210 protein-coding genes, 2 tRNA genes, 1 pseudogene and 1 riboswitch (1 of these 214 only partly in view) are annotated in these 218,861 nt (G+C 35.1%); of the genes and pseudogenes, 85 read left to right on the top strand and 128 right to left on the bottom strand.

All coding sequences use genetic code 11. The features are described from left to right. Positions 1 to 289: 289 nt before the first annotated feature. The 14 genes from JI747_RS09945 to JI747_RS09880 form a co-directional block, all read right to left on the bottom strand. On the bottom strand, positions 290 to 976 hold the full coding sequence (locus JI747_RS09945; RefSeq protein ID WP_225688209.1) for a hypothetical protein: 687 nt from the start codon (positions 974 to 976) through the stop codon (positions 290 to 292). A 7-nt stretch (positions 977 to 983) separates the two neighbouring features. After that, the gene (gene rfbD / locus JI747_RS09940) at positions 984 to 1,844 is read right to left on the bottom strand and encodes a dTDP-4-dehydrorhamnose reductase (RefSeq protein ID WP_225688207.1); all 861 of its coding nucleotides are present in this window, start codon (positions 1,842 to 1,844) and stop codon (positions 984 to 986) included. Positions 1,845 to 1,846: 2 nt separating this feature from the next. Continuing rightward, positions 1,847 to 2,332: an acyl-CoA thioesterase gene (locus JI747_RS09935; protein WP_225688205.1), complete on the bottom strand. Its 486-nt coding sequence runs from the start codon at positions 2,330 to 2,332 to the stop codon at positions 1,847 to 1,849. 70 nt (positions 2,333 to 2,402) lie between these two features. Next, positions 2,403 to 2,906 carry an OmpH family outer membrane protein gene (locus JI747_RS09930; RefSeq protein WP_225688203.1) on the bottom strand — a complete coding sequence of 168 codons (504 nt, stop codon included), beginning with the start codon at positions 2,904 to 2,906 and terminating at the stop codon, positions 2,403 to 2,405. Between the two features lie 91 nt (positions 2,907 to 2,997). Then, positions 2,998 to 3,531, bottom strand: a complete 534-nt coding sequence (locus tag JI747_RS09925) for an OmpH family outer membrane protein (RefSeq protein ID WP_225688201.1) — start codon at positions 3,529 to 3,531, stop codon at positions 2,998 to 3,000. Between the two features lie 4 nt (positions 3,532 to 3,535). Further along, positions 3,536 to 6,073, bottom strand: a complete 2,538-nt coding sequence (gene bamA / locus JI747_RS09920; RefSeq protein WP_225688199.1) for an outer membrane protein assembly factor BamA — start codon at positions 6,071 to 6,073, stop codon at positions 3,536 to 3,538. Between the two features lie 30 nt (positions 6,074 to 6,103). Next, positions 6,104 to 6,853 carry an isoprenyl transferase gene (locus tag JI747_RS09915; protein WP_225688197.1) on the bottom strand — a complete coding sequence of 250 codons (750 nt, stop codon included), beginning with the start codon at positions 6,851 to 6,853 and terminating at the stop codon, positions 6,104 to 6,106. A 7-nt stretch (positions 6,854 to 6,860) separates the two neighbouring features. After that, entirely contained in the window at positions 6,861 to 7,751 is an 891-nt protein-coding gene (porG, locus tag JI747_RS09910) for a type IX secretion system protein PorG (protein WP_225688195.1), read from the bottom strand. Positions 7,752 to 7,962: 211 nt separating this feature from the next. Next, a complete protein-coding gene (locus JI747_RS09905) occupies positions 7,963 to 10,452 on the bottom strand; it encodes an exopolysaccharide transport family protein (RefSeq protein WP_225688193.1) in 2,490 nt (829 codons plus the stop codon). Positions 10,453 to 10,454: 2 nt separating this feature from the next. Continuing rightward, on the bottom strand, positions 10,455 to 11,315 hold the full coding sequence (locus JI747_RS09900; RefSeq protein ID WP_225688191.1) for a polysaccharide biosynthesis/export family protein: 861 nt from the start codon (positions 11,313 to 11,315) through the stop codon (positions 10,455 to 10,457). A gap of 35 nt (positions 11,316 to 11,350) precedes the next feature. Then, positions 11,351 to 12,472, bottom strand: a complete 1,122-nt coding sequence (locus tag JI747_RS09895) for a glycosyltransferase family 4 protein (protein WP_225688189.1) — start codon at positions 12,470 to 12,472, stop codon at positions 11,351 to 11,353. Between the two features lie 94 nt (positions 12,473 to 12,566). Continuing rightward, positions 12,567 to 13,568: a glycosyltransferase family 2 protein gene (locus tag JI747_RS09890; protein ID WP_225688187.1), complete on the bottom strand. Its 1,002-nt coding sequence runs from the start codon at positions 13,566 to 13,568 to the stop codon at positions 12,567 to 12,569. Between the two features lie 3 nt (positions 13,569 to 13,571). After that, on the bottom strand, positions 13,572 to 14,642 hold the full coding sequence (locus JI747_RS09885) for a formimidoylglutamase (protein ID WP_225688185.1): 1,071 nt from the start codon (positions 14,640 to 14,642) through the stop codon (positions 13,572 to 13,574). A 110-nt stretch (positions 14,643 to 14,752) separates the two neighbouring features. Further along, positions 14,753 to 15,841, bottom strand: coding sequence for a glycoside hydrolase family protein (locus JI747_RS09880; protein ID WP_225688183.1), 1,089 nt, complete (start codon positions 15,839 to 15,841; stop codon positions 14,753 to 14,755). 185 nt (positions 15,842 to 16,026) lie between these two features. On the opposite strand from JI747_RS09880, the gene JI747_RS09875 reads away from it, so the two are divergent. Then, positions 16,027 to 16,959 carry an alpha/beta hydrolase family protein gene (locus JI747_RS09875; RefSeq protein ID WP_225688181.1) on the top strand — a complete coding sequence of 311 codons (933 nt, stop codon included), beginning with the start codon at positions 16,027 to 16,029 and terminating at the stop codon, positions 16,957 to 16,959. A 902-nt stretch (positions 16,960 to 17,861) separates the two neighbouring features. Here the strand turns inward: JI747_RS09875 and topA are convergent. From topA to JI747_RS09850, 5 genes are all read right to left on the bottom strand, one after another. Continuing rightward, entirely contained in the window at positions 17,862 to 20,423 is a 2,562-nt protein-coding gene (gene topA, locus JI747_RS09870) for a type I DNA topoisomerase (RefSeq protein ID WP_225688179.1), read from the bottom strand. A 48-nt stretch (positions 20,424 to 20,471) separates the two neighbouring features. Further along, complete coding sequence (locus JI747_RS09865) at positions 20,472 to 21,626, bottom strand: hypothetical protein (RefSeq protein WP_225688177.1); 1,155 nt, start codon at positions 21,624 to 21,626, stop codon at positions 20,472 to 20,474. Between the two features lie 140 nt (positions 21,627 to 21,766). Further along, complete coding sequence (locus JI747_RS09860) at positions 21,767 to 25,105, bottom strand: T9SS type A sorting domain-containing protein (RefSeq protein WP_225688175.1); 3,339 nt, start codon at positions 25,103 to 25,105, stop codon at positions 21,767 to 21,769. Between the two features lie 357 nt (positions 25,106 to 25,462). Further along, the gene (locus JI747_RS09855) at positions 25,463 to 26,602 is read right to left on the bottom strand and encodes an EpsG family protein (protein ID WP_225688173.1); all 1,140 of its coding nucleotides are present in this window, start codon (positions 26,600 to 26,602) and stop codon (positions 25,463 to 25,465) included. Further along, positions 26,599 to 27,591: a hypothetical protein gene (locus JI747_RS09850; RefSeq protein WP_225688171.1), complete on the bottom strand. Its 993-nt coding sequence runs from the start codon at positions 27,589 to 27,591 to the stop codon at positions 26,599 to 26,601. The genes JI747_RS09855 and JI747_RS09850 overlap by 4 nt, the downstream gene beginning before the upstream one ends. A 189-nt stretch (positions 27,592 to 27,780) precedes the next feature. Between JI747_RS09850 and JI747_RS09845 the strand changes: the two genes are divergently transcribed. The 22 genes from JI747_RS09845 (at position 27,781) to JI747_RS09740 (ending at position 47,711) form a co-directional block, all read left to right on the top strand. Next, positions 27,781 to 31,434 (top strand): MMPL family transporter, encoded by a 3,654-nt coding sequence (locus tag JI747_RS09845; RefSeq protein WP_225688169.1) that lies wholly within the window; start codon positions 27,781 to 27,783, stop codon positions 31,432 to 31,434. A gap of 42 nt (positions 31,435 to 31,476) precedes the next feature. Next, complete coding sequence (locus tag JI747_RS09840; protein WP_225688167.1) at positions 31,477 to 32,391, top strand: dialkylrecorsinol condensing enzyme DarA; 915 nt, start codon at positions 31,477 to 31,479, stop codon at positions 32,389 to 32,391. A gap of 1 nt (position 32,392) precedes the next feature. Next, positions 32,393 to 33,532 carry a beta-ketoacyl-ACP synthase III gene (locus JI747_RS09835; protein ID WP_225688165.1) on the top strand — a complete coding sequence of 380 codons (1,140 nt, stop codon included), beginning with the start codon at positions 32,393 to 32,395 and terminating at the stop codon, positions 33,530 to 33,532. After that, a complete protein-coding gene (locus JI747_RS09830) occupies positions 33,532 to 33,963 on the top strand; it encodes a hypothetical protein (RefSeq protein WP_225688163.1) in 432 nt (143 codons plus the stop codon). The genes JI747_RS09835 and JI747_RS09830 overlap by 1 nt, the downstream gene beginning before the upstream one ends. A gap of 68 nt (positions 33,964 to 34,031) precedes the next feature. Next, positions 34,032 to 34,475: an ABC transporter permease gene (locus tag JI747_RS09825; RefSeq protein ID WP_225688161.1), complete on the top strand. Its 444-nt coding sequence runs from the start codon at positions 34,032 to 34,034 to the stop codon at positions 34,473 to 34,475. A gap of 6 nt (positions 34,476 to 34,481) precedes the next feature. Further along, positions 34,482 to 34,886, top strand: coding sequence for a hypothetical protein (locus JI747_RS09820; RefSeq protein WP_225688159.1), 405 nt, complete (start codon positions 34,482 to 34,484; stop codon positions 34,884 to 34,886). A 95-nt stretch (positions 34,887 to 34,981) separates the two neighbouring features. Then, the gene (locus JI747_RS09815) at positions 34,982 to 35,977 is read left to right on the top strand and encodes a BtrH N-terminal domain-containing protein (RefSeq protein WP_225688157.1); all 996 of its coding nucleotides are present in this window, start codon (positions 34,982 to 34,984) and stop codon (positions 35,975 to 35,977) included. Beyond that, positions 35,978 to 36,733: an ABC transporter ATP-binding protein gene (locus tag JI747_RS09810; protein ID WP_225688155.1), complete on the top strand. Its 756-nt coding sequence runs from the start codon at positions 35,978 to 35,980 to the stop codon at positions 36,731 to 36,733. Continuing rightward, positions 36,720 to 37,991 carry an ABC transporter permease gene (locus JI747_RS09805; RefSeq protein ID WP_225688153.1) on the top strand — a complete coding sequence of 424 codons (1,272 nt, stop codon included), beginning with the start codon at positions 36,720 to 36,722 and terminating at the stop codon, positions 37,989 to 37,991. The genes JI747_RS09810 and JI747_RS09805 overlap by 14 nt, the downstream gene beginning before the upstream one ends. Beyond that, positions 37,981 to 38,403, top strand: coding sequence for an acyl-CoA thioesterase (locus tag JI747_RS09800; protein WP_225688151.1), 423 nt, complete (start codon positions 37,981 to 37,983; stop codon positions 38,401 to 38,403). Before JI747_RS09805 ends, JI747_RS09800 begins: the two co-directional genes overlap by 11 nt. After that, complete coding sequence (locus JI747_RS09795; RefSeq protein ID WP_225688149.1) at positions 38,403 to 39,575, top strand: beta-ketoacyl synthase N-terminal-like domain-containing protein; 1,173 nt, start codon at positions 38,403 to 38,405, stop codon at positions 39,573 to 39,575. The genes JI747_RS09800 and JI747_RS09795 overlap by 1 nt, the downstream gene beginning before the upstream one ends. A 10-nt stretch (positions 39,576 to 39,585) precedes the next feature. Beyond that, positions 39,586 to 40,125 carry a 3-oxoacyl-ACP synthase gene (locus JI747_RS09790; protein WP_225688147.1) on the top strand — a complete coding sequence of 180 codons (540 nt, stop codon included), beginning with the start codon at positions 39,586 to 39,588 and terminating at the stop codon, positions 40,123 to 40,125. A 68-nt stretch (positions 40,126 to 40,193) separates the two neighbouring features. Continuing rightward, positions 40,194 to 40,451: a phosphopantetheine-binding protein gene (locus JI747_RS09785; RefSeq protein WP_039369882.1), complete on the top strand. Its 258-nt coding sequence runs from the start codon at positions 40,194 to 40,196 to the stop codon at positions 40,449 to 40,451. 64 nt (positions 40,452 to 40,515) lie between these two features. Continuing rightward, the gene (locus JI747_RS09780; protein ID WP_225688145.1) at positions 40,516 to 41,715 is read left to right on the top strand and encodes a beta-ketoacyl-[acyl-carrier-protein] synthase family protein; all 1,200 of its coding nucleotides are present in this window, start codon (positions 40,516 to 40,518) and stop codon (positions 41,713 to 41,715) included. Next, entirely contained in the window at positions 41,712 to 42,773 is a 1,062-nt protein-coding gene (locus tag JI747_RS09775) for a beta-ketoacyl synthase N-terminal-like domain-containing protein (RefSeq protein ID WP_225688143.1), read from the top strand. The genes JI747_RS09780 and JI747_RS09775 overlap by 4 nt, the downstream gene beginning before the upstream one ends. A gap of 157 nt (positions 42,774 to 42,930) precedes the next feature. Beyond that, positions 42,931 to 43,695, top strand: coding sequence for a polysaccharide deacetylase family protein (locus tag JI747_RS09770; protein ID WP_225688141.1), 765 nt, complete (start codon positions 42,931 to 42,933; stop codon positions 43,693 to 43,695). Between the two features lie 141 nt (positions 43,696 to 43,836). Further along, the gene (locus tag JI747_RS09765; RefSeq protein ID WP_225688139.1) at positions 43,837 to 44,463 is read left to right on the top strand and encodes a LolA family protein; all 627 of its coding nucleotides are present in this window, start codon (positions 43,837 to 43,839) and stop codon (positions 44,461 to 44,463) included. After that, entirely contained in the window at positions 44,429 to 45,064 is a 636-nt protein-coding gene (locus JI747_RS09760) for a hypothetical protein (protein WP_225688137.1), read from the top strand. Before JI747_RS09765 ends, JI747_RS09760 begins: the two co-directional genes overlap by 35 nt. 4 nt (positions 45,065 to 45,068) lie before the next feature. Then, positions 45,069 to 45,677, top strand: coding sequence for an outer membrane beta-barrel protein (locus JI747_RS09755; RefSeq protein ID WP_225688135.1), 609 nt, complete (start codon positions 45,069 to 45,071; stop codon positions 45,675 to 45,677). Between the two features lie 3 nt (positions 45,678 to 45,680). After that, positions 45,681 to 46,058, top strand: coding sequence for a 3-hydroxyacyl-ACP dehydratase (locus JI747_RS09750; RefSeq protein WP_225688133.1), 378 nt, complete (start codon positions 45,681 to 45,683; stop codon positions 46,056 to 46,058). Further along, positions 46,058 to 46,534, top strand: coding sequence for a hypothetical protein (locus JI747_RS09745; RefSeq protein WP_225688131.1), 477 nt, complete (start codon positions 46,058 to 46,060; stop codon positions 46,532 to 46,534). The genes JI747_RS09750 and JI747_RS09745 overlap by 1 nt, the downstream gene beginning before the upstream one ends. 4 nt (positions 46,535 to 46,538) lie before the next feature. Further along, positions 46,539 to 47,711 (top strand): DUF2062 domain-containing protein, encoded by a 1,173-nt coding sequence (locus JI747_RS09740; RefSeq protein WP_225688129.1) that lies wholly within the window; start codon positions 46,539 to 46,541, stop codon positions 47,709 to 47,711. A 63-nt stretch (positions 47,712 to 47,774) separates the two neighbouring features. Here the strand turns inward: JI747_RS09740 and JI747_RS09735 are convergent, their stop codons facing one another. From JI747_RS09735 to JI747_RS09705, 7 genes are all read right to left on the bottom strand, one after another. Then, complete coding sequence (locus tag JI747_RS09735) at positions 47,775 to 49,523, bottom strand: C45 family autoproteolytic acyltransferase/hydolase (protein ID WP_225688127.1); 1,749 nt, start codon at positions 49,521 to 49,523, stop codon at positions 47,775 to 47,777. A gap of 7 nt (positions 49,524 to 49,530) precedes the next feature. After that, positions 49,531 to 51,069, bottom strand: coding sequence for a phytoene desaturase family protein (locus JI747_RS09730; RefSeq protein ID WP_225688126.1), 1,539 nt, complete (start codon positions 51,067 to 51,069; stop codon positions 49,531 to 49,533). A 220-nt stretch (positions 51,070 to 51,289) separates the two neighbouring features. After that, positions 51,290 to 52,174 (bottom strand): LpxL/LpxP family acyltransferase, encoded by an 885-nt coding sequence (locus tag JI747_RS09725; RefSeq protein WP_225688124.1) that lies wholly within the window; start codon positions 52,172 to 52,174, stop codon positions 51,290 to 51,292. A 109-nt stretch (positions 52,175 to 52,283) separates the two neighbouring features. Next, a complete protein-coding gene (locus JI747_RS09720) occupies positions 52,284 to 52,538 on the bottom strand; it encodes an acyl carrier protein (RefSeq protein ID WP_039370312.1) in 255 nt (84 codons plus the stop codon). A gap of 4 nt (positions 52,539 to 52,542) precedes the next feature. Beyond that, positions 52,543 to 53,763, bottom strand: coding sequence for a beta-ketoacyl-[acyl-carrier-protein] synthase family protein (locus JI747_RS09715; protein ID WP_225688122.1), 1,221 nt, complete (start codon positions 53,761 to 53,763; stop codon positions 52,543 to 52,545). An 88-nt stretch (positions 53,764 to 53,851) separates the two neighbouring features. Next, a complete protein-coding gene (gene fabG, locus JI747_RS09710) occupies positions 53,852 to 54,583 on the bottom strand; it encodes a 3-oxoacyl-ACP reductase FabG (RefSeq protein ID WP_225688120.1) in 732 nt (243 codons plus the stop codon). Positions 54,584 to 54,635: 52 nt separating this feature from the next. Then, positions 54,636 to 56,156: an HAL/PAL/TAL family ammonia-lyase gene (locus JI747_RS09705; protein WP_225688118.1), complete on the bottom strand. Its 1,521-nt coding sequence runs from the start codon at positions 56,154 to 56,156 to the stop codon at positions 54,636 to 54,638. 98 nt (positions 56,157 to 56,254) lie between these two features. Here JI747_RS09705 and JI747_RS09700 point away from each other — a divergent pair, with 98 nt between their 5' ends. Next, positions 56,255 to 57,511 carry an NAD(P)/FAD-dependent oxidoreductase gene (locus JI747_RS09700; protein ID WP_225688116.1) on the top strand — a complete coding sequence of 419 codons (1,257 nt, stop codon included), beginning with the start codon at positions 56,255 to 56,257 and terminating at the stop codon, positions 57,509 to 57,511. 50 nt (positions 57,512 to 57,561) lie between these two features. On the opposite strand, the gene JI747_RS09695 is transcribed toward JI747_RS09700, so the two are convergent. Both JI747_RS09695 and JI747_RS09690 read right to left on the bottom strand, forming a co-directional pair. Next, the gene (locus tag JI747_RS09695) at positions 57,562 to 58,164 is read right to left on the bottom strand and encodes a hypothetical protein (RefSeq protein ID WP_225688114.1); all 603 of its coding nucleotides are present in this window, start codon (positions 58,162 to 58,164) and stop codon (positions 57,562 to 57,564) included. 94 nt (positions 58,165 to 58,258) lie between these two features. Next, positions 58,259 to 59,503 (bottom strand): phenylacetate--CoA ligase family protein, encoded by a 1,245-nt coding sequence (locus JI747_RS09690; protein WP_225688247.1) that lies wholly within the window; start codon positions 59,501 to 59,503, stop codon positions 58,259 to 58,261. Between the two features lie 513 nt (positions 59,504 to 60,016). Between JI747_RS09690 and ileS the strand changes: the two genes are divergently transcribed. The 7 genes from ileS to trpS all read left to right on the top strand — a co-directional run bounded on the left by ileS (position 60,017) and on the right by trpS (position 67,015). Continuing rightward, positions 60,017 to 63,472: an isoleucine--tRNA ligase gene (gene ileS, locus JI747_RS09685; RefSeq protein WP_225688112.1), complete on the top strand. Its 3,456-nt coding sequence runs from the start codon at positions 60,017 to 60,019 to the stop codon at positions 63,470 to 63,472. A 59-nt stretch (positions 63,473 to 63,531) separates the two neighbouring features. Continuing rightward, entirely contained in the window at positions 63,532 to 63,912 is a 381-nt protein-coding gene (locus tag JI747_RS09680) for a TraR/DksA family transcriptional regulator (protein ID WP_225688110.1), read from the top strand. A gap of 79 nt (positions 63,913 to 63,991) precedes the next feature. Then, positions 63,992 to 64,237, top strand: a complete 246-nt coding sequence (locus JI747_RS09675; protein WP_225688108.1) for a DUF6576 domain-containing protein — start codon at positions 63,992 to 63,994, stop codon at positions 64,235 to 64,237. Positions 64,238 to 64,256: 19 nt separating this feature from the next. After that, positions 64,257 to 64,448, top strand: a complete 192-nt coding sequence (locus JI747_RS09670) for a DUF2683 family protein (RefSeq protein WP_039369931.1) — start codon at positions 64,257 to 64,259, stop codon at positions 64,446 to 64,448. Continuing rightward, positions 64,448 to 65,086 (top strand): lipoprotein signal peptidase, encoded by a 639-nt coding sequence (locus JI747_RS09665; RefSeq protein WP_225688106.1) that lies wholly within the window; start codon positions 64,448 to 64,450, stop codon positions 65,084 to 65,086. The genes JI747_RS09670 and JI747_RS09665 overlap by 1 nt, the downstream gene beginning before the upstream one ends. 14 nt (positions 65,087 to 65,100) lie before the next feature. Next, positions 65,101 to 65,745, top strand: a complete 645-nt coding sequence (locus JI747_RS09660) for a SanA/YdcF family protein (protein WP_225688104.1) — start codon at positions 65,101 to 65,103, stop codon at positions 65,743 to 65,745. Positions 65,746 to 66,046: 301 nt separating this feature from the next. Continuing rightward, complete coding sequence (gene trpS, locus JI747_RS09655; protein WP_225688102.1) at positions 66,047 to 67,015, top strand: tryptophan--tRNA ligase; 969 nt, start codon at positions 66,047 to 66,049, stop codon at positions 67,013 to 67,015. Between the two features lie 66 nt (positions 67,016 to 67,081). On the opposite strand, the gene JI747_RS09650 is transcribed toward trpS, so the two are convergent. The 12 genes from JI747_RS09650 to JI747_RS09600 all read right to left on the bottom strand — a co-directional run bounded on the left by JI747_RS09650 (position 67,082) and on the right by JI747_RS09600 (position 76,331). Then, positions 67,082 to 67,672 (bottom strand): hypothetical protein, encoded by a 591-nt coding sequence (locus JI747_RS09650; protein WP_225688100.1) that lies wholly within the window; start codon positions 67,670 to 67,672, stop codon positions 67,082 to 67,084. Continuing rightward, positions 67,647 to 68,498, bottom strand: a complete 852-nt coding sequence (locus JI747_RS09645) for a zinc-ribbon domain-containing protein (protein ID WP_225688098.1) — start codon at positions 68,496 to 68,498, stop codon at positions 67,647 to 67,649. Before JI747_RS09645 ends, JI747_RS09650 begins: the two co-directional genes overlap by 26 nt. Before the next feature lie 72 nt (positions 68,499 to 68,570). Then, complete coding sequence (locus tag JI747_RS09640) at positions 68,571 to 69,854, bottom strand: sensor histidine kinase (protein ID WP_225688096.1); 1,284 nt, start codon at positions 69,852 to 69,854, stop codon at positions 68,571 to 68,573. After that, on the bottom strand, positions 69,855 to 70,526 hold the full coding sequence (locus JI747_RS09635; RefSeq protein WP_225688094.1) for a response regulator transcription factor: 672 nt from the start codon (positions 70,524 to 70,526) through the stop codon (positions 69,855 to 69,857). It abuts the gene before it with no gap. Between the two features lie 140 nt (positions 70,527 to 70,666). After that, positions 70,667 to 70,891 (bottom strand): hypothetical protein, encoded by a 225-nt coding sequence (locus JI747_RS09630; RefSeq protein ID WP_225688092.1) that lies wholly within the window; start codon positions 70,889 to 70,891, stop codon positions 70,667 to 70,669. An 18-nt stretch (positions 70,892 to 70,909) separates the two neighbouring features. Beyond that, entirely contained in the window at positions 70,910 to 71,359 is a 450-nt protein-coding gene (locus JI747_RS09625) for a PepSY-like domain-containing protein (RefSeq protein ID WP_225688090.1), read from the bottom strand. Between the two features lie 249 nt (positions 71,360 to 71,608). Further along, on the bottom strand, positions 71,609 to 72,304 hold the full coding sequence (locus JI747_RS09620) for a YjjG family noncanonical pyrimidine nucleotidase (protein ID WP_225688087.1): 696 nt from the start codon (positions 72,302 to 72,304) through the stop codon (positions 71,609 to 71,611). A 20-nt stretch (positions 72,305 to 72,324) separates the two neighbouring features. After that, positions 72,325 to 72,459, bottom strand: coding sequence for a hypothetical protein (locus tag JI747_RS20370; protein ID WP_262904148.1), 135 nt, complete (start codon positions 72,457 to 72,459; stop codon positions 72,325 to 72,327). Positions 72,460 to 72,502: 43 nt separating this feature from the next. After that, positions 72,503 to 73,093, bottom strand: coding sequence for an RNA polymerase sigma factor (locus JI747_RS09615; protein ID WP_225688085.1), 591 nt, complete (start codon positions 73,091 to 73,093; stop codon positions 72,503 to 72,505). A 199-nt stretch (positions 73,094 to 73,292) separates the two neighbouring features. Further along, entirely contained in the window at positions 73,293 to 73,784 is a 492-nt protein-coding gene (locus tag JI747_RS09610) for a hypothetical protein (RefSeq protein WP_225688083.1), read from the bottom strand. A gap of 82 nt (positions 73,785 to 73,866) precedes the next feature. Continuing rightward, positions 73,867 to 75,147: a methionine adenosyltransferase gene (metK, locus tag JI747_RS09605; RefSeq protein WP_225688081.1), complete on the bottom strand. Its 1,281-nt coding sequence runs from the start codon at positions 75,145 to 75,147 to the stop codon at positions 73,867 to 73,869. Between the two features lie 233 nt (positions 75,148 to 75,380). Beyond that, positions 75,381 to 76,331 carry a LysR substrate-binding domain-containing protein gene (locus tag JI747_RS09600; RefSeq protein WP_225688079.1) on the bottom strand — a complete coding sequence of 317 codons (951 nt, stop codon included), beginning with the start codon at positions 76,329 to 76,331 and terminating at the stop codon, positions 75,381 to 75,383. A gap of 132 nt (positions 76,332 to 76,463) precedes the next feature. Here JI747_RS09600 and JI747_RS09595 point away from each other — a divergent pair, with 132 nt between their 5' ends. From JI747_RS09595 to JI747_RS09575, 5 genes are all read left to right on the top strand, one after another. Next, positions 76,464 to 77,951 carry a catalase gene (locus JI747_RS09595; RefSeq protein ID WP_225688077.1) on the top strand — a complete coding sequence of 496 codons (1,488 nt, stop codon included), beginning with the start codon at positions 76,464 to 76,466 and terminating at the stop codon, positions 77,949 to 77,951. Between the two features lie 120 nt (positions 77,952 to 78,071). Next, entirely contained in the window at positions 78,072 to 78,839 is a 768-nt protein-coding gene (locus JI747_RS09590; protein WP_225688075.1) for an enoyl-CoA hydratase/isomerase family protein, read from the top strand. Between the two features lie 39 nt (positions 78,840 to 78,878). Then, positions 78,879 to 79,301 carry a deoxycytidylate deaminase gene (locus JI747_RS09585; RefSeq protein WP_225688073.1) on the top strand — a complete coding sequence of 141 codons (423 nt, stop codon included), beginning with the start codon at positions 78,879 to 78,881 and terminating at the stop codon, positions 79,299 to 79,301. Positions 79,302 to 79,308: 7 nt separating this feature from the next. Next, positions 79,309 to 80,223 carry a site-specific tyrosine recombinase XerD gene (gene xerD / locus JI747_RS09580; RefSeq protein WP_225688071.1) on the top strand — a complete coding sequence of 305 codons (915 nt, stop codon included), beginning with the start codon at positions 79,309 to 79,311 and terminating at the stop codon, positions 80,221 to 80,223. Then, a complete protein-coding gene (locus JI747_RS09575; RefSeq protein ID WP_225688069.1) occupies positions 80,220 to 80,735 on the top strand; it encodes an NUDIX hydrolase in 516 nt (171 codons plus the stop codon). The genes xerD and JI747_RS09575 overlap by 4 nt, the downstream gene beginning before the upstream one ends. A gap of 40 nt (positions 80,736 to 80,775) precedes the next feature. Here JI747_RS09575 and JI747_RS09570 read toward each other — a convergent pair whose 3' ends face one another. From JI747_RS09570 to JI747_RS09555, 4 genes are all read right to left on the bottom strand, one after another. Beyond that, positions 80,776 to 81,234 carry a heme-binding domain-containing protein gene (locus JI747_RS09570; protein WP_225688067.1) on the bottom strand — a complete coding sequence of 153 codons (459 nt, stop codon included), beginning with the start codon at positions 81,232 to 81,234 and terminating at the stop codon, positions 80,776 to 80,778. Between the two features lie 5 nt (positions 81,235 to 81,239). Continuing rightward, on the bottom strand, positions 81,240 to 83,006 hold the full coding sequence (locus tag JI747_RS09565; protein WP_225688065.1) for an Ig-like domain-containing domain: 1,767 nt from the start codon (positions 83,004 to 83,006) through the stop codon (positions 81,240 to 81,242). Positions 83,007 to 83,031: 25 nt separating this feature from the next. After that, on the bottom strand, positions 83,032 to 84,291 hold the full coding sequence (locus tag JI747_RS09560; protein ID WP_225688063.1) for a serine hydrolase domain-containing protein: 1,260 nt from the start codon (positions 84,289 to 84,291) through the stop codon (positions 83,032 to 83,034). Between the two features lie 94 nt (positions 84,292 to 84,385). Next, positions 84,386 to 85,315, bottom strand: coding sequence for a 2-hydroxyacid dehydrogenase (locus JI747_RS09555; RefSeq protein WP_225688061.1), 930 nt, complete (start codon positions 85,313 to 85,315; stop codon positions 84,386 to 84,388). Between the two features lie 96 nt (positions 85,316 to 85,411). Between JI747_RS09555 and JI747_RS09550 the strand changes: the two genes are divergently transcribed. Continuing rightward, entirely contained in the window at positions 85,412 to 85,768 is a 357-nt protein-coding gene (locus JI747_RS09550) for a hypothetical protein (protein WP_225688059.1), read from the top strand. On the opposite strand, the gene JI747_RS09545 is transcribed toward JI747_RS09550, so the two are convergent. The 4 genes from JI747_RS09545 to JI747_RS09530 all read right to left on the bottom strand — a co-directional run bounded on the left by JI747_RS09545 (position 85,765) and on the right by JI747_RS09530 (position 90,392). Further along, positions 85,765 to 86,283, bottom strand: coding sequence for an acyl-CoA thioesterase (locus tag JI747_RS09545; protein WP_225688056.1), 519 nt, complete (start codon positions 86,281 to 86,283; stop codon positions 85,765 to 85,767). The genes JI747_RS09550 and JI747_RS09545 overlap by 4 nt on opposite strands. Further along, positions 86,271 to 87,029: an HU domain-containing protein gene (locus JI747_RS09540; RefSeq protein WP_225688054.1), complete on the bottom strand. Its 759-nt coding sequence runs from the start codon at positions 87,027 to 87,029 to the stop codon at positions 86,271 to 86,273. The genes JI747_RS09545 and JI747_RS09540 overlap by 13 nt, the downstream gene beginning before the upstream one ends. Before the next feature lie 307 nt (positions 87,030 to 87,336). Continuing rightward, positions 87,337 to 89,442: a TonB-dependent receptor gene (locus JI747_RS09535; protein ID WP_225688052.1), complete on the bottom strand. Its 2,106-nt coding sequence runs from the start codon at positions 89,440 to 89,442 to the stop codon at positions 87,337 to 87,339. Between the two features lie 188 nt (positions 89,443 to 89,630). Then, positions 89,631 to 90,392 carry a WG repeat-containing protein gene (locus JI747_RS09530; RefSeq protein WP_225688050.1) on the bottom strand — a complete coding sequence of 254 codons (762 nt, stop codon included), beginning with the start codon at positions 90,390 to 90,392 and terminating at the stop codon, positions 89,631 to 89,633. Between the two features lie 349 nt (positions 90,393 to 90,741). On the opposite strand from JI747_RS09530, the gene JI747_RS09525 reads away from it, so the two are divergent. Further along, positions 90,742 to 93,522: a bifunctional aconitate hydratase 2/2-methylisocitrate dehydratase gene (locus JI747_RS09525; protein ID WP_225688049.1), complete on the top strand. Its 2,781-nt coding sequence runs from the start codon at positions 90,742 to 90,744 to the stop codon at positions 93,520 to 93,522. A gap of 303 nt (positions 93,523 to 93,825) precedes the next feature. After that, positions 93,826 to 96,096 carry an aconitate hydratase gene (locus tag JI747_RS09520; protein WP_225688047.1) on the top strand — a complete coding sequence of 757 codons (2,271 nt, stop codon included), beginning with the start codon at positions 93,826 to 93,828 and terminating at the stop codon, positions 96,094 to 96,096. A 54-nt stretch (positions 96,097 to 96,150) separates the two neighbouring features. Here JI747_RS09520 and JI747_RS09515 read toward each other — a convergent pair whose 3' ends face one another. Together JI747_RS09515 and JI747_RS09510 are read right to left on the bottom strand one after the other, a co-directional pair. Continuing rightward, positions 96,151 to 96,837, bottom strand: coding sequence for a LytR/AlgR family response regulator transcription factor (locus JI747_RS09515; RefSeq protein ID WP_225688045.1), 687 nt, complete (start codon positions 96,835 to 96,837; stop codon positions 96,151 to 96,153). Then, positions 96,830 to 97,840: a sensor histidine kinase gene (locus tag JI747_RS09510; RefSeq protein WP_225688043.1), complete on the bottom strand. Its 1,011-nt coding sequence runs from the start codon at positions 97,838 to 97,840 to the stop codon at positions 96,830 to 96,832. The genes JI747_RS09515 and JI747_RS09510 overlap by 8 nt, the downstream gene beginning before the upstream one ends. A 159-nt stretch (positions 97,841 to 97,999) precedes the next feature. Between JI747_RS09510 and JI747_RS09505 the strand changes: the two genes are divergently transcribed. The 3 genes from JI747_RS09505 to JI747_RS09495 all read left to right on the top strand — a co-directional run bounded on the left by JI747_RS09505 (position 98,000) and on the right by JI747_RS09495 (position 101,869). After that, complete coding sequence (locus JI747_RS09505) at positions 98,000 to 98,839, top strand: DUF5694 domain-containing protein (protein ID WP_225688042.1); 840 nt, start codon at positions 98,000 to 98,002, stop codon at positions 98,837 to 98,839. Positions 98,840 to 98,850: 11 nt separating this feature from the next. Further along, the gene (locus JI747_RS09500) at positions 98,851 to 99,666 is read left to right on the top strand and encodes a DUF5694 domain-containing protein (protein WP_225688041.1); all 816 of its coding nucleotides are present in this window, start codon (positions 98,851 to 98,853) and stop codon (positions 99,664 to 99,666) included. A 67-nt stretch (positions 99,667 to 99,733) separates the two neighbouring features. Next, on the top strand, positions 99,734 to 101,869 hold the full coding sequence (locus JI747_RS09495) for an outer membrane beta-barrel family protein (protein ID WP_225688040.1): 2,136 nt from the start codon (positions 99,734 to 99,736) through the stop codon (positions 101,867 to 101,869). Positions 101,870 to 101,929: 60 nt separating this feature from the next. Here the strand turns inward: JI747_RS09495 and JI747_RS09490 are convergent, their stop codons facing one another. From JI747_RS09490 to JI747_RS09435, 12 genes are all read right to left on the bottom strand, one after another. Continuing rightward, positions 101,930 to 102,640 carry a HesA/MoeB/ThiF family protein gene (locus JI747_RS09490; RefSeq protein ID WP_225688039.1) on the bottom strand — a complete coding sequence of 237 codons (711 nt, stop codon included), beginning with the start codon at positions 102,638 to 102,640 and terminating at the stop codon, positions 101,930 to 101,932. A 165-nt stretch (positions 102,641 to 102,805) separates the two neighbouring features. Next, positions 102,806 to 103,924 carry a 2-iminoacetate synthase ThiH gene (gene thiH, locus JI747_RS09485; protein WP_225688038.1) on the bottom strand — a complete coding sequence of 373 codons (1,119 nt, stop codon included), beginning with the start codon at positions 103,922 to 103,924 and terminating at the stop codon, positions 102,806 to 102,808. A gap of 11 nt (positions 103,925 to 103,935) precedes the next feature. Further along, a complete protein-coding gene (locus tag JI747_RS09480; protein WP_225688037.1) occupies positions 103,936 to 104,712 on the bottom strand; it encodes a thiazole synthase in 777 nt (258 codons plus the stop codon). Then, positions 104,709 to 105,323 (bottom strand): thiamine phosphate synthase, encoded by a 615-nt coding sequence (gene thiE, locus JI747_RS09475; protein WP_225688035.1) that lies wholly within the window; start codon positions 105,321 to 105,323, stop codon positions 104,709 to 104,711. The genes JI747_RS09480 and thiE overlap by 4 nt, the downstream gene beginning before the upstream one ends. Positions 105,324 to 105,414: 91 nt before the next feature. Next, on the bottom strand, positions 105,415 to 106,149 hold the full coding sequence (locus JI747_RS09470) for a hydroxymethylpyrimidine/phosphomethylpyrimidine kinase (protein WP_225688033.1): 735 nt from the start codon (positions 106,147 to 106,149) through the stop codon (positions 105,415 to 105,417). Beyond that, positions 106,125 to 106,709: a thiamine phosphate synthase gene (locus JI747_RS09465; protein ID WP_225688031.1), complete on the bottom strand. Its 585-nt coding sequence runs from the start codon at positions 106,707 to 106,709 to the stop codon at positions 106,125 to 106,127. The genes JI747_RS09470 and JI747_RS09465 overlap by 25 nt, the downstream gene beginning before the upstream one ends. Beyond that, on the bottom strand, positions 106,706 to 108,517 hold the full coding sequence (gene thiC, locus JI747_RS09460; protein WP_225688029.1) for a phosphomethylpyrimidine synthase ThiC: 1,812 nt from the start codon (positions 108,515 to 108,517) through the stop codon (positions 106,706 to 106,708). Before thiC ends, JI747_RS09465 begins: the two co-directional genes overlap by 4 nt. A gap of 24 nt (positions 108,518 to 108,541) precedes the next feature. Then, positions 108,542 to 108,748, bottom strand: a complete 207-nt coding sequence (gene thiS, locus JI747_RS09455; RefSeq protein ID WP_039370032.1) for a sulfur carrier protein ThiS — start codon at positions 108,746 to 108,748, stop codon at positions 108,542 to 108,544. A 57-nt stretch (positions 108,749 to 108,805) separates the two neighbouring features. Beyond that, positions 108,806 to 108,905, bottom strand: a riboswitch (TPP riboswitch). A 157-nt stretch (positions 108,906 to 109,062) separates the two neighbouring features. Next, positions 109,063 to 109,743 (bottom strand): RluA family pseudouridine synthase, encoded by a 681-nt coding sequence (locus JI747_RS09450; RefSeq protein WP_225688246.1) that lies wholly within the window; start codon positions 109,741 to 109,743, stop codon positions 109,063 to 109,065. Then, on the bottom strand, positions 109,744 to 110,070 hold the full coding sequence (locus JI747_RS09445) for a hypothetical protein (protein ID WP_225688027.1): 327 nt from the start codon (positions 110,068 to 110,070) through the stop codon (positions 109,744 to 109,746). A gap of 3 nt (positions 110,071 to 110,073) precedes the next feature. Next, positions 110,074 to 110,889: a 3-methyl-2-oxobutanoate hydroxymethyltransferase gene (gene panB / locus JI747_RS09440; protein ID WP_039370043.1), complete on the bottom strand. Its 816-nt coding sequence runs from the start codon at positions 110,887 to 110,889 to the stop codon at positions 110,074 to 110,076. 64 nt (positions 110,890 to 110,953) lie between these two features. Continuing rightward, a complete protein-coding gene (locus JI747_RS09435; protein ID WP_225688025.1) occupies positions 110,954 to 111,667 on the bottom strand; it encodes a Crp/Fnr family transcriptional regulator in 714 nt (237 codons plus the stop codon). A gap of 90 nt (positions 111,668 to 111,757) precedes the next feature. On the opposite strand from JI747_RS09435, the gene JI747_RS09430 reads away from it, so the two are divergent. The 9 genes from JI747_RS09430 (at position 111,758) to JI747_RS09390 (ending at position 121,411) form a co-directional block, all read left to right on the top strand. Continuing rightward, positions 111,758 to 114,136 (top strand): heavy metal translocating P-type ATPase, encoded by a 2,379-nt coding sequence (locus JI747_RS09430; protein ID WP_225688245.1) that lies wholly within the window; start codon positions 111,758 to 111,760, stop codon positions 114,134 to 114,136. A gap of 109 nt (positions 114,137 to 114,245) precedes the next feature. Next, positions 114,246 to 114,440 (top strand): cbb3-type cytochrome oxidase assembly protein CcoS, encoded by a 195-nt coding sequence (gene ccoS, locus JI747_RS09425; RefSeq protein ID WP_225688023.1) that lies wholly within the window; start codon positions 114,246 to 114,248, stop codon positions 114,438 to 114,440. A gap of 30 nt (positions 114,441 to 114,470) precedes the next feature. After that, positions 114,471 to 116,732, top strand: coding sequence for a cytochrome-c oxidase, cbb3-type subunit I (ccoN, locus tag JI747_RS09420; RefSeq protein WP_225688021.1), 2,262 nt, complete (start codon positions 114,471 to 114,473; stop codon positions 116,730 to 116,732). Between the two features lie 18 nt (positions 116,733 to 116,750). Further along, positions 116,751 to 116,948, top strand: coding sequence for a cbb3-type cytochrome oxidase subunit 3 (locus JI747_RS09415; protein WP_039370054.1), 198 nt, complete (start codon positions 116,751 to 116,753; stop codon positions 116,946 to 116,948). A 10-nt stretch (positions 116,949 to 116,958) separates the two neighbouring features. Next, the gene (locus JI747_RS09410) at positions 116,959 to 117,840 is read left to right on the top strand and encodes a cbb3-type cytochrome c oxidase N-terminal domain-containing protein (protein WP_225688020.1); all 882 of its coding nucleotides are present in this window, start codon (positions 116,959 to 116,961) and stop codon (positions 117,838 to 117,840) included. Positions 117,841 to 117,934: 94 nt separating this feature from the next. After that, positions 117,935 to 119,389 (top strand): cytochrome c oxidase accessory protein CcoG, encoded by a 1,455-nt coding sequence (gene ccoG, locus JI747_RS09405; protein WP_225688018.1) that lies wholly within the window; start codon positions 117,935 to 117,937, stop codon positions 119,387 to 119,389. 8 nt (positions 119,390 to 119,397) lie between these two features. After that, positions 119,398 to 119,850 (top strand): FixH family protein, encoded by a 453-nt coding sequence (locus JI747_RS09400; RefSeq protein WP_225688016.1) that lies wholly within the window; start codon positions 119,398 to 119,400, stop codon positions 119,848 to 119,850. Further along, positions 119,841 to 120,608, top strand: coding sequence for a sulfite exporter TauE/SafE family protein (locus JI747_RS09395; RefSeq protein ID WP_225688014.1), 768 nt, complete (start codon positions 119,841 to 119,843; stop codon positions 120,606 to 120,608). Before JI747_RS09400 ends, JI747_RS09395 begins: the two co-directional genes overlap by 10 nt. Before the next feature lie 23 nt (positions 120,609 to 120,631). Beyond that, entirely contained in the window at positions 120,632 to 121,411 is a 780-nt protein-coding gene (locus JI747_RS09390) for a hypothetical protein (protein WP_225688012.1), read from the top strand. 57 nt (positions 121,412 to 121,468) lie between these two features. Here JI747_RS09390 and serS read toward each other — a convergent pair whose 3' ends face one another. The 10 genes from serS to JI747_RS09340 form a co-directional block, all read right to left on the bottom strand. Next, a complete protein-coding gene (serS, locus tag JI747_RS09385; protein WP_225688009.1) occupies positions 121,469 to 122,749 on the bottom strand; it encodes a serine--tRNA ligase in 1,281 nt (426 codons plus the stop codon). A gap of 90 nt (positions 122,750 to 122,839) precedes the next feature. After that, a complete protein-coding gene (locus tag JI747_RS09380; protein WP_225688007.1) occupies positions 122,840 to 123,349 on the bottom strand; it encodes a hypothetical protein in 510 nt (169 codons plus the stop codon). Between the two features lie 33 nt (positions 123,350 to 123,382). After that, positions 123,383 to 125,284: an asparagine synthase (glutamine-hydrolyzing) gene (gene asnB / locus JI747_RS09375; RefSeq protein ID WP_225688005.1), complete on the bottom strand. Its 1,902-nt coding sequence runs from the start codon at positions 125,282 to 125,284 to the stop codon at positions 123,383 to 123,385. Positions 125,285 to 125,347: 63 nt separating this feature from the next. Next, positions 125,348 to 126,601, bottom strand: coding sequence for an MATE family efflux transporter (locus JI747_RS09370; protein WP_225688003.1), 1,254 nt, complete (start codon positions 126,599 to 126,601; stop codon positions 125,348 to 125,350). A gap of 5 nt (positions 126,602 to 126,606) precedes the next feature. Further along, the gene (locus tag JI747_RS09365) at positions 126,607 to 127,737 is read right to left on the bottom strand and encodes a glycosyltransferase (protein WP_225688001.1); all 1,131 of its coding nucleotides are present in this window, start codon (positions 127,735 to 127,737) and stop codon (positions 126,607 to 126,609) included. Positions 127,738 to 127,824: 87 nt separating this feature from the next. Then, entirely contained in the window at positions 127,825 to 128,313 is a 489-nt protein-coding gene (locus JI747_RS09360; RefSeq protein WP_225688000.1) for a hypothetical protein, read from the bottom strand. Between the two features lie 105 nt (positions 128,314 to 128,418). Then, entirely contained in the window at positions 128,419 to 129,204 is a 786-nt protein-coding gene (locus tag JI747_RS09355) for a (Fe-S)-binding protein (RefSeq protein WP_039370087.1), read from the bottom strand. 84 nt (positions 129,205 to 129,288) lie between these two features. After that, the gene (locus JI747_RS09350) at positions 129,289 to 130,614 is read right to left on the bottom strand and encodes a 4Fe-4S dicluster domain-containing protein (RefSeq protein ID WP_225687999.1); all 1,326 of its coding nucleotides are present in this window, start codon (positions 130,612 to 130,614) and stop codon (positions 129,289 to 129,291) included. A 10-nt stretch (positions 130,615 to 130,624) separates the two neighbouring features. Then, a complete protein-coding gene (locus JI747_RS09345) occupies positions 130,625 to 131,575 on the bottom strand; it encodes an MlaD family protein (protein WP_225687998.1) in 951 nt (316 codons plus the stop codon). A gap of 126 nt (positions 131,576 to 131,701) precedes the next feature. Continuing rightward, on the bottom strand, positions 131,702 to 133,846 hold the full coding sequence (locus tag JI747_RS09340; protein ID WP_225687997.1) for a SurA N-terminal domain-containing protein: 2,145 nt from the start codon (positions 133,844 to 133,846) through the stop codon (positions 131,702 to 131,704). 259 nt (positions 133,847 to 134,105) lie between these two features. Between JI747_RS09340 and lon the strand changes: the two genes are divergently transcribed. Both lon and JI747_RS09330 read left to right on the top strand, forming a co-directional pair. Further along, positions 134,106 to 136,511, top strand: a complete 2,406-nt coding sequence (lon, locus tag JI747_RS09335; RefSeq protein ID WP_225687996.1) for an endopeptidase La — start codon at positions 134,106 to 134,108, stop codon at positions 136,509 to 136,511. Positions 136,512 to 136,642: 131 nt separating this feature from the next. Continuing rightward, positions 136,643 to 137,755, top strand: coding sequence for an AI-2E family transporter (locus JI747_RS09330; RefSeq protein ID WP_225687995.1), 1,113 nt, complete (start codon positions 136,643 to 136,645; stop codon positions 137,753 to 137,755). Positions 137,756 to 137,813: 58 nt separating this feature from the next. On the opposite strand, the gene JI747_RS09325 is transcribed toward JI747_RS09330, so the two are convergent. Further along, positions 137,814 to 138,062 carry a bacteriocin-like protein gene (locus JI747_RS09325; RefSeq protein WP_225687994.1) on the bottom strand — a complete coding sequence of 83 codons (249 nt, stop codon included), beginning with the start codon at positions 138,060 to 138,062 and terminating at the stop codon, positions 137,814 to 137,816. Between the two features lie 152 nt (positions 138,063 to 138,214). Here JI747_RS09325 and JI747_RS09320 point away from each other — a divergent pair, with 152 nt between their 5' ends. Beyond that, complete coding sequence (locus JI747_RS09320) at positions 138,215 to 138,592, top strand: DoxX family protein (protein ID WP_225687992.1); 378 nt, start codon at positions 138,215 to 138,217, stop codon at positions 138,590 to 138,592. A 75-nt stretch (positions 138,593 to 138,667) separates the two neighbouring features. Here JI747_RS09320 and JI747_RS09315 read toward each other — a convergent pair whose 3' ends face one another. Then, positions 138,668 to 140,026, bottom strand: a complete 1,359-nt coding sequence (locus JI747_RS09315; protein ID WP_225687990.1) for an acyl-CoA dehydrogenase family protein — start codon at positions 140,024 to 140,026, stop codon at positions 138,668 to 138,670. A gap of 206 nt (positions 140,027 to 140,232) precedes the next feature. Between JI747_RS09315 and JI747_RS09310 the strand changes: the two genes are divergently transcribed. From JI747_RS09310 to JI747_RS09260, 11 genes are all read left to right on the top strand, one after another. Beyond that, positions 140,233 to 141,147, top strand: coding sequence for a DUF4349 domain-containing protein (locus JI747_RS09310; protein WP_225687988.1), 915 nt, complete (start codon positions 140,233 to 140,235; stop codon positions 141,145 to 141,147). A gap of 155 nt (positions 141,148 to 141,302) precedes the next feature. Continuing rightward, positions 141,303 to 142,172 carry a TraB/GumN family protein gene (locus JI747_RS09305; RefSeq protein WP_225687986.1) on the top strand — a complete coding sequence of 290 codons (870 nt, stop codon included), beginning with the start codon at positions 141,303 to 141,305 and terminating at the stop codon, positions 142,170 to 142,172. Positions 142,173 to 142,268: 96 nt separating this feature from the next. Next, positions 142,269 to 142,703 carry an RNA polymerase sigma factor gene (locus JI747_RS09300; protein ID WP_394371139.1) on the top strand — a complete coding sequence of 145 codons (435 nt, stop codon included), beginning with the start codon at positions 142,269 to 142,271 and terminating at the stop codon, positions 142,701 to 142,703. Next, the gene (locus tag JI747_RS09295) at positions 142,693 to 143,301 is read left to right on the top strand and encodes a hypothetical protein (protein ID WP_225687982.1); all 609 of its coding nucleotides are present in this window, start codon (positions 142,693 to 142,695) and stop codon (positions 143,299 to 143,301) included. Before JI747_RS09300 ends, JI747_RS09295 begins: the two co-directional genes overlap by 11 nt. A 193-nt stretch (positions 143,302 to 143,494) precedes the next feature. Further along, positions 143,495 to 145,135, top strand: a complete 1,641-nt coding sequence (gene pgi, locus JI747_RS09290) for a glucose-6-phosphate isomerase (RefSeq protein WP_225687981.1) — start codon at positions 143,495 to 143,497, stop codon at positions 145,133 to 145,135. A 30-nt stretch (positions 145,136 to 145,165) separates the two neighbouring features. Beyond that, positions 145,166 to 146,050, top strand: coding sequence for a bifunctional 5,10-methylenetetrahydrofolate dehydrogenase/5,10-methenyltetrahydrofolate cyclohydrolase (locus JI747_RS09285; protein WP_225687980.1), 885 nt, complete (start codon positions 145,166 to 145,168; stop codon positions 146,048 to 146,050). 7 nt (positions 146,051 to 146,057) lie between these two features. Then, the gene (locus tag JI747_RS09280) at positions 146,058 to 146,687 is read left to right on the top strand and encodes a 7-carboxy-7-deazaguanine synthase QueE (protein ID WP_225687979.1); all 630 of its coding nucleotides are present in this window, start codon (positions 146,058 to 146,060) and stop codon (positions 146,685 to 146,687) included. Positions 146,688 to 146,722: 35 nt separating this feature from the next. Further along, complete coding sequence (locus JI747_RS09275; RefSeq protein ID WP_225687978.1) at positions 146,723 to 148,084, top strand: exopolysaccharide biosynthesis polyprenyl glycosylphosphotransferase; 1,362 nt, start codon at positions 146,723 to 146,725, stop codon at positions 148,082 to 148,084. A 93-nt stretch (positions 148,085 to 148,177) separates the two neighbouring features. Further along, a complete protein-coding gene (locus JI747_RS09270; RefSeq protein ID WP_225687977.1) occupies positions 148,178 to 148,930 on the top strand; it encodes an MlaE family ABC transporter permease in 753 nt (250 codons plus the stop codon). Beyond that, the gene (locus tag JI747_RS09265; RefSeq protein WP_225687976.1) at positions 148,930 to 149,745 is read left to right on the top strand and encodes an ABC transporter ATP-binding protein; all 816 of its coding nucleotides are present in this window, start codon (positions 148,930 to 148,932) and stop codon (positions 149,743 to 149,745) included. The genes JI747_RS09270 and JI747_RS09265 overlap by 1 nt, the downstream gene beginning before the upstream one ends. Then, on the top strand, positions 149,729 to 150,340 hold the full coding sequence (locus JI747_RS09260; RefSeq protein ID WP_225687975.1) for an outer membrane beta-barrel protein: 612 nt from the start codon (positions 149,729 to 149,731) through the stop codon (positions 150,338 to 150,340). The genes JI747_RS09265 and JI747_RS09260 overlap by 17 nt, the downstream gene beginning before the upstream one ends. 39 nt (positions 150,341 to 150,379) lie before the next feature. Here the strand turns inward: JI747_RS09260 and JI747_RS09255 are convergent, their stop codons facing one another. Together JI747_RS09255 and JI747_RS09250 are read right to left on the bottom strand one after the other, a co-directional pair. Further along, a complete protein-coding gene (locus JI747_RS09255; protein ID WP_225687973.1) occupies positions 150,380 to 150,694 on the bottom strand; it encodes a hypothetical protein in 315 nt (104 codons plus the stop codon). A gap of 95 nt (positions 150,695 to 150,789) precedes the next feature. Beyond that, a complete protein-coding gene (locus JI747_RS09250; RefSeq protein WP_225687971.1) occupies positions 150,790 to 151,596 on the bottom strand; it encodes a M48 family metallopeptidase in 807 nt (268 codons plus the stop codon). Positions 151,597 to 151,706: 110 nt separating this feature from the next. Here JI747_RS09250 and JI747_RS09245 point away from each other — a divergent pair, with 110 nt between their 5' ends. Continuing rightward, positions 151,707 to 152,261 carry a DUF4251 domain-containing protein gene (locus tag JI747_RS09245; protein ID WP_225687969.1) on the top strand — a complete coding sequence of 185 codons (555 nt, stop codon included), beginning with the start codon at positions 151,707 to 151,709 and terminating at the stop codon, positions 152,259 to 152,261. Between the two features lie 67 nt (positions 152,262 to 152,328). Here JI747_RS09245 and meaB read toward each other — a convergent pair whose 3' ends face one another. Continuing rightward, positions 152,329 to 153,324 (bottom strand): methylmalonyl Co-A mutase-associated GTPase MeaB, encoded by a 996-nt coding sequence (gene meaB / locus JI747_RS09240; protein ID WP_225687967.1) that lies wholly within the window; start codon positions 153,322 to 153,324, stop codon positions 152,329 to 152,331. Between the two features lie 215 nt (positions 153,325 to 153,539). On the opposite strand from meaB, the gene JI747_RS09235 reads away from it, so the two are divergent. Next, positions 153,540 to 153,833 (top strand): c-type cytochrome, encoded by a 294-nt coding sequence (locus JI747_RS09235; RefSeq protein ID WP_225687965.1) that lies wholly within the window; start codon positions 153,540 to 153,542, stop codon positions 153,831 to 153,833. A gap of 23 nt (positions 153,834 to 153,856) precedes the next feature. Continuing rightward, positions 153,857 to 154,147, top strand: coding sequence for a cytochrome C (locus JI747_RS09230; RefSeq protein ID WP_225687963.1), 291 nt, complete (start codon positions 153,857 to 153,859; stop codon positions 154,145 to 154,147). Between the two features lie 21 nt (positions 154,148 to 154,168). Here the strand turns inward: JI747_RS09230 and JI747_RS09225 are convergent, their stop codons facing one another. From JI747_RS09225 to JI747_RS09175, 11 genes are all read right to left on the bottom strand, one after another. Next, a complete protein-coding gene (locus JI747_RS09225) occupies positions 154,169 to 155,161 on the bottom strand; it encodes an enolase C-terminal domain-like protein (protein ID WP_225687961.1) in 993 nt (330 codons plus the stop codon). Positions 155,162 to 155,187: 26 nt separating this feature from the next. After that, a complete protein-coding gene (locus JI747_RS09220; RefSeq protein WP_225687959.1) occupies positions 155,188 to 155,703 on the bottom strand; it encodes a tetratricopeptide repeat protein in 516 nt (171 codons plus the stop codon). Further along, positions 155,690 to 156,388, bottom strand: a complete 699-nt coding sequence (gene prfH, locus JI747_RS09215) for a peptide chain release factor H (protein ID WP_225687957.1) — start codon at positions 156,386 to 156,388, stop codon at positions 155,690 to 155,692. The genes JI747_RS09220 and prfH overlap by 14 nt, the downstream gene beginning before the upstream one ends. Positions 156,389 to 156,392: 4 nt before the next feature. Next, positions 156,393 to 157,013 carry a hypothetical protein gene (locus JI747_RS09210; RefSeq protein ID WP_225687955.1) on the bottom strand — a complete coding sequence of 207 codons (621 nt, stop codon included), beginning with the start codon at positions 157,011 to 157,013 and terminating at the stop codon, positions 156,393 to 156,395. Position 157,014: 1 nt separating this feature from the next. Further along, the gene (locus JI747_RS09205; protein ID WP_225687953.1) at positions 157,015 to 157,566 is read right to left on the bottom strand and encodes a nucleotidyltransferase family protein; all 552 of its coding nucleotides are present in this window, start codon (positions 157,564 to 157,566) and stop codon (positions 157,015 to 157,017) included. 121 nt (positions 157,567 to 157,687) lie between these two features. Continuing rightward, entirely contained in the window at positions 157,688 to 159,079 is a 1,392-nt protein-coding gene (locus JI747_RS09200; protein WP_225687951.1) for an RtcB family protein, read from the bottom strand. A gap of 599 nt (positions 159,080 to 159,678) precedes the next feature. Further along, the gene (locus JI747_RS09195) at positions 159,679 to 160,173 is read right to left on the bottom strand and encodes a hypothetical protein (RefSeq protein ID WP_225687949.1); all 495 of its coding nucleotides are present in this window, start codon (positions 160,171 to 160,173) and stop codon (positions 159,679 to 159,681) included. Between the two features lie 68 nt (positions 160,174 to 160,241). After that, complete coding sequence (scpA, locus tag JI747_RS09190) at positions 160,242 to 162,359, bottom strand: methylmalonyl-CoA mutase (RefSeq protein WP_225687947.1); 2,118 nt, start codon at positions 162,357 to 162,359, stop codon at positions 160,242 to 160,244. Between the two features lie 220 nt (positions 162,360 to 162,579). Then, positions 162,580 to 164,691, bottom strand: coding sequence for a prolyl oligopeptidase family serine peptidase (locus tag JI747_RS09185; RefSeq protein WP_394371133.1), 2,112 nt, complete (start codon positions 164,689 to 164,691; stop codon positions 162,580 to 162,582). Between the two features lie 93 nt (positions 164,692 to 164,784). Then, positions 164,785 to 165,870, bottom strand: coding sequence for a peptide chain release factor 1 (prfA, locus tag JI747_RS09180; RefSeq protein WP_225687945.1), 1,086 nt, complete (start codon positions 165,868 to 165,870; stop codon positions 164,785 to 164,787). Positions 165,871 to 166,027: 157 nt separating this feature from the next. Continuing rightward, on the bottom strand, positions 166,028 to 166,270 hold the full coding sequence (locus JI747_RS09175; RefSeq protein ID WP_225687942.1) for a DUF2158 domain-containing protein: 243 nt from the start codon (positions 166,268 to 166,270) through the stop codon (positions 166,028 to 166,030). A gap of 85 nt (positions 166,271 to 166,355) precedes the next feature. Between JI747_RS09175 and JI747_RS09170 the strand changes: the two genes are divergently transcribed. After that, complete coding sequence (locus tag JI747_RS09170) at positions 166,356 to 166,595, top strand: hypothetical protein (protein ID WP_225687940.1); 240 nt, start codon at positions 166,356 to 166,358, stop codon at positions 166,593 to 166,595. Positions 166,596 to 166,787: 192 nt separating this feature from the next. Here JI747_RS09170 and JI747_RS09165 read toward each other — a convergent pair whose 3' ends face one another. The 4 genes from JI747_RS09165 to JI747_RS09150 are packed head-to-tail and all read right to left on the bottom strand — an operon-like array spanning position 166,788 to position 168,655. Next, the gene (locus tag JI747_RS09165; protein WP_225687938.1) at positions 166,788 to 167,039 is read right to left on the bottom strand and encodes a hypothetical protein; all 252 of its coding nucleotides are present in this window, start codon (positions 167,037 to 167,039) and stop codon (positions 166,788 to 166,790) included. After that, positions 167,030 to 167,956, bottom strand: a complete 927-nt coding sequence (locus JI747_RS09160) for an IS1595 family transposase (RefSeq protein WP_225687936.1) — start codon at positions 167,954 to 167,956, stop codon at positions 167,030 to 167,032. The genes JI747_RS09165 and JI747_RS09160 overlap by 10 nt, the downstream gene beginning before the upstream one ends. Positions 167,957 to 167,982: 26 nt before the next feature. Continuing rightward, entirely contained in the window at positions 167,983 to 168,372 is a 390-nt protein-coding gene (locus tag JI747_RS09155) for a hypothetical protein (protein WP_225687934.1), read from the bottom strand. 10 nt (positions 168,373 to 168,382) lie between these two features. Next, the gene (locus JI747_RS09150) at positions 168,383 to 168,655 is read right to left on the bottom strand and encodes a hypothetical protein (protein WP_225687932.1); all 273 of its coding nucleotides are present in this window, start codon (positions 168,653 to 168,655) and stop codon (positions 168,383 to 168,385) included. Between the two features lie 303 nt (positions 168,656 to 168,958). On the opposite strand from JI747_RS09150, the gene JI747_RS09145 reads away from it, so the two are divergent. Beyond that, a complete protein-coding gene (locus JI747_RS09145) occupies positions 168,959 to 169,147 on the top strand; it encodes a hypothetical protein (protein WP_225687930.1) in 189 nt (62 codons plus the stop codon). A 218-nt stretch (positions 169,148 to 169,365) separates the two neighbouring features. On the opposite strand, the gene JI747_RS09140 is transcribed toward JI747_RS09145, so the two are convergent. Together JI747_RS09140 and JI747_RS09135 are read right to left on the bottom strand one after the other, a co-directional pair. After that, complete coding sequence (locus JI747_RS09140; protein ID WP_225687928.1) at positions 169,366 to 169,545, bottom strand: hypothetical protein; 180 nt, start codon at positions 169,543 to 169,545, stop codon at positions 169,366 to 169,368. Positions 169,546 to 169,793: 248 nt separating this feature from the next. Beyond that, positions 169,794 to 171,869, bottom strand: a complete 2,076-nt coding sequence (locus JI747_RS09135; protein WP_225687926.1) for a T9SS type A sorting domain-containing protein — start codon at positions 171,867 to 171,869, stop codon at positions 169,794 to 169,796. Positions 171,870 to 172,031: 162 nt separating this feature from the next. Here JI747_RS09135 and JI747_RS09130 point away from each other — a divergent pair, with 162 nt between their 5' ends. Beyond that, positions 172,032 to 172,901, top strand: coding sequence for a helix-turn-helix domain-containing protein (locus JI747_RS09130; protein ID WP_225687924.1), 870 nt, complete (start codon positions 172,032 to 172,034; stop codon positions 172,899 to 172,901). 97 nt (positions 172,902 to 172,998) lie between these two features. Here JI747_RS09130 and JI747_RS09125 read toward each other — a convergent pair whose 3' ends face one another. Then, positions 172,999 to 173,283: a hypothetical protein gene (locus tag JI747_RS09125; RefSeq protein ID WP_225687922.1), complete on the bottom strand. Its 285-nt coding sequence runs from the start codon at positions 173,281 to 173,283 to the stop codon at positions 172,999 to 173,001. A 93-nt stretch (positions 173,284 to 173,376) separates the two neighbouring features. Further along, a complete protein-coding gene (locus JI747_RS09120; RefSeq protein WP_225687920.1) occupies positions 173,377 to 174,984 on the bottom strand; it encodes a fumarate hydratase in 1,608 nt (535 codons plus the stop codon). Between the two features lie 182 nt (positions 174,985 to 175,166). Here JI747_RS09120 and fumC point away from each other — a divergent pair, with 182 nt between their 5' ends. After that, a complete protein-coding gene (fumC, locus tag JI747_RS09115) occupies positions 175,167 to 176,561 on the top strand; it encodes a class II fumarate hydratase (protein ID WP_225687918.1) in 1,395 nt (464 codons plus the stop codon). A 92-nt stretch (positions 176,562 to 176,653) separates the two neighbouring features. Here fumC and JI747_RS09110 read toward each other — a convergent pair whose 3' ends face one another. From JI747_RS09110 to JI747_RS09050, 13 genes are all read right to left on the bottom strand, one after another. Then, entirely contained in the window at positions 176,654 to 177,697 is a 1,044-nt protein-coding gene (locus tag JI747_RS09110; protein ID WP_225687916.1) for a S41 family peptidase, read from the bottom strand. 38 nt (positions 177,698 to 177,735) lie between these two features. After that, a complete protein-coding gene (locus JI747_RS09105; RefSeq protein ID WP_225687914.1) occupies positions 177,736 to 178,773 on the bottom strand; it encodes an outer membrane beta-barrel protein in 1,038 nt (345 codons plus the stop codon). Between the two features lie 31 nt (positions 178,774 to 178,804). Beyond that, positions 178,805 to 179,440, bottom strand: coding sequence for a hypothetical protein (locus JI747_RS09100; protein WP_225687912.1), 636 nt, complete (start codon positions 179,438 to 179,440; stop codon positions 178,805 to 178,807). Beyond that, positions 179,421 to 179,987 carry an RNA polymerase sigma factor gene (locus JI747_RS09095; protein ID WP_225687910.1) on the bottom strand — a complete coding sequence of 189 codons (567 nt, stop codon included), beginning with the start codon at positions 179,985 to 179,987 and terminating at the stop codon, positions 179,421 to 179,423. Before JI747_RS09095 ends, JI747_RS09100 begins: the two co-directional genes overlap by 20 nt. Before the next feature lie 246 nt (positions 179,988 to 180,233). Then, positions 180,234 to 181,172: a Dyp-type peroxidase gene (locus JI747_RS09090; protein WP_225688243.1), complete on the bottom strand. Its 939-nt coding sequence runs from the start codon at positions 181,170 to 181,172 to the stop codon at positions 180,234 to 180,236. A gap of 21 nt (positions 181,173 to 181,193) precedes the next feature. Then, the gene (locus JI747_RS09085) at positions 181,194 to 181,916 is read right to left on the bottom strand and encodes an ABC transporter ATP-binding protein (RefSeq protein ID WP_225687908.1); all 723 of its coding nucleotides are present in this window, start codon (positions 181,914 to 181,916) and stop codon (positions 181,194 to 181,196) included. Between the two features lies 1 nt (position 181,917). Beyond that, on the bottom strand, positions 181,918 to 183,384 hold the full coding sequence (locus tag JI747_RS09080) for a DUF5687 family protein (protein WP_225687905.1): 1,467 nt from the start codon (positions 183,382 to 183,384) through the stop codon (positions 181,918 to 181,920). A 215-nt stretch (positions 183,385 to 183,599) separates the two neighbouring features. Further along, the gene (locus JI747_RS09075) at positions 183,600 to 185,249 is read right to left on the bottom strand and encodes a DNA repair protein RecN (protein ID WP_225687903.1); all 1,650 of its coding nucleotides are present in this window, start codon (positions 185,247 to 185,249) and stop codon (positions 183,600 to 183,602) included. A 70-nt stretch (positions 185,250 to 185,319) separates the two neighbouring features. After that, positions 185,320 to 186,228, bottom strand: a complete 909-nt coding sequence (gene porD, locus JI747_RS09070; RefSeq protein WP_225687901.1) for a type IX secretion system protein PorD — start codon at positions 186,226 to 186,228, stop codon at positions 185,320 to 185,322. A gap of 37 nt (positions 186,229 to 186,265) precedes the next feature. Further along, positions 186,266 to 187,468 (bottom strand): bifunctional phosphopantothenoylcysteine decarboxylase/phosphopantothenate--cysteine ligase CoaBC, encoded by a 1,203-nt coding sequence (gene coaBC / locus JI747_RS09065; RefSeq protein ID WP_225687899.1) that lies wholly within the window; start codon positions 187,466 to 187,468, stop codon positions 186,266 to 186,268. A gap of 123 nt (positions 187,469 to 187,591) precedes the next feature. Continuing rightward, positions 187,592 to 187,915, bottom strand: a complete 324-nt coding sequence (locus JI747_RS09060; RefSeq protein ID WP_225687897.1) for a DNA-directed RNA polymerase subunit omega — start codon at positions 187,913 to 187,915, stop codon at positions 187,592 to 187,594. Positions 187,916 to 187,956: 41 nt separating this feature from the next. After that, positions 187,957 to 188,952: an outer membrane protein assembly factor BamD gene (locus JI747_RS09055; protein WP_225687895.1), complete on the bottom strand. Its 996-nt coding sequence runs from the start codon at positions 188,950 to 188,952 to the stop codon at positions 187,957 to 187,959. A gap of 103 nt (positions 188,953 to 189,055) precedes the next feature. Continuing rightward, positions 189,056 to 189,685 (bottom strand): TetR/AcrR family transcriptional regulator, encoded by a 630-nt coding sequence (locus tag JI747_RS09050; RefSeq protein ID WP_100377689.1) that lies wholly within the window; start codon positions 189,683 to 189,685, stop codon positions 189,056 to 189,058. A 97-nt stretch (positions 189,686 to 189,782) separates the two neighbouring features. Between JI747_RS09050 and JI747_RS09045 the strand changes: the two genes are divergently transcribed. The 4 genes from JI747_RS09045 to JI747_RS09030 all read left to right on the top strand — a co-directional run bounded on the left by JI747_RS09045 (position 189,783) and on the right by JI747_RS09030 (position 192,277). Then, entirely contained in the window at positions 189,783 to 190,409 is a 627-nt protein-coding gene (locus tag JI747_RS09045; RefSeq protein ID WP_225687893.1) for a TatD family hydrolase, read from the top strand. Next, positions 190,402 to 191,127, top strand: coding sequence for a tRNA threonylcarbamoyladenosine dehydratase (locus JI747_RS09040; RefSeq protein WP_225687891.1), 726 nt, complete (start codon positions 190,402 to 190,404; stop codon positions 191,125 to 191,127). Before JI747_RS09045 ends, JI747_RS09040 begins: the two co-directional genes overlap by 8 nt. 116 nt (positions 191,128 to 191,243) lie before the next feature. Then, positions 191,244 to 191,618, top strand: coding sequence for a ribonuclease P protein component (gene rnpA / locus JI747_RS09035; RefSeq protein ID WP_225687889.1), 375 nt, complete (start codon positions 191,244 to 191,246; stop codon positions 191,616 to 191,618). Between the two features lie 53 nt (positions 191,619 to 191,671). Further along, positions 191,672 to 192,277, top strand: coding sequence for a DUF4126 domain-containing protein (locus tag JI747_RS09030; protein ID WP_225687888.1), 606 nt, complete (start codon positions 191,672 to 191,674; stop codon positions 192,275 to 192,277). A 58-nt stretch (positions 192,278 to 192,335) separates the two neighbouring features. Here JI747_RS09030 and JI747_RS09025 read toward each other — a convergent pair whose 3' ends face one another. From JI747_RS09025 to JI747_RS08955, 15 genes are all read right to left on the bottom strand, one after another. Then, positions 192,336 to 192,527, bottom strand: a complete 192-nt coding sequence (locus tag JI747_RS09025; RefSeq protein ID WP_225687887.1) for a hypothetical protein — start codon at positions 192,525 to 192,527, stop codon at positions 192,336 to 192,338. Positions 192,528 to 192,536: 9 nt separating this feature from the next. Continuing rightward, positions 192,537 to 194,522: a hypothetical protein gene (locus tag JI747_RS09020; protein WP_225687886.1), complete on the bottom strand. Its 1,986-nt coding sequence runs from the start codon at positions 194,520 to 194,522 to the stop codon at positions 192,537 to 192,539. Between the two features lies 1 nt (position 194,523). Continuing rightward, the gene (locus JI747_RS09015; RefSeq protein WP_225687885.1) at positions 194,524 to 195,030 is read right to left on the bottom strand and encodes an LptE family protein; all 507 of its coding nucleotides are present in this window, start codon (positions 195,028 to 195,030) and stop codon (positions 194,524 to 194,526) included. Positions 195,031 to 195,092: 62 nt separating this feature from the next. Continuing rightward, on the bottom strand, positions 195,093 to 196,394 hold the full coding sequence (locus JI747_RS09010; RefSeq protein WP_225687884.1) for a sigma-54 interaction domain-containing protein: 1,302 nt from the start codon (positions 196,392 to 196,394) through the stop codon (positions 195,093 to 195,095). 76 nt (positions 196,395 to 196,470) lie between these two features. Continuing rightward, positions 196,471 to 196,899 (bottom strand): hypothetical protein, encoded by a 429-nt coding sequence (locus tag JI747_RS09005; protein WP_225687883.1) that lies wholly within the window; start codon positions 196,897 to 196,899, stop codon positions 196,471 to 196,473. Between the two features lie 60 nt (positions 196,900 to 196,959). Then, entirely contained in the window at positions 196,960 to 198,396 is a 1,437-nt protein-coding gene (gene miaB / locus JI747_RS09000; RefSeq protein WP_225687882.1) for a tRNA (N6-isopentenyl adenosine(37)-C2)-methylthiotransferase MiaB, read from the bottom strand. Positions 198,397 to 198,544: 148 nt separating this feature from the next. Then, positions 198,545 to 199,288 (bottom strand): energy transducer TonB, encoded by a 744-nt coding sequence (locus tag JI747_RS08995; protein WP_225687880.1) that lies wholly within the window; start codon positions 199,286 to 199,288, stop codon positions 198,545 to 198,547. Beyond that, positions 199,278 to 199,694, bottom strand: a complete 417-nt coding sequence (locus tag JI747_RS08990; protein WP_225687878.1) for an energy transducer TonB — start codon at positions 199,692 to 199,694, stop codon at positions 199,278 to 199,280. The genes JI747_RS08995 and JI747_RS08990 overlap by 11 nt, the downstream gene beginning before the upstream one ends. 3 nt (positions 199,695 to 199,697) lie before the next feature. After that, entirely contained in the window at positions 199,698 to 200,183 is a 486-nt protein-coding gene (locus tag JI747_RS08985) for an energy transducer TonB (protein WP_225687876.1), read from the bottom strand. 94 nt (positions 200,184 to 200,277) lie between these two features. Then, complete coding sequence (locus JI747_RS08980) at positions 200,278 to 201,513, bottom strand: MFS transporter (protein ID WP_225687874.1); 1,236 nt, start codon at positions 201,511 to 201,513, stop codon at positions 200,278 to 200,280. Then, entirely contained in the window at positions 201,513 to 203,246 is a 1,734-nt protein-coding gene (locus JI747_RS08975; RefSeq protein ID WP_225687872.1) for a thiamine pyrophosphate-dependent enzyme, read from the bottom strand. Before JI747_RS08975 ends, JI747_RS08980 begins: the two co-directional genes overlap by 1 nt. 183 nt (positions 203,247 to 203,429) lie before the next feature. Then, positions 203,430 to 204,632 (bottom strand): diaminopimelate decarboxylase, encoded by a 1,203-nt coding sequence (lysA, locus tag JI747_RS08970; protein WP_185097634.1) that lies wholly within the window; start codon positions 204,630 to 204,632, stop codon positions 203,430 to 203,432. 234 nt (positions 204,633 to 204,866) lie between these two features. Then, positions 204,867 to 205,058 (bottom strand): DUF5808 domain-containing protein, encoded by a 192-nt coding sequence (locus JI747_RS08965; RefSeq protein ID WP_225687871.1) that lies wholly within the window; start codon positions 205,056 to 205,058, stop codon positions 204,867 to 204,869. A 17-nt stretch (positions 205,059 to 205,075) separates the two neighbouring features. After that, positions 205,076 to 206,299 (bottom strand): 3'-5' exonuclease, encoded by a 1,224-nt coding sequence (locus tag JI747_RS08960; protein ID WP_225687870.1) that lies wholly within the window; start codon positions 206,297 to 206,299, stop codon positions 205,076 to 205,078. A 150-nt stretch (positions 206,300 to 206,449) separates the two neighbouring features. Further along, positions 206,450 to 207,976, bottom strand: a complete 1,527-nt coding sequence (locus JI747_RS08955; protein WP_225687869.1) for a helicase HerA-like domain-containing protein — start codon at positions 207,974 to 207,976, stop codon at positions 206,450 to 206,452. A gap of 273 nt (positions 207,977 to 208,249) precedes the next feature. On the opposite strand from JI747_RS08955, the gene JI747_RS08950 reads away from it, so the two are divergent. Both JI747_RS08950 and JI747_RS08945 read left to right on the top strand, forming a co-directional pair. After that, positions 208,250 to 209,659 carry an MBL fold metallo-hydrolase gene (locus tag JI747_RS08950; RefSeq protein WP_225687868.1) on the top strand — a complete coding sequence of 470 codons (1,410 nt, stop codon included), beginning with the start codon at positions 208,250 to 208,252 and terminating at the stop codon, positions 209,657 to 209,659. 173 nt (positions 209,660 to 209,832) lie between these two features. After that, the gene (locus JI747_RS08945) at positions 209,833 to 210,132 is read left to right on the top strand and encodes a thioredoxin family protein (protein ID WP_225687867.1); all 300 of its coding nucleotides are present in this window, start codon (positions 209,833 to 209,835) and stop codon (positions 210,130 to 210,132) included. A 273-nt stretch (positions 210,133 to 210,405) separates the two neighbouring features. Here the strand turns inward: JI747_RS08945 and JI747_RS08940 are convergent, their stop codons facing one another. Further along, positions 210,406 to 211,158 (bottom strand): nitrilase family protein, encoded by a 753-nt coding sequence (locus JI747_RS08940; protein WP_225687866.1) that lies wholly within the window; start codon positions 211,156 to 211,158, stop codon positions 210,406 to 210,408. Between the two features lie 102 nt (positions 211,159 to 211,260). Between JI747_RS08940 and JI747_RS08935 the strand changes: the two genes are divergently transcribed. From JI747_RS08935 to JI747_RS08915, 5 genes are all read left to right on the top strand, one after another. Beyond that, complete coding sequence (locus JI747_RS08935) at positions 211,261 to 211,701, top strand: DUF6646 family protein (RefSeq protein WP_225687865.1); 441 nt, start codon at positions 211,261 to 211,263, stop codon at positions 211,699 to 211,701. 104 nt (positions 211,702 to 211,805) lie between these two features. Next, complete coding sequence (rseP, locus tag JI747_RS08930; RefSeq protein ID WP_225687863.1) at positions 211,806 to 213,152, top strand: RIP metalloprotease RseP; 1,347 nt, start codon at positions 211,806 to 211,808, stop codon at positions 213,150 to 213,152. 81 nt (positions 213,153 to 213,233) lie between these two features. Then, positions 213,234 to 213,310, top strand: a tRNA-Asn gene (locus tag JI747_RS08925). A 205-nt stretch (positions 213,311 to 213,515) separates the two neighbouring features. After that, a tRNA-Asn gene (locus JI747_RS08920) sits at positions 213,516 to 213,592 on the top strand. Positions 213,593 to 213,812: 220 nt separating this feature from the next. Further along, positions 213,813 to 216,341, top strand: a complete 2,529-nt coding sequence (locus JI747_RS08915; RefSeq protein WP_225687861.1) for a DUF5686 family protein — start codon at positions 213,813 to 213,815, stop codon at positions 216,339 to 216,341. Between the two features lie 38 nt (positions 216,342 to 216,379). Here JI747_RS08915 and JI747_RS08910 read toward each other — a convergent pair whose 3' ends face one another. The 3 genes and pseudogenes from JI747_RS08910 to rplU form a co-directional block, all read right to left on the bottom strand. Beyond that, positions 216,380 to 216,565, bottom strand: coding sequence for a hypothetical protein (locus JI747_RS08910; protein WP_225687859.1), 186 nt, complete (start codon positions 216,563 to 216,565; stop codon positions 216,380 to 216,382). 144 nt (positions 216,566 to 216,709) lie between these two features. Continuing rightward, the gene (gene rpmA / locus JI747_RS08905) at positions 216,710 to 216,967 is read right to left on the bottom strand and encodes a 50S ribosomal protein L27 (RefSeq protein WP_225687857.1); all 258 of its coding nucleotides are present in this window, start codon (positions 216,965 to 216,967) and stop codon (positions 216,710 to 216,712) included. Positions 216,968 to 217,000: 33 nt separating this feature from the next. Then, positions 217,001 to 217,372: pseudogene (rplU, locus tag JI747_RS08900) on the bottom strand (50S ribosomal protein L21); the annotation flags it as partial. Between the two features lie 181 nt (positions 217,373 to 217,553). Between rplU and JI747_RS08895 the strand changes: the two are divergent. Both JI747_RS08895 and JI747_RS08890 read left to right on the top strand, forming a co-directional pair. Next, positions 217,554 to 218,441 carry a neutral zinc metallopeptidase gene (locus JI747_RS08895; RefSeq protein WP_225687855.1) on the top strand — a complete coding sequence of 296 codons (888 nt, stop codon included), beginning with the start codon at positions 217,554 to 217,556 and terminating at the stop codon, positions 218,439 to 218,441. Between the two features lie 108 nt (positions 218,442 to 218,549). After that, positions 218,550 to 218,861, top strand: the 5' end (the start) of a protein-coding gene (locus tag JI747_RS08890; protein ID WP_225687853.1) for an acyltransferase family protein. It continues 786 nt past the right edge of the window; only the first 312 of its 1,098 coding nucleotides appear in the window; the start codon lies at positions 218,550 to 218,552; its stop codon lies off the right edge, out of view.

Below are 218,861 nucleotides of genomic sequence, written 5' to 3'. Positions count from 1 at the left end.
TATTTTTAAAAAGTTTTGTTTGTTTTCTTTCGTATCTCTAAAGTGATTTTCTTAATCTTTATGCCCACCTAAAGGCTCTTCTGCGCTTACTGATTTTCTCTCGTTTTCAGTGGGGCAAAGATAGTGGGTTTGGGTAATACAATCCAAGTTTATTTAACTTAAAGTTTACATTTAATTCATTTCTGTTTCTAAACTACTGATCCTTAAGAACATTATTTTTAAACGAATGTGGATAGGCTATCATATAAGAAGAAAATCATATTCTAAATAGAAATAAAAAAAGCAAAGTTTAATTACTTTGCTTGTGTTCTTGATATATTATGCTTAAAAATTCTGCGTAGGATTTTTCCAAACCAACAATATCCCCACTTTTTAGATTTAATCCACCCCTTCCTGAATCATCGGATTTTATTTTTGTGGAAGATAACTGGAAATATTGATTACCATCATTAGATGTAGGCTTCAGTTTTATAGTAGATCCTAAAAGCTTTCTGGTAGAAATTACATACACCTCTTCTTGTTTAGGTTTTAAAACATAAAAACTTCTTGGGGATAGAATGAGATCTTCTTTGTTGATACTTATTTTTTGTTCTTTATCTGAAGATGCAAACAAATAAATATTCCCTGTCTGATTTAAAAGTTTATCTCTGGGAATAAAATACAGGTTCAACCTATAATTAGAAGGATTGAATGGCTGAATTGATCCATCAATAGTTTCAAAAGGTTTTAATGAGAAAGCATTGGCTCCAATTTCTTTCGCCTTTTTATATATTGAAGAAAATACCGCTGCATCATTTTTTGAAAATCCCTGGACTTCTATTTCTCCTAAGTAGGACGCATCTTTTATTTCATCATTTATCTTAAATAAAATCTGGTCTGTATTATCATGCGTTTTTTCAACTTTGGTAAGAAAAACATTTTGAGCATTCAAAAACTGGACAAGGGTAATAAAACTTATTATAAACAAATTCTTCATTGCCATATTATATTGATAGAATTCCGATACAATCTTCTAAACTATTTTCCCAATGCTTAGGTTCTATTTTATATGTCGCTTCTATTTTATCTAAAGACATTGTACTTCTCTTCGGTCTTTTTGCCGGAGTTGGATATTGCTCTGTTGTGAGAGGATTTAATTTAACATTTGATTTTGAAAATTCTGCAATTTTTTTAGCAAATTCGAACCAAGTGGTTTCCGGATAGTTTGAAAAATGAAAAACACCAAATGTTTTGTTGCCATTTTCAATAATTGTCATTATTGCTTCTGCCAAATCATTTGCATTGGTTGGCTGACCAAACTGATCTGCTACGATTCCTAACTCGTCTTTTTGAGAAAATAAATTCAGCATTGTTTTCACAAAGTTTTTATTAAACTCTGAATATAGCCAAGATGTTCTTAAAATAATTGTTTTAGGATTAATGTCTAAAGCTAATTCTTCTCCCTTCATTTTGGATTGTCCGTATACTCCTATTGGGTTGGTGAAATCGTCTTCTGAATAATCCAAGTTTGTTTCTCCATCAAAAACATAGTCCGTAGAAACATGGATAAGAATGGTATTAAATTCCACACATGCTTCAGCGATATTTGCAACACCATCAGCATTCACAGCAAAAGCTTTTTCAGATTCTTTTTCTGCAAGGTCTACTGCTGTATATGCGGAAGCATTGATACAAAAATCAGGTTTATTATCGTAAAAGAAATTTTGTACTTGTTCTGAATTTGTAATATCTAGAGTCTGAGAATCTGTAAAGATAAATTCATATTTATTTTCAAAATTCTCGGCGATCTTTTTTATACAGTTTCCTAGCTGACCGTTGCTTCCTATTACTAGTATTTTTTTCATTATTATGAGTTTTTTGCGTTTTGAGATCTTAAGAATTTAACTCTAGGCTGGAAATCTTTTTGTTCCAGGTCTACATAAAATTTATGAAATGTTTCTCTTATATCTTCAGGATGCACTTCCGATCTTCTTGTTTTTACATTAAAATAAATTACAGTAACCCATAAGACTGCATGAATTGTTTTTTCATCCAGGCTTTTCATTAGAATTTCAACTTTGGCGGTTCTGTCCTGCACATCGATAGTTTTACTGCTAATAACCACGGAAGTATTGTATCTTACTTCTTTCAAATATGCTATCTCATTTTGAATAGCGATCCAAGTACATCCTGTCTGCTTGGTATATTCTTCATACGTAAATCCATAAAATGTTTCTACATGATCTTCTCTGGCATTGAACATATAATCTAAATATTTTACATTGTTCAAATGACCTATCGGATCGCAGTCGCTAAAGCGAACTTTTACCGTCGTCGAGACTTCTTTTTCCATTGTGCAAAAATAAAAAAACCACCTCGAATAGAAGTGGTTGATTTTATAAATCTTTGTTAATTTCTAAAAATTATTTAAGACCTAATTCTTTTTTAACATCAGCAGTGATATCTGGTCCGTTTTTGTAGATAAGAGCAGATGAATTAGCATCTAATACAAAATCAATTGTATTTGCTTTCGCCACTTTTTCAATAGCAGCATTCAATTTTGCTTCAATAGGAGCATACAAAGCATCTTGCTTAGCCTGGCTATCTTTCATTGCCTTGTCTTGCATTTGAGCAATTTCTTCTTGCAATTTTTGCAGTTCAGCTTCTCTTGCTTTATTTTCTTCAGCAGTTTTTTTAGGAGCTTCTTCTGTATATTGCTTTACTTTTAGTTGCCCTGCATCACCTTTCTTTTTGATCTCTGCTTGTTTACTATCAATAAATGCTTTTAGATCAGCATCTGCTTTAGTTTTTTCAGGCATCGCATTAAGAACAGTTGCAACGTTTAAAGTAGCCGACTTCTGAGCTTTTGCCATACCTACAGACACAACCATCATTATTGCTGCAAATAATACGCTTAATTTTTTCATAATTGGTAAATAAATAATTTAATTTTTAAGATTGCAAATTTCAATAAAAGTTAATTCCAAAACAAATTTAATTATACTTTTTAAGGAAATTCTAATTCTTTTTCTCTTTTCCTGTTCTTTTTAATAAAATATCTAAGACCTTATCGGTGTAGTCAAATCTTTTCTCAACAAAAAGCACATTGTTTTTTGCTTTATCAATAAGTATGCCTAATCCATTTTTGGTACGTACAGTTTCCATCGCAGTCCAAATCTGATCCTGAAAAGGCTGAACAAGACTAGCTCTCAGTTTAGTGATCTCTCCATTGGTACCAAAACGTAAACTCGTCGTTGTTTTGATATTTTTATCCAAATCCATCACTTCTTTTTCTCTAAGTTTTAACTGATCTCCTATTAACAAAACTTTTTCGTTTTCAAAAGCAGATCTCTTTTTTTCATACTCTGCCTGCAGGTTTTGAAGATCTGTCTGCCAAGTATCAATTTGTGAGTTCAACTTTGCTTCTGCTTCTTTATACTGAGGAAGTTTCTCTAATATAACATCTGTATCCACAACCCCTACTTTTTGGGCGTTGGAAACTCCGAAGCATATCAGAAATAAAATGGCGAAAACTGTCTTAAAATTCTTCATATTATTATAAAGATTGGTTCATCAAGAAATGCGTCTTCCATCCGGAAGGTTCTGTAGAATTGATTGTTTTATCAAATCCGTAAGCAAAATCAAATCCGATAAGACCAAATGCCCCCATATATACTCTCACCCCAACTCCGACTGATCTTTTTAACTGGAAAGGATTATATTTGTTCCAAGAGTTCCATACGTTACCTCCTTCAGCAAAAGTAAGTGCATAAATTTTGGCTGTTTGGCTCATTGAGATTGGATATCTCAATTCTAATGTAAATCTATTATAAATAGTTCCACCTCCTTTTTGGGTGATATCATCTGAAGTCCCCCCGTAAGTAGATGCATTTTCATACCCTCTTAATGGAATAAGTTCCCTACCATCATATCTACCTCCGAATAGACCTGTACCTCCTACATAATATCTTTCAAAAGGTGGAGCTCCAAGTTCTTTGTTATATCCATCCATGAATCCCATTTCAGCAGAAGATCTCAAGACAAGTTTCCCCGCAATTTCATTATAAATGTCTGCTTTGAATTTTACTTTATAAAATTCCATCCATTTATATTTATCAACAGGAGTCATTGTTGAGTAATCTTTATTATTGAACAATGAGTAAGGAGGTGTAAATTTTGCTGTAAGTTCAACATTAGATCCTACAGTTGGGAAAATAGGGTCAATTCCCGCAGAGTTTCTGCTTAACCCCAAGTTTATACTAAAGTTATTGGCATTTCCATAGTATTCAGTAGTATTTCCAAACTCAAAAGGATAATTACTAAATTTATATTTTTGGAATTGTAATCCTGTATATAATGAGAAATAATCATCCGGCCAATTTAATCTCCTATTAAGCCCTACCGAAGCCGAAAAGATATTTAGTTTCTGATCATTTCCGTAACCATCATTATATTTAACTCTGGAAGTATTCAAACTTACAGAAAGTGCGGTTGGTTTTGTTCCAAATAACCATGGTTCTGTGAATGAAATACCGTAGTTCTGGAAATATTGTCCTGCCTGTGCCTGAATAGACAATGTTTGTCCATCCCCTTGAGGTACAGGTCTAAAATCTTTAAGCTTAAGGAAGTTCTTTAATGAAAAGTTATTAAACGTTAGCCCTAATGTTCCAATAAAACTATTTCCTCCATATCCGGCTTGTAACTGAACCTGCGAAGATCCTTTTTCAACCAATTTCCATTTGATATCAACTGTATTATCTTGTGGATTTGGCTGAATATCTTGTCCTACTTGTTGAGGATCAAAGAATGACATTCCCGCCAGATCAAAATACGTTCTTTTAATATCAGACTTTTTGAATAATTCTCCAGGTTTTGTCATTAATGCTCTCAAGATAACATGGTCATGAGTCGTAACGTTTCCTTCCCAGCTTACTTTATTCCAACTGGCTTTTTCACCTTCGCTGATACGGATTTCAAGATTGATTTTATCTCCGTCTACAGATTTTTCAACAGGGGTTACATTTGAGAATAAGTATCCGTTATTCATGTAAATAGACTTGATATCAGAATCATCTTCTTTACCACCGTCTTCTCCTACTTTCTTGTTGAATCCTACCGCATCGTAAATATCTCCTTTCTTATATCCTAAAACTCTCTGTAAATATTCTGTTGCAAACACAGTATTTCCGGTGAAAGTAATATCTCCAATATAATATTGTTTACCTTCACTAAGTTTTACATTGATCTCGTAATTGTTTCTTTTATTTCTCCAAACGGAATCCGAAACAATTGCAGCATCTCTATATCCTAAAGAGTTATAATAACTAACAAGACTTTGCTTATCTTCCTGATATTTCTCTTCAACAAATTTTGAAGATTTTAAAATACCTCCAATCCCGAATCTTTTCTGTTTAGTTTCTTTGAAAGCTTTTTTTCTAAGCTTAGCATCGGTAACACTCTTGTTCCCTTCAAACTCGATATGATCGATTTTGACTCTTTTCCCTTTGTCTACTTCAATCGTCCAGTCTACCAAAGCAGGATCACTTGCATTTACTTTATCCTTAATCGTGATCTTAGCATCTGCAAATCCTTTTTTAACGTAATCTTTCGGAATATTTGTTTTTAAACTTGAAACTAAATTTTGTGTAATTTTTGTTCCAGGTTTTAAATTATTATCTTTAGCAAGTTTTTCATTTTTAGACTTACCAATTCCTTTTCCTGTAAATTTCACTTCACCTAACTCTTTCAAGTCTTCTAGGTAAAATTTCAAAACTACAGTTTCTCCTTCAATACTTTCAACATACACTTCTACCTCAGAAAATGATTGGGTATCCCAAAGCTTTTTAACTGCGGTACTGATTTTCTGCCCAGGAATATCTACGGATTCTCCTTTTGTTAAACCTGTAAATCTTAGAATTTGAGCTGGTGTATATTTTTTCACCCCATCAACGACGATATCCTTTAACGTATATGTCCCTGCTTGATTTTCTGCATGTACAGAAGAATTTACTCTTGTGCTGTCCTGCGGTGTTACTTGTCCATAAAAATGCGCAGAAGCAGCAAACATTATGATGGGTAATAATCTAAACTTCATTTTATCGTAGTCTTTCTTTTCTTAATTCTTTTACTGAACGTTTATTTGTTCTCCGGTTTTCCCGTATCTTCTTTCCTTATTTTGATAATTTAAAATACACTGGAAGAAAATCTCTTTTGTAAAGTCTGGCCAAAGTATATCTAAAAACTGCAATTCTGCATAGGCAATCTGCCAGAGTAGAAAATTACTGATTCTTACTTCCCCACTTGTTCTTATCATTAAATCAACCGGTGGAAAATCTTTTGTATACAAATAGCTTTCAAATATTTTTTCGTCTATTTTATCTACCTCAAGTTTTCCTTCTTTCACATCAGAGCTGATTTCTTTTACTGCATTCAAAATTTCATTTTGAGAACCGTAGCTAATTGCCAGTATCAAATTCCCTTTCGAATTATTTTTGGTGAGTTCTACAACCCGCAGCAACTGATCTTTTACCAGAGGAGGTAATTTTTCTAAATTCCCGATAACATGCATTCTTAATCCTTTGCTAAAAATTTCTTCAGCTTCAAGCAACAATGTTTCCATAAGTAAATTCATTAATGTATTTACTTCGTCATCTGGTCTGCTCCAGTTTTCCGAGGAAAAAGTATAAAGGGTTAAATAAGGAATGTTAATTTCGTTACAAGCATTAATAGCATTTCTTACCGCATCAATGGCATTCTTGTGACCAAATGTTCTCTCTTCTCCCCGAGATTTCGCCCATCTTCCGTTTCCATCCATAATGATGGCAACATGTTGTGGTAGATTTTCGGGATCTATTTTATCTTTTAACAACGACATATTTTGATTAATCACAATAACATGGAGGTCTTCCAAAAGAATAGGTAAGCCCTAAACTAAAAGTATTCAGCCAATCTCTTGAATCTCCATCTCCTATAGTTCTAGTTCCTTTGTAAGCTCCTTCTCTTTCCTGAGACACAATGTAATAATTTCCAGTTCCTAATAATGAACCTCCTCCAGGAGATAAAATATCAGAATTATATGTTGATTTTACATCTTTTGGCAACACTTTACTATAATCTAACTGGTCTGTTAAAGTAAGTCTGAAGGTTGCTTCTGCAAAAACAGCCCAGTTATGGTTGAATTTATATTTCAAACCAACCCCAAAAGGAATATGCATTGCAATTTTCTTCCCTGTTGAATATACTGCTGTAGTAGTAAAATCTTCTTCATTAATTGGCGCTTGCGCTACTCCATCTGCATCTCTTCTGAAATCGTGGACTAAAGTAGTTTTCGGAGCATCATACATAATAGCTCCAACCCCAGCAAAAATATATGGGCTCAACATCCCCATCTGTTCATTATTTACAGGTAAAAAGTTATATTCAAAGCTTAAACTTGCTTCATAAATATTGTTTTTACCAAAAGCATTTCTGTTGATTCTATATTGTTCTTTAGCAGCTTTATCACTAAACTGCACCTGATTGTATCCCAAATCTAACCTTACCGTTTGATAAGGATTAAAATTAAATCTATATAATAAACCACCATAAAACGGAACCCCCCAGTCAGAAACTCTATCCATACTCAACGGTTTTTGTAAAATATAATTGGTATTCCCTACATCCCCTACTAGGTTACTCATTCCTAGTCGGATTCCCAATTCATTTCTTTGTGCCTTCATGCTCACCATTGTTCCCATAACGGTAAGAAAGCTAAACAATAATTTTTTATTCATAAAAGAATATGGATTTATGGTTATTTTAAAAATTAATTTTTGCAAATATAAAACATTTTTATATTAATGATATTCTTAATGTTTAGTTAAAAATAAACAAAAAAACATAATTTGTTATAAAGTAAACGGTAAAGTCCTCAAAATATTTCTTTTTCTGCATAAAGAAGAAATTCATTTCGAAAAACCCAGCCAGTTACAGGCTGCTAAAATATTACTTCTTTCTCAATATTTGCTGTATTTTATTTCTTAATCTTATTAATAATGGTTCTTTGTAGTTTTTATCTTCATCAAAATAGCCATAACCATAACCGTAACCATAGCCATAACCATAGCCGTAACCTTGTCTGGTACTGTAATCATTGTAAACAAGCCCCAGATTTCCTACTTCCTGATTATGGTATTTTTCAGTAATCATCTTAAGCATATATTTTTCGGTATATTCATGACGAACAACATAAATATTAGCGTCAGAGTACTTCATCAGTTCATAAGAATCTGCCACTAATCCTACCGGTGGAGAATCGATAATAATAAAATCATACATTTCTTTAAGTTTATCAAGAAACTCTATGTTTTTTTCACTCATCAAAAGTTCCGAAGGATTCGGAGGAATAGGTCCTGAAGTAGCCACATCCAAATTAGGAATCTTCGTGCTATTAATAATCTGATCTATAGAAACTTCGCCAGTAAGATAATTAGAAATCCCATATTTATTATCAATATTAAAATCCCCAAAAATCTTAGGTTTTCTCAAGTCCATCCCAAGTAAGATGGTTTTTTTGTCACTTAATCCCAAAACAGAGGCTAAATTAATAGAAACATACGTTTTCCCTTCTCCCCCAATGGAAGAAGTGATCAAAATAGTTTTACTTTTCTGATTTTCATTCAACAAAAATCTAACATTTGCTCTTATTCCTCTAAATGCTTCTGAAACAGAAGACTTTGGAGATTGAAGAACGGTAAGCATATTTTCAGTACTATTATTTCCTATGACTCCCAGCAAAGGTATTTTTGTAACACTTAAAAGTTCTTTAATATTTCTCACTTTATTATCCAGAACTTCACCAATAAAAATAAATAATAGTGGTAAAAACAAAAATCCTCCAATAATTCCGAATTCGGTTCCTTTTTTATTTGGTCCTACAGGTAACTGCCCTAAGTTTTTAGCAGGGTCAATCACCGTTATGTCCGACTGATTGGTCGCCACTTTCATTTGTGCTTCATTCTGTCTACCCAGTAAGCTATTATAAGTAGCCTCAATCATGTTATATCCTCTTTCGGCATCAAGATATTTTCTTTCTTTTTCCGGGTATGCAACCAGATCTGAATTAGCGGCTGCTACTTCACTATCAATTTTTCCAATTTCATCATAGTAACGGGCATAGTAACTTCTTAAAGAATTTGATGAACCTTGTTTAGCCTCACTAATAAGCCTGTTAATTTCGATCATAGGTTCAGAATTGGGCTTATAAATAGAAGCCATTTCTCTTCTTTTAAGATACAACGCTTTCAATTCTGATACGGAAGCACTAAAGAAACCATCTTCAAATCCCGCTGCTCCAGTACTAATCATTCTGTCAAAATTCTGACTATCAATCGTATTTCGGATAGAGTTCAATGAATTTACTTTGCTTAAAAGATCAGCTTTTTTAGCCTCTAAGTCTTTTATTTTATTCAAAGATTTTTCATCTCTGTCTTTAATGTCATATAATTTTTCAGAAGTCTTTAAATAGTTCAGCACCAAAGCACTTGAATCAAGCTTTTTTCTGATTCCATCTAAGCTATTTTGTAAGTAAACATCCGTATTTTTATTAATGATATTTTTATCTGCTAATCTTTTCTTTTGAAGCTCATTAACAGATTTATTCAGGAAATTAACGGTTCCGTTCAGATTAAAACCTGTTTTTGTAATAATCATGATTGTATTGATTTCTTTATCGAAATCAACATTAATTGTTGAAACAATACCATTTACGGTCTGATTTACTGTTTCTAAATTCACAATAATGTTATCCAGCTTTATACTTGTAGGAACAGGGTTTGCTACTAATTTGAATCTTAAGTTTGGAGAAGTATACCATTCATTTAATTTTATGGTTTTATTAGCAGGTTTTGGAAATTCTGCAATATTTTGAAATCCTTCTATTTCATAGTTATACAGATTTCCCGAATGCCCTTCTTCCGGCAAAACAACTTCATAAGAGTCATTCCCTTTCGGAAGTAAGGTAATAGGATAACTAACCTGCTGTAAGTGTTTTCTATCAATCTCTAAAAAGACCGGAGAGTCACTTTTATCTAAATACGTAGATTTTAAGGTTCCTTTTGTAGAGAAATTAACAAAAAGCCCTAGTTCTTTTACCAAAAACTCATTATGAGATCTTGACAAAAGCATTTTTTTCAAATAAACTCCATCCTGATTTCCTCCTTGTCCCCAAATGAAGTTGATTGACTGATTGGGTGTAAAATAACTCGCTGTATTATTGGAAACACTTAAAGATAAATTGGAAGCATAAATATTTTGTGCATAGTACTTACTATACACCCAGGAAAGGGTATATCCAAGAAAAAACATCAGTACAAACCAATACCAGTTTCTTATGATTCTCCTTATAAAATTTTCTATATCAAATAAAGAAAAAGCTCCACTTTTATCTTTTGAAGAATCATTTTTCGCTAGACTAACATATTTTTCAGGAATCATGATTACAGTGTTTTTATAAGTAAGTAGATGGATAGAGCCGTAGTAAGAAGAGAAACTCCTGTTGTTAAAGTCTGTACAGGATCTTTTCCAAAGCCATTTAAACTTTTTGCTCTTGTATTCAGATAAATTTCATCACCATTCTGAACATAGAAGTACGGAGAATTCATCACATCTTCACGGGTAAGATCTATTTTAGCAATCTTGATCCCCTCAGGAAGTTTTCTGTGAATCATAATAGTTTTTCTGTCAACGGTTCTGTTAAGTCCTCCATTCATAGCAAGCGCTTCGGTAATGGTAAGCGTATTTTTATGGGCAACTTTCTCACCGGTCACTCCCGTAGTTTCTACATCTCCAAGAATGTAATAAGTAATACCATCTGTGTTCAGACGTACTTCAGATTTTCCATCCTGAAAATTTTCATTTACTTTTAGCTGAAGCTCTTGTGTGATCTCTTCAATAGTTCTTCCTTCGGCTTTTATGTAACCTACCCCGAATACATTAATATCTCCTTTTGAATCTACTTTAAGTCCATTAAAATAGAAGTTAAGATTTCCTCCATTTTTCCCAGCCTCGCTTGTTGCATTCATCATTGCACTATTTACGACCTGCCCGGAAGCCGTCCCTCCTGAAGTATTGTATGTAGAGTAAAATTGAGCCGCATCTCCTTTCGGAGTCGTGATAATATTTAAATTAAGGATGTCATTTTTTGTAATTCTATACACCGGTATATTATACGGAACAAGCCCTTCTTCATTAATTACCAAACTTTCATTGGGCTGCATGTATCGCACTTCTTTTGTTGTGATACAAGACGTCATCACAAAAGCTAGTAACAAAAGGAATAAATTTTTATAATTCTTCATCAGATTTAAGTTGTTTGCAAAAATAAAAATTAAAACTATTTCTTCGTATTATTTCTTAAATAGTATATAAAATTTGGTAAATAAGCACCAATAAATCCTAAACTCAAAACAATTACTAATAACAAGCTTACGTTTATGTGCCTTAGGAAATTCGCTATAGCTATTATGAAAAGATAGTAAGAAATAATATAAAAAGTCGATCTTCTATGGGTAAGTCCAAGCTTTAAAAGCTTGTGGTGAATATGGTTTTTATCTGCTTTGAATAAAGAATCTCCATTTACCAATCTTATAATCATAACATTTAAAGTATCTACAATAGGTAAAATGAGAATCGCTACAGCAATAGCGGGAGCCGAAGGTAAATGATAGAGAGGAACATCCGGATCCGACTTATCAATAAAGATATCAATAAAGCAGATACTTGTGAAAGCGAGCAAAAAACCTAATAACATAGATCCTGTATCTCCCATAAATATCTTAGTAGCTCTGTAATTTGACAAATTATAATATAAAAATGCCAAAATGGAACCCACAATTACCGCAGAAAATACAACTAAAGGATAGTTATATTCTCCCAAACGATAATAACTGATCCCGAAAAGAACACTGCATATCAAAGAATAGCCGCCCGCCAAACCATCAATTCCATCGATGAGATTGAAGGCATTAATCAGCACAATAAAAGTAAGTATGCTGAATACTATACTTATATAATAATTGATTTCATACACTCCGCATATTCCGAAAAGGCTTCTGATTCTTATATCCGAACCTATCACAATCAATGAGGAAACTATGATCTGTGCAATGAGTTTCTTATAAGCTCTCATTACCACAATATCATCCATTATTCCTACATACAGCAGGATAACCATCGAGGCAAACAAAAACTTATAAAGTGAAAAAAGCTCATAAGCAAAAATAGAAGCACAGACTCCAATGGAATAGAATATCGCAACACCTCCCAGATTTGGAATTTTTCTCAAATGAGAACTTCTAATGCCCGGCTCGTCCATTAAGTTTTTTCTCCTGGAAATCTTTATGATCGTGGGAATCGTAAAAAAAGTAATTAAAAAAGAGAACAAGAAACCTAATCCTATTTTTACGTAAAAAATAGAAATACTTTTCTCCAGTAAGAACAGCTCAAAACTCTGCATTCTTTATAGTTCAGGCACCTACAGTATTTTAACGATCCTGAAAATGTAATCTTAAATACATTCAGAATCTCTTTACTTTCGCCCGCATTTGTGTTTATATTAGTTTTTGTATCAACCTTTTCTGCCCCGCAAAAAAAAGCAGATAAAAAATTTTCTTTCTCATTGGCAAAGATAAAATATAATTCTTATCAAAACGACTGTAAATCAATATATCTTTAATTTTAACATTCTTCTTTTTCCTGAAAACATCAAGTTTAGCACTCATTTCGTAAAATAATTTTTCATCTTTTACAAAAGCCAGATAGGCCAGAAAAGTATAAACACCTTCCAAAATCTGAAAGTTTTTAAATTCTTTTTTCTTGTGAGCATACACCGATTTTACAAAAGCAACTTCCACATCTTCAACGGCTTGAATAATATCTAATCCTTTTTCGTTGTGGGTCTTTGAGATAGAATTCACACGTTCAAGATACTGATAATGAAAATGCTGAGTCTGAGCAATCGTTTTACACTCCAAAAGCAGTTGTGGAACCAACTGAATATCTTCAAAAGAAACTCCTTTTTTAAATCTTTTGGTTCTAAAAAGTTCTTTTTTAAATAGTTTATTACAGGCAAAATAACTGATATCTGAAAAGACCGAAAAATGAGTTTCAAGATCTATCTTTTCAGGCATATTGGGAATCTGCGTCAGTTTTTGAGTGACATTCCCTTTCTCATCTACTTTCTGAATATTACAAATTACGATTTCGGCGGAATGTTTTTCAGCAAGCATAACCATTTCTTCAAACATAGTTTCCGAAACATAGTCATCACTATCCACAAAACCAATATAATCTCCTGTCGCATGGTTTATCCCAACATTCCGGGCATCGCTCAGTCCTCCGTTTTTTTTCTGAAAAGCTTTTATCTTCTCCGGAAATCTTTCTGAAAAATCAGTAATAATTTTTTCAGAACCATCTGTACTTCCATCGTTCACTACCAAAATTTCAATATTCTGATAGGTTTGATTCACCAAAGAATCCAGACATTTCTCTAAATATCTTTCAACATTATAAACCGGAACAATAATAGAAATTTTCGGGAGAACATTTGTCATATCTTACATTTTCGTGAATCGGGTGCTTAACCAGCCTTTTTTAGCCTCGTCAAAATCTTTTCTGGAACAGGGAATACAGTTTTCTATATCTTCATCATCCCCAAAATACCAAAGATTACTGAAAGTATCACGTTTGAAAGCATATTGTCTGTCATCAATTAACACATAAAATATCTCATAATGTCTTTCTTTAGGATGAGATCTCTGAATATTGACCCCTTCAATCAGATACCAGATCATTTGTGCCAAAAGCTGATGGTTTAACTGATTATCAGAATAAATATTATAATTAAAAATTCCTACCGACTTTAAATTTTCGCTTAATCCGATTTCTTTCATGTAAGCACAAATTTCTCTTCGGTTCAGACCATTCACCTGCGGATTCATTGAAAAAGGCTCACTGAAGCTTTCAATGGCATCACAATTTACCGTTACCAGATCTGCTTTTCTGAAGAAAGGTTCCGTTTTTTCCGTGGAATTCATCATTTCTGCAAGACGGATAATATCAAATTCCACTTCTTTGATTAATCGTACAGAATCTATTTCATTTAAATGTTTCTGATAGCCTAAATGATGATAGTTCTTGATAGAAAAATTCTTGGCCCCGAAAATTTTGCTTAAAAAAGTATGTTCATTGATCATTTCGCCTTGTTTCAGGGAAATGATATTGCTGATCTGAGTATAATTAATGCTTTTCGTATGAAAGTTTAATCCTGAGAAAAGTGAAAATGCAAAATCATTAGAACCTCCCACGATCACAGGAATCGCTCTTTTGTAATGACAAGCCGACAACACTTCCTGCAAAATATAATGAGAATCCTGGACAGACTTTCCCGAAACCAAATCGCCAAGATCCACCATCGGAATTTCAAAATCCAACTGTGAAAGTTTATAAAATTCTTTTCTGATTCCCGTAAAATCCTGAACTTCCGCATCGCCATTCGCTCCCCTGTAATCCGAAACAAAAAGAAGCACAATACTGTCCTCCTTTATCTCTTTCGTGATCTGATTCCCGATTTGCCAGCTTTCCGTTTTGAAATTTCTTGGTGAAATGATAAAGTCTTCGAAGTTCATGTATAATCCGCATTAGTTTCACAAACTTACAAAAAACCTTATCAACTTAAAATCCTGCTCCATTTTTATTCTTAAAAACAGCAACAAATTTTATCCGCCATTACTCCTCTCTATTTTTTGGCACTTATTATTTCGAAAACAAAAGTCGTAGATGTTTCAAATGCACCGCCCTGTGTTGCTCCGAATAAGAACCTTGGAGTTTCTCCATCTTTATCCAGTAAAATCATAGGCCGTTCCAGTCTTCCGAATCGGTTTAGGTTTTTTGGTGGAGTTGGTTCTGTAATGTAGCTCTTCATATTAAGATACGCAATCTCCGGCTGTGTCCAATGAATTCCGTCTTTTGTAGTTAAATGCAGCCCATATTCATGATTAAAAAATCCCATGTCACGGGCAACCATATGAAATTTCCCTTTTTGTTTCCACACAAATGCATCTTCGAGCTGAACATTATTCGGCAAAGAAGAGAAATCAATTACAGGATTTTCTGATACCTTTTTGTAGGGTCCCAATGGAGAGTCTGATTTTGCCAAACCATATTTTCTGTTTCCTCTGATGGGGCCTTTCTGGGTTTCGTATTCATGGGTATTCCATGATTTGTAGAACAGCCAGTATTTTCCGTCATTTCCTTTTACAAAAGCAGGGTTTGTAGTGCAATGATCGTCCCAGGAACCTTCTTTTCCCGGAAGCAGCAAAGGTTCATCCGGTCTTTTCCACCCTCCTTCCAAACTCTTTGATGTTGCTAGGCCTATTCTTTTCGTATTTGTTTTTCCGTTGGAAGTTCCCATAAAAAACAGCAGATACTGGTCTCCTACTTTTTTAATCAAAGGATTGTGGCAGGTGGTAGCATCCCAGAAACCTTCACCTCTCGGTGCAAGAACTACCTGCTTATGTTCAAACTTCTCAAACGGAGAATTGGCTTCTGCGCGGCAGATCTCAGAGCCATTGAGCCAGCCTCCCATTCCTTTTTCTTTTTTCCATCGGGAATAGAAAAGATGAACTTTTCCGTCTTCGCCCCAAATCGGAGAACTGCACCAGATGTAATACCCTTCCAAAGCAAGCGACCTTCCGATTGGTTTTAAATTGAAATAAGGTTTATCTTCTGAAGATAATAAACCTGTAAATGATGATCCGAAAAATACGGCCGCGATTCCTAAAGCTGAAGCCTGCAGAAATTCTTTGCGGGTGAAGGGTTTTTCCATTGCATTGATTTGAAAGCTAATTTAGCAGAAACGGATTTATAGAGTGTCCTGCGGTTTCGGGTTGACTAGTGAACTCTCTTGAGTGACAGGAAAAACTTATCCCGCTGATTCATAACAGAAAACATATTATATACCATGTAACAAACATAAAACTTTCCTACACTAATAGAAAAATAATAAACTGAATGAAAACTATAAATCAACTGATTCATTTTAAAAGCATCATACACGCAAAACAATGGTACAGAAATTTTCTTCTGGTAGTATTTCTTTTGAGCACCTCCCATCACCTCTCAGCCATCCCTCCGGACTTTACAACTAAAAATATAAAATTTCTTAGCAAAGGAGATTCACTTTCCGGAACCATTTTCACCCCCAAGCATATTTCTGCAGCCGTGGTGATGGTACACGGATCCGGACAGGAAAAAAGAATGACAGAATTTGCAAAGCTGCTGGCTGAAAACGGCATTGCTGTTTTCACATATGACAAGCGTGGTGTAGGTGAATCTGCTGGCATATACGCAGGCCCCGAAGTAGGAACCAATAATGTTGATGCCTCAAACCTGAACCTTTTGGCTATGGATGCGAGTGCTGCAGTAAATGTTTTATTTAAAGAGTTACACAACAGTCAAATCCCCATAGGCTTAATCGGAGCCAGCCAGGCCGGATGGATCATTCCGCTTACGGCAATGAAAAATAAGAAGGTACAGTTCATGACCATATTCAGTGGGGCACTTATCACGGTAAAGGAGCAGCTCAGGTTTCAGTTTTACACCAACGGAAATACAAAATTCTGGGACACCCATACGGAAGAAGATGCCCGAAAACACACGATGACTGATCCGGACAAATATGAGTTTACCGATACCAACCCATTAGATGCTCTTTCCAAGATATCAATTCCGGGACTATGGATTTTTGGAGGCAAAGATATTCAGGTCCCTGTAAACTTATCAATTGAACACCTCCATACTTTAAAGACCAAAGGGAAGCCCTACGAGTATAAATTATTTCCTGCATTAGGACATAATACAGCATTCTCAAACTCCGAAGAGCCCATGAAGGAGGCATTGAAATGGATGAAAAATATAAAAAGTAAAAGCTCTGGCAGAAAATAAGGAGCCAGACAAACGAAACCCAAACGCCATCTTCAGAAACTCGGGTGCAGGAAGTTTTCCCGCTTTCCGGAAAGTCTGTTGCAGGGGTGCAGCCTACTTTCCCGGTGACCGGAAAGCCTGTAGCGAGGGAGAGACAGACCGTCCGGAAAGACGGACAGCCAGTGATGGGCCTGTGCTTTATTTACTCTATATTTGATTAATAAATAATTCTCAATTTTTACTTAATCTACATGAATAAAACATTTTATTTAATCTTATTATTTTTATTATGTTCTTGTTCTACCAACAAAATAAAAGTAAACAACCGCGATAATTTTTGTAAAACCAATCAAAAAACAATTTCCACGAGAACAAACCGAATTTATGATTGTGATTTCAATTATAGCCGTTTTAAACAAACAATTAAACAGTTCAAAATAAAAGAAAATGATTTAAAAAAATATATTTTTTTAATTGGCTGTTCTGACGCTGGGACAAATAGAATGACAAACAATTATGATGCTTTAATTTATAATATTGAAACAAAAAAAATCTATCAATATTCTACTAATAAATATGATAAAAAAAATAATCCAATAAGAAGTTCGTTCTTTATTTCAGAATTAAACACCGAAGAAAAAAAATATGATGAATTCAATTTTTTGATTTATAATTTCCTATACAACAAAAACAGATTTGACAAAATGCTCGAAACTTTAAAATATGGCAGTAATATTAGTGAGGTAAGCTGTCAAAGGTTTTTTTATTACATTGACAATGAAAACCTTGAAAACTCCTACCTAAGAACCTTTTGGAACGGATTTTTTAAAATAGACGAAAAACAATAAAAATTACATAAAGAGACATTTATAATAAATGCTCCTCACAAAAAAGCACAGACCAAAATCTGTGCTTTTTAAAATTTATTTCTTTTTGGCAACCGTTTTCTTAGCTGTTGTTGCCTTTTTAGCAGTTGTAGCTTTCTTCGCAGCAGGTTTCTTTTTCTCTGCAAATGCTTTCGGGTCCTGATCGGTAATCCATTTTTTAACCTCATCAAGAGAAATTTCTTTTAGCTCCTCTCCTTCATATTTTGTATCATCTGCTTTTTTCGGAATCTTGAACATGGCTTTTCCGAATTTGATGAAAGGCCCCCATCTTCCGTTTTCAATGGAGATCTTTTCTTTTTCCCACTGTTGGATATATCGGTTGGCTTCTTTTTCAAGCTTGGCATCAATCAGTTCGTTGATATCGCTTTGAGAAAGGTTTTCGAAATCATATTTCTTTGGAACGTTTACGAAAATGCTTCGATATTTGATGAAAGGTCCGAATCTTCCGGTTCCTTTTGTTACAGGCTCACCTTTGTACGTAGCAATCGGTGCATCTGCGATTTTCTTTTCATTGATGATTTCTTCCGCACGTTTCTGATCTACTGAAAGCGGATCTTCGCCTTTTGGAATACTGATATATGTTTCGCCCCATTTCACGTAAGGTCCGAATCTTCCGACTCCTACTGAAACAGGTTGCCCGTCAACTTCATTCAGATCAAATGGAAGTTTGAATAGTTCCAACGCTTCTTCAAAAGTGATGGTAGCAATATTCTGCCCTGCCATTAATGAGGCAAAAACAGGTTTTTCTTCATCGTCTGTTTCCCCAATCTGAATCATCGCTCCGAATCTTCCGATTCTCGCGTGAACGTTTTTACCGGTTTTAGGATCAACTCCCAAAAGTCTGTCTCCTGTTGCTCTTTCCGCATGTTCTTCTACATCCTGAATTCTCGGGTGAAATTTCGAGTAGAAGTCTGTCATCATTTCTTTCCATTTCTGGTCACCGTTTGCAATTTCGTCGAAGCTTTCTTCCACTCTTGCCGTGAAACCGTAATCTAAGATTTCTTTAAAATTATCTGTTAAGAAATCACTTACTACTTCACCTGTGTCCGTTGGAACGAATTTATTTTTATCCCCTCCGAATTTCTCTTCAAGGACTTCTTTTTTGATCGTGTCTTTTGTTAAAGACATTTTCACAATCTCACGCGTCTGAGGTTCAATCTCTCGCTTATCAACATATTCACGGTTTTGGATGGTCTGAATTGTTGGCGCATACGTAGATGGACGACCAATTCCTAATTCTTCCAGTTTTCTTACCAAACCTGCTTCGGTATATCTTGCGCTTGGTCTTGTGAATTTTTCTGTTGCTATGATTTTTTTATAGTCTAACGCTTCTCCAACACTTACTTTAGGAAGTAATTTTTCGTTGCTTTCTTCGTCTTCATCTTCAGTTTTTACGATTCCGTAAGCTTTTAAGAAACCATCAAAAATGATCACCTCTCCCTGTGCTTCAAAATGCTGAGGAAGTTTTGCATTCCCGATTTCTATAACCGTCTTCTCTATTTTGGCATTTGCCATCTGAGAAGCCAATGTTCTTCTGTATATTAGTTGATATAATCTGTTTAACTGAGCATCTCCAATACTTGTTACCGCAAAATCAGTTGGACGAATCGCTTCGTGAGCTTCCTGTGCTGACGCCGATTTTGTTGTGTAGTTTCTTGGTGAAGAGTATTCTGCCCCGTATTCTGATGTAATTTGTCTTTTCGCTCCTTCTATTGCTTCCTGAGAAAGGTTTACCGAGTCTGTTCTCATATAGGTAATGTATCCTTCTTCGTACAGTCTCTGTGCAAGACGCATCGTATTGGTCACATTATATCCTAATCTTGAAGAAGCTTCCTGCTGTAAAGTTGACGTTGTAAAAGGCGCAGAAGCAGAACGTGTTCCCGGTCTTGTCTCAACATTCAGAACTTTAAAGTCTGTCGTTTTTGATAGTTCTAAGAATTTTTCAGCCTCTTCTTCTTTCTCAAAGTCTTTTTTAAGTTTTGCAGAAATTTCCTGTCCTGTTTTATTTAAGAAAATCCCGTCCAGTTTAAAGCTTGCTTTTGGAGTAAATTCACGGATTTCTTTTTCTCTTTCAACAATTAATCTTACCGCTACTGATTGTACTCTTCCCGCGGATAATCCCGGTTTTACTTTTTTCCAAAGCACCGGAGACATTTCGAAACCTACGATCCTGTCCAGTACTCTTCTCGCCTGTTGGGCATTGACTAAGTTCTGGTCTATATCTCTGGGATTTTCGATTGATTTTAGAATAGCATTTTTAGTAATCTCGTGGAAAACGATTCTTTTTCTGTTGTCCGGTTTCAGTTTCAGTTCTTCCGCCAAGTGCCATGCAATAGCCTCTCCCTCGCGGTCCTCATCGGAAGCCAGCCAAACCATTTCGGCTTTTTTCACAGCGGCTTTCAGCTCTGTTACCAATTTCTTCTTGTCGGCAGAAACTTCGTAATCCGGACTGAAGGTAGCCAAGTCAATCCCCATTCCTTTTTTAGGTAAATCTCGGATATGCCCAAAGCTGGATTTCACTTCGAAATCCTTACCTAAATACTTCTGAATAGTTTTTGCTTTTGCCGGTGATTCGACGATTACTAAATTTTTCGACATTCTAAAAATTTTTTGCAAAAGTAAAGCTTTTTTATTATATAGGTCTGCTTAGAGCATTTTATTTAATAATTCCACGGGTGCTACGCAGATCCGGTAGAACAATCCTTCGAATGTAAAACCTCTTCCTGACATTTCTACACGATAGATTAATGAAAAAATGATGATCAGCAACGTGATGTAAAATTTTTTATTTACAATTATTATTTCCGAAGCATAGACTGAGTCACTTCTTTTCAGGAACAGAGCAAAAAGGATGATGATCAACATCATGTGAATATACATCCATCTTCCCCAATCGATCGCAAGGTAAAAAAGAGGAAAGGAGAACAGAAAAGCACCTATCAGAAGAATGGCTATTATTTTTCGTTCTACTACATATTTAAGATAAAATGCAAGATGGAAAATACTAATTCCCAAGCTCAGAAAATACAGTCTGTATTCTGCAAAGTGTTCTGCTATATATTGTCTTTCATCGATATTCCAAAAAAAGATTCCCCGCGTAAAAATGACTCCTCTTTCTTTTAAAATATGTAAAGATTGCCCTTCATTGATTTCTTTCCCAAACAACAGAAGCAAAACAGCCGGTATAAAAACCGCTAAAATATACTTCAAATATCTCGCAGGTTCTATTCTCCCTGTTTTCAGATATAAGGTTATCAAAAAATACGGGATAAAGAATAAAGTGACTTCATGAAATAATGTAGAGATGAAAAGAGCAACACAAAATCCCCATTCTTTTGTTTTGGTAAGCTTATCACGATCTATTAAATAGGTAAAAGCAGCAAACAAAAGAAAGATAATAAATTCTTTTTTTCCAACATAATCCACACAATTCAGCAAGCCGACAAAACCTACTGAAGAAAGCAATAGGGAAAGATAAAGAAAGGTTGTTTCTTTATATTGTATAAGTTTAAAGTAGTAATAAAAAAACAGTGAGATAATAATGAACTGAAAGCCATAGACTAAAATATTCAGCTTTATCCCTGTAAGATCCTGTAAAAGGAAAAAGAAACTTCCGGACAATCCTCTTCTTTTAAAGCCTCCGTCCTGATAATTTACCAGCCAATCTCCCAAAATATAGCCGTCAGAATGCATATTATGCAGAAAAGTAAAAACCAGCGTATAAATTGCCGTTATTGCAATGAGAAAATAAATAAAAATCTTACTATTGAAACGGGAGATTAATTTTTCTAACACTGTCATTACTTAAAGGAATTTCCACAAAAAAAAAGAAACATATAGAATTTTGTTTTTATCATACATTCCTTTGAATCAAAAGTATGAATTTAAAAACATTTTACAACTATATGTCTCTTTTTAAAATATATAAGATGTTAAAAAAATTATCGCTTGATGATTTTCGTTACAGTTTCATAATTATTGATTTTAACTAAATAAACTCCGATGGAAAGAGCCGAAAGATCTGCCTGATTATTTTTAAACTGACCCGTCAAAACAATTTGTCCGGCAGCATTGTATATTTGAAACTGATACGATTTTTCCGTACCCCCTTTTATGAATAAAGTATTACGAACAGGGTTAGGATATAAAACAAGTTCCTCATCTTTCTTTTCTACGCTGGTTGTTCCTAGATTTCCTTGAGAACCCCCTACTCCCGCAGTTACTTGGTTTTTAGGGATTGAACCCAGCTCTTCTCCATTCTGATCGTATTTCACTTTTACGCATCTGCAGTTCATTCCAAAATACGGATCATTGTTATCATGAAAAGCGATCATCCGGTTAGCGCTTGATGCCGCATCAAAAAGAATATTCACTGCTCTTCCGATATAGTTCGAATCGAGAGCATCTGTCCATATTCCCGGATACTGAAAATTATTCACATTAAATGTTCCTTGAGCTGTCTGATTTGCCGTTACACTTCTAAATCCTCGGGATCCCGAGTTCGGATAATTACCAGTTGAATAACCTGTATTGTTATACATATATCCTATGGTCGTAGAAGTACTATTTCGAACACGAGTCCCTAAATAGTCGTTGATCACACTATAAGCTGTTGCTACATTTTTATCTTTTTTATACCAAGGAGAGATCCCGAAATCTTTATTGGTTACTATAGTAATCCCAGTTAAATCAGGAATTCTCCATCCCTGCGGACAAGGATCAAAAGGAGATTTTTCTCCACCTCTTCCCCATCTGTCAGCAGCCAGATTAGGCTCTGTTGAAAGCCAGTCCGTTCCGTTGGTGTAATTGGGCACCGAAGAGTTATAAGGAGCAAAACTGCTCGGGATCATATATACTAAAGGATGACCTACTGCATAAGAAAGTACTTTCGCTATTTTCTGCGAAGGTCTGTCGGTAGATAAAACATTTGCATTCGATGCATTTGAATAGGTATTATACGGTACAATATAATTCCCGGAAAGATCATTATAAACCGCCGGGGTAAGTGTAGTATAAGCAACCGTTCCGGTGCTTGAAACATTTCCTAAAAATACATTATAGCTCGACCTGTTATCTGCATTTTGAAAAGAAGGAATAGGGTCTTTTCTTCCCCACTGATATTGTAATCCTGTCGATGCACGAATTTTTGCAAGTTCTGCCGCAGTCGGAGTAAAAGGATCAGCAACCTGGGGAAAAGCATCGGTAGCTCCCAGGTTTCTATCCATGAATTCCGTTTTTAAGATATCTCCTTTAGGAATATAATTTACATAATTAGTCGCTGTAGCATCCGGTAATTCAGTAGCATAAGTATAGCTACTCAATGCAGAATCGGTAACCCAGATATGCCACGACCAGTAAACAGGATTGGTAATACTTCCGTTGTGCAGTGTTATGACCGCATTACCACTCTGATTAGGATTGATATTGACCACAATTTTTGAATTACTCAGCCCGGAAACTGATCCAGGAGAAGGATTCGTTATTGTCACAGTATTGATCAATGAGGTATTCGTAGACCAAAGAACGTTTGCTTTTAAATTATTAAAATTAGAGGCATTCAGTATCGCTTCATTTCCTAATAACTGACTTTGTACAGAGAATGCCTTACTCACCGGGATCTCAATAGCAGATAAAGTACTGGATTTTACAATCTGATAGGTATTCGGATTATCTAAGCCTTCTTTATATTCTGCAGCAGCACTGAAATACTCAGTTGGAAAATCATAGTCATCGATGGTATATAAAGGATCTTTGATACATCTGCAGGCATTCGCGTCCGATGTTTTTACAGCGGATGTCGGCATATACCAATATCTTCCTTTAATATTGGGTTTAGAAGGATCCGGCACATCGGTCTGATACTGATCCGAAATCATAAACATCGATCTTGCCCCTACCGCCGGAGTCATATCAAAATGTCTTGCCATAGTCGCCGTCCACAGTCCTACATGATGCTGATCTGTATATTGCCCTGCCTGAGAATCTATCACCAACTGTCCTGTTCCGGGAAAAATACCCATATTAAAGCCTCCGACGTTAGAGAAATCAAAACCTAAATTGGGATATACTTTTACTCCCTGCAAAAACGAAGGGACATTGGTATTATTGGGCTTAATAATATGATATCCATTGGATTCGAAAACATCTTTCCCCAATGAAGTCTGCACCCCAAAAGGAGAAAAGTCTATACGGACATCATCTACGTAGGATGCAGAAGCTAAATTCGCCGTTAACATAGAAGGAATTCTCCAGCCGTTCGGGCAGGGATCAAATGATGATTTATCCTTATATACCGCCGCATTATCAGAATTATTGTAATCCGTTACTATTTTTCCTTCAGAATTATCTGACCATAAATTAAGCTCAGACAGTTTATTATCTGTTAATACAGAAGATTTCCCAAACCAGTTCACCATAAGGTTTGTATTATTATTGTAATACGCCGGTCCGGAATTATCGTCTTTATTTACATAAATTAAGCTTAACGGATTTTTTACAGAAAGCTGAATATTATTGTTTACCGTAGCATTGGAAAGCAGAACAAACTGTCGGAGGTTGTCAAAATTTGTTGCATTATCAAAATTTTTCGCGGCTCTGTGTCGAATTCTTCCTGCCATACCCGAAACTTCATAAAAATCTCCGCCCTTCATTACCAAAGGAGGAATAGGATCTTTTCTTCCCCACTGATAAAGCAGTCCTCCGTTTCTGTTCCATTCTGTTCCCGTAATGGAATTGCTTACAGCGCCTAAATTCCGGTCCATCCATTTCCATTCTGAATCGGGAATAGCTTCTACAACCCCGTCATTTCTTTTTCGCTTGACTCCCGGAAAACTTTTATAAGAAGATCCGTTACTTGGATCTTCCGTTACCCACACGTGCCAAGACCAGAAAATCTCTCCATTTACTCTGAATGCAATTACCGCATTTCCCTCTTTCGATTTATTCACCGGAATTTTGATTTTTGCATCTTCCCCAGATCCTGTTATTTCAAGACTATAATTGGCATTTGCTTTTATTAGCCCATGCACATCTTCCCACAAAACATCTGCTGTAACGGTACCGGAAGGAATTCCCGATGTACCTAAAAATGAATTATTCTGCCAAATTGCATATGCTTTTTTCACAGGAATATAAATGCCTTCATAAGAAGAATTGGGATCAAAAACATAGCTATTGGGGGCTTTTGTCCAATCTTTCAATAAGGTTTTGGAATATTGATTTTTTTGTTCTTTTAATCTTCCTGTTTCAAATCTAAACTCTTTTGAAAATCTCAATTTCAAAGAGTCATTTTTCACATTAGAAAAGCCAAGTATAGGCAGTAAACACACCACATACAGAGCTTTCAAGCTAAAAGAAAATTGATCTTTCAAGCTTATTATTCCCCACAAAGTGAGTTTCTCAAATTTCGAAATCATAAATGCTAAAAATTATTAATAATTAAAAACAAATACATTTATCTTAAATAAAAAATAAACATATTCAAATACTAATAAATCATTCATCATTCATGTTTCTCTGCAAAAGTATAATAATATTATACAGAAACAATTAATTTAAGATTAATTTTAACCGTAATACATAAAACAAAAAAAAGCGATACATTACGCATCGCCCTATTTAAAGCAAAAAACTTAGATTTATGGTAAAAGATGATTCTTATACAAATCGATTGTAAATCTACCGTTCACAATATTTTTAAAGCTGGAGAAAACAATAAAGTTAAACATCACCAAAGCAATGATGAATGTATAAATTGTTTTTTTGACATTATCGGAAGCGACATACATCGCATTTGGAATAATAATATAGGAGAATCCGATAAATGCACCCGCTAAACGGGAAGAGAAAATGGGATTATTTCTAAATATAAAATAAAAACAGACCCCTATCACCGCGTAATTCCTGTGATATTCGTAATAAGGAAATTTCTTTTTCATATCCGAATCGAAGAAGAAAAGGAAGAATGTAAGAATGATCATCATCACTTCAGGAATTCCGAAACCACCGTTCAAACGTTGTACACTTTCATCAATATACCCATTGAAACCTTCTACCAGTTCACTTTGAGAAGCAATATTTGTTAAAAAATCTCCAAAAACACGATATACTTCGAAAGGAGAAAGAATGACCGAAACTACAATAAGAATCAGCATCCAGGCTTTATTCAGAGGAACACGAACCAGCCAGTACATCGGTAAAAACACATAACATACGTTATGAATTCCGGCCCCTATATAAATAAACAAAAGGTAATAAAATAATTTCCTCTGCTTGATAAATCTAATAGCATAATAGACAATAAAGGAACCTAAACACTGCCTAATCTGACCACTTTCCCCAATAAAAAAACCAGGGATAAACATAAACAGCATGAAGGTAAAGGGATAAAAGGTATTATCCTCAATATAATCTATCTTAAAAATGATTGTAATGATAGCAATTACAAACGTAAGCATGTAAAAGGGAGCATTAAAAACATTCAGCAAAATCTTGTTGATGAGGACGAATAGCCATTCTAGATCCATTATCTGTGGACCTTCCATATTAAGGGCTTTCATAAAGATGCTCACATAATCTTTTGTCCCTGAATAGATATAAATACCACGGTAACTTCCATAATCCGGTCCTACCTGATCTCTAAGCCCCGCAACAATCATAAGATACACCCCTAAAAGCCAAAGCCATTTTTTATCAACCCTTCCGGAAAACACTTCCTGAAAGCTGAAAATCAGCATATAAATAATCGCAATAATGTAATATGGGTGTAATAAGCTCATGAAGTGATTTGATATTTTTTAAACTCATGAGAAGCTATAACAAAACTGGTCAGGAGTAAAGGTATAAAAAGTCTGGTCTCCCAAAAAATCCCGACAAAAGCAATCATCAGTATATAAGGAGATGAGAAAAGAAGGTATTTTTTTAAAATATTTTTTTGATCTGAAGTACAAAGTGTAAAAGCAAAATACAACCCTATAACACCAAAGAATAATCCAGATAAATTAAAAGGACTTGTAAAATTTTTAACGAGATAAACCCCTTCGGCAAAAGAAGCATTTTGAGGAATAAAATATTTCAACCCTAAATAAGGAATTAAAAAAGCAGCTACCAGAAAAATAATCTCGCGTGCATAGGTAAGATCAATCTTTTTTATATTCACAAAGAGCGCAGCAAAAAAAGCAATATTCAGGCAAGAGGTTTCTCTCACAAAAGTTGAAATTAAAATCAAGGCAAACAGCAATAAAAAATCGCTAAGCTTTTTATAATGAAAATACCTTAAGGTGAATAAAATTCCGAAAAGATAAAAGAAGACCGCAATAACATCGCAGTTTGTCGGCACATATTGGGTAATCACGATTAAGAAAACGGCCAATAAATGTACAATCCTTCTAATTTTAATATCCTTAAAGAAAGCAGAAGGATTCAGCTTAAAAATTAAAGATAGAAGAACAGAGGATAAAACAAAAAAGAAGCTGTTGACAATAAAAACACTATGATAAAATAAAGTTCCGTGTTTTAAAAGAAAAACCTTAAGCCCAGGAAAGCCGTTAACAATCTCAGTAAAAATTTCAGAAATATGAACACTCAGATAATTCGGAATAACACGATACGCATATACCGATGAGAACATAAAATCCGGCGCTTTCTCCCACATTTTCATATCCACATAAGAAGACTCAAAGCCGTAATATGCCATGAATAAAAGAAGGAACGGGAAGATTATGACAAATAAAATGTCATTTATTTTTTCATCAAATAGTTTATGCATACAAAACAGTTCCTCAAATTAGAATAATTTTGTTTCAAAAGTCTCTTTACAAAGACATTATTTGCAAAAATATAAGTTTTTTTCATTTGAACTACAAATATTTTATTGATTTTCAACTCAAACTTTATCCATAAAAATTTTGAACTCCCTCCTAAAAATTTAAATTTGCAAACTTGATTTTATAATGTAATGCATCATTTCTTCATATTTTTATATTATCTCATCTCAAAAAACAAGATTCTTTCTGTACTTTTTGCGGCAGGAATAGCCGTTTTGTGCGTTTTCTTCGCCTCAAAAATCAACTTTGAAGAAGATATTAACCAGATAATTCCTAAAAATGAAAAATCCGATCTCACAGCAAAAGTTCTGAAACAACTCAACTTTTCAGATAAGATCATCGTCATTATTGAAAACAAATCCAAAGAAGATAATTTTCAGCTTTCTGAAACTGCCGATACTTTTTTAAATAAAATTGAACCTTTAAAAAAATATATAGGTTCTGTACAGGGAAAAGTAAATGACAATGAAATTTCAGAAACTTTCGATTTCGTAAATCAGAATCTTCCTTTATTTTTAAATGAAAACGATTACATTGAAATCGGAAGAAAACTTCAAAAAGACAGCATCTCAAAGCAGGTTGAAAACAATTACGTTTCTTTGGTTTCGCCCACAAGTTTAGTAACCAAAGAATTCATTAAAAAAGATCCGCTTGGAATCACTTTTTTAGGGATCAAAAAACTGAATGCTCTAAATATCAGCAAAGATTTCAAGCTTGAAGACAGCTACATTGTCACCAAAGACGGGAAAAATCTTCTTCTTTTCATTGATCCGAAAAACAAAAGCAACGACACAAAAAATAACGAGGCTTTTATTGATCATCTCAATGGAATAAAAGACAACCTCAACAAACAATTCAAAGGAAAAACGGAAATCAGCTACTTCGGTTCTCCGGTAATTGCTGTTGCTAATGCCCAACAGATTAAAAAGGATATTCAAAACACGGTTATTATTTCAATGACTGTTCTTTTGCTTTTACTGATTTATTATTTCAGAAATGTTTTCACGCCGATCATTGTTTTTCTTCCGACAGTTTTCTCTGTTTTATTGGCTCTGTTAATTTTATACTTTATTAAAGACAAAATTTCTGCAATCTCATTGAGTGTAGGAGCTATTTTAATAGGAATCACCATCGATTATGCGCTTCATATTCTGACGCATTATAAGCACAACAATAACATTGAAGAACTTTACAAGGAAATTACCCAGCCTATTATTTTAAGCAGTGCCACAACAGCAGTTTCTTTTTTATGTCTGGTTTTTGTACGCTCAGAAGCTTTAAAAGATCTGGGACTTTTTGCAGCGATTACCGTGATTCTGTCATCCATCACCGCTTTGATCATTGTTCCGCAATTATACACACCAAAGACAAAGCAGAAAGCCGTCAATGCAAACTTCATAGACAAGATAGGTTCGTATCCTTACGAGAAAAATAAGCCTTTAATTATAGGATGTTCGGTTATTATTTTAATCTGTCTTTTCGGTTTCCGACATGTCGGTTTTAATGAAGACATCGGAGATTTAAATTATATCCCTAAAGATTTAAAAATAAGTGAAGCAAAACTTCAGAAGCTTTCAGACATCACTTCAAAATCCATTTATACCATTTCTTACGGAAATTCGGAAAATGAAGCTCTCACCAGAAACTCCCAACTGAGCCGGTTTTTAGAAAAAGAAAAGAAAGAGGGGAAAATTCTAAGCTACAATTCTCTCGGAAATGTGGTTCTCTCGGAAAAAGATCAGCAAAAAAAGATTGAGGAATGGAATAAATTCTGGGACTCGAATAAGAAGAATCAAACCATTTCCGAATTAATAAAGAACGGAAATCAGTTTGGATTCAACAGTTCTGCATTTGATCAGTTTAATGAAAATTTAAATAAAAGCTATTCTACTTTAACTTTAAAAGACTACGAAAAGGTAAAAGCTTTACAGATTTCGGAGTTTTTAAGCAACGAAAATGGTTTTTATACGGTTTCGAATGTTGTAAAAGTGGATGATAAAAAAAGGGATGCCTTCATCAAAGACGTTGAAAAAAATCACGACGCTTTGGCAATCGACCGTCAACAGATGAATGAAAACTTCCTAGGTTTATTGAAAAGAGATTTCAATACCCTGATTAATTATTCTTTGCTGGCTATTGTTTTAACGATCATTGTTTTCTTCCGGAATTTTGAGCTGACGGTTTTAACGATGTTTCCCATTGTTCTGACCGGAGTTGTTACTGCAGGAATTCTTTACTTTTTAGGATTAGAATTAAACATTTTCAGTACGGTTGTCTGCACTTTGGTTTTTGGGGTGGGAGACGATTTCAGTATTTTCCTTACTCAGGCTATGCAGAAAGAACACACAACAGGAAAAAATGAGTTGCCGACATACAGAACTTCTATCATTCTGGCAGTTTTCACCACCGTACTTTCGATAGGCTCTTTGATTTTTGCCAAACATCCGGCATTACATTCATTAGCTTTAGTCGCATTAATCGGAATGTTCTCTGTAATTATTATCACCTCAACACTGTACCCGTTTTGGTTTAGGCTATTAATTACCAACAGAGCCAAAAAAGGACTTTCACCGATCACCTTCAGACTCATCATCAATTCAACATTCTCTTTTCTGTATTATGGATTGGGAGGATTAATTTTTTCAGCAATCGGAAGTATTTTTGCCAAAAATTCAAAAGGAAAAACTTTGGAGATCATCAAATTGATCATGGCTAAATTTTTAGTTTCCGTTTTATACACCAATCCATTTGTAAAAAAGAGGCTAATCAAAAACCCGAATGAAGATTTCAGCCAACCAGCCGTAATCATTGCCAATCATACGTCTTTTCTTGACACATTGGCTTTAGCAATGAGCAATCATAAAATTATCTATTTAGTCAATGATTGGGTATATAATTCTCCTGTTTTTGGGAAGCTGGTAAGAGCTTTAGGATTTTATCCTGTATCTCAAGGTATTGAAAACGGCATGGATCAATTAAAAGAAAAAGTAGAACAGGGATATTCTTTAGTAGTTTTTCCTGAAGCAGAGCGCTCTTACACCAATGATGTAAAAAGATTTCATAAAGGAGCATTTTATATTGCAGAACAATTTGGATTAGATATTGTTCCGGTTTATATCCACGGAAATTCTGAAGTATTGCCCAAAGGAGATTTCATTATCTACGACGGAGCCATTACCGTAAAAGTAGGAGATCGGATTCATAAAGACAATCTGAAGTTCGGAACAACCTATTCTGAAAGGACAAAAAAGATCAATGCCTATTTCAGGGAAGAGTTTTCAAAGCTTAGAAGTGAGCTGGAAGATGAAAATTATTTTAAAAAGAAGTTATTCTTAAGCTTTTTATATAAAGATACCGAAGTCGTAAAAGAAGTAAAGGAAGATTTCAAGAAAAATAAAACCCTCTATTTTGAACTGAATAAACATCTTCCGAAAAGCGGGAACATTCTGCACATCGCCAATGATTATGGACAAAAAGATGTTTTATTTACGTTACAGGAAGCAAGCAGAAGAATATTCAGTTTTGTTCTTGATCCTGAAAAACGGGAAATCGCCAGATATAATTATATCGTGAAGCAGCGAAAGATCAAATACCTCGCAGATTTTTCTGAAATAAATAAGGAAATTGATGTTCTTTTGATCTCAACAGATTCGTTTGATTTCAACAATGTAAAAAAATTTCCTCCAAAAATTATTTTTATAAATGAAGGAAATACGGCTTTTGAACATGCAAATTATACCTTAGAATTCAGTTCGGCATCAATAAAAATATATAGACATACATAATATACCATTGAAAAACATATTTTTGTAAATAATAACAAACACATGAAGAAGAATATACTTGTACTATATTATACTCAGACAGGTCAACTTGAAGATATTGTAAAGAACATCGCCCGTCCTTTTGAAGACAAAAAAGACGAATATCAGGTTACTTACTATAATATTAAAATGAAAGAGGATTTTCCTTTTCCATGGCCGAATGATGTATTTTTCAATACCTTTCCTGAGTCTTATTTACAGATTCCAAGTGAAATTCTTCCTCCACCGGATGAGGTATTGAATACAAAATATGACCTTATTATTTTCGGATATCAGGTTTGGTATTTAACCCCTTCTATTCCTATTATCTCATTTTTAAAAAGCAGCTATGCAGCACAACTCCTGAAAGACACACCTGTTGTTACCGTTTCCGGCACCAGAAATATGTGGATGCTCTCTCAGGAAAAACTGAAAGTATATTTAAAAGATTTAAAAGCTAAATTGATAGGAAATATCGCTTTGGTAGACAGACACGACAACTATACGAGTGTATTGACCGTTATTCGCTGGATGATCGGCGGACAAAAAGAAAAATCAGGAATACTTCCAGCGGCCGGAGTTTCATATCAAGAAATAAATGGTGCCGTGAAATACGGACACATCATTAAATCTCATTTCAGAAATAATGATTTTGAAGGCTTACAACCTGATCTCGTAAAAAACGGAGCGATAGAAATAAGACCGTTCCTGGTGCGTGTAGAGAAGGTAGGAAACAAAATTTTCACCATTTGGTCAAACCTTATTATCAAGAAAAAAGAAAAACGACCGCTGCTTATCAAATTCTTTAAGGTATATTTGATGGCGGCTATATGGATTATATCCCCTATAGTGTTAGTTTTACACTTATTAACAACACCAATTTTTTGGTTCAAAAGACAGAAAGAAAAAAAATATTTACAAGGAATTAATTTAAAGTAGAATGTACGACGTATTTATAACAAAAGCATCCAAATACTTACCCAACGAGCCGGTTTCAAATGACGAAATGGAAACGTATCTTGGTTATATAAATGGCGCGAAGTCTAAAGCAAAAGGAATTATTTTAAGAAATAACAAGATCACCACAAGATATTATGCCTTAGATAAAGAAGGAAAACCTACGCATACAAATGCCCAGCTTACAGCAAAAGCAATTGAAGGACTTTTTGATGAACAATTCAAAAAAGAAGATATGAAGTTATTGTCTGTGGGAACCACTTCTCCGGATCAGATTCAGCCTTCACATGCTTCCATGGTTCACGGTGAACTGAACATCGGGAAATCTATTGAAATTAATACCGCTACAGGACTTTGTAACTCAGGAATGAATGCTTTGAACTATGGATTCCTTTCCATTAAAGCAGGAGTTCAGGAACAGGCTGTCTGTGCAGGTTCTGAAAGAATGTCAGCTTGGATGACCGCAGACAAGTTCAACCACGAAGCTGAAAATTTAATTTTACTGGAAGAAAGACCAATTATCGCTTTCAAAAGAGAATTTTTGAGATGGATGCTTTCTGACGGAGCCGGAGCTTTCCTATTGGAAAACAAACCAAGAGAAAACGAAACCAATTTAAAAGTAGAATGGATCGATTTCTATTCTTACGCTCATGAGATCGAAGCTTGTATGTATGCAGGTTGCGAAAAGCAGGAAGACGGAAGCTTACAATCCTGGGCAGATTATCCATCAGACGAATGGCTCAAGCAATCTATTTTTGCTTTAAAACAAGATACTAAAATTTTAGATAAATATATTCTAGTAAAAGGTGCCGAAAGTTTAAGATCATCTTTTGACAAACATACATTAGATCCGGAATCTATCGACCATGTATTGGCACACATTTCATCAGGATACTTTAAAGAAGGCTTAAAAGACGAATTTGCAAAAGTAGGATTGGACTTCCCTTGGGAAAAATGGTTCTATAACCTTTCAGACATCGGAAATATTGGTGCAGGTTCTATTTTTGTAGCCTTAGAAGAATTAATGAATTCAGGAAAACTGAAAAAAGGAGAAAAAGTACTTCTTTGCGTTCCTGAAAGTGGAAGATTTGCATATTCTTGTGCTTTATTAACGGTTTGCTAATGGAGAACAAATTACCAACAACTGACCAGAGTTTCGTGGAAAGCCTAATTCCACAAAGATTTCCTTTTGTAATGGTAAACAGCATTACAGCATATTCTGAAACACAATTGGTTTCAGGATTTGAAATAAGAGAGGAGAATATTTTTGTTCAGGACGGAATTTTTCAGGCTTCTGGGTTAGTAGAACATCAGGCGCAGAGTGTGGCTTTACACACCGGCTACAAATTCTATTTATTAGGAAAAGAAGCTCCGACAGGATATATTGGCGCTATCAAAACTTTTGAAGCAATACAGTTACCCAAATTGGGTGATAAGCTCACTTCAGAAGTTTCTATTATTAATGAAATGATGGGAGTAACTTTAGTAGATATTGTGACGAAGGTTAATGATGAGGTTATTGCTAAATCCCAGATGAAAACGGTTGTAATGTAATTTATACATTGGTAAACCTCATAGGTTTTAAAAATCGATGAGGTTTGCAAAATAAAATTGAAATTTTAATGGAAATCAAGGAAGAAAACATCATCAATATACACAATTTTCTCCCGCATCGTGAACCGATGCTGATGGCGGATTATATTCTGGAATTGACTAAAGAAAAAGTGATTACTTCCTTTGAAATAAAAGAAGACAATGTTTTTGTTCATAACAGTGAACTCGTTGAAGCAGGTTTAATCGAAAATTTAGCTCAAACCTGTTCATCCATTCTGGGACAAAGCTTCTTCGAAAATCCTGAAGCAGATACAAAAGTGATCGGTTTCATTACCAATATCAAGAAAATTGAAGTTTTTGCCTTACCAAAAGTGGGTGATAAAATCATTTCAAAAGCAGCATTGATATCTCAGTTTGAAAACATCTGTAATATCTTTTGTGAAACGTTCAATAATGATGAACTTCTGATAAGAGCTGAAATTAATTTGTTTATTCAAGAAGTAAAATACTAATAACCAATGAAAAAACAAGACCTTCCCCAAGACGAAAGCAATCTGAAATCAGCAAACATGACAGAAGTCTTGTATGTAACAGATGAGAATAACAACTATACTACCGCAAACAGTATTGGTTGGGATGTGAAAAAAGCCGCCTTAGAAGAATCTTTAGCGTTAATTAACGAAAGAATTGAAGAAGCAAAACAAAACGTTGCCAATAATATAATAAGTCCCATCATTTACTTCATGGAACTTAACAAAATGGATCTTCAGGTATTGGCTGCCTACGTCGGAATGTGGCAATGGCGGGTAAAAAGACACGGAAAACCAAAAATATTTAAAACACTAAGCGAATCCGTCCTGAAAAAATATGCCGATGCTTTCGGAATTTCAGTGGATGAATTAAAAAACTTCGACGGAAAATAATTAATTTAAAATAGAAAACATTCTGTTTGTCATTCTGACGAAGGAAGAATCTCTTTTAAAAAATTATCTCCCGAGATAAAAAGATAAAAGCTCAAATGGAACTTAATTTTGAACATCACCAAACAGCGCATTGCGAAAACGGTGTTGCCTCCAATTTATTATTGAACAAAGGATTAAAACTCAGCGAACCTATGATCTTCGGAATCGGTTCCGGATTGTTCTTTGTCTACTTACCCTTTTTAAAAGTAAATTTTGCTCCAGGGTTTAGCTATCGTCCGATGCCGGGCGCAATTTTCAGCAAAGCGGCAAAAAGACTGGGAATTAAAATAAAAAGAGAAAAATTTTCAAACCCGGCCGAAGCCCAGAAAGCTTTAGAAAGAAATTTAAATCAAAATATACCGACAGGATTACAGGTAGGAGTTTTTAACTTAACCTATTTCCCTGAAGAATATAAATTCCATTTCAACGCCCACAATTTGGTCGTATATGGAAAAGAAGACGGAAAATTCCTGATCAGCGATCCTGTGATGGATTACACCACAACCCTTACCGAAGCAGAACTTGAAAAGGTAAGATATGCCAAAGGAGCACTTCCTCCAAAAGGTCACATGTACTACCCTACTTACATTCCTGAAAATGTAAACCTGGAGGAAGCCATCAAAAAAGGGATCAAAGATACCTGTAAAAATATGTTGGCTCCCGTTCCTTTAATTGGGGTAAAAGCTATGCGATGGGTCGCAAAAAACATCCCGAAATGGGCTGAGAAAAAAGGTACAAAAGTGACCAATCATTATCTTGGCCAATTGATCAGAATGCAGGAAGAAATAGGAACCGGAGGCGGTGGTTTCAGATTTATCTATGGCGCATTTTTACAGGAAGCTGCCGTAATTCTAAAAAACGATCAGTTAAAAGAATTATCCAAGGAAATCACAACAATCGGTGACCTTTGGAGAGATTTTGCAGTGGATATTGCAAGAGTTTATAAAAACAGAAACTCGAAAAGCGACATCTACAACCAGCTTTCAAAAACCCTGCTTCATATTGCAGATCTGGAAGAAGCTTTTTATAAAAAACTGAAAAAAGCGATCTAAATGGAGAACTTTATTGAGATTAAAAATTTATACAAAAAATATAAAAATGCAGAAGAATTTTCTGTAAATGACATCTCGCTGAATATTGAGAAAGAAGAAATCTACGGAATTCTCGGACCAAACGGAGCAGGAAAAACAACATTAATTTCCATGCTTTCAGGATTGATAAAACCAACTTCGGGAAGTTTTAAAATCAACGGACTCTCTCCTCAAAAAGACGGTTTTAAATTAAGACAAATCATCGGGATCGTTCCGCAGGAATACGCTTTATACCCTACGTTGACTGCCAAAGAAAACTTAATGTATTTCGGAAGTCTTTACGGTTTAAGTCACAAAAAATTAAGAAATGCGATTGATGAATCCCTAGAAATTATGGGATTATCAAAATTTGCTGATAAAAAAGTAGAACAGTTCTCAGGAGGAATGAAGCGCCGTTGTAATCTGATTGCAGGAACCCTTCACAACCCTAAAGTTTTATTTCTGGATGAACCAACTGTCGGAGTTGATGTTCAGTCTAAAAAAGCCATTATCGACTATCTTTTGGATTTGAATAAAAAAGGAACGTGTATCATTTATACCTCACATCACCTTTCAGAAGCAGAAGAATTCTGTACAAAAATCGCCATTATTGATCACGGAAAAATCCATGCAGTCGGAACCCCTGAAGAATTGGTGAACAGAGTCGCGAGTGCCGAAAACCTAGAAGACGTTTTCATTTCATTAACCGGAAAAGAATTAAGAGATGTTGTTGTATAAATTATGGAGAAGCTTCGTTAAAGAAGTTCTTTTACTGAAAAGAGATATCGGAGGAATCGTCATCATTTTCGTGATGCCTTTATTGCTGATTATCACCATTACTTTAATTCAGGATTCTACCTTCAAAAACCTTGAAGGCTCAAAAATCCCGATTATTTTCATTGATAACGATAAATCTGAAGTTTCAAAAAATATAAAACACGAACTGGAAAACAGCAAAACTTTCCAACTATTGACCAATTACACTGAAAAATCCGCCCAAGATGCTGTTTTCAGTGGAGATTATCAGATGGCAATCGTTATTCCTCAGAATTTAACGAAAGATTTAAATTCAAATATCGATGCAAAAGTTCAGGCGATTGTAAGCTCCTTTGGATTGGAGGAAAATTCAAACCAAAAAGTTCCCGTTCCAGCTATAAAAGCCAAAGAAATTCATTTATACTTTGATCCTGCAACCAATGCCGGATTCAAAAATTCTGTAATGAATTCCGTGAACAAAATGGTATTTGAGATCGAGAATAAAAAGATTTACAAAGCGTTCCAGGATCAATTGGGCACCACTGAAAATCTTGAAGAAAATAAAAACCTAATCAGTTTCAAAGAAATCACCCCGAGAAAAGGAGCCATGGAAGTGATTCCAAATTCAGTTCAGCACAACGTTCCGGCTTGGGCATTGTTCGCAATATTCTTTATTGTAGTGCCTTTATCTATTAATCTGGTTAAAGAAAAAAGCCAGGGAACAAGTGTAAGAGCAAGAATCAGCCCGACTCCTTATTTCATCCATATTTTAGGAAAAACATTTACTTATCTTATCATCTGTATGATTCAGTTTTTACTGATGGTTGCCGTAGGAATTTACCTTTTCCCTTATATGGATTTACCGCAGTTTGATGTTACAGGAAAAATGTTCCAGCTTATTGTTGTGACTTTATTCTCTGGTTTGGCAGCGATTGGATTTGGCGTTTTATTGGGAACAATTGCTGATACACAGGAACAGTCTGCACCATTTGGAGCAACATCCGTTGTAGTTTTGGCTGCCATCGGAGGAATTTGGGTTCCTGTATTTTTAATGCCTGAATTCATGCAATCTGTAGCCAAATTCTCTCCTATGAATTGGGGATTAAATGCTTATTATGACATCATTTTAAGAAACAGCGGAATCGGCGGAATTGCAAAAGAGTTAACATTCTTATTTTTATTTTATCTTGCGATGGTCGGGATTTCATTAATTTACGAAAGAAAACAAAATGCAGTCTAAAGAAAATTTAACTTGTACAGAAGTTGTTCGAGTAAGGTTCAATGAAACAGATCCGCTGGGAATTGTTTGGCACGGTCATTACATTGTGTACTTCGAGGACGGTAGAGAAGCTTTCGGAAGACAGCACGGTTTGACCTATCTTGATATTCAGAAAGCAGGATTTGTAACACCGATTGTAAAAAGCACATGCGAACATTTTCTTCCTTTAAAATATGGAGAAACGTTCAAGATCGTGACCACTTTTGTGAACTCCAATTCGGCAAAATTAATTTACAGATACGAACTCTTCAACGAAGAAAATAAATTGGTCTGCTCAGGAGAAACCATTCAGGTATTCTTAGATTCAGACAATAATTTATGTTTATATAATCCTGAGTTTTTTCAGGCTTGGAAAGATAAAATGGGATTATAATGAAGAAGGAAATTTACATTACAGATTATAACTGCGTCACCCCTTTAGGATTTGATGTTCCTTCAAACTGGAATGCTCTTTTAGAAGGGAAATCCGGCGTAGCTTTACATAAAATTATAGAAAATCAAGAGCCTTTTTATGCTTCTATGATTGATTCTGAAAAACTGGATAAAGAGTTTAAGAGATTCTTCAACGGAACTCAGAATGACAGTACAAAATTCACAAGGCTCGAAAAAATGTTTTTGCTGAGTTTAAAACCTTTAGTTGAAAAACATCAGATTTCAGACAATACAGCTTTTATTTTATCTACAACAAAAGGAAATATCAGCTTATTAAAAAACCAATCCACTTTACCGGAAGGTGTTTTTCTTTCCAGCTTAGCTCAAAAGATCGCTGATTTTTTTGGATTTAAAACGAAACCAATTGTTGTTTCCAACGCCTGTGTTTCGGGAGTAATGGCGATTGCTGTTGCGAAAAATATGATTCAGGCAGGAAAATACAAAGATGCTTTTGTCATTGCCGGAGATGAGATTTCAGAATTTGTGATTTCAGGATTTAATTCATTTCAGGCAATCGGAACGGAAATCTGCAAACCTTACGACAAAAACCGTGACGGAATAAATATAGGCGAAGCAACCGCAGCAATTTATATTACTGGTCATTGCGAGGAACAGAGTGACGAAGCAATCCCACAAAACGAAAAATTTAGTTTTAAAGTTTTGGGAGATTCAGCAATTAACGATGCGAACCATATTTCCGGCCCATCAAGAACTGGTGACGGATTGTTCGCAAGCATCAAAAATGCAATAACAGAAGCCCAAGTTTCGGCAGAGCAGATTAATTTTATTTCTGCACACGGAACGGCGACAATATATAACGACGAAATGGAAGCCATCGCTTTCAATAGAATGGAATTACAAAATATTCCTCTAAACAGCATGAAAGGTTATTACGGTCATTGTTTAGGTGCTTCTGGATTGTTGGAAAGTATTATTTCGATGGAATCTGCTTTGAATAATACATTGATTCCATCAAAAAATTTCGAAGAAACGGGAACTTCCCAATCTTTGAATATTATTAAAGAAAACCAACCTGCAGAAATCAAATATATTTTGAAAACAGCCTCAGGTTTTGGCGGGTGTAATGCGGCAATTGTTTTGGAAAAATGTTAAAATGATACCCATGAAGAAAACAGACATTTGCACCATACAAAACTCAAAAATCGTTCTGAACAACGAAATTATTTTTGAAACCCAGACTGAAAACTTTTCAGACTTCGCAAAAGAAGCCTATAAAACTTTAGAACTAAATTATCCAAAATTCCACAAAATGGATAGTTTAAGTAAACTCGCCTTTCTTGCCTCTGAAATGATTTTAAAAGATGAAGATCACAGCAGAACAGCTTTGGTTTTTGCCAACAGGTCATCAAGTTTAGATACCGATTTTAAATATCAGGAAAGCATCAATTCACAGGAAAATTATTTTCCGAGTCCAGCTGTTTTCGTGTATACTTTACCGAACATTTGTGTGGGGGAAATCAGTATTAAACATAAAATGCAGACAGAGAATGCTTTTTTTGTTTTGGACGAATTTGATGAAAAATTTTTAAACGATTACTCAGAGCAGATCTTACAGTCAGGAAAGGCTGATAAAGTATTGTGCGGTTGGGTAGAGCTATATCAGGAAAGTTATAATGCTTTCGTATATTTGTTAACAATATAAAAAATATACAATTTGTTATTTAAAAGAGAAATTAAATCTCCTAAAATGACAATTTTAGAAATTAAATTATGGAAAACTTAAGAGAAGAATTAAAACACAAAATTATCGAAGTCCTTAACCTTGAAGACGTGGCAGTAGAAGAAATCAAAGATACAGATCCTTTATTCGGAGGAGGTCTTGGATTGGATTCCATCGACGCGCTTGAATTAATCGTTCTTCTTGATAAAGAATACGGAATCAAATTATCTGATCCTAAAAAAGGAAAAGAGATTTTCGCTTCTATCGAGACAATGGCGAAATTCATTGAAGAAAACAGAACAAAATAAATTAATATACCAATGTATCAATCGGCGTAAACCGTTGTATTGATACATTGTTACATTTTGCAAAATGGGTCAAAAAATTGCCATAACAGGAATGGGCATCATTTCCGCGATTGGAAACAATGTGGAAGAAAATTTGAGTTCGTTAAAAACCGGAAAACATGGGATTTCAGACATTCAGTTGTTTGAAACACGCCATACCGGAAATATAAAAACGGGCGAGATCAAATTATCTAATGAAGAGCTTGTGCAAAAACTTCAGTTACATGAAGACAATAATGCTACAAGAACCTCTTTATTAGGGATGGTTGCCGCAAAAGAAGCCGTAGAAAGTGCCGGAATTTCTGACATTAATGAATATAAAACAGGATTGATTTCCTCAACAAGTGTTGGCGGAATGGATATCACCGAAAAATACTTCTACACCTACGAAGACTTCCCTGAAAAGCAAAAATATATTGACGCTCATGATGCCGGAAATTCATCATTGCTGATTGCAGATTATTTGGGCTTACAAGGAATGGTTTCTACCATCAGTACAGCCTGTTCATCTGCTGCAAACGCAATTATGATGGGCGCAAAGCTTATTAAAAACGGTATTTTAGACCGCGTAATTGTCGGTGGAACAGATTCTCTTTCAAAATTTACGTTGAATGGTTTCAGCACATTGATGATCCTTACAGATTCTTACAACACTCCTTTTGACAATGACAGAAAAGGTCTGAATTTAGGGGAAGCAGCCGCTTTCATCGTTTTAGAATCTGATGAAGTCGTGAAAAAGGAAAATAAAAAAGTCCTAGGTTATCTTTCAGGATACGGAAATGCCAATGATGCTCATCACCAAACCGCTTCTTCAGAGAACGGACAAGGCGCTTATTTAGCCATGGAAAAAGCATTAAAAGTTTCCGGTTTAGAGAAAGAAAATATTGATTACATCAACGTTCACGGAACAGCAACGCCTAATAATGATTTATCGGAAGGAATTGCGATGATCAGAATTTTTGGAGAAAATAACGTTCCGGAATTCAGTTCTACAAAAGCCTTTACAGGTCATACTTTGGCTGCGGCTGCAGGAATTGAAGCCGTTTATTCTTTATTAGCGATTCAGAACAATATCATTTTCCCAAATCTTAATTTTAAAACAAAAATGGAAGAATTTGATTTGACACCTGTGACTGAACTTAAAGAGAAAAATATCAACCACGTTCTTTCCAATTCGTTTGGTTTTGGGGGAAATTGTTCAACTTTAATTTTCTCAAAATCATGAGTCCCGTTTACATCAACAGTGCAGCCTGTATCTCAGTTCAGGACACTTTAAATGAGAATTTCTTTCAAAATTTACAGCCTGTAAACTTGTCTCAAGTTGTAAAAGCTATTGAACCCAATTACAAAGAATTCATTCCACCTGCAGCAAGCAGAAGAATGTCTAAAACAGTAAAAATGAGTTCCGTAGCATCAAAATATGCTTTACAAGAGGCAGGAATCGAAAATCCTGATGCAATTATCGTAGGAACAGGAATGGGTTGTTCTCAGGATTCTGAAAAATTTCTAAAAAATGTGATAGATAATAATGAAGAGTTCTTAACTCCAACTTATTTTATTCAATCCACTCACAATACTGTTGCCGGACAAATTGCTTTAGGTTTGCAGTGTCATGCGTACAATTTCACGTATGTCAATACTTCTTCGTCTCTGGAATTCTCTTTTTTAGATGCAAAACTACAGATCAATGATGGAGAAGCAGATAACGTTTTGGTAGGTTCTACAGACGAACAAACCGACCGAACCATGGAATTGTATAGATTAAACAACACCATTAAAAAAGAAGAAGATCTTCCTGTTGATTATTTAAAATCAACAACCAATGGAGTCATTTGGGGAGAAGGAGCCAGCTTTTTTGTTTTAGGAAAAGATAAAACGGAAAATTCTTACGCTCAACTGAAAGACATTCAGATTAGCAGCAGATTAGATTTAAATGAAACCCAACAATTTATTGAAGGTTTTTTAGCTAAAAATCAATTAACTTCGAATGATATTGATGCTGTGATTTTAGGCTTCAGCGGAGATGCAAAATCTGATGTTTACTATACGAAAGCAATGGATGTATTTCAACATTCAGCTTTATTGTATTATAAACATTTGAGTGGAGAATTCAATACAGCAAGTGGTTTCTCAACATTTATGGCATGTCATATTCTTAAAAATCAAGAAATTCAGGAAGTGATGATGATTAATGATTTAAAGAAAGAAGGAATTAAAAAAATTCTGCTTTATAATCATTTGGGAGGAAATGATCATAGCTTGGTTTTGCTGGAGAGGGCTTAATTAATTTAATTGTAATGTAAATCCATCAGTCTCTTTGTCGTTCAGAGCGAAACGAAGTAGATCGTGGAATCTAAACAACTTTAAAACTCTATCGAGATTCCTACGGAATGACAAATATACCGTTTAAAGCAACTGAATATTTAACTCAAAATAAAAGATGAAACATTACCTATTTATCTTATTTTATCTTTTCTGTAACGTTTTTATTTATGCGTTTCACGGGACTTTTTGGGTGTATTTCTTTTGTTTTCTTGGGTTTACTGCAGTTTTGACATGGGGTTCGTTTGATATTACATTAGGGTATTTCATCGACAGTATTACTCATAAAAGGACAAAAATCAAAGAAGTTGCTTTGACTTTCGATGATGGGCCGACCGAGTTTACACCGAAATTTTTAGATTTGTTAAAAGAGAATAACATACAAGCTACTTTTTTCTGTATTGGAAAACAGATTGAAAAATATCCTGAAACTTTTCAACGGATTATTGAAGAAGGACATACTATTGGAAATCATACCTATTTGCATTCTAACAACACAGGGTTTCTATCTACCTCAAAAATGGTTGAAGAAATTGAAAAATGTGATAAAATCATGTTAAAAGTTGGAAATCTAAAAACCGATTTATACCGTCCTCCTTTTGGAGTTACCAATCCAAATATTGGAAAAGCAATAAAAAAAACTCACAAAAATAGCATCGGCTGGAATGTCCGTTCTTTGGATACCATTACAGAGGATGAGAAAAAAATTTACCAAAAAGTTACCAAAGGTCTCAAAAAAGGAAGCATTATTCTCCTTCATGACACTTCAGAAAAAACATATAATGTGTTGGTAGATTTATTAGTATTTTTGAAGGATAAAAACTACTCAACTTTTACGGTTGATACTATCTCAACCACAAAAGAGACAAAAGTTTTTAAATAGAAATTTTAAGTTGAAATATCTATCTGTAACAAGAACACATAAGTTTTGAAAAAGATTTTTATCTCTGTGAACTTTATATCTTCAAAGTATTCAACTTAAATCATCTTTTGTGACTTTTGTGGTTAATTAAAAAATAATATAATGATTAAAAATATTGCTTTCGGAGCTTTTTTATTAGTTTCAGGGTTCTTTTTTGCACAAAATACAGCAATGTCAGGAGCTGAATCTAAAGCATTTGTCAGTAAAGTTTCATCGGAAACTAAAGAAATAAAAACCTTGCAAAGTGACTTCACCCAAACCAAGAAAATGGATTTTCTGGACAAAAGCATTGTCACTTACGGAAAAATGTCGTTAAAAACACCGAATATGCTGAGCTGGAAATACACAAAGCCTTATCAGTACAGCATTGTTTTCAAGGATAATAAAATCTTCATCAACGATCAGGGAAAGAAATCTTCTGTTGATGCCAAAAGCAAAACATTTGAAAAAATCAATAAACTGATTGTAGGAAGTTCAAACGGACAGATGTTCAACGATCCTGAATTTTCCGTGTCTTATTTTAAGAATGCTAATTTCAACATCGCAAAATTTACTCCGAAATCTGCTCAATTGCTAAAATACATCAAGCAGATTGAATTAAGCTTTCCAAAAGGGCAATCTACAGTTTCGCAGGTCAATATGACGGAAGCTTCCGGAGATACCACAAATATTGTTTTCAAAAATACTAAAATCAATGCGCCGATCGCTGCTTCAGAATTCAGTTTATAGTCTGATCTTATTATGGTTTGTTTCCTGTAAAACGTACAAACTTACAGATGTAAAAACCGTTTCCGGTTCTGAAAAAGAGGTCGAAAATTTATACTTTTCTTCCAATGACGATTATGTTTATAAATGTCAGATGGATATTTATAAAAATCATGTCAGCGGAATTCTGATTATCAAAAAGATCAGCGAAACGACACACCGTGTTGCCATGACATCGGATTTTGGAAATAAATTAATTGATTTTGAGATTTCAGACAATGATTTTAAACTAAATTATGTTCTTCCTGATCTGGATAAAAAAATCGTCATCAATTTCTTAAAGAATGATTTTCAGCAACTTTTAAAAAGACAATATCCTGTCAATGAAAGTTTTGAAAATGAAAATTCTAAGATCTATCTTTCAAAAATTGATAAAAAAGTTTATTATTTATTCTTCAACAAAGAAAATAATTTACTGAAACAAATCATCTACACGAAAAATAATAAGGAAAAAATCGATTTCACTTTTGATGCAAAAAAACATATCTTCGCGGATAGTTTGAACCTTCAGCATAAAGATTTCAAAATCAATATAAAACTATTTCAAATAACCGAAACGGAATAACTGCATGAAAAAAATATCATTTTTACTTATTGTACTCATTTCAAGCTTATCTTTTGCACAGGTTACTTTCACACCGGGAATAAGGGGAGGAGTAAATTTTGCAAAGTTTACAGAAAATGACAGCGGATTTTACAACTGGTTTGAAGCGAGTGATGATTATTGGGCCAATGAAGAAAAAGTAAGAACAAGTTATATCACAGATTTCTATGTTGGTGCTTTCGGAAATATCCGTTTTTCTAAATTGTATGCTTTACAACCGGAAATCAATTATTCCAGACAGGGAACCATTATGAAGACGAGCACTCAGGAAACCAAGTCTGAACTGTCCTATCTTTCTCTACAGGCTGTGAACAAGTTTTATTTTAAGAATTTTAATTTGCATGCAGGAGTAAGTATTGATGTTTTGATTCATGACAAAAATTTTGATCCTTATAATAAAACAAATACCGATCTTGGAGTTTTAGTCGGTCTAGGATATGATATCACCAAAAATTTTGGTATTGAAGCAAGATTTAAAAAAGGGATGATTTCCCAGATCAAAACTACGAGTGAAGATCACACCAACCTTCTTTTCCAAACCGGAATTTACTATACTTTTAACACGAAAAAATAATTTATGCAGACTATCCTAAAAGGTTTTTATACATTAGACTCTTATCAGAAAACAGAGAATGGTAATTATATTGCTCAAATCAATCTGAACAAGGATCATGATATTTTTAAAGGTCATTTTCCGGGAAATCCTGTAACTCCGGGAGTTTGTATGATGCAGATCGTAAAGGAGCTGACAGAAGAGTTTACGGGCAAAAAATTGTTTTTAAAAACGGCTTCCAATGTAAAATTCATGGCAATCATCAATCCTTTTGAAACGCCTGAACTGACCCTTCAACTGGATATTTCTGAGAACGGGGAGGAAGTAAAAGTAAAAAACACTACTTCTTTTGGCGAGACAATTGCATTAAAAATGTCAGTAAACTATAAAAATCTGATCTAATGAAACTTATTGTAACTTTCCTCACTGCTTTTCTTTTGTTTTTCCAAACGGATCTTGAAACATTAAGAAACAGCTATGCAAAAGCCAATCTGTCGAATGCCAATATTGAAGCATTTATCAATACAGCTGAAAAGCAAACCGGTTCTGATGCTGTGACTAAAGGCTATAAAGCAGCTGCACAGATTATGGAGGCAAAAATTGCCAAGCAAAACAGAAAGTCTCTGGTGAAATCAGGCGCGACAAATTTAGAAAGTATTATCAAATCTAATCCTAATAATATTGAGCTTCGTCTGATAAGACTAAGTGTTCAGGAAAACATTCCAAGAATTGTAGGATACAGAGGAAGTCTAAAAGATGATAAAGCTTTCATTATCAATAACTACAGCAAGCAAAATACGGCCTTAAAAAACTATATTAAAAATTTTGCAGCACAATCTAAAACCATTTCGGCTGAAGAAAGAGCAACACTAAAATAAGACAATGACCCTCTCTGAAGTACAAAATGCAATTTCTGAAAAGAAAATCTGCGTTTTAATACCTACCTACAACAATGAAAAAACACTGAAAAGAGTCATTGACGGTGTTTTGGAATACACAGATAATATCATTGTCGTAAATGACGGTTCTACCGATTCTACGGCTCAGATTCTGCAAAATTATCCTGCTATTGACGTTATTTCTTTGCCTGAAAATAAAGGAAAGGGAAACGGATTAAGAACAGGATTTAAAAAAGCCAAACAATCAGGTTTTGATTACGCCATAACAATCGATTCTGACGGACAGCATTATCCGGATGACATTCCTGTTTTCGTACAAGCTTTATTAGAGGAAAATGAGGATATTTTACTCATTGGTAACCGTAATATGTCTCAAGACGGAATTCCTAAGAAAAGCAGCTTCGGAAACCGTTTTTCTAATTTCTGGTTCTGGTTTGAAACAGGAATTAGGCTTGAAGATACCCAATCCGGTTATAGATTATACCCTTTACATAAGATTCCTAAGAAATATTTCACTCCGAAATTTGAGTTTGAGATTGAAATTATTGTAAGGACAGCCTGGAGACATGTTCCTGTAAAAAATGTTCCGATCAAAGTCTTGTATGATCCTGCGGAAAGGGTTTCGCATTTCAGGCCATTTAAGGATTTCACGAGAATCAGTATTCTGAACACCATTTTGGTGACCATCACTTTATTGTATATTATTCCGAGAAATTTCATCAATAATTTCAGAAAGAAAAGCTTTAGAAGGTTTATAAAGGAAGATGTTCTCGAAAGTGACGGAACCAACCGAACAAAAGCATTTTCTGTAGCTCTCGGCGTTTTCATAGGTCTCTCTCCTTTTTGGGGATTTCAGACCTTACTGGTCATTTCTCTATCTGTTCTTCTTAAACTGAATAAAGTATTGGCGTTTGTAGCGTCCAATGTGAGTTTGCCTCCGTTTATCCCTTTTGTTATTGCTGCTTCTTTATTTTTAGGTGCTCCTTTTGTGAGCGGAGACAGTGATATTTTCAGTCAGGAACTGAACTTTGACCTGGTAAAAAATAATCTTCTTCAGTATATCATCGGAAGTATGATTTTAGCAAGCGGTGGATCTGTGATTTCTGGAATTGCGACTTTTCTTTTTTTGAATAAAGTAAACCCTGATAATAACTGATTTTTCTAGGTTCGTTACTAGTTTTAGGGTTTCGGCGGCGGCTTTGCCGCCGAAACCCTAAAACTACTTCAATTTTCCCAACGTTTTCTTTAAATATTTCGCCACATTTTCTTTATCCGGAACAGTCGTAATTTCTTTAGATAAAGCTTTTTCAAATTCAACTTTGGCTTTTGAATATTCTTTTCTGTTAAAATAATATTTCCCGGATTGATAATACACCCACCAAAAATCCGGATTTAAAGACTGATAATATGACACAAGATCATCCGTAAGAAAAATGTCTTTATTATTAATGGCATCATTAACTTCCGAACTCATGATTTTATACTGTTCATAATTTTCATATTCAGGAGAATCAATGAAAGGATCTTTGGCAATATTTAATTCTGATCTTGAAAATCTACCATTCTGCAATCTTTTTTCCGAGAAGATCTCATTCAGATCATAGCAGACAAATTCGCCCAATTGATACGGATTGGAAGAAACCCAAACCAATTTTTTCTGAGGCGAGAAAATCACGGCATGATGTGCCAAAAGCTGATTGATTGCTTTCTCATTACCGTAACCAATTTTTTCTCCTTTCAACCCTGATTTGTCTCTTAAAATTGAGGCCATTTTCTCAGGATTCAGCTTTTTATTTTCCTGCAAAAGCTCCTGTAATTTTTCGTAACGATATTCAGAATGGCTTTCTATGATATGCTTTTGGTTTCTTTTATCATTTTTGTAAGCATCAGACTGAAAGTGATTCGTACAGAAAACACGGTTTGTATTTTCCACTTTATACACGCCAAAATTATCTGGTGAAACTTCAATAATGACAGCGTTTTTATCATTTGCACTGCCTACAAGAATCGATTCTGAAACAAAGACTTTTCTCTTTTTGGCGATCGCAATAGCTTCATCTATATTTTTCGCGTACTGTAAAATCTCTCTTGTCACAAGCGAAATTGGTGTTTTTGCCGTTAATGGAATTTTAGATTTCCCTGCATTGATAGTCACTGTAATTCCTTCCTTATTCATTCCCGAAACGACTCCGATCATTCCCGGCCAGCTTACGGACAAATAAGGAATTCCTCCTTCTGGTTCAACGAATTCCACCAGTTTATTTTTAGCAAAATCATCTCCTACATAAAAGTCAAAATTCCTTCCGATCAACAGATCCCCGTCTTCTGTGTTTTCGTTCCATACCGCAAGAGAAGTACAGCCTACCATCATCAGATCCTGCATTGCATGACCAATATCGTGAGCTCCGTGCAGATATAAACTTCTCAGATATTTAGGGGCAATAAAATCATATTTGTCGGATGAATACTGAGATAATCCGTACAGTTCTGCCTGAAAATCATTTCTTACATTCAGATACATTTTTCGGTTGTACCATTTCAGAAAGTTCCTCAACAGGTTTTGTTTAAATTTTGAAGGAACAAATCCTTCTACTTTAGAGAAGAAAATCTCTTCCTGCTTCTGCATTAAACTTTGGGTTAAAGCTCCATTATTATAGCCTAATTGTAAAGGATTTCCTTTAATATACAGTTCCCAAAGTTGCTGTTTATTTTTCGTCAGATAATTTTGATTGAAGCTAAAAGTAGAATCGTTGATCTTATTCACTTTCGGAACTTCAAGCGAATACTCTCTTACATCGGGTAGGTGTTTTATTGATTTTCGAACGCCACAAGACGTGAAACTAGCAATAAAAAGAATACTAAATAAAAATCGCCAAATGTCATTCTGACGATAGGAAGAATCTCTACGAATTAATTTAGATTCTTCACTACATTTCATTCCGTTCAGAATGACAGGTTGCAAAGTCATTTTGCTATTATTCCTCACTTTTATTTTTATTAATCATTTGTGTTAATCTCTCATCAATAATCTCTTTACCGAGAATCTCTGCACAGGTATTGAATCCACCGATGGTACAGCCCAAAATTCCATGCATATTTACAGATTGTCCGGTAAGGAACAGGTTATCGATCTTTGTACGGGGAGAAACCATTGTTTTTAAAGGATTTTCGGAGGTTTTGGCATATCCGTACATATTTCCGTCAAAGCTTCCGATATAATCGCGATAGGATAAAGGTGAAGAAGTGTACACCTTTTTTACAGCATCTCTCAAACCGGGAATTTTCCGTTCGAGAGCAGCAATCATTTTTTCGGCTTTTTCCAATTTGAACTGCTCATACAATTTCCCTCTTTCATGTTCGTCTGCAACGGTATTAAATGTTTTTTTCCATCCTTTTACCTCTTCAAAATCCATATAGGAAATAGCGGTAAGACTTTCTGCAAATTCAGGATGCTGTTTAGAAGGCGTTGTGGAAAGCATATAGGTTTCCGGCCATGAATTTTTATCGTAGCGATAGGCATTCCAAACCAATTCTTCGGATGAATAATGGTAAATATTGTAATCGTAGTTCGGAACTAAATTCGATTTAAGCACCAAATACACACTGAAACAGGAAGAAACAGGTTCCCAACTCAGAACACGATTCAGAAAAGATTTTTTCAGTCGTTCTTTCCCAATTAACGTAATTAGTGATCGGATGTCAATATTTGAAATAAATTTACTGGCAGAATATTCTTTCCCTGATTTGGTTTTTACTGAAGTCAACCTATTTTCTTCGTTAAAAATCATTTCAGAAACTTCAGAATGGCGATGAATTTCGGCTCCATATTCACGGAGTTTTTTTACTAAAAGCTTTGCAATCTGGCTTCCTCCTTTAAGACATTTATAAGCACTTTGGATATAGGAATTAACCGTCAATGCATGCACATAAAAAGGCGTGTTTTCAGAATCTCCTGCATATAGAAAATTAGAGCCTAGCAAAACAGACTGTAGTTTTTTATTCGAAGTGATTGATTCTATAAATCTTCTTGTATTCAAGTGGAGAATTTCCTCGTTATAGTTGTCTTTTCCTACGACATTATATCTTGGGAAATAATTACAGATTTCCTGGATCTCCTGACAATAGGTTTCCAAATTCTCTTTTTCTTCAGGGAAAAAATGAGCCAATTGGTTGACAAAATTTTCATAACCTTGCGCATGAGGATATTCGGTTTCATCTTCTCCAAAGGTAATTTTATCATACCCATCTTCATTCATTTTATAAAGCTGAAGCTCATTCATGATTTCCAGATAGGAGAAGAAACGGTTGAGATTCTGACCTTCTGAAAGTCCTCCAAGATAATGAACACCGGTATCAAAAATCAATTTATCCCTTGAAAATGTCTGTAGATTTCCTCCAAACTGGTTATTTTTTTCCAACACACATACCTTCTGCCCTTCTTTAGCCAGAATAAGAGCCGAAACAAGACCTCCCAATCCGCTTCCGATTACAAGTATGTCAAATTCTTTTTTCAAGAGAAAATTAATTGTTAGGAAATTTAGAAATCATTTTATTTAACGCAAAGTCTGCAAAGATCTTTTTACAAACCGACTGTCTTTTAAGAACATAAAGACGTTCACACTCAGCAAAGTAAAAATTAGTCTAAGAAAACCAAAGCAAAAATGGAATAATCCCTAAAAGAACCTTAATGTTTTGAGTTTAAATATTAGCTTTTTCTACGGTAAAAGTATGGAATTAATCAATATCATCCCAAAAATCAAAGTAATTGAACCATTGCAGCGGATATTTTTTCAGCATGGTTTCAAGATTTTGGGTGTAGGAATTTAAAAGTCCCTGTGCATCGCGCTTTTTGATATTTTGAGCGACTCTTGCATATAAATGGTAATGAAGATTTTTTTCTTTCATTACATAGACATAGACCACCGGAACTCCCAGTCTGGAAGCAATAAGGAATGGACCAGCCGGAAATTTCGCTGTTTTGCCCAGCAATTCTCCCTCCAGATATTTTGAGCCTTCAAAGTAACGGTCTCCGGTAAAGCAGATCAGTTCGTTTTTAGATAAAGCTTCATTAATATCGAAAATGTGCGACATATCGTCTTTTACATAGATGAATTTAATGGAACTCTTATTAACAGAAACACTTTCAAGGTATTCTTTGATCACGGTAACTTCCTGATCTGTAGTTACCAGATTAATTTGGCAATCAAAATCAATGTCTGCAAAAAAACGTTCGGCAATTTCAAAATTTCCGATGTGAGCACTGATCAAAACTCCTCCTTTTTTTTCTGCTAAAAGGTTTTTAAGATTTTCAACACCGTCAAATTCGTACGTATATTTTTCTCTAAGCCCCGCAGAAATTGCAGTTTTATCAATCAAGACCTGACCAAAAGTGAAATAACTTTTAAAAACAGAAAGCTTTGTTTTCCAAGAATTATAGTTAAGTCTTTTATTAAAATAATAAGAAATATATCGGTTGCTTTTTTTCAGAAATAAAAAATAGTAAGCCGCAACGAAATATAAAACAAAATATGAACTCCTGATTCCGATATTTCTAATGCACCAAACGAATATTTTATATCCTAAAATAGTGCCTTTGGATTTACCTTTCCATTTGTTCATAGTTCAAATTTAGCAATATATGAGTCTAACAATGTAACACTATTTTAAACATTGAAAACTGTCAGATTGCTATATTGTTACATTGTTAGAGTAGATTTTTAATCGATAGTTATGCGTTTTTTTCAGCGATTTTATTTTCGATAGTCGTGTAGAAATCCTCAAATGTTACCATTTGTTTGAAGTCTGCTTCTCCTAATTTCACTCCGAAATTAGATTCTATTACTACTACAAGATCAATATAATCCAGACTGTCTAAACCAAGGGTCTTCTTAAGATTAGCCTCATTGCTGATCTCATCTCCGTCTACTTCAAATTCATTAATCAAAAAATCATTTGCTATAGCAATAATTTTTTCTCTTTCCATGTTTTTAATCAAATTTTTTAACTATTAATGCGGAATTGGTTCCCCCAAATCCGAAAGAATTCGACAAAAATACATCAATTTTTTGACTTTTTGTTTTTGAGACCAGATTTATCTTTTGAGCATCTTCGTCCGGAGTTTCCAGATTGATATTCGGAGCGATGAAATCATTCTGCATCATCAGAATGGAATAAATCACCTCACTTGCACCTGCCATCCAGCATTCATGTCCCGTCATTGATTTTGTAGAACTTACCGGAACTTCGCTTCCGAAGATCTCATGAATCGCTCTCGCTTCGTTGGTATCTCCGATAGGCGTAGAAGTTGCATGAGCATTAATATAGTCTATATTTCCGGCTTCTAACCCTGACTGTTTCAAAGCTCTGTTCATTGCTAAAGCCGGTCCGTCAACATTCGGTGTTGAGATGTGACCTCCGTTGGAAGAGAAACCGTATCCTACGATTTCTGCCAAAATCGGCACCCCTCTTCTTTGCGCAGATTCTAAGCTTTCAACAATTAAAGTTGCTGCTCCTCCGCTTGGAATAAGCCCGTCTCTGGCTGAATCAAAAGGTCTTGATGCTTTTGTAGGTTCATCTTCTCTTACTGAGAAAACACCTAAGCCGTCAAAACTAGCCATTGAATATTTATTGGTTTCCTGTGCACCACCGCAAACAATCATATCCTGAAACCCGTTTTTGATCATCATATAAGCCAATCCAAGTGAATGTGATCCGCTTGCACAGGCTGCACTGATGGTAAGATTAATCCCTCTCAACTTGAATATCGTTGAAAGGTTCATCGTAACGGTAGAGTTCATCGATTTGAAGATCGCTCCGGAACCCATGAGTGTTGTATCTTTCTTTTCTCTGGCAATGTCGATAGATTCTACCACCGCCTGAGAAACACTGTCATTTCCATATAAAATCCCAACTTCATGGGCATCCAGGAAATCCTGATCTAGATTTGCCTGTTTAAGTGCATCAATGGTCGCAAGATAAGCATATTCGCTTTCTTCTCCCATGCTTACACGTTGTCTTCTGTTCAAAAGATTTTTCAGATCCGGTTTCGGAACAACTCCCGTAAGACCCGATCTGAACCCGAACTCTTTTCTTTCTTTATCTAAAATAATTCCGGATTTACCTTGATATAGGGATTCTCTGACTTCTTCCAGAGAAGTTCCGATGCAAGAATAAATTCCCATTCCGGTAATTACAACCCTATTTTCCATGCTTTTAAAATTTAGCAATGTATCAGTTTACCAGTGTAACAATTTTTAAATCGAATTCAATTGTTACATTGTTAAATTGTTACATTATTTAAGAGTATATTCCACCATTAATATTAATGACTTCCCCCGTAATGTAAGAAGCTTTTCTAGACGCCAGAAATGCAACTAAGTCTGCTACTTCTTCGGCTTCTCCAAATCTGTTGGCAGGAATCATTGCTTTCAATTCATCTTCATTAAAATCCTGCGTCATATCTGTTCTGATAAATCCAGGTGCTACTGCATTTACCGTAATATTTCTCTTTGCCACTTCCTGAGCCAACGCTTTTGTAGCTCCTACCAAAGCTCCTTTTGCCGCAGAATAATTGGTTTGTCCGGCAGTTCCTTTCACCCCCGAAACCGAAACCATATTGATAATTCTACCGTATTTGTTACGCAACAGTTTCTGAATAAAGAAATTCGTCACGTTATAAAAACCATTTAAACTTGTATTGATCACAGAATTCCAGTCTTCACTCGGCATCCACATAAATAATCCGTCTCTTGTAATTCCGGCATTATTTACAATAACTTCAACTACAGCATTTGGATTGTTTTCCTGCCATTTTGTTAAAATGTTTTGAGTTTCTTCAGCATTTCCAACATCAAATTTCAGAATTTCTCCCGTTGCTCCCAGTTCTTCAACAGCAGCCAAAGTTTCTTTTGCCGCAGCTTCATTAGAAGTGTAGTTGATCAGGAGGTGATAATTTTTTTCTTCTGCGAGTTTTAAACAGATTGCTCTTCCGATTCCTCTGGAGCCCCCTGTTACAATAGCACATTTCATGGTATTTTAATTCTTAATTTATATAGTATTGACAAGTGAACCTCATCAATAATTACATGTTCTTGAAATATTTTTTTACTTCTTCAAGATATGGATACATAATCATATCTTCTGAAAAAGCAGGAATGATCTTTCTAATATCATCATACAACGTTTTCGTTGCTGAAGAAACTTTATCCTGATATCCCAGATATTCGATCGCCTGAACAATGGTGATGGCTTCAATAGAAAGAACTTCAAATGCATTTTCGATCACCTTTCTGCAAATTACGGCAGCATTTGTTCCCATACTCACAATATCCTGATTGTCATTATTATTAGGAATACTATGCACATACATTGAGTTTGACAGCATCTGACTTTCTGCCGTAGTAGAAGTAGCCGTAAACTGAACTCCCTGCATTCCGAAATTAAACCCTAATTTCCCTAAATTTACAAAAGGAGGTAAAATTTCGTTGATCTTAGCATTCAAAAGATAGTTAAGCTGTCTTTCTGCCAACATGGTCAGTTTGGTAACCACAATCTTCAGTTTGTCCATTTCCAAAGAAATATAGTCTCCATGGAAATTTCCTCCGTGATAAACATGCTGATCTTCAACATTAATAATCGGATTATCATTTGCTGAATTGATCTCATCTTCAAGAACTTTCTCTGTAAACTCCAACGTATCCAGAACAGGTCCTAAGATCTGCGGCACACATCGTATTGAGTAATATTCCTGAACTTTATCTTTAAAAACTTTATCCTGCTCTTCAAAGTGAGTATAAAGGTGTTCTTCTCTTTTTCTCACTAATTTACTGTCTGCCAAATGATTTCTCATTTTCTCAGCAATTTTTTGCTGACCGACATGTCTTTTTGTTCCGTTTAATGCTGCTGATAAGTGATCATCATAAGCCAGAACAATCTCATTAATTGCACAAGAAAGTTTGATTGAAATATCGGTCAACTGGTTGGCTTTATAAGCATTCACCGCACCAATTCCTGACATTACGGAAGTTCCGTTCATTAAAGCCAGCCCTTCACGAATTTCTACATGAATAGGTTCCAGTCCTTCAATGGCAAAAATTTCTTTGGTCGATCTTCTTTCTCCTTTATAAAAAACTTCTCCTTCACCAATCAGCACTAATGCTAAATGAGCCAACTGTACCAAATCTCCACTCGCTCCTACACCTCCATGCTCAAAAATAAGAGGTGTAATATTTCTATTAATAAGTTCTTTAAGTAAATTTACTACAGAAACATGAACTCCGGAATTTCCCAGAGATAATGTATTCAGCCTTGCCAACATAGCAGCTTTCACCTCATCTTCAGGCAAAGGGTTTCCGATTCCTGAAGAATGGCTTCTGATCAGATTATATTGTAACTGATGGGTATCATCATCATTGATCTTGAACTGTGCCATCGGTCCAAAACCGGTATTGACACCATATATTACTTTATTTTTAGAAAAATCCTTCAGAAACTGAAAGCTTGTTTCCACTCTCTGTAAAAGAGTTTCATTAAGCTCTATAGTCTCTTTTCCGATAATAATCTTTTGAAAATCCGTCAGTTCTAAAAAGTCATTTATTTTCATCAATTAAAAGTAATAATATATAATTTTGTAATATGTAATTAATTGTCACTAATTTTGCGGCAAAGATAGAAGTAATTCTCAAAATAAAAAATCCAAAGATGAACAAAGAATTTGTTGACGTTCTCGTAATCGGAGCTGGACCTTCCGGATGCGTATCTTCTTCATACTTAAAGAAGAACAATGTCAGCGTGAAAGTTGTTGAAAAAACAAAATTTCCAAGATTGGTTGTAGGCGAAAGTTTAATTCCGAGAGTAATGGATCATTTTGATGAAGCCGGGCTCTTCCCTGCTTTGGATAAAATGGGCTTTGAAAAAAAACTTGGAGCAAGATTCTTGAGAGGAGACGAAGTCTGTATTTTTGATTTTAGTGATAAATTCGGAGAAGGTTGGGACTGGACCTGGCAGGTTCCGAGAGCTGATTTTGACAATACATTGGCACAGGAAGTCATCAACAAAGGTATTGATCTGGAATTTGAATCGGAAGTAATAGACATTAAGTTTAATGGAACAGATTCTATAACAACCGTAAAAAACAAAGACGGAGAAACGAAAGAAATCCATGCAAAATTCGTCATTGATTCCAGCGGGTACGGAAGAGTTTTACCCAGATTATTAGATTTGGAAAAACCTTCAAAATTATCTCCGCACTCTGCCATTTTCGCTCATGTAGAAGACACCAACAGAGAAGAAGGCGTAGAAGGAACATTGATTTCTTTTGACATTATTGAAACCGAAGTCTGGCTTTGGGTGATTCCTTTTTCAAACGGAAATACCAGTTTAGGAATTGTTGGTCCTACAGAATACATTGAAAAACTGATCGAAAACGGAAATACTACTGAGGCTTTAAAAAAAGCAATTTCTCTTTCCGACTATTATATAAAGCGTTTCGGGAATGTAGATTTCCTTTTTGAACCGAGACATTTAAAAGATTATTCATGTTCGGTAAAAAGTTTATTCGGAGACGGATTTGCATTGACAGGAAATGCTTCAGAATTCCTGGATCCGGTTTTCTCTTCAGGAATGGCTTTTGCCACAGAATCCGGGATGTTAGCCGCAAAACTGGCTTTAAGACAACTGAACGGAGAGAAAATTGACTGGCAGAAAGAGTATACTGATTATATTTTATACGGTGTAGACGTTTTCACTACCTATGTAAAAGAATGGTACACCGGAAATCTTCAGGAATTATTCTTCCACCAACCTGAAAATCCTGAGGTAAAGAAAAAAATATGTGCTGTTTTAGCAGGCTACGTCTGGAATAAAGACAATCCATTTGTAAAAAAACATGATACTGTTATCAAAAATTTAGCAAATCTTATTAAGCTAGAAAAACTTGAACAGCAAAATCAACAATAAAAAACCGGTCTGAAAATTCAGACCGGTTTTTGTTTTTTATAATTATCAATTTATTTTGCGCTTCTTTCTAATCTTTGAGCAAGCGTCTTACCTGTTTTAGCAAAACCTTCCCCTACTCTGGTCTCATTATTAAAATTACTTCCCCACTGATCTCCCGGCGCATCTGTACTTTCGATATCACATAATACTTTTTTAGAATCTGTTTCAATGAAAGTAAGCTGAGTGGTTACTTTAGCGGGCTGCTTCATGATACCTGCATCCCAACCCGGATAAATCCATTTTACTTTAACAACTAAAGTATATGGGCTTTCTGCATTTTCTTTTAGCTTTGTATTAATATTTTCTTTAGAAAAAACTTTATTGAATAACATAATAAATTTCGGGTTCCAAAGTTCTTCTTTGCTTCTTTCCCATTGTTTTTTCCAAAGATCTCCCGACCCTTCTGTTTTCTTATTCAGCTCATCAACTCTTTTAGGAACATACTCTTCTTCAGTATAGTTTTCTTTCATCAGTTTCATTTCTGAATAATCAAAAACTACATTTACAACTTCAGTTCCTTTTAAGAATTTAGCATCACCACTTTGAATCTTAAATTTTTGAGCAAAGACAACAGCTGATACAGTAAAAAGCATCAACACAAATAATTTTTTCATGTTTTATTTAAATTTTTGCGCAAATATAAGATTCCCCTATCAATAAAGAATAAATTCAACAACAATATTTCCTTTCTGATTGAATAATTTTAAGTTATCTCAAATCAACAAAAGTAATCGGCTTACGACTATTGGGATGAAAAACCGTTTTAGATAAAACATCAAAATCAATGACCTCAATTTTCGGGCTTACTCTGAGTTTTGCTCTGAAATGATCTCTTACTTCATTCACAAAATTCTCATCATTATTTTCTGTACTCAGTTTGATAATGATCTCATCCAGTCCAATTTCGTTGGTCTGAATAACAATCTGATAACATGAAATTCCGTTAAAATCATTCAGAATATCACTCATTGCAGGCGGATACAAAGTGGTTCCCTTATATTTGATCATCTGCTGCTTTCTCCCGATTACAGGGCCTAAACGCATTGTATTTCTTCCGCATTCACAATGTTCGTAATGCGCTTTAACAATATCCCCTGTTTTAAATCTCAATAAAGGAATTGCCTCAACTCCCAACGTTGTAATCGTTAATTCTCCGCTTTCTCCTTCCTGAACAGGTTTTCCTTCATCATCAAGAATCTCGGTAATAATCAGCTCAGGATGATGGTGACCTCCATGTTGAAACTCACACTCTGTAAAAGCCGTACTCATTTCTGTGGAAGCATACGTTGAAAATAATTTAATATTCCACTTTTCTTTAATTTTCTGCGAAAGAATATTGTCTGTAAAATCCTGATTTTTGATACTTTCCCCAATACAAACCGCTCCATATACGCTGGAATTCTTATAATCTATTCCATGTTTTTCAGCATAATCAATCATTTTCAACAGAAATGACGGAACCGTAATTAAATATTTCGGCTTATATCTAAAAATAGAATCCCATTGCAATTCAGGAATTCCAGGACCCATTCTTACAACACTCGCTCCCATTTTTCTTAATCCTAAAAAATAAGCAAGTCCTGCCATAAATCGCTTGTCAATCGTTGTAATCATCTGTACAACATCTCCCTTCTGAATTCCTGCACAGGCAAAAGAAATAGCTTCATTATAAGCCAATCTTTCAAGATCATTATCAGACAGTCCAAACGTCACAGGATCACCCAATGTTCCTGAAGTTGTACTGTAATCCACAATTTTATCGGGAGTAATGCAGAAAAAGTCATCGTTATTCTGCTGAATATCATTCTTGACCGTTGTCGGAATTTTTTGCAAATCCTCCAAGGTTTGAATATCTGCAATATTGATAGTATATTCTTTGAAAAGTTTTTGATAAAAAGGAGAATGAGTTTCAAGATAAACTAACAGTTCCTGAAGCTTTTGCTCCTGAAACATTTTAATTTCCTTATTTGTTGATCTTTCGATAGGTGGATAGAATTCCAATGGTATTTATTTTTAAAATACAAATTTATTTAATTAAAATTAAACGGCTGCAGATTTAAAATTTGATATCTAGCACAACATCCAACTGTTCAAGTACTCTGTATTTTATTTTTAAACGCAAAGATTTATCTTTAGAAGGTTATTTATTCTTAGAAGGCAAAGGCAAATAAATTTGCTACGCGAAGCTTGAAAACAAAGCTTCATCAAATCAACTTGTTGATTAATCTTTGCCCGCTTAAAACTATTCGGTTATCAAAATAAAAACTTTGCGTCAAAATTTAACAGAAAATCTCTTCAAAATCTTAATCCAATAAACACAGCCAATTCCCATTTCAAACAACCCAATATTTATATTTCTGAAACAGAACTTTTTAATTGGAAATATCAAAATAAAACATATATTATAAACCGACAAATTTTAGTAAATTTGCCAACTTAATTAATCAACGATATTGAGATATTACAATGAGCCAATTTAAAGAATACAAAAACCTCAACCTTATTGACGTAGCAGAGAATGTAGCGGAATTCTGGAAACAGAATAAAACTTTCAATAAGAGTGTTGAGATTCGTGAGGGGCAACCTGAGTTTGTTTTTTATGAAGGTCCGCCTTCAGCAAACGGTATGCCTGGAATTCACCACGTAATGGCCAGAGCGTTGAAGGATATTTTCTGTCGTTATCAGACCCAGAACGGAAAGCAGGTTTTCCGTAAAGCGGGTTGGGATACACACGGACTTCCGGTAGAGCTTGGCGTGGAAAAGGAATTAGGAATCACTAAAGAAGATATTGGCAAAAAAATTTCTATTGAAGATTACAACAAAGCATGTCGTGAAGCAGTAATGCGTTACACAGACGTCTGGAACAACCTTACTGAGAAAATCGGGTATTGGGTTGATCTTGATGATCCGTACATCACGTACAAATCAAAATATATGGAGACCGTTTGGTGGTTGTTGAAACAATTGTATGATAAAGGATTATTGTACAAAGGATATACAATCCAGCCTTACTCTCCGAAAGCAGGAACCGGGCTTTCTTCACACGAAGTAAACCAACCGGGAGCTTACCGTGATGTTTCTGATACAACCGTAGTTGCACAGTTTAAAACATTACCGGAAACATTGCCTTCATTTTTACAAGGTTTCGGAGATGTACATTTCTTAGCTTGGACGACGACTCCTTGGACGTTGCCTTCTAACACCGCTTTGACAGTAGGCCCGAAAATCGATTATGTTTTAGTAAAAACTTTCAATCAATATACTTTTGAGCCAATTAATGTTGTTTTAGCTAAAGCTTTGGTTGGAAAACAGTTTGCTAAAAAATATGCTGAAGGAACAGATGAAGATTTTGCCAACTTCACCGCTGAAACGAAAGTTATTCCTTATCAGATCTTAGCAGAATTTAAAGGAGCTGATTTGGTTGGAATTAAATATGAACAATTATTACAATACGCTCTTCCTTACCAAAATCCAGAAAATGCTTTTAGAGTAATTTCAGGAGATTTCGTAACGACAGAAGACGGAACAGGTATCGTTCACACGGCTCCGACTTTTGGTGCTGATGATGCGAAAGTAGCTAAAGAGGCTCAACCTGAAGTTCCGCCAATGTTGGTGTTGGATGAAAACGAAAATCCAATCCCATTGGTTGATTTACAGGGAAGATTTTTATCTATCGTAAGTGATGAAATCTATGGTTTTGCGAATGAATATGTAAAAGGAGAATACCTTAGCGAAGACGAAAAAAATACTGAATTAAACATTCAGAAAGAGAATTTAAAGTCAATCATTGCAGATTTAAAGGCTTATCTTTCTGTAGATGAACGAATTGCTTTAAAATTAAGAAAAGAAAATAAGGCTTTCAAAGTAGAGAAATACGTTCACAGTTATCCACACAGCTGGAGAACAGATGAGCCGTTGTTATATTATCCGTTGGATTCTTGGTTTGTGAAAATGTCTTCAGTGAAAAACCGATTGGTAGAACTTAATGAAACTATTAATTGGAAACCGAAATCTACTGGTGAAGGTCGTTTTGCGAACTGGCTGGAAAATGTGAACGACTGGAACCTTTCCCGTTCAAGATATTGGGGAATTCCGTTGCCAATCTGGAGAACAGACGATTTGAAAGAAGAAAAAATCATCGGTTCTGTAGAAGAATTATACAATGAGATTGAAAAATCTATTGAAGCAGGATTTATGAAAGAAAATCCGTTCAAAGGTTTTATCATCGGAAATATGTCTGAGCAAAATTATGCTTTGGTTGACCTACACAAAAATATCGTTGACCAGATCATCATTGTTTCAGATTCAGGAAGAGCAATGAAGCGTGAAAGTGACCTGATCGACGTTTGGTTCGATTCAGGTTCAATGCCTTATGCGCAGCTGCACTATCCTTTTGAGAACAAAGAATTAATCGACAATCATAAAGCATTCCCTGCAGATTTCATCGCAGAAGGAGTTGACCAGACTCGTGGTTGGTTCTACACGCTTCATGCGATCGGAACAGCCGTTTTTGATTCAGTTGCTTATAAAAATGTAATGAGTAACGGACTTGTTTTGGATAAAAATGGCGTAAAAATGTCAAAGTCCAAAGGAAATGGAATTGATCCGTTTGAAACTTTAGCCGTTTATGGACCGGATGCAACACGTTGGTACATGGTTTCAAATGCAAATCCGTGGGAAAACCTTAAATTCGATATCGAAGGAATTGATGAAACGAGAAGAAAATTCTTCGGAACATTATACAATACGTATTCATTCTTTGCGTTGTATGCGAATGTTGACGGATTCAATTATTCTGAAAAAGAAGTTGAAAACAGACCGGAAATCGACAGATGGATCTTGTCTGAATTAAATTTATTAATTAAAGAAGTTAAAGCATTCTACGAAGATTACGAACCGACAAGAGTGGCGAGAGCCATCAACACGTTTGTGAATGATAATTTATCAAACTGGTATGTAAGACTATGCAGAAGACGTTTCTGGAAGGGAGATTATTCAGATGATAAAATCTCGGCTTACCAAACTTTATATACTTGCCTGGAAACTGTTGCTAAATTATCTGCGCCAATTGCTCCGTTCTTTATGGATCAGTTATATCAGGATTTAAATAAAGTTACAGGAAAAGAAACTGCAGAATCTATTCACTTGACGGATTTCCCGGTTGCTGATGAAAGTTTAATCGATCAGGATTTGGTTGAAAAAACACATTTGGCACAATCTATTACAAGTATGGTTTTCTCTTTGAGAAAGAAAGAAAACGTAAAAGTTCGTCAACCTTTACAAAAAGTATTAATTCCTGTTTTAGATAAGAAAACAGAAGAGCAGATTGCTGCGGTTTCAGAATTAATCAAACAGGAAGTAAATGTAAAAGAAATTCAATTAATCAATGCTGAAGAAGCAGCCGATTTAATTGTAAAACAGATAAAACCCAATTTCAAAGCGCTTGGTCCTAAATTAGGAAAAGACATGAAGGTGGTGGGAGCAGAAATTGCAAATCTTGATGCTGAACAGATTTCAACACTAGAAAAAGAAGGAAAATTAGACATTCAGGGATACGAAATCACACTTGATGATGTAGAGATTTCGACAAAAGATATCCCGGGATGGACCGTAACTTCTGATGGAAAAACAACTGTGGCATTAGATTTGACGTTAACAGACGAGTTAAAATCTGAAGGGATCGCAAGAGAATTCATCAACAGAATTCAAAACTTGAGAAAAAATAAAGACTTTGAGCTTACTGACAGAATCAATATTTCATTGGAAGAAAATTCACCATTCCTGGAGGATATTAAGAAAAATGAACAATATATTTCTGCGGAAGTCTTGTCAAATAAAATAGAAATTGTATCTTCACTTTCAAATTTTAACGAAATCGAAATAGATGAAGTTAATTTTAAGGTAAATGTTGAAAAAAATTAACATATAGTTATTGTTTTTTAAATTCCATTTCATAATTTTATTAAAAAAGAGAAACGAATATGTCAGACGAAAGAGTAAGATACAGTGACACTGATTTACAAGAATTTAAGGCGATTATTAAAGAAAAAATAGATAAAGCAGAAAACGATTTAAAGCTTATCAGAGAAAGTTTCATCAACGACCAGAATAATGGGACAGATGATACCTCTCCTACTTTCAAAGCTTTTGAAGAAGGTGCTGAAACATTGAGCAAAGAGCAGAATTCTATTTTAGCAGGAAGACAGGAAAAATTCGTGCGTGATCTTAAAAATGCTTTAATCAGAATTGAAAATAAAACGTACGGTATCTGCAGAGTAACAGGAAAGTTAATTCCTAAAGAAAGACTTTTGGCGGTTCCTCATGCTACATTGAGCATTGAAGCGAAAAATATGCAGAAATAACCATATCGGTTTATAAATAAATTTGGGTTTATATCGTATTCTTAGGATACTTTATAAACCTAATTTTTAATATGTACTCATGAGCCAAGTATTAATTTTAGGAATTATCATCATTGCAATTCTTGCCTTTTTCAATCGGGAATGGATTAAAAACAGATTCTTTCCTGATGAAAAACGAAATTATACGATTGATGATCAGTTCAACTCTGACAAACGAGATCGTGAGAAAGAAATTGACAGGCTTTTGAGTAAAATGGGTAAAAACGGCGTGAATGATCTATCTGAAAAAGATAGAAAACGGCTTGATGAATTATCCAAAAAATAAAATTTTAAATTAATACAGAGTGGAATCAATTATCGTACACACCAAAAATGCAATGGAACTGAATGCGCTGAAAAGTGTCTTAAAAGAAATGAATATCAAATTCGAAAAGTTCCATACCAAAAACACCCATCACAATAACAAGACGATCAAGAACATTGTTGATAAGAAAAACGAAAAAATAGGAAAACCTTATAAACCAAAAGGATTGTAATGAAAAAGATATTATTTGTAACCTTTCTTATTTTATTAATTGATCAGGCTTCAAAAATTTATATTAAAACCCATTTCAACCTGGACGACAGTGTTTCTGTTCTTCCCGGGTTCAAATTAACTTTCGTAGAAAATCCGGGAATGGCTTACGGACTTCATTTTGGTGGAGTAATCGGTAAATATTTCCTTGTGATTGTAAGAGTTTGTTTAATTGGAGGAATGATCTATTTATTCAAGAAGTGGCTACAAAAAGGAGAATCGAATTATCTTCTCATTCCAATGGCCATGATTTTTGCAGGTGCTATAGGAAATTTAATTGATGGAATGTTTTATGGATTAATCTTCGATAGCGGAACCGTATATGATCCAAGTATCGACCGTTGGATTGGTTATGGTGGTATTTCAAAAATCACATCTTTTGGTCATGGGTATTCAACTTTCATGAAAGGGTGTGTAGTAGATATGCTTCATTTTCCATTGGTAGACTGGAATGTTCCGGAAAGCTGGCCTCTCATCGGAGGAAAGCATCTTGAATTTTTTAAATATATTTTTAATGTTGCAGATTCAGCGATTACAGTAGGAGCAGCTTTGTTATTAATTTTCAGAAAGAAAGCATTCCCAAATGGTTTAGAATTTTAAAGCCAATACACTTAATGAAAAAAAATAGTAAAACAATATTTAAATTTTTCCTGCTTCTTCTTGTTGCAGGAATTATTTTTATTGCCTGGGCAAATTACAGCATCAAAAAAGAAACTGAAGCTTTTGTTTCCTACTCCATTGCAGATGTTCCCCAAACTAAAACAGCCCTTCTTTTAGGAACAGGGAAAAATTTAAGCAACGGAATGCCTAATACGTATTTCTACAACAGAATTAAAGCCACTGCCGATTTATATAAAAGCGGAAAAATACAATACATTATTGTAAGTGGTGACAACAGCAGGGAAGACTATAACGAACCAGAAGATATGCAACTGGAACTGATTAAAAACGGAATTCCACAAGACAGGATTTTCATGGATCATGCAGGTTTCAGAACCTTAGATTCTGTGGTGAGAGCTAAAGACATCTTTGGGCAAACCAAACTGGTAATTATATCACAAAAATTTCATAATGAAAGAGCCGTATTTTTAGCCAAACAAAACGGGATTGAAGCATTTGGCTATAATGCCGCAGACGTTAACAAATACGCTGGTCTTAAAACCAATCTAAGGGAATATTTTGCTAAGGCTAAAGCGTATTGGGATCTGGTCTTTGGAGTTGAGCCGAAGTTTGGAGGAGAGAAGATTTTGATTCCTTAATTTATTTGCTCTCGCAGATTTATGCATTTTTTTGACGCAAAGTTTTAATTTAAATTGTAAACAGTTTTAAGTGAGCAAAGTTTAATCAACAAGTTGATCTGATGAAGTTGTATTTTCAAGCTTCGCGCAACAAATTGAGTTGTCTTTGCTTTCTAAAAATAATAAGCTGGGAAATAAAATCTTTGCGTTTAAATTAATCTTTAATAAAGGATAAAGCACAATCCTCTGTGAAAATCCGTGGAATCTGCTGAAGAAATCCCTAAATTTGTACTTCATTAATTTTTAATATAAATTTTAAACAATGTCAAGAATTCTTACCGGCATTCAAGCCACCGGAACACCGCACCTTGGTAATTTATTAGGTGCAATTATTCCTGCAATTGAACTTTCAAAGCAGGAAGGAAATGAATCATTTTTATTTATCGCCAATCTGCATTCTTTAACGCAGATAAAAGATGCGAAAGAGCTTAAACAAAATACCTACGAGATTGCTGCGGCTTGGCTTGCTTGTGGATTAGATACCGAAAAAACATTTTTTTACAGACAGAGTGACATCCCTGAAACCTGTGAACTTTCTTGGCATTTATCATGTTTTTTTCCTTATCAGAGATTAACGTTAGCACATTCATTTAAAGATAAAGCAGACCGATTACAGGATGTAAACGCAGGTTTGTTTACCTATCCTATTTTGATGGCTGCAGATATCTTGCTATATGACGCGGAAATTGTACCTGTAGGAAAAGATCAGCTTCAACACTTGGAAATCGCACGTGATGTCGCTTCAAGATTTAACAATCAGATGAGTGAAGTTTTTGTTTTGCCACAATCGGAACTTCAGGAAGATACCAAATATGTTCCGGGAGTTGACGGGCACAAAATGTCAAAATCAAGAGGAAATATCATCAATATTTTCTTACCTGAAAAGGAATTGAAAAAACAGGTAATGAGTATTGAATCGGATTCAAAATCTTTGGAAGATCCTAAAGATCCTGAAACTGATAAAACTTTCGCTATTTATCAGTTAATTGCAACGCCAGAACAAACTGAGGAATTGAGAGCAAAATACTTAGCCGGAAATTTCGGTTACGGTCATGCGAAAAAAGAACTTTTGGATTTGATTCTTGCCAGATTTGAAAAGGAAAGAGAACTTTTCTCTTACTATATGAACAATCTTGAGGAATTGGAGGCCAAACTTCAGGAAGGAGCAGAAAAAACAAGAGTTATCGCAACGAATACGATTAAAAGGGTAAGAGAAAGTTTGGGATTATAATTTTTTCTAAATTAAATAATAGTTTCGGCGGCACCTTTGGTGCCGCCGAAACTATTTTATTCTTAATTAATGACGCTCGATTTCTTCGATTTTATGATCACTATTTAACTTCAACAGGTCTTTTTTAGAATAAGCAACTGTATCCCCATAAAAGCTGTCCATATACTGCATTTCTTTAAGCTTTGCAGAAGACTGCCCGCTTTCATGAAAAATGATAGCATCGTCCTTCACAAACAAAACTTCCATTTTATTATAATATAAATCTCCGGTTTCGACCGTATAAATATCTCCGGTCTTTACTTTTTCAATCTTTGAAATATTTTCAGAAGCCTTTCTTACAGACGATCTCCATCCGAAAAAAACCAAAACAACAGTCAGTATAGGAAGAAGGTACATCCATACCGTTGGCTTTGTTTTGCTTTTGATATATTGAACCCCTCTATACATTTCATTAGTGATAGAACTTGGCGGAAAATATTTTTTACACGCTGAACAAGTAACTTGTACCGTTTTAGAAATTGGGAAAACAGGTAATCCTAAAATCAGAAATTCCTGATAGCCTTCCATCAGAAGACTTCCACTTTCATTACAACTAGGACATTTAATATTTTGAATGTGTTCTGCTACTCTTTTATTTTTTCCCTTCCCTATTAACATCGTTTGAATCTTTTTTTATTTCTACAGTTTCTATATCGTTCTGAGGTTTGTCATAAAAAGGAAGCAGAAGTGTTTCATCTGCAAATTTCCCTTTTGTATCAGATCCGTTTGGTGTGGAAACCAATACCATATTCCATCTGCCGTCTATTCCTATATACAATTCTTTATCTTCATAACCTTCGTGCAGTTCAAGACATTTTTTAACAATACTGATCATGTAATGCCTCTCAGAAGATTTTATTTTTTTCATATCGTCAATATGAAGAATAATCAGAATTTTATTTCCGTTTTGCTTTGAAAAATACCCGATCCCATTTTTATCAAGTTCATCCTGAAGAAGACCATCCAAACATTCTTTAATGTAAAAAGAAGTACTGTCGGTTTCCATAGATGGTTTTGACTTCGTTTTGTGAATATCCGTTTTCAAAAACGCTTCTCTTTTGTCTTCCGGTTTTTCAGGCTCATCTTTTGATTTAAACCAGCCAATGATTAGCAGGACAACGAAAAAGAAAATCGCCATCAGAATAAGGAAACATCCGCAACCATGCCATATTGGCCTTGAATTGGGGTTTACATTATACTGCGAATCGAAGGCCTGCTTCATTTCATCAGTAAACTGGCCATAAGAAAAATTGGCATTACAATGCCTGCAGATGGCAATATTATCTTTGGATGTTGGAAAGACGGGAAGAAAGAAAAAATGAAAATACCGGGCAACAGTCCCCGCAATCATCGTATTGGTCTGATGACAATTGGGACAGGTACATTGATGTAAAGGATATTGATTTTTTAAAGTCGATTTTCCGGTACCGAAAAGAAATAGCATGAATTATTAGTTTTTCCAAAAATATATTATTTATCAAATATTTACAAATAATTTTCAGTGGTAAAATTAAAGTTACCTCTTATTTTTGGAAATAATAAAATAATGCAGCCCACTTTCAAATTCGTAGGCAATATTCCATCCCGGATATTGTTTGATAATGGACATAATAATGGAAAGTCCAAGACCGGTTGAATTTTGGTCAGAACCCTGTTTATAAAATCGGTTAAAAACTTTCGAATGATCAAGCGGTTTTTCAGAACCTGTATTTTGAAAAATGATTCTGTCTTTTTCGATAATGATGTGAATGCTTCCCTCCTTATAATTATATTTAACAGCATTTTTCAGCAGATTTGACAATAAAACATTCGCCAAATCCGGATTAAAGTCAGAGATAAAACTTTCCTTTTCTAAAACATTTATTTTAATATTTTTAAATTCAATAAAATCTTCGTATTCCTTCAGCAGATCATTCAGTATTTCGTTAAAATTAACAATCTGAACTTTACTAAACTGGCTGTTTTCAATTTTTGAAAGCATCAGCAACGATTTGTTGATCGCTACCATTCTTCGTAAATCACTTTTAACTTCAGCAAAAGAATTCAGACTTTTCTCTTCCAACTCCCCATGCTGAATCATCAGGTCAATTTTATTAATGGCAATCGCCAAAGGAGTTTGCAGTTCATGTGAAGCATTTTCTATAAACTGCTTCTGTTGATGAAAAGCAAGTTCGTTCCGCTCAATCATTTCATCAATCTCTATATTTAATTCTTCAAATTCTTTAATCTTATATTCTTTTGGAACAGGGATAGAAGTCGTTCCAAACTGATAGCTTTTTAGTTTATCTAAAATTTTATAAAACGGTCGCATCGCCTTACTCAGTAAAAATCCATTTACAAAAACAATACTTACGACCAGAAAAAAATATAGCACCACCAAAGCAATGCTTAGATCGTAAATCAGCTCATCTTCTTCTACAGTAGATGTTCTGACGATTAATTTTCTATATCCTCCAAACTGATCTTTAAATCCTGTTTCCAGCACTCTGTAAGGTTCATCATCATCGTCATACTCCATATAGTAGGTCCTGTTGTAAAATTTATTTCTGTTGGTATAATCGGCTTCAGAAACGGGGACTATTTTAAATTCATTAAAGGCAAATTCAGTATTATTTAATAATTTTTCATCCTGATATACGGCTTTTATCAGTTGTATTTTCCTGTTTTTCAGTCCGTCATCAATATTATCATACACTTCATCCAAAATAAATGCATAAAATAATGCCGCCCAAACCGCAATAATAAGCAGCAAGGCAACAATCAGATATTTTATAGTATAATATTTTAACGAACTTTTCATTTAGATCAATTTGTAGCCAATCCCATAAACCGCCTGAAAATCAGCTTCAGAATTCGAATTTTTTAGTTTTTTCCGGAGATTTTTAATTTGAGAATAAATAAAATCCAGACTATCTGCCTGATCAATATAATCTCCCCAGATCGCTTCTGCCAAAGTTGTTTTCTGTAATGTCTTCTGAGGCTGAATAATAAAATAATAGAGCAGATCATATTCTTTACGGTTCAAAACCAATTCTTCCCTATTGATCAGGACTTTTCTGTTTTCAGGATCAACATTGATATTTTTATAGGAAATAATAGCTTCCCCATCCTGCTTTTTTCTCCTGATTACAGATTTTATTCTTGCCAGCAACTCGGCCAGATGAAAAGGTTTTGCCAGATAATCATCTGCACCAATTTCTAAACCTGCCACTTTATCATCCACAGAATCTTTTGCGGACAGAATGATGACAGGATCTTTTTTATGCATTGCCTTTATTTCCTTCAGCAGATCAATCCCGTTTCCATCAGGAAGCATGATGTCTAAAAGAATGCAGTCATATTCATAAGAAATAATTTTATCCAGCCCGGAGCTATAATTTTCAGCATATTCTACAATGAACTGCTCACCTTCAAGAAAGTTCTGCACAGTATTTTTCAGTTCGGGTTCGTCTTCTATAATTAAAATTTTCATGCGTTTTAAGTATGAAGTTCTTTCAAAGATATAAAATTAAAAAGCGGTTTAAATTCTCAGTTCTTTCAAAATTGTAACATTCTGATGAAGGAAAAATCTAATAATTTGAGAATCTTTCTTCACCAGAATGACAGATTTAATTACATACTTGTTCTTCTATACTTTCCATCTGCATCAAAAATCAGGCTCAAACCATTCATCAAACTAACTTTATACTCGTTATACTTTTTCTCAATTGAATCCACGAGATTTCCCTGATGATGATTCAACATATTTTTCCTGATCTCTTTTGAAGAAAATTTTCCTCCGTTTCCGTTTATTACATTCCAATTAACCATTTTGTTGAGATTTTTAGTGTTAAACATTATGATATATTTCGGTGATTAGTCATCAATTTTTGTAAAGTTTCCGTTTTTGTCGAATTCCAATTCAATGCCGTTCGAAAGTTCTGCCTCATAAGACCATCTTCCTTTTTTGATCTGAGTGATAAATGTATGTGGGAAGTTTTTAGCCACATAGTGCCTAATGTTAGAAGGGATAAAATTATAGGGGATTTTTTGATGTTTTCCATCAACTTCTTTCCAGTTTCCGTTTCTGTCAAATTCAATTTTTATTCCATTTGCCAGATAAACATTGTATTCATCAACCCCATACAATTCTCTGTCTTCTACGGCAGACCCAATATCAATCCCTTTAAAGTTTGAATAGATAAACGTTTTAGCTGTTTTCGGCAATTGATTGGGATTAATAGCTCTGTCTTGTCCATAAGCAAAACCTGCAATTAAAATGAGAATTACTGCCAATACGATTGTTATTTTAGTTCTTGCTTCCATATTCTTCTACTTTTAGTTGTTATGATGAAGCAAAGTTCCCAATGAATTTGGGAAAGAATTAGGAAAAATAAGAACGTGAGCAATTTATACGCAAAGATTTTGCTTGAAATCGGTATTATTTTAAAGAGCAAAAAACTGAATTAGCAAAACAGCAAACGAATTATCCATGAGGCTCCATCTGCAATTTATTGCAACTTTTCACTCTCTAAAATATTCAGAAAGAAAATAAATTTTTGTGGTAAGATTATTTTATAAAAAATCTTTGATCTGCAGCAAATGTTTAATTGATTTCAAACCTTCCCGTTGCGGATTTTCGTTCAAAACATCAAAGAATATAACATCCATTCCGAAGTTTTGAGCTCCTACAACGTCCGCAATCCAATCATCTCCGATCAGGATACTATTTTCTTTTGTAGCATCCGAAAGGCTTAAAGAATATTCAAAAATTTCAGGACGGGGTTTTCTTACCCCCACTGTATCTGCACTGGTAATCGTTTGAAAATATGTATCAATTCCGGACAGAATACACTTTCTTTCAGTAACTTCTTTAAATCCGTTCGAAATGATATGAAGCGTATAATTTTTAGCTTTAAGATATTCTAAAATAAAGTCTGCTCCTTCTACCAGTTCATTATGATTTAAGATCTTATCCAGAAAATGTTCTTCAAAATACATCGACAAAGCTTCATCATCTACATTGAAATGACTAAAAGTATCATAAAAACGGTGTTTTCTCAGGTATTCTTTATCAATAAGTCCATCCCTTATTTTTTCCCACAGACTTTCATTAATTTCATGATAGACCGCATGGAATTCTTCAAAATCTATATTATATTTTAGTGAGATTTCTTCTTTTTCAAAAAGGTCTTTAATAGTAAGATAAGCATTCTTACGGTGATCCCAAAGTGTGTTATCAAGATCAAAAAAAATGTGCTGAATTTTCATACAGCACAAAATTAATAATTTTAATTTTTGGTAATCGGATAATTCTTAGCCTTTGTCTTAATAATTTCAAGACTTTTTGAGTAGCTAAGTAAAAACTCAATCGTTTCTTTTTTTGGTTTCAAAGTTTTCACTTTTAAAGAATCATTTTTTTTCATAGGCGAAAAATGTTTTCTTTATAACGTGAAATAGTTAAATTTATTATCTCGTAAGACTAATATTATTTTCTTCCATTATTTTTCTAAGATTAATCAGGGCATATCTTACTCTTCCCAGCGTCGTATTGATGCTCATATCTGTATGATCTGCAATCTCTTTAAAGCTTAACCCATCAAAAAATCTTAATTTGATAACTTCCTGCTGGTTTTGCGGAAGAAATTGAAGCATTTTCAAAAGATCTTCCTGAATCTGATTCGTTACTAATTGGTCTTCAATATTTTCCGAAGGTTCTCTCAACAAATCAAAAATAGAGTATTCATCAGTTTCAAAAGTTGTTTCAGAAACTTTGATATTTTTTGATTTTGCCCTGAAATGATCGATAATAAGATTGTGAGCGATTCTTTTTGCCCAAAGAATGAACTTTCCTTCTTCGTTATAGCGTCCTTCTTTCAGCATCACAATAATTTTCATGAAAGTATCCTGAAATACATCATTTGCTAAATCTCCATCATTAATTTTGTAAAAAATGAATGTAAAAAGTTCTCTCTGATGACGATGAATAAGCGTAGACAACGCTCCTTCGTCTCCTTTCTGGTAAAGGGAAATTAGTAAACTATCCGATTTTGATTTCATAACTTCTTCTCAATAATAAAAAATTTGTAGACAAGTATTTCTCCAGATAATTAATCTGGTTTTCACTATAAATACAAAACAGTTTTTTAGAGTAAAGTCGAATCAATAGGCAGTACAATTTTTATATGGTGTAAATATAATAATTTTTTAATAACTGTTAACCTATTATTAATTTTTTATCGTAAAAATTTAAAAATAATCAATTAAACATATCATGAATAAAGACAGTTGGGATATTTAGTGTAAAATTAATATTTACCCCCTCCATTTTTTTACCATTTAACCTTGCATTACCGATAGGAATAGCATATCCGCCTGTAAGATCCAAAATTCCGAAAAGAGAAATTCCGACCTTTGGAGCCAAATATTTATTGGTTCCTTCTGCTCCTACAAGGAAATAATAGGAGTGATAAAAATCTACATTTTTTTCAAAATTTAACAAAACATCGGCCTGTAGCTTAGGCATGATCGCAAACTGTGAATTTGAAGAGCCCATTAAAGCAGAACCTCCCAAACGGTAGATAACATCATCACTCTTCAGAAATAATAATTTCCCTCCTATTTCTCCAAAGCTTTGGTTTTGGTATACATACCCTACATTAATCATTTTATGCATTGTATATTGTGCTTTTGCAAATACACTTAGGAAAAACACCGAAAGAATAGTAATCGCAGTTCTCACATTCATCATCTTTAAATCTTTTATCATGTAAAATTAAAAAAAACTGCCTTACCCGAAGATAAAGCAGCCTGTATTATTATTAAAAACAAAATTAAATTCCGAAAGAAGCTTTAATCTCGTCTACTTTGTCTAATTTCTCCCAGGTAAAGAATTCTAACCCTGTAAGAGTTAACTCATTTTTCTGTCCTTTATTGAACGTTTTATCAGCTACATAGCTTTCTCTTCCCATGTGTCCGTAAGATGCCGTATCCTGATAAATAGGGTTTCTTAATTTTAAGTTTTGCTCAATTGCATAAGGTCTTAAATCGAAGATCGTAGAAACTTTTTTAGCAATATCACCATCGTGAAGATCTACTTTTGCCGTTCCGTACGTATTGATATATAAACCACAAGGTTCAGCAACACCGATCGCATAAGAAACCTGTACCAAAACCTCATCTGCAACACCTGCAGCTACTAGGTTTTTAGCAATGTGTCTTGTTGCATAAGCAGCACTTCTGTCTACTTTTGAAGGATCTTTTCCTGAGAAAGCTCCACCTCCGTGCGCTCCTTTTCCACCGTAAGTATCAACAATGATCTTTCTTCCTGTAAGACCTGTATCTCCGTGAGGACCACCGATTACAAATTTACCAGTCGGATTGATATGATATTTGATCTGATCATTAAACAATACTTTAATTTCTTCAGGCTGTTGAGCAACTATTCTCGGAATCAAAATATTTTTGATGTCTTCGCGAATTTTGTTCAACATTTCTTCTTCAGCACCGAAGTCATCATGCTGAGTAGAAACTACAATAGAATCAATTCTGATAGGTTTATGATCGTCAGAATACTCAATAGTAACCTGGCTTTTTGCGTCTGGACGAAGATATTTAATCTCTGTATCTTCTCTTCTGATTGCAGAAAGTTCTTTAAGAATAGTATGTGCTAAGTCTAACGCCAAAGGCATATAGTTTGCCGTTTCGTTGGTAGCATATCCAAACATCATTCCCTGATCTCCCGCTCCCTGAGCATTTGCTTTGGCTTCGAAAGATTCATCTACAACAGCTCTGTCAACCCCTTGATTGATATCCGGAGACTGCTCATGAATTGCAGAAATTACTCCACAAGAATCTCCATTGAACATATATTCTCCTTTTGTATACCCAATCCCGTTGATTACTTCTCTGGCAATGGTCTGAACATCAAGATAAGCATCCGATTTTACCTCACCTGCAAGTACTACCTGTCCTGTTGTAACAAGCGTTTCACAAGCTACTTTTGAGTTTTTATCGTATGCTAAGAAATGATCGATTAATGCATCGGAAATCTGATCGGCAATTTTATCCGGATGTCCTTCTGAAACGGATTCAGATGTAAATAAATAAGACATATTCTTCTATATTGTATTTAGATTAAAAAAATCGAAGAAAAATGTAGTACCCAGAAAGCCTAAAAAAGAATACTGTTTTAGCATTTTTTTATAGAGGTTGCAATCAGGTCAAATTTCTCCTCGTCTGTAAACGTTGGCAAATTTAAGTACTATTTTTTTAATACTCAAAACTTTTGTTTACTAATTATAATTTTCTTGAAATTAATGATTTATCTCGCTTTTATAAAAAGAAACTATTGAGGTTTTATGCTTACATATTCTTTAGGGCTTTCATTGTAATTCAGCTTTTTCTCTAAAGATGTTCTGATAGAATGTGACAATTCATCAATAATTTTCTGTTTGAAAGTCGGTTTATAATAAATAATACTGATTTCTCTGTAAGGGAAAGGTTTTTTGAACCTGAAAACATTTTTTTTCTGCTCTTCTGAAAGCTGACTTAAAGCTAATTCCGGTAAAATACTGATCCCTCCGACTTTATCTACCATCTGCACCAATGTCTGAATATTGGAAGCCAGGAAATCTAAATTCTTAGGTTTCAAAGTATTTTCTTTAAGATGACAGATATTTTCAAATTGATTTCTAAGACAGTTTCCTTCTTCAAGAAGCCAGACTTTCTCAACATTCAGTTCTTCAGGAACAACATAAGAATTCTTCTTATTCGCTTCTGTATTTGAGCTGTAGATCATCAGTTCTTCATTGAACAGGAAATCCTGATAGAATTCATCTGCTGAATCATAAGGAGTAGAAATAATTCCCGCATCCAGCTCCCCAGCTTTCAACGCTTTAACGATATTATCTGTCGTCATTTCTTTTACATTCATCTGGATTTTCGGATTCTCTTCCAAAAACGCAAAAATTTCGGTAGGTAAAATAAAAGAAGACACTGTAGGAATAATTCCTAAATTGATCGTTCCTCCTAAAATGTTATTTAAAAGATTCGCTTTATTCTTTAACTCATTGACAGATTCTATAATTACCTTCGCCTGATCAATGATCTGAAGCCCCACATCCGTCGTACGGATAGGATGGGTAGTCCTGTCAAACACCTTAACATCCAGTTCATCCTCAAATTTCTGTATCATTGCACTTAATGTAGGCTGTGTAATGAAGCATGCTTGAGCTGCTTTACCAAAATGTTTGTACTTATCTACAGCGATAAGATACTCCAGTTGCTGAATGTTCATTGTGATTACTATTATCTATTACAAAGATATAATGTTTTTGCTATTAGCAATAAAAATTGAAGTAAATTTGATATTCACTATCTTTACATCTTTCAATTACAATAAGAAGTTTCTCATTCTAAAGATAGATTTATGGATTCTAAAAAAATAACCTTAAGCAACGGTTCTCCCTATTTTGAACATCAGGATTCGCAAACGGTAGGACCGAGAGGACCTGTATTACTGCAGGATTTTATTCTTCAGGAAAACCTTGCTCACTTTGTAAGAGAGAGAATTCCCGAAAGAATCGTTCATGCCAAAGGAAGTGGTGCTTATGGTAAATTTACCGTAACTCACGATATTAGTAAATATACCAAAGCAAAATTATTTTCTACCGTTGGAAATTCGTGCAAAATGTTTGCTAGATTTTCTACAGTAGGAGGCGAAAAAGGCAGTGCGGATACCGCAAGAGACCCGAGAGGTTTTGCTTTAAAATTTTATACAGAAGATGGAAATTGGGATTTAGTAGGAAACAACACGCCTGTTTTCTTTATTAAAGATGCCAAGAAATTTCCTGATTTCATTCACACTCAGAAAAGAGTTCCCAAAACCAACTTAAAAAGTGCCACAATGATGTGGGATTTCTGGAGTTTAAATCCTGAATCTCTTCATCAGGTTCTTATTTTGATGTCTGACAGAGGAACACCTTACGGATACAGACATATGCATGGTTTTGGTTCTCATACTTTCTCCATGATCAATGATAAGAATGAAAGAGTTTGGGTAAAATTCCATTTAAAGACCAAACAGGGAATCAAAAATTTCTCAAATGATGATGCTGTAAACATGGCCGGTAAAAATCCTGACTTTGCTCAGGAAGATCTTTGCAATGCGATTGAAAATGGCGATTTCCCAAAATGGACGATGTACATACAGGTGATGACCGAAGAGCAGGCAAGAGATTTCAGATGGAATCCTTTTGATATCACCAAAGTATGGTTCCAAAAAGATTTCCCTTTAATTGAAGTAGGAGAAATGGAACTTAATGAAATTCCTGTCAATTACTTTGCCCATGTAGAGCAATCTACTTTTTCCCCAAGCAATTTAATCAACGGAATCAGTTTTTCTCCGGATAAAATGCTTCAGGGCAGACTTTTCTCTTACCCGGATGCGCATCGATACAGAGTTGGAGTAAATGCTCATCAACTGGAAGTAAACAGATGTCCTTTTGCCGTTAATAATTATCAACGAGACGGCTTTATGGCAGATTCTAGTCATTATCAGGACAAACCTAATTATTTCCCTAATAGTTTTGATGACATTAAACCAGATTCATCATATAAAAATTATGAATACGAACTGGATAGTGCTCACGTAGCAAGCTATAACAGAAATGAAAATGATGACGATCATTATACACAGCCTGGTTTATTATATTCAAAAGCGATGTCGGCAGAAGACAGAGAAAATCTTGTCAACAACATCGTTACCAGCATGAAAGAAATAAACGGACCTAAAAAAGATGAGATTATTAATCGACAATTGTGTCATTTTTTCAGAGCCAATATAGAACTAGGTATGAAAGTTGCATCTCAACTGAGTGTAAATATTGATGCAAACATGATGAATCATTCTAAATAAGTAGCAGATAAGTACTTTACATTAAAAATAAATCAATATAAAAGGAAAAAAGTGAATATTTTTTCATTTTATGTGCAAAAAAATTATAATTTGCGGAAGATAATATCATAAGGCTAAACAATGAACTACGAAAACATATTATTACAAACAGAAGAGAGAATATCAATCATCACTATAAACAGACCTGAAAGCTTAAATGCCCTAAATGCAAAGACGATCCAGGAGATCAGTACCGCTTTAGACCAATTAAATTCAGATTCATCTTGCAGAGCAATTGTTATTACAGGCAGTGGAGAAAAATCATTCGTAGCGGGTGCCGATATTAAAGAATTTAGTGATTTCGGACAAGAAAAAGCGGAAGAACTGGCAAGAAACGGGCAAAATTCTCTATTCAATAAGATTGAAACATTATCTAAGCCGGTAATTGCAGCAGTGAACGGATTTGCTTTAGGAGGAGGTCTAGAACTTGCAATAGCTTGCCATATCAGATACGCATCTGAAAATGCTAAATTAGGGCTTCCTGAAGTTACTCTGGGTTTAATTCCTGGATATGGAGGAACACAACGACTTCCTAAATTGGTTGGAAAAGGTTTGGCTAATGAAATTATTTTTTCGGCTAAAATGATTCCGGCACAAAGAGCTAAGGAAATAGGACTTGTAAACGATGTCTTCGCTATTGAAGAGCTATTGACAAAAACTAAAGAACTGGCAAAAATGATTGCTAACAATTCACCAATGGCGATCTCAAAAGCAATACAAGCGGTAAATTTATCTGACACTGATAAAGGCTTTGAAACTGAGATCAGATTCTTTGGAGAGCTTTTTGACATGGAGGACAAAAAAGAAGGAGTTTCTGCTTTTATTGAAAAAAGAAAACCGGCTTTTTAATATAATTTATAAAATATTTCGAAAATATAATGCTGCTGTATGAATAAGTTTGATAAAGCTTATCTAAAAATGGCTCAGGAATGGGCAAAGCTTTCCTACTGTAAGAGAAAACAGGTAGGAGCTCTTATCGTAAAAGACAGAATGATTATTTCGGATGGATACAATGGTACCCCTTCCGGATTTGAAAATTGCTGTGAAAATGAAGAGGGTAAAACACATTGGTACGTATTACATGCTGAAGCCAATGCCATATTAAAGCTTGCAGCCTCAACGCAATCAGCCAAAGGAGCAACATTATATTTAACCCTCTCACCATGCAAAGAGTGCAGTAAACTCATTTTGCAGGCAGGAATAACAAGATTAGTATATATAAATGAATATTCTGACGACGACGGAATATCATTTTTAAAAAACCATAATATTGAGACAGAGCAGATATCAGATGTTGAACTAAAAAAATAAAACACAAATGACTTGGCAGGAAAAAATTAAAGATTTTGAAATTTTTCTTCGGTTCGAAAGAAATTTTTCAGAAAATACCCTCGACGCCTATATACGGGATATAAAAAAATTAAAAGAACATAGCGAAGAAAATCTAGATAATATGGGGCCGGATGTCATAGGCTATGAAGACATTCAGCAATATATATTTATACTTTCAAAACAAAAATTCAGTGAAAGATCTCAAGCCAGATGGATTTCTTCTATAAAGGCTTTTTTCAAATATTTAGTGGAGGATGAAATCAGAGAAGACAATCCGGCAACATTGCTCGAAGGTCCCAAACTGGGATTATATCTTCCCGACACATTAAGTCTTCCTGATATTAACAAAATCATTAATGCCATAGAAATCTCTACAGATCTGGGCAAAAGAAATCAATGTATCATTGAGGTTCTGTATGGTTGCGGACTCCGTGTTTCTGAACTTATTGAATTAAAAATCTCCAACATTAATTTTAATGAAAGGTTCATTAAAGTAACAGGAAAAGGTGATAAAACCAGACTTGTTCCTTTGGCAGACTATACTTCAGAATTATTGAAAAATTATATTCAGGATGTACGTACCAAAAACAAGATCAATAAAAAACATGAAGACTGCCTTTTCTTAAACAGCAGAGGGACTTCTATGTCTAGAGTAATTGTATTTCTTATTATAAAAGAACTAACGGATAAAGCTGGAGTTAACAAAAAAATCTCTCCTCACACTTTCCGCCATTCTTTCGCAACACACCTTTTGCAAAACGGGGCTGATTTACGTTATATACAGGAAATGCTTGGTCATTCAAGCATTACAACTACAGAGATCTACACCCATTTAAAAACTGAGGAACTTAGGGATGTTATATTAAATTTTCATCCAAGAAATATCAACATTACGCAATGAAACTATTGAAATACTGCCCTAGCTGCGGCAAAGAGTCTTTACAATGGGACAATGAAAAAAAATGGAGTTGCCCTGAATGTGGCTTTATATTATACAATAATGTAGCTGGAGCAGTAGCTGTCGTTATCAGATGCGGTGATGAAATCTATCTTACGAGACGAAACAGAGACCCTAAAAAAGGAAAACTGGATCTGGCAGGAGGATTTGTTGACCCAAAAGAAAGCGCGGAAGAAACATGCAAAAGAGAACTTTTTGAAGAGCTGCAGTTAAATATTGATCTTTCAAATTTAAAATATCTTACAAGTCTTCCTAATGTGTACCAGTACAAAGAGATTGATTATAATACTATCGATCTTTTTTACGAATATCGTGTTACCGAAAAGTTTGAAGTGAATCTCGAACTTTCTGAAATTTCAGAAGCCGTTTGGATTCCCTTGAAAGATCTTAATCTTGAAGATATTGCTTTTGATTCTCAGAAGATATTCTTTGAAAAATATTTACAATCCGTTTAAAAAAATAAAAATCGCAGAATAATCTGCGATTTTTATTTTTTTAATAGGAATTGCTTTTAATAATTTCTTCAAAATATTTGACCAATAAAGCTCTTTCTGCATCCGATAAATTGGCTCCTTTATGATACACTATATATCCCGGTAAAGGCATTGCTTTACTTTGAATGGTTTGTATTGATTGATCAAGCATGCTTTTTTTCAGATCCTTATTATAGGTTCCCCAAACAGAAAAATTAAGATGCTCTCTACCTTCATTCACGTGGCTTTTAACTGACCATGAAATAGGTGCAAAATAAGCATATTTAGGATAAACCGTTTCATTGGAATGACAATCATAACAAGCCGACTTGATAAGTCCCGCAATTTTAGGAGGCGCTTTTTTCACATCCACAAAATTCACTGAGCTTTTAACAGCAACATTGGTTTTATCAACAGGAATAAACTGAATGAGAACCAAGCCAACAAGCACCCAAAATAATATTTTCTTTACAGTTGCCATACTCCTTATTTTAGTGGTGTTAAAATCTTTTTGCTTGATTTTATAACATTATTAGAATTAGTTGATGTACTAGGGGTTATTGTACTATTAGTTCTATTTGAGTCAGAAGTTTTTCCTTCCATTGATTTAGCAGTTTTTTTAGGGCTATCCAATGTTCTCGTATCTTTTAGATCCCATTCTTCATTAGTATCCCACAATGGCCTCACTACGGCTTGAGCATAATATACATAAGAATCTTCAGCAAAAATATCTTTTTCAAGGTCTGCTTCATCCCAAAACTTATTTCCGTTATTATCTACAAGAATCCTTACAATATATTCTCCCGGTTTCAATATATCAAACTTCACATAATCTCCTTTTGTATATTTCTGATACAAAATTTTATCAGAAGAATCCAGCAATTGAATCCAATAATCAGCTGTCGGAGCATTCGTAAGTTTGAATGCTAAACTTCCGTAATCTTCAACCTTATCCGCTTCAAAATCGAGACGATAAGGATCACCTATTTTGTCGTAGAATGAAGAAATCGTCTTACTTGGAATCGTAAGCTGATATTTTTTTCCGGGCTCAAAGTTAGATTTCACCAAGATCTGATAAGGATTGGTCTCAGAGATTCTGGCCGTAAATTCCTTGGTGATTGTACTATCTTGTTTCAAAACCCATTTCTCAGGCTCCATCGAATTGATCATATAATTTGAAACAATGGTAAGATCAGATTTAGGAGGCAAAAGAGCATTTCCGTTAGAAATGGTCATTTTGTTCTTTGGATTATATTTATAAAACAAAGATGTTGTTAGAGCACTATCTTTTATTTTAGCATCATAGCTGAATTTCAGATTTTCAGTAGCATTCTGCCCTACCTCGCTTTTTACTGCATCAAACCAAATTTTCACCGAATCTGACTTGGGAGTATGAGTAACTTTAAAATCCTTAAGCTTCTCATTCAACGGAATCACCTTCACATCATCAGGATGTCCTTCGAAAGCCATGGTAACTCCACCTGGCATTTCTTTCGTTTCGATATACTTCAATGGTTTCTTAGACGGATAGATTTTCAGATTCAACCCGGAGATTGATTTTGAAACTTCTAAAGCTTCTTTTTGAAAACCCACCTTTTCTTTACCTGGATCATATACTGAATTTCCGTTTTCATCCTCAAAAGCTACAATTCTATATTTCCCGGGTGATAAATAATTAAGTTCATAATACCCGTCATCATCCACTTTCGTAATATAATAAGGCTTTTGTCTGTAGTTCATGGTATCTTTTACCTGAAAAAGACCAACCACCATTTTATTTTCACCCGTGCTTTTTTTTGTGGCAAGAGCATCTTTTATTTCTCCACTAATGTATAAATCGTCAATCTTGTCTCCGGTAGAAAAAGCAAAATTGAAATATTTCAGAATATTCCCTTCATTATTATCTGCTATAGAATTTCCAAAATTGAAATTATACGTAGTATTTGCCTGTAAAGTATCTGTCCACTGAATCAAAAGAAATTTATTCGCAATCGTAGAAGGAATAATTTTCTTAATATGTTTGATCGGAGGAGAAATAATCAGATTTTTATTGATATCCTTTAAGGTAATATATTCATCAAAATCCAGTCTGAGCTCCTTGATGTCTCTGGAAACATTTATTCTTGTGGTGTCAATATTTGAACTTAAAAATTTCGGTGCCAAAGAATCTTTTGGTCCGCCCACAGGAGAACCCAATCTTGCACATGAATGCAAAAGAAAAGCAGCAACGAATAATAAAAAAAATCTTTTCATGAATACGTTTGAACAAAAGTAAACATTATTCTCCAAAAACTTCATTTCCTCCGTTCAAAGAATCTTTATTATCGTTCATTACCGTATGTAGTTTTGCTTTTTGTGGCGGAAAATCTTCAAATAATCCGGACAAAGCCAATGCCGTGTACACTCTTCCTGAATATTTATTCCCAATAGCAACAATCGTCACTTTAGATTTCAATAAATGCGCAAAAACAGAATTGGTTCCATGCCACCATCCGTTGTGATACGTCAGCTTTTCTCCGTTATCAAAAATCTTCATTCTAAATCCTAAACCATAGTTGTTCATTCCGAATTTTTCATTACTGTACGGCTCGAAAACCATCTTCATCAATTCAGGCTTTAAGAAATCTTTAGAAAACATTGCTTTTGAGAAATTGAAAAGATCTCTTGGTGTAGTATATACATTTTTGTCTCCATAGATAAGATCCAGCCGATCTAAAGGATACAATTTATTTCCTCCGTAATAAAATGACTGAGACGCCGTAGGAATATCTTTTTCCTGAAAGATATAAGTGTGATCCATTTTAAGCGGAGCAAAAACCATTTCTTTCATCGCTTGAGGAAAAGGCGTTTTCGTCACTTTTTCAATCACTAAAGCCAATAAAGCAAAATTGGTATTGCAATACATAAATCCTGTATCTGTCTCTCTGGCCAAATCAGGTTTGTATTTAATAATCATATTCAATACATCCTGATTCGTAATAAATGACTTGGATAATTCTTCCGGTGCTGGTTTTATTTTCGTGATAAAATATTCATATTTCGGAAGACCGCTCCTTTGATCTAATAACGTCTGAACAGTAACATTCGGATATGGAAATCCCGGAAAAAGATCAATTAAATGATCCGATAATTTGACTTTTCCGGCTTCTATCAATTTCATCATTGCCATGGCCGTCATGGTCTTTGAAACCGAAGCGACATGCAAAGGCGTATTTTTGTCAATTGGCATCTGGTTTCCCTCCCTTCCGAATCCTCTATAGTTTTCGTAAAGGATATCATCTCCTTTTGCCACTAAAATCCCTCCGCTCAGATTTCCCTTTTCCCAAACTTTCTGATAGTACTGATCTATGTATTGAGTAATCGTATTTTTATCTGAAAGCATTCTGTCTTCATCTGTAAAAACAGTATTTAGATCTACCTTTCCATAATTAGGCAGGTTGGAAGTATAAACAGGTTCAGATTGTTTTTCTTCTTTCTTTTTACAGGATGTAACACAAAAAAATAGGGCGGAAATAAGTACAAAACTAAGCTTCTTCATGAATTTCTAAAATGAATGGCAATTTAATAAAACCCTAAGAAAATATTAAATATGAGTGATATATTAAGACTTATTTAACATAATTGGAAGTAGGCTATAAAAACGAAGCAACAATTTTATCTACGATTACCTGTGCCAGTTTTTCTTTACTTTGATGCGTCCATCCCGCAATATGTGGAGTCACAATTGCTTTTTCTGAATTTAAAAGATATTGTAATGTTTCAGTTTCAGCTTCTATATTCTCGAAAGAAGATTTTTCGTACTCCAATACATCGAGACAGGCCCCTTTTACTTTTCCGGATTCTATCGCATCAACTAAACTTTCAGTTTCTACATTTTTTCCTCTTGCCGTATTCACAAAATAAAACTCATTTTTCATTTCAGCGATGAATGCTGAATCGATCAGATAATGCGTTTCTTCAGTCAATGGAATATGCAAACTTAAAACCTCAGCTTTTTCTTTTAATTCTTCTAAAGAAACCTGCTTCGCATATTCATCCGAAAGATCAGGAAGAATATCATGGAAGATCACTTTACAGCCAAAACCTGAAAGTCTTTTTGCCGTTGCCTTTCCCATATTTCCATAACCGATTAAACCTACCGTTTTCCCAAGAAGTTCATCTCCCCTGTTTTCTTCACGAAGCCAGATTCCGTTTTTGACTTCCTGAGAAGCAATAAAAAGACGGTTCATTAAAATCAGTAACATTCCTACCACATGTTCTGCCACAGAATCTCTGTTACCTTCAGGAGAATTAATCAGCTGTATTCCTAATTTTTCAGCGACAGGAATATCAATATTTTCCATTCCCGCTCCTACTCTTGCAATGAATCTCAGGTTTTTTGCCTTTTCCAAAAAGTTCTTATCCAAAGGAATTCTGCTTCTGATAATCACCCCATCATAGTTTTCAATTTTACTGCAAACCTCATCATAAGAAGACGAAAAATCTTCTTCCAGGATACAATCTTTAGCCAAAAGCTGTTCTGTAATAAGCGGATGATTTTTATCGAGGAGTAAAATTCTCATAGAAGACATAATTCTTTATATTTGTTGATGCAAAGGTAAGTTTCAGAGATTTAGAAATATCTTTTGCAAGATAGAATTTTTCAATTTTTTCATCTTATGAATTTGCATAAGTTTATTTTCGGGCTTTCTGTATTGTTATTATTAGCTTATAGTCTTTTTTTAGGAATTAAATTTTCTTCTGTTCAGGAAATTATTCCCATTCATTATTCCGGAGAAGGTCCGGATGGTTTTGGAAGTAAACTATTTTTGTGGCTACAGGTTGGTCTCAATTCGATTTTACTCTTATTGATAGGATTGATTATCTGGTATCCTCAAAAAGCATTTGGAGAAAAAAATGATTATCTCGAAGCTTCCCGAGAGAATGCAATAAAAAACCGACAAATATTTTTGTCGGTGATATCTTTAGTTGTTACACTTATTTTAATTGGGCTGAGTTTGAAAGAAATTATTTAAGCTTCCTGAAAAAGTTTCTTTAATTCTACAGATTCTGAAGGTTTCATTCTTCCGGAAAGAATTAATGAAAGTTCTTTTCTTCTTAGAGCTGCTGCAAAACGATCTTTTTCAAGCTCAGTTTCCGGTTCCATTGCAGGAATTGGAATGGGTCTGTTAAATTCGTCTACCGCAACAAAGGTATAAATCCCTGAATTGGTATGAATCTTTTTCTGATTGATCGGATCATCCAACCAGACATCTACATAAATCTCCATTGAAGTAGAGAACGCTCTTGAAACTTTAGACTCCATTACCACAATTCCTCCTTCCGGAATAGGATGATCGAAAGAGACGTGATTTACAGATGCCGTTACCACTCTTCTTTCACAATGTCTTGTTGCAGAGATTGATGCACATCTGTCCATTCTAGCCAACAATTCTCCGCCAAAAAGATTTCTCAGCTGATTGGTATCATTGGGAAGTACAATATTAGTCATCACCGTCAGAGACTCTGATGCTTTTTTTATTTTTGCCATTTCGATTTAGGTTTTGAAGTTGCTGTCGTGTTTGTTTTCATAACAGCCGGTTTTATGATAGAATCTTTTCTTAAAGAGTCTTTTTTCAAGGTATCTGAAACTTTCAATGTTGCAGAATCTTTTTTTACAGGAACTACATTTTCTATTCTCTTAGTTTTAGTCTGCACAGAAACACTGTCAAAAGACTTTTTCCCAAAAATCAATTCCTGCTGAGAATATCCTAAATAAGCAATTCCCAATACAGGAACCACAAAAAGGAACGTCCAAAGAATAGATTTATTGAATTTATAATTTTTTTCAGGTTCTGCCGGTTTTTCTTTCTTTTCAGAGTTTTTGATATCTGAAATTCTGATTTCTTCCAATCCGTAAAAATCAGGACGATCATTTTCAAGACGTTTACCGCTAAAAGTAATCTGATCATCATGCAGGGAAAGCTTCCCCAAATTCTGGATTTCCAATACCTGATCTGCCTGAAGCTTTTTCTTCCAAAAATCGGTCTGAATCTTCAGATCACTTTTCGAAGCGCCCAACGACATTTGTTTTTGGGCTGCAATAAATGCCGCTAATTCCTCGGACTGAATTTCATAATCCGCAGTAAAAGCAATCTGACTTGCCGGAGGAAGAATACTTCCGTTATCAGAATTGATAATTGCTTTCGAATTTTCTAAAGAAAACACACCAAAGCCAGGAACCACAACGCTCCCGAACTGTTTCAAATATTCTAAAATGTATGCTGAAATATTCATTTGGTGGCAAATTTATAACTTTTCCCTGACTTCTTGAAGCATTTTTCATTATAAAAAAAGATTCTCAAAAAGCTTATTTTTCTGAATTTATTAATCAATTCTTATCATTATATAGATTATACATAGATTTTAGTTGAAAAATAGCACTTTGCCTCTATTAAAAACAGAATCCTTTTGAATTTTCAATTTTATATTTTTCACAATTTTTAAGCAGAATATTGATTAAAATAAAAAAGACTGCCGAAGCAGTCTTCAAAATCTAACTTTTACTTTTTACTATATAATTATTTTAAATATAGCCGATTGATTAGTGAATTTTCCAGCTTATCCCAAACATAAAATTGGTTCCCGCCTGTGAAAAATAATAAGGACTTCCATCCCAAACCGCTCCATTATTTACATATTTCTTATTAAAGATATTGTTCACCAACAGTTTTAATGCAACTTCATTATGAGCAATGGTAAATTGATACTGAGCATTAAAATCCGTTAAGAAATAATCTTTCAACTGCAGATTCTTATCTTCAGAATTATCAAGATATTGCTTTCCTACGTATTGATTCATCAAAGCAAACTGAAAGCTTTTGGTAGGATTAAACTTCAATCCTAAGTTGGCAATAACATCCGGAGAAAAAGAAATCTGGGTATTTCCAAGATTTTTCACTTCTGTTTCATTTTCAGTCCTGAAATCTAAATTTCTGTTGTTGCTGAAACTTACGTTTCCTGTCAGCTCCCACTTTTTCGAAAGTTTTGCCAGTGCACCGAGTTCAATTCCGCTTCTGTAACTTTTCCCCGAATTCGTTCTGATGAAAGCTCCTACATTATTTAATTCACCATTCAATACTAATTGATTGACATAATACATATAATACAGGTTGGCTGTAAATGACACAGGTCCGAATTGTCTTTCAAAACCGGCTTCAAAATCATGAAGTTTTTCCGCTTTCACATCATTGTTCGCCAATAAATCATCTCTATTGGGTTCACGATGCGCATGTGCATAGGAAACAAATATTTTTCCGTTTTCGATTTTATAGTTGGCTCCAATTTTAGGATTGAAGAACAGCCAGTTTTTATCAAGATTCGCTCCCTCATCATCTCCTGCTGTGATTATTTTTGTATCATAATCCACATTTCTAAGCTGTAAATCTCCGAAGAACTCAAAGTCATGAACTCTTACCAAAGCTTTTGCAAAACCTGAAACTTCGTTTTTCACAGAACGGCCTCTGTAATATTCATGTTCATCAATTTCAGGAAGAAAAACTCCAGTCACATTTCCGTAATGTCTTCCATAATACTGATTTGCTACGGCTCCAAAGTTTACATCAACAATTCCCAGTTTCCCATATAGTGTGGAAACCATTCCGTAAAAATCGTTATTCAGCCATTTTTTTCTGATGAAATCCGAGTATTGTTCTCCTCCAAAATCAGGTAAGTTATATCTTGCAAAAGGATCGCCTTGTTTATAGTTTTCGTAATATCCTTTTCCTTTTGTATAGTGTAAAGTTGTTTCTAAATTCCATTTCTCATTGAACTTCTGTTCCCAAAGCAACTGATAATGGTTTTGTCTGTAATTATCAGTTTCATTGCCATAAAATCCAACAATATTTTCCCAGTTTGCATCGTAAATAGCTCCAGACGGATTAAATTTAGGATTAGTTTCCCAGGTCTCTCTGTCGATCCCATTCCAGGCTTGGTATGTTTTTTCTTTTCCACCGAAAGCCATTAAACGGATTCTTGTTTTCCCTTCTTCATACAAAGCTGTAAAATTGTAAGAATCCAGCTTTGAAAACGCTCTGTCAATATAGCCATCGGAATTGATATGGGTATAACGCCCCATCAAAGAAAGACGGTTTCCCCAGAATTTCCCGGAACCGATCTCCGCAGAATATTTGTAGGTATTAAATGAACCGTAACTGTCATCCGTTTTAAAGTAAAACTTCTCTTCAGGATCTCTGGAAATCACATTAATACTTGCTCCAAACGCCGCAGAGCCATTATTAGAAGTTCCTACTCCTCTTTGAATTAAAATCTGGGATGCAGAACTTGTAAGATCCGGAACATTCACGAAAAAAGTACCCTGACTTTCAGAATCGTTGTATGGAACTCCATTCATCATAACATTGATGGCACTTCCCGAAACTCCACGAATTCTAAAACCTGTGTAACCTACTCCATTTCCTGCATCTGAAGTAGAGATAATAGACGTCTGGTTTTTAAGCAGAATAGGAAGATCCTGCCCTAGATTTTTGCTGTCCAGATCTTTCTGAACATTAATAATTTCCTTGGCAACAGGAAGTCTTTTGGTAAAATTAACAGCTTCAATTTCCTTTATTTTCAAGGAATCGGAATTTTGTGCCTGCAAAAAGGCGAAAGAGCCAACAGTAAGCCCTAAAAAAAATAATCCTTTCATTCTATAAATTTTTAAAATTTAATGAATAAAAGGGGATTGATAAGATATTATACAGTTTCAGCTCTGAAGCCGAATTCCCTAAACAGCATTACCCGTTCTAGGTTCGTTGGGTATAATCTCAGCCTGTTACAGCACCCCTTTATTTCGACTGCAAAAGTATGGTTTTTTCTGTTTATGAAATGCTTATTTCAATATTTTTTGTTTCTGATGTCTACATAGTAATAGTTGCTACCGTCTTTTGAAACCTCAAACATCCCTCCCAGTTTCCAGCTGTAATTCAGTTTAATATCTTCATATTCAAAAGGAATAATGATCTTATTGTCTTTATTGATCACTCCGAATTTATTGTTGGCAACAGCTACCATCATAGGATTTTCCAGATCATTTCCTTCCAGCACATACAACATTTCATATTGCGGAACAATCTGAAACTTAAAGGTTACTTTTGAATTTTTATAAAGGTTATTATCTCCTAATCCGAAAAGGTATTTGTCTTTATAGGCTCCATATTTTTGTTTTACGTAGGTATTTTTACATTTTCCTAAATCGGAATCTTTATATTGATATACTTTTTTCCCAAAAGCATCTATTCTATAGGCAATCTGTGCCTTTTCCACCGTTGCATAGTCCTTTGTTCCATATTTTCTTACTTTTTCATTGGTAGAATTAAGGAGGTTACAGTCTTCAGCGAAGAACATACCGATATAAAATTCTGCAGGAATGATAAACTGTCCTTTTTGATTGACATAGCCTACTTTACCATTTTGTTTTTTAGGAATAAGCAACGGAATATCTCCATATAACGAGATGAGATCGGGACGACTAGAACTCATCTGGGTAAACTGTGTGGTACCGGGAAATTGCTTTTCAGGGGCTGAAACAACACGATTAGACTGGGGAAAAGCAGCACTAAACAGTAGCACCGCCAAGAATTGATAAATATTTTTCATAATATGTTTTGTCATACTAAAATACATATATTTTTTTAATATACTGAAAAGGGGTAAAAATCATCAAAACCCTATGAAACTCAAAACATAATAGATTATTTAAAAAACATATTTATAAAGAATCTAAATAAATTAATTCTAATAAAATATTAAAAATTCGTAATTTTGGGAACGTTTTTAGGTTTGATATTACAAAAGCATCATAAAGAAATGATTTTTGGCAAAAAATGTCATAAAAATCATATTCTTTAGCTGGTTTTGATTTCATATCAATACTCCTTTTAAAAGAAATTTAGGTTATAACTTATATTATAATCTATTTATAAAGATTGAAAAGACTTCTATTATTATGAATATGTATCAGGATTACATCCAAGAAATTGCAGAAAGAAAAAACCAAGGGCTACATCCAAAGCCGATTGACAGTGCAGAATTATTAAGCGAGATCATCGCACAAATTAAAGATACAGCTAACGAATATAGGGCTGATTCTCTTAATTTTTTCATTTATAACACCCTACCAGGAACAACAAGTGCTGCAGGTGTAAAAGCTCAGTTTTTAAAAGAAATCATTCTTGGTGAATCTGTAGTAGAAGAAATCACTCCTACTTTCGCTTTCGAATTGCTATCTCATATGAAAGGAGGTAAATCTATCGAAGTATTGTTGGATTTAGCTTTAGGGAATGATGCAGCAATCGCTCACGAAGCGGCAAAAGTTCTTAAAACTCAGGTTTTCCTTTATGATGCGGATACGCAACGTTTAAAGGACGCTTACAATAGCGGTAACGAAATCGCAAAAGAAATTCTTGAAAGCTATGCAAAAGCTGAATTCTTCACAAAACTTCCGGAAGTTGCTGAAGAAATCAAAGTCGTAACTTTCATCGCTGGTGAAGGAGATATTTCTACAGATTTACTTTCTCCGGGTAACCAAGCACACTCAAGATCTGACCGTGAATTACACGGTAAATGTATGATTACTCCTCAAGCTCAGGAAGAAATCAAGGCTCTACAAGCGCAACATCCGGATGCAAGTGTAATGCTAATCGCAGAAAAAGGAACAATGGGTGTTGGTTCTTCTCGTATGTCGGGAGTAAACAACGTAGCTCTTTGGACAGGTAAACAAGCAAGTCCTTATGTACCTTTCGTAAACATCGCTCCAATCGTAGCCGGAACAAATGGTATTTCTCCAATTTTCTTAACTACAGTTGACGTAACTGGAGGTATCGGAATCGACCTTCAAAACTGGGTTAAAAAAGTTGACGAAAACGGAGCTCCTGTTCGTAATGAAAACGGTGACATTGTTTTAGAAGAAAAATATTCTATCGCTACAGGAACTGTTTTAACAATCAATACGAAAGAAAAGAAATTATATAATGGAGATAAAGAATTGAAAGACATTTCAAAATCATTTACTCCTCAAAAATTAGAATTTATCAAAGCAGGTGGTTCTTATGCTATCGTATTTGGTAAAAAAATCCAAACTTTTGCTGCTAAAACGTTAGGAATCAATGCTCCTTTAGTTTTTGCCCCTTCAAAAGAAATTTCTATAGAAGGACAGGGATTGACTGCTGTTGAAAAAATCTTCAACAGAAATGCAGTAGGTGTTACTGAAGGTAAATTATTGCACGCAGGTTCAGACGTTCGTGTAGAAGTAAACATTGTCGGATCTCAGGATACAACAGGTTTAATGACTGCTCAGGAATTAGAATCTATGGCTGCAACGGTAATTTCTCCAATTGTAGACGGAGCTTATCAGTCAGGTTGTCATACTGCTTCTGTTTGGGATAAAAAAGCTCAGGCTAACATCCCTAAATTAATGAAATTCATGAACGATTTCGGAGTAATCACAGCTCGTGACCCGAAAGGTGAATACCACGCAATGACAGACGTTATTCACAAAGTTCTTAATGATATTACGGTTGACGAATGGGCAATCATCATCGGAGGTGACTCTCACACAAGAATGTCAAAAGGAGTTGCTTTCGGAGCTGACTCAGGAACGGTAGCTTTAGCTTTGGCAACAGGTGAAGCTTCAATGCCAATTCCGGAATCTGTAAAAGTTACTTTCAAAGGAGATATGAAAGAGCATATGGATTTCCGTGATGTAGTGCACGCAACTCAGGCTCAGATGCTGAAGCAATTTGACGGTGAAAACGTATTCCAGGGAAGAATTATCGAGGTTCACATCGGAACACTTCCTGCTGACCAGGCATTTACATTCACAGACTGGACTGCAGAGATGAAAGCAAAAGCTTCTATCTGTATTTCTGAAGATGATACTTTGATTGAATCATTGGAAATTGCAAAAAGCAGAATCCAGATTATGATTGATAAAGGTATGGATAATCACAATCAGGTTCTTCAAGGCCTAATTAATAAAGCAAACAAGAGAATCGAGGAAATCAAGTGTGGTGACAAACCAGCTTTAACTCCTGATGCAAATGCTAAATATTATGCAGAAGTAGTTGTTGATCTTGATGTAATCGTTGAACCTATGATTGCTGACCCGGATGTAAACAATGATGACGTTTCTAAAAGATATACTCACGATACCATCAGAGATCTTACTTACTACGGAGGTGAGAAAAAAGTTGATCTTGGTTTCGTAGGTTCTTGTATGGTTCACAAAGGCGATTTAAAAATCGTTTCTCAGATGTTGAGAAATCTTGAAAAACAAAATGGTAAAGTAGAATTTAACGCACCATTGGTGGTGGCTGCTCCTACTTATAACATCATCGACGAATTAAAGGCTGAAGGTGACTGGGAATTATTAGAGAAATATTCAGGTTTTGAATTTAACGATAACGCTCCAAAAGGCGAAGCTCGTACTCAGTATGAAAATATGATGTATCTTGAGCGTCCTGGATGTAACCTTTGTATGGGTAATCAGGAAAAAGCTGAAAAAGGAGATACTGTTTTAGCAACCTCTACTCGTCTATTCCAGGGAAGAGTGGTAGAAGATTCTGAACGTAAAAAAGGAGAATCTCTATTGGCTTCTACTCCGGTTGTTGTTTTATCTGCAATCATTGGAAGAATTCCTAATATTGATGAATACAAAGCTGCCGTAGAAGGTATTGATTTAACTACTTTCGTTCCTCCTATCAAAGAATTGGTGGCAGTTGGTCATTAATAAATTAAAATATAGTCGAAAGGCTATTTTAAAATAAGTAAATGGAAGATTTCTTTTTTGAAGTCTTCCATTTTTTTGTTTAGAACTGTTCTATTTAAGACCAATAAGAATTATTTTACCCTATATCAACGTCAAAAAAATCATTTTTTCCTTAACTTCATAGTCATAAAATATTTTAATCATTTATCATATTTATCCATTATACCAACCGTAGGAATAGATTTTGATGGATTGTATGAGATGAAATTTTCCGTCTAAAATCGCGGAAAAACCTATTAAAAAAGAACAAAAACTAAATTAGATATGACTTTTGATATTGATATGATCAAAAAAGTGTACGAACGTTATCCAGAAAGAATTGCTGCGGCAAGACAAATCGTGGGAAAACCTCTTACCCTTTCAGAAAAAATTCTTTACACCCACCTTTGGGAAGGAAATGCTACACAAGCCCATGAAAGAGGAAACTCTTATGTGGATTTTGCACCAGACAGAGTAGCTATGCAGGATGCCACCGCACAAATGGCACTTTTACAGTTTATGCAGGCCGGAAAAACTAAGGTTGCTGTTCCTTCAACAGCTCACGCCGATCACCTGATTCAGGCAAGAGTGGGTGCACAGGCAGATTTACAGGAAGGTCTTAATAAAAACTCAGAAGTTTTCAACTTCTTGGGTTCAGTTTGTGATAAATATGGTATTGGTTTCTGGAAACCGGGAGCTGGGATTATTCACCAGGTTGTATTAGAGAATTATGCTTTCCCTGGAGGGATGATGATCGGTACAGACTCTCACACGGTAAATGCAGGAGGATTAGGAATGGTAGCAATTGGTGTAGGTGGAGCTGATGCAGTGGATGTTATGGCAGGAATGGCTTGGGAGCTTAAAATGCCAAAATTGATCGGTGTAAAATTAACCGGTAAAATGAACGGATGGACTTCTGCAAAAGACGTTATCTTAAAAGTAGCAGGAATCCTTACTGTAAAAGGAGGAACAGGATGCATCGTAGAATACTTCGGAGAGGGAGCACAATCTCTTTCAGCAACCGGTAAAGGGACTATCTGTAACATGGGTGCTGAAATTGGAGCGACAACTTCCACTTTCGGATATGATGATTCTATGAGAAGATATTTAGCCGCAACTGGAAGACAGGATATCGTAGATGCTGCTGATACAATTGCGGAACACTTAACAGGAGATGCTGAAGTATATGCAAACCCTGAACAATATTTTGATCAATTAATTGAAATAAACCTATCTGAACTAGCTCCTCACCTTAACGGACCTTTCACTCCGGATTTGGCAACTCCTGTTTCTGAATTCAGAGCTAAATCAGAAGCCAACGGATGGCCTTTGGAAGTAGAATGGGCATTGATTGGTTCTTGTACCAACTCTTCTTATGAAGATTTATCAAGAGCAGCTTCTATCGTTGAAGATGCCGTGGCAAAAGGCGTAAAACCAAAAGCGATCTTAGGAATCAATCCAGGTTCTGAGCAGGTGAAATTCACAGCAGAAAGAGACGGATTCCTGAATTCTTTCAGAAAATTTGAAAATGCAAGAATCTTTACCAATGCTTGCGGGCCTTGTATCGGACAATGGGACAGAGAAGGTGCTGAAAAAGGAGAGAAAAACTCAATTATTCATTCTTTCAACAGAAACTTCGCGAAAAGAGCAGATGGTAACCCCAATACACACGCTTTCGTAGCTTCACCGGAAATGGTAGCGGCAATCGCTATTTCAGGAAGATTAGATTTCAACCCTATCACAGATACACTAACCAATGAATCTGGGGAACAAATAAAATTAAACGAGCCAAAAGGTTTCGAATTACCGGAAAAAGGATTCGCAGTAGATGACAACGGATATCAGGCTCCATCTGAAGACGGTTCTAGTGTTGTGGTAAATGTAAGTCCAACTTCAGACAGACTTCAACTGTTGGAAGAATTCCCTGCTTGGGATGGTAAAAATATTACCGGAGCTAAAGTTTTAATTAAAGCTTTCGGAAAATGTACAACCGACCACATTTCTATGGCAGGACCTTGGTTGAAATACAGAGGTCACCTTGATAATATTTCAAACAATATGTTGATTGGAGCTGTAAATGCTTACAACATGGAAACCAATAACGTTAAAAATGAATTAACGGGAGAATACGGAGAAGTTCCTGCTGTACAGAGAGCTTACAAGGCTGCCGGCGTTCCTACGATCGTTGTTGGAGACCAAAACTATGGGGAAGGCTCTTCAAGGGAACACGCTGCAATGGAACCAAGACACCTTGGTGTAAAAGCAGTACTGGTAAAATCATTTGCGAGAATTCACGAAACGAACCTTAAAAAACAAGGGATGTTAGGAATTACATTCGCAAACGAGGCTGATTATGATAAAATCTTAGAAGATGACACGGTAAACTTCTTAGATCTTGATCAGTTTGCTCCAGGAAAGCAATTAACTTTAGAATTCGTTCATAAAGACGGATCAAAAGACATTATCCTGGCAAACCATACCTATAATGATCAGCAGATTGAGTGGTTTAAAGCAGGTTCTGCTTTGAATCTGATCAAACAACAAGAGAAAAATTAATTGTTAGATTGAATTAATCATAGAAAAAAGCAACTTCAAATTGAAGTTGCTTTTTCATTTTATTCTGGTCAGAAGATTCATTCTGAAACTCTCTCCTATCGGAATTTCATGCTCAGAAATCAGAGTTACTTTTTTGCTTCCTAAGTTTTTAATCTGATTTAAATTAATAATAAATGACTTATGTATTCTCACAAAAGAATGATCAGGAAGTTGCTGTTCCATCGATTTCAAAGTATCCAAAACAATATATTCCTGCTCCGAAGTGCGGATATTTACATAATCTTTGATGCTTTCCACATACAGAATACTTTCAAAATTGATTCTGTGCTGCTGTCCTGAAGACTTTACAAAGAAATGAGCATCTTCCTTATTTTCATTGAAAACAAAACGTTCCTGAGCTTTTAAAGCACTTTTATAAAAACGCTCAAAGGAAATCGGTTTTAAAAGATAATCGACGATATTATGTTCATACCCTTCCAAAGCATATTCGGAGTAAGCCGTTGTCAAAACATATTTCAGTTTGTCACCTAAAATTTTCATGAAATTGATTCCTGTCAGTTCAGGCATCTGAATATCAAGAAAAACAAGATCAGCTTCGTGATTCTGAATAAATTCTAAGGCTTCGATCGGGTTTTCGGCAGAGAAAACCAGTTCAAGAAAAGGAACTTTCCGGATATAACTTTCCAAAAGCGAAATTGCCAACGGTTCGTCATCTACCACAATACATTTAATTTTATTCATTTCGTAAATCAATCTTTAAATCTACGACAAATTCCGTTTCTGAATCTTTTATGTTCAGCTCATACTTTTTGGGATAAAGAATTTCCAGCCTCTTTTTTACATTTTCAATTCCAATTCCTGAAACCGAATCTTTCATTCTTTCTTTTTTATAATTTAAAAGATAAAAATGAAGGATCTGCTGCTCATCCGAAACTTTCATTTGAAAACCTTTATCACGGAAATCTCCATGTTTAAAAGCATTCTCCACAAAAGGAACTAAAATCATCGGTGAAATATTCAACTTGGGATGATTGATATTTTTTTCAAATACTAATAATTCAGGATTTTTGATTCTTAATTTTTCAAGAGCAGTCAAGCTATCAATATATCCGATTTCTTTGTCTAAACTGATGAAATCTTTTTCCAGATCTTTGGTACTGTATCTCAATAACTGGCTCAATTCTTCAAGCGCAGGCAATGCCTTATCCGATTTTTGATAGACTAAAGAATAGATATTATTTAAAGAATTAAAAATAAAATGCGGATTAATTTGAGTTTTTAAAGCCTGTAATTCTGCATTTTTCTTTGCTTCCATCAAAGCTGTTTTTTCCTGTTCGCTATTAATCGAGTATTTTAGAAACCAAAAGGTTGTACTGATAAAAATAGTAGTACTGCTGTAAAAAATATTATCAAAGAAATAAAACATAAACGGCGTTTCCTCCGAATAATTCCTGATTCCGAAAAAAAGTGGCAAAAACCATTCTTCTACCCCATAACGCACCCCGACAAAACAACATGCACTGAGAAAGAAAACAATGACAGATTTATAAATTTTACTTCCTTCAAAAAATCTGGGAACAACTATAAAGTAATTGACATAAAAGCAGATAATACTCGTGAAAAAGAATGTAACATTAAAGATATTATTTTTACTGTCGAAAGCTAAATACGGAAGAACAACCGATCCGGTAAGATAGATCGTCCAAAAGAAAAGGTGGAGATAAAAAAGCTTGTTTATTTTCATACAACAAAAATATATTTTCTTACAAATTCAATTCTTATTTTTCGACAAACGATTCTTTTTATCCGATGAAAATTGTTTCATCCTAATTCATTCTGTATTGATCGAAACAATATTTTATCTCATTCTCCGAGCCTATAAATTTGTCAAAAAAATTACTCCATGAAAACATTATTATATACCGTTCTAATTTGTTTATCCGCATTAGTTTCGGCTCAGAAAAAACCATCAGAATATTTTCCGGATCCCAAAACGAAAGTTCTTGTTGTAGGTTCTTTTCATTTTGATTATCCAAATCTTGATGCGCACAAAACAGAGAAAGGTGATCAAATCGATGTTCTGTCACCCAAAACTTCAAAAGAAGTAACGGAACTTATTAATTATATCAAAAAATTCAACCCTACGAAAATCGCCATTGAAGCATGGCCAAACTGGAATGCCAACCAAAAATTAAAAGAGTACAAAGAAGGTAAACACACAAAACAAAGAGATGAAAGGTATCAGATTGCCATGCGTACGGCGAAGGAATTGAATCTAAATGAATTATACAGTATTGATGCCAATTCTATTCTGGATGATCTGCGTGAAAAATTCGGAAAGAAAGACTCCTTGTATTTTCAGAATATAAGTGCAGATTATGATTTTTTAAGTGATGATACGATTTCAAAGCAATACAATGCTTTTTTTAAAAGTTCTGAACCTAAAAACTTCAAATCATTGCTTGATCTTTTCAAATTTATGAACAGTAAAGAATACCACCAATACGAATATGGTGCTTATCTGACCGGAGATTTTAAACTGAGAGAGCACGACGGAGCTGATATGCTGGCTTTATACTGGTACAATAGAAATCTTAGAATGTTCAGAAATATTCAGAATATTCCTCATAATTCCGAAGACCGCATCCTGGTGATAGTTGGAAATGGCCATGCTTCTGTTTTAAGACAGCTCTTTACCTCATCACCGGAATTTGATTATATAGAATTTGATTCATTAAAGTAACTAAAACAATCATGAAAATACTTACCTCAATTATTATCCTGTCCTTTTTTTCACTTTCACTGACAGCACAAAAGTTTGAATTTAAAGATAAGTTTGATAATGCTGTTCCCGTGTTGAATGTGGCCACTTTTCATATGGGAGAAACCTCAGATGCAACGAGTACTGAATTTGATGAGCATAATCTCAACAATCAGAATGAAGTAAAAAAACTGGCCAAAATGCTGGCAAAATTCAAGCCTACTATTATCATTATTGAAGATCTTCCGAAGAACGACAGTGTACGCAACATCGATTATCTTAATTATGTAAAAAATCCGGATACAAAGTTTAAGAATCCTGATGAAAGGGAACTTCTCGCCTATGAAGTAGGAAGATTAAGCGGAACAAAAAAAATTTACGGAATAGATTATAAAGAAAGCTACAATTATAGAGTTGAAAGGCTTGTTCCCCAAAAAGTAGACAAAAAAACGACTGGAGATTATTGGAATCTGATCGAAGAAAATGAGAAAATAAATCCGGAAACGGGAATTCCGTTTCAGCAATTATTTAAACTTAATAATCAGCCAAAGTATCTGGAAAGTTTAATCAACATCAATGCAGATATTCTTACGTATGTTTCATCAAAAGGAAAATCTGAAGGAGCAGATGAAGCCGCGAAATTTTATCATCGAAATCTGGTTATGTTTTCTAATTTAAATCAAATTCAGGTTGATAAAAACGACAGAATATTTATTCTTATGGGAGGAACCCACACCGCATTCTTCATGGATTTTTTAAGAAGAAGCCCTAAATATTTATTGGAAAACACTCTTAATTATTTAAAATAATTTCTTTAATCGAAATAGTTTGTAACAAAATTCACTTTTCTTCGTCAAACTATATATAAATCTCACAATGAAGAAAACTATACTCGCGCTCTCCCTATTAAGTTCCGGGTTCATTTTTGCCCAAGAAAGCAAGGACTCTAAAGTAAAAGAAAAAGAAATACAGGAAGTAACACTTACCAAAACTAAAAAAGCCGTTGAACAAAAAGCAGACCGTACGATTTTTGATTTTTCGGAACAGCCAAGCCTTAATTCAGGTTCCTTAATGGAAGGAATCAAGAAGCTTCCAGGATTGGTTGCTTCAGATATGGTAGGAATCATGTATCAGGGAAAACCTCTGGAAGTCTATATGGACGGAAGACCTCTGAATATTTCCAGCAATGAACTGAACGCCTTCATGGAAGGAATGCCTGCCAATTCTGTAGAGAGAATAGAAATCATCACTCAGCCGGGCGCAGAATTCCCTGCAACTTCCGGAGGGGCTATTTTAAATATCATTACCAGCAAATCTGCAAAAAATTATCTTACAGCAGTCTACAACGGAGGTTACCGTTTTTCAAACTATGATAAATACAGAAGCAGATTTAATAATTCCCTTGCTTTAAACTCAAGAAACAAATGGTTTGGATGGCAGGTAAATTTAGGGCAATATTACCGTGAAAGTTTATCGGATTCAGAGTTTGATGCATTGAGTAAAAACCATTCCAACTCTTTAGGGAGAACGTATTATATGAATTCGGCCTTTACTTTTGAACTTGGAAAAGACCGATTATTGTTGAATTATGACATTAGCCACAACAATAATGGATCATCTATTACTTCGGATGAATTTTTAAACGGGTTTACCAGAAGTAATTTTACCAGTGATACGAAAGGTTTAAGACAGGAAGCTGCTGCTACGTATCAGAAAAAGTTTGAGGATAAAAACAAAAAACTGGATTTCAAATTCGTTTACACCAATAGCAATTCTGATTTTAATCAGCAAAGCACCAACAATGTTAACCTTTTGGACAATTCATCAAAATTCAATGTGTATAATTTCAAAATAGATTATTCTCAGCCTTTGAAAATTTTAGATGAGGGAAAAGTAAGCTTTGGGGGATTATTTGATCAGCAGGATTTTGAAACCAAAGACAAAAGCATTGTCAATTTAGATTATACAAGACAAACCACTTCTGGTTATGTAGAGTTTCAGATCAAGCTGAAAAAGTTTGATTTCATTGCCGGACTAAGAGCTGAAAACTACAATATTACCGGAATTACGAGAATGTTTAATGACAATAATGAATTGGAGCAGAAAGATCTTAATGCGTTTAAAAAATTCAAGGTATTTCCAAATGCGAGCATACAGTATAATCTGATGAAGCAGCTTTTCGTCAATCTGAATTATAACAAAAAGATAAGTCTACCAAGTGTTTCATTATTGAACCCCAACAACACGACTTTAAAAAACAATACGATTACATCCAATGGAAATCCGAATCTGCAACCTACGATTTATGACAATGCAGAATTCAAAATCAGTGCGTTTGATTATGCCTACATCAGCTATAATACAAGCTGGGTAAAAGATCAAATTGTTCAGAGAGTTTCCCGGGAAGGCGATCTGATCAGAAATGAACAGGTACAGGTCAACAGTTTAAGAACGCATAATTTCAACTTTGGAATGCCGATTCCTTTTATGCTGTTCACTACTCCATTCAGCGAACTGATGAAGTTCAATGTAAATCCTGATAAAATGAACCTTTTATATATTTATACAGGATATCAGCTTCAGGAAATGCCCGATATTAAAACGAAAGGATTCTGGATTTTCAGCTTGATGGGGCAGTTTATTTTACCAAAGGACATCAGACTTCAGGCGAATTACAATATCATTCCTGCGAGAGGAAATTTTTATTACTTCGAGCTTGAGAAACCTCTTAATAATGCTCTTGACATAACGATCTCAAAGAAATTTATGTCAGAAAGACTTAATCTTTCTGTATATGCAAGAGATATTTTCAATCAGAATAAGAGTGTCATTATCGCCCGTTCAACCGGAGGAAGTGTATATACCTCAAATAAATTTGACAGCAGAAGTTTCGGAATTTCTGTCAATTATAAAATTCCTACTAAAAACAAACTGGCTAAAGAGGATCCTAATATGATCAAGAATACAACGCAAAGTGAAAACAATGGCGGAGTAATGAACCAAGGACAGTAATACAAGTAAAAACGAGTCAGCAAAATGTTTGCTGACTCGTTTCTTTTAAAACAATATAATTTAAAAATCAATTGTCTGAAATCTCCATTCCAGTGTATCGATTAATGTGATTTGATTTAATTGTAAAGGTAAATCCGTGATGAGTTTCAAAGTGAGATTAGCCATCATACTTCCTACAATTCCCGGTAATGCACCAAGAACGCCCAAACTATCGCAATCCGGAATATCTTCATCGAAAGGAGGCTCAGGAAAAATATCTCTTAAATTCTTGCTTCCATTATAATTGAAAATCGCAACCTGCCCGGAAAAACCAAGAATACTTCCGTAGACTAAAGGCTTATTGAGTTTGACACAAATATCATTAACTAAATATCTCGTTTTAAAATTATCCGAACCATCAACAACCATATCAAATTGAGAAATAATGTCTTCCGCATTTGACTCATCAATTTTTTCTTCAATGGAGATAAATTTCACCCGCTGATTTAAGTTTTTCACAAATTCTTTAGCACTTTTCACTTTAGAAATCCCGATAGAGTTTTCATTATGAATGGTTTGTCGGTTCAAATTATGGAGTTCAACTTCATCAAAATCTATAACTCCCAATATTCCAACTCCAGCGGCAGTCAAATATTGGATTACAGGACTTCCCAGACCTCCGGCTCCAATTACCAAGACTTTAGCATTCATTATTTTTCGCTGACCTTCCAAACCGATTTCCTCAATAAAAATCTGTCGGCTGTATCTTGAGAAGATATCTTCGTTTTTCATTTTATTCATTGATTTTAAACGCAAACACGCAAGGTTAATTTTAAAAATTATTCCGCATATTTTTGTTTCGCAAAGGCATTTCATTTAGCAACGATTAAATGCCCTTGCGAACTAAAAAAATATAATAGTTAAATAAAATCTTTGTGAGCTTCGCGTTACCATATTTTAAGCACCATTATAAACAGCATCCCAGTCTTTCATGATCGGATCGTAACCTGCTTTTTTAATGACATTTTTAATTTCATCCATGCTTCTTTCATCGCTTGTTTCAAACTGTTCTAAGGATTCTTTATCGACCGCATATCCTCCCGGATTGGTTTTAGAAGCAGCACTCATTGCCGTTGCGCCCAGTGAAACAATATGATTTCTGAATTTTTCATTTTCCCGGGTAGAAATAGAGATTTCCAACTCTTCATTCCAGATTCTGTAAGCGCAGATCAATTGTAACAGATCTCTATCTGACATGATAAAATTAGGTTCAATAATTCCTTCCGCTGGTCGAAGCCTTGGAAAAGAAACCGAATATCTGCTTTTCCAATATTGTTTTTGGAGATAATCGATATGAAGAGCGTTGAAAAAACTGTCCACTCTCCAGTCTTCTAAGCCTAATAAAACTCCCAATCCCATTTTATGAATTCCTGCTTTACCAATTCTGTCGGGAGTTTCCAGACGGAAATTGAAATTTGATTTTTTTCCTTTCGGATGATATTCTTTATAAACTTCCTGATGATAGGTTTCCTGATAGACCAAGACCGCGTTTACACCCGCCTCATGCAACTGTTGATATTCTTCCTCTGATAAAGGCTGAACTTCGATAGAAATATTGGCAAAATGTGGTTTTAATAATTTTACAGCATTCAGAAAATAATCAATCCCGACTGTTTTATTGGCTTCTCCGCTTACCAGCAACACATGATTGACTCCCATTGACTTTAAAACCGTTGCTTCGATCATCAATTCTGTATCAGTGAGCGTTTTTCTTTTAATGGAATTATCTAAGCTAAAACCGCAATAGGTACAGATATTCTGACATTCATTACTCAGGTACAACGGAGCATACAGCTGAATGGTTTTCCCGAAACGTTTTTGAGTAAGCTGCTGAGTCATTTTCGCCATTACTTCAAGCTTCTGAGCGGCAACAGGTGAAAGAAAATTCAGAAAGTCTTCGATTGTTTTATTCTTTTTCTGAAGACTTCTTTCCACATCAGATAGCGTTACTTTTTCAAGCCTCGCCTTCACTTCATCCCATTGATAATTCTCAAAAAAATCTTTAAAACTTTTCATAATATTTAGCTTTAATCAAACAAAAAGGAAGTCAGTGGGCTCGATGCTTCTGCGTGTTGTGCAATCGCTCCCAAACCAGCTTCAAAAGCTCTTCTTCCGGCAATCACGCCTTCTTTAAAAGCTAATCCCATATTTACAGGATTTCCTGCAACGGCTATTGCTGTATTTACCAGTACCGCATCTGCTCCCATTTCCATTGCTTTTGCCGCATCAGAAGGCGCCCCGATTCCTGCATCCACAACAACAGGAACATTGCTTTGGCTGATGATAATTTCTAAAAAATCTACAGTTTTCAATCCCTTATTCGTTCCAATCGGTGCTCCTAAAGGCATTACCACCGCAGTTCCCGCATCTTCAAGACGTTTACACAAAACCGGATCAGCATGAATGTATGGCATCACGACAAATCCCAATTTTGCCAATTCTTCTGTTGCATATAAAGTCTCAATCGGATCGGGCAGTAAATATTTCGGATCGGGATGAATTTCCAGTTTCACCCAGTTGGTTTCTAAGGCTTCTCTTGCTAATTGTGCTGCCAAAACCGCTTCTTTAGCAGTTCTTGCTCCTGATGTATTGGGTAAAAGGTGAGTTTTTGTCGGTTTTAAAGCATTCAATAAATCATCTTCTGAGGATTGTGAATCGATGCGTTTTAAAGCCATTGTGACCATTTCACTACCTGAAGCGATAATGGAATCTGTCATTTCTGAAAGGTTTCCGAATTTTCCTGTTCCTAAAAACAGTCTTGATTCGAAAGTTCTTCCTGCTATAATTAAAGGTTGATTTTTCATTGTAAGATGGTTTTAAATTCATTGATAACTGAAGGCTGATTGGTAATCTGCCCTGAAACTGCAACTCCGTAAATTCCGATTTGCTGTAATAATTCGATATTGTTTAAAACAACCCCGCCAATTGCGAAGATTTTCGGAATTTCTAGAGAGTTTTCTTTTAAGTTTTCAATGATCTTCTGATAGCCTTCAAATCCTAAAATCGGACTTAATTGTTCTTTCGTTGAAGTAAATCGTAAAGGGCCTAAACCTATGTAATCACAAGGCTCATTCATTCGTTGAAGAACATCTGAAATTGTGTTCGCTGTCCCTCCAATGATTTTATTTTCACCTAAGATATTTCGGGCTGCTTCAATCGGTGTATCTTTTAATCCTAAGTGAACACCATCGGCATCAAGAGCTTTTGCTATCTGAACGTGGTCATTAATGATACAAACCGTCTGATGGTCTGAGCATAATTTTTTTGAAATTTCACAAAGTTTGATGAATTCCTGTTCCAGAGCGTTTTTCCAGCGAACCTGAATCCATTTTATACCGTTATCAAGAGCTTTTCTGATATTTAGCTCCTGATCTTCTATGGTGAGACCTTGAGAGATATATTGTAATTTTTCCATTTTTTATTTTTTAACGCTAAGAGCGCTAAGATTTCTTAATTACTAACTGTTTCTAAGTTCGCAAAGAGCATACATTGTACATCAGAATCTTTTAAGAATGAAATCCCAACAATGTAGGATTGCTTGTTAAAAATTTTTCGATGTATTGTTTTCCTTTTCGACAGGCATTTTCTAGATTTTCTCCTTTTGCTAAATATGCTGCAATCGTGGAAGAAAGCACACAGCCGGAACCATGTTTCGGATAGTAAACAGAAGTCTTATTATTCGGCTGAATCGAAATTTCTTTCCCGTTTTCAATTAAAATATCTGTTCCGATTTTATCTTCTCTATGCCCTCCTTTTATTAAGACTGAACATGAGCTTTCAAAAAGATTGGCCTTCTGCAATATCTTATATTCATTATAATTCGGAGTAATCAAATCCATTTGCTTCAACACATTTTTCAAATCTGAAATTGTATTGATGTCAAAAAAAGAAAACTCGGAAGTGCTTTTCAAAACTGGATCCCAAACAATTTTTGCTTCAGCATTAATAGATTTAATTTTTTCTATCATCTGAGTTATATAGTCAGCATCTTTTACTACTCCAATTTTCACAGCCTCAACATGATATTTTTTCATCAAGACATCAATTGTTGAAAGAATTTTGTTAAAAGATTGCCATTCCAAACTCAAACATTCAGATTCCGTTTGAACGGTCATTGCCGTACAAACTCCCAACCCCTGAACCTTTAATTGTTCAAAGGCTTTTATATCCGCTAATAAGCCGGCTCCTCCACTTGGATCGTAGCCGGCTATACTCATTACGAAAGGACGTTCTGTCTGCATTTCTTGAAAACTTGTATAGGTTCTTTGCTTTCCCAGATAGCTCCTAATAAAGCCACTCCATTAATATTATTGTCAAAAACTTCATGACTATTATTTTCATTAATTCCTCCCAAAGCAATCAGTTTTACTTTTGAATTCTCTCTTCTTTTAAGATCATTTAAAATGTTCGAACTTTCTCCGTAACCCTTTTTAGAAATGCTCGGAAAAACAGGACTGATGAATGAATATTCCCATTCTGCACCCAATTCATTAAAAGTTTCAATATCATGAACAGATGTTGAAATTATTTTATCTCTAAAAGCTTGAAACAATCCATTTTGCCTGTCAACTTCCCTGAAATGAAGTCTCGAAATCTTAAACTCTTTCGCCAAATCGTAATGACTGTGCAACACTAACTGAGAATGAAATTCAGAGTTTATCTTTTGAATAAAATCCCTCATTACTTCTGTATTGATAAAAGGCTTTCTGACATGAAGCAAATTCAATCCTTCCTGAAATAATTCATTGATCAATTCAGTTTCCTTTTCAACAACTACTTCGGGAGTGATTACGATAATCATATATAAATCTCCTTACCTTTTTCGATGAATTCCTGAGATTTGTCGAACATTCCTTTTTCTGCAGATTCACGGATTTCCTGTGTGATTTTCATAGAACAGAATTTTGGTCCGCACATGGAGCAGAAATGTGCAATTTTTGCTCCGTCCGCAGGAAGTGTCTCATCATGATAAGATCTTGCTGTTTCCGGATCTAGCGAAAGATTGAACTGATCTTCCCAACGGAATTCAAATCTTGCCTTACTCAAAGCATTATCTCTGTATTGTGCTCCTGGATGACCTTTCGCCAAATCTGCTGCATGAGCGGCCAGTTTATAGGTAATTACTCCAACTTTTACATCTTCTTTGTTGGGTAGTCCTAAATGTTCTTTTGGCGTTACATAGCACAACATCGCACAACCGAACCAGCCAATCATTGCCGCTCCGATTCCGGAAGTGATGTGGTCGTAACCCGGAGCAATATCCGTAGTCAATGGCCCTAAAGTGTAAAATGGTGCTTCATCACATACTTCCAATTGTTTTTCCATGTTTTCTTTGATCATGTGCATCGGAACGTGACCAGGACCTTCAATCATCACCTGCACATTGTGTTTCCAGGCGATTTTAGTTAATTCTCCCAGAGTTTCTAATTCTGCAAATTGTGCTTCATCATTGGCATCGGCAATCGAACCTGGACGAAGCCCATCTCCCAAAGAGAAAGCAACGTCATATTTTTTCATGATCTCGCAGATTTCATCAAAATGCGTGTATAAAAAGTTTTCTTTATGATGAAACAAGCACCATTTTGCCATGATAGATCCACCCCTGGAAACTATTCCAGTTACACGCTTTGCTGTCAGGTGAATATATCTTAGTAAAACTCCTGCGTGAATTGTGAAATAAGAAACTCCCTGTTCTGCCTGTTCAATTAAAGTATCTTTAAAAATCTCCCAGGTTAAATCTTCGGCAACTCCTTTTACTTTTTCCAATGCCTGATAAATAGGAACTGTACCAATCGGAACGGGACTGTTTCTGATGATCCATTCTCTGGTTTCGTGGATGTTTTTTCCGGTAGACAAATCCATAATTGTATCTGCTCCCCATCTGCAAGCCCAAACTGCTTTTTCTACTTCTTCTTCGATGCTTGATGAAACGGCACTGTTTCCAATATTGGCATTAATTTTAACCAAAAAATTTCGTCCGATAATCATCGGTTCACTTTCCGGATGATTGATGTTGTTTGGAATAATTGCTCTTCCCACCGCAATTTCATCTCTTACAAACTCGGGAGTGATTTTGCTTTTCGGAGTTTTAGCTCCAAAACTATTTCCCTGATGCTGAAAAGCCATGTCTTTTGAAACAGAATCCAACTGCTCGATTCTTTGATTTTCTCTGATGGCAATATATTCCATTTCGGGAGTGATAATTCCCTGTTTTGCGTAGTATAATTGGGTAACTTCCTGCCCTTCTTTCGCGACTTTCGGTTTGTGATTGTAAGAAAAACGTAATTCGTCCAGTTTTGAATCGCCAAGACGGGCTTTTCCATATTCCGAGGTAATTCCGTCCAGAATTTCTACATCATTTCTGTCTAAAATCCATTGTTCACGGATTCTTGGCAGCCCTTTTTCAATATTTATTTCAGAGTTTTCGTCTGTGTAAGGTCCTGATGTATCGTAAACAGTAACGGGTGGATTGTGTTCTAACGTTCCGTTGGATAATTTTGTGGGACTTAATTCTATTTCGCGCATTGCTACATTGATCGGGTGAATTGTCCCTTCAACATAGATTTTTTTTGAGTTCGGAAACGGCGAACGTGTAATGTTATGAGCCATATAATGATTGTTTTTTTATAAAGATTAACCGCCCTGAGTAGCAGTGATAATTAGAATTGAATCTTTGTTGTTGAGAAATGTTTCCGCCCAGAATGACTGCGGAATAATGCGATTATTGAGCGCTACGGCAATACCTTTTTTCTTTTCAGGTAATTCCATAGCAATGAGTGCTTCCAGATTTTCGGGAAGTACATCAAAAGTTCTGAGTGTGTGGTTAATTGTGAGCTCCATTCCTAAATTTTTAAATACACTTTAGGAATGCCCGCCATTGTACAATAGAATGTACAGCAAAGTCATCTCACTTTTCCCTACGCTAGTATGATCTAGAAATCAGGTTCAAAGGGTAAAATCTCAGCCTGTTTGTGAACAGACACCCCTAAAGTCGAGACGAAGGTAGACATTTTTTTGAAATGGGCAAAATTTTGTTTTTCAGAAAAAATAAAAGAGCGATGTATGAACACCGCTCTTTATTTACTATATTTTGTTTCGTTTTTATTTCTTAAAAACTTAAAAGACCATTACATCGAAAATTTTTAAATTAAAAATTAATCTTCACAGGCTCTCCAAATGGCATCATTTTGTGGAACAGGAGCAACAATTTCTACTTTTTCTTTAGTAACAGGATGAATAAACTCCAGTTTTCTAGCATGAAGATTAATTCCTCCGTCAGGATTGGAACGGGGTGAACCATATTTTAAGTCTCCTTTAATCGGAACTCCGGTTTTTGACAACTGAGCTCGAATCTGGTGATGCCTTCCTGTTTCCAGGTCGATTTCCAGTAAGAGATAATTATCTAATGTTTTAATTACATTATAAGTAAGAATCGCTTCTTTTGCTCCATCAGTAGCTTTTGGAAAAACAATAGCCTTATTATTCTTTTCGTTTTTCTTTAAATAATGAACCAACCTCTGAGTTTTGGGGATCATTTCTTTTGCCACAACCGCCCAATAGGTTTTCTTTACCTCACGATTCTTTACCATTTGAGTAAGGCGAGACAAAGCTTTGGAAGTTTTAGCGTAAATCACCAAACCAGAAGTAGGCCTGTCAATACGATGAACTAAACCGAGGAAAACATTCCCCGGTTTGTTATCTCTTTTTTTTATAAAATTCTTGATTGATTCTAATAATGATTCATCACCGGTTTTATCTCCCTGTACGAGCTGACCGACTTTTTTGTTAACGACCAAAAGATGGTTGTCTTCATAAACAATCTGTTCCTCCATGATTTACTGACGGTAAGTAGGCCTGTTTACAATGGAAAGAATAATCCCTCCTAAAAGCCCTATTGTTTTAATCGATTCCAATTTTGTTCCTAATGGAATAAATAAACCGCCAAGTACACAAATGGCAGCCGCAGCATACATTGCATACACAAAGTTTTTATTGCTCAGCAAAGGTGCCTGAAGAAAAAAGCTGATTCCTATTAAAACATAAAACACTTTTCGTGAAAGTAAGTTATTGATTTCCGGAGAAAAGAAATTAAACCATCCTGCCGCAAGACAAACCAGGGCAATAATCGATAAAATTCCTTGAGTAGACTGTTGGTTTCTCATTAATTAATAACTTTCATTTTCGTTAGGAAAATCTGCACTTTTCACATCCTTTACATATTGAGCAACCGCTCCCGTGATTTCTGTATAAAGATCTAGGTATCTTCTTAAAAATTTCGGACTAAATCCTTTATTCATACCAACCATATCGTGATACACCAAAACCTGTCCGTCACAGTGAGGACCCGCTCCGATTCCGATGGTCGGGATTGAAATCGCTTCTGTTACTTTTTTTGCTAAGTCTGCCGGAATTTTTTCCAACACCACAGAAAAACAGCCAAGTTCTTCTAACAATTGAGCATCAGCAATCAGTTTTTCAGCTTCCGCTTCTTCTTTTGCTCTTACTTTATAGGTTCCGAATTTATAAATAGATTGTGGAGTCAGTCCCAAATGTCCCATTACAGGAATTCCTGCATTGATAATTTTTTTAATTGATTTTGAGATTTCTTTCCCTCCTTCAATTTTCACAGCATGAGCACCTCCTTCTTTCATCATTCTTACTGCAGATTCCAATGCTTTTTCAGGATTACTCTGGTAAGTTCCGAAAGGCAAATCAGCAACAACCAAAGCTCTGTCGGTTCCTCTCACCACACTTTGAGAATGATAAATCATCTGATCTAAAGTAATAGGCAATGTGGTTTCAAAACCTGCCATCACATTAGCTGCAGAATCTCCTATCAGAACAGCATCAATTCCTCCCGCATCCACCATTTTCGCAGTCGTAAAATCGTATGCCGTAAGCATGGTAATTTTTTCCTTGTCGAATTTCATTTTACGCAAGGTTTCAGTGGTAACTTTCTTAATCTCAGAATGAACAGACATAATGTATCTATTTTTTAAAAGTTAAAAAGTCGGCCTTGAGCCGACTTAAAGTTTTGTATGATTTTTATAAAACTACGTGACCTAGTTTCATTAATTTGTCGTGGTTAAGAATTTTGATATTTCGCCCATCCACTTCGATAAGGCTATCTTGTTTAAACTCAGAAATCAGACGAATGGCACTTTCTGTTGCCGTTCCGATAATGTTGGCAATCTCTTCTCTTGTTAAAGAAATCTTGATAAACCCTTCCGGATCTACTCCCAATTTCTGTTCAAGAAGCAATAAAATTTCAGCGAGTCTTTCTCTCACTGTTTTTTGAGCCAAGAAAGTGATTGTATTGGAAGATTCTCCTAATTCGTAAGAAATTTTCTGAAGCATTACAAATGAAAGCTGAGGATCAACTTCCAGAAGATGCATAAAGATTTCTGAAGGAAGGAAAATACATTCAACATCCGTCATCGCTTCAGCTTTCGCCTGAAAATTTTCACCACAAAGCAGGGCGCGATATCCGATGATATCCCCTTCTTTGATAAATCTTAAAATCTGATCTTTTCCAAAAGCTCCAGATTTTGATAGTTTAGCAGCACCTTTTTCTAAAACGTACACTCCTTTTGGGATTTCTCCGTCTTCGAAAATGATGTCGTGCTTTTGAAAATTCATTTTTTTCTTTGCGCTAATGTATTTCTCAAAATCGGCATTAGAAAGTCTTTCTTTGAATGATTTATCATTAAAAACTCTGGCAAATCTTTCTTCAATAGCGAGCTGTTGTTCCTGCGGCATTTTAATATGACATTTATCACAAAAATAGAACTTTTTAACTCGATAAACAAAAAAAATTGTTATAATTTTGTGCTTCAATAATTTATGAAGGTGAGCGAGAACTGTTTTCATTGTGGCCAAGGGATAGAAAAGGAACAAATTCTGTTTGACGAAAAAATTTTTTGTTGCAACGGCTGCAAGTCTGTTTACGAAATTCTGAATACGAATAATTTAAGTAATTTTTACGAACTCAATAAAAGAGCCGGAATTCGCCCAAGTGACGAAAATTCTACTCAGTTTGATTATTTAGACACGCCTGAAATCTTCGAAAAGGTGACTGATTTTTCAGAAGGCGGAACCAGTTTAGTTACTTTCAAAATCCCTGTAATCCACTGCTCATCATGTATCTGGCTTTTAGAAAGTCTTCATACTTTAAATAAAAATATTAAGTATTCTCAGGTTAATTTCACAAGAAAAACCTTACAGATCTCTTTCAATCATAACGAATTAAAATTAAGCGAATTAGCTAATTTTTTAACCAATTTAGGATACAAACCCGTTATCAGCCTTGAAACCGCAGACAAAAATGTTGATCATCTTGACAAATCTCTGTTGGTAAAATTTGCCATTGCAGCTTTTGCCTTTGGAAACGGAATGTTTCTGGCCTTTCCTGAATATGTAGGAGGAGAAGATTACTGGATGGATCATTATAAAGGGCTTTTCAGAACTCTAATGTGTCTTTTGGCTATTCCTGTTGTATTTTATTCAGCTTCTGATTATTACAAATCGGCTTGGTACGGTTTAAAAAACAAAATCGTTAACATCGACGTGCCTATTGTTTTGGGAATCATTGTTCTTTTCGGACGAAGCGTTTACGAGATCGTAACAGATTACGGACCAGGATATTTTGACACGTTATGTGGACTTTTATTCTTCATGCTTTTAGGGAAGATTTTCCAGAAAAGAACATACAATGCACTTTCTTACGACAGAGATTATAAATCTTTTTATCCAATTGCGGTAACCAAGGTTGATTTTGCAGGAAAACAAGACAATATTCTTCTTTCCGAAATAAAAATCGGCGACAGAATTTTAGTTAGAAACCAGGAAATCATACCTGTTGATGCTATTTTGATTAATGGCGAAGGAAATATTGACAACAGTTTCATTACCGGAGAAAGCGCTACAATCAGCAAACAACCGGGAGATAAAATTTTTGCGGGAGGAAAACAGATTGGCTCTTCTCTGGAACTGGAAGTTATAAAAGATGTTGATCAAAGTTACCTTACTCAGCTTTGGAATAAAGAAGCCTTTAAAAAACATGAAACAGGTCTTGACACACTGACAAACAACATCAGTAAATATTTCACATTCATCATTTTAGGGATTGCTTTAATTTCAGGAATTTACTGGGCAACGGTAGATTTAGAAAAAATGTTCCAGGTGATTTCCGCGATTTTGATCATCGCCTGTCCTTGTGCGCTCGCACTGTCTGCTCCATTCACTTTCGGACACATTATGAGGATTTTAGGTCGAAATAAGTTTTATGTAAAAGACACTTTAACGATCGAGAAAATTGCAAAACTGGACACGATTGTTTTTGATAAAACAGGAACCATTACTCACAGAAAAAAATCAAGCATTAAATACGAAGGTTCTGAGATCAAAGATTTTGATTTACAAAACATTAAAACATTATTAAAGAACTCCAATCACCCGCTTTCAAAATCATTATATGAATTCATTGATATCAATGATGAGTATTTCCCAGTTGAACATTTCATGGAAATCTCGGGAAAAGGATATGAAGCGAATGTAAGAGGAAGCATCTATAAAATCGGGTCTGCAAAATATAACAATCAGGAATCTAAAAACTTAGAGACCGCTGTTTATATCAGTAAAAACAACGAATTCTTAGGGAAATTCATCTTTAAAAACGAATATCGTCCTGGACTGAGCAACCTGTTTAAAAAGCTTACAGAGTATAAAATCTTTATTCTGAGTGGTGATAATTCTTCTGAAGAAAATCAACTGAAAGAACTAATTCCTAATCACCAGGGAATGGCATTCAATCAAAATCCTGAAGATAAACTGAATTATATTAAAAATTTACAGGATAAAAACCTGAAAGTTGCCATGTTAGGAGACGGACTGAATGATGCAGGAGCTCTAAAACAGAGTAATGTAGGAATCGCTATTGCGGATGACACCAACAGTTTCACGCCTTCTTCTGACGTAATAATGAATGGTGAAAAAGTAGTGACTCTCGATAAATACCTGAACGTATGTAAAGGCTCAATCACCATTGTAAAAATGACATTTATAATCAGTTTTCTTTACAATGTTATTGGTTTAAGTTACGCAGTTACAGGACACATGCATCCGCTTTTCGCTGCATTGATCATGCCCGCAAGTTCAATCACTGTAGTTTCATTTACTACACTTTCAACTTGGATCCTGGGAAGAAAACACTTCAAAAAACAGGCTTAAAAGCCCTTATTTAGACTGATTTTAAATTAGCCAAAACCCGTATTTCGTGATGAATGTCATTATTTTTCACTAAATTTGAACCCCGAAAATAGGTTAATTTTGTTGTCAAATGGATATTCTATATTTAATGATCCTATGCAGTGTTTCTTTAGCTGCGATTTTCTTGGTCGTATTTATAGTGTATGCCAAAAAAGGACAGTTTGAAGATGATGAATCTCCTGCTGTCAGAATTCTTTTTGATGATGAGATCAAGGAGGAGGAAGTTGGCAACAAAGAAACAGACGAAAAAGAAATAGGAAAATAATAAAATTGAAGAAAAAAGTGAATAGTTGATATGGAGACACAAAAGTTTAGTTATGACAATAGCATTGTCCGTGCATTCCTCTATGCTACCATAGTATTTGGGCTTATTGGATTCACGTTCGGGCTTACGGCAGCATTAATGCTTTTCTACCCTGAACTTCCCGAATTTTTATTCGGAACTGATGATACAACGATTAAAAGTTTAGCATCGGGGAATATTCAAGGGTTAATAAACACTCATGGTGCGTTCGGATTTGGTAGAATCAGAATGTTGCACACCAATACCGTAATCTTTGCATTCGTATGTAATATCGTTTATACTGGTATTTATTACTCATTACAGAGATTATTAAAAACAAGAATGTACAGTGATACATTATCTTGGTTACATTTCTGGACTTGGCAGTTTATGATCGTTGCTACGTTCGTTACTTTCTTTATGGGTATTAATACTTCTAAAGAATATGCAGAACACGAATGGCCAATCGATATTTTAATTGCGTTCTCTTGGATTATTTTCGGAGCGAACATGTTCTTAACTATTGCAAAAAGAAGAGTAAGACACTTGTATGTAGCAATTTGGTTCTACATCGGTACTTGGATTGCAGTAGCTATGCTTCACATCTTCAATAATCTTGAAGTTCCATTATCTTTCACAGGATGGAAATCTTATTCAGCTTATGCAGGGGTAAAAGATGCTATCGTACAATGGTGGTATGGTCACAATGCAGTAGCATTCGTACTAACGACTCCGGTTTTAGGTTTGATGTATTATTTCTTACCAAAAGCTGCAGACAGACCGGTTTTCTCTTATAAACTGTCTATTATTCACTTTTGGTCATTAATTTTCGTATATATCTGGGCTGGTCCTCACCACCTTCAATATACAGCGCTTCCGGCTTGGGCTCAGGCGGTTGGAACAGGTTTCTCAATCATGCTTATTGCACCATCTTGGGGAGGTATGCTAAATGGTCTTCTTACCTTAAGAGGAGCTTGGGATAAAGTAAGAGAAAATCCTATTCTTAAATTCTTCGTGGTAGCTGTTACTTGTTATGGTATGGCAACGTTTGAAGGTCCGCTTTTGGCAACTAAAAACATTAATAAAATTGGTCACTTCACAGACTGGGTAATTGGTCACGTACACTTAGGAGCTCTTGGATGGAATGGTTTCATGGCATTCGGGGTTATCTACTACTTGGTTCCAATCATGTGGAGAACAAAAATCTGGTCTGTAAAATTGGCTAACTGGCATTTCTGGTTAGGGACATTAGGAATTATTTTCTATGCAGTACCAATGTATATTTCAGGATTTACTCAAGGGTTAATGTGGAAACAATTCAACCCGGACGGAACTTTATTGTGGAAAAACTGGTTAGATACTGTAACTGCAATTATTCCTTACTTTAAAATGAGATTTGTAGGAGGAGCATTCTATATTTCAGGAGCTATCCTAATGATTGTAAACATTGTTGCTACTGTAAGAAAAGGATCATTCCAGAAAGAAGTTCCTGCAGAAGCACCAGCTTTGGCAAACATCAGCAAAAACAGAAAAGAAGGAGAAGGAACTCACCTTTGGTTAGAAAGAACACCGGTATTATTGGGTATTCTATCTTTCTTAACGATTTCAATTGGTAGTTCAGTAGAAATTATCCCTACTTTATCTCTTAAGAAGAGTGTACCTACAATTTCTGCAGTGAAGCCATATTCACCACTAGAATTAGAAGGTAGAGATATTTATATCAGAGAAGGATGTAACGCTTGTCACTCACAAATGGTAAGACCATTCAGAGATGAGATTACGAGATTCAACGGTAAAAATGGACAATACTCAAAAGCAGGAGAGTTTGTATATGACAGACCATTCCTTTGGGGATCAAAAAGAACCGGACCGGATTTACATAGAGAAGGAGGTAAAAACCCAAGTTCTTGGCACTACAAACATATGTATAACCCGAGATCTACATCTGCTGGTTCTATCATGCCTCGTTACCCTTGGTTAATTGCTACAGACTTAGACAGATCTAAAATGGTAGCTAAACTGCAGCTTATGAAAGGAGCATTTGATGTACCTTATACTAAAGCTCAGATTGATTCTGCAAACTCTTGGGCAGATAACCAAGCTAAGAAAATTGTAAAAGATATCTTCTCTGAAGCCAATGACGTAAAAATGAATTACGTTAACAGACCTAAAGGAGAATTGGAGAAAAAAGAAGTTATAGCTCTTATCTCTTATCTACAAAGATTAGGTACAGATATCAAAACAACTGAAATTAAAACAGCAAGTAATAACTAATAAAACGTTAAAAAGTCTATGATTCCTCAGAACTTTAAAGATATTTTATCCAATACAGAAAATGCTGGTTTTTACCAGACATTGGCTCTGATTTTCTTTATCCTGTTCTTCGTAGCTTTGATAATATATGTTTTTAGCAGACCTAAAAAATATTACAAAGAAGAAGAAGAGGCTCCTCTGCAGGATGATGAAGATGATTTTAATTTAAAAAATTAAACTATTTATTATGAAACAAAGAACACCGGTTGTTGTAAACATTTTAATAATAATTGGACTTCTAATAGTTTTTTATTATTTGTTTGTACAAAGCTACTCGTTTTTGACGTCTCCTTACTTCTGGGGAACTGTAGTCATCAGTGCAATCTTGGCTTACATTCACAGTGCAATTGGAGATTTAATTGAAAATAATAAATTCAAAAAACTATCTGCAGAAGAAAAAGCAGCATACTTAGCAGAAAAGAAAATTCCTTTCTTGAGAAGAATGTATGATGCAGCTTTCAAAAAGCAATCTGATACAGAAGAAAAAGATATCCTTATCGACCATGGTTTCGACGGAATCATGGAGTTGGATAACCAATTACCAAAATGGTGGGTAGGTTTATTTTATTTTGGGACTGTTTTTTGTATTGTATATGTTGCGGCATTCTCTTTCACAGATTTCGCTCACCCGTTAAGCGAATATGAAAAAGAATACAAAGAGCAAATGGCAGCTATTGAAATTTATAATGCAAGCCAGCCTCCAGTAACGATTGAGACAGCAAAATATTCAGCTGATAATATTGCAGAAGGTAAAGAATTATTCAAAACCAACTGTGCATCTTGTCACAAAGAAGATGGTAGTGGTGGTATCGGACCGAACCTAACAGATAATTTCTGGATCAACCAACCAGAGAAAACATTATTCAAAAATGTTTTCCATATGGACTGGAATGGTTCTCCTAACAACCCTACAATGAGACCATTCGGGAAAAACGGAGAAGTTTCTGGTGCTGAAATTGAAAAGATTGCAGCATATGTATATCACATCAACCAAGAGCAACCTCCAGTAACCCCAGCTCAAGGTGGAGCTGCTCCTCAGGGAACAGAAGCACACTGGGAAAAAGAATAATTTTTAAAAAAATTAAGTCATATGAAAAACATAATTGGTTATTAGAATAAAATAGTAACGAATTATGTTTTTCTTTTTTTAAATACATTACACAATGTCAGAAATAGAAGAAATAGAAGCAAGAGGAGGACAGGGACAGGTGCTCGATCCCGAAACTTATAGAGACTCTATTGGCACAATGGAACAATCGGGAAAAAGAAAATGGGTCTTCCCGAGAAAACCAAAAGGAAAATATACCAACTACAGAAATATTGTAAGTTATATTTTACTTGTTATTTATTTTACATTACCATTTATTAAGATTAATGGTAATCCTTTAATCCTGTTTAATGTCATTGACAGAGAGTTTTTCATTTTTGGACAGCCTTTCTATCCTCAGGACTTTTTTATCCTTACATTAGGAGCTATTGCGTCACTTATTTTCATTATTGTTTTTACGATTGCGTTCGGAAGAATTTTCTGCGGGTGGATTTGCCCTCAGACAATTTTTATGGAATCAATATTTCGTAAAATAGATTACCTGATTGAAGGAGACAGAAATAAGCAGATGAAACTGGATCGTCAGGAATGGAATGCCGAAAAGATCTGGAAAAGAAGCTTGAAATGGACGGTCTTCATTGTTATCTCTTTAATTATTACCCACTTTATGTTCATGTATATTGTAGGGTATAAGGAAGTATTCAACATTGTATCGCAAGGTCCGTTTGCGAATCCTACTAACTTTATGGTAATGATTCTGTTTACTGCAGCATTCTATTTTGTTTTTGCTTGGTTCAGAGAGCAGGTTTGTACATTGGTTTGCCCATACGGAAGACTTCAAGGGGTATTGATCGATAAAGACACCATAAATGTATTCTACGATTTCAAACGTGGAGAAAACAGATCTAAATGGAGAAAAGGTGAAGACAGAAAAGCAGCAGGAAAAGGAGATTGTATCGACTGCCATCAATGTGTCGTCGTTTGTCCTACAGGTATTGATATCAGAGACGGACAGCAGCTGGAATGTATCAACTGTACCGCTTGTATTGATGCTTGTGATGAAGTCATGGAAAAAGTAGGTCTGCCAAAAGGACTGATCAGATATGCTTCTGAAAACGAAATCGAAAAAGAAACTCCATTTAAGTTTACCGGAAGAATGAAAGGTTTTGCCGTTCTTCTCTTAGCGCTTATAGGATTCTTAGGCTACTTATTATCCAGCCGTGGAGAAATGGAAGCCAAATTCATCAAACCGGCAGGAAGCACATTCTTTGTGAGAGACGGAAAAATTACCAATACTTACAATTATACATTCTTGAACAAAACGAATGATAAGAAAGTGGTAACGATAAAAGTAATCGAGCCAAAACACGGAGAAATTATTTACAGTGCTTCGAGCAAGATTACAGTAGAAAGAGATAAGATCACAAAGGGAACCATCAATATCAGCTTCCCTGAAAATGAAATGAAATTATCGAAACAAAATATTACGATAGGCGTTTATGATATGAAAGGTAAGCTTGTAGATTCTTACCAGACGTATTTTGAAGGACCTTTTAAATTACAATTTTAATTTTTAGTATGAAAAACTTTAGTTGGGGACACGGTATTGTAATTGCACTGGCTGCATTCATTATTTTTATTCTGTCGATGATGTTTCTTTTCACAAACGGACAGAAAAATTCTGAGATGGTAACGGATAATTATTATGAAGAAGAGCTAAAATACCAAGATGTAATTGATGCTAAAAAAAGAGCAGATGATTTACAGGAAAAACCTGTATACAAACAAGATAAATCCGGAATTATAATTTCTTTCCCTAAAGATTACGACAATTCCAACACTACGGTAAAATTTGTTTTAAACAGAACCGACGACCAGAATTTAGATATACACAGAACTGTACAGCTTGATGCCAATAAATCTTTTACCATTCCTACTCAGGTCTTAAAACTAGGGAATTATACGTTGAGATTGACTTGGACCAGAGACAAAACAGACTACAGAATGGACTATGATGTGATATGGAAATAGCACTTATTGTATCGGCAATCGGCTTAGGCTTCGCATCCGGATTTCACTGTATCGGAATGTGCGGCCCTATTGCTTTGTCGATGGGATTAACTAAAAAGCAGGCGACCAATTATTACCTTCAAAATCTGACGTACCAGTTCGGAAGAATATTTACTTATTCTCTTTTGGGCGCGATCTTAGGAATTATTGGAGAAGGATTTGAAATGGCAGGTTTCCAAAAATATTTAACCATTTTAGTGGGTGTTCTGTTGATTATTATGGCCTTATTTTCTTTTGGAGGAAAAGATTTTGCTTCAAAAATCCCTTTCTTTTCTAAATTTTTATTTTCTGTAAAATCGAATTTAGGAAAACTTCTTCAGAAAGCAGATTACCGTTCCAGATTTACCACAGGTATTCTCAATGGTTTTTTACCTTGCGGAATGGTTTATATGGCATTAACGGCAAGTTTAGCGAGCGGAGGAATATGGCAGGGAGCCTTATATATGTCATTATTTGGATTGGGAACCCTTCCGTTTATGTTTGCAGTTGTTCTGGTAGGGAATCTAATGAATCAGGCTTTCAGAGTAAAAGTTTTAAAAGCTATTCCTGTAGTGATGATCGTTTTAGGAGGATTATTTATTCTTCGTGGATTAGAACTCGGAATTCCTTATATCTCTCCGCCTGCTGAAGCAATGTCTGTTTCCAAAGATAATCAGGGAGATTGCCATTTACCCGGAGATCATAGTACACATAATCATAGCAACACAAATTGCCATTAATTTATAAAATCAAATAACACCACATGAAAAAGACTTTATTTTTACTTCTCATAAGCCTTTTTGCCCTGCAATCATGTACGATAAACTCGGAAATCGTCTATCACAAAGATGCAGCATCTACAGCATTAATGGATATTGACATGAAAGAAGCCATGACCATGTTCAAATCAATGATGCCGGATTCTACAAAAAATGATAAAAAAGAACTTGCCGAACTGGAAAAACTTCCAAGAACATGGACAAGTCTTTATGAAATGGAAAAGAAAGAAGGTAAATTAAAAACCACTAATCCGGATTCCATCAAAATCATGAAAAAAGTATTCATGAAATCTAATTTTGATAAATATGAACTTGCCGGTTTCTCTATGAAGATGGATCATTTTACAAAAGCAGATTACAATACCATCGGAAAAATGTCTAAAAAAGACAAACTTCCGGTTGATCAGATGGCTTTAAATATGTGGGATGGCAAAACTCTTACAATAGATACCGAAAATCTGAATATTAACGGATTTAAAGATATTCTTTCAGGAAAAGGACTTCCGGGAGGAGAAAGCCTTGATTTGGATGATCCTGCCGATAATAATCAATCAGCATTCTCTCTAATGAAAATGATGCTGAAAAAAATGAGTACAACTTTAAAGTTTGAAAATAAAATAAAGTCCATCTCCGGAAAACATGACTGGATTACCAAAGTAGATGATCATACAATCAGAGTAGATTATAATTTGGATGAAATGTTAGGAGATTCCAAAAAACAGCTCACAAATTCAGATAAGAAAATCGTTATCGTTACTGAATAAAAAAACAAAAACCACCAGAGAAATTCCGGTGGTTTTTTTATATAAAATAGAGTCTGATTAGTTAATCAAATCGAATCTTGCATACTCAGCAATCTTCTTAGGAAGTTTAATTCCTTCCGCTGTCTGGTTATTCTCAAGCAAAGCAGCCATGATTCTTGGTAAAGCCATTGCAGAGCCATTTAAGGTATGAACTAATTGAGACTTCCCATCTGCTTTATAACGGCATTTCAATCTATTTGCCTGGAAAGTTTCAAAGTTAGAAACAGAACTTACTTCCAGCCACATTTCCTGAGCCGCACTCCAAACTTCAAAATCGTACGTCATTGCAGAACCAAAACCTGTATCTCCGCCACAAAGTCTTAATACTCTGTAAGGCAGTTCAAGATCCTTTAAAATCTCTTTGATATGTTCTACCATTTCTTCCAGAACAGCATAAGAATTCTCCGGTTTTTCAATTCTTACGATTTCCACCTTTTCAAACTGGTGAAGACGGTTTAATCCTCTTACGTGAGCTCCGTAGCTACCTGCTTCTCTTCTGTAACATTGAGAGAATGCTGTATTTTTTATCGGAAGGTCCTTCTCTTCCAATAAAACATCACGGTATAAATTCGTTACCGGAACTTCCGCTGTAGGAATTAAAAACAATGTTTCTGCAGTTGTATTATTAGCTATTTCATACATCTGACCTTCTTTATCAGGCAATTGTCCTGTTCCGTATCCTGAAGCTTCATTGATAACGTGAGGAGGATTTACTTCCATATATCCCTTCTCAACATTTTTATCTAAAAAATACTGAACCAAAGCTCTCTGCAATCTTGCTCCTTTACCTAAATACACAGGAAAACCGGCTCCGGCAATTTTTACTCCCAATTCAAAATCGATAAGGTTATATTTTTTTGCAAGCTCCCAGTGAGGAATTGCTCCTTCTCCTAGCCCTTCCACATCATGAGACTGATAAACAATTTCATTGTCATCTGCAGAAGCACCACTTTTCACCAATTCATTTGGGATGTTAGGAAGCTTATATAAAATATCCAGTAAAGCTTTTTCTTTTACCTCCAGTTGAGATTTCAATTCCGATGTCGACTCTTTGTATTGTGCTGTTTTAGATTTTGCGGATTCAGCTTCTTCTTTTTTCCCTTCTTTCATCAACATTCCAATTTCTTTGGAGATTTTGTTGATTTCGGAAAGTTGAGAATCCAGTTCAAACTGAATTTTTTTTCTTTCTTCGTCAGTAGCAATAGCCTCGTCTACCAACTCAAGATTCTTGAATTGTCTTTTTTTAAGACCTTCTAAAACGCGTTCCTTGTTGTCGCGCAAAAAATTGACTTGTAACATAAAGGTTTAAGGTTTAAAAGTTTAAGGTTTAAGGTTGAGTTACTTAAAACTCTGAACCCCGAACTTTGAACTGTTCGTGCAAATTTAAGATTATTTTATGATTGTAACCACATTCGGTTCATTAGGTACTTTCGAGAACTTTAAAACTTTGTTGTAATAAACTTTCGAAACCTCAAAAACTGAAGGATTCATTCTGTAGTAGATTTCTAATGTATCAATATCTACAGGATCCGTCGTGGTCTCCGATGTTTTTTTGGTCAAAGAAACCTGGATTTCCGAACGATAAATTTTGTTGTCAGGATCAGTACCGTCATAAAGCTGTCTTGTTGCTCCTGCCGTATATTCCACATAATACGTGGAATCTGCAAGCATTTTACGGCTAAATGTAACGTTTGCAACGTCAGTATCTGCCAATTCATCATTCCATGAAACTCCCGTATAAGAACCTACTTTTGTAGGACTTAAAAGGTCTTTACCTGAGGAATCTCTTATGTATAAATCAAAAATCTGATCCATTTTCTGTAAAGATTCATCATCTCCGCTACTACAACTTAGAAGCGAAAGCAAAGCAATTAATATCCCCCAAAAAGATTTCTTCATACTACAAAGGTAAAATATTAATTTTTAGTCTCCTTACAGATTTTCAAAATATTTCTGATACCACAGCTCAAAAGTGACAAGCTGCCAGATTTTTACACAATCATAAACATCATTCTGATTTTGCCACCATTCATCGATAACATCAGCATTGAAAAAATTTCTTTTTTTGAGACTTGATAAATGTTCTTCAATAAAGTTTCTTACCTTATTTTCGTTCGTAATGAAATCATATAAAGGAAATGAAAATCCTCTTTTCGGCATTTTCAACACTTCTTCGGGAAGATATTTTTCTGCAACTTTTCGCAGTAACGGTTTATTCTGAATTCCATTGTACCTCAAATTTTCTGGCAAAGAAGCAACAAAATCAATTAAATCATTATTCAGATATGGATAACGGAATTCAACTCCATATTTCATTGCACTCAGATCATCTCTGAAAACATGATGCGATGAAAGCGAATACTTCATATCATATTCAAAATAGCCTTTATAATCATTGGTTTCCTGTAAATGATACTGCTTAAGATCTGAATGAATATTTTTAAAAGCAGCAGATGTAAAAACCGATTTTGCTTCGGAAGGTTTCATTCCTACCTGGCTTTGCCTGAAGAAATCAAACATTGTATCCTGAGAAAAATAATTTTTGACTTTTTTTGAAAATTCATCATTAGTAACAATAAAATTCCTTACAAAATTGAAATTCCTTAGAAAAAGCCATTTATTCAGCTTTAAAGAATGAGAATATCCCGCAAAAAGTTCATCCGCACCATTTCCGCTAAGAACAACTTTAAACCCTAATTTTCTAGCGTATTCAGCTGCATTTGTTAACACTTCTAAACTGCTGTAAGGTTCTTCAAAATGCTGAATATTTTCTTTCAACTCTGCTAAAACTTCTTCATCACTCACATTTTTTATATGATGAGGAATTTCAAGAGTATTCGCCACCAAAGACGCATTTTTCACCTCCTCTTCAGAAAATTTATAGGAAATGGTAAAAGCATTAATATCTTCTTTAAAAGGTTTTGATTTTGAAGTAATCAAAGTAGAATCAATTCCTCCGCTCATCATACTGGCAACGGGAACATCAGCATGAAGCTGTTCAGAAACACTTTCAGCAAGCAAATGATCTATTTTTTCGACAGCCTCTTGCTCCGAAATCGTAGAAACCGATTGTAAAGAGAGTTCCCAGAATTTTTCTTTAAGAATTTCCTGAGTCTTAAGATCAATACTCATTAATGAGCCTGGTTCCAGTGAAAAAATATGCTGAAAACAGGTTTCAGGAGCCAAGGTCGTTTGAAAAAGAAAATTGGTATAAACTCCGTTCCAGTTGATCTCAGGTTTTACAAATTCGTTTTTCAGAATGGCTTTGATTTCTGAAGCCCAAATCAATCCGTTTTCATTTTTGCTGTAAAATAAAGGTTTCAGTCCTACCCGATCTCTACCCAGAATAATTTTTTGCTGTTCCAGATCTACAATACAAATCGCAAACATTCCATCAAGCTTTACAAACATGGAAGTTCCCCATTCTATATATGATTTAAGAATCACTTCCGTATCTGATTGACTTTGGAAATGATATCCTAAAGCTTCAAGCTCTTTTCTAAGCTTTTTAAAATTATAGATTTCTCCGTTGAAGGTAATGACTATTTTTTCATTTTCAGAAAGCATCGGTTGATGACCTTTTTCAGAAAGATCAAGAATGGAAAGTCTTCTGAAACCTAACGCGATTTTTGAATACTCCTCCTGTAAAACCGGAAATTCTTTTTTGATCTTTTCCGTAGAATTATTTCCTGAAAAGTTTCTGCTTTCAGAACCGTCGGAAATCCAGAATCCTTCATCATCGGGACCGCGATGTCTGATCGACTGATTCATCTCTGTAATATTTTTAGATGAAATATTTTTATGAAATGAATAATAACCGCAAATTCCGCACATACTTCTGATTTTGTTGGGTAAAAATAAGCAAAACGCCTGATTTTCTAAAAAGTAAACTGATATTTACTTCTTCATCAATTTTTCTCTGGCTAAACGGATATCTTCTTTGGTAATCAGATAATCCTGTATTTTAAAATCCGTAGAACGGTAAAATTTCAGGAACAGCAGCAAAGCCGATACTGAGTATGATAAAGTTGTCACAATACAAGCGCCTAAAATACCATACTTCGGGATCAGTAAGAAAGAAAAAGCAACCGTAATGACCAAACCGACAATTGATTTCACATTAAGAATTCTCAGTTCTTTTATTCCTGAAAAATAATAGCCTATCATATCACTGATCGCAATGGCAAGAATGCCCGGAGATAAAAGCAGCATAATTTCTTTTGTTCCTCTGAATGCTCTTCCGAAAATCATTTCATACACCGAACCCGGAATGATAATAATGCCGAGTAAAAAGATCAGCATTAACAGAAATGAAAGTTTCAGTGAAGATTTTGTTTTAAGAATTGATTCTTCCCTGCTTTTGCTATTAATAACATCTGAGTATAAAACCACAGCAATACTTCTGGTAATCGTCCAAATCGCTTCTGAAAAAGTAATTCCTATTGAAAAAATACCTACACTTGCAATGCCTTCAAAATGTTCAAGAAAATAAAAGGAAAGTCTGTAGTTCAAAAACTGCACAAAAGCACTGAGCTGGGTTTTCCATCCATACTCGAACATACTTTTAAATACTTTTTTGGACAGGGAGATTTCTGAGATTTTACATTTTCTGATCACCTGCATGAAGCTTGTGAAAAATAAAAAGGCAAGACAGCAAATCTGTGCTCCGAAATAGACTGAAACGTCTTTCAGGTTTAGAATATAAATAAAAATGCCTATAAAAAGAATATGGACAAGCTGTTGTAAAACGGTATAAATATTAAACAATCTGATATTTCGGGTTCCTATAAACAGATTGACATTTACAGATAAGAGCGAAGAAAAAACTGAAATCCCGATCAGATACATCAAATAATCAGCCTGAATATCTGCAAAGCTGAATATAACCGGAATTAAGATTCCCATAATAACCGACCAGATATAGGAATATACTAAAATCTGTTCGGTTTTAAATTTTGAAGCAAAATAAGAGGTACTGCTTCCTGCAAAAATACTGCTGAAAAAGCTTACGATAGCTGCATTGGCAATCACAATCGAGATCGTTCCCTTGCCTTCACTTCCCCACATATTGGTAGAAAATATTACCAATCCAAAGCTGAGGATCAGGATCAGAAAACGTGAAACAAAAGTTTTGACAACAGTGAGTTGCATGGTAATTATTTAATAGATTTTTTTACAAAATCGATGAAAGAATTCCGGATTACCTTCCAATTATATTTTTCTTCAAATTCTTTTCGGGCATTGACCGCATGGTTATAATAATGTTCCGGATTCCGGATGTAATTTACAATTAAATCGGAAATAATTTCTGCATTTTGGGGATCAACAAGCTGCCCAAATCCCGAAACATCCATATGTTCACGAATTCCCTTTAGGTTTGAGTATATTACAGGTTTTCCGGCTCCGATATAATAGAACAGTTTTATCGGTAACGAGTGGTTATTTTCAAAATTGAGTTCTCTAAGATCAAAGCAGAGATCTGCATCAGCAAAAGTTTCTGTAAAACGCTCGAATGAAGTTGGTTTTCTGATCTCAATGTGTTCAAAATTATATTCAGATAGCAGGTTTTTAAAATAATTTTCATCACTTTCTTTTCTTGCAGCTCCTACAATCAGCAATTTTATAATTATTTCCGGTGCTTTTTTTCTCAAGGAATCTACTGTCTTAAAAAAATTACCTATTCCTTTATCTTCTGACAATGCTCCTGTATAGCAAAGGGTTATTTCGTTTGGAGAAAGCTTTTTAACATTTGGTACAACATATTTTTCATCCGGATAATAAGGAAGTAACATGCTTTTTTTAAACGGAAAAAAATAAGCTAAAGGAAATTTCTTCGTACTTTCTCCAAAAATAAAATGCGTGCTTAAAAAACCAGCGTATAACTGAACCAGAAAAAACTTTATGGCATGAATTATTTTTGCAGGATAAGAATAGGCTTCCAACATTGACATTGCAGGATACCATTCGGTGATATCATAAATAATACTTACTTTTTTCTCTTTCTGATGTTTTTTTGCGGCGAAAACAGCAATAGGTTCTGAACAAATGATACAGTCAGGCAGAAATGATTGACAGATCTTTCTAAAAGCTTCAGCTTTTACCTGTACTGATTTTTCTAGGATAGAATAGGATTCTATCTGAATTCCATCTAGATTTCCCTGCATATCTGAAGAAAGGCTGCTTATTTTAACTTCAAAACCTTCTTCAGCAAGCGTTTTTGCCTGGTGAAAAAAAATTCTGTCATCATCGTAGTGATGAGCGGTTGTTAAAAAAAGTACTTTTTGCATCCGGAACGTGTATTATGCTAAGAAAATTTCCTCAGAAGTTTCAGCATACAGGAAACCTCGGAGGAAATTCAGATATCTTTTAAAAAATTATTTTATAGAAGCTGCCCAGCTTTTTTCAAGCGGCAACAAAAAGTGACTTAAAAAATCAAGATAGGTATTTTTAGAAAAGTCAAATACTTCGATGTCTTTAGAGATTTCGTTGTTTCTTAATTTCGATTTAAAATCTATGAGTTTTAATGTTTTTACTTCTCCATTTTCAACAAAACTTGCTTTCATTCTGTCGAATAAGCCCAATTGATATTCTTCATCAATTTCTCTCATAATCTTTCCAAGTGCATCGATACTGCATCCGGAAGCCATTTCTTTTTCTTCGTCTACACAGATAATAATAAACTGGTTTTTCTCAATTTTAAAAGAGGAAGAAAGCGGTTTTCCGTGTGCTGCCCAAGTTGCTAGAAAGTCATATAGTTTTTCTGTAATCGTTTTAGCTTCTTTGGTTGTAAATGGTCTTGATGCAGGATATATGATAACTCTGTAGTCGTTGGTTTCTACAATATTAGATTCTTCAATTTTCATTTCCAATAAATTTAAAGAGTAAAATTAAGAATTATAATTTATATATTAAAAATAACAAACCCCAAGAATATCTTGAGGTTTAAATTTGTATTTAACTTTAGTCATCTATAAATCTTCTGCTTCTGCCAGAAGTTCTACAATATCTTTTACGGCAACTTCTTCATTTTTATTGAAGTGCTTTACTCCGTCGGTCATCATAGTATTACAGAAAGGGCAGCCTGTCGCGATCACTTTTGGCTCAAATGATAATGCTTCTTCTGTTCTTTCTATATTGATGTCTTTATTTCCTTTTTCAGGCTCTTTAAACATCTGTGCACCTCCTGCTCCACAGCACAATCCGTTGGTTTTGCAACGCTTCATTTCTACAAGCTCGGCATCCAATTTTTCCAGAAGCATTCTTGGTGCTTCATATTCATCATTGGCTCTTCCTAAATAGCAAGGATCGTGAAATGTGATCTTCTTCCCCTTGAAAGCGCCTCCTTCAATTTTCAGACGTCCTTCCTGCATTAATGTTTTAAGGAACTGCGTATGGTGTACCACTTCAAAATTTCCGCCTAAACTTGGATATTCATTTTTCAGGGTATTGAAACAGTGCGGACAAGCTGTTACGATTTTTTTCACTTCATACGCATTCAGAACTTCAATGTTCGTCAATGCCATCATCTGAAAAACAAACTCGTTCCCGGCACGTTTTGCAGGATCTCCTGTGCAGCTTTCTTCCTGTCCTAAAACAGCAAACTCAACTCCTATTTTATTAAGGATCTTACAGAATGCTTTTGTTATTTTTTTTGCTCTGTCATCAAAACTTCCGGCACATCCTACCCAGAAAAGAACTTCCGGAGATTTGCCTTCCATTGCGTATTCGGCCATTGTTTTTATCGTGAAATCCATAGTAGTTTTCAAATTTATCAATATAACAGTGCAACAGTTTACGAATGATTGTTACATCGTTACATTTTTACATTGTTAAATTAATTAATCATTTGCCCAATTCAGACGGTCTGCCTGATTATACTGCCAAGGAGCAGCATTGTTTTCAACATTCGTCATCATCAGATTTAATTCCTGAGGTGCAGCAGATTGCTCCATCACTAGGAATCTTCTCATTTCAAAAATAATTGAAAGCGGGTCTAATAACACCGGACAAGCATCTGTACAGGCATTACACGTAGTACAAGCCCAAAGCTCTTCTTTTGTAATATAATCGTTCAACAATTTCTTTCCGTCATCTACAAAGCTTCCGTTCTTATCGATATTTCTTCCCACTTCTTCCAGACGGTCTCTGGTTTTCATTAAAATCAATCTCGGAGATAGTTTTTTACCTGTGATATTGGCAGGGCAAACTGAGGTACAACGGCCACATTCTGTACAAGAATATGCATTTAACAGCTGAACCTGATTTAAATCAAAAATATCTTCTGCCCCGAATTTCGAAGGAACTTCTGCCTCTCCTTCTGCCGGAGCTGCGTATGGATCTGCATTGGGATCCATCATGAGTTTAATTTCTTTGGTAACTGACTCCAGATTGTTGAACTTTCCTTTTTTCTCCAGATTCGCATACCAAGTACTTGGGAAAGCTAAAATAATATGCAAATGCTTAGAGTAATAAAGGTAATTCATGAAGAATAAGATTCCTACAAAGTGAAACCACCAAGCCGCTTTTTCTGTGAAGAATAAGAAGCCGTCACCAAAATTATTGAAAACAGGTCCTAAAATTGTAGAACTGATCGGAAAACTTCCATGCTCAGGAAGCAATCCTCTTTGCTGAAGAACCCAATCTGAAGCATTCATTTTGAAGAAAGCCATCATTAAAGCAAACTCGATGATCAAAATCCAGTTCGCATCATGTTTCGGCCATCCGAAAAGTTCTTTCATAGTTAATCTTTTCACGCCGTAAAAGTTTCTACGGATGAAAAATACAACAACTCCGATTACTACCAAAAGTGCTAAAACTTCTAAGGTAGCGGTGAAGAAGTTATAAAAACCATGTCCGAATATGGAGGATAGAAATCGGTGTGTTCCGAATATTCCGTCAACAATGATTTCAACAAGTTCAATATTAATAATCACAAAACCTACATACACGAAAAGGTGTAAAATACCTGCTACAGGTCTTTTTACCATTTTACTCTGTCCCATTGCCACACGAGCCATGGTTTCCCAGCGTTCTCCTTTTCTGTCGTTTCTGTTGATTTCTCTTCCTAATCTGATGTTTCTATATATCTTTTGCAGACTTTTTGCAAACAGCCCAAAACCCGCAACTAATAAAATCAGAAAAATAATATTATCGATATATTGCATGGCTTACGTTTTAGTTTTTATTATTCTTTCCGAAAACAGAGAAATTGATGTATCTCTTCGGATTTGCTTTCATATCTTCTATTAAAGAATTCAGATTGGTAGAAGCTGAATTCAAGTTGTTATACAGCTGCTCGTCTTTCATCAGTTTACCTAAACTTCCCTCTCCTCTGTCAATTCCACCGATCACCTGATTCAGTTGTCCGACTGTAGCGTCTAAATTTGCAATGGTAGCATTCAGCTTTTTAGTATCAATGCTTTCGGCAAGATTTCCATATTTATCCAAAGTAATTTTACCACTCTGCATGGTAATACTTGCATCATCTAGTACTTTCTGAAGCTTCGGATCATTGTGTCCTACCAAATTATTTACATTTCCTGCTGTAGTCTGCAATGCACCAACCGTTTTATTAAGGTTTGACAATAAAGCTCTGATTTCAGCTCTATTTTCGCCGTCAACAATTTTATTCGCATTTGACATTAAAGAGTCAACTCTGTATAAAACTGTTTGCAATTGATCTTTTACCGGTCCAACCTGAGAAGAAAGACTGCCCATCATTCCCAGCTTGAAAGCTCCTTGCAATGTATCTCCGTCTTTTGCAGTTGCCCCACCATACACCAAATTCACTCTCATTTCTTTTCCTGACATTAAGCCCGGCTCGAAAATTTCTAATGTAGAATTTTTTGAGAATTCGAAACTATTATCAACAGTAATTTTAACCACGAATGTAATTTGTCCTGTTTTTGATGTTTGCGGAATGATTTTAACGACCTGCCCCACTTTCAAACCATTGATGGAAACAGGAGAAGATTGCGCTAAACCTTCTACATTATCATATTTTGCGTAAAATATATTATCGGTAGTAAAAAGGCTCCTGCCTTTCATAAATTGAAATAATACGACAAAGCCTACGATAGCTAAAAGCGCGATAACACCTGCTTTTAATTCTTTACTGAACTTCACTTGCTAATTTTTTCTAATGAGCAAATATACTACATTTTAAATTAATGTTTTCGTTTATTGCTCTGCTTTAAATACAAAAAAGACGACAATAATTGCCGTCTTTTTATTTTTATTTAGGAGTGTATTTTATTGTTGAGCTCCTACTTTATTCCAGATTTCAATTCTGTAATCTTCGATATCTGCGTTGTCTTGTAAACTCTTCATCCAACCCTGACCGAACATTCCTGCATTTCTCTGAGTTACAGATTCTGTAAACTGCTTAAGATCTCCAGGCTGTTTATTTACAGTTTCATTCTTTTTAATTAAAACATAAACTCCTGTTCCTCCTTCAATTGGATTAGAAATTTTACCTTTTGCTACTCCAAATGCAGCTCCTGCTACTTTAGGTTCCATAGCTCCTGCTACTGAAGGGCTTAAAAGATTCACCTGAGCAGATTGTTTTGTCGTTCCGAATTGCTTAGCAATTTGATCTAAATTACCTGCTTTACCGATTTTCTCAGCAATTTGTTTTGCAGCCAATTTATTTTTAACAACTCCTTCTATCTGATCTCTTACTGATTCAGGATCAGCAGTCCCTTTTTCTTGTTTTCCGTTTAGGTAAACAACAATTTTATCTCCTGTTCCGTCTACTGTAAAGAATTCAGTATCTCCTTTTTCTCTTTTCTTATCAAAAGCCCAAGCTAAGATATCTGCATCTTTCTCTGTACCCAATCCTTGAAGCTGACCATCAAATCTTTTCGCTTGTTTAGGATTAGAGAATTGATAGTTTCCTTTTTTAGCAATATTTACAAAATCATTGAATGATTTCCCTTGTACCTGCTGAATAAATCTTCTTGCGTTTTTATCTGTTTGAGCTTCTGTAGCATCAGACGGCTTAATAACTTTTACCAGGTTAGCAACTTTATACCCCATTGCTCCGGCTTTTTTATCTTCAATATTGATGATATGATATCCAAACTGAGTTTCAACAACTCCTGTTGCTCCTTTAGGATTATTAGCTAAATATGCTAAGAATTCTGGAACGAAAGGGGTTTCTGGTGTAGTCCAACCTAAGCTTCCTCCTTGAGCGGCTGAGCTTGGGTCATTAGATAACTTAAGGAACTCTGTAAATTTAGCAGGGTTTGCTTTTACAATTGCTCCGATAGAGTCGGCCAATTTTTTAGCTTCTTCTTTAGATCTTTTCACATCCTGACCTGCCGGACTTCCTTTGAAAGCAATAAGTATATGTCTTGATAATGTAGAATCTGAAGTTTTCTTTCCTAAAAGTTTAGAAACAACATAAGCTCCCTGCTCTTTGTATGGACCGAAAGTCTGTCCAACAGCAGCCGTAGCAATCTGCCCCTGAATTGTTGGAGGCAATTGATTTGGACTTACATATTTATTATTAAACTGAGCATCAGAATTAGCCATTACGAACATAGAGTCATTCTTCGTGTTCTGGAAGTTTTCAGTTCCTCCACTAGCATCAGTACCTCCTGCAAACAGTTTTGTAATTTCTTTCTGAGCTGCCGCATCATCCGCTGCACTTGGTTGTGACGGGAAAAATACTACACCAATATTTCTGCTAGGTTCAGCTTTGAACATCACAGGATGTTGTTTGATATAGTTAGCTAAATCTTCAGTCGTAACATTAATTTTAGTCTTTTGAAGATAAGCTGCATAATCAACTTTTACAAAATCAATATCTGCAAGCTGATCTCTCTGTCTCATCAATTCTTCAGCTTCTTTTTTACCTGTAGTAACTCCTGCAGAGATATTCGCAAACACCTGTCTAGCCATTAGTCTATATTCGATTGACTTTCTTGTTTTCAACCATTGATTATAGCCATCAGGACTCATGTTCTTCATGTCCTCTATCTGTTTTTTAAGCTCCTGAGTCTTAAAATTTCCTTTTTCGTCAAAGAATTGTTTATTCTGAGCAAACATCTGATCATACTGAAGCTGATTCCAGAAATAATCTTCCGTCATTTCAAATCCTAGCTTTTCAAATTGCTGTTTAATCAGTTTTGACTGAACCAACAATTGCCAAGCCTGCTCTTCAAGACCGTTTTTCGGCTGACCTTGTTGTTCTGCTTGCTGCTGTAATACAAAAAGCTGGTCGTTAAATTCTTCACGGGTAATTTTTTCACCATTCACTTTTCCTAAAACATCAGGGTTTTTCCCAAACACCTTATCTATACTGTCCGGGTTTACCAAAAACGCCAAAAGCGCCAATGCAATTACTCCCATCAAAAGCCAAGGTTTACTCCTAATCTGTCCTAAAATTGCCATTTTATATATTATAGTTTTTTATCAGTTTGCGAAAATACACATTTTTAAGAAATTACAGAAATCTAAGTCCTTTTTTTAATTTTTAAAATGAAAATTTTATAAAAAAGGAAATTTTGACCGCATTTTTTCACAAAAAACAAATGGCATAAGTATTGTGCATTTTACAGCAATATGCTATATTATGTATTTTCAAAGCATAGTATAGAATTTTCCTTTAACGATTTAACATGGAAATGACAATTTGTCATTCAACATAATTATGACAGAATTTGAAGATATGAGCTTAGAAGAAATGATCGGTGACGGGTTTGATATTGTGGCTGAAGAGATCAATTTTTCTGATCTTTCTGAAACAGAAAAAAACTCAGAACAAAAGATATTCCCGATACTTCCTGTAAGAAACATGGTAATGTTTCCTAATGTGGTAATTCCTATTACTGCGGGAAGAAAAACCTCAATACAGCTCCTTGAAGAAGCGCAAAAAAACGGAGATTTCATCGGAATTGTAAGTCAGAAAAATTCAGAACTTGAATCTCCGACTGAAAAAGATCTTTATCATACAGGTACTTTAGCAAAGATCATTAAAATCATAAAACTTCCTGAAGGTAATATCACCGCAATTACCAAAGGATTCCACAGGTTTAAGATCAAAAACATGACTGAAGCACAGCCTTATTTCAAGGCTGAAATTTCAAAACTTAAGGATGCTAAACCTAAAAACAAAGAAGAATATGAAGCATTGCTGGAAAACGTTAAAGATCTGGCTTTAAATATTATAGAACTGGATCCTAATATTCCGAATGCTGCCAATTTCGCGATCAAGAACATCAATAATAATGATGATTTATTAAATTTCATCTGCACTAATGCTAATTTCCCTTCTGTTGAAAAGCAAAAGCTGCTTGAAGAGAAAAACCTGATGGAAAGAGCGAATAAATGCTATGAAATGATGCATGAAGATTTCAGAAAACTTGAACTTAGAAATCAGATCCATCAGAAAACATCAAAAGATCTTGACAAACAACAAAGAGAATATTTTCTGAATCAACAGATCAGAACCATTCAGGAAGAACTTGGTGGCGGTCCGGAAAGCGATGTTGAAGACCTGATTGCCAAAGCAAGAAAGAAAACATGGAGTACTGAAGTTGAAGAGCATTTTCAAAAGGAAATCAGCAGATTACAACGTCAGAATCCTAATTCACCTGATTATAATGTTCAGAGAAATTATCTGGATTTCTTCACGGAACTTCCTTGGGAAACCTACACAAAGGATGTTTTTGATATTGCCAAAGCAGAGAAAATTTTAGATAAAGCCCACTTTGGATTAGAGGATATCAAAAAGAGAATTTTGGAACACATGGCTGTTTTAAAACTGAAAAACAATATGAAATCCCCTATTCTTCTATTGGTTGGTCCTCCAGGAGTTGGTAAAACTTCATTAGGAAAATCAATTGCAGACGCATTGGGAAGAAAATATGTAAGACTTTCTTTGGGTGGACTTCACGATGAGAGCGAAATCCGCGGACACAGAAAGACCTACATTGGAGCAATGGCAGGAAGAATCCTTCAGTCTATCAAGAAATCAGGAACTTCCAACCCTGTAATTGTATTAGATGAAATGGATAAAATCGGACAAGGCTTACATGGGGACCCAAGCTCAGCTCTTTTAGAAGTTCTTGATCCTGAACAAAATAAGTCTTTCTATGATAATTTCTTAGAAATGGGTTATGATTTGTCTAAAGTCATGTTTATTGCAACGGCCAATTCATTATCGACCATTCAGACTCCATTGTTGGACAGAACTGAGATTATTCAAATTGCAGGGTATACTCTGGAAGAAAAAATTGAAATTGCAAAGAGACATTTAATTAAAAAACAGCAGGATGAGAATGGATTGGATTCAAAATCATTCAAACTTGGGAATGCTGAATTAAAACATATCATTGAAGCTCACACATCCGAAAGCGGTGTAAGAAGTCTGGAAAAAAGAATTGCTTCTATTGCGCGTTGGGTAGCTTTACAGACCGCATTAGACAAAGAATACGACAATAAAATTTCTGTTGAAAAAGTAGACGAAATTCTAGGAGTTCCAAGACCGAAAAGCTTATCGGAAATCACTGGAGTTCCGGGTGTTGTAACAGGTTTAGCCTGGACAAGTGTCGGCGGAGATATCTTATTCATTGAAAGCATTTTAAGCAATGGAAAAGGAACTCTCACTATGACAGGAAATCTAGGAACAGTAATGAAAGAATCTGCTACGATTGCTCTGGAATACATTAAAGCAAAACATGACGAGTTAGGAATTTCTCAGGAGGACATTGAAAAGCACAATATTCACGTTCACGTTCCGGAAGGGGCAACTCCAAAAGACGGACCTTCTGCAGGTATTGCTATGCTGACTTCTATGGTTTCATCATTTAAAAATAAAAAAGTAAAACCTCATCTTGCGATGACCGGAGAAATTACTTTAAGAGGAAAAGTTCTTCCTGTAGGAGGAATCAAAGAAAAACTTCTTGCAGCAACCAGAGCAGGAATTAAAGATGTTATTCTTTGTGAAGCCAACAGAAAAGACGTGGAAGAAATTAAAAAAGACTATTTAAAGAACCTTAAAGTACACTATGTCAACCGAATGGAAGAGGTAGTCGATATTGCCATCGAAAAATAATCCATACACATATTAACATTCTCAATATAAATAAAACACGTTTCAGATTTCTGGGACGTGTTTTTGATTTACATACAAACCACTCATTATTCAAAGTGTTTTCTTAACTTTATGCAGCAGATTTCGAAATTATGAACTTTCTAAGACTCCCTTTTCTTGTTAAATTGACCCTTGTCATTGTTTCCCTTATTGGGCTTGGCTACATTTTAGCATTGGGACAAAGCATTTTAGCACCTTTTTTTCTAGCATTCTTAATGGCCATGCTGTTTTTACCGTTTGCTACTTTTCTGGAAAGAAGGCTCAGATTCCCAAGATCACTTTCCACCATGACATCAGTACTCATCATGTTGATTTTTTTAAGTGGAATGATCTATTTTTTCGGTTCACAATTATCTACTTTCAGCAAAGATATTCCTCATTTAAAAGATCAGTTTATTACTGTTTTTAGCAATCTGCAACATTGGGTTTCAAGAACTTTCAATATAAAAATCAACGATCAGCTTGATTATATCGATCAGGGATTAAATAAACTTCTTTCTTCTTCGGGATTAATTTTAGGATTTACTTTTGGTGTATTTTCAACAGGACTGGCTTTTATTTTATTCTTCCTTTTATTTTTCATTTTCATTCTGAATTACAGAAGAATTTTAAATAATTTCATCGTAACGGTTTTTAACGAAAAGCATAAAACAAGCGTTCAGGAAGTGGTAACACAGGTAAGAATAATGACGAAAAAATACATCATCGGACTTTGTCTTCAGGTGTTTATTGTTTCGGCTCTTACATCAATTGTTCTTACAATTGTAGGGGTAAAATATGCTATTCTTCTTGCTGTTCTTACAGGATTACTTAATGTGATTCCTTATCTAGGAATTTGTATTTCACTGGTCGTTTCATGCTTCATTGCGTTTGCAACGGGAACACCTTCTACGTGTATCTATGTTGTTATTGGCTACATCGCCGTTCATATTATTGACGGAAATATTATTTTACCGTTTGTAGTAGGATCAAAAGTAAAGATTAATGCTCTTTTTTCATTTTTAGGCATCATTATCGGGGAACATCTTTGGGGAATTGCAGGAATGTTTTTGTGTATTCCGGCCATTGCCATCATCAAAATCATCTTTGAAAGAGTAAATGGCCTGCAACCTTGGGGAAAACTGCTTGGAGAAGAGGAAAAACCTCATAAAAAGAAAAAAAGCTATAAAATATCAAAGAACATCACCCTAAAAGAAATGGACTGATCATTCAGAATACATATTTAAAATAAAAAGCCTTCAGATGAAACTGAAGGCTTTATTTTTACAATGCACAAAGGGGCTGTAATCCGCTTGGACAGGTTTCCGTGCAAAGAATATAAGTTCCGCTATCTGTACAGTACCCATAATCAGGTCCTGTTGGCGGTCCTCCCGGACCTCCACCTAAACACGGATCTCCCGGTGGAATTTTACACGGGCAGCCAATAGGTCCGATATCACATAGTCCGGGACCACCCCCTCCAAGAATTTCTCTTAAATCTGTACGATTTAATTTTTTAAGATTTTTCAGCATAACATTTTGTTTTAATTTGTCTGGTAAAACAAATATATAAAATCAAAGGACACACACTCTATTATTTCTTAAAAAAGAGAATATTTTTAAAATTATTTATCTTTTTATCAATGAATTGGAATTTTATTTAACTTTAATAAAAAATAAAACCCATGAAAATCATAAAATTTATCCTGTGCCTTCTTTTCGGATTGATGTTCATTAATGCCGGATTAAACAAATTCTTTAATTATATACCCATGGAAAAACCAACGCCGGAGCAGATGAAACTTTTTGCTGCGTTTGGAGAAATCCACTGGTTGATGCCATTAGTAGGACTTGTAGAAGTTGTTGGAGGATTATTATTTATTTTTCCGAAAACAAGGGCTTTAGGAGCTATTGTCATCCTCCCCGTAATGGTAGGAATTGTTGTTCACGTTTTCACGATGGATAAATCTCCAATGGGAATGTCAATTGCCGGCGTTCTTTTCCTGATCAACCTTTGGATGATTATTGACAATAAAGAAAAATATAAAGCTTTGGTAAGCTGAGAAAATGAATAATAAATGATCAATGGTGAATTCACGTTGCCTGTCAATTTTTAAATTCACCATTGATCATTAACATTATATAAATGCACTGAATCCTGTAATTGATCTTCCTACAATCAGTGAATTGATTTCTTTTGTTCCTTCATAGGAATAAATAGCTTCAGCGTCGGCAACAAATCTCGCGACATCATATTCAAGTAAAATTCCGTTTCCGCCCATCACTTCACGGGCTCTGGAAACGATATCTCTGGTTCTTAACGTACAGAAAACTTTAGCTAAAGAAGCATGCTCATCTTTTAAAATGCCTTCATCCTGCATTTCAGAAAGCCTGAAAACCATCGTCTGCATTGCCGTAAGATTTGACAACATTTCTACCAAATGTCCCTGAATCATCTGGAATGAAGCAATCGGTTTTCCGAACTGCTCTCTTTTTCTGGTATAATCTAAAGCGCTTTCATACGCTCCTCTTGCACAACCTGTCGCCATCCATGCCACTCCTGCTCTGGTCATTCTCAACACTTTTCCGGTATCTTTGAATGAATTGGCATTTTGTAAACGGTTTTCTTCTGTAACCAAACAGTCTTTCAGTGTGATTAAACCGTTCTGAACAATTCTCAATGCCATTTTTCCTTTAATTTTTTCAACAGAATAGCCCGGATTATCTTTTTCAACAATAAAACCTTTTACTTCTCCGTCATCTAAATCTCTTGCCCAAATGATGATTATATCTGCAAATGTTGCATTTCCGATCCATTTCTTCTGTCCGTTGAGAATCCAGCCATCGGGTGTTTTTTTGCATGTTACCGTCAATCCTCCTGCTGCACCGGAACCTACTTCCGGTTCTGTCAATCCAAACGCTCCGATTTTTTCAAATTTCTGCATTTGGGGAAGCCATTTCTGTTTTTGCTCTTCAGAACCGCAGATATAAATTGAACCCATCGCCAAACCAGATTGCACGCCAAAAAAAGTAGCAATCGAAGCATCAATTCTTGCCATTTCCATAGCAATAACCCCTTCCATTAAAAAAGGCATTCCCGGACAACCGTATCCTTGATAGGTTACTCCGCAAATATCTAATTTTTGAAATTTCGGAATCAGTTCAAATGGAAATTCATCACGCAGCCAATAATGATTGACCAAAGGTTTTACTTCTTTTTCCATAAAAGCTCTCACTTTAAGCTGAACCTCTCTCTGCTCGGGACTCAACGTATGATAGATATCGTAGAAATCTCCGTCTATTGGCGGAAGCTCTTTCTTTTTCTTATTCGGATCAAGCATTTTCATTAAACCTCCGAGCTGCTTATCATCGAGTTTTGAGAAATTCTGCATCAGTTTAGGAAGATCGACTTTTTGAGAAATAGCACTCAACTGATCAAAGTCTATGGATCTGAATAACTCTATTGCGTTTCTGATTTTGGAAAAAGTATTTGACATAGTAATGATTGTGTGTTTGATTTGTAAAAGTTAAGCAAAAATTGCTCCGAAAACAAACCACTTTCCTCAAGACTATTTTACAAAACACTGAATTTTAACATTTTAAAATCTCTTTTCTCTTTACAAAATGTTTGCCCTCAATTTTCAAACTTTACAACTGATTCGGCCGGAACTTTGAGATAAGCAAAACATTAAAAATCAATATTATGAAAACTACTTACATCAGATTATCGATCGCTACAGCACTTTTATTGGGAATTTATTCTTGTAAAAAACAGGAAGCAACCGGTGAAGGGTATGGAGAAGCTACTGCTATCACCGATTCAGCAGCAGTTGCTACTTCAGACAGTATTTCTTCAGTAGCTACCATGAAGGTAAAAGACAAACAGTTCATTAAAACCGCAGATGTAAATATGGAAGTAAAAGATGTTTATGATGCTACGATTTCCATTGAAAAATCGGTTCAGGAACTGGGCGGATTCGTCACTCACAGCAATTTAAAAAGCAATGTGATCTCAGAAGACACTTACAACACTTCCAACGAAGAAGCTATGCTGGTAAAAAAATACCAATCGGAAAACAGCATGCAGGTAAGAATTCCGACCGCAAAACTTGGTGAATTACTCACTCTGATTAATGATAAAAAATTATTTCTGAATTCAAGATCAATCAATGCGGAAGATGTGACTTCCAATATAAAATACGCTGAGCTTGAAGGAAAAAGAATTAAAAAAACAGGCGAAAATATATCACAGCTAAAAACCAATAAAGACAAAGTAAAACTGGATGATGAAAACATGTCTGAAAGCAACCAGCAACAATATGCCAATATGGATGTAACCGACAATTTAAAATACAGCACTGTTGATATTTACATCAAAGAACCTAAAATCAGAATCGCCGAAATTGCGATCACAAATACCCAAAGCATTGATGACAGATATAAATTTGATTTTATCTACAGCGTAAAATCTGCTTTTGTGGAAGGATATTATTTAATTCAAAGAATTGTTGTCGGGCTCATTGTTATCTGGCCTATATTATTAATCGGAGCCGTTGTTCTATTTCTTTATAGAAAAAGAAGATCAGCAAGAAAAGCCCAACAAAATATTCCAGAGTAAAGCTTTCCTAATCTTTATGATTATCACTATATTTTAATTTTACTGACCTTCGGATTTCCGGAGGTTTTTATTTTTTTTGAAAAAAAACTGTAACGATTGTAACGACACCTTTACCTACTGTTTAAAATAACAGAAAATCAATAAAAAATAACCGTATGAAAAATTTAGTAAAACTAGGAGTCGCTGCATTAATGACGATTATAACCATGACTATCAATGCTCAAAATAAAGAGAGTGAAAAAAGCATTCTTTGGGAAGTGACAGGAAACGGACTTTCAAAACCCTCTTACATTGCCGGAACATTCCATATCATGTGCAGCAAAGATTTTGAGATGAAATCTAAAGTAGTAAAAGCTCTTGAAAATTCGGAAAATTTTGTCATGGAAATCAATTACACAGATCCTAAAGAAATGACTGCTTTGCAGGGAATGTTCAAATCTGATAAAAAATTGTCTGATCAATTAAGTCCAAATGAAGCGAATGAACTTGATAAAATTCTTGCCAGTTACGGAACCAATCTGAAAAATATGGACAGTTCTTCTTCTCAGGCATTGTATGCGCTTATTTCAATGAAAGCCGTTCCATGCCCACAAACTGAAATAAAATCTTATGAGATAGAGCTTTTACAAACCGCTCTTAAAAGCAAAAAAAACATTGGCGGATTAGAAAAAGTAGAAGATCAGCTGACTTCCATTAATACTGCTTACAACCTGAAAGATGTGATCCAACAGCTGAAAATGGGTAAAGAATATGAAATTCTTCTGCAGGGAATGATCAGCGCATTCAAAAAAGAAGATCTGCAAACGGTGTATGATCTTTTTAAAAATGATAAATTTATGAACAGCAAACAGGAAAAAGCCATGCTTACGGACAGAAATAAAAACTGGGCAGAAAAAATGCCCGAAATGATGAAAAAAGAAAGCTCATTTTTTGCTGTAGGAGGTGCTCATCTTATGGGAAACAACGGAATCATTCAATTACTGAGATCAAAAGGATATAGTGTAAAGCCAATAAGCAGCTTATAATTTAACCATGAAAATATCATCGTGAGCAATTCAACAGAAGCTACTTTTTTACGACTCATCAATCAGCATAAAGGCATTTTATATAAAGCCTCCCGTATTTATGCAGATTCCATAGAAGACAGGGAAGATCTTCAGCAGGAAATCATGATCCAGCTATGGAAATCGTATCAGACTTTTAAAGGAAACAGCGAATTTTCTACATGGATGTATCGTGTAGCCATCAATACCGCCATTACTTTTTTTAAAAAAGAAAAACAAAGAACCAATCATCACACTGATACTCCCCACCATTTTGAATTTCAGAATGAGGAATACAATCCTTCCAAAGACAAACAGCTTGAGATTTTTTACAAAGCCGTTCAGGAACTGAAACCTCTGGAAAAAGCAATTATTTTCTATTTCATGGAAGGGCTTTCCCACAAAGAAATTGGAAACAATATGGGACTCAGTGAAGGAAACGCCCGGGTAAAACTCAACAGAACAAAAGAAAAAATACAAAACATCATAAAAAAATCAGGTTATGAATTTTGATCAATTAAAATCAGAATGGGATAAAGAAAATACAGATATTCATATTCCCAACACCATAGATCAGCTCAAAGAGAGCAAACATCCGATAGAAAAGATTCAAAAAAACATGAAAAAGGAATTTATCATGCAGGTTATTGCGGTTATTTTAATTGCTTTTTTTCCTCTGCAGCTTAAGTTTCCGGCTTCACAATATATCATCTATTACACATCGTATACGATGTTCGTTGTAATCTCTTCCTATTACCTTTTCGGATTTTATAAATTTTATAAGCAAACCGAACTTTATACGGGAAATACGAAAAACAGTTTATGGAAGATTTACCATGAGTTAAAACTTAATATGGAGCGTTACCAGTCTTTTGGGTTCCTCCTGTTGCCCCATTTTCTTATAACGATAGGACTGTTTATCTATAATACCCTTCTGAAAACAGGGAAATCACTCTCAGATCTCACCAATACTCAAATCTTTTCTTTGATTCTAGTTGTATTAATAGGCACTTTAGCCGTTGTTACCAGCATTATTCTATGGACCAAATACTTATATGGCCGCGATGCTAAAAAGCTGGAGAACATTTTAAATGATATGGAAGAAGAATAATAGTATTTCACTCTAAAATCAGCTTCAAATTCAACATTTGAGGCTTTTTTTATTAAAAAACTATTATTTATCTGCACCAAACTTATTTGAGGTTTTATTTTTCCGTAAATTTGCAATTCAATAATTTTGTATGAGGATTTGGCATTCAACAATCCTAAATCCTAAGCCTTAAAACCTTAATTTCTGAATATATATGCTATCAAAAATAAATCCTTTACACACCGAAAGCTGGAAAAATCTGGATGAATATTTCGGAGACTCTGACCTTGATTTAAGAACTCTTTTTCAGGAGAATCCTAACCGTTTTCAAGAATTTTCGTTACAAAGAGATAATTTCCTTTTCGATTATTCAAAAAACCTGATCGATTCAAAGACAAAACAACTTTTATTGAATCTGGCTGAAGAATGTCAGTTGAAAGATGCTATTTCTAAAATGTTCTCAGGCGATAAAATCAATGAAACTGAAGGAAGAGCAGTTCTTCATACCGCTTTGAGAGATTTTTCCGATAAAGAGATTTTGGTAGACGGAGAAAACATCAAACCTCAGATTAAAAGAGTCTTAGATCACATGAAATCTTTTTCTGAAAGCATTATTTCAGGAGCACACAAAGGTTTCAGCGGAAAAGAAATTACAGATGTTGTCAATATCGGAATCGGAGGTTCAGATTTGGGACCTGTAATGGTAGTTTCTGCTTTAAAGCATTTTAAAACAAGATTAAATGTTCACTTCGTTTCTAATGTAGATGGAAATCATATTGCAGAAGTTGTAAAGAACTTAAATCCTGAAACCACTTTATTCATCATTGCTTCCAAAACGTTTACGACTCAGGAAACAATGACAAATGCCAATTCAGCAAAAGACTGGTTCTTACAGGCTGGAAAACAGGAAGATGTGGCTAAACACTTTGTCGCTTTATCAACTAATGTTCAAGCAGTTAAAGACTTCGGAATTGCAGAAGAAAACATCTTCGAATTCTGGGATTGGGTAGGTGGAAGATACTCACTTTGGAGTGCAATAGGGTTAAGTATTGTTCTTGCAGTGGGTTACGAAAACTTCGAACAGCTATTAAAAGGAGCTTTTGATACGGATCAGCATTTCCAGACTGCAGAATTCTCTGAAAACATACCTGTTTTGATGGGACTTTTAGGAATCTGGTATCGTAATTTTTATGCCGCAACAAGCTATGCGATTCTTCCTTATTCTCAGTATTTAGACAGATTTGCAGCTTATCTTCAACAGGGAGATATGGAAAGCAACGGAAAATATGTAGACCGAAACGGCGAATTTGTAGAATATGAAACGGGACCAATTATTTGGGGAGAACCAGGAACAAACGGACAACACGCTTTCTATCAGTTGATTCACCAGGGAACTGAATTGATTCCTGCTGATTTTATTGCTTATGCAAAAAGCCCGAACAAAGTTTCGGATCATCAGGATAAATTATTAGCTAACTTTTTCGCTCAGACTGAGGCACTTGCCTTCGGAAAAACAGAAGAAGAAGTGGAGGAAGAATTGAAAAATTCAGGGAAATCCGATGAAGAAATTGATTTCTTGGTAAATTATAAAGTCTTCCAGGGAAACACCCCTACTAACTCTATATTATTCAAAGAATTAACTCCTTTTTCACTAGGTCAGTTAATTGCTTTATATGAACATAAAATTTTCGTTCAGGGTGTTATCTGGAATATTTTCAGCTTCGACCAGTTTGGAGTAGAGTTAGGAAAAGTTTTAGCAAACAAAATTTTGCCGGAACTTGAAAATAATGAGACGATTGGCTCTCATGACAGCTCAACAAACGGACTGATCAATTATTATAAAGGAAATAAGTAAAAGAAAGTAAATATCTAATAAAAGTAAAAAATGGCAGAAATTCTTGACGGATTAAAAGTATCCAAAGAAATAAAACAGGAAATCAAGGCTGAAGTTGAAAAAATTGTTGCCGGAAAAAGAAGAGCTCCGCATTTGGTAGCCATTCTTGTCGGAAACAACGGAGCAAGTAAGGCTTATGTAAATGCTAAAGTGAAAGATTGTGAAGAAGTTGGTTTTCAGTCTAGCTTAGTGAAATTTCCAAGTACGGTTTCTGAATCTGAATTATTGGAAAAAATTGATGAATTAAATAAATCTAAATCAGTTGACGGATTTATCGTTCAGTTGCCTTTACCTGACCAAATCGATCAGGAGAAAATCATCAATGCAATTGATCCAAGAAAAGATGTAGATGGTTTTCACCCGGAAAACTTTGGAAAAATGGCGTTGGAAATGGATACATTCCTGCCGGCAACTCCGTTCGGAATTTTGACATTATTGGAAAGATACAATATTGAAACAAAAGGTAAAGACTGTGTCATCATCGGAAGAAGTAAGATCGTTGGAAGACCAATGAGTATCTTGATGGGAAGAAAAGATTTCCCGGGAAACTCTACGGTTACTTTGACACACTCTTATACTAAAGACATCGAAGAATATACTAAAAAAGCAGACATCGTCATCACGGCTTTAGGTGATCCTCATTTCTTAAAAGGTGAAATGATCAAAGACGGAGCAGTGATTGTTGACGTTGGAATTACAAGAGTAGACAACGATTCTCCAAAAGGATATTATTTGGCAGGTGACGTAGATTTTGACAGCTGTGCAGCAAAAGCAGGCTGGATAACGCCTGTTCCGGGAGGAGTTGGACCTATGACAAGAGCGATGTTGATGAAAAATACCATCATTGCTTACAAAACTTCGGTCTATAACGACTAATTTTAAAATGAATAAAGAAGAAGATATTTTATTAAAAGAAGGTAAAATGCTCCCTGTGATGGAGCATTTTTACACTCTTCAGGGAGAAGGAGCACACACCGGAAAAGCAGCCTATTTCATCAGATTGGGTGGTTGCGATGTCGGGTGTCACTGGTGTGATGTAAAAGAAAGCTGGGATCCCAACTTACATCCATTAATGAATGCGGAAGAAATTGCAGAAGCTGCAGCAAAACACTGTAAAACAATTGTTTTAACAGGAGGAGAACCTTTAATGTGGAATCTTGATATTTTAACATCCAAATTAAAAGAATTGGGATGCATCATTCATATTGAAACTTCAGGAGCTTATCCTATGAGCGGACATATCGACTGGATTACCCTTTCTCCAAAGAAAACAGGGCTACCAAAAGAAGAAATCTATGCGAAAGCTCACGAGCTTAAAGTAATTGTTTTCAATAATAATGATTTTAAATTTGCTCAGGAACAGGCTGCGAAAGTTTCAGAAAACTGTACTTTATATCTTCAGAGTGAATGGAGCAAACGTGATGAAATGTACCCCAAAATCACAGACTTCATTTTAGAAAACCCGGAATGGAGGGCTTCAGTTCAGACCCACAAGTATCTGAATATCCCGTAAAATAATTATCTTAGGCCCTCAGTTATTCTGTAACCATGCAGAGAATAAGATACTCTAGATATTTAAAAACAATAATCATTTTGCTTGACCTTTTGGTTATTGCAAGTGTATTTATATTCTTTTTTGCCGAGAGAAATGCAGATTTGATGCAAAATAACGAAGTTTGGTCATTTCCATTACTTCTGCTTGTCTCTTTCTGGGTTTTGCTGAGCGGTAGAACACAGATCTATAATATCCGGAGAAACATTACGTACACAACCTTTATAGAGCGACTCATCACTCATTTCATTTTGTTTGTTATTGGGTTGGTGCTCATAAGAAAAGTAAGTAACAATCAGTTTTTCGGGTCAGAATTATCGTGGCTTTCCCTTTATCTTTTCTTTTTTATTGTTCTTACAAGATCTCTTATCTATTTTATCATTAAATATTTACGGTCTTTAGGAATCAATAATAGAAACGTCATGTTTCTTAATGAAAACGGCTCTACGAAAGTTCTTAAAAACATTTTAGAAGAAAGAAAAGACTTTGGTTACAAAATTTTTGAACTCCAAAATGAGACAGTCAAAATTGAAGAACTTCAGCTTTTTTGGAAAAAAAATGGCATTCATACGTTATTTTTACCATTAGAAACAACTTTTGATAAAGTTACGGAAGATCATATTTTCAAACTTGCTGAAGCAAATAAAGTTCACATTTCACTCATTCCGAATATATCACAGAACGATTGGTTTTTATATGATTTGGGATACATTGAAAATCAGCCGGTTCTTCATCAGACTTCTTATCCGCTGGACAATTATTTCAACTTTTCGTTAAAAAGAATATTTGACATCCTTTTTTCAGTTATAATTTTAGTGGGTATCTGTTCCTGGCTTTTCCCGATTATTGCCATTTTAATTAAAACCAGCTCAAAAGGACCCGTTTTTTTTATTCAGAGAAGATATGGGTTTCATGAAGAAGTTTTCAACTGTCTCAAGTTCCGTACAATGGTGGTAAATGATGATTCTGCTACAAAGGTTACTGCAGAAAACGATTCCCGTATTACAAGATTCGGAAATTTTTTAAGAAAAACCAGCCTGGATGAAATGCCTCAGTTTTTGAATGTTTTAAAAGGTGAAATGTCTGTTGTCGGACCTCGTCCTCATATGTTGGCGGTGGATGACTATTACAAACCCAAAATCGGAAGATACAGTGTAAGAAGCATGGCTAGTCCAGGAATTACAGGTTTGGCACAGGTAAACGGTTTAAGAGGAGATTCCGGAGACAGAGAAGTAGAAATGAAAAAACGAGCTTTGGCAGATGCCTATTATGTAAGAAACTGGAGCTTTGTTCTTGATTTGGTCATTATATTAAAAACCATAATACTGGTAATAACCGGAGATAAAAAAGCAAAATAGAAGATGAATTTAGACTTAATTTTAACATTAAACTAAGCCTAAACGTAGCTATAATCTTCATCTAATTAAATAAAAAAAGTCTAATTTAGCAGAATGTTAAAAAAGTTTTTTACAGCAGTAGGAGAATACATTATCCTTCTAGGTAAATCTATCCAGAAACCTCAGAAAATGAGGGTTTTTTGGAAGCTGTTAATGAGAGAAATCAATGATTTGGGAGTCAACTCATTCGGGTTGGTTATCTTTACATCCATATTTGTCGGGGCGGTAGTTGCGATTCAGATGTTCAATAATTTTGATGCTTCATCTTTCCCGATTCCTCCTTCATTTGTAGGGTATGCAACAAAAGCAGTTTTAGTGCTGGAATTTGCTCCCACCATCATCAGTTTGATTTTAGCAGGAAAAGTAGGTTCATACATCGCTTCAAGTATAGGAACAATGAGGGTTTCCGAGCAGATTGATGCTTTGGATATTATGGGTGTAAACTCCCCGAACTTCCTGATCTTTCCTAAAATAATTGCCTGTGTTATTTTTAATCCTTTATTAATTGCGATCAGTATCGTGTTTGGTATTGGTGGCGGTTATATAGCCGGAATTTTGACAGGGAACTGGACGACCAATGATTATATCATAGGAATTCAGATGTATATGCCCAATCTTTTCATCTATTATGCATTTGCTAAAACTCTTGTTTTTGCTTTCATTATTGCAAGCGTTCCGTCCTATTTCGGATACAATGTAAAAGGAGGTTCACTGGAAGTGGGTAGAGCAAGTACACAAGCCGTGGTTTGGACTATGGTTTTCATTATCCTTTCCGAGTTGCTATTAACCCAATTAATATTAAGCTAATGATTGAGGTAAAAAATTTAAAGAAAAGTTTTGATGAAGTTGAAGTACTTAAAGGAATTTCAACCTCTTTTGATAAAGGAAAAGTAAACTTAATTATCGGGCAGAGTGGTTCAGGGAAAACAGTTTTTCTTAAAAGTTTATTGAATGTTTACCAACCGACTTCAGGAGAAATCCTGTTCGACGGCAGAAACATTAATGTAATGAATAGAGAAGAGAAACTCCAACTTCGCTCAGAAATCGGAACGGTATTTCAGGGAAGTGCTTTATTTGACTCTTTAACGGTGGAAGAAAACATCATGTTTCCGCTGGATATGTTTACAAACCTTACTTTCAGAGAAAAGAAGAGAAGGGTTTTTGAGGTAATCGGAAGAGTACATTTAGATAAAGCAAACAGAAAATTTCCCTCTGAAATTTCCGGAGGAATGCAGAAGCGTGTGGCAATTGCAAGAGCAATTGTAAATCACCCGAAATATCTTTTCTGTGACGAGCCCAATTCCGGTCTTGACCCGTATACTTCTAATGTAATTGATGATCTTTTGTTAGAAATCACCAAAGAATATAACACCACAACGATTATTAATACGCATGATATGAACTCGGTGATGACGATTGGCGAGAAAATTGTATATCTGAGATTAGGAATAAAAGAATGGGAAGGTAATAAGGATATCCTGATTACGGCAGGCAATAAAAATCTTATCGATTTCGTTTATTCTTCAGAACTATTTAAAGAGCTGAGAGAATATATGCTTGAAAATAATAAAACTATTGAAAATACAATCACAAAAATAGACGATAATGAAACGAATTCTTAGTATCGCACTTATAGGGTTTTCTATGTTCGCTTCGGCACAGATTTCTCTTGCGGGTAAAGCTAATTTAATTTTTCCGACAGGTTCTCCTTCTTGGAAAAACATAAAAGGGACAGTAAATGATGCTATCGACGGCGAAGGAAAAAATAATGTAGGTTTCAACGTTGGTCTTTCATTGAAAGCCAGCCTTCCTGCTTCATTCTTCTTGATGCCGGAACTATATTATACCAATTTTAAAAACGAATTTACTACAGCCAATACAACTTTTGATATCAAAAGCAGCCGTATAGATCTACCTGTTCTTGTAGGTCACAAAGTGTTGGGAGATATGCTCGGAGTTTTCATAGGACCTGTTGCAAGCTACAATTTAAGCAAAGAAGATACCTTCAACGACTTTAAAGAAAATGCAAGAGATAATTTCACAGTTGGATACCAATTCGGAGCTCAGCTGGAGATTAAAAAACTGATTTTAAATGCTAAATATGAAGGCGCTTTCAGTAAAGACGAGAGAAAATTCATCAGCAGTGTATCAGGGGAGGAAATAAGATATGACAACCGACCTAATCTGTTTATGGTAGGAGTTGGATACAAGTTCTAGATTCATCGAAAATAACAACTATAAAAAATCCTCAGATCATTAGATTTGAGGATTTTGATTTTGAGAATGAAACTCAGCTTCTCGTTTTGCGAGCTCGTTGGCCTGTTTTTCCAATTCTTCTTTATCTTTTTGCAATTGTTTGAATTCTTTTCTTTTTTGTTCTGCTTTTATAGCACTTCCTTTACTCATATAACCAAGTATTCCACCAATAATCAACCCAATTCCAATACCTCCCAGAATCCCCATAATGTGAGACATTTGTAAATCATTCACCGTAAAATTAGGTGATGTTAAATAGAATAAAAGTACAGATAATGCCAAAAGTATGATCCCTGTAATAGATAAATTCTTCATAGTGTTTATTATATTTAATGATTGGGTAACTAAAAAAGTCTTATCAAATTTACTAAAATTCAACAAGACTTTATCAAGATTAAAAATTCATATCGTTATATTTTTCCACCTGCCGCTTTATAATACTCTAAAGCTTTTGGTAAGTCTTTATTGATATCTGAAATTCGGGTTTCGGGATTCGGGTGGGTAGAAAGGAATTCCGGTTGTTTTGCTCCTGTAGAAGCCGCCTCCATTCTGTTCCAGAAAGGAATTGCCTCTCTTGGGTCATATCCCGCCATTCCCATGAGATATAATCCCATTTTATCCGCTTCAGATTCCTGATTTCTACCATATTTTAACAACGCTACTTGTGAACCGATAGGATAAGCTTTTTCAAAAATACTCGCCCATTGCGCATTAGAAATAGTTCCTCCTAAAATCTGCCCACCGTATTGCGCAACCATCGCCTGAGAAATTCTTTCATTTCCGTGACCTGCCAATGCGTGAGATACCTCATGTCCCATTACTACAGCAAGCCCGTTATCATTTTTTGTGATCGGCAAAATTCCTGTATATACAGCTACTTTTCCACCGGGCATACACCAAGCGTTCAGTTCACTGCTTTGTAAAAGATTAAACTCCCAGTTATAACTTGCCAAATCAGCACTTCTTCCAATACTTGCATAATATTTTTCTGCAGCGGCCTTAATTCTTGTCCCTACATTTACCACTCTTTTTGCATCCGTAGTACCAGTAATTACTTTAGATTTGCCTAATGTCGTTTTATATTCCTGTGCAGACATTGTCATAATTTCAGAATTATCTGCAATCTGCAATGAAGATCGCCCCGTAATTGGGTTTGTAGTACAGGCTACAGCTAACAGAGCAATAGCTCCTATTCCTAATAATTGCGTAATTTTCATAGTTTCGAGTGTTAAATAATTCAACATTTACAATTTCTATTCCAAAAAGTTTTAGAAGGAATATATTTGCATACATTTTGCTATTTAAATTTAATAATTATTTTGCTATCATGAAAAAGTATATTTCAATACTCTCTATTCTAGGGTTTCTGTTTATTTTTCAAAGCTGCTCTTCTCAAACGGGAATGGATTCTCAAACAGTTACAGCACTTGTAAACTCACAAGATTTTTCATTTCATGCAGAAAGGGCAAACCCCACGAATTATGATGTGATCAATGTCATGAACTCAATGCCTAATTCTACTTCTACAAGAATTCTGGATCTTACAGGCGGATATTATTCTATTGATATAAAAGGTGATAAGCTAGAGTCGGTTCTCCCTTATTTTGGAAGAGTTTTTAATCCATCTTATGGAAATAATGAGAAAAACAGCTATAGATTTACCTCAAAAGATTTCACGATAAATAAATCTCAGAATAAAAAAGGAACCTGGATTATCAGAATTAAACCAAAAGATGTAAACAATGTAGATGAGATCGTAATGGAGGTTTATAAAAACGGGAAAGCATTTACTTCAATAAAAGGCAATGACAGACAGCCTATTTCTTATGACGGATACATTTCTAAAAACGAAGAAAAAACTCAGGAAAAAGAAAAGCTTTAAAGGAAATTTTTTGGGAGTCTGATGATACGCAACAAGTGATAAAACAGATTTAAATAATCTCGGAATCTCAAAACTCGGATCTCGAATCCCTTAAAAACTTTTCAACAAATAATTTTGCTTCGGTACTTGGATTTGAAACCATCGCTGAAGCATTTTTTTTATGTTCAATATACGCTTCTTCCACGGAATTATCTCTTTTCATCATAGCCAGAATATACTCCTGAACCCAGTATTCAAAACGTTTTTCAGCCTGTTGAACTCTTACTTCCTCGAATCTTTCGGTTTTCTTTTTAAGATCAATAAATTCATTGATTTTTTCAAAAACCTCTCCTAACCCTTCATTATTCAACGCAGAACCAAGCAGAACAGGAATTTTCCAGTTTTTTTCTTTGGGAGGAATGAAATCTAAGGCTCTTTTTAGTTCTAATTTGGTATTTTTTGCTTTCTGGAGATTATCAGCATCAACCTTATTAATAAAAATAACATCTACCATTTCCATGATGCCTCTTTTAATTCCCTGAAGCTCATCTCCTCCTCCTATGATTTTCAAAAATAAAAAGACATCAGTAATATCTGCAACCAATACTTCAGACTGTCCTACACCAACAGTTTCTATTAAAATATAGTCATAACCTGCTGCTTCACAGATCATCATCGTCTCAAAAGTTGTATTCGCAACACCTCCTAAAAATCCTGAACTTGGAGAAGGGCGGATAAAGGCATTTTCTTCTTTTGCCAGTTCCTCCATCCTGGTTTTATCTCCTAAAATACTTCCTTTATTGATTGCGGAACTTGGATCGATAGCTAAAACAGCCACTTTTTTACCGTTGGAAATAGCCAACCTCCCAAAATTTTCTATAAAAGTTGATTTTCCGGCTCCCGGAACTCCGGTGATTCCCACACGAATGGATTTACCGGTAAAAGGCATGATTTTTTTTAATAATTCTTCAGCCTGTATTCTATGCTCGGATTTTTTGCTTTCAACCAAGGTAATCGCTTTTGCAATCAGGCGTTTATTTCCTAATCGTATCCCGTCAAAAAGCTCTTCTGTAGAAAATTTCATCGATTCAAAAATAAGGATTAAACAATGATCGGTCAATAGTTAATTTACTTTGGCAGACAATTTTTATAATTGTTTACTGAAATATCATATAATCAGGTAATGATTCATTAGTCTGCTGTTTTGTAATTTTTATTTCTTCTAAATTAAAACTACGAGCGTTTTCATCAACCAAAAACGAAATTAGCTACATTTGTTACTATTCAAAGGTAATAAATATGAAAAAAATCATTGCTATAGCTTCATTTGCTACTCTTTTAGTAGTTTCTTGTACAACAAAAGCACCAGTAGCCACTGCAACTCCATCAGCGCCTACTTCTACTCCGGAACAGATCGCACAGGGAAAAACCATCTTCGAAAATTCATGCGGAAGATGCCACAAATTACCAGATCCGACATCTCACAACTCCGTACAATGGGTTGGAATCATGAATTCGATGGCTCCAAAAGCGAAACTTACCGATGATCAACATCAGTGGGTTTACGATTATATCGTATCTGTGAAGAAATAATTCACTTCAAACATGATATTATTATGAAAAAATTAATTTTGGGAATGATCCTGGCTTCTGCAACGATGGTTATATCGTGCGGACCGAAAAGTGTGGCCGTAACCGGACCTAAATACACTTCAACCGAACAATTGGCACAGGGAAAAACCATTTTCGAAAACTCGTGCAACAGGTGTCACAAATTACCAGATCCTGCAAAACACGACGATCAAGGGTGGATAAAAACCTTAAGCAGAATGGCTCCAAAAGCTAAGTTAAGTGACGATCAGCACCAAATGGTTTATGATTATCTGATATCTGTAAATAAAAAATAGGCTTCTTTTGAAGTCTATTTTTTATTTTAACTCAATTCCCAAACCCGGTTTTGAAGACAGGATGATCTTGCCGTCTTTGACAAAATTACCGGATGCATAATCATTGGAAATAAGATTGGCCCCATCCAAATCTGCATAATCAACCAATCCCGTTAAGACACTGCCTGCAGAAATCCCGACACTGGATTCTGTCATGCAACCGATCATGATCTTGTAATTTAATTCTCTGGCCTTTTTGATCATTTCTAAAGCAGGAGTTAATCCGCCACATTTCATTAATTTGATATTGATACTTTTATAATAAGGAATTAATTCTTCTAAAGAATCAATATTCTGACAATCTTCATCGGCCATCCAATTCGCGAAGTTTTCTTTTTTTAAAATATTGTAATTTCCGATTGGCCTCGGTTGTTCCAGATAAGAAAATTTTTCAACCTCAACATTTTCCTGAAGCCAGATACAGTCTTCATCGGTAAAACTGGCGTTAGAATCTAAAGCTATATTTTGAGGTAATTGTAAAAGCTTTTCAACATGATCTTTATTTAAACCTTTACATTTCACTTTGAATTTATTCCATTTACTTTTGTTTATTTTTTCAATCTGATGATCGATTTCTCCAACAGAAATAGTGATTGAACTTTCAACTAAATTTTCGGCCGAAAGATTATTTAATTCAATAAAGCTTTTATTTTCCAGCTTACCGAAAAGATCCCAATAGGCGCAATCCAAAGCAGATAATAAGAATGGATGCAGATTTAAATTCAATAAAAAATTAAAAAAATCTTTTGGATGAATGATTTTCTGAGCTTCAACCTGAATTTGAATTTCTTTTAATTTCAAAACAAAAGATTGAAGATTGATTTGATAATAATCGATCGCTACACATTCTCCGTACCCTTTACAATTTTGATGAGAGAGTTCTATGAGTAAAGCTTCTCTTTTATTGTAATTCCCGTATGCAATTGAAAATGTTTCTTTTAATTGAAGCTGTCTTATTTCAAACCGTAATTCCATTATTAAATTTACAAAAAAAAGGAGACTTAATTGGTCTCCTTCTTTTTTTTAGTTTTACTTTTCTTTAGCATTTTTGATTTTATAAATTTCTTACGATCCTTTACGATATTCAAACTATACTCCGAAAAACAATATTTTGCAGCTTCATCTAAAAACTTGAGAGCATTGACAAAGCTTCCTCTTTTTTCAGAAAGTAAGGATCGGTAAAACCATAAGGTTGCTTTATCGATTCCTTTAATCTTCAATGAATAGGTAATCAGTTTTTCTGCTTCCTGAAAATCTTCATTATCCAAAAGGCATTTAATATAATATTGGGGAACATTTAAGTTCGTCATATCACATTGCATGGCTTCTTCAAAATAAAGCTTTGCTTTTTCATAGTCAGATAACATTTCGCTGTAGATCCTTCCCATCAGACAAAGACTGTCTGCATCTTCCGGATCATAAGACAATGCATAATTCAGCGCTTCCAGACAATCCGGCAAACTGTACGGATAATTATCCAGTGCTTCAAAGTAATATTTATTTTTAGTTAAGGTCATTTTTGTAATTTTTTAATTCATTTTTCAGCTGATTTCTTTGTTTTTTGAAAGATTTCTCCTGATAATTCTTTTTAAAATCTGTTCCTGAAAATGTTCTGACCGGATTTCCCCGCTGAACATTCAAGTGATTGTTCCATGTTTCCTGCATTCTTTTTTGAAGCTGAATAATATTCTGTTCCAATACTTTTTCTTTTAATCTGATAATCGAAAGCTTCTTATTCTCCAACTGTGAGCGTGAATCCTGAACGAAAACACTTTCCCCTGTAGGAATATGAGTGGCCCGAACTGCTGTATTTACTTTATTCACATTTTGTCCGCCACTTCCCTGGCTTCTTGCCGTTTGAAACTGAATATCTTTTTCATTAAAATTGATGGTCTCCAATCCTTCCAATTCAAAAATTCCGATAAACCAGTTGCTTCTTTTATGCAGTTTCCGGAACGTGCTTTTTCCTGTCCAACATATACTTCCTAACCAATTCTTTAAAAATTCATTTAATTTTTTGGATTTTAAAAGAAGAGTTACAGATTTCAAGGTCAGGTTTTCATCCCCGTTTTCACGATGGATGATTTCGTAGTCTATTGTATTATTTTTTGCTTCCTCAAGGAAGACCTTCAGAACTTTTGCAACTACCCATTGGCATTCTAAAGGTCCTCTTCCTGAGGTTATTTGTATTAATTTTTCCATTGTTTTAATTAATTCTAAAGTGAACAGGATAAATAATATCGGAAAACAGGCAATCAAAAACCGTGGGATCGTCATTACAATCCGTAGAAACGGATTTTACTTTTATTAAAGCTAATTCATCTGTCATTTTTTCATACCCATTTTCTTTCATGATATTTAAAACTGAATTGTATTTTCCTTTTTCATAAGGATCAGCAATTCTTATAATACTCTCCGTTTCAATTTTTCCTTTTTTACTTATTTCAAAAGCCTGGATATAATAAATGTTTAAAAACCAATTGATCCAGACTCTACAGCAATGAAGAGGTTTTCCCGTTTTCAAATATTTTTCAAAATCCCAATCTTCATACCCTTCACTTGTATCGACTTCATCAATATCTTCATTTAAATAAAAGGTCCAAACATCCGAAATATCACCCATTTCCTCTTTTGAAAACCTATCCGTTTCAGAAGATAAAGACTGAAAATGAACAACCGTATTTACTTTTTCAAATTCCTTACGAAACAGATTAGTTACATGAGGATCTTTTAAAAACACATTTGCTTTTTCCCTCAATAATTTTCTGTCATTTAAGAAATTTTGATTGATAAATTCAAGTACTTTTCCTTTGATAGGATTGTTCATTCTAACTGATTTTCGGTATTTCACTTAATTTCGGATGGCCGACAGGATCAATTCCTTTTTCCAATAAATCTTTTGCAGCCATAACCGCCCAACATTTATCACTGGAATGAATATTTCTGTAAAAAGAAAGCAGAACATTGGGTTTCACAACAGTGAATCCGTTTGTTTCGATAGTTTCCAGATCATTTCTTTCAAAGAAATCAATTGTAATTCTGTGAAACTTTCCGTTTTCCAGTTCCATCGTTTTCTCGTATCTCCGAAAGTTTTCTTCACTCGGAAGATGATCGTATCTTGTCCAAACTTTTTGAAAACCTTCCTGCTGAAGTATCATGACCACATCAGCAACATTTTCTTTATGTACAAAAACATCAATATCCTTATGATCATGAGCATGTTTATATTCTGCATGTCCGATTTCAGACATAAAATGCCACGCCCAACCTCCTGAAATAATGACTTTATCTTTTAATTTTTCTAAAATTTCAAGTCCGCTTTTAATTCTAAAATCCGGCCAGACTTCACCGTATCTTTTTATATTATGTGGTGCTCCCATTTTTTTGTTTTTTGTTAATGATTGATAGTTAATTGTTGGTTTAAAATCATCTTTATTAAACCTCACAGGTTTTTGAAACCTGTGAGGTTTGAAAAATTTTAATCAAAATCTATCATTCAATTTATTTATCCATTCTCACAATTCTCGGCTGAAAAGTTCCCAGAATATCGACTAATTCACTTTGTGCGTTCATGACTTCGTTGATGTCTTTATACGCCATGGGTGCTTCTTCTGTATTTCCACCCATCAAAATGACATTCTTGAGTTTTAATTCTTTTTTGATGTCATTTTGGGTAAACAGACTTCTGCACTCTCCTCTCGAATGCGCTCTTCCTGCACCATGTGAAGCTGAGTTCAATGAATCAGGATTTCCTTTTCCGCGGACGATAAAACCTTTTGCGGTCATCGAGCCGGGAATCATTCCCAATTCATTTTCATTAGCAGGAGTTGCTCCTTTTCTGTGAACAATCACTTCTTTTCCGTTATGGATTTCTTTCCAGGCGAAATTGTGATGGTTTTCAACTCTCGCTTTTACCCTTCCTCCGACAGCTTTCACCAATCTTCTGTGAATATCGTCGTGACAAGCTGAAGCATAATCTCCTGCCAAATTCATTGCTGTCCAATATTCCAATCCGAGATGGGTATTCAGATCCAGCCATGCAAATTGTTGTGCCTCTTTTGGTAACGGACATTGTTCTGTCGCTACTCTTGAGTAATACTGAGCGATTTCTGCTCCCAATCCACGTGAACCGCTATGTGAAAGAATTCCCAAGTATTTTCCTTTCGGAAGCCCGATTTGCTCATCTTCTTCTGTAATTTCCACTTCTCCGAATTCCACAAAATGATTTCCGCCACCGGAACTTCCCATCTGCTTAATGGCTTTTCCTTTTAATCTCCTCAAAATCGGAATCATGTCGAACGTATCTCTGTCGAAAATTTCATGATCGATATGAGATTTATGTGTTTCATACATTCCGAATTTTGTATGTTCAGCAAGAGCTTTTTCGTATTTATCTCTCGCTCCGTCCAGATATGAAATAGGAGTATCCAAAATACTGAGGCTCATTCTGCAACCGATGTCCATCCCGACTCCATAAGGAATCACAGCATTTTCAACGGCAAGAACACCACCGATCGGAAGTCCGTAACCACTATGCGCATCGGGCATTAAAGCGCCCTGCGTTGAAATTGGAAGTTTCAAAGCGGTGTACAGCTGGTTTTTCGCTTCATCTGAAATATTATTTCCGAAAATCTGAAAAGATGCACGATTGGTATTGAGCATTCTTTTTTCCGTTTTCTTTGATGAAAGCAAAGCTTCTGCAATTTGTCCGAAAGTCAGATCTTTTTCAAAACCTTCCGGATTCTGCAGAATTTCCTTTAAAAGAGATTTCACATGATGAATGTTTTTCGTTGCAAAATTTCTTTTCATGACTTCCAAAGCGATGTTGACACTCTGATTGTTTGGATAGCCTATTTTTAATATATCTTTTCCTTTTAGTTTTAAATTTCCCATTGTTGTTGTTTTAAAATTGAGTGTGAAATACTAAATTTTGAATCTACATCTCGCACAGTTTCTTCGCCAACTAAACTTTTAGTTGATTATATTCAAACCTCATAGGTTTTTGAAACCTATGAGGTTTATTTAAACGATAACCTTTTCCTAGCCCCGATTGCAGCGACATCCTTTTTTGTTGCGGCCGCAGCGAAGCGGAGGCCGTAATGAAAAAGATATAGTGGAAAGCGGGAAACAGCTCCTAAAAACTATTTGAAAAGATTCCTAAATTTTATAAAAAAAGATTTCGGGAAAACTAATTAGAGTTTGAAATATTGCGCAATAAAAAACCCGAAATCTCTGCGACTTCGGGTTTTGATATTTCGTTGTACTTTTATTCTAAGAGTATACCAAACCACGAAGCCTCGCCTTTGCAAAAGGCAATCCTACTGTTGAAAGCTGATTGAATTTGAACATTGCTTCGTTGTTTTTTAAATGGTTAAACTTGATTTTCAGATGCAAAGATATAGTAATTTTTGAATAATCAACTTTTTATTTGCAAATTTTTATGAAATTCATAAAAAAATCTGAATAGAAAACTATCCAGATTTGTATATTTTTTAATCTTTCGATCCCAGATCGTCCATCGGATCATCCATTCCTTTGACAATGTTGGAGTGATAAACCCTTTCAGATCCAAGAAAATAAATATTGTGTCTTGCTTTGGCAATGATTCCGTTGTATTCTTCTTCAGTCATGCCATCCGGAATATCTTTATGGTCTTCCGATTGTTTTCTATAAACTTGCAAAGCTCCGTTTCTATTTAAAATAGATTTTGCGGAAGTTGCCTGTTCAAGATCATCAGTGTAAACAACAACGTTATTTTTTCCAATACTGTGTTTACGGTAAGCATCCAGCATTTCTGCATCGTGAGCAAAAACATAATCGAAAAAACCTTTCGTCTGCTCGTCTTCCTGATAATGATCAAGTCCAGTTTCTACGTTTGATTTTGAAACAATGATATTCGCTTCATCGAAACCGTTTTCTCTTAAATCTTTTCTAATTTCCTCTGTATCTACAGTCTTTGGAAATACTGAAACTACTGTATAAGCCATAATATTTTGTTTTGTGGTTATGACTTACAGTACAAACGCTGTGCAATTTATTCGTTGGAAAAGTTAATTTAGTTTAAAAATTTCTCTAAAATATCCACCGCGCACTTGGGAAGATTCGTTCCAGGACCGAAAATGAAATCTGCTCCGTTTGCGTAAAGGAATTCATAATCCTGTTGAGGAATTACTCCCCCAACCACAATGGTAATATCATCTGCTCCCAGTTTTTTCAATTCTTCTACAACCTGCGGAACCAACGTTTTGTGACCCGCTGCCAACGATGAAACTCCTAAAATGTGAATATCGTTTTCAACCGCCTGTTTTGCAACTTCTTCGGGAGTCTGGAATAATGGTGCAACGTCGACATCGAATCCCATGTCTGCAAATGCTGTTGCTACTACTTTCGCCCCTCTGTCATGACCGTCCTGTCCCATTTTCGCAACCATTAATCTTGGACGGCGACCTTCTTCTTCTTCAAATTTCTGAGTAAGGTTCAGCGCTTTTTCAAAATATTCATTTTTACCTGCATTCATGGCATAAACTCCTGAGATTGTTCTGATGTTTGCTTTATATCTTCCGAAACTTTCTTCCATCGCATCGCTCATTTCTCCAAGAGTTACTCTTCTGCGAGCTGCTTCGATACATAATGCCAAAAGGTTTCCTTTTCCTGTTTTTGCGGATTCTCTGATTTCATTTAAAATCTGTTCAACCGCTTCAGAATTTCTGCTTAGTTTAATCGAGTCTAATCTTTCGATCTGTTTTCTGCGAACTTCTGTATTGTCGATATCCAGAATCTCGATTTCGTCTTGTTTCAAGTCTGATTTGAATGAATTTACTCCAATGATAAACTCTTCACCGCTATCAATTTTTGCCTGCTTTCTTGCTGCTGCTTCTTCAATTCTCATTTTTGGAATACCAGCTTCGATCGCTTTAGTCATTCCTCCTTCCTGCTCAACCTCATCAATGTACTTCATTGCTTCTTCGATCATTTGCTGAGTCAGAGATTCCACCAGATTACTTCCACCCATCGGATCTACCACATCGCAGATTCCGCTTTCCTGCTGAAGGATAATTTGAGTATTTCTTGCAATTTTTGCAGAATAATCTGTCGGAAGCGCAATAGCTTCATCCAAAGCATTTGTGTGAAGAGACTGAGTTCCTCCTAATGCTGAAGATAAGGCTTCAATTGCTGTTCTTGTAATATTGTTGAAAGGTTCCTGCTCTGTTAAAGACCAACCTGAAGTTTGCGAATGAGTTCTTAAAGCTAAAGATTTTGGATTCTGAGGATTAAACTGCTTTAATAATTCAGCCCAAATATATCTTGCCGCACGCATTTTTGCGATTTCCATGAAGTGATTCATTCCGATTGCCCAGAAGAAAGATAATCTTGGCGCGAAATCATCGACATTCATTCCTGCTTTTATTCCTGTTCTTACATATTCCAATCCATCTGCAAGGGTATAAGCCATTTCCAGCACCGGTGTTGCTCCGGCTTCCTGCATGTGATATCCTGAAATTGAAATAGAGTTGAATTTTGGTATATTCTGAGAGGTATATTCAAAAATATCCGCAATAATCTTCATGGAAGGTGCAGGTGGATAAATGTAGGTATTTCTCACCATGAATTCCTTCAAAATATCATTCTGAATGGTTCCTGAAAGCAATTCCTGAGAAACACCCTGTTCTTCTGCCGCAACGATATAGAACGATAAAATCGGTAAAACCGCTCCGTTCATCGTCATAGAAACAGAAATCTGATCTAATGGAATTTCATTAAATAAAATCTTCATGTCTTCCACAGAATCGATCGCAACTCCAGCTTTCCCAACGTCACCAACTACTCTCGCATGATCTGAGTCATATCCTCTGTGTGTCGCCAAATCGAAAGCTACGGAAAGACCTTTTTGTCCTGCCGCTAAGTTTCTTCTGTAAAAAGCATTGGATTCTTCTGCTGTTGAAAACCCTGCATACTGACGAATCGTCCATGGTTTCTGAACATACATCGTAGAATACGGACCTCTTAAATAAGGGGCAATTCCCGGAGAAGTTTCTGTTAAGTCTTTATTTTTAACGTCTTCTGCTTTATAGGAAGATTTTAACTGCAATCCATCTTTTTCAAAGGGATAGATTTCCGATTTTTTTTCAGTTATATTAAATTGAGGAGTTTTATTTTGAACTTCTCTTCTCATACTTTCAGATTTATTACCTGCTAAAATTACGGATTTTTGAGATAATAATTTTGTGTTTATTTTTAAAGAAAAAAGGCAGTTTTGCGATCTCACAAAACTGCCTTTATTGTTGTCTAAACTATTAAAACTAATGTCTTTTTAAGTTTTTTATATTTATTTTTATAAAAATCACTATAAAATTCTTAATCAGGACATTTGATCTTAATGGTTAAATTTTCAATTATTTCTGAAGCTTTCTAATTCCCATTTCATACAAAGCGAACGAAATCAGATCAGCATTTTCACCAATGACCTGCTCTGTAGAACGACCAGCTCCGTGACCTGCATTTTTTTCAATTCTTAATAAAATAGGATTTTTACAAGCCTGTTTTTCCTGCAATTCTGCACCAAATTTAAAAGAATGTGCCGGAACTACTCTGTCATCATGATCACTCGTAATAATCATTGTTGAAGGATAGCAAGTTCCTGCTTTTACATTATGAACAGGTGAATAAGATTTCAGGTATTCAAACATTTCTTTATTGTCTTCTGCTGTTCCATAATCGTAGGACCATCCTGCTCCCGCCGTGAATTTATTGTATCTCAGCATATCTAAAACCCCAACTCCCGGGAAAGCTACTCTAGCCAAATCGGGACGCATTGTCATGGTTGCTCCAACTAACAAACCTCCGTTTGATCTTCCTGAAAGTGCCATAAATTCTTTTGAAGTATAGCCTTTAGCCTGTAAATATTCTCCTGCTGCAATAAAGTCTTCAAAAACATTTTTCTTTTGCTGCTTCGTTCCTGCATCGTGCCATTTTTTTCCGTATTCTCCACCACCACGAATGTTTGGTACGGCATAAATTCCCCCGTTTTCCATCCAGATTGCATTCACTACAGAGAAAGCCGGCTGTAAACTGATATTGAAACCTCCATAAGAGTAAAGAATTGTTGGATTTTTACCATCAAGCTTTGTTCCTTTTTTATAATTAATCATCATCGGAATTTTTGTTCCGTCTTTTGAGGTATAAAATACCTGTTCAGACACATAATCTTCCGGATTGAATTTCACTTTCGGCTTCTGATAGACTTCAGATTTTCCCGAATCTGCATTGAATTTATAAGTTGTTCCCGGAGTGATGTAGTTACTGAATGAAAAGTATAATTCTTTTTCTTCTTTTTTACCTCCGAAACCTCCAACATTTCCTTTACCCGGTAAAGCAATTTCTCTGATCAGTTTTCCTGTTTTATCCAACTGTTTTACCTGATCAATCGCATCAATCATGTAAGTTGCAAAGAAATATCCTCCTCCTGTAGAGATTCCTAATACGTTTTCTGTTTGCGGAATAACGTCTTTCCAGGTTTCCGGTGAAGGATTTTTGATGGTTGTTTTCACCAATCGCATATTCGGAGCGTCTTTATCCGTGAAAATATACAGATCATCACCATCCGTGTCTACAATGCTTACATTGAGATCGAATCCTTTATTGATTTGCACAAAATCACCTCCTTTTTTCAGATCTTTGATGTATAATTCATTTCCGTTGGTTGCATTGGCAGCAGAAATAATCAAATATCTCTGGTCTTCTGAAACTCCTGCTCCCAAATATCTTCTTGGAGTCTTATCGCCTCCGAAAATTAATTTATCTGCAGATTGTTTTGTTCCAAGCTTATGAAAATAGACTTTATGCTTATCAGTCATTCCGGAAAGAACGGTTCCTTCTTTCGGCTTGTCGTAGCTTGAATAATAAAAGCCTTCGTCTCCCTGCCAAGAAATTCCACTGAATTTTACATCAACCAGTGTTTCATCAATCTGTTTTTTGGTTATTGCATCGATTATTATGATTTTGTTCCAGTCGCTTCCTCCTTCTGAGATGGAATAAGCCGCCAAGTTTCCTTTTTTATTGAAAGATAACTGAGCTAAAGATGTTGTTCCTTTTTCTGAAAATTTATTTGGATCTAAAAAAACTTCTGTCGATTTCGTTTTATTATTGGTTCTGTATAAAACTGACTGCGCCTGAAGTCCGTCATTTTTATAATAGTAAGTATAATCTCCTTCTTTGAAAGGGGCTGAAATTTTTTCATAATTCCAGATATCTCTCAACTGATCTTTAATCTGGTCTCTGAAAGGGATTTTTGAAAGATAATCCTGGCTGTGTGCTACTTCTTCATCCACCCATTTTTTTGTGGCTTCAGAATCGTTTTCCAAGTCCCTGAATGGATCTGCTACTGCTGTTCCGAAATATGTATCTGTTTGATTTCCTTTTAATGCTTTGGGATAAATCATTTTTTGAGAATAAAAAGTTGCTGAAAATAAAACTCCAGCTGTTAGTAAAATAGGTTTAAAATTCATTGTGAAGGTTTTCTCAAAAATACGGAATGTGTTTTAAATAAAAAAAGCTTCCGATGATTCAGAAGCTTTTAGATATATTTTTAAAAGAAAAGATTAATAATTTTCCTCTTCTCCTTTCATTTTTTCAGCGTTTTCAGCCATGATTACCGCATCAATCATTTCAGAGATATCTCCATTCATGTAGGCATCAAGGTTGTACATTGATTTGTTGATTCTGTGATCGGTAACTCTTCCTTGCGGATAGTTGTACGTTTTGATCTTCGCAGAACGGTCACCTGTAGAAACCATCGATTTACGCTGTGCAGCAATATCTCCCTGTACTTTCTGTAGTTCGATGTCGTATAATTTGGTACGAAGCATTTCCATCGCCAATTCACGGTTTGCCAACTGTGAACGAGCCTGTTGACAAACCACTACCATTCCGGAAGGTTTGTGTGTTAACTGTACTTTCGTTTCTACCTTGTTTACGTTCTGACCTCCTGCTCCTCCTGAACGTGAAGTCTGCATTTCAATATCAGCAGGATTCAGTTCAAAATCCACTTCTTCTGCTTCGGGTAAAACCGCGATGGTAATTGCTGAAGTGTGAACTCTTCCCTGAGATTCTGTTTCCGGAACACGCTGTACACGGTGAACTCCTGATTCGAATTTCATAATTCCGTATACTCCTTCTCCTTCCACTTTCATGATCAATTCTTTGTAGCCTTTTGCTGCTTCATTAGAATCGGTTACTTCATGTCTCCATCCTTTTGTCTTAAAGTACATGGTATACATTCTGTACACATCTTCCACGAAAATGGCTGCTTCATCCCCTCCTGTTCCGGCACGAAGTTCCACAATAACGTTTTTGTCATCAGCAGGATCTTTAGGAATCAAAAGAACTTTAAGCTCTTCTTCCAATCCCGGAATTTTTTCTAACGCTTCGTTTTTTTCGATTTTTGCCAGTTCAACAAAATCTTTGTCTGAACCATCTGCAATAATCTCATCAGATTCTTCAATGGTATCTAAAGCCCCTTTATATTGATCATAAACGTTTACAATTTTTCCCAAATCACTATATTCTTTGTTTAAAGAAGAATATCTTTTCTGGTCTGAAATAACATCAGGCTGAATAATAAGGTCCGCAACCTCATTGTATCTTTGTTTTATAGCTTCCAGTTTCGGAATTAAACTTTTAGACATAGTGAAAATTTAGTTTGCAAAGATACGGAATTGATTACGAACAAAAAAAGTCCATTTTCATGAGCTTTGAATTTATATTTTTTTAGGTAATTATACGCCAATTTACACTGACTTTATTAAAAATAAGAGGACTAAAAATTATTAGTCCTCTTTTGCTTTATTCAGATTTAAAGTACTCATCAGTGATGTTCTGTACTTTCTCTAATTGAGGTTCCTTAAATTCTGCTTCTTTTAAATCACTGTTAATGTCAAACCAGTTTGCTACTACAACATTTATTTCCAATTCAGGAGAAGCACCGAAGCCTATATCATCTTTAGTTATAATTTCTTGTATTGTCATTTTAGGACCTCCTGTTTTAAGAATTACTTTGTCTCCTACTTTAAAATTTGATTGTGCCATAATTATTTAGTTTTTGATTTGTATAAAAATATATTTTTTTTGCTATAAATCAAAACTTTATATAAGTTTGTAAAAACATTTAATCATGAGTAACCCAATTTTTATTGATTTAACAGATTATAATGATAATGTTGTTAGTATAAATGCTAATCACATTATTCAAATTTCAGAGTATGAACATCCAAAAGATAAGGACATCATTACTACTGTATCATACTATCTAATTCCTGATTGTAATAGTCAAACAATGAATTTCAAAACTTCTGAAAGAAGAGAATCTATTTTGAATAGAATTAGACTTTTATCTTTAAAGGAAAATAATTAAGTCCTTTTTTAATTTCATCTAAGATAGTCTCTATTTCAAAGGAATTACAATTGTCTAATGTCTTTAAGATTTTAGACTTTTTTTTGTCAACTTTTGCTTTGTTAAATACACTTTTGCTCATAATGATTTTTGTTTTTTAGTCAGTATTGATTAATCTCATTTGTTACATATACAAAAAGAAAGAGAACTAAATTAGTTCTCTTTGTCTTTTTTCTTTGGTTTAAAAATCAAGGTCTGTTTTATTAGTTGGTCAAACTTTGATAGTTTCTGTATAAACTCTGATTTTATTAATGGTGTTTCATCTATGTAGATTACTTTATTGGCATCCAGTATTAAGTAACCGAATTTGTCTTTAATATCATCCACATAGAAATACTCCTCACCATCTATAATAGTGTGTCTCACTTGTTCGTGTTTAAGCTGTTCACTTATTGTCATTGACATAATTCTTTGTACTTAGTTCGGATATTTGAATTTGATAACAAATATCTGAATTTTTCTTGGTCTGAGACCTTTCTCAGGTTAAATCTATACACAAATTCATCAACATATTTTTGGAGGTGCTTTTTTGAAACATGATTATACATTCCTGAAACACTCTTTTTAAGTATATTCCAACTGCCTTCGATATTATTTGTGTGTATATTATTATCCTGCAAACTTACATACTCTTTTTTGGAATGGTCAATGATTCTATGGTCATAGTATTTATTCAAACCTGTATATCCCAACCATTCATCAGAAATCAGGGTTGTAGTTTCTGGATTTACATACCTACAAACTAATGGCTGAATACTGCTTCTCTTTGTATCAGGTACAACAAAAGCATTCATTTTGCCATCTCTTTGAAGCATTCCCATTACGGGTGTTTTATCCTTAAAACTACGTCCCTGAGAGTTTTTAACCTTCTTATCCTTGTGTCTGTTCTTATTTTTCCCACCAATAAATGTTTCATCACATTCAACAACACCCTCTAACTCATTACCATTTTCAATACCAAAACAGGCTCTAATTCTTTGAAGCATGAACCATGCAGTTGCCTGTCTTACTCCAATATCTTTTCCCAATTGTATTGAACTAATCCCTTTCTTATGAGAAGTCACCAACCAAATAGCCATGAACCATTTCTTCAAACTGACTTTTGAGTTTTCGAAAAGTGTTCCAGTTTTGACATTAAAGTATTTGCCAGTATTCTTACATCTATACTGGTTATTTTTACACTTATATACTTTTGAGGCTTCATCAAAAGGACTTACAGGAACTTTGCTCCATTTCATTATCTCTAAGTAGTCTATGCAATCCTGCTCAGTAGAAAAGATTTGAGTAAGCTCAAAAACTGATTTTATGTTAGTGTTAAACATGATTAATATTTATGTGATGTGAATTCTTATTCTTTATCTAAAGTGATATTATTCCACTGTATCTGTGTAGAGTTTATTTTGTGAAATTTATAAGTTCCACCTGAAGTACCAGCAGTGATTGTGAAATTATAGTCTGTATCATTTATTATTTCATCTACTTTAGCTGTCTGATTTGAAGCAGCAGTTTGTGTTAGAATTGCTTTGTAGCTCGTTCCATTCATTACATAAATAAAATCATCATTTGTAAATTTATAATAAGATGTATTACCTACTTTCCAAGAACCCTGAATCCATGCAGGAGGATGAAAGTATTGAGTTGTTACAGGATTGTTTTGTTGTGGTGTTGAATCATCATCGTTTCCAGAACAGCTAACGAAAGAAATAGCAACAAGTAAGATAAATAGTATTTTTTTCATTTTATAATATTTAGTTACCTGCACTATTCATTATAACTTGCATTTTAGAAGATTCCATAAAGGTACTTCCCGCTTGTCTATACACCATTCGTTTTCCACAAACATCCAGTGCATAGGAGCCTCTTCCTTTATCTATGATTTTGATGTTTTCCACGGGACAACCTTGCTCAACTGATACAATTTTGATTAGTTTACTTTCTGTTGCCCCGTGTGTTGCTTTTGCTGTTGCTTCACAGCTTAATAGAATTACTGATAATGAACTGATTAATAGTAAGTTTTTCATAAGATAGATTTTTAATCTACCCAAACCCAATGTAGAAAATTTGTGATTAAATAAAAAAAGCATGGGTCTGTAGTTCTTATTTAATCTGTAGAGGTTCTGGTAAACCATGAGGTATAAATAAGAGAAACCCATGCCCATATAGAGCATGAGCATTCAACTTACTTATTCTACACCTCATTTTGAATTTACCAGATTCCTACAGGCAGAATAAAAGCTAATGCTTTTCTTTTTTCGAAAAAATTTGACTACAAATATACAAAAACTATGCCTTTTATTGTTTATCTTAGAGGCAAAAATTAACCTATGAATACGAAATTAATTAAGCTTGAAGACATTACTGGGAAACACTGTATTATAAATACCACTTGTATTTCATCTGTTATAGAATCTCACATTGGAGGTGAAGATTGTATAACTGTAAAAATGACAGATAAATCTGAAATTGATTTAGATATGACAGTTGAGGAATTTTATAATCTAATTAATGAATAAGCGTTCTTTAATTCTTATAATGACATACTTAAATAGAAATTTGACTTCGGTATAACTTTTACCTTTTAATAAGTCTACAATTTGTTCAACTTCATTGTTGAACTTTTCTTTGTCAAATTTTTGATTTTCCATAGTGTAAAATTTTAAGATTATTTATAAAAAAATAAGGCTGTCTCGGTTTGAGTCAGCCTTTGTATTGTTTGTTTCGTTAAAGATTGTTATGAATTTAGCTTTGAAATAATTTCTTTAGCCTGTGGGTGCACAATTTTTTCAATCTCACCATTTGAAAACTTTATAATTAGTGTGGTATGCCCTGTTCTTGGATTTTTACTTTCACTAATTGAGATTATATGAGAAAGATTAAAATGCACACCATTAATTTCAATAAATTTATTCATAGTTATCAATTTTATCAAATATAATAAAAATGAGATAAAATATCAGACTTATTCTTTAGTGTAAAGTAACGTATAGTTACCTTTTTTTATTTGATCATCATTTTCTGAATGACAATTCCTGTTTCTGGTTTCAACTGAAAAAGATAAGGTTCATTCATACATTCCATTCTCATCGCTGAGCCCAAATGTCATAAAAAAACAAAAGGCTTAAAAAAAGCCTTTTGTCTATCAATCTAATATGAACGGAATTAATTTTTAATCACTTTTTTAGAAATTGTCTGTCCGCTTTTTAGTTTTACCTCTACAATGTACACTCCGTTTGGATAGCCTTGCAGATTGAGCTGATTATTAGAGAACTGAACATTAATTTTTTGTCCCACCATATTGGTAACGCTGACAGCATCAATTAATGAATCAATTTTAATATTCAGAATATCTTTTGTAGGATTCGGATAAATCCCAAGATTTACACGTTTTATATCTGATGTTCCCAGCGCAGAAGTTTCTTTAATACATCTTAGGGACTGACCTTGTCCTCTAGGACCTCCTGAAGATGCGTTCGCAATCGTTGTCCCTATATAAAGATACTTTCCTCCTGAACCTGATACATCAGAACTCCAATAATATCCTCTTTGTCCTTCATAGGTGAAAGTAGCATCTATTGGACTTCTGTTACCTGCTGCAGGAAGTTTAAGCCTGCTGTTAAATGCAGACGCAGGATTTGAAATACCTTCTGCGCTCACCGCTGTTGTCCAGTCTGCCTGAGTTGGTAATCTCCAGCTCTGCCCAATTGCTTTACAAGGATCTACTCCGATTTCTGAAGTCATTGCAGCAATATTTTCTCCTGACCACTTATCAGTTAACGCATTTGAACTCCACCAATAATTACTCGTTCCTGATCCGATAATGAATGAAGTAATGCCTGTTAAACCTGAAGGATTATTAACCGAAGGCATAGAAACCGTGGAAGAATTTCTCACTTGATGACCATCATCCCATCTTCCCCACTGGAAAAGATCTCCATAAGAATTGGTATCTGTCATAGTCGTTGCCACCTGAGTACTTCCTAAATTCTGCTGAAGCCAAACCTTGCCATCCTGTCCTCTTACAGTGGTATAAGAAACCGGCTGTCCTTTGTAGGTAAAACTTACGCAACCTGTATCTCCAGGATTTGCTCCCGGGTCTGTATTATTACAAGCAGGAGTAAGGGAAATTCTCTTCACTCTCACCCCACTTTGAGAATAAGTAAGAACTAAAGAATTGCTAACTGCATCATATTGCAAATCATTGTACGTCGCTGTACCATCAGATACGAAATCACCTCCAAAAGTTCCCCAAGTATTGGTAGTCGCATTATATTCATATACTGTATTTTTTCCTCCGTTAATAGCCCAACCACTTGCCACAACATATATTTTTCCAGCAGGTGTTACTGCAATCGCTACATTATAAAGATCATTGGAAATTCCAAAATTCACATCACCTACCTGCTCCCAATCTGTTCCGTTGAATTTTTTCACATTCAGCCTTCTGTTGTTTGCTGCATTTGAAGAATATACTACGTACAATTTATTATCTGCTCCAATCGCAATATCTGAAGTTGCGTTTACTCCTTCTGTAAAGGTAGTTCCCACCGAAGCTCCTCCAACTAAAGTCCAGCTATCAGTCGAAGAAGCTGTCAAAGAATTTTCAAATACTTTTACTCCGGATGCATTTTGACACACATATACTTTTCCGTTAGTCCCAATTACCATTTCAGCATTATAAGGAACACCTCCCGCAACTCCTGTTGGCCCAACCTGTTCCCAAGCACCGTTTACATAACGCTTCACTGTCCCAGAATCTACAGAACCATACGCAAAAAGATCTCCGTTTGGTGCTACTGCAGAAGCCTGATAATTTGTGGTTGCACTAAATACGTTGGGAAGCTGACTCCATACGCCCGCATCAAATTTTCGAACCTCCATTCCTGAATTAGGATAGGCCCATTGGTTGGTATAATATAATTTCCCTGAAGAATCTACAGACAAAGAGCTGTATGTTGCACTTCCCGTTGTAACTCCTGCTGCACCACCTACATAAGACCAAGAGGTTCCGTTAAATTTTTGTACTGAACCCTTAGACACTGCTACATCGTAATATGAAACGTAATAATTTCCCTGCGTATCAATTGCTAAATTATTATAACTAGACGTACCGGAAGAAAGATTTCCTGATGTTCCTACATCCTGCCATTGCTGAGCAGATAAAGCCCCTGCCGCAATAGATAACATTCCTACTCCTAACCCAATTTTGGTCGCTACAGAATATAAATTTTTAAACATTTGAATATTTATTTTTATTTATTCTAAATTAATTGTACTAAATTTGCGCAAAATTACTTGTATCGGATTAAGTATTGTTATCATTTTCAAACTATTGATAATCATACAGAACATAAAAACCCAAAAGACTGATTTTCAAATAATAAATTGAAAAACCGCCATATGAAGCATACCATTAAGGAGGGGCAAATTTATAATTCAGAGGAAATCTCTATTCTCCTTCATACCAATTCAAATGAGGAAAAATGCCTTAAATCGAATTTTGTGGAAGGAAAATCGAGCTTTAATCTTCTTTTTTTGCTGAGCCCAAGTATCAATTTGGACGCGCAGGACTGCGGAACTCAATTTTCATTCAAAGAAAACGAATACATTCTGCACTATTCTTCAAAAGAGAGTAAAGCTAAATTGTGGACAGAAAATCAGGAGCTTTTAAAATACCTACAGATACAAATAAAATACCGATACATCTTTAATCTTTTTAATCCTGAAAAAAGCAAAGAGAGTTCAGACATCCTGGAACAGATGAAAAAAAATAATTTCATCTTCCTGCACAAGCAGACTCCTCCTTTAATGACAGTAGAAATGCATATCATTCTGAAAGAAATTATCGAATATTCAAAGAAAGGAATGATGCAGAAACTTTTTATAGAGGCTAAAATCATCAAGCTTTTGATTTTAATTTTTGAACAGTTCACCGAAAAAGATAATATTGAAAATCCATCGGAATTACACATCCGCATCAAAAAATATATTGACGAGAATTATCACAAAAGCATTAAGATCAATGACCTGAGCCAAGAACTAGGAATAAATGAAAATAAGATCAGAAAAGAATTTAAAGAACATTATCATTCTACAATTGTTGACTATGTTTCGGAGCTTAGAATGCTAAAAGCCAAGAAACTTATCGTTGACAAAAACATTATGATCAAAGAAATAGCCATAGACTGTGGATACGACTATGTGCAGAACTTCTCCAGAGCCTTCAAAAAAAAGTTTGGAATATCTCCGGAAAAACTCAGAAATGCGTAAAACAGAAAAACCACTAACAAGTTAGTGGTTTTATATATGTTGTTTTGCTTTGATATTGCTTCTTCAGAATTCAGGTGAAAAAGCAATGACATACAAATTAATGATGTCCGTGACTATCGTGTTCGTGAATAAAAGGACCGTGACCTTTAGGAGAGTTATAAATAACTTCTACACCTTCTTGCTCGTATACCATTTTACTTCTAATTTCTTCCGGATCAAAAGGAGCTACTTTACCAAAGTATTCTTTCAAACCTTCCGTCAACCACATTGGAATCACCAATCCGAAAAACATAAAAATACACCAGAATCCTACTAGGAACATTGTAACGAAGTAGATTGTCCAAAGGAACTGATAAAACGGCCAAAATGCTGATAACATCATTTTACTTAATATTTTAGGCAAAAATAGAACTTTTTTCTTTTTTACACAAAAGATACACGTCCTATTTTTTTATTTATTTTGATTTTAAACTAATTAATGAGCTAATGCTGCAAAGAAATCATTTCCTTTATCATCACTAATGATGAACGCAGGGAAATCTTTCACTTCAATTTTTCTTACAGCTTCCATTCCTAATTCAGGGAAATCGACTACCTCAACTGAAAGAATATTGTCTTTTGCAAGAATTGCAGCAGGTCCACCGATTGATCCTAAATAGAACCCTCCGTATTTCCCGCAAGCATCGGTAACCTCTTTACTTCTGTTTCCTTTTGCCAGCATGATCATACTTCCACCATGGCTCTGGAATTCATCTACATATACATCCATTCTTCCTGCAGTGGTAGGCCCGAAACTTCCTGAAGCCATTCCTTCCGGAGTTTTTGCCGGTCCTGCATAATAAATCGGGTGATTTTTGAAATATTCAGGCATTGGTTTCCCACTGTCAATGATTTCTTTGATTTTTGCGTGAGCAATATCTCTTGCTACGATTAAAGTTCCGTTTAGCTTTAATCTTGTTTTGATTGGATATTTTGAAAGTTCAGCCAAGATTTCAGGCATTGGCTTATTCAAATTAACTTCAATTGCTTCTTCCAAATGTGGCGGCGTATCCGGCAAGAATCTCTTAGGATCCTGCTCCAACTGCTCTAAGAAAATACCTTCTTTTGTAATTTTCCCTTTAATATTTCTGTCCGCAGAACAAGAAACCCCCATTCCAACCGGGCAAGAAGCAGCGTGACGAGGAAGTCTGATCACTCTTACATCATGTGTTAAGTATTTCCCTCCAAACTGTGCTCCAATTTCACTTTCCTGGCAAATCTTCTGAACTTTCGCTTCCCATTCCAGATCTCTGAAAGCCTGACCGGCTTCATTTCCTTCTGTAGGAAGGTTGTCATAGTATTTCGCAGAGGCTTTTTTCACTGCAGCCAAATTTGCTTCGGCAGAAGTTCCACCGATAACCAAAGCTAAGTGATAAGGCGGACAAGCAGCCGTTCCTAAGTCTGAGATTCTCTCTTTTACGAAAGCTTCCAACGATTTTTCGTTTAGTAACGATTTTGTTTTTTGGTAAAGGAATGTTTTGTTGGCAGAACCTCCTCCTTTTGTTAAGAATAAAAACTCGTAATAATCTCCTTTTTTAGCATAAATATCAATTTGTGCAGGAAGATTGGAACCTGAATTTTTCTCATCAAACATCGTTAAAGGAACAACCTGAGAATATCTTAGGTTTCTTTTTTGATAGGTATTGTAGATTCCTTTGCTTAAATATTCACCATCATCAACTCCCGTGTATACATTTTCTCCTTTTTTACCCATTACAATTGCCGTTCCTGTATCCTGGCAAGATGGCAAAGCACCTTCTACCGCAACCGCAGCATTCTGCAATAAGTTATAAGCAACGAATCTGTCGTTATCTGTAGCTTCAGGATCATCGATGATTCTTCTCAAACTTTCCAAATGCGAAGAACGAAGCATGAAAGAAACGTCTGCCATAGCTTCTTCAGCCAATAGTTCAAGACCCTTCGGATCTACTGTCAAAATTTCTCTGTCTCCTAGTTTTTCAACTTTTACATAGTCTGAAGTAAGCTTCTTGTACACCGTATCGTCTTTCTGAATCGGATACGGATCCTGATATCTAAATTCCATTTCAATTTTTTATTGTTACAAAAATACGGCTTACGTAAAAAAACATGAGCAAAATCAGTGACTTAGATTGATATTTATAATGATTATAAATTGTGAGGTTTTTCATTATTAAGTAACTTTATAGAAAGTTATTTCAACTGCAAAATCACAAAAATTAAACCTAAATAAAAATTTCAATCACAATGAATTACAGAATAGAAAAAGACACCATGGGCGAAGTGCAGGTTCCTGCAGATAAGTTTTGGGGTGCACAGACAGAGCGTTCAAGAAATAATTTCAAAATCGGTCCGGAAGGTTCTATGCCACACGAAATTATTGAAGCTTTTGCTTATTTAAAGAAAGCTGCAGCTTTTGCCAACACCGATCTGGGTGTTCTTTCCGCTGAAAAAAGAGATATGATTGCGAATGTTTGCGAAGAAATCTTAGAAGGAAAATTGAATGATCAATTTCCTTTGGTGATCTGGCAAACAGGTTCGGGAACACAGTCTAATATGAATGTGAATGAGGTAGTATCAAACAGAGCTCATGTCAACAATGGCGGAACTTTAGGCGAAAAATCAGAAATTCACCCAAATGATGATGTGAATAAATCTCAATCCTCTAATGATACGTATCCAACAGCAATGCACATTGCAGCCTATAAAAAAGTGGTTGAAACAACAATTCCTGCGGTTGAAAAATTAAGAGATACTTTAGCTCAAAAATCAGAAGCCTTTAAAGATGTCGTTAAGATCGGAAGAACGCATTTAATGGATGCCACTCCTTTAACGCTAGGACAGGAGTTTTCAGGATATGTAGCCCAATTAAATTTCGGAATTAAAGCATTAAAAAATACCTTACCTCATCTTTCCGAATTAGCTTTGGGAGGAACTGCAGTGGGAACAGGATTGAATACACCTCAAGGATATGATGTAAAAGTAGCAGAATATATTTCAAAATTTACTAACCATCCATTTGTAACCGCCGAAAATAAATTTGAAGCACTGGCTGCTCACGATGCTCTAGTAGAATCTCACGGAGCTTTAAAGCAACTGGCGGTTTCTTTGTATAAGATTGCTCAGGATATACGATTGCTGGCTTCCGGACCGCGTTCGGGAATCGGGGAAATTCATATTCCGGAAAATGAACCGGGTTCTTCTATCATGCCTGGAAAAGTAAATCCTACCCAAAATGAAGCGATGACAATGGTTTGTGCTCAGGTTTTAGGAAATGACACCACCATTTCTTTTGCAGGAACGCAGGGAAATTACGAACTGAATGTATTCAAACCGGTGATGGCTTTCAATTTCTTACAGTCTGCCCAACTAATTGCTGATGCATGTATTTCATTCAACGATCATTGTGCTGTAGGAATTGAACCGAATCACGAGAGAATCAAAGAACTGGTTGACAAATCATTGATGTTGGTAACCGCTTTGAACACCCATATCGGGTATGAAAATGCTGCAAAAATCGCAAAAACCGCTCATAAAAATGGCACAACACTAAAAGAAGAAGCCATCAATCTTGGACTTTTAACTGCTGAACAGTTTGACGAATGGGTAAAACCTGAAGATATGGTGGGAAGCCTGAAATAAGAAATTAGATTTAAAAATTAAATATTTGTACGAAAAACGCCGGAAAATTTTCCCGGCGTTTTTTCAATCTATCTATGAATGTTACTACGTGTCTATGTTGTTTTCTGAAAGAATTTTATGGCTTCCTGAATATTTTTGTCTTGTAATAAGTCATTAAAATTATCCTGTTTTGAAATAAGAACATCAGGAGTAATCTGCTTATAATAATTACCGTTTCTGTCACAGTCATATCCCAGACTCAGAGGCATCCTTGCATTAAAAGGCAGTTCAACAACCATATTTGACGTGGTTTTCCCATTCGTATTTTCGCCTATGAAAAGAGTATTGGATCTCCCTTTAAATGCTAAAGCTGTAATTTCCCCGGCACTTGCTGTTAATACTCCTGTTATTACCGCTACTTTAGACGTATCTGCCAATTCTCCATTGGGGTTTATATAAGCAGGGTTCTTATATCCTTCATTATAAACTCCTTTGTTTAACTTTACTGAACTCTTTAATTTCTTATCCTCATCAAGAACTCCCCACACTATATTGTCTCCCAACAGATCATACAAAGCCAGTATCATTGGTGCAGCATTTCCTCCTGTGTTAAAACGCAGATCCAGAATCCAGCCTTCTAGTTTATTTTTAGTTTTCGTTTCCGCAATCTGATCATATAAAGGCTGAGCAATTTTATGAACATTTGCAGCACTAAAATCATCAAATGACAGATGAGGCATCAGAATATACCCAAATTTACCATCCAATACTTTCACCTCAAACCCAGGTTTCGCAGCAAATTTTTTCTGCCATTCTTCACTGAACATCTCTTTGGAAATATTTACTACAGGTCCGTAAGTTTTGCCTTGATAAGTTACACTGGAGTGATCTGCATTTATTTTCTCTAGGAGACCTTTAATTTCCTGTAAAGAACTTTTAAAATCTTTAGCCTTATTCAGATTTTGGAAAGTTTCTACCTTCAGCTTTTTCCAGTCATAATCTTTTCTGTGCAGATAAGCTACTTCTAAAGATTTGAATATTTTATCATAAAATACTTTTATACTGTCCTGAGATGTTTTTTCCTTTTGTGCATTTGCTGTAGAAGACAACCCGAAAATACAGAGAAGTGCTACAAAGAGTCTGATGTTTTTGTTCATTAATTGTATTGTGATTTGGTTACATTTTCAGTCTGGTTTTACCACCAAAGTGCCAATCCGAAAACTAAAGCTTTATCATTTTCAAAATTCCCGTTTTTAAAGAAGTTTCCGAAATCTTTTTTCACGAAAATACTAAAATCATTGTAAGAAACGGTAAACTGACCTCCATAAATAAAAGGACTTACCTGATAATTGCTTCTGTCTCTGTCGCTTATTCCTTCGCCTTTCATAATATTGTTGGTAGACATTTTAACTCCTCCATACACATTCGCTCCAACTTTAAATCCATTCTGATAATCTCTGTACTGAATATCCATTCCTGCATTTTTCAGCTTTGAAAAATTATACTGGAATCCCAACGGGACCATAATATATCCTGTTCTAAGCTTACTTTTGTTCAATCCTTTTTCATAATTGGCCAGATAAACATTAGAGTTCACATCTTTGGCAACAAACATATTGTTATCAATGTTCAATGTTCTCCACGAAAAACCGATTCCGGAAATCAATCCCCAAGGACTCGTTCTACTGAACTGATAATTAAATTTCAATCCGAATTCGAAATTTCCGGCATATCCTAAATTTTTATCTAAAGCGTTATCAGCTTCGCTGTTGGTCAGATTCATAATTCCGTAAGAAATATACCCTGTAAAGTTCTTTGTCGGTCTGAATTTTTTCAACAGTTTCTCTTTCAATTCTTCGTTGGAGGTAACATCGGAGTTGAGTAATGAATATCTTACCTGCTTCTGGATAACCGTATCCAAATCAAACCCTAATTCCTCAATTCTCTGATCTATTCTTTCTGAAAAACGGTCTGCTATTACAGATTTCTGTTTGTCAAATTCTGCCTTATCAAGATTTTTCGCCTGAAGAGTCAGCAATTCGGCTTCCATCATTTTCTTTTCCTCCTGAATGATTGCATCTATTTTTCTGGCATATTCATCCACTTTTTCCTTTACAATAGGGCTTACTTCTGTATCTACTTTCGGTTGAAGATTTACCAACGGCTTTCTTTGCGCATATATTGATGTGGAAACAAGACATACGAATCCCATCATGATCATTTTTTTAATCATATTATTAATTTTTTATTGTTAAAATTTAGTATTATCTGCCGTTCAGATCAACGGTTGCGACATTGCTTTCTTTTGTTTTTTCGATCACATCCTTATGCTCTACCGAGAAAAGTAAAGTAGCAGGATCTACGTATTTTTTTCTTTTCACAGGAGTTTTTACAGCATCTTCTGTTTTCGCCATCACTTTATCTGCCGGAACAGGAATTTTAGAGATTTCAGGAGTAACAATCGCTTGAGCTTCATCTTTGGGAGTTGCTTTTTGCGTTTGCTCAGCCAAAACTTTCGGCGACTGTTGAACCTCATTAATTGTTTTAGTTAAAGGCTCTTTAGTTTCCTGAATTACCTTCTTCTCTGCATATACAGGTTTTGTAACTGTATTTTCCTCCAACTTTTCTGTGGCTTTTTTCTGCTGAGAAACCTCTTTTACCTTTGCAATCTTACTCTCCTGAATATTATTTTTTTCTGCAGGATTTGAAAAGATAATAAATCCCAACCCAAAAAGAAGTACCATACATGCCGCCATCAATATCCAGTTCATTGGGAATTTAGAATGAGGTTTTTCTTTCTGCAATTCTATTTCAGCCCAGAGATCTCTTGAAGGAGCAATTTCTCTTTCTCCGATCTGGTTTTTTATCTGGTTTTCTAAATTATCTCTGAATGTGTTCATTTTTCATTGTTTTTTGTTGTTGAAGATAAAGCACTCTCAGCTTCTCTTTCGCCCGAAACAGTTGGGTTTTGCTCACCGCAGTGGAAATTTTCAGCGTATCGGCAATTTCCTGGTGCGAATAGCCTTCTAATACATACAGGTTGAAAACCATTCTGTACGCATCCGGAAGCTGATCCAAAAGATCCTGAGCGCTGAAGTCAAAAATCACTTCTTCTTCCGGCGTTTCAATCATAAATGAAGGATTGATATCATCAATATAAAAAACGGTTTTATGACTTTTTATAAAGTTGAGGCATTCATTAACGACGATTCGTCTTGCCCATCCTTCAAGATTGCCCTCTCCACGAAAGCTTTCAATGTGCTTAAAAATTTTGCAAAAAGCTTTAATGACACAATCTTCCGCCTGATACAAATCGCTGATGTAGCTTTTCCCTACACTCAGAAACTTTTTGACGTTCTGTTCATAAAAAACTTTCTGTGCAGCCGGATCCTGTTTCTTGAGGCGGCTGAGCAAATCTTCTTTTTTATTTCCAAATAAAAGCTTCATGAATTATCTGTTTCTATCTTAAAGACAACAAAGTTTTAAAAAGGTTACACAAAAAAATATTTTTTTTGAAAAAAGATAATCTTTATTACTTACTACTTTAATTTTCTACACTCCGATTGTCATTCCGCAGGAATCTAAACTCCTTATTTTATAATACTGTAGAGATTCCTACGGAATGACAAACATGATGTTAAAAAACGTTTTAATTAAATTAAAAAAAGACAGAAAAATTCTGCCTCCTTATTTTTATCCTGAAAATTCATCCAGCATATTTCTGGTCGGAACAAAGAAAAGCGTTCCTGTAACCGCTGTACTGAAATCTAAAATCCTGTCGTAATTTCCCGGAGGATTTCCGATAAACATATTCGTCAGCATTTTTCTCGTGGTTGAAAATGTACTGGCATAAGAAATAAAATACGTTCCGAATTCTCCTGTTGAAGGTTTTCCAAAAGGCATATTATCTCTTACAATTTTCAGCTCTTCTCCGTTTTCATCTTCAATATTGGCCAATGCAATGTGGGAATTTGAAGGTTTCACATCATCTGACATTTCAATATCGTGTTCTTTGGATCTTCCGATTACTTTCTCCTGCTCCTCTGTGGAAAGATTTCCCCAAGCTTTCATATCATGAAGATATTTCTGGGTAAAAAGGTAACTTCCCCCCTTGTATGCTTCATCTTCATCCCCAATTTTAGCAAAAAAATCACGGTCTTCATTATGCGGGTTTTCTGTTCCGTCTACAAAACCCAGTATGGAACGGTCATCCCAATATTTAAATCCGTGAATTTCCAAAACACTTTCTGCAACAGGCGACAATCGTTTTGAAATTTCGATCGCCATATCGAAAATGATACTTTTATCATCCGCTCTCAGATGAAAGTGCAGATCTCCCGGTGTAGAAACTGCGGTATGCTTCTCCCCTTTTATTTCCTCAAAACTGGTAAGTTCTTTAGGCAATGGTGTTGGAAGACCCAGCATATTCCAGGCGTTGTATCCAATTCCCATTACACAGCTGGCTCTGCTATCCGGAAATCTGTTAAAAACAGAATTATTAAGATTCAGTACCAATGCACACAATTGCTGAAAAGTATCTTTCAATTTAGGATTATCCTCCAGTTTCCAGACCATGAAAATGGTATTACTGTTGGGATAATCGGTAACGTTTTGGGATTCAGAACTCGACATCATTTTGGTTTTATGTTGGTTTTAAATCACTTCCTCAGGTTTAGAAACCTGATCTGCAAAATACTGCTCAAGATCTTTCAGTGTTTCAGGATTCGTCTGGATATCTTTTACCAACTGTCCTTTATTTACCACTACAATTCTGTTACAAACTTCTGTGGTATGGGAAAGATCGTGGCTTGAAATAAGGAAAGTCACCCCGTCCTGTTTTGATAATTCTTTGATTAAGTTTTTAAGCTTAATTTGTGTAGAAGGGTCAAGATTGGCAAAGGGCTCATCCAGGATAATGATCTCCGGATTCCCGATAATAGCTCCAACGATTCCTACTTTTTTCTGATTTCCTTTAGAAAGATCACGGACATATTTTCCCGAATTTAAAATCTCTCCGTTAAAAAGATCATGAAACTGTTTTAAAAATTCATCTACAGAAGCTTTGTTCTGGCCTCTCAGTTCTCCGATGAAGTAAAAATATTCTTCCGGAGTAAGGTATCCTATCAAAAAAGAATCATCTACGAACGCTGAAACTTTATTTTTCCATGCTTCAGATTCGTTTACTTTTATTCCGTCGATGCTTACAAAACCTGTCGTTGCCTGAATAAGATCAAGCATTAAGCTGAAAAGGGTCGTTTTTCCGGCTCCGTTATTTCCTACCAACCCGAAAGTTTCTCCATTGGGAATTTCAAGGTTTTCTATATTTAAAACGGTTGCTTTACCGTATGTTTTTGATAAATTATTAATTGTGATCATACTAATCTTTGTTTTTGAATGCTTCTAATGTACTGTATTTTTCTACCTTATAATGTTTTACGATAATGTCGAAGATCTTTTCTCTTAAGACAAATCCGATCAACCCCATTATTGCCACACTGATAATTCCCGCTGTAATTCCGAGAGAAAGTTTTACAATTGCGAATACCACCATTGGTAAAAACATTTTCGGAATTAATAAGAGCAAAGCTTTTATATTAAAACTGTTCTTCTGCCCGAATCTCTTTTCTTTAGAATTCAGATCGATCTGCATTTTATTGAAGGCACCCGACCAAAGTGTAAACTGAGAATTAACCCCAATATTATAAATCCCGGCTGCAAAAAAAGTCAGATACATTTCCCAGCCAAAATAGGCATAGCAAACCGCCAGTACCATAGAAGCTGCTGTTACAATATTCATCAGCCACCATTTTGCTTTTAAATATTCTTTATAAGGAACATTCAGGGTCATCATTAGCGGATAATATGAACTGTCGAATGCCGGAACTCTCTGCCCGAATAAAAACTGAAAACCTCCTGTCACAAACAGCCCCATAAACATCATCATCGCCGGAGTCTTATATATTGATGAAGAAAACATAAGCATTCCATAAAAAAGGAACAACACGCTTCCCAGTAAAATCCCTTTGGCCACTTTGTTTCGTTTCAGCATTTTAATATCGTTATTGATAAAGGTCCCGATAGCTCCGTATTTATTCAGGAAAGCAATATTCTCCGTTTTCCCGATGTCTTTTTTTACTTCCAGCCCTTCATCCAGATAGAACACTTTATGGATATGATTGAAACAAATCTTCCATAAGCCGGTAAACAACAGGATTGAAATGACGATGAAGTAAGGTCTTTCATAAAAATTAAAGAAAAACTTTTCGGAATATTCCAGTACCGGAACAATGTGATAATACGTAAGACCTCCCACTGCTGCGAAAATACATCCGACAACAATGGCTACCGTTTCTTTTTCATTGAAAAGGATATTGATGAAGTTGTTCAGATAAAACAACAGAGAAATCCCAAGGAACCATGTAAAAACTCCGATCACATCGTATCCGTTAAATATCGCAATCCCCGAGAACGTTATAAAAAACAGGGAATTCAGCCAGCTGAAAGCAGACAGAAAAGTCTTGCTCAGCATATAATTGACCAATGTTTTCTTAGGAATATTTAAGGTAAGAAAAGGCTTGATGTTCTGCGTTGGCATTTCCTGCCACATGTATTTCATAATGAGATCAACCGCCCAGGCTATAATTAAAAATTTAGATACCACCTTCATCGGGTTTCCATGCATATCCTCCTGAATATAGAAGAATGCTATAAATGCTCCCGCAACGAGGCATCCCATAAAATAAAGAATCCCCAAAAGACGGAAAATCTTCATCGCCAGATTGATCCCTAGGGAAGAACCCCGGAAAAAGCTTTTGAACTCTAGTCTCAGAAATTTAAAAAACATAGTTATCTTTTTTACATTAGTAAATATATGGGGAAAAATGTTACAAATTTTAATGAGATAAGCAGAGATAAATTTATTTTCGTCAAAACAAACCTGTTTGTAATCACCGGAATTTTTTGTCCTATTAAAAAATGAATGAAACAGAATTTCAGCTTCATAAAAAAAGACCTCTGTATTTATCAGAAGTCTTCTTATATTTTTAATTTAAATTGTGATTATCCTATTAGCTCTTTCGCTTGTGCCATCGCCGCTTCCGTAATCTTACTCCCGGAAAGCAACTGGGCAATTTCTTGGAGTTTTTCTTCACTGCTTAAAGGAACAATAGTAGATTGGGTCTTTCCGGAAACATCCTGCTTTACCACTTTATAGTTATCATTTCCTTTTGCTGCTACTTGTGCGAGGTGAGAAATTACGATCAGCTGCATATCTGCAGACATTTCACGCATCAGGTTTCCGATCTCTTCGGCTACTTTTCCTGAAACTCCGGTATCAATCTCATCCAAGATCAATGTCGGAAGCTCGTCACTTTCTGCAATGATCTTCTTTACGGCTAACATGACACGCGATCTTTCTCCTCCTGAAATAGCGGTTTGAATAGGCTTTAAAGGAAAACCTGAGTTTGCCTGAAACAGCAACTGAATATTTTCTTTCCCGAATTGATTAAAATCCGGGGAATCCTGTAATTGAATATCTACTTTCGCTTTTTCTAATCCTAACTTTTTAAGCAGATCTTCAGCTTTTTTAATAAAAACAGGAATGCTTTTCTTTCTGTTTTTTGAAAGCGTTTCAGCAAGGTTTTGAAGCGTTTTTTCTTTTTTAACGATACTTTCTGAAATCTCAGCAATGCTGGCTTCCAGTTCAGAAGCACCCTGCTGTTCTCCGGCTAACTGATCTCTGATCTCTTTCAGTTCCTCGATTCCGGAAACACTGTGCTTCAGGAATAATGAATTGATCTTATTATTAAGTTCAGAAAGTAAAGCAAGATTTTCAGGATTTATTTCAATTTTTTCAGCTTCATGTTCCAGTTCGGAAATAATATCTTTTAATTCTACAAAAGACGTTTCCAGTCTGTTGTCAAGATCTGAGAAAGTGTTTGAAACTTCGGAGATCTTAGATAATTTATTTTTAGCTTCATTAAAGAATGAAAGAATTCCGACTTCTTCCTGATGAAATCTGGATAAAACCTGCGCTAGATTTTCGGAGATCATTTCAGCATTTTCCTGAATGGACAGTTGATTTTGCAGCTCCTGATAATCTACATCATCCAGTTGCAATTCTTCGAGCTCGTTCAGTAAAAATTCTTTATAATCGCTTTCTTTATTGGTTTCCGCAAGCTGGGTCTGAAGTTTTTTGAGCTGGGTCTTCAAACTTTGAAAGTCTGAAAATTCAAACTGGTATTCTTCTACCTTATTTTTATTCTCAGAAAGCCCGTCAATAATTTTGAACTGGTATTCTGCTGTAAAAAGGTTTGAAGTTTCAAACTGAGAGTGGATATCTATAAGCTGAGAAGAAAGTTCCTTTAACACATCCAAAGTCACCGGAACATCATTGATAAAAGCTCTGGATTTTCCGGACGGAAGAATCTCTCTTCTTATAATGGTCTGTTGATCGTAATCAAGATCATTTTCTATAAAGAATTTCTTAAACCGGTTGTTTAATGCAAACTCGGTTTCTACGACACTTTTTTCTTCGGTATTGGAGATCGATTTTATATCTGCTCTTTCTCCTAAGATAAGACGAAGCGCACCCAAAATAATTGATTTACCGGCTCCCGTTTCTCCGGTAATTACCTGTAGTCCCTTATTTAACGATACATCAAGTACATCAATAAGTGCAAAGTTTTTTATATAGATTCTCGAAAGCATAAATCAGTAGCAGATTACGATTGTTACTGCAAATATAAAATTTCCAATTAAGAATTAATCATCAGATTTTCTACTTCCACTTATTCCACTTAGAGTCAGTGTATTTCGGAGCGAAAACAATCATAAGTTGTTTTAGATCGCCCAATATAATTCCTCCGTTATTTCCGGTATTGAACACATTGAAGATTTCATCATTTTTTGCTTCAATAAAAATATTGAACGCATAGTTCTGCTGAAAATTATTTTCATACGTTTTCAACTGCATTAAACCATCAAAAATAGCTTTTTTGGAAGGAGTCTGATCTTGATTATAAAGACCGTCTAATCCGATTCTGTGGTACGTATAAAAAGTATTTCTTAACTGATTGGTATTTGAATTCAGCAATGTACTGATCAGATTCCCTCTTGTTCGGGGACCTTCTGTACCTAATTGGGACCAACCTTCGTAGTTTCTGTTCTGAGAATTCTGCGCAATCTGCTGTGCTTTTGTAAACCACTGTGTTCCGCCCATCGCCTGAAAGCTGTCTGCGTCATAACCCAAGATCAGATAAACGTAAAAACTGATGACATCGATCAGATTCTTTCCGGAAAACTGTCTTTCGTTGAAAATTAAGTTTTCATTTTCCACATATTCGAATCCGAATTTGGTATCCTGAATATTAATCAGAGGTGATTCGTAGCTTGTATTGAATACGGGACGAACCGCCTGTACAACAATACTTCCTTTATAATTATTCCCATCTTTTTCGCTGATGATAATTGCAAAATTTGATTTAATTTTTTCAAAGTTCTGTAATTTTTTCCCGGTCCAGCTCGTGTTATTAATAAAATCTCTAAGGCTTTTCTCAAGGGTTTTATAGACCTGCTGATTACTTCCTCCCATCTGCTGAGCATTGATCTGCACTGTGGAAAGCAATTCCTGAGAAAAACTAACATTATATAGGAAAAATATAAAAAGTATGCTTAAAATTCTTTTCATTGTTTATTTAAAAATTGAGAACGGAAATTTATAAAAATTATTTTAATAGCTGATTTTCAATAAAGTTGAAAATATCTTTAGCTACTTCGTCTTTAGATTTCAGATCAAATTCTGTTTTTTCTGTTTTTGTGAAGATTTTTATTTTGTTGGTATCATTTTTAAAACCGGCACCTTCATCTCTCAAAGAGTTCAGAACGATCATATCCAGATTTTTCTTTTCTAATTTTCCTTTGGCATTTTCTTCTTCATTCTGCGTTTCCAAAGCAAATCCAACCAAAAACTGATGATTCTTTTTCTCACCCATTGTTTTCAGAATATCCGGATTCTTAATGAGTTCTATGGTTAAATTATCATCATTTTTCTTGATTTTCTCTTTCGCCACTTCTTTCGGTGCATAGTCTGCAACCGCTGCACTGGCAATAGCAACATCTACATTTTCATAGAACTGAAACACTTCTTCCAGCATTTCTTTTGCGGATGTTACTCTATGAATTTCAATGTTCTGAATATTTGTTTTTTCTGCACTCGGTCCGGAAATCAAAATAACTTTCGCTCCTCTTTTTGCCGCTTCTTCTGCCAAAGAAAATCCCATTTTTCCTGAGGAATGATTTCCAATAAAACGAACGGGATCAATCGCTTCATAGGTTGGCCCTGCAGTAATAAGAATTGTTTTTCCTTCTAACGTTTTATGTTGAGTGGAATTAAAAAACTCTTCAATCTTTTTTACGATGGTTTCAGGTTCTGCCATTCTTCCCTGTCCTATCAATCCACTCGCAAGTTCACCGCTTTCTGCCGGAATGATGTAATGACCGTAGCTTTCTGCCAGTTCAAGGTTTTTCTTGGTGGAAGGATGCTGGTACATATCCAAATCCATTGCAGGTGCAATAAATACAGGGCATTTCGCCGACATATAGGTTGCAATCAGCAAATTATCACAGGTTCCGTGAACCATTTTCGACAATGTATTGGAAGTACATGGAGCCACAATGATTACATCTGCCCATAATGCCAGTTCTACGTGACTGTTCCACGTTCCGTTATCCCCATAGAAATCCGTATACACCGGTTTCTTTGACAAGGTAGAAAGGCTTAGTTTAGTAACAAATTTTTCTGCATCGGGAGTCATGATAACCTGAACCTCTGCTCCTTTTTTCACAAAGTCTCTTATCAAGAAATGAATTTTGTAGGCTGCAATTCCTCCAGAAACGGCGATCAGTATCTTTTTGCCGGAAACACTCATTGAGTTTTATTTTTTTGAATCACTAATTTACTTATTTTTCCTTTAACAGCCATTATATAAAATAGCAAAGGTCATAAAGAAACGAATTCCTCTATGACCTTTCTATATTTAAAAGACAGATAATTACTTTCTATCTTCTGTTTTTCTGAAATATACATCATCATTTAACCATTCTTCAATTGCGATAGAAGTTGGTTTTGGAAGTTTTTCATAGTGTTTAGAGATTTCAATCTGCTCTCTGTTTTCAAAAACTTCTTCCAATGTAGAGTTGTGAACCGCAAATTCATCCAGTTTATTGTGTAATTCTGTACGAATTTCTGCATTGATCTGCTCTGCTCTCTTTCCCATGATAACAATAGCTTCATAGATTGAACCTACTTTATCTTCAATCTTGTCTTTATTGTAAGTAATTGTATTTACTTCTGCTTTTGTATCTTTTACGCTCATTTTGAGAAATTTATTTTATTTTAAGATGGCAAATTTACAAATTATCTTTGAATTTTGAAAGTCGCCGCAGGTGGAGGTGTCTGAAGCGCCGCACTGTCTCTCTGAATCTGCATTGCTTTTTTCTCAGCAGAAATCTGATCTTTCAGCTGCTGCTCGGTTTTTGCCTTATCTGCAAGCTTAGCCGCTTCTTTCTTCTGTTTCTCTGTAAGAATCGCCATTCTAGCTTCTACATTTTTCTTTACAACGGCAAAATCTTTCTTATCTCTTTCCAGTTTTTGTCTCAGATCTAAAGCTGTTTTTGCATAGTCTGTGTTAGGAAGATCTTTTTCTACCTGTTTTGTAAAAGAAATAGCACTTTCAATACGCTCTTCTTTCAGATCATATACAGATTTTACAGCCAGTTCATAACGAGACTTCATGATAAAGTCATAAATCTTCGGACGAAGCTTTGTACTTGGGAAATCTTCCAAAACGTTCTCCAACGCAACATTGGCAGACTTATAATCTCCCATTTTGAAATACTGTCTTGCATTTTCGTATGCCTTAAATTCTAATTTATAAGAAAGTTCATCAATCAATGTATTGATGTTTTTTGACCTTTCAGAGTTTGGATAGTTATTAATAAAATCCTGAAGCTCATTAATAGCCAGTTCTGTACTAGACTGATCTAAGTTGTAATCCATAGATCCCTCATAATAGCACAATGCAGACATATATGCCGCTTCTTCTGCTCTAGGATCTTTAGGAAAACTTACTGCAAAATTCTTAAACTGATGCCCTGCAAGTTTATAACTTTTATCATAATAGTTTGCATAGGCCGTGTTGAAACCTACATTAGGAAAATCATCCGTCCCTGCCACCAAATTGGTAAGTCTGTCATATAGAGCCAACGCATTTTTCCACTTCTTTTTTGCAAAATTTTCGTTTGCCGCCTTTAAAATGTAAGTTTTATCAGCACTCTTCATAGCTCTTTCCTGCTGGCTCACACATGATACAACAACAGATAGTGCAAAAAGACCTAAAATATATTTTTTCATATAAAAAATTCAACAGTTTTCGGATTTTAAAGCCGATTTACTAATTTGCAAAAATATAACTTTTTTGTCAAAAGATTTTTTTTTATGATTATTTAACGTAATTTTAGTCTGCAGCGTATCCCAAAATTGCAAAAACACTTAATAAAAGATTCATTCTGATTTTTTTCTCAGCTTCTTTTGCATACGTTTCGTCATTTTTATGAGGAACATACAGTTCATAAAAATTTCTGTTTCTAATCACAAATAAGGTAGACCCGATAATGGTGGTTAAGATATCTTCAGGTTTTGGAGTAAAGGTAAATACACCGGAAGCTACTCCTTTTTTGATTACTTCATCTATTTTTTTCACAAAAAGCTGATAGAAATCCAACAGTTCATCTTTCAAATTATCCGTATGCCTAAGCTCCTGAGTGACGAACCCATGAAAATAATTGTATTTAAAAAGCTGGGTCACGATGAATTTAATCATTTCCTTCATCTGCATCTCCGGCTTCCCGTCTTTAATCGTATCAGCAAATTCTGAAAAATTCTCTCTTGTTTTCAAAACCCTGTACTGATAGAGATAGGACATCATTTTTTCCTTAGATCCAAAATAATACGAGATCATTGCCACATTTATATTCGCTTTCGAAGAAATATCCCTTACAGAAGTTCCTTCATATCCTTTTTTTGCAATAAGTTCTTCTGCTATATCTAAAATATGAATCTGCTTTTCAGTAAACTTTTTTCTCATGAGGGTCGAGTTTGAGTAAAGTTAGGAAATTTTTAACATATTTATAAACGTTTGTTTAGAATTGTTGACCCGAGTTTTAAAATTCGTATTTTTGATCATGAATTACTTTGATTTTCATCATCATAAGAAGTACATCAGAGAGGGAATTTATAATTTGGATATAGAACAAATCCCTCCCGATTTCTCCTATTCTATCGGAATTCATCCTAAGGATATTGATATTCATGATATAAAGGGTCAGTTTGAATGGATGGAAAGCATGATGTTTAAAAATTGCATTGCGATCGGGGAATGTGGCTTAGACTCATTTGTTCCTATTGATCAGAAAATTCAGGAAGAGGTATTTCTTAAACAGATAGAGCTTTCCAATGAGGTGAAAAAACCTCTCATCATTCATTGTGTACGAAAATTCTATGAAGTAATTTCTTTTAGAAGGAAGGCAAATCAGGCGATGATTATTCACGGATTCAATAAAAAAGAAAGCATTGCACATGATCTTCTTAAAAATAATTTTTATCTGAGTTTTGGAAAAGCCGTTTTGTATAATTTATCTTTGCAGAATACTTTGAAAATTACCCCTTTAAACAGAATCTTTCTGGAAACCGACAACGAAGATTTTGAAATAGCAACATTGTATGAAAAAGTTGCCGATATAAAAGGTATTTCTTTGGAAGTATTGAATGAACATATTTTAGAAAATTTAGAGAACATAGGACATGGATAAATACTGGTTGGAAAGAACGGAACTTCTCATCAAAGAGGAAGGATTGGAAAAGCTAAATAAAGCAAACGTTTTGGTTGTCGGATTGGGAGGTGTAGGTTCTTTTGCAGCAGAATTTCTTGCGAGAGCCGGAGTTGGAAATATGACGATTGTAGATGGCGACACTGTGGATATCACCAATATTAACAGACAACTTCCGGCGCTACATTCAACTGTGGGAAAACATAAAGTAGAAGTTGTAGGAGAAAGGCTTTTAGACATTAATCCTAAACTGGCTTTAATTAAAATCAATGAATTTCTGAATCCTGAAAGAATGGATCAGGTTCTTGATGAAGGAAACTTCAATTATATTCTTGACTGTATCGACAGCGTAACTCCCAAACTTAAATTACTGATTGCTGCAAGAAGAAGAAAGATAAAGGTAGTAAGCTCTATGGGAGCCGGCGGAAAAGTCGACCCAAGCAAAGTAATGGTAAGAGACATCAGTAAAAGCCACAATTGCCATTTAGCAAGACAGATAAGAAAAAGGCTGAAAAAAGAGAAAATAAACAAGGGAATCCGTTGTGTGTTTTCTAATGAAATTCAAAATGAAGAGAGTTTAAAAATGACTGACGGTACCAATTATAAAAGGTCTTTTTACGGAACAATCAGCTATATTCCGGCTATTTTCGGTTTGTATGCTGCTGCTGAAGTTATTAATCATCTTGTAAAGAAAGAGTAAACTTTTTAAACATCCATAAAATGCTTTGATTCTGCTCAGACTGAAATTTTTAAAACCTTATCCTGAGCAAAATCAAAGCATCTCTATTAAAATTCCCCTATATTTACAGTCCGTAAATGACAAACTTCAACTATTCCAAAGCCGAAAAACTCAAAAAAGAGACTGAAATCGCTTTACTTTTCGAAAAAGGTAAATGGAAAACCTGTGGAAATTTAAGGATCATTGTCCTGAAAGAAAAGCCTACAGTTTCTATTGAGCAGGCAAAATTCGGGGTTTCGGTTTCTAAAAGATATTTCAAAAAAGCGGTTCACAGAAACCGTATCAAAAGACTTTTAAGGGAAGCATATCGTTTAAATAAAGGTCTGTTTAAAGAAACTTTCGGAGAGAAAACCTTTGCCATGCTATTTTGGGTTTCTTCTGAAATCCCAGCAAAATTTAAAGAGGTAGAGGAGCAATTTATAAACCTTTGTACGTCTCAAAAAAGGCCGTAACCATTTATCTATTTTTTGTACCTTTAAGAGGAACTATTAATCTGAGAAATAAAATGTTAGATAATATTCCTTACTTTCCTTATATCCTGAGTACATTTATTGGTATAGGTTTGGCTGCTGCCACCGGATTTCGGGTATTTCTTCCTCTTTTTGCGGTGAGTTTAGCCTCTTATTTTCACTGGATTCCTATGAATGAAAGTTTTGAATGGCTTGCCGGTCTTCCGACACTCATTACAACGGGAGTTGCAACCGTTTTTGAAATTCTGGCGTACTATATTCCTTTTTTAGACCACCTTTTGGACACTATCTCTATTCCTATGGCAACTATAGCGGGTTCTATTTTATTTGCAAGCCAGTTTGCCGATTTAGGTACATTTCCTCAATGGGCTTTAGCTTTGATTGCAGGGGGAGGAACGGCTGCGACAATCAGTACCGGATTTGCCGGAATTCGGGCCGCTTCTACAGCAACAACAGGCGGACTGGGAAATCCTGTGGTAGGAACTACTGAAACCGCAGGAGCAGGGCTTATGTCAGTTTTAGCAATGGCCGCTCCTATTATTGCCGCTATACTTGCTATCATTTTCATTTTTATTGCTCTTTCCATCGGAAGAAAAGCATGGAAAAAGCTGAGAGGTAATAAAAGTACCGGTTCAGACTGAAAAATTTCATTTCAACTATAAAAAAAGACGGCTGAAAATGAATTTTCAGCCGTCTTTTTTATTTTATTTTCTTCATATAATTTCCAAAAACAATCCCGAGAGGACCAAAGACAGGAAATAAGATAAGCGCCAGATAAGGCAAAATACCTGATTTATTTTTAAAGAGTGTCGAAATTGCTACAATGTACAATACAATAACAGCAACTGTGAACAATAGTATTTCATAAGGAGTAATAATAAGTAGGCTCATATAATAAATCTAGTTTTTACTACGGAAATCTTTTATTTCCTGGATTTTATTTTTAAAATATTCTTCTTTTTCCGGGTTCTTTTTAATCAAGATTTCAAATGCTTTTATAGCTTTTGTATATAGCTTTTGCTCAAAATATAGTGTTGCCAGTGTTTCAGTCATTAAGTGAGAAATATCGTCATTCTTTTCCTTTACCACATAACTGCTTTCTTCTCTTAATTGACTGATTTTCGGATTATTCTCAATAAAGACTTCGATCGCCTTAGTTTTTATTTCCGTTTCTTCTTTTTCTTTTTCTTCAACATCTTCTACTCTGTCGATTTTCAGCCAACTCTGCCATGTATTGATAAATCCGGGAACATTACTGTCCAAAAGATTTTTCTTTGGCACTTCAGGTAAAGCTTCTTCGATCTTTTCTTTCTGAATTTCTTCTTTTTCTTCTTCTTTATTCTGAACCTCTTTTTCAGGTTGGGCAATCGTCCAGTTTGAGCTAAAGAAAGAAACATTCATCACGGGAACATCTTCTTTATTTTCTTTTGACGTTTGCGGAGTTTCTTCCTCTATTTTAAGTTCTTCTATAGGCTCTTCTTTTTGTTCAGGAATATCATCAATTAATTCAGACGTTTCTTCTACTTTCGATAAAACCTCTTCTTCCCTGAATATTGTTTCCTGTGGTATTTCTATCTTTGGATTCGCTGTTTCTACAGGTTTATTAAGTAAAGAGTCCGGAAGGTTTGATTCAAAGGACATCGGTTTCCATGCAGATCTCACTTCTGTATGTTCTTCAACGACCGGCTTTTCCTCAATATTTTCTTTTTCCGTCTCTATAATATTATCAATAACTTCAGGTTGAGCCTCAATAATTATATTATCCGGTTTCACCTCTCCTTCAGCTTCAGGCACAACTGTTTTCGTTTCAAAACTTTGAGTATCTGCAAAGCTGATTCCGTGATCCGTATTTTTCGGTTCTTCTTCTATTATTTTCTCAGAAACTGCTTTTTCTTTCATTTTTTTCTCAACTTCTTCTATCAGACGGCGCATTTCGTCCTCATGTTTGTTGAGATTGGGTTGAGAAATTTCTGTAATGATCTCTTCAGCATTGTTTGCCTGAATTTTCACTTCCGGCAAGAAAGATTCCATCCCATGAAAGCTTAACTCTTCTTTATCCTGAATATTTTCTTTTTCTGTTGAAATTTTATCTTCATCAATGATCTTTTCAGGAGTAAATTCTGCTGCTTCTATTGCTTTATCTTCTTCTTTTACTTCTATTTCCTCAACCGCTTCAAATTGTTCATTAGATTCGATTTGAACGTCCGGCTGTAATGTTTCTATTTCCTGGAAGCTTACTTCCTGTTCTTCCAGAACTTCTTCTTTTACAGGCTCAGATTCAATGTTTTGTTCTTGAATGATGGTTTCCGGTTCAGATTCTTCTATTTCTTCAAAAGCGTCATGGTTTGCAGTGTTCAAAGAATCAGCATCCAGTGTAATTATATGCGTATTTTCTTCTGTAAGGAAATTCTCTTCTCCTTCAAATAAAATCCGGTTTTTTTCTCCGTTTACATACAAGTAAGTAGCCTCCTGACCAGCTGATTGAAAGTCACATGAAACTCCATCGTTACTAATGGGTCCATTTTCGCTATCTCTTCTTAAAGGAAAACTGCTGTTTTGGTAAAAATTTTGTTTAGGAGCTTCTTCTTTTAAATCTGTTTCTATTTTATTTTCCGGAACAGGCTTCTCTTCAACCTTCGGTTTAGGCTTTTGCTGGATTTTACCGTTGATAAGCTGATAAAGAATCTTTTTATCTGTGGTATACGCAGCTGTTGTGGAAAGCTCTTTCTGATAGTTCTCTCTTTCATACAGATGCACTCCATACAAATGCAGTGCTCTGATATTTTGAATATAGGGAAAAGCATCAATCTCCCCTCTCAAAAGATGTATATCTTCCGGCTGAATGTTTTTTGGATTTTTTAATAGCTCTAAAACTCTAGGATTCATCTTACCAGTTTGCTACAATATCGTTAAATATTTTATTAATAATTCTTTCGTTGACAATTTTTACCTGAGTTGCTTCTATATCACTTTGAGACAAACTGCTGTTAAAAGTAGCTTCATCAGAGTACGTTCTGTCAAAACTCAGTTCAGGATGCAATTTATTTTCATAATGAACTTTCACAGTAATTGTCAATTTATTCTGTGAATCTTGGATAACTCCTGCACTCGTGGTAGAAGTGGTTGAGCTAATCGTAGTAGGATTAATTGAATAATCTGTAATTTCTCCTTCCACTAAAATATCAGGACTCTGCTTGGTTCCTTTCAGCGTAGTTCTTTGTAAAAACCTGTTCTGAATATCTGTAGAGAACTGTTGTGACAACGCCGGGTTTACCAGTGCTGCATTGTTCGGAAATTCATTGATCTGAATGGTTTTTTCATCTTTAAGGGACGACCCTGTAAAGCTATAGCAGGAATGCAGTACATTCAAACAAAGCAATAAAAGCCAAATCATTTTTGGCTGGTTTATTCTGATATTTTTAACTTTAAAATTCATTTTCTAATTCGATTTCAATATTAATCTTCTAAATTATATTGTTTTATTTTTCTGTATAAAGTTCTTTGCGAAATTCCCAGTTCGTCTGCTGCCTTGTTTCTGCGTCCGTTATGCTTTTCCAATGCTTTAACAATCAGATCTTTTTCATTGTTTTGAAGCGATAAGGATTCCGGTTTATTTTCTTCTATTTCTATATCCTCAAAATCTTCAAAATTATCATCAGGATTAGCGATAATGGTAGGATTTTGAATATGTTGAATCTGCTGATTATTATTGCCTTGATTTTCAAAATACAACAAAGAGTTCGGCGCTACATTCTGCTGTGTTTCAGGAGTATAAATTCTGTTGATCAAATTTTTTTCATGATTGCTCAGATCTGTAGTTCCGCGGTTCTTTATTAATTCCGAAGTTAAGGATTTTAAATCATTTATATCATTTCGCATATCAAAGAGAATTTTGTACATAATTTCTCTTTCACTGCCAAAATCACTTTGTTTTTGGGAATTCGGCTGATTGACAACCATTGGCAAATGGGCATCCATAGGAATATATTCAGCCAGTTTCTCTACGGTAACATGTCTGTTTCTTTCCACCACCGTCATTTGCTCAACCAGATTTCTCAACTGTCGAACATTCCCCGGAAATGTATAGTTTTCAATATAATGAACAGCGCTTGGTTCAAGCTCTAATTCTGGCATTCTATATTTTTCTGCAAAGTCAATTGCAAATTTTCTGAACAGCAGATGAATATCCCCTTTTCGCTCTCTTAAAGCAGGCATATCGATTTGAACGGTATTCAGACGGTAATATAAGTCTTCACGGAATCTACCGTCCTGAATCGCCTTCATCATATTCACATTGGTAGCGGCCACGATTCTTACATTCGTTTTCTGCACCTGTGAAGATCCTACTTTCATAAATTCACCGCTTTCTAAGACTCTCAGCAAACGGACTTGTGTTTGTAGGGGTAATTCTCCTACCTCATCAAGAAAGATGGTTCCTCCGTCAGCAACTTCAAAGTATCCTTTTCTTGTTGCCGTTGCTCCTGTAAATGCTCCTTTTTCGTGACCGAATAATTCGGAGTCGATTGTTCCTTCCGGAATGGCTCCACAGTTTACAACGATATAAGGCTGATGTTTTCTTTTGGATTCTGAATGAATAATTTTGGGAATAAATTCTTTTCCTACTCCACTTTCTCCAATCACAAGGACTGAGATATCTGTAGGTGCAACCTGAATTGATTTTTCTAAGGCACGATTTAGAGCCGGAAAGTTTCCAATGATTCCGAAACGGTTTTTTATATTTTGTAACTCGTTACTCATAAGTAAATTTTAAATTGTTGATTTAAATTTGATCTACGGTATGTAGATATTGAATTAGTTTAAAATGGATTAAATTTTAACCAATCGAATTCAAATCATCTTTATTTCTAACTTTTGTAACTTTAGCTTTAAAATATAGAATTTTAGCAAAGAGATTTTCTTTGCTGCTTTTTTCAAAGTTCTTTAAAAGGAGATTATGTTTTTCTTTTTCAGAAAAATTGACTTCTACCTTATTTTTACAAGATCGACATTGCTGTTTCTCAAAAAAAGATTTCCCAACAATATCAATGATATTCTGCTTATGATGAATGGCAAAATTGGGTCTTGCTTTTTCTTTTACGCAAAACTCCTGCGACCCTTCACATTCATGGTTTAAAAACTGATTGTAAATTTCATAAAACCTACAATCTTCGTTTTCAAGAGAACCATTGTTGATCTGTGCTGAAATATTACTGCAAATTATTACCAATAAAACACTGAGGCAATATTTCTGAAATTTTTCCATTGTCTGAGTTTTAAAAGTTAATAATGATAATAATTTGTTTAATGTAATTTCTAGGAAAGATTATTTCACAGTTTCCCCCAAAAGTGTGCCTTGCGTATTGTCGAATACAAAAACCTCCACAATGTCACCAATTTTCTGACCTTCCAACATATCGAATACACAAACCGCATTTTGGGAATTTCTTCCCTTCCACTGGTTTTTATTCTTTTTAGAGATCCCTTCTATTAAGATCTTATGCGTTTTTCCCACGTAAGATTTCATACGGTTTCTTGATAATTCTCCCTGTAAAGCAATTACTTCTGCCAAACGTCTTTGTTTAACGTCTGCCGGAATGTTATCTTCCATCTTCTTGTGAGCCGGAGTTCCCGGTCTTTCTGAATAAGCGAACATATACCCATAATCATACTCTACTTCTCTCATCAAACTCAATGTATCCTGGTGATCTTCTTCAGTTTCGTTGCAGAAACCAACAATCATATCCTGAGAAAATGAAACTTCCGGAACAATTTCTTTCGCTTTTTTAATTAAGTCTAAATATTCTTCACGGGTATGCTGTCTGTTCATCGCTTCCAGCATATTATTGCTTCCACTTTGAACCGGCAAGTGAACATATTTACAGATATTCTCGTGCTTTGCCATCATTTTGAATACATCAAGACTCATATCTTGAGGATTTGAAGTCGAGAACCTGATTCTCATTTCAGGAACAGCTTTAGCAACTAAATCAAGTAATTGCGCAAAATCTACAGCGGTTGCTTTCTGCATTTCTGATGCTTTGGCAAAATCTTTTTTAGGACCTCCTCCATACCAAAGATAAGAATCTACATTCTGACCTAATAAGGTAATTTCTTTATATCCGTTGTTCCAAAGATCTTTACATTCATCCAAAATAGAATGCGGATCACGGCTTCTTTCTCTACCTCTCGTAAACGGAACTACACAAAACGTACACATATTATCACAACCTCTCGTAATGGTAACGAAAGCTGTAACGCCATTTCCTCCTAAACGAACGGGATTAATATCTGCATAAGTTTCTTCTTTTGAAAGAATTACATTGATAGCATCTCTCCCATCTTCTGTTTCTTTCAATAAATTAGGCAAGTCTCTGTATGCATCCGGACCAACAACAAGGTCAACTAATTGTTCTTCTTCTAAAAATTTGGTTTTCAGTCTTTCAGCCATACATCCAAGAACACCTACCGTCATATTGGGTTTTTCTTTCTTCAGATTTTTGAACTGAGAAAGACGCATTCTCACTGTCTGTTCTGCTTTTTCACGGATCGAACATGTATTTAAAAGAATAAGATCTGCTTCTTCTACTTTCAGAGTGGTATTATATCCTTGTTCGTTAAGAATTGATGCAACAATTTCAGAATCAGAGAAATTCATCTGACAACCATAGCTCTCCAAGAATAATTTCTTAGAGTTCCCCTCTCTTTCTGCAATTGCAAAAGCTTCTCCTTGTTTTGTTTCGTCTATATATTTTTCTTGCACAACTGTCTGTTTAAGGTTCAAGATTTAAAGTTCAAGGTTTTCCGACCTGATTTTTTAAACATTGAACTTTTGAATTAATTTGCAAAGATACAAAATATTGTGACAGAATGTCAGGGCTTTATTTTAATTAAATTTCAAAACAATTCAATTACTTGGAAGCATTAAACGCTAAGGGAAGTCTAAATCTGTATTTCACAGGAATCCCTCCTATTGTAGCAGGTTTCCATTTCTTTTTAATGCTTTTTATTCCTTTAACTATTCTTGCATCAAATTCAGGAACACCCGAAGACTGTTCAAACTTTATATCCGAAATAGTACCATCAGTATCTATTACAAACATCATTACAAGTTTGAACCCTTCTTTCCATTGAAATCCATTAAGATCAATTTTTTTCACAACTTCATTCCGAAATCGGCTTATTCCGTCTGAACGATTTTCGAACAAAGCCGGCTCTTCTTTAGGAGCATAATTTTCTTCATCATTTCCAAATAAATCATTTGGTTTAATAATAAAACCAGCAACAGCCTGTTTTTTCACTCCATCTATGGTTGCAGGATTCCATTTATCCATGTGTTTAATAACCTGATAGCCTAAATCATAAGCACATTTATTTTTTTCCGCCAACTCTTTATTGGTATCGTCTTTTACATATTTTACAGAAGCATCTTCATTAATAAGAACTCTTAAATAATAAATTTCGTCCTTATTTTCACATGGTTTTATGTTATTTTCAACCAAAATCTGATGAAAATCTCTATAAAACTGCACATCGCCACCTTGATAAGGTTGCTGATCATGAGGATAATAATATAAATTTGATGCCGCTGTCTGTCCAAATATATTTAATGATAAAACTGCTAATGATAGGAAGAATAGTTTTTTAATCTCCATGGTCAAAATGATCTGTAGTAAAATTGATTTTAATTATTTTTTTTGAAATTACCGGCTGTCCATCTTTCATCGCCGGTTTCCATTTCTTTTTTACTTTTTTGATAGCGAATTCCATATCTTCAATAAACATTTCACTGTTTTTCACTTTGGGTAAGACATCAAGGTTTCCAATTTTACCATCGGGATTCACGTCAAAAACGAAAACAAATTTCCCATTCACAGCATATTTCTGCAGATCAATATAGGCATGAACCATTTGCAGAAATTCATTAGCAAAAGCTGAATCTCCACCTGGAAATTCAGCACTTTGTGAGGTTGTTATATTTTCTTTCTGAGTTTGAGCTTCTTGAGAATATCCTTTAAAACCAATAAAGAATAAGAGTAAGGTTATAATAGTTTTTTTCATAATTTACATATCCGCAGACATAGATGAAAAGTTCATCTTAAGTTTCATTTCAGATTTTACAGGTTGCCCATTGCAGGTAGCGGGAGTCCAGTTTTTTTTAATTCTTCTTACAACATACTGCATATCATCAAAGAAAACCTCACTATTCAATACTTTTGGATCTCCGGAAACATCGGTCACTTTTCCTTTAGCATCAATCGTTAAGGTAAAGGTAAAGTCTCCTGATAATGTATAGAAGTCAGAATTAAGATAGGTATACATATATTTTTTCAATACTTCTTTGTAAGCCGCAGCTCCGCCTTCATAACTCGCCGCTTTAAAATCATTACAGTTTTTCTCTGCGATCTGTAAAAAAGGTTCTTTGATATCTATTTTTAAAAGATTCTTGTTGTTTTCTACAATAAAAGAATCGTCTCTATCTTCCAGATCCGTTTGTGCAAAAGTAAAGTTTGCCACAAAAAGCCCTATAAATAATGCTATTGCTTTCATAAGTATCTTTTTTAGATTATTAATTACAACTACCAAAATTACACCAAAAAAAAGAACTTAGCTATAGAGAGAAGTTCCTTTTTACTATTTTAAATTAAAGACTGACCTGAGCTTTACTCCCGGTTTCTTTTAACATTAATGAAACAATAATGGCCAAGACAATTCCTGAAATCCAAAACAAAACAGAATGCTGAAAGTGCAAATCTCCGGCAGATAGTCCTAAACTTTTTCCAAACCATCTGCTGAACACAGGACTGAGTAAGGTAGTAACTCCAAAAGTAATAAAATTGATGGCTCCTGTTGCACTGCCTTTTACAAAATCAGGATTGGTTTCTTTGATGACGGAGTAAGGAATCATTGCCGCTCCGGAACCCAACCCCAAAATAAACATACTTATTTTCGCAGGATATAGATCCGGAAGATAAATTAACTGTAATAAACTTACAATCATTAAAATAGCCCCTCCAATCAATACAGGTTTTCTACGTCCTATCTTATCTGTAATAAAACCTAACAACGGACAGCCAAAAACCCAACCAAAAGCCACCATAGCACTGGTAATCGCAGCCTCATGAAAAACAAAGCCTTTGTCTTTTTCAAAAAAAGCAACTGCCCATGTCATCGCAAAAATAGTGGTTGGAGCAAATAACAATCCTGAGATAATTCCGCATAACCAGGATTGGGGATTTTTGAAAACAATCTTATAGGGTTCCAGATAGCCAATTGATTTTGTTCCTTTTTCTGTAGGTTCTTCTGCTTTTGCTTCTTTCGGAATTACGAAAAACAGACAGAATGCAGTAATTAATGTTACAATCCCAGACCAAAGCCAAAACGTATCAATATTCACTCCTTCTTCTACCCAAGGACCCACCACAAACTGACCTGCTGTTCCACCCAACATCCCGATACATTGGGTAACTCCAATCGCTGTAGCCAAAGATTTTGAAGAAAATCCTTTACTCGCAAGATAAACACAGCCAGGAAATGCAAAAGCACAACCAGCTCCCTGTAATAATCTCCCCGAAACTCCGGCAACCTGACTGGAAATTAAGAATAATAAACATCCGATTCCTAAAATTAGAGCCCCGACAAAAAGAGAGCGTTTGCCTCCAAATTTGTCTAAAGCCACACCAGCAATTAAACTACAGGTAGAATAGGTGTAATAATAGGTTCCCACCATACTGATGAGTTTCAGCTCTGTGGTATTGAAATTATTGACTAATTCAGGAAGCATTACCGCCGGAGCCGATCTGATCACGTAATCCAGAAAGTAAAAGACAAGCCCAAAAACCCAGGCAATAACGTAATATTTTTTTAAAGATGCACTCATTATAGCAATCCTTTAATATGTTTATAATTTGTTTTAACAGTATCTAATGCTTCTTCCATTTTTCCACCCAACATGAGTTGCGCCATCGATTTTGTCATTCCAACAACCTGCTCGAATTCAATTTTAGGAGGTAAAGCCAGCGCATTCGGATTGGTGAAAATATTAAGCAAATAAGGCCCCTTGTACTCTAAACAATCTTTGATAGCGGCTTCCACTTCTTCCGGCTTGTGCACATTTTTTCCGGGATAGCCCATCGCTTGAGCAATCATTCCAAAATCAGGGTTAATCATATCCGTTTCGTTATCCGGCATTCCTCCTACTTCCATTTCCAGTTTTACCATTCCCAGTGCTCTGTTATTGAAAACAATAAGCTTAACAGGCAATTTATATTGAAAAATAGTCGCCATATCACCTAGCAGCATCGATAAGCCCCCATCCCCACACATTGCAATCACCTGTCTTTCGGGATGAGCTAAAGAAGCTCCGATTGCCATTGGCATTGCATTCGCCATCGAACCATGATTGAATGAGCCTAACATTTTCCGTTCACCCGTTCCCGTAATATATCTCGCTCCCCAAACACAGCACATTCCTGTATCTACAGTAAAAATGGCATCTCTTTTAGCTAGTTTATCTAAAGTATGCGCTACAAACTCAGGCTGAATCGCATTTTCTTTGCCGGAATCTTTTACATAGGTCAATTGGGTTTCTTTTACTTTCTCATAAAATTCCAATTGCTGATTTAGGAAATGAATATCTGTCTTCTCTTTTAATAAGGGTAACAAAGCTTTGATGGTTTCTTTTACGTCACCTGCCAATCCCAATTCCAATTTCGCCCTTCTTCCAAGTCTTTCCGGACTTTCATCGATCTGAACAATTTTATTTTTAACAGGCATAAATTTCTGATAAGGGAAATCTGTTCCTAAGAGAATGAGTAAATCCGCTTCGTGCATCGCATGATAAGCAGAAGGAAGCCCCAGAAGTCCCGTCAAACCGACTTCATTCGGATTATTCGGCTGAATCGCCATTTTCCCACGGAAAGAATACCCGACAGGTGCTTTTAAATATTTTGAAAGTTCCACCACTTCAGCATTGGCATTTTCAGCCCCAATTCCACAATAGATCGTCACTTTTTCGCTTTCATTAATTAGACCCGCCAATTTATTGAGTTCCTCATCCGACGGACGGATAATTGGATTGGTTTTAAAAATTTTATTGGACGTGGTTGCTTCTTCTGCATTCAGTTCGGAAACATCTCCAGGAAGCCCGATCACGGCAACTCCTTTTTTAGAAATCGCATGCTGAATGGCGGTCTGAACAGTTCTTTGTACCTGCTCCGGTCTTGTAATCATCTGATTATAATGACTGCAATCATCAAATAATTTTATAGTATTTGTTTCCTGAAAATAATCCATTCCCATTTCATCACTTGGAATACTGGAAGCAATTACCAGCATAGGAACATGGGAACGGTGCGCCTCATACACTCCGTTGATCAAATGAACGTGTCCCGGCCCACAACTTCCTGCACAGACTGCAAAACCATCGAGTTCCGCTTCTGCTGCAGCTGCATATGCTCCCACTTCTTCATGTCTTACATGAATCCATTCGATACTGCTTTTTTTTACTGCTATATTTAAATGATTGAGACTGTCGCCCGTTACTGCATAAATTCTTTTCACATTGGCATTTTCGAGCATTTCAACAATTTGCTCAGCTATATTTTTAGCCATAATAATATGTTTTGGTGTTATAATTATTTGAAAAAACGGATGTGAATATGGACTGGAAAGGCTTCATTATTATTTAGCCTCTATCAAATTTAGGGAATAATAAATATTTTTAAGATTCTTTCTGATTAAAATTATCTTAAGTACATAAAAAAACTCCGCAAAAAATTGCGGAGTTCCAATATTTTAATTGATTACTTCAATCTGATTTCTCAAAAGATCTTCAAATTCATCTCTTTTTCTAATCAAATGAGCTTTTCCATCTAAGAAAAGAACTTCAGCAGGTTTCAATCTTGAGTTAAAGTTTGAACTCATTTCAAAACCGTAAGCTCCTGCATTCTGGAACACCAAAATATCCCCCTCTCTTACTTCATTCAGCTTTCTGTCCCATGCAAAAGTATCTGTTTCGCAAATATTTCCAACCACTGTATAGATTCTTTCCGCTCCTTTTGGATTAGACAGGTTTTCGATAACGTGGTAAGAATCATAGAACATTGGACGGATCAAATGATTGAAACCAGAATTCACTCCAACAAAAACCGTAGCTGTTGTTTGTTTAATTACATTCGCTTTTACTAATAAATATCCACTTTTTCCTACCAGGAATTTCCCCGGCTCGAACCATAATTCGAATTTCTTCCCTGTTGCTTTTGAAAATTCAGAGATTACTTTTTCTACTTTTTTACCTAATGTTTTCACATCGGTTTCTTCTTCAGTATCCTGATAAGGAATTTTGAACCCGCTTCCCATATCCAAATATTTAAGATTCGGAAAATGCTCAGAAAGCTCCAGCATAATATCTAAAGCCTGTAAGAAAACATCCGGATCTTTGATCTCACTTCCCGTATGCATGTGAAGCCCCTCTACATTCAGGTTGGTAGATTTCATCACTCTTTCAATGTGACGAACCTGGTGAATGGAGATACCAAATTTGCTATCAATATGTCCCGTAGAAATTTTATAATTCCCTCCCGCGAAAATGTGAGGATTGATTCTTACTAAAATCGGATACGTATTTCCGTATTTATTACCAAACTGCTCAAGAATAGAAATATTATCAATATTGATATGCACTCCGAAAGTCATTGCTTCCTCAATTTCAGCCAAGTCTACACAGTTGGGAGTAAATAGTATTTTTTCTTTAGGAAACCCAGCTTTCAAACCTAGTTTCACTTCATTAATTGAAACACAATCCAAAGAAGCACCTAAGTTCTTTACATATTTAAGGATATTAATATTTGTCAGCGCCTTCGCTGCGTAGAAGAACTTTGTGTGTTTTAAAAAAGAAGATGTAAGTTTCTCGTATTGAACTTTGATGGATTCAGCATCATAAACATACACAGGAGTGCCAAACTCATTGGCGATCTTTAATAATTCTTTTGGATTCATAATTTCATTTTAACATAAAAAAAGGCAGATTCTTCGAAAAGAGTCTGCCGCAATGATTATTTTTTATGCAAGACAACTCTTTTAAATATTCCAAACCTTAGAGAACTTTACAGTTCCCTTTTTTCCAGTTTTAATTTGTTTAAAATTTTGCATTGCTTTTACTTATTTTTTTGCAAAAATACTACTTATTTTGAGAAAACCGCCCCGAATTCTTATAAAATGTAAAACCTCAACTTATTTCAGCAACTGCGAAATAAGACCGATTATTATCAGAATCAATAAAAATACAGAAACAGATAATGGATTGGCAAAATTCACCGTCCAGCCAAATTCAAATCTCTTCGGAGGAAATATTCTTTTATCTTCTTTATTGTAATAAAAAAGTCCAAACTTCCAGTGAGAAGATTCTTTATCTACATTATTCATAATTTCTTTATTTTAAATTACTTTGGCAGCGGCAGCGTTTCAAAATCACCACGAAGCAAAGCTAACTGCAGTTCATTAATCAAATCTGAAGACTGATACTGCAGATCAATCTTCAATTTTGAAAGTTTACTTAAAGTCTGAATCTGCGTGAATAGTTCGTAAAATCCGTAAGAAATCACTTTACCATTTTCTATAATCAAGAATAATTTTTCGCCCAGTTTCCTTCCCTGTCCAAGCCAGAGTTCGTTTCTTTTTCTAAAATCTATTTTATTTTTAAAAACTTCTATATTCTTGTATTCCTCAAGGTTTGAGATGAATTCTATAGCTTTTGCACCTTGTGTAAATGATCTGAACTTCAGGATAGGTTTTTCTACTTTATTAAGCTTATTCTTCTCAACCACATATTTATCACTCCTGTAGTACAGCCCAAATGTAAGTGGATCTCTTTTCTTAATTCCTTTAGAATTCAACAGCAGTTTAGCAATAATGTCCGTTCCGGTAAGTTCATAATTAATCTGCTCCACTTCATTTTGAATTGCTTCCCACTTTTTCGATTTGGAATTAAAAACCTTCTTCGAAAATTTATTAATATCCTGCACATGATCTGAAAAAATGATTTTTCCACTTTCATTCTGAAAGTATACAAATCCTTTTTCGTTAGGAAGATCCTGCGTAAGTTCCTTTATTTTATTGATATACGTTTTGGCATTCGTTTCATCGTACTGTTTTTGAACGATCTCGTTTTCAGTATCTTTCGACACCAAAAGCTTGAATAATTCCAAGGTTGCTCTTGCATCTCCTTCAGCTCTGTGATGATTCGTCAAAGGAATCCCGAGAGATTTCACCAATTTCCCGAGAGAATAACTTACCTCATCCGGAATTAATTTTTTAGCCAAAGGAATCGTATCTAATGTATTGATTTTAAAATCATACCCTAATCGTTGAAACGATTGGCGAAGCATCCTGTAATCAAATTCTATATTATGGCCTACTAATGTTGTATTTTCTGTAATTTCAATAATTCTTCGGGCAATTTCGTGGAATTTGGGAGCCGTTTTTACCATTTTGGGAGTAATTCCGGTCAGCTTCTGTACAAAAGGAGTGATATCACTTTCCGGATTAACCAATGAAATAAACTGGTCAACAATCTTCTGACCATCGTATCTGTAAACAGCAATATCTATAATGCATTCTTTTCTGTAACCTGCACCATTACTTTCTATGTCAATAATTGAATACATCTAAATTTTATACAATTTTTTGATTACTATTGAAATTTTCTCCTTCAAAAAGTTTTAATCCCGATTAATGAAATAATAACACAACTTATGCCAATTTTCCTCAGGGTTAATTATCGAAAATCCCGCTAAAATAATAAAATTTATTAATTGTTATCTTTTTCTTCCTCCAAGTCCAAGCATTCCTAAGATGGCTTTCGCCCCTTCCCTCAGTAAAGTATTTGTAAAAGTTCGTCCCTGTCTGCTGTTTAAAACCTGCTCAAACATTCCAGGCTCTTCCTTTACCGGTTTGGTTTTTTGAGTCGGAGCCGCATTTTGCGCTGCCTGTTCCATTCTTGTCACCAACATTTCATAAGCAGACTCACTATTTATATCATTCTGATATTTAGCAACCAGTGCTGAATTACTAATCAGTGTTGAAATTTCTGCATCATTCAGAATATCCATTCTCGATTCAGGCGAAATTAAATACGTATGAACCAACGGCGTAGGAATTCCTTTTTCATCCAAAGCGGTAACAAAAGCTTCCCCGATTCCCAAATTCTGAATCAATGTTGCCGCATCATAAAATTCCGTTGTAGGATAGTTTTCTACGGCTTTTGAAATTTCTTTTTTATCTTTTGCGGTAAAACCTCTCAATGCATGCTGAATTTTCAGCCCCAATTGGGAAAGAACCGCTTCCGGAACATCTCCAGGAATTTGGGTAATAAAATAAATTCCCACTCCTTTTGAACGGATCAGTTTCACCATTGTTTCAATTTGTGAAACCAATGCTTTTGAAGATTCATCAAAAATCAAATGGGCTTCATCGATGAAAAGTACCAGTTTAGGTCTTCCGCTATCTCCTTCTTCAGGGAAAGTCATATAGATTTCCGCAAATAACGAAAGCATAAAAGTGGAAAACAATTGCGGTTTGCTTTGGATATCCGCAACTCTCAGAATATTCACCACTCCTTTCCCATCTCTGGTTTCAAGTAAATCATGAACATCAAAGCTTAATTCTCCAAAAAAGCTTGAAGCTCCCTGTTGTTCTAAAGCAACAATTGATCTTAAAATCGCTCCTAAGGAAGCCGGAGCAATTGAACCGTAATTAGCGGCTAATTCTGCTTTACCCTGTGCATTATCTGTAACATACTGTAATACCTTTTTCAAATCATTGAGATCAATTAAAGGCAATCCTTTATCATCACAATATTTGAACACAATAGCCATGATACTCTGCTGCGTTTCATTCAATTGTAAAATTTTACTTAATAAAACCGGACCGAATTCTGTAACCGTAGCTCTTAATTTCACTCCTTTTTCTCCGGAAATCGACATCAATTCTACCGGAAACGCCTGTGGATTGTAAGGAAGCTGTGTTTTTGCATACCTTTCCTGAATTGCCGGGTTTTCTGTTCCCGCTTCCGCGATTCCTGAAAAGTCTCCTTTTATATCCAATACCAAAGACGGAATTCCTGCATGAGAAAGCTGTTCTGCAAATACCTGCAACGTTTTGGTCTTTCCCGTTCCCGTTGCTCCTGCAATAAGTCCGTGACGGTTGATTGTTTTCAGAGGAATGGTAACATTCACTTCGGGAATCACTTCGCCATCCAGCATTCCTTTTCCTAATATAATATGTTCTCCTTTGGGAGTATATCTTGCATTTTGTTCTTCAATAAATTGTGCTTTATCTGCCATTTGCTCTTTTTTATCTTAGTAAATATAAAATTTTTTAGAAAACATTTGAGTATAGAATATTAATCATGATTAATTTCAGCTGATAAATTTCAGAAAAGTCCTATTTTAGCTATAAAAAACTGGTTTATTGAAATTTAAAAGAAAAACACACTATAAATAAATAACTTTATAGATTTATTCTATCGGTATAGATTCTTTATTTTTGATAAGTATTAAAAAATAAACCCGATTTTTGTACATAAATAAAAACATTAAAGCTTTTACAATCTCATAATGAAAGTTGAACAAATATATACAGGATGTCTTGCTCAGGGAGCATACTACATCGTATCCGAAAATGAAGCAGCAATTATTGATCCTTTAAGAGAGATAAAGCCCTACCTTGATCGTTTAGAAAAAGACGGGGTAACCTTAAAATATATTTTTGAAACCCACTTCCACGCAGATTTTGTCTCGGGACATTTGGATTTAAGTAAAAAAACAGGTGCTGCCATCGTGTACGGACCTACTGCACAGCCTCAGTTTGAAACAATTGTAGCGGAAGACAATCAGATTTTTGAAATCGGAAAAGTAAAGATTAAAGCTTTACACACTCCTGGTCACACCATGGAAAGCACAACATACCTTCTGATTGACGAAAATGGAGTGGAAACAGCAATTTTCACAGGAGACACCTTGTTTTTAGGAGATGTGGGAAGACCTGATCTTGCTCAAAAAGCAGGAAGCGTTACTCAGGAGGATCTTGCAGGAATTTTATATGAAAGCCTTCAGGCGAAAATTATGCCTTTGGATGACAGCATTACAGTATATCCGGCGCATGGTGCAGGTTCTGCTTGCGGAAAAAATATGCAGAAAGAAACGGTTGATATTTTGGGAAATCAAAAGAGAACCAATTACGCCCTTAATCAGCCTGATAAAGAATCGTTCATTAGAGAAGTTCTTGACGGGTTGACAGCTCCACCAAAGTATTTCGGGATGAATGTTGCTATGAACAAAGGCGGTTACGAAAGTTTTGAAACAGTAATGGACAAAGGATTAACCCCAGTTTTTGTTGAAGATTTTGAAGCGTTTGCGGAAGAAACCGGAGCTTTAATTTTAGACACGAGAGGTGCAGCAGATTTCCATAAAGGATTTATTCCAAATTCTATCAATATTGGTCTAAAAGGAGATTTTGCTCCTTGGGTAGGAACGCTAATCGTTGATGTAAAGCATCCAATATTATTAGTTTCCGACGAAGGAACAGAAGAGGAAGCGATTACAAGATTGAGCCGCGTTGGATTCGATCATGTCGTAGGATATTTGAAAGGAGGTTTTGAGGCATGGAAAAATTCAGGTAAAGAAACCGATGAAGTAAAAAGAATTTCTCCGACTGAATTCGCAGAAGAATTTAAAGAAGATGCTAAAGTAATTGATGTAAGAAAGCTGACAGAATACTCTGCAGAGCATATTGACAATGCTTATAATAAACCTCTGGACACAATCAGTGATTGGGTAATGTCTATTGATGATTCTGAACATTTTTTCCTTCATTGTGCAGGAGGTTACAGAAGTATGATTGCAGCAAGTATTCTTAACTCACACGGAATCAGAAATTTTACTGAAATAGAAGGCGGTTTTAACGGGATTAAAAAAACAGAAAAACTCCCTACTTCAGACTTTATTTGCCAGTCAAAAACAATATAATTTTGGAATTGTTTTTGCTGTAAATAAATCTACATAACAAATTTATAACACTTTAGTCTATAAGCAATAAGTCTTAAAAACACAAAGTTAGATTGTACTACAGCTCTTCTTTTAAGTGATTTTAAAATTTACATCTGATAAACTAAAGTGTTTTTTTAATAAAAAACTCAAAAATGTCACAAAAATTTCAGGAAATTATAGATTCCGAAAGACCGGTTCTTATTGACTTTTTCGCAACTTGGTGCCAACCTTGCAAAGTACAGTCTTCGGTCTTAAATACAGTAAAAGAAAACGTTGGAGAAGAGGCAAGAATCATCAAAGTAGATGTAGATCAATATCCGGCTCTTGCTGCTCAATACGGAGTTCGCGGTGTTCCGACTTTAGCGATCTTCAAACAAGGAGAAATGTTATGGAAAGAAAGCGGTGTTCATGACGTCAACACCTTGACACAACTTTTAAAACAATATTCTTAAACTGTGATTTTTCACAGTTTTTTTATTTTTAGTTACGTCCTAATTCATACAGATACTTAAGTGATTTTTACGCAAAGTTTCATTTTAATACTGATGAATATCAAGTGAGCCAAGAGGAATCAACAGGTTGATTTTTAAGAAGCTCTTGTTTCAGCTTCGCGCAGCAAATTTATTTGCCTTTGCTTTTCTAAAATAAAAAGTTTAAATTATTAATTCTTTGCGTTAAAAATAAATTTCAACGCAAAGAATATATGTAAAATCGTGAAATAAGAATTACAGTTCAATCACAAAAGAATCGCGGTCATTTAAAAACTGAAAATGACTTCTGAAGTCTTTTAATTCTTCCATATTTAATTCAGCAGAAACAACATTTCCTTGTTTTTTAGAAATTTCTTTTCCGTCTGCAAAGAAACAGTGCGAACTTTCAGGATAAAACAAATTATTTCCGTCTGTTCCGATTCTGTTTAATCCAAAAACAAAAGAAAGGTTTTCAATAGCTCTGGCTTTCAGCAAATGTTCCCAGGCTCCCACCCTTTTTTCCGGCCAGTTTGCTACGTATAAAATAGCATCATAGTCATCATTATTTCTGGCAAAAACAGGAAAACGAAGGTCATAACACACCTGTAACAGAATTCTGAAATCTTTATAGTTTACAATTACACGCTCTTTTCCCGGAGTGTACACTTTATCTTCTCCCGAAAAAGAAAACAAATGTCTTTTATCATAGAAATCAACCTGAGAATCCGTCTGCACAAAATACATTCTGTTGTAAAATTTCCCGCCCTCTTCTACAGGAGCGCTTCCACAGAAAGCAGCGTTTTTTTCTTTAGCCATCTTTTTTAAAAATTCTAAAGATTCCTGATTTCTGTCCGAAACTTCTGATGCATCCATGCAAAATCCTGTCGAGAACATTTCCGGAAGCAGAAATAGATCTGCATCCTGATCCTGTAATTCTTTTTCTATGAGTTGGAAATTGTCCGTTTTATTTTTCCAGATGATATCTAAATTCAGTCCCGTGATCTTCATAAACTTTGTTAAAAAACTTCAATAAAAATACGATTTTCTAATGATTTCGGTTCTATTTTTGATAAGGATTGTTTTTAATACTATTATAAAATTGTAAAATTTATGAAGAAATTGGTTGTTATGTTCGCACTGATCTTTGCAGGAGCTACGGCAAATGCACAGGCATGGACAGGAAAAGGAGATCAGAAAATCAACGCCGGATTAAGCGCTTGGGGATACGGAACAGGCATTACCGGAACCTATGATTATGGCTTGAACAATCTAATCTCGATAGGAGCTGGTTTAAATGGCTATTTTAGTAATTATAAAGATAATGACAGCGACAATAGTGTTTTTATTTTCGGAAGGCTGAATTTTCATTTAAAAGAAACATTACAATTACCTGAAAAATTAGACATCTATCCTGGTGTTGATGTCGGAGTTTTGGGGAAAGATTTCGGAATCGGGGCTCACATTGGTGCAAGATACTTTTTCACTGAAAGAATCGGAGTTTTTGCGGAAATCGGAAACAATGGCAGCTTAGGTGTTTCTATTAATCTGTAAGAAATCATTCTATTATATGACAAAGCTTCTCGTTTAGGGGAGCTTTTTTATTTGGCATAGTTTTGATAATTGTTACCTTTGCAAATTAAACATAAAAAGCATTAATGGAAATAGCAATCAAACTGTTTCAATTTATATTGAGCATTTCTATCTTGGTAATCCTTCACGAACTTGGGCATTTCTTACCCGCAAAATGGTTTAAGACCAAAGTTGAAAAATTCTACCTTTTCTTCGATCCATGGTTCTCTATCGCAAAGAAAAAAATTGGTGAAACCGAGTACGGTATCGGATGGCTTCCTTTCGGAGGGTATGTAAAAATCGCCGGAATGGTAGACGAAAGCATGGATACCGAACAACTGAAACAACCGGCTCAACCTTGGGAATTCAGAGCAAAACCGGCTTGGCAGAGACTGATCATCATGTTGGGAGGGGTTACGGTAAACTTTTTCTTAGCGTGGCTTATTTATGGATGTTTATCTTTCTTCAACGGAGAAACAACGTTCGACACAACGAAAGTTGAAACGCCAATGCATTATACCAATGTTGCTAAAGCAATGGGCTTCAAGGATGGTGATAAAATCTTAAAAGTAGACGGAAAAACGCAAAACAATTTAGATAAACTATCTCTGGATATTTTATTAAGTGATCAGATTACTGTTTTAAGAGACGGAAAAGAGACCACTTTCAATACCAATGATGATGGTAAAGCTCTTGCTTTTAAAGATGAAAACCCCAAAGGATTCCTTACTCCAAGATATGCTGCTGTAATTGATACAATTGTTAATCCTAAAACAGCAGAAGCAGGTTTAAAAGTTGGTGATCAGGTAATTGCTGCAAACGGTCAGAAAATCAATTATTATGATGAGTTTCAGGCTGCCGTAGGAAAAAGTGCCGGAAAACCTATTAATATTGAAGTTCTAAGAAACGGAACGACACAACCATTAAGCATTCCTGTATCCAAAGAAGGAACGATCGGTATTGCTTCTTATAAGCAATTGGAGAAATACGCCAATACTCAACACTTCACTTTTGCACAATCTATCGGAAGAGGATTCACAAGAAGTATTGAAAGCTTAACGTATCAGGTTAAACAGTTCAAATTAATCTTCAACAAAAAAGTACAGGGATATAAAAAAGTAGGAGGTCCTATTGCTATTATTAAAAATATGCCGGTAAACCAATCGAAAGACGGAAACTTTTCAATCAACTGGACTGCTTTCTGGAGTTTCACGGCAATGTTTTCAGTTTGGCTGGCATTTTTGAACTTAATTCCTATCCCAGGATTGGATGGTGGACACGTTATTTTCACATTATATGAAATGATTGTTGGAAAACCTGTCCCTCAAAAAGTATTGGAAAATGCACAGATGGTAGGCGTTATCTTTCTGTTAGGATTGATGTTACTGATTTTCGGAAGTGATATTTTCAAAGCCTTAACCGGAAGCTTATAATATTTTTAAAAATTTTTAATAAAAATATTTGTAAGGTATAAATATTCGTCCTATATTTGCACCACTTAAAACAAAGGACATTCCTCCTTAGCTCAGTTGGTTAGAGCATCTGACTGTTAATCAGAGGGTCGCTGGTTCGAGCCCAGCAGGAGGAGCCAAAAAGACTTACAGAAATGTAGGTCTTTTTTTTATTTACTTTTTTCTTATTTCCAATACAATTTTTCATCTTCTTAATTTATTGAAAAATAACAAAATAGCTTTCAAAACCCCATGAGCAAAGGAATTTTTTCAATATTTTTAAAATAAAAATTTGTGTAATCGTAATATTCATATTATATTTGCACCACTAAAACAAAGGAACATTCCTCCTTAGCTCAGTTGGTTAGAGCATCTGACTGTTAATCAGAGGGTCGCTGGTTCGAGCCCAGCAGGAGGAGCCAAAAAAGACTTACAGAAATGTAGGTCTTTTTTTATGTACAAACTCTTCAAAACATTACTCTATACAACAATTTTCATTTCACCGAAGAAACCTTCTATCTCCCACAATATTAGTAGGGTAATTTTCGTTAACTTTGCAGCTTTACAAACCAACCGCAAAACCTTTTAAACACATTGCAAAGCAGCACAGTTTTTGATTATGCTAAATGCTCGAAGAAACAAATGATGTCAACTAACAATTTTAAATATTACCTCACCTGTTTTTCCCTAATTCTTTTTGGCGCTTTACAGGCCCAAAACTCAGCAAACGGAAGAATCATTGATGAGAAAACAAATGCTCCCATTACAGGCGTAGATATATTTATCAACGACAGCAATACGCGTTATACTACCACATCATCTGCAAACTTCAGTATACAATCTGATACGATTATTTATAAACTTAAATTTCAGAAAAAAAATTACGCTGTAGAAAGCATAGGAGTCAGTCCTGCAAGCTTTGAGAATTTGCTCATTAAAATGTCTGCAGAGAAAGTAGGCAATATTGAAGCCGTAGTCATTAACAACGAACGTCCGAAATTCAAAAATAAAAAGGAAAACCCGGCTTATGCCATTATGCAGAAAGTATGGGAAAGAAAAAGAAATAACGGTTTAGATAAATTCGATACGTACACGTATAAAGAATATGAAAAAATTCAGTTTGATGCCAATAATCTGGACAGCACATTCATGAAGAGAAAAATCTTCAATAAACTGGAATTCATTTTCGATTACAAAGATTCTACAGCAAACGGAAAACTTGGACTTCCTATTTTCTTAAATGAAGCCATTTATGAAAATTATGGTGAAAACAAACCTTCAAAAAAAACAAAAAGACTTTTAATTGCTCAAAAAACTTCCGGGTTTCAAGACAACCAAATCATTACTTTAACTGCAAAAAATCTGTACCGTGATATTAATATTTACGATAACACATTAAATTATTTCGATATTGGATTTCCAAGTCCGGTTGGCGAAACAGGTTTCAGCACGTATGATTATAATTTAGTAGATACCATTTCCATTCGTGGAGAAAGAGCTTTTAAAATCCGTTATCAGCCTAAAAGAACTGAAGTCTTAGCCTTTCAGGGCTATCTATATATTGACACAGACAGCTATGCCGTTTTGGGAGCAATCTTAAAATCAACTCAGAAGATTAATGTCAATTTCATTAATGGAATTTCGACAGAATTAGAATACGACAATCCGGATGAGAACACTTTCCTACCCAGAAAATTCGTTACGGAAATCGAAATGACTCCTTTTTCAAAAAAGAAAACCTCAAAGAGTATTATTGCCAAAAGATCAGTTGATTATTCGGAATATCAGTTCAACAAACCTCTCGAAGACAATATTTTCAAAAGAAAAGAAGAGGAATATGATGACAAATTTGTTGATAAAGACGACGCTTATTGGTTAAAAGCAAGACCAGATTCATTATCAAAAAGCGAACAGGGAATCTACGACATGCTTGATAAGCTTCAACAAACACCGAAGTTCAACAGGATTGTAAAGCTATATGAAACTTTAGGATCAGGATATTACAATGTTGTCAAAGGAATAGATTTAGGCCCTATTTTCTCTATTTACGGAAAAAATGAAATAGAAGGAGACAGAATCCGATTGGGAGCAAGAACCTATTTCACAAGAAATGACCCTTGGAGAGTTCAGTTTTATACAGCTTACGGATTTAAAGATCAGCAAGTAAAATATGGCGCTGAAGCAAGATTCATGTTTAACAGAGTCAACAGATTTACCATTGGAGCAGGAACAAGAAGAGACATCTTACAATTAGGAGTTCAACTGACCAATGACGACGGAATCATGGCAAGAACCTTCGCATCTTCAACGCTTTTTGCAAGAGGTGAAAACGCATCATTAAGTTCTGTAAATCAAACCAACGTTTTTACCTCCATCGAACCTTGGAAAAACTTCCAGATCAGGTTAGACGGAACAATGCAGAGCATTAATTCAGCTAATCCTTCAGGGTTTAATTTAATGTATTACAAAGACGGGAATTTAAGACAAACTACCAACGATTCTCATATTACATTCAGCTTAATTGCAAGACCGGGCGCGAAATTCTCCCAAACCGGAATCGACAGATATGAACACGGAACATTGGCTCCAACCATTGTTTTAAAATACACAAGAGGGATAGAAGGCTTATTCGGATCTGACTTTAATTATAACAAATTACAGTTCATGTTCTACAAACCTGTTTTGATCGGAAGCTGGGGGAAAACATTAATTAATTTTGAAGCCGGAAAAAACTTTGATACCGTTCCTTTGGCTTTACAAAACGTAATTCCGGGAAACCAGTCTTACAGTTTAGCACAGAATACTTTTGCACAGCTTAATTATTATGAGTTTGTGGCGGACACTTATACAACACTTCATTTAGAGCATCATTTTAACGGGAAAATCCTTTCTTATATTCCTTTGATCAAGAAATTGAAATTAAGAGAAATTGCATTCCTTAGAGGAGCTTACGGAACTTTAAGTGATGCTTCGAAGGCAATCAATGTGGCAGGATTCAAATATTCGGCACCAAGCGAGCATATTTACTACGAATATGGGGTAGGAATTGAAAACATCGGTTTTGGAAATCTTAGAATTTTCAGAGTAGATTTCAACTGGAGAGGAAACTATCTTGACCGACCGGATATTTCAACATTCGGCGTTAAAGCTGGTTTCCAGGTTGGCTTTTAAAATATAATCTCCTTCGAATTGAAGGAGATTTTTTTGTATTAAGATTCTACCGGATAATCTTTGCAGCTGTTGCAGTGAGCCACAATATATACAATTTTACAAGGTGGTCTTTCCCCTTCCGGAAGACTGCAATAAATATCACATGGCAAGCAACCATTCTCCGGAGCAATTCCTCCCATTACATTTTTCAATTCGTTTCTTTTGATTTTCTTTACATTTTTCATAGTAAATTTTTATTTGGATGTTCTCAAATATATAAAGAATTTACATACAAACGAATAGGTTAAAACTTTAACTTTTAGAAAAAATGGGGGAAAAAAAATCCTCAGCAATTTGCTGAGGATTTTAATTTTTATGAAACGCTTAAATTATGCGTTTACTTCTACAGATACAAAAGATCTATTGTTTGCTTTCTTTCTGAAAACTACTTTACCGTCTACTAAAGCGAACAAAGTGTGGTCTTTACCGATCCCTACGTTTGCACCTGGGTGGTGTTGAGTACCTCTTTGTCTAACAATAATATTTCCAGCAATAGCTTCCTGACCTCCGAAAATCTTTACCCCTAATCTTTTAGAGTGAGATTCTCTACCGTTTTTGGAACTACCAACTCCTTTCTTATGTGCCATTTTATTTTAAGGTTTTGTGTGGTTTAACAATTATTCTGCGCTAACCTCCTCAGTCTTAGGAGCTTTTTTAGCTTTAGTTTCTTTTTTAGCTCCGTCAAATCCTGTAATACCAGTGATTTTGATCTGAGTTAATGACTGTCTGTGACCGTTTTTCACTTTGTAACCTTTTCTTCTTTTCTTTTTGAAAACGATTACTTTATCAGCTTTTACGTGATCTAGGATCTCTGCTTCTACAGTGATTCCGCTTACAGCTGGGGCGCCTACTGTGATTGCTCCGTTTACAGTAAGAAGTACTTTATCGAAAGATACTTTACCTCCTTTGTCTCCTGCTAAACGGTTCACAAACAACTTTTGGTCTTGCTCAACTTTGTATTGAAGCCCTGCTATTTCTACAATTGCAAACATTGTTTATAAATTTTTAGTTATTTCGAGGTGCAAATATAAGAAATATTTTCTAATCCTCTCAAATTCAATCCAATCTTTTTTTAAATAATTTTTTAACTATGTTTTGAATAATTTTTCACAATAAAGTGATAATATTTTTCGTTTAAATTAATAACTTCGTTTACACCAAATATTTATATATATGAAAAAAAACCTCCACTTCCCAATAGTACTGGGAGCAATTGCTGCACTCTCATTATCAGCATGTAACGACGACACTTTGGAAACTCCTGTTCAACAGGAACAGCAAGCAGAAAACTTAAAGATAGACCAACCGAACGAACTGGAAAAAATGTGTTATTATGTAGATCAATACTGGAGTTCGTCTGCAGTTCTCACAACGACATTGCCCAATTCCACAGACACTAATTTTATGAATTCTCAGATGACCACAATTGCTGGTATGTGGGGAAGAACGGCTCCAACATTGAGATTTGTAAATGATCCTTCCAATCCGAATTCAACATACAATGCAATTTCCTATTCCACAGGAAAGATTTATTACGGCTATGCCATTTATGCAGATGCAAAAAACAAAGGCGGAAATATTGTGAATGCAATGATTTTGGCCCATGAATATGGACATCAATTGCAGTACATATTCGGATTGCCTTCTGTAAGTGAGTCTACTGCAAGACCAAACGAACTGGAAGCTGATGGTTTTGCCGGATATTACCTGAGAAGACCAAACGGCTACAATCAGACCAGTTTTGCGCAAATTGCAGCGGCTTATGAATTTGCACAAAGCATCGGAGATTATCAAACAACTAGTGCAGGACATCACGGAACGCCACCACAAAGAAGATCTGCGGTTCGTTTGGGATTCTTGTTGGGTCAGTATGATCTTTCCGCTTCTGCTTTTGATTATAATTTCTTTTATTATTATCAGGGCGTTTTGAACGGAACTTATAAAATGGCAAAAAATTCTCAATATCCGGAGCTTGATAATTATATGAAGCAATATCTGGAAGAGTTGAAACAAATTCAGAATGGAGAAATTTCTGCGGAAGAATTTAAAAATTTAAAATAATATCCTTTTTGAAATATCTTTCTTTAGAGGCAGGCCTTGTTCCTGTCTCTTTTTCTTTCCAAAAAAATTCATAAAGTTTATTTACTTTTGAGCCCAGATTACATCATCATGAACAGAGATCTTTATATAGATTTTGCTAAAGGACTAGCAACACTTTCGATTATTTTTATTCATACCGCATTTTGGTCCGGCCAGTTTTATATTCTGCCCGAAGTGAGGGTTTTCTCATTGGTTTTTGATGTCGCTTTATTTTATGCTTTAAGCGGAATTACTTCCGGTTCAAACATAGAAAAAACGTTTTACAGACTTTTAAAATTGCAGATCACTTACATGATCTTTGTAACATTGCTTTTCTTTTTAGATTACTTCTTTAAAGTTTTCGGGCTCGCTTTTTTCTCCCTCGAATGGCTTCACAACTTC

The organism is Chryseobacterium tagetis (genome assembly GCF_016735585.2).
Classification (GTDB): Bacteria; Bacteroidota; Bacteroidia; order Flavobacteriales; family Weeksellaceae; genus Chryseobacterium; species Chryseobacterium tagetis.
Note: the sequence above shows the minus strand (reverse complement) of the source record. Positions and strands in the feature narration are given on the sequence as shown.

Coding starts and splice junctions, on each gene's coding strand:
- JI747_RS20370 (WP_262904148.1), bottom strand. CDS start 72,459: ATGAAAAAAAATGATTCTTTAAAAGTGAAAACTTTGAAACCAAAAAAA.
- JI747_RS08895 (WP_225687855.1), top strand. CDS start 217,554: ATGAAAAAAAACCTCCACTTCCCAATAGTACTGGGAGCAATTGCTGCA.
- JI747_RS09855 (WP_225688173.1), bottom strand. CDS start 26,602: ATGAGCTTATTACACCCATATTACATTATTGCGATTATTTATATGCTG.
- scpA (WP_225687947.1), bottom strand. CDS start 162,359: ATGAGAAGAGAAGTTCAAAATAAAACTCCTCAATTTAATATAACTGAA.
- JI747_RS09490 (WP_225688039.1), bottom strand. CDS start 102,640: ATGAAAAACGAAGATATCTTCTCAAGATACAGCCGACAGATTTTTATT.
- JI747_RS09570 (WP_225688067.1), bottom strand. CDS start 81,234: ATGGCAACTGTAAAGAAAATATTATTTTGGGTGCTTGTTGGCTTGGTT.
- JI747_RS09535 (WP_225688052.1), bottom strand. CDS start 89,442: ATGAAAGGATTATTTTTTTTAGGGCTTACTGTTGGCTCTTTCGCCTTT.
- JI747_RS09935 (WP_225688205.1), bottom strand. CDS start 2,332: ATGGAAAAAGAAGTCTCGACGACGGTAAAAGTTCGCTTTAGCGACTGC.
- JI747_RS09255 (WP_225687973.1), bottom strand. CDS start 150,694: ATGAAGAATTTATCTATTACAGGGATCATACTTTTGGCATTATCTGTA.
- JI747_RS09890 (WP_225688187.1), bottom strand. CDS start 13,568: ATGACAAATGTTCTCCCGAAAATTTCTATTATTGTTCCGGTTTATAAT.
- JI747_RS09775 (WP_225688143.1), top strand. CDS start 41,712: ATGAGTCCCGTTTACATCAACAGTGCAGCCTGTATCTCAGTTCAGGAC.
- JI747_RS09150 (WP_225687932.1), bottom strand. CDS start 168,655: ATGAAAAACTTACTATTAATCAGTTCATTATCAGTAATTCTATTAAGC.
- JI747_RS09210 (WP_225687955.1), bottom strand. CDS start 157,013: ATGAACAATCCTATCAAAGGAAAAGTACTTGAATTTATCAATCAAAAT.
- JI747_RS09170 (WP_225687940.1), top strand. CDS start 166,356: ATGAGTAACCCAATTTTTATTGATTTAACAGATTATAATGATAATGTT.
- JI747_RS08910 (WP_225687859.1), bottom strand. CDS start 216,565: ATGAAAAATGTAAAGAAAATCAAAAGAAACGAATTGAAAAATGTAATG.
- JI747_RS08975 (WP_225687872.1), bottom strand. CDS start 203,246: ATGGCTAAAAATATAGCTGAGCAAATTGTTGAAATGCTCGAAAATGCC.
- JI747_RS08995 (WP_225687880.1), bottom strand. CDS start 199,288: ATGGAGATTAAAAAACTATTCTTCCTATCATTAGCAGTTTTATCATTA.
- JI747_RS09540 (WP_225688054.1), bottom strand. CDS start 87,029: ATGAATATTTCAGCATACATTTTAGAATATTTGAAACAGTTCGGGAGC.
- JI747_RS09465 (WP_225688031.1), bottom strand. CDS start 106,709: ATGATTATCGTAATCACTCCCGAAGTAGTTGTTGAAAAGGAAACTGAA.
- JI747_RS09315 (WP_225687990.1), bottom strand. CDS start 140,026: ATGTCAAATACTTTTTCCAAAATCAGAAACGCAATAGAGTTATTCAGA.
- coaBC (WP_225687899.1), bottom strand. CDS start 187,468: ATGAGTGTTTCCGGCAAAAAGATACTGATCGCCGTTTCTGGAGGAATT.
- JI747_RS09160 (WP_225687936.1), bottom strand. CDS start 167,956: ATGTTTAACACTAACATAAAATCAGTTTTTGAGCTTACTCAAATCTTT.
- JI747_RS09645 (WP_225688098.1), bottom strand. CDS start 68,498: ATGCTATTTCTTTTCGGTACCGGAAAATCGACTTTAAAAAATCAATAT.
- JI747_RS09095 (WP_225687910.1), bottom strand. CDS start 179,987: ATGAAGCTTTTATTTGGAAATAAAAAAGAAGATTTGCTCAGCCGCCTC.
- thiC (WP_225688029.1), bottom strand. CDS start 108,517: ATGGCTCATAACATTACACGTTCGCCGTTTCCGAACTCAAAAAAAATC.
- rnpA (WP_225687889.1), top strand. CDS start 191,244: ATGACAAACTTCAACTATTCCAAAGCCGAAAAACTCAAAAAAGAGACT.
- JI747_RS09780 (WP_225688145.1), top strand. CDS start 40,516: ATGGGTCAAAAAATTGCCATAACAGGAATGGGCATCATTTCCGCGATT.
- JI747_RS09590 (WP_225688075.1), top strand. CDS start 78,072: ATGAACTACGAAAACATATTATTACAAACAGAAGAGAGAATATCAATC.
- JI747_RS09195 (WP_225687949.1), bottom strand. CDS start 160,173: ATGGCTTATACAGTAGTTTCAGTATTTCCAAAGACTGTAGATACAGAG.
- JI747_RS09015 (WP_225687885.1), bottom strand. CDS start 195,030: ATGATTTGGCTTTTATTGCTTTGTTTGAATGTACTGCATTCCTGCTAT.
- JI747_RS09140 (WP_225687928.1), bottom strand. CDS start 169,545: ATGAATAAATTTATTGAAATTAATGGTGTGCATTTTAATCTTTCTCAT.
- JI747_RS09560 (WP_225688063.1), bottom strand. CDS start 84,291: ATGAAGAAGCTTAGTTTTGTACTTATTTCCGCCCTATTTTTTTGTGTT.
- JI747_RS09260 (WP_225687975.1), top strand. CDS start 149,729: ATGAAACGAATTCTTAGTATCGCACTTATAGGGTTTTCTATGTTCGCT.
- JI747_RS09010 (WP_225687884.1), bottom strand. CDS start 196,394: ATGAGTAACGAGTTACAAAATATAAAAAACCGTTTCGGAATCATTGGA.
- JI747_RS08985 (WP_225687876.1), bottom strand. CDS start 200,183: ATGAAAGCAATAGCATTATTTATAGGGCTTTTTGTGGCAAACTTTACT.
- JI747_RS08955 (WP_225687869.1), bottom strand. CDS start 207,976: ATGGCAGATAAAGCACAATTTATTGAAGAACAAAATGCAAGATATACT.
- JI747_RS09905 (WP_225688193.1), bottom strand. CDS start 10,452: ATGATTCCTGAAAAATATGTTAGTCTAGCGAAAAATGATTCTTCAAAA.
- metK (WP_225688081.1), bottom strand. CDS start 75,147: ATGTCTTATTTATTTACATCTGAATCCGTTTCAGAAGGACATCCGGAT.
- JI747_RS09760 (WP_225688137.1), top strand. CDS start 44,429: ATGCGCCGATCGCTGCTTCAGAATTCAGTTTATAGTCTGATCTTATTA.
- JI747_RS09480 (WP_225688037.1), bottom strand. CDS start 104,712: ATGAAAAATCAACCTTTAATTATAGCAGGAAGAACTTTCGAATCAAGA.
- JI747_RS08980 (WP_225687874.1), bottom strand. CDS start 201,513: ATGAGTGCATCTTTAAAAAAATATTACGTTATTGCCTGGGTTTTTGGG.
- JI747_RS09200 (WP_225687951.1), bottom strand. CDS start 159,079: ATGGGAAATTTAAAACTAAAAGGAAAAGATATATTAAAAATAGGCTAT.
- JI747_RS09800 (WP_225688151.1), top strand. CDS start 37,981: ATGCAGTCTAAAGAAAATTTAACTTGTACAGAAGTTGTTCGAGTAAGG.
- JI747_RS09470 (WP_225688033.1), bottom strand. CDS start 106,149: ATGCAGACAGAACGTCCTTTCGTAATGAGTATAGCCGGCTACGATCCA.
- JI747_RS09525 (WP_225688049.1), top strand. CDS start 90,742: ATGAATATGTATCAGGATTACATCCAAGAAATTGCAGAAAGAAAAAAC.
- prfH (WP_225687957.1), bottom strand. CDS start 156,388: ATGGAAAAATTAATACAAATAACCTCAGGAAGAGGACCTTTAGAATGC.
- JI747_RS09640 (WP_225688096.1), bottom strand. CDS start 69,854: ATGAAAAGTTCGTTAAAATATTATACTATAAAATATCTGATTGTTGCC.
- fumC (WP_225687918.1), top strand. CDS start 175,167: ATGAATTACAGAATAGAAAAAGACACCATGGGCGAAGTGCAGGTTCCT.
- JI747_RS09725 (WP_225688124.1), bottom strand. CDS start 52,174: ATGAACAAATGGAAAGGTAAATCCAAAGGCACTATTTTAGGATATAAA.
- thiH (WP_225688038.1), bottom strand. CDS start 103,924: ATGAAAAGTTTTAAAGATTTTTTTGAGAATTATCAATGGGATGAAGTG.
- JI747_RS09745 (WP_225688131.1), top strand. CDS start 46,058: ATGAAACTTATTGTAACTTTCCTCACTGCTTTTCTTTTGTTTTTCCAA.
- JI747_RS08945 (WP_225687867.1), top strand. CDS start 209,833: ATGTCACAAAAATTTCAGGAAATTATAGATTCCGAAAGACCGGTTCTT.
- JI747_RS09110 (WP_225687916.1), bottom strand. CDS start 177,697: ATGAACAAAAACATCAGACTCTTTGTAGCACTTCTCTGTATTTTCGGG.
- asnB (WP_225688005.1), bottom strand. CDS start 125,284: ATGTGCGGAATTTGCGGTTATTATTCATTTCATAAAAATATTTCATCT.
- xerD (WP_225688071.1), top strand. CDS start 79,309: ATGACTTGGCAGGAAAAAATTAAAGATTTTGAAATTTTTCTTCGGTTC.
- JI747_RS09040 (WP_225687891.1), top strand. CDS start 190,402: ATGGATAAATACTGGTTGGAAAGAACGGAACTTCTCATCAAAGAGGAA.
- JI747_RS09355 (WP_039370087.1), bottom strand. CDS start 129,204: ATGGATTTCACGATAAAAACAATGGCCGAATACGCAATGGAAGGCAAA.
- JI747_RS09530 (WP_225688050.1), bottom strand. CDS start 90,392: ATGAAAAATATTTATCAATTCTTGGCGGTGCTACTGTTTAGTGCTGCT.
- JI747_RS09595 (WP_225688077.1), top strand. CDS start 76,464: ATGGATTCTAAAAAAATAACCTTAAGCAACGGTTCTCCCTATTTTGAA.
- rfbD (WP_225688207.1), bottom strand. CDS start 1,844: ATGAAAAAAATACTAGTAATAGGAAGCAACGGTCAGCTAGGAAACTGT.
- JI747_RS09165 (WP_225687938.1), bottom strand. CDS start 167,039: ATGTCAATGACAATAAGTGAACAGCTTAAACACGAACAAGTGAGACAC.
- JI747_RS09815 (WP_225688157.1), top strand. CDS start 34,982: ATGGAACTTAATTTTGAACATCACCAAACAGCGCATTGCGAAAACGGT.
- JI747_RS09245 (WP_225687969.1), top strand. CDS start 151,707: ATGAAAAAGTATATTTCAATACTCTCTATTCTAGGGTTTCTGTTTATT.
- JI747_RS09395 (WP_225688014.1), top strand. CDS start 119,841: ATGGAAATAGCACTTATTGTATCGGCAATCGGCTTAGGCTTCGCATCC.
- JI747_RS09135 (WP_225687926.1), bottom strand. CDS start 171,869: ATGTTTAAAAATTTATATTCTGTAGCGACCAAAATTGGGTTAGGAGTA.
- JI747_RS08915 (WP_225687861.1), top strand. CDS start 213,813: ATGATGTCAACTAACAATTTTAAATATTACCTCACCTGTTTTTCCCTA.
- JI747_RS09145 (WP_225687930.1), top strand. CDS start 168,959: ATGAATACGAAATTAATTAAGCTTGAAGACATTACTGGGAAACACTGT.
- JI747_RS09400 (WP_225688016.1), top strand. CDS start 119,398: ATGAAAAACTTTAGTTGGGGACACGGTATTGTAATTGCACTGGCTGCA.
- JI747_RS09025 (WP_225687887.1), bottom strand. CDS start 192,527: ATGAGCCTACTTATTATTACTCCTTATGAAATACTATTGTTCACAGTT.
- JI747_RS09565 (WP_225688065.1), bottom strand. CDS start 83,006: ATGAAAAGATTTTTTTTATTATTCGTTGCTGCTTTTCTTTTGCATTCA.
- JI747_RS09410 (WP_225688020.1), top strand. CDS start 116,959: ATGAAACAAAGAACACCGGTTGTTGTAAACATTTTAATAATAATTGGA.
- JI747_RS09205 (WP_225687953.1), bottom strand. CDS start 157,566: ATGGGAGCACCACATAATATAAAAAGATACGGTGAAGTCTGGCCGGAT.
- JI747_RS09075 (WP_225687903.1), bottom strand. CDS start 185,249: ATGCTTTCGAGAATCTATATAAAAAACTTTGCACTTATTGATGTACTT.
- JI747_RS09340 (WP_225687997.1), bottom strand. CDS start 133,846: ATGGCAATTTTAGGACAGATTAGGAGTAAACCTTGGCTTTTGATGGGA.
- bamA (WP_225688199.1), bottom strand. CDS start 6,073: ATGAAGTTTAGATTATTACCCATCATAATGTTTGCTGCTTCTGCGCAT.
- JI747_RS09055 (WP_225687895.1), bottom strand. CDS start 188,952: ATGAAAAAATATATTTTAGGTCTTTTTGCACTATCTGTTGTTGTATCA.
- JI747_RS09600 (WP_225688079.1), bottom strand. CDS start 76,331: ATGAACATTCAGCAACTGGAGTATCTTATCGCTGTAGATAAGTACAAA.
- JI747_RS09665 (WP_225688106.1), top strand. CDS start 64,448: ATGAAAAAGATATTATTTGTAACCTTTCTTATTTTATTAATTGATCAG.
- JI747_RS09185 (WP_394371133.1), bottom strand. CDS start 164,691: ATGAATTTTAAACCTATTTTACTAACAGCTGGAGTTTTATTTTCAGCA.
- JI747_RS09680 (WP_225688110.1), top strand. CDS start 63,532: ATGTCAGACGAAAGAGTAAGATACAGTGACACTGATTTACAAGAATTT.
- JI747_RS09325 (WP_225687994.1), bottom strand. CDS start 138,062: ATGCTGAAAAATCTTAAAAAATTAAATCGTACAGATTTAAGAGAAATT.
- JI747_RS09050 (WP_100377689.1), bottom strand. CDS start 189,685: ATGAGAAAAAAGTTTACTGAAAAGCAGATTCATATTTTAGATATAGCA.
- JI747_RS09125 (WP_225687922.1), bottom strand. CDS start 173,283: ATGATGTTATCAGCATTTTGGCCGTTTTATCAGTTCCTTTGGACAATC.
- JI747_RS09435 (WP_225688025.1), bottom strand. CDS start 111,667: ATGCCGCAGGAACAACAGCTCGCTATTGAAGAAAGATTTGCCAGAGTT.
- JI747_RS09510 (WP_225688043.1), bottom strand. CDS start 97,840: ATGAAAATAAACAAGCTTTTTTATCTCCACCTTTTCTTTTGGACGATC.
- JI747_RS09785 (WP_039369882.1), top strand. CDS start 40,194: ATGGAAAACTTAAGAGAAGAATTAAAACACAAAATTATCGAAGTCCTT.
- rpmA (WP_225687857.1), bottom strand. CDS start 216,967: ATGGCACATAAGAAAGGAGTTGGTAGTTCCAAAAACGGTAGAGAATCT.
- JI747_RS09270 (WP_225687977.1), top strand. CDS start 148,178: ATGTTAAAAAAGTTTTTTACAGCAGTAGGAGAATACATTATCCTTCTA.
- JI747_RS09085 (WP_225687908.1), bottom strand. CDS start 181,916: ATGATCACAATTAATAATTTATCAAAAACATACGGTAAAGCAACCGTT.
- JI747_RS09130 (WP_225687924.1), top strand. CDS start 172,032: ATGAAGCATACCATTAAGGAGGGGCAAATTTATAATTCAGAGGAAATC.
- JI747_RS09795 (WP_225688149.1), top strand. CDS start 38,403: ATGAAGAAGGAAATTTACATTACAGATTATAACTGCGTCACCCCTTTA.
- JI747_RS09330 (WP_225687995.1), top strand. CDS start 136,643: ATGAACTTTCTAAGACTCCCTTTTCTTGTTAAATTGACCCTTGTCATT.
- JI747_RS08950 (WP_225687868.1), top strand. CDS start 208,250: ATGAAAGTTGAACAAATATATACAGGATGTCTTGCTCAGGGAGCATAC.
- JI747_RS09515 (WP_225688045.1), bottom strand. CDS start 96,837: ATGAATAAAATTAAATGTATTGTGGTAGATGACGAACCGTTGGCAATT.
- JI747_RS09750 (WP_225688133.1), top strand. CDS start 45,681: ATGCAGACTATCCTAAAAGGTTTTTATACATTAGACTCTTATCAGAAA.
- JI747_RS09705 (WP_225688118.1), bottom strand. CDS start 56,156: ATGAAAATAAATGACTTTTTAGAACTGACGGATTTTCAAAAGATTATT.
- JI747_RS09925 (WP_225688201.1), bottom strand. CDS start 3,531: ATGAAGAATTTTAAGACAGTTTTCGCCATTTTATTTCTGATATGCTTC.
- JI747_RS09765 (WP_225688139.1), top strand. CDS start 43,837: ATGATTAAAAATATTGCTTTCGGAGCTTTTTTATTAGTTTCAGGGTTC.
- JI747_RS09005 (WP_225687883.1), bottom strand. CDS start 196,899: ATGGAAAAATTTCAGAAATATTGCCTCAGTGTTTTATTGGTAATAATT.
- JI747_RS08990 (WP_225687878.1), bottom strand. CDS start 199,694: ATGAAAAAAACTATTATAACCTTACTCTTATTCTTTATTGGTTTTAAA.
- porG (WP_225688195.1), bottom strand. CDS start 7,751: ATGAATAAAAAATTATTGTTTAGCTTTCTTACCGTTATGGGAACAATG.
- JI747_RS09545 (WP_225688056.1), bottom strand. CDS start 86,283: ATGGCAAAAATAAAAAAAGCATCAGAGTCTCTGACGGTGATGACTAAT.
- JI747_RS09105 (WP_225687914.1), bottom strand. CDS start 178,773: ATGATTAAAAAAATGATCATGATGGGATTCGTATGTCTTGTTTCCACA.
- pgi (WP_225687981.1), top strand. CDS start 143,495: ATGCTATCAAAAATAAATCCTTTACACACCGAAAGCTGGAAAAATCTG.
- ccoS (WP_225688023.1), top strand. CDS start 114,246: ATGGATATTCTATATTTAATGATCCTATGCAGTGTTTCTTTAGCTGCG.
- JI747_RS09500 (WP_225688041.1), top strand. CDS start 98,851: ATGAAAATACTTACCTCAATTATTATCCTGTCCTTTTTTTCACTTTCA.
- JI747_RS09295 (WP_225687982.1), top strand. CDS start 142,693: ATGAATTTTGATCAATTAAAATCAGAATGGGATAAAGAAAATACAGAT.
- thiE (WP_225688035.1), bottom strand. CDS start 105,323: ATGGAAAAATTACAATATATCTCTCAAGGTCTCACCATAGAAGATCAG.
- prfA (WP_225687945.1), bottom strand. CDS start 165,870: ATGTCTAAAAGTTTAATTCCGAAACTGGAAGCTATAAAACAAAGATAC.
- JI747_RS09630 (WP_225688092.1), bottom strand. CDS start 70,891: ATGTTTAACACTAAAAATCTCAACAAAATGGTTAATTGGAATGTAATA.
- JI747_RS09235 (WP_225687965.1), top strand. CDS start 153,540: ATGAAAAAAATCATTGCTATAGCTTCATTTGCTACTCTTTTAGTAGTT.
- JI747_RS09175 (WP_225687942.1), bottom strand. CDS start 166,270: ATGGCACAATCAAATTTTAAAGTAGGAGACAAAGTAATTCTTAAAACA.
- JI747_RS09585 (WP_225688073.1), top strand. CDS start 78,879: ATGAATAAGTTTGATAAAGCTTATCTAAAAATGGCTCAGGAATGGGCA.
- JI747_RS09930 (WP_225688203.1), bottom strand. CDS start 2,906: ATGAAAAAATTAAGCGTATTATTTGCAGCAATAATGATGGTTGTGTCT.
- JI747_RS09225 (WP_225687961.1), bottom strand. CDS start 155,161: ATGGAATTACGGTTTGAAATAAGACAGCTTCAATTAAAAGAAACATTT.
- JI747_RS09280 (WP_225687979.1), top strand. CDS start 146,058: ATGAATAAAGAAGAAGATATTTTATTAAAAGAAGGTAAAATGCTCCCT.
- JI747_RS09695 (WP_225688114.1), bottom strand. CDS start 58,164: ATGAAAAAATTATTTGTGTTGATGCTTTTTACTGTATCAGCTGTTGTC.
- JI747_RS09020 (WP_225687886.1), bottom strand. CDS start 194,522: ATGAATCCTAGAGTTTTAGAGCTATTAAAAAATCCAAAAAACATTCAG.
- JI747_RS09675 (WP_225688108.1), top strand. CDS start 63,992: ATGAGCCAAGTATTAATTTTAGGAATTATCATCATTGCAATTCTTGCC.
- JI747_RS09875 (WP_225688181.1), top strand. CDS start 16,027: ATGAAAACTATAAATCAACTGATTCATTTTAAAAGCATCATACACGCA.
- JI747_RS09390 (WP_225688012.1), top strand. CDS start 120,632: ATGAAAAAGACTTTATTTTTACTTCTCATAAGCCTTTTTGCCCTGCAA.
- JI747_RS09265 (WP_225687976.1), top strand. CDS start 148,930: ATGATTGAGGTAAAAAATTTAAAGAAAAGTTTTGATGAAGTTGAAGTA.
- porD (WP_225687901.1), bottom strand. CDS start 186,228: ATGAAAAGAATTTTAAGCATACTTTTTATATTTTTCCTATATAATGTT.
- JI747_RS09740 (WP_225688129.1), top strand. CDS start 46,539: ATGACCCTCTCTGAAGTACAAAATGCAATTTCTGAAAAGAAAATCTGC.
- JI747_RS09915 (WP_225688197.1), bottom strand. CDS start 6,853: ATGTCGTTGTTAAAAGATAAAATAGATCCCGAAAATCTACCACAACAT.
- JI747_RS08935 (WP_225687865.1), top strand. CDS start 211,261: ATGAAGAAATTGGTTGTTATGTTCGCACTGATCTTTGCAGGAGCTACG.
- lysA (WP_185097634.1), bottom strand. CDS start 204,632: ATGAATCCAAAAGAATTATTAAAGATCGCCAATGAGTTTGGCACTCCT.
- JI747_RS09610 (WP_225688083.1), bottom strand. CDS start 73,784: ATGATGAATGTGAGAACTGCGATTACTATTCTTTCGGTGTTTTTCCTA.
- JI747_RS09805 (WP_225688153.1), top strand. CDS start 36,720: ATGTTGTTGTATAAATTATGGAGAAGCTTCGTTAAAGAAGTTCTTTTA.
- JI747_RS09735 (WP_225688127.1), bottom strand. CDS start 49,523: ATGACTTTGCAACCTGTCATTCTGAACGGAATGAAATGTAGTGAAGAA.
- JI747_RS09495 (WP_225688040.1), top strand. CDS start 99,734: ATGAAGAAAACTATACTCGCGCTCTCCCTATTAAGTTCCGGGTTCATT.
- JI747_RS09120 (WP_225687920.1), bottom strand. CDS start 174,984: ATGGAATTTAGATATCAGGATCCGTATCCGATTCAGAAAGACGATACG.
- JI747_RS09350 (WP_225687999.1), bottom strand. CDS start 130,614: ATGCAATATATCGATAATATTATTTTTCTGATTTTATTAGTTGCGGGT.
- JI747_RS09820 (WP_225688159.1), top strand. CDS start 34,482: ATGAAAAAACAAGACCTTCCCCAAGACGAAAGCAATCTGAAATCAGCA.
- JI747_RS09720 (WP_039370312.1), bottom strand. CDS start 52,538: ATGGAAAGAGAAAAAATTATTGCTATAGCAAATGATTTTTTGATTAAT.
- JI747_RS09445 (WP_225688027.1), bottom strand. CDS start 110,070: ATGAGAAACCAACAGTCTACTCAAGGAATTTTATCGATTATTGCCCTG.
- JI747_RS09810 (WP_225688155.1), top strand. CDS start 35,978: ATGGAGAACTTTATTGAGATTAAAAATTTATACAAAAAATATAAAAAT.
- JI747_RS09380 (WP_225688007.1), bottom strand. CDS start 123,349: ATGAAGAAATCTTTTTGGGGGATATTAATTGCTTTGCTTTCGCTTCTA.
- trpS (WP_225688102.1), top strand. CDS start 66,047: ATGTCAAGAATTCTTACCGGCATTCAAGCCACCGGAACACCGCACCTT.
- JI747_RS09230 (WP_225687963.1), top strand. CDS start 153,857: ATGAAAAAATTAATTTTGGGAATGATCCTGGCTTCTGCAACGATGGTT.
- JI747_RS09365 (WP_225688001.1), bottom strand. CDS start 127,737: ATGCAAAAAGTACTTTTTTTAACAACCGCTCATCACTACGATGATGAC.
- JI747_RS09030 (WP_225687888.1), top strand. CDS start 191,672: ATGTTAGATAATATTCCTTACTTTCCTTATATCCTGAGTACATTTATT.
- JI747_RS09305 (WP_225687986.1), top strand. CDS start 141,303: ATGAAAAATTTAGTAAAACTAGGAGTCGCTGCATTAATGACGATTATA.
- JI747_RS09830 (WP_225688163.1), top strand. CDS start 33,532: ATGGAGAACAAATTACCAACAACTGACCAGAGTTTCGTGGAAAGCCTA.
- JI747_RS09550 (WP_225688059.1), top strand. CDS start 85,412: ATGAATTTGCATAAGTTTATTTTCGGGCTTTCTGTATTGTTATTATTA.
- JI747_RS09635 (WP_225688094.1), bottom strand. CDS start 70,526: ATGAAAATTTTAATTATAGAAGACGAACCCGAACTGAAAAATACTGTG.
- panB (WP_039370043.1), bottom strand. CDS start 110,889: ATGTCTGTTCATTCTGAGATTAAGAAAGTTACCACTGAAACCTTGCGT.
- JI747_RS09625 (WP_225688090.1), bottom strand. CDS start 71,359: ATGGAAGCAAGAACTAAAATAACAATCGTATTGGCAGTAATTCTCATT.
- JI747_RS09880 (WP_225688183.1), bottom strand. CDS start 15,841: ATGGAAAAACCCTTCACCCGCAAAGAATTTCTGCAGGCTTCAGCTTTA.
- lon (WP_225687996.1), top strand. CDS start 134,106: ATGACAGAATTTGAAGATATGAGCTTAGAAGAAATGATCGGTGACGGG.
- JI747_RS09090 (WP_225688243.1), bottom strand. CDS start 181,172: ATGTCGAGTTCTGAATCCCAAAACGTTACCGATTATCCCAACAGTAAT.
- JI747_RS09505 (WP_225688042.1), top strand. CDS start 98,000: ATGAAAACATTATTATATACCGTTCTAATTTGTTTATCCGCATTAGTT.
- JI747_RS09660 (WP_225688104.1), top strand. CDS start 65,101: ATGAAAAAAAATAGTAAAACAATATTTAAATTTTTCCTGCTTCTTCTT.
- JI747_RS09845 (WP_225688169.1), top strand. CDS start 27,781: ATGCATCATTTCTTCATATTTTTATATTATCTCATCTCAAAAAACAAG.
- ileS (WP_225688112.1), top strand. CDS start 60,017: ATGAGCCAATTTAAAGAATACAAAAACCTCAACCTTATTGACGTAGCA.
- JI747_RS09690 (WP_225688247.1), bottom strand. CDS start 59,503: ATGTTTCAGGAGCAAAAGCTTCAGGAACTGTTAGTTTATCTTGAAACT.
- JI747_RS08960 (WP_225687870.1), bottom strand. CDS start 206,299: ATGTATTCAATTATTGACATAGAAAGTAATGGTGCAGGTTACAGAAAA.
- JI747_RS09060 (WP_225687897.1), bottom strand. CDS start 187,915: ATGAGCGTAAAAGATACAAAAGCAGAAGTAAATACAATTACTTACAAT.
- JI747_RS09275 (WP_225687978.1), top strand. CDS start 146,723: ATGCAGAGAATAAGATACTCTAGATATTTAAAAACAATAATCATTTTG.
- JI747_RS09100 (WP_225687912.1), bottom strand. CDS start 179,440: ATGAACACATTCAGAGATAATTTAGAAAACCAGATAAAAAACCAGATC.
- JI747_RS09220 (WP_225687959.1), bottom strand. CDS start 155,703: ATGACCTTAACTAAAAATAAATATTACTTTGAAGCACTGGATAATTAT.
- JI747_RS08940 (WP_225687866.1), bottom strand. CDS start 211,158: ATGAAGATCACGGGACTGAATTTAGATATCATCTGGAAAAATAAAACG.
- JI747_RS09895 (WP_225688189.1), bottom strand. CDS start 12,472: ATGCAGAGTTTTGAGCTGTTCTTACTGGAGAAAAGTATTTCTATTTTT.
- JI747_RS09080 (WP_225687905.1), bottom strand. CDS start 183,384: ATGTTTTTTAAATTTCTGAGACTAGAGTTCAAAAGCTTTTTCCGGGGT.
- JI747_RS09945 (WP_225688209.1), bottom strand. CDS start 976: ATGAAGAATTTGTTTATAATAAGTTTTATTACCCTTGTCCAGTTTTTG.
- JI747_RS09320 (WP_225687992.1), top strand. CDS start 138,215: ATGAAAATCATAAAATTTATCCTGTGCCTTCTTTTCGGATTGATGTTC.
- JI747_RS09285 (WP_225687980.1), top strand. CDS start 145,166: ATGGCAGAAATTCTTGACGGATTAAAAGTATCCAAAGAAATAAAACAG.
- JI747_RS09370 (WP_225688003.1), bottom strand. CDS start 126,601: ATGCAACTCACTGTTGTCAAAACTTTTGTTTCACGTTTTCTGATCCTG.
- JI747_RS09835 (WP_225688165.1), top strand. CDS start 32,393: ATGTACGACGTATTTATAACAAAAGCATCCAAATACTTACCCAACGAG.
- JI747_RS09850 (WP_225688171.1), bottom strand. CDS start 27,591: ATGCATAAACTATTTGATGAAAAAATAAATGACATTTTATTTGTCATA.
- JI747_RS09755 (WP_225688135.1), top strand. CDS start 45,069: ATGAAAAAAATATCATTTTTACTTATTGTACTCATTTCAAGCTTATCT.
- JI747_RS09715 (WP_225688122.1), bottom strand. CDS start 53,763: ATGGAAAATAGGGTTGTAATTACCGGAATGGGAATTTATTCTTGCATC.
- meaB (WP_225687967.1), bottom strand. CDS start 153,324: ATGAAATTTTCTACAGAAGAGCTTTTTGACGGGATACGATTAGGAAAT.
- JI747_RS09770 (WP_225688141.1), top strand. CDS start 42,931: ATGAAACATTACCTATTTATCTTATTTTATCTTTTCTGTAACGTTTTT.
- JI747_RS09155 (WP_225687934.1), bottom strand. CDS start 168,372: ATGAAAAAAATACTATTTATCTTACTTGTTGCTATTTCTTTCGTTAGC.
- rseP (WP_225687863.1), top strand. CDS start 211,806: ATGGAAATAGCAATCAAACTGTTTCAATTTATATTGAGCATTTCTATC.
- JI747_RS09520 (WP_225688047.1), top strand. CDS start 93,826: ATGACTTTTGATATTGATATGATCAAAAAAGTGTACGAACGTTATCCA.
- JI747_RS08965 (WP_225687871.1), bottom strand. CDS start 205,058: ATGAATAATGTAGATAAAGAATCTTCTCACTGGAAGTTTGGACTTTTT.
- fabG (WP_225688120.1), bottom strand. CDS start 54,583: ATGAAATGTGCTATTGTAACAGGGGGCTCCAGAGGAATCGGAAGAGCA.
- thiS (WP_039370032.1), bottom strand. CDS start 108,748: ATGGAGCTCACAATTAACCACACACTCAGAACTTTTGATGTACTTCCC.
- ccoN (WP_225688021.1), top strand. CDS start 114,471: ATGGAGACACAAAAGTTTAGTTATGACAATAGCATTGTCCGTGCATTC.
- JI747_RS09310 (WP_225687988.1), top strand. CDS start 140,233: ATGAAAACTACTTACATCAGATTATCGATCGCTACAGCACTTTTATTG.
- JI747_RS09865 (WP_225688177.1), bottom strand. CDS start 21,626: ATGACAGTGTTAGAAAAATTAATCTCCCGTTTCAATAGTAAGATTTTT.
- JI747_RS09620 (WP_225688087.1), bottom strand. CDS start 72,304: ATGAAAATTCAGCACATTTTTTTTGATCTTGATAACACACTTTGGGAT.
- JI747_RS09885 (WP_225688185.1), bottom strand. CDS start 14,642: ATGAACTTCGAAGACTTTATCATTTCACCAAGAAATTTCAAAACGGAA.
- JI747_RS09825 (WP_225688161.1), top strand. CDS start 34,032: ATGGAAATCAAGGAAGAAAACATCATCAATATACACAATTTTCTCCCG.
- topA (WP_225688179.1), bottom strand. CDS start 20,423: ATGTCGAAAAATTTAGTAATCGTCGAATCACCGGCAAAAGCAAAAACT.
- JI747_RS09615 (WP_225688085.1), bottom strand. CDS start 73,093: ATGAAATCAAAATCGGATAGTTTACTAATTTCCCTTTACCAGAAAGGA.
- JI747_RS09415 (WP_039370054.1), top strand. CDS start 116,751: ATGATTCCTCAGAACTTTAAAGATATTTTATCCAATACAGAAAATGCT.
- ccoG (WP_225688018.1), top strand. CDS start 117,935: ATGTCAGAAATAGAAGAAATAGAAGCAAGAGGAGGACAGGGACAGGTG.
- JI747_RS09840 (WP_225688167.1), top strand. CDS start 31,477: ATGAAGAAGAATATACTTGTACTATATTATACTCAGACAGGTCAACTT.
- JI747_RS09575 (WP_225688069.1), top strand. CDS start 80,220: ATGAAACTATTGAAATACTGCCCTAGCTGCGGCAAAGAGTCTTTACAA.
- JI747_RS09790 (WP_225688147.1), top strand. CDS start 39,586: ATGAAGAAAACAGACATTTGCACCATACAAAACTCAAAAATCGTTCTG.
- JI747_RS09045 (WP_225687893.1), top strand. CDS start 189,783: ATGAATTACTTTGATTTTCATCATCATAAGAAGTACATCAGAGAGGGA.
- serS (WP_225688009.1), bottom strand. CDS start 122,749: ATGTTACAAGTCAATTTTTTGCGCGACAACAAGGAACGCGTTTTAGAA.
- JI747_RS09360 (WP_225688000.1), bottom strand. CDS start 128,313: ATGAAAATTGAAGAATCTAATATTGTAGAAACCAACGACTACAGAGTT.
- JI747_RS09555 (WP_225688061.1), bottom strand. CDS start 85,315: ATGAGAATTTTACTCCTCGATAAAAATCATCCGCTTATTACAGAACAG.
- JI747_RS09900 (WP_225688191.1), bottom strand. CDS start 11,315: ATGAAGAATTATAAAAATTTATTCCTTTTGTTACTAGCTTTTGTGATG.
- JI747_RS09700 (WP_225688116.1), top strand. CDS start 56,255: ATGAACAAAGAATTTGTTGACGTTCTCGTAATCGGAGCTGGACCTTCC.
- JI747_RS09650 (WP_225688100.1), bottom strand. CDS start 67,672: ATGTTAATAGGGAAGGGAAAAAATAAAAGAGTAGCAGAACACATTCAA.
- JI747_RS09250 (WP_225687971.1), bottom strand. CDS start 151,596: ATGAAAATTACGCAATTATTAGGAATAGGAGCTATTGCTCTGTTAGCT.